The organism is Hymenobacter gummosus (assembly GCF_003970915.1).
Taxonomy (GTDB): Bacteria; Bacteroidota; Bacteroidia; order Cytophagales; family Hymenobacteraceae; genus Solirubrum; species Solirubrum gummosum.
The window spans coordinates 1-226,217 of sequence record NZ_RXOF01000001.1; the positions used below are offsets into that span (position 1 = coordinate 1).

207 protein-coding genes, 5 tRNA genes, 2 pseudogenes and 2 riboswitches (1 of these 216 running past the window's edge) are annotated in these 226,217 nt (G+C 63.0%); of the genes and pseudogenes, 73 read left to right on the plus strand and 141 right to left on the minus strand.

Annotation, left to right across the window (positions count from 1 at the left end; genetic code table 11):
* Window positions 1-113 (plus strand): annotated as a pseudogene (locus EJV47_RS29075) (IS982 family transposase); the annotation flags it as partial.
* Between the two features lie 23 nt (window positions 114-136).
* Here EJV47_RS29075 and EJV47_RS00005 read toward each other — a convergent pair.
* Window positions 137-1,102, minus strand: a complete 966-nt coding sequence (locus EJV47_RS00005; RefSeq protein WP_126691101.1) for a hypothetical protein — start codon at window positions 1,100-1,102, stop codon at window positions 137-139.
* Window positions 1,103-1,390: 288 nt separating this feature from the next.
* Between EJV47_RS00005 and EJV47_RS00010 the strand changes: the two genes are divergently transcribed.
* From EJV47_RS00010 to EJV47_RS00020, 3 genes are all read left to right on the plus strand, one after another.
* Window positions 1,391-2,284 (plus strand): class I SAM-dependent methyltransferase, encoded by an 894-nt coding sequence (locus EJV47_RS00010; protein WP_126691102.1) that lies wholly within the window; start codon window positions 1,391-1,393, stop codon window positions 2,282-2,284.
* Between the two features lie 105 nt (window positions 2,285-2,389).
* Window positions 2,390-3,349 (plus strand): Ppx/GppA phosphatase family protein, encoded by a 960-nt coding sequence (locus EJV47_RS00015; RefSeq protein WP_126691103.1) that lies wholly within the window; start codon window positions 2,390-2,392, stop codon window positions 3,347-3,349.
* 95 nt (window positions 3,350-3,444) lie between these two features.
* The gene (locus EJV47_RS00020; protein ID WP_126691104.1) at window positions 3,445-4,506 is read left to right on the plus strand and encodes an Ldh family oxidoreductase; all 1,062 of its coding nucleotides are present in this window, start codon (window positions 3,445-3,447) and stop codon (window positions 4,504-4,506) included.
* A 97-nt stretch (window positions 4,507-4,603) separates the two neighbouring features.
* Here EJV47_RS00020 and EJV47_RS00025 read toward each other — a convergent pair whose 3' ends face one another.
* Window positions 4,604-5,716 (minus strand): FUSC family protein, encoded by a 1,113-nt coding sequence (locus tag EJV47_RS00025; RefSeq protein ID WP_126691105.1) that lies wholly within the window; start codon window positions 5,714-5,716, stop codon window positions 4,604-4,606.
* Window positions 5,717-5,888: 172 nt separating this feature from the next.
* Complete coding sequence (locus EJV47_RS00030) at window positions 5,889-6,728, minus strand: murein L,D-transpeptidase catalytic domain family protein (RefSeq protein WP_126691106.1); 840 nt, start codon at window positions 6,726-6,728, stop codon at window positions 5,889-5,891.
* A gap of 241 nt (window positions 6,729-6,969) precedes the next feature.
* Between EJV47_RS00030 and EJV47_RS00035 the strand changes: the two genes are divergently transcribed.
* A complete protein-coding gene (locus tag EJV47_RS00035) occupies window positions 6,970-9,345 on the plus strand; it encodes an alpha-amylase family glycosyl hydrolase (RefSeq protein ID WP_165903554.1) in 2,376 nt (791 codons plus the stop codon).
* Window positions 9,346-9,683: 338 nt separating this feature from the next.
* On the opposite strand, the gene EJV47_RS00040 is transcribed toward EJV47_RS00035, so the two are convergent.
* The 6 genes from EJV47_RS00040 to EJV47_RS00065 all read right to left on the minus strand — a co-directional run bounded on the left by EJV47_RS00040 (window position 9,684) and on the right by EJV47_RS00065 (window position 18,367).
* On the minus strand, window positions 9,684-11,987 hold the full coding sequence (locus EJV47_RS00040; protein WP_243650961.1) for a TonB-dependent receptor: 2,304 nt from the start codon (window positions 11,985-11,987) through the stop codon (window positions 9,684-9,686).
* 214 nt (window positions 11,988-12,201) lie between these two features.
* Window positions 12,202-12,600, minus strand: a complete 399-nt coding sequence (locus EJV47_RS00045) for a hypothetical protein (RefSeq protein ID WP_126691108.1) — start codon at window positions 12,598-12,600, stop codon at window positions 12,202-12,204.
* A 257-nt stretch (window positions 12,601-12,857) separates the two neighbouring features.
* Window positions 12,858-13,547, minus strand: a complete 690-nt coding sequence (locus EJV47_RS00050; protein WP_126691109.1) for a HupE/UreJ family protein — start codon at window positions 13,545-13,547, stop codon at window positions 12,858-12,860.
* 24 nt (window positions 13,548-13,571) lie between these two features.
* Window positions 13,572-14,909: a tetratricopeptide repeat protein gene (locus EJV47_RS00055; RefSeq protein WP_126691110.1), complete on the minus strand. Its 1,338-nt coding sequence runs from the start codon at window positions 14,907-14,909 to the stop codon at window positions 13,572-13,574.
* Window positions 14,910-15,023: 114 nt separating this feature from the next.
* Complete coding sequence (locus EJV47_RS00060; RefSeq protein WP_126691111.1) at window positions 15,024-17,138, minus strand: DUF4331 family protein; 2,115 nt, start codon at window positions 17,136-17,138, stop codon at window positions 15,024-15,026.
* Between the two features lie 362 nt (window positions 17,139-17,500).
* Window positions 17,501-18,367, minus strand: a complete 867-nt coding sequence (locus EJV47_RS00065) for a murein L,D-transpeptidase catalytic domain family protein (RefSeq protein WP_165903555.1) — start codon at window positions 18,365-18,367, stop codon at window positions 17,501-17,503.
* Window positions 18,368-18,575: 208 nt separating this feature from the next.
* Between EJV47_RS00065 and hscA the strand changes: the two genes are divergently transcribed.
* Entirely contained in the window at window positions 18,576-20,435 is a 1,860-nt protein-coding gene (gene hscA / locus EJV47_RS00070; RefSeq protein ID WP_126691113.1) for a Fe-S protein assembly chaperone HscA, read from the plus strand.
* Between the two features lie 80 nt (window positions 20,436-20,515).
* On the opposite strand, the gene EJV47_RS00075 is transcribed toward hscA, so the two are convergent.
* Window positions 20,516-21,376 (minus strand): aldo/keto reductase, encoded by an 861-nt coding sequence (locus EJV47_RS00075; RefSeq protein WP_126691114.1) that lies wholly within the window; start codon window positions 21,374-21,376, stop codon window positions 20,516-20,518.
* A 299-nt stretch (window positions 21,377-21,675) separates the two neighbouring features.
* Window positions 21,676-22,296, minus strand: coding sequence for a YdeI/OmpD-associated family protein (locus tag EJV47_RS00080; RefSeq protein ID WP_126691115.1), 621 nt, complete (start codon window positions 22,294-22,296; stop codon window positions 21,676-21,678).
* A gap of 61 nt (window positions 22,297-22,357) precedes the next feature.
* Here EJV47_RS00080 and EJV47_RS00085 point away from each other — a divergent pair, with 61 nt between their 5' ends.
* Window positions 22,358-23,563: an anhydro-N-acetylmuramic acid kinase gene (locus tag EJV47_RS00085; protein ID WP_126691116.1), complete on the plus strand. Its 1,206-nt coding sequence runs from the start codon at window positions 22,358-22,360 to the stop codon at window positions 23,561-23,563.
* Window positions 23,564-23,599: 36 nt separating this feature from the next.
* Here EJV47_RS00085 and EJV47_RS00090 read toward each other — a convergent pair whose 3' ends face one another.
* From EJV47_RS00090 to EJV47_RS00390, 61 genes and pseudogenes are all read right to left on the minus strand, one after another.
* Complete coding sequence (locus tag EJV47_RS00090; RefSeq protein WP_126691117.1) at window positions 23,600-24,025, minus strand: hypothetical protein; 426 nt, start codon at window positions 24,023-24,025, stop codon at window positions 23,600-23,602.
* 113 nt (window positions 24,026-24,138) lie between these two features.
* Window positions 24,139-28,146, minus strand: coding sequence for a CARDB domain-containing protein (locus EJV47_RS00095; protein ID WP_126691118.1), 4,008 nt, complete (start codon window positions 28,144-28,146; stop codon window positions 24,139-24,141).
* Between the two features lie 129 nt (window positions 28,147-28,275).
* A complete protein-coding gene (locus EJV47_RS00100) occupies window positions 28,276-28,590 on the minus strand; it encodes an FtsB family cell division protein (protein ID WP_126691119.1) in 315 nt (104 codons plus the stop codon).
* A gap of 42 nt (window positions 28,591-28,632) precedes the next feature.
* Window positions 28,633-29,781 carry a CARDB domain-containing protein gene (locus tag EJV47_RS00105; RefSeq protein WP_126691120.1) on the minus strand — a complete coding sequence of 383 codons (1,149 nt, stop codon included), beginning with the start codon at window positions 29,779-29,781 and terminating at the stop codon, window positions 28,633-28,635.
* Window positions 29,782-29,852: 71 nt separating this feature from the next.
* On the minus strand, window positions 29,853-31,124 hold the full coding sequence (eno, locus tag EJV47_RS00110) for a phosphopyruvate hydratase (protein ID WP_126691121.1): 1,272 nt from the start codon (window positions 31,122-31,124) through the stop codon (window positions 29,853-29,855).
* Between the two features lie 504 nt (window positions 31,125-31,628).
* Window positions 31,629-32,201: a 50S ribosomal protein L17 gene (gene rplQ, locus EJV47_RS00115; RefSeq protein WP_126691122.1), complete on the minus strand. Its 573-nt coding sequence runs from the start codon at window positions 32,199-32,201 to the stop codon at window positions 31,629-31,631.
* A 213-nt stretch (window positions 32,202-32,414) separates the two neighbouring features.
* Entirely contained in the window at window positions 32,415-33,404 is a 990-nt protein-coding gene (locus tag EJV47_RS00120; protein WP_126691123.1) for a DNA-directed RNA polymerase subunit alpha, read from the minus strand.
* Between the two features lie 105 nt (window positions 33,405-33,509).
* Window positions 33,510-34,115, minus strand: coding sequence for a 30S ribosomal protein S4 (gene rpsD / locus EJV47_RS00125; RefSeq protein WP_126691124.1), 606 nt, complete (start codon window positions 34,113-34,115; stop codon window positions 33,510-33,512).
* A 92-nt stretch (window positions 34,116-34,207) separates the two neighbouring features.
* Window positions 34,208-34,600, minus strand: a complete 393-nt coding sequence (rpsK, locus tag EJV47_RS00130) for a 30S ribosomal protein S11 (protein WP_059072191.1) — start codon at window positions 34,598-34,600, stop codon at window positions 34,208-34,210.
* A gap of 81 nt (window positions 34,601-34,681) precedes the next feature.
* Window positions 34,682-35,059, minus strand: coding sequence for a 30S ribosomal protein S13 (rpsM, locus tag EJV47_RS00135; RefSeq protein WP_126691125.1), 378 nt, complete (start codon window positions 35,057-35,059; stop codon window positions 34,682-34,684).
* Between the two features lie 20 nt (window positions 35,060-35,079).
* Window positions 35,080-35,196: a type B 50S ribosomal protein L36 gene (gene ykgO, locus EJV47_RS00140; protein WP_034256541.1), complete on the minus strand. Its 117-nt coding sequence runs from the start codon at window positions 35,194-35,196 to the stop codon at window positions 35,080-35,082.
* 98 nt (window positions 35,197-35,294) lie between these two features.
* Window positions 35,295-35,513 (minus strand): translation initiation factor IF-1, encoded by a 219-nt coding sequence (gene infA, locus EJV47_RS00145; RefSeq protein ID WP_078013177.1) that lies wholly within the window; start codon window positions 35,511-35,513, stop codon window positions 35,295-35,297.
* On the minus strand, window positions 35,491-36,297 hold the full coding sequence (gene map, locus EJV47_RS00150) for a type I methionyl aminopeptidase (RefSeq protein ID WP_126691126.1): 807 nt from the start codon (window positions 36,295-36,297) through the stop codon (window positions 35,491-35,493). Before map ends, infA begins: the two co-directional genes overlap by 23 nt.
* Window positions 36,298-36,300: 3 nt before the next feature.
* Entirely contained in the window at window positions 36,301-37,614 is a 1,314-nt protein-coding gene (secY, locus tag EJV47_RS00155) for a preprotein translocase subunit SecY (protein ID WP_126691127.1), read from the minus strand.
* 19 nt (window positions 37,615-37,633) lie between these two features.
* Window positions 37,634-38,080, minus strand: a complete 447-nt coding sequence (rplO, locus tag EJV47_RS00160) for a 50S ribosomal protein L15 (protein WP_126691128.1) — start codon at window positions 38,078-38,080, stop codon at window positions 37,634-37,636.
* Window positions 38,081-38,093: 13 nt separating this feature from the next.
* Window positions 38,094-38,273 (minus strand): 50S ribosomal protein L30, encoded by a 180-nt coding sequence (gene rpmD / locus EJV47_RS00165; protein WP_126691129.1) that lies wholly within the window; start codon window positions 38,271-38,273, stop codon window positions 38,094-38,096.
* Between the two features lie 6 nt (window positions 38,274-38,279).
* The gene (gene rpsE / locus EJV47_RS00170; RefSeq protein ID WP_078013182.1) at window positions 38,280-38,798 is read right to left on the minus strand and encodes a 30S ribosomal protein S5; all 519 of its coding nucleotides are present in this window, start codon (window positions 38,796-38,798) and stop codon (window positions 38,280-38,282) included.
* Between the two features lie 6 nt (window positions 38,799-38,804).
* Entirely contained in the window at window positions 38,805-39,152 is a 348-nt protein-coding gene (rplR, locus tag EJV47_RS00175) for a 50S ribosomal protein L18 (protein WP_119445995.1), read from the minus strand.
* Window positions 39,153-39,161: 9 nt separating this feature from the next.
* Window positions 39,162-39,716, minus strand: coding sequence for a 50S ribosomal protein L6 (rplF, locus tag EJV47_RS00180; RefSeq protein WP_059072182.1), 555 nt, complete (start codon window positions 39,714-39,716; stop codon window positions 39,162-39,164).
* Window positions 39,717-39,745: 29 nt separating this feature from the next.
* Window positions 39,746-40,144: a 30S ribosomal protein S8 gene (gene rpsH / locus EJV47_RS00185; RefSeq protein ID WP_059072181.1), complete on the minus strand. Its 399-nt coding sequence runs from the start codon at window positions 40,142-40,144 to the stop codon at window positions 39,746-39,748.
* Window positions 40,145-40,914: 770 nt separating this feature from the next.
* A complete protein-coding gene (gene rpsN, locus EJV47_RS00190) occupies window positions 40,915-41,184 on the minus strand; it encodes a 30S ribosomal protein S14 (RefSeq protein WP_078013185.1) in 270 nt (89 codons plus the stop codon).
* A gap of 2 nt (window positions 41,185-41,186) precedes the next feature.
* On the minus strand, window positions 41,187-41,741 hold the full coding sequence (gene rplE, locus EJV47_RS00195) for a 50S ribosomal protein L5 (RefSeq protein WP_126691130.1): 555 nt from the start codon (window positions 41,739-41,741) through the stop codon (window positions 41,187-41,189).
* 32 nt (window positions 41,742-41,773) lie between these two features.
* Window positions 41,774-42,022: pseudogene (gene rplX / locus EJV47_RS00200) on the minus strand (50S ribosomal protein L24); the annotation flags it as partial.
* 5 nt (window positions 42,023-42,027) lie between these two features.
* Window positions 42,028-42,396: a 50S ribosomal protein L14 gene (rplN, locus tag EJV47_RS00205; protein WP_059072177.1), complete on the minus strand. Its 369-nt coding sequence runs from the start codon at window positions 42,394-42,396 to the stop codon at window positions 42,028-42,030.
* 1 nt (window position 42,397) lies between these two features.
* Window positions 42,398-42,688, minus strand: coding sequence for a 30S ribosomal protein S17 (gene rpsQ / locus EJV47_RS00210; RefSeq protein ID WP_126691132.1), 291 nt, complete (start codon window positions 42,686-42,688; stop codon window positions 42,398-42,400).
* A 13-nt stretch (window positions 42,689-42,701) separates the two neighbouring features.
* On the minus strand, window positions 42,702-42,902 hold the full coding sequence (gene rpmC / locus EJV47_RS00215; RefSeq protein ID WP_126691133.1) for a 50S ribosomal protein L29: 201 nt from the start codon (window positions 42,900-42,902) through the stop codon (window positions 42,702-42,704).
* A gap of 5 nt (window positions 42,903-42,907) precedes the next feature.
* The gene (gene rplP / locus EJV47_RS00220) at window positions 42,908-43,330 is read right to left on the minus strand and encodes a 50S ribosomal protein L16 (RefSeq protein WP_126691134.1); all 423 of its coding nucleotides are present in this window, start codon (window positions 43,328-43,330) and stop codon (window positions 42,908-42,910) included.
* A 37-nt stretch (window positions 43,331-43,367) separates the two neighbouring features.
* Window positions 43,368-44,273: a 30S ribosomal protein S3 gene (rpsC, locus tag EJV47_RS00225; protein ID WP_126691135.1), complete on the minus strand. Its 906-nt coding sequence runs from the start codon at window positions 44,271-44,273 to the stop codon at window positions 43,368-43,370.
* 5 nt (window positions 44,274-44,278) lie between these two features.
* Window positions 44,279-44,779, minus strand: a complete 501-nt coding sequence (gene rplV / locus EJV47_RS29020) for a 50S ribosomal protein L22 (RefSeq protein WP_126691136.1) — start codon at window positions 44,777-44,779, stop codon at window positions 44,279-44,281.
* A gap of 3 nt (window positions 44,780-44,782) precedes the next feature.
* Window positions 44,783-45,061, minus strand: a complete 279-nt coding sequence (gene rpsS, locus EJV47_RS00235; RefSeq protein ID WP_078013193.1) for a 30S ribosomal protein S19 — start codon at window positions 45,059-45,061, stop codon at window positions 44,783-44,785.
* Complete coding sequence (rplB, locus tag EJV47_RS00240) at window positions 45,061-45,888, minus strand: 50S ribosomal protein L2 (protein ID WP_126691137.1); 828 nt, start codon at window positions 45,886-45,888, stop codon at window positions 45,061-45,063. Before rplB ends, rpsS begins: the two co-directional genes overlap by 1 nt.
* A 54-nt stretch (window positions 45,889-45,942) precedes the next feature.
* Window positions 45,943-46,230 (minus strand): 50S ribosomal protein L23, encoded by a 288-nt coding sequence (gene rplW, locus EJV47_RS00245; RefSeq protein WP_126691138.1) that lies wholly within the window; start codon window positions 46,228-46,230, stop codon window positions 45,943-45,945.
* On the minus strand, window positions 46,230-46,868 hold the full coding sequence (rplD, locus tag EJV47_RS00250) for a 50S ribosomal protein L4 (RefSeq protein WP_126691139.1): 639 nt from the start codon (window positions 46,866-46,868) through the stop codon (window positions 46,230-46,232). The genes rplW and rplD overlap by 1 nt, the downstream gene beginning before the upstream one ends.
* Window positions 46,869-46,873: 5 nt before the next feature.
* Entirely contained in the window at window positions 46,874-47,494 is a 621-nt protein-coding gene (rplC, locus tag EJV47_RS00255) for a 50S ribosomal protein L3 (protein ID WP_078013197.1), read from the minus strand.
* A 269-nt stretch (window positions 47,495-47,763) separates the two neighbouring features.
* Window positions 47,764-49,068 carry an O-antigen ligase family protein gene (locus tag EJV47_RS00260; RefSeq protein ID WP_165903557.1) on the minus strand — a complete coding sequence of 435 codons (1,305 nt, stop codon included), beginning with the start codon at window positions 49,066-49,068 and terminating at the stop codon, window positions 47,764-47,766.
* A gap of 185 nt (window positions 49,069-49,253) precedes the next feature.
* Window positions 49,254-49,559, minus strand: coding sequence for a 30S ribosomal protein S10 (gene rpsJ, locus EJV47_RS00265; protein ID WP_078013199.1), 306 nt, complete (start codon window positions 49,557-49,559; stop codon window positions 49,254-49,256).
* Window positions 49,560-49,583: 24 nt separating this feature from the next.
* Entirely contained in the window at window positions 49,584-51,719 is a 2,136-nt protein-coding gene (fusA, locus tag EJV47_RS00270) for an elongation factor G (RefSeq protein WP_126691141.1), read from the minus strand.
* 115 nt (window positions 51,720-51,834) lie between these two features.
* Window positions 51,835-52,302, minus strand: a complete 468-nt coding sequence (rpsG, locus tag EJV47_RS00275; RefSeq protein ID WP_126691142.1) for a 30S ribosomal protein S7 — start codon at window positions 52,300-52,302, stop codon at window positions 51,835-51,837.
* Between the two features lie 110 nt (window positions 52,303-52,412).
* Window positions 52,413-52,841: a 30S ribosomal protein S12 gene (gene rpsL / locus EJV47_RS00280; protein ID WP_126691143.1), complete on the minus strand. Its 429-nt coding sequence runs from the start codon at window positions 52,839-52,841 to the stop codon at window positions 52,413-52,415.
* Window positions 52,842-53,066: 225 nt separating this feature from the next.
* Complete coding sequence (locus EJV47_RS00285; protein WP_126691144.1) at window positions 53,067-53,360, minus strand: hypothetical protein; 294 nt, start codon at window positions 53,358-53,360, stop codon at window positions 53,067-53,069.
* A 53-nt stretch (window positions 53,361-53,413) separates the two neighbouring features.
* Window positions 53,414-54,157, minus strand: a complete 744-nt coding sequence (locus tag EJV47_RS00290; protein WP_126691145.1) for a class I SAM-dependent methyltransferase — start codon at window positions 54,155-54,157, stop codon at window positions 53,414-53,416.
* 64 nt (window positions 54,158-54,221) lie between these two features.
* Window positions 54,222-55,106 (minus strand): hypothetical protein, encoded by an 885-nt coding sequence (locus EJV47_RS00295; protein ID WP_126691146.1) that lies wholly within the window; start codon window positions 55,104-55,106, stop codon window positions 54,222-54,224.
* Window positions 55,107-55,215: 109 nt separating this feature from the next.
* A complete protein-coding gene (locus EJV47_RS00300) occupies window positions 55,216-55,545 on the minus strand; it encodes a DUF3467 domain-containing protein (protein WP_126691147.1) in 330 nt (109 codons plus the stop codon).
* Window positions 55,546-55,553: 8 nt separating this feature from the next.
* The gene (locus EJV47_RS00305; protein WP_126691148.1) at window positions 55,554-55,808 is read right to left on the minus strand and encodes a hypothetical protein; all 255 of its coding nucleotides are present in this window, start codon (window positions 55,806-55,808) and stop codon (window positions 55,554-55,556) included.
* Between the two features lie 68 nt (window positions 55,809-55,876).
* On the minus strand, window positions 55,877-60,223 hold the full coding sequence (rpoC, locus tag EJV47_RS00310) for a DNA-directed RNA polymerase subunit beta' (RefSeq protein ID WP_126691149.1): 4,347 nt from the start codon (window positions 60,221-60,223) through the stop codon (window positions 55,877-55,879).
* Between the two features lie 268 nt (window positions 60,224-60,491).
* Window positions 60,492-60,737 carry a DUF2442 domain-containing protein gene (locus EJV47_RS00315; RefSeq protein ID WP_126691150.1) on the minus strand — a complete coding sequence of 82 codons (246 nt, stop codon included), beginning with the start codon at window positions 60,735-60,737 and terminating at the stop codon, window positions 60,492-60,494.
* Window positions 60,721-60,954: a DUF4160 domain-containing protein gene (locus EJV47_RS00320; protein WP_126691151.1), complete on the minus strand. Its 234-nt coding sequence runs from the start codon at window positions 60,952-60,954 to the stop codon at window positions 60,721-60,723. Before EJV47_RS00320 ends, EJV47_RS00315 begins: the two co-directional genes overlap by 17 nt.
* A 45-nt stretch (window positions 60,955-60,999) precedes the next feature.
* Window positions 61,000-61,425, minus strand: coding sequence for a hypothetical protein (locus EJV47_RS00325; protein WP_126691152.1), 426 nt, complete (start codon window positions 61,423-61,425; stop codon window positions 61,000-61,002).
* A gap of 85 nt (window positions 61,426-61,510) precedes the next feature.
* Window positions 61,511-65,395 carry a DNA-directed RNA polymerase subunit beta gene (gene rpoB, locus EJV47_RS00330; RefSeq protein ID WP_126691153.1) on the minus strand — a complete coding sequence of 1,295 codons (3,885 nt, stop codon included), beginning with the start codon at window positions 65,393-65,395 and terminating at the stop codon, window positions 61,511-61,513.
* A 347-nt stretch (window positions 65,396-65,742) separates the two neighbouring features.
* Window positions 65,743-66,123: a 50S ribosomal protein L7/L12 gene (gene rplL / locus EJV47_RS00335; protein WP_126691154.1), complete on the minus strand. Its 381-nt coding sequence runs from the start codon at window positions 66,121-66,123 to the stop codon at window positions 65,743-65,745.
* A gap of 60 nt (window positions 66,124-66,183) precedes the next feature.
* Complete coding sequence (gene rplJ / locus EJV47_RS00340) at window positions 66,184-66,738, minus strand: 50S ribosomal protein L10 (RefSeq protein ID WP_126691155.1); 555 nt, start codon at window positions 66,736-66,738, stop codon at window positions 66,184-66,186.
* A gap of 14 nt (window positions 66,739-66,752) precedes the next feature.
* On the minus strand, window positions 66,753-67,451 hold the full coding sequence (gene rplA / locus EJV47_RS00345) for a 50S ribosomal protein L1 (protein WP_126691156.1): 699 nt from the start codon (window positions 67,449-67,451) through the stop codon (window positions 66,753-66,755).
* A gap of 12 nt (window positions 67,452-67,463) precedes the next feature.
* Window positions 67,464-67,907 (minus strand): 50S ribosomal protein L11, encoded by a 444-nt coding sequence (rplK, locus tag EJV47_RS00350; RefSeq protein ID WP_078013211.1) that lies wholly within the window; start codon window positions 67,905-67,907, stop codon window positions 67,464-67,466.
* A 110-nt stretch (window positions 67,908-68,017) separates the two neighbouring features.
* Window positions 68,018-68,578 (minus strand): transcription termination/antitermination protein NusG, encoded by a 561-nt coding sequence (gene nusG / locus EJV47_RS00355; protein WP_126691157.1) that lies wholly within the window; start codon window positions 68,576-68,578, stop codon window positions 68,018-68,020.
* A gap of 25 nt (window positions 68,579-68,603) precedes the next feature.
* On the minus strand, window positions 68,604-68,798 hold the full coding sequence (gene secE / locus EJV47_RS00360; RefSeq protein ID WP_111478181.1) for a preprotein translocase subunit SecE: 195 nt from the start codon (window positions 68,796-68,798) through the stop codon (window positions 68,604-68,606).
* Between the two features lie 70 nt (window positions 68,799-68,868).
* Window positions 68,869-68,939: transfer RNA gene (locus EJV47_RS00365), tRNA-Trp, on the minus strand.
* A gap of 428 nt (window positions 68,940-69,367) precedes the next feature.
* Window positions 69,368-70,555 (minus strand): elongation factor Tu, encoded by a 1,188-nt coding sequence (gene tuf, locus EJV47_RS00370; RefSeq protein WP_126691158.1) that lies wholly within the window; start codon window positions 70,553-70,555, stop codon window positions 69,368-69,370.
* A gap of 161 nt (window positions 70,556-70,716) precedes the next feature.
* A tRNA-Thr gene (locus EJV47_RS00375) sits at window positions 70,717-70,791 on the minus strand.
* A gap of 39 nt (window positions 70,792-70,830) precedes the next feature.
* Window positions 70,831-70,903: transfer RNA gene (locus EJV47_RS00380), tRNA-Gly, on the minus strand.
* 31 nt (window positions 70,904-70,934) lie between these two features.
* Window positions 70,935-71,017 (minus strand) — tRNA-Tyr (locus tag EJV47_RS00385).
* 179 nt (window positions 71,018-71,196) lie between these two features.
* Entirely contained in the window at window positions 71,197-73,779 is a 2,583-nt protein-coding gene (locus EJV47_RS00390) for a M1 family aminopeptidase (protein WP_126691159.1), read from the minus strand.
* A gap of 109 nt (window positions 73,780-73,888) precedes the next feature.
* Here EJV47_RS00390 and EJV47_RS00395 point away from each other — a divergent pair, with 109 nt between their 5' ends.
* From EJV47_RS00395 to frr, 3 genes are all read left to right on the plus strand, one after another.
* Window positions 73,889-74,389 (plus strand): biotin/lipoyl-containing protein, encoded by a 501-nt coding sequence (locus EJV47_RS00395; protein WP_126691160.1) that lies wholly within the window; start codon window positions 73,889-73,891, stop codon window positions 74,387-74,389.
* 67 nt (window positions 74,390-74,456) lie between these two features.
* Window positions 74,457-75,254: a UMP kinase gene (pyrH, locus tag EJV47_RS00400; protein ID WP_126691161.1), complete on the plus strand. Its 798-nt coding sequence runs from the start codon at window positions 74,457-74,459 to the stop codon at window positions 75,252-75,254.
* Window positions 75,255-75,357: 103 nt separating this feature from the next.
* On the plus strand, window positions 75,358-75,921 hold the full coding sequence (frr, locus tag EJV47_RS00405; protein ID WP_126691162.1) for a ribosome recycling factor: 564 nt from the start codon (window positions 75,358-75,360) through the stop codon (window positions 75,919-75,921).
* A gap of 62 nt (window positions 75,922-75,983) precedes the next feature.
* Here frr and nadD read toward each other — a convergent pair whose 3' ends face one another.
* From nadD to EJV47_RS00440, 7 genes are read right to left on the minus strand one after another with little or no spacing between them, the layout of a single operon-like run.
* A complete protein-coding gene (gene nadD, locus EJV47_RS00410) occupies window positions 75,984-76,565 on the minus strand; it encodes a nicotinate (nicotinamide) nucleotide adenylyltransferase (RefSeq protein ID WP_126691163.1) in 582 nt (193 codons plus the stop codon).
* Window positions 76,565-77,149, minus strand: a complete 585-nt coding sequence (gmk, locus tag EJV47_RS00415) for a guanylate kinase (protein ID WP_126691164.1) — start codon at window positions 77,147-77,149, stop codon at window positions 76,565-76,567. Before gmk ends, nadD begins: the two co-directional genes overlap by 1 nt.
* 9 nt (window positions 77,150-77,158) lie before the next feature.
* Complete coding sequence (locus tag EJV47_RS00420; protein WP_126691165.1) at window positions 77,159-77,452, minus strand: hypothetical protein; 294 nt, start codon at window positions 77,450-77,452, stop codon at window positions 77,159-77,161.
* 40 nt (window positions 77,453-77,492) lie between these two features.
* Window positions 77,493-78,143: a sigma-70 family RNA polymerase sigma factor gene (locus EJV47_RS00425; protein ID WP_126691166.1), complete on the minus strand. Its 651-nt coding sequence runs from the start codon at window positions 78,141-78,143 to the stop codon at window positions 77,493-77,495.
* Between the two features lie 59 nt (window positions 78,144-78,202).
* The gene (locus tag EJV47_RS00430) at window positions 78,203-79,468 is read right to left on the minus strand and encodes an O-antigen ligase family protein (protein WP_126691167.1); all 1,266 of its coding nucleotides are present in this window, start codon (window positions 79,466-79,468) and stop codon (window positions 78,203-78,205) included.
* 41 nt (window positions 79,469-79,509) lie between these two features.
* A complete protein-coding gene (locus EJV47_RS00435) occupies window positions 79,510-80,541 on the minus strand; it encodes a glycosyltransferase family 9 protein (protein ID WP_126691168.1) in 1,032 nt (343 codons plus the stop codon).
* On the minus strand, window positions 80,538-81,305 hold the full coding sequence (locus EJV47_RS00440) for a glycosyltransferase family 2 protein (RefSeq protein WP_126691169.1): 768 nt from the start codon (window positions 81,303-81,305) through the stop codon (window positions 80,538-80,540). Before EJV47_RS00440 ends, EJV47_RS00435 begins: the two co-directional genes overlap by 4 nt.
* 148 nt (window positions 81,306-81,453) lie before the next feature.
* On the opposite strand from EJV47_RS00440, the gene EJV47_RS00445 reads away from it, so the two are divergent.
* The 3 genes from EJV47_RS00445 to EJV47_RS00455 all read left to right on the plus strand — a co-directional run bounded on the left by EJV47_RS00445 (window position 81,454) and on the right by EJV47_RS00455 (window position 84,230).
* Complete coding sequence (locus tag EJV47_RS00445; RefSeq protein WP_126691170.1) at window positions 81,454-82,113, plus strand: hypothetical protein; 660 nt, start codon at window positions 81,454-81,456, stop codon at window positions 82,111-82,113.
* A gap of 110 nt (window positions 82,114-82,223) precedes the next feature.
* Complete coding sequence (locus tag EJV47_RS00450; RefSeq protein WP_126691171.1) at window positions 82,224-83,015, plus strand: tetratricopeptide repeat protein; 792 nt, start codon at window positions 82,224-82,226, stop codon at window positions 83,013-83,015.
* Window positions 83,016-83,024: 9 nt separating this feature from the next.
* Window positions 83,025-84,230: a hypothetical protein gene (locus tag EJV47_RS00455; RefSeq protein WP_126691172.1), complete on the plus strand. Its 1,206-nt coding sequence runs from the start codon at window positions 83,025-83,027 to the stop codon at window positions 84,228-84,230.
* Window positions 84,231-84,292: 62 nt separating this feature from the next.
* Here EJV47_RS00455 and ahcY read toward each other — a convergent pair whose 3' ends face one another.
* Both ahcY and EJV47_RS00465 read right to left on the minus strand, forming a co-directional pair.
* Window positions 84,293-85,606, minus strand: a complete 1,314-nt coding sequence (ahcY, locus tag EJV47_RS00460) for an adenosylhomocysteinase (protein ID WP_126691173.1) — start codon at window positions 85,604-85,606, stop codon at window positions 84,293-84,295.
* A 130-nt stretch (window positions 85,607-85,736) separates the two neighbouring features.
* Window positions 85,737-86,498, minus strand: a complete 762-nt coding sequence (locus EJV47_RS00465; RefSeq protein ID WP_165903558.1) for a DUF4397 domain-containing protein — start codon at window positions 86,496-86,498, stop codon at window positions 85,737-85,739.
* A 120-nt stretch (window positions 86,499-86,618) separates the two neighbouring features.
* Here EJV47_RS00465 and EJV47_RS00470 point away from each other — a divergent pair, with 120 nt between their 5' ends.
* Together EJV47_RS00470 and EJV47_RS00475 are read left to right on the plus strand one after the other, a co-directional pair.
* Window positions 86,619-87,239 carry a hypothetical protein gene (locus EJV47_RS00470; protein ID WP_126691175.1) on the plus strand — a complete coding sequence of 207 codons (621 nt, stop codon included), beginning with the start codon at window positions 86,619-86,621 and terminating at the stop codon, window positions 87,237-87,239.
* 39 nt (window positions 87,240-87,278) lie between these two features.
* The gene (locus EJV47_RS00475; RefSeq protein WP_126691176.1) at window positions 87,279-88,475 is read left to right on the plus strand and encodes a class I SAM-dependent methyltransferase; all 1,197 of its coding nucleotides are present in this window, start codon (window positions 87,279-87,281) and stop codon (window positions 88,473-88,475) included.
* Window positions 88,476-88,634: 159 nt separating this feature from the next.
* Here the strand turns inward: EJV47_RS00475 and EJV47_RS00480 are convergent, their stop codons facing one another.
* Window positions 88,635-89,234, minus strand: a complete 600-nt coding sequence (locus EJV47_RS00480; RefSeq protein WP_126691177.1) for a DNA-3-methyladenine glycosylase — start codon at window positions 89,232-89,234, stop codon at window positions 88,635-88,637.
* Window positions 89,235-89,406: 172 nt separating this feature from the next.
* Window positions 89,407-89,630: riboswitch (cobalamin riboswitch) on the plus strand.
* A gap of 160 nt (window positions 89,631-89,790) precedes the next feature.
* On the opposite strand from EJV47_RS00480, the gene EJV47_RS00485 reads away from it, so the two are divergent.
* A complete protein-coding gene (locus EJV47_RS00485) occupies window positions 89,791-91,755 on the plus strand; it encodes a TonB-dependent receptor (protein ID WP_126691178.1) in 1,965 nt (654 codons plus the stop codon).
* A 39-nt stretch (window positions 91,756-91,794) separates the two neighbouring features.
* Complete coding sequence (locus EJV47_RS00490) at window positions 91,795-92,835, plus strand: DUF5074 domain-containing protein (RefSeq protein WP_126691179.1); 1,041 nt, start codon at window positions 91,795-91,797, stop codon at window positions 92,833-92,835.
* A 75-nt stretch (window positions 92,836-92,910) separates the two neighbouring features.
* On the opposite strand, the gene EJV47_RS00495 is transcribed toward EJV47_RS00490, so the two are convergent.
* On the minus strand, window positions 92,911-93,192 hold the full coding sequence (locus tag EJV47_RS00495; protein WP_126691180.1) for a hypothetical protein: 282 nt from the start codon (window positions 93,190-93,192) through the stop codon (window positions 92,911-92,913).
* 256 nt (window positions 93,193-93,448) lie between these two features.
* On the opposite strand from EJV47_RS00495, the gene EJV47_RS00500 reads away from it, so the two are divergent.
* The gene (locus EJV47_RS00500) at window positions 93,449-93,820 is read left to right on the plus strand and encodes a hypothetical protein (protein ID WP_126691181.1); all 372 of its coding nucleotides are present in this window, start codon (window positions 93,449-93,451) and stop codon (window positions 93,818-93,820) included.
* Between the two features lie 7 nt (window positions 93,821-93,827).
* Complete coding sequence (locus tag EJV47_RS00505) at window positions 93,828-94,391, plus strand: helix-turn-helix domain-containing protein (RefSeq protein WP_126691182.1); 564 nt, start codon at window positions 93,828-93,830, stop codon at window positions 94,389-94,391.
* Window positions 94,392-94,399: 8 nt separating this feature from the next.
* On the opposite strand, the gene EJV47_RS00510 is transcribed toward EJV47_RS00505, so the two are convergent.
* On the minus strand, window positions 94,400-94,726 hold the full coding sequence (locus EJV47_RS00510) for a hypothetical protein (protein WP_126691183.1): 327 nt from the start codon (window positions 94,724-94,726) through the stop codon (window positions 94,400-94,402).
* Between the two features lie 162 nt (window positions 94,727-94,888).
* Between EJV47_RS00510 and EJV47_RS00515 the strand changes: the two genes are divergently transcribed.
* The gene (locus EJV47_RS00515) at window positions 94,889-96,388 is read left to right on the plus strand and encodes a hypothetical protein (protein WP_126691184.1); all 1,500 of its coding nucleotides are present in this window, start codon (window positions 94,889-94,891) and stop codon (window positions 96,386-96,388) included.
* Between the two features lie 43 nt (window positions 96,389-96,431).
* Here the strand turns inward: EJV47_RS00515 and EJV47_RS00520 are convergent, their stop codons facing one another.
* Window positions 96,432-97,103 (minus strand): hypothetical protein, encoded by a 672-nt coding sequence (locus EJV47_RS00520; protein ID WP_126691185.1) that lies wholly within the window; start codon window positions 97,101-97,103, stop codon window positions 96,432-96,434.
* A gap of 115 nt (window positions 97,104-97,218) precedes the next feature.
* Between EJV47_RS00520 and EJV47_RS00525 the strand changes: the two genes are divergently transcribed.
* Window positions 97,219-99,516, plus strand: coding sequence for a B12-binding domain-containing radical SAM protein (locus tag EJV47_RS00525; protein ID WP_243650962.1), 2,298 nt, complete (start codon window positions 97,219-97,221; stop codon window positions 99,514-99,516).
* A 24-nt stretch (window positions 99,517-99,540) separates the two neighbouring features.
* Here the strand turns inward: EJV47_RS00525 and EJV47_RS00530 are convergent, their stop codons facing one another.
* From EJV47_RS00530 to EJV47_RS00545, 5 genes are all read right to left on the minus strand, one after another.
* Complete coding sequence (locus tag EJV47_RS00530) at window positions 99,541-99,849, minus strand: hypothetical protein (protein ID WP_126691186.1); 309 nt, start codon at window positions 99,847-99,849, stop codon at window positions 99,541-99,543.
* 40 nt (window positions 99,850-99,889) lie between these two features.
* Complete coding sequence (locus tag EJV47_RS00535) at window positions 99,890-100,948, minus strand: hypothetical protein (protein WP_126691187.1); 1,059 nt, start codon at window positions 100,946-100,948, stop codon at window positions 99,890-99,892.
* 2 nt (window positions 100,949-100,950) lie between these two features.
* Window positions 100,951-101,487: a GNAT family N-acetyltransferase gene (locus tag EJV47_RS00540; RefSeq protein WP_126691188.1), complete on the minus strand. Its 537-nt coding sequence runs from the start codon at window positions 101,485-101,487 to the stop codon at window positions 100,951-100,953.
* A gap of 25 nt (window positions 101,488-101,512) precedes the next feature.
* A complete protein-coding gene (locus EJV47_RS28830) occupies window positions 101,513-101,635 on the minus strand; it encodes a hypothetical protein (RefSeq protein ID WP_279389048.1) in 123 nt (40 codons plus the stop codon).
* A gap of 91 nt (window positions 101,636-101,726) precedes the next feature.
* Window positions 101,727-101,993, minus strand: coding sequence for a hypothetical protein (locus EJV47_RS00545; protein ID WP_126691189.1), 267 nt, complete (start codon window positions 101,991-101,993; stop codon window positions 101,727-101,729).
* Window positions 101,994-102,107: 114 nt separating this feature from the next.
* Between EJV47_RS00545 and EJV47_RS00550 the strand changes: the two genes are divergently transcribed.
* Window positions 102,108-102,180, plus strand: a tRNA-Gly gene (locus EJV47_RS00550).
* 186 nt (window positions 102,181-102,366) lie between these two features.
* Here the strand turns inward: EJV47_RS00550 and EJV47_RS00555 are convergent.
* Window positions 102,367-102,798 carry a hypothetical protein gene (locus tag EJV47_RS00555; RefSeq protein WP_126691190.1) on the minus strand — a complete coding sequence of 144 codons (432 nt, stop codon included), beginning with the start codon at window positions 102,796-102,798 and terminating at the stop codon, window positions 102,367-102,369.
* Between the two features lie 433 nt (window positions 102,799-103,231).
* On the opposite strand from EJV47_RS00555, the gene EJV47_RS00560 reads away from it, so the two are divergent.
* Window positions 103,232-103,468 carry a helix-turn-helix domain-containing protein gene (locus EJV47_RS00560; protein WP_165903559.1) on the plus strand — a complete coding sequence of 79 codons (237 nt, stop codon included), beginning with the start codon at window positions 103,232-103,234 and terminating at the stop codon, window positions 103,466-103,468.
* 45 nt (window positions 103,469-103,513) lie between these two features.
* Here the strand turns inward: EJV47_RS00560 and EJV47_RS00565 are convergent, their stop codons facing one another.
* Window positions 103,514-104,539, minus strand: coding sequence for a DUF3871 family protein (locus tag EJV47_RS00565; RefSeq protein ID WP_243650963.1), 1,026 nt, complete (start codon window positions 104,537-104,539; stop codon window positions 103,514-103,516).
* On the minus strand, window positions 104,514-105,365 hold the full coding sequence (locus EJV47_RS00570) for an AAA family ATPase (RefSeq protein ID WP_279389052.1): 852 nt from the start codon (window positions 105,363-105,365) through the stop codon (window positions 104,514-104,516). Before EJV47_RS00570 ends, EJV47_RS00565 begins: the two co-directional genes overlap by 26 nt.
* Before the next feature lie 376 nt (window positions 105,366-105,741).
* On the opposite strand from EJV47_RS00570, the gene EJV47_RS00575 reads away from it, so the two are divergent.
* Both EJV47_RS00575 and EJV47_RS00580 read left to right on the plus strand, forming a co-directional pair.
* Complete coding sequence (locus tag EJV47_RS00575) at window positions 105,742-107,418, plus strand: hypothetical protein (RefSeq protein WP_126691192.1); 1,677 nt, start codon at window positions 105,742-105,744, stop codon at window positions 107,416-107,418.
* A gap of 343 nt (window positions 107,419-107,761) precedes the next feature.
* Complete coding sequence (locus tag EJV47_RS00580) at window positions 107,762-108,787, plus strand: AAA family ATPase (protein ID WP_126691193.1); 1,026 nt, start codon at window positions 107,762-107,764, stop codon at window positions 108,785-108,787.
* Here the strand turns inward: EJV47_RS00580 and EJV47_RS00585 are convergent.
* From EJV47_RS00585 to EJV47_RS00620, 7 genes are all read right to left on the minus strand, one after another.
* Window positions 108,774-111,260, minus strand: a complete 2,487-nt coding sequence (locus EJV47_RS00585) for a S8 family peptidase (RefSeq protein WP_126691194.1) — start codon at window positions 111,258-111,260, stop codon at window positions 108,774-108,776. The genes EJV47_RS00580 and EJV47_RS00585 overlap by 14 nt on opposite strands.
* 103 nt (window positions 111,261-111,363) lie before the next feature.
* Entirely contained in the window at window positions 111,364-114,696 is a 3,333-nt protein-coding gene (locus tag EJV47_RS00590; RefSeq protein ID WP_126691195.1) for a DEAD/DEAH box helicase family protein, read from the minus strand.
* A complete protein-coding gene (locus EJV47_RS00595; protein WP_126691196.1) occupies window positions 114,696-115,871 on the minus strand; it encodes a restriction endonuclease subunit S in 1,176 nt (391 codons plus the stop codon). Before EJV47_RS00595 ends, EJV47_RS00590 begins: the two co-directional genes overlap by 1 nt.
* Window positions 115,868-117,349, minus strand: coding sequence for a type I restriction-modification system subunit M (locus tag EJV47_RS00600; protein ID WP_126691197.1), 1,482 nt, complete (start codon window positions 117,347-117,349; stop codon window positions 115,868-115,870). Before EJV47_RS00600 ends, EJV47_RS00595 begins: the two co-directional genes overlap by 4 nt.
* 106 nt (window positions 117,350-117,455) lie before the next feature.
* Window positions 117,456-118,106 carry a hypothetical protein gene (locus tag EJV47_RS00605; protein WP_126691198.1) on the minus strand — a complete coding sequence of 217 codons (651 nt, stop codon included), beginning with the start codon at window positions 118,104-118,106 and terminating at the stop codon, window positions 117,456-117,458.
* Between the two features lie 89 nt (window positions 118,107-118,195).
* Complete coding sequence (locus tag EJV47_RS00610) at window positions 118,196-119,548, minus strand: site-specific integrase (RefSeq protein WP_207895805.1); 1,353 nt, start codon at window positions 119,546-119,548, stop codon at window positions 118,196-118,198.
* Between the two features lie 397 nt (window positions 119,549-119,945).
* Complete coding sequence (locus EJV47_RS00620) at window positions 119,946-120,770, minus strand: outer membrane beta-barrel protein (RefSeq protein ID WP_126691200.1); 825 nt, start codon at window positions 120,768-120,770, stop codon at window positions 119,946-119,948.
* Between the two features lie 536 nt (window positions 120,771-121,306).
* On the opposite strand from EJV47_RS00620, the gene EJV47_RS00625 reads away from it, so the two are divergent.
* Both EJV47_RS00625 and EJV47_RS00630 read left to right on the plus strand, forming a co-directional pair.
* Window positions 121,307-122,257, plus strand: a complete 951-nt coding sequence (locus EJV47_RS00625) for a glycosyltransferase (RefSeq protein ID WP_341539240.1) — start codon at window positions 121,307-121,309, stop codon at window positions 122,255-122,257.
* Window positions 122,258-122,298: 41 nt separating this feature from the next.
* The gene (locus EJV47_RS00630; protein ID WP_126691202.1) at window positions 122,299-123,246 is read left to right on the plus strand and encodes a glycosyltransferase family 2 protein; all 948 of its coding nucleotides are present in this window, start codon (window positions 122,299-122,301) and stop codon (window positions 123,244-123,246) included.
* Here the strand turns inward: EJV47_RS00630 and EJV47_RS00635 are convergent.
* A complete protein-coding gene (locus tag EJV47_RS00635) occupies window positions 123,243-124,307 on the minus strand; it encodes a UbiA family prenyltransferase (protein ID WP_126691203.1) in 1,065 nt (354 codons plus the stop codon). The genes EJV47_RS00630 and EJV47_RS00635 overlap by 4 nt on opposite strands.
* A 46-nt stretch (window positions 124,308-124,353) precedes the next feature.
* Here EJV47_RS00635 and EJV47_RS00640 point away from each other — a divergent pair, with 46 nt between their 5' ends.
* From EJV47_RS00640 to EJV47_RS00670, 7 genes are read left to right on the plus strand one after another with little or no spacing between them, the layout of a single operon-like run.
* Entirely contained in the window at window positions 124,354-125,184 is an 831-nt protein-coding gene (locus EJV47_RS00640) for an ABC transporter permease (RefSeq protein WP_126691204.1), read from the plus strand.
* A complete protein-coding gene (locus tag EJV47_RS00645; protein WP_126691205.1) occupies window positions 125,184-127,448 on the plus strand; it encodes a cytochrome P450 in 2,265 nt (754 codons plus the stop codon). The genes EJV47_RS00640 and EJV47_RS00645 overlap by 1 nt, the downstream gene beginning before the upstream one ends.
* On the plus strand, window positions 127,441-128,679 hold the full coding sequence (locus EJV47_RS00650; RefSeq protein ID WP_165903561.1) for an ABC transporter ATP-binding protein: 1,239 nt from the start codon (window positions 127,441-127,443) through the stop codon (window positions 128,677-128,679). Before EJV47_RS00645 ends, EJV47_RS00650 begins: the two co-directional genes overlap by 8 nt.
* Window positions 128,670-129,737, plus strand: a complete 1,068-nt coding sequence (locus EJV47_RS00655; RefSeq protein ID WP_126691207.1) for a hypothetical protein — start codon at window positions 128,670-128,672, stop codon at window positions 129,735-129,737. The genes EJV47_RS00650 and EJV47_RS00655 overlap by 10 nt, the downstream gene beginning before the upstream one ends.
* Window positions 129,738-129,743: 6 nt before the next feature.
* Entirely contained in the window at window positions 129,744-130,907 is a 1,164-nt protein-coding gene (locus tag EJV47_RS00660) for an acyltransferase family protein (RefSeq protein ID WP_126691208.1), read from the plus strand.
* Window positions 130,908-130,953: 46 nt separating this feature from the next.
* Window positions 130,954-132,408, plus strand: a complete 1,455-nt coding sequence (locus EJV47_RS00665; RefSeq protein ID WP_126691209.1) for an MBOAT family O-acyltransferase — start codon at window positions 130,954-130,956, stop codon at window positions 132,406-132,408.
* Window positions 132,409-132,417: 9 nt separating this feature from the next.
* Window positions 132,418-133,488 carry a hypothetical protein gene (locus tag EJV47_RS00670; RefSeq protein ID WP_126691210.1) on the plus strand — a complete coding sequence of 357 codons (1,071 nt, stop codon included), beginning with the start codon at window positions 132,418-132,420 and terminating at the stop codon, window positions 133,486-133,488.
* Here EJV47_RS00670 and EJV47_RS00675 read toward each other — a convergent pair.
* Window positions 133,424-133,663: a hypothetical protein gene (locus EJV47_RS00675; protein WP_126691211.1), complete on the minus strand. Its 240-nt coding sequence runs from the start codon at window positions 133,661-133,663 to the stop codon at window positions 133,424-133,426. The genes EJV47_RS00670 and EJV47_RS00675 overlap by 65 nt on opposite strands.
* A 339-nt stretch (window positions 133,664-134,002) precedes the next feature.
* On the opposite strand from EJV47_RS00675, the gene EJV47_RS00680 reads away from it, so the two are divergent.
* Complete coding sequence (locus EJV47_RS00680; protein WP_126691212.1) at window positions 134,003-134,983, plus strand: helix-turn-helix transcriptional regulator; 981 nt, start codon at window positions 134,003-134,005, stop codon at window positions 134,981-134,983.
* A 7-nt stretch (window positions 134,984-134,990) separates the two neighbouring features.
* On the opposite strand, the gene EJV47_RS00685 is transcribed toward EJV47_RS00680, so the two are convergent.
* Window positions 134,991-135,491 carry a cupin domain-containing protein gene (locus tag EJV47_RS00685; RefSeq protein ID WP_126691213.1) on the minus strand — a complete coding sequence of 167 codons (501 nt, stop codon included), beginning with the start codon at window positions 135,489-135,491 and terminating at the stop codon, window positions 134,991-134,993.
* 266 nt (window positions 135,492-135,757) lie between these two features.
* Between EJV47_RS00685 and EJV47_RS00690 the strand changes: the two genes are divergently transcribed.
* Complete coding sequence (locus EJV47_RS00690; RefSeq protein ID WP_126691214.1) at window positions 135,758-136,699, plus strand: NAD(P)-dependent alcohol dehydrogenase; 942 nt, start codon at window positions 135,758-135,760, stop codon at window positions 136,697-136,699.
* A gap of 51 nt (window positions 136,700-136,750) precedes the next feature.
* Here the strand turns inward: EJV47_RS00690 and EJV47_RS00695 are convergent, their stop codons facing one another.
* Entirely contained in the window at window positions 136,751-137,491 is a 741-nt protein-coding gene (locus EJV47_RS00695; RefSeq protein ID WP_126691215.1) for an SDR family oxidoreductase, read from the minus strand.
* Window positions 137,492-137,578: 87 nt separating this feature from the next.
* Window positions 137,579-138,487 carry a helix-turn-helix domain-containing protein gene (locus EJV47_RS00700; RefSeq protein WP_126691216.1) on the minus strand — a complete coding sequence of 303 codons (909 nt, stop codon included), beginning with the start codon at window positions 138,485-138,487 and terminating at the stop codon, window positions 137,579-137,581.
* Window positions 138,488-138,888: 401 nt separating this feature from the next.
* Here EJV47_RS00700 and EJV47_RS28835 point away from each other — a divergent pair, with 401 nt between their 5' ends.
* Window positions 138,889-139,335, plus strand: coding sequence for an SDR family NAD(P)-dependent oxidoreductase (locus EJV47_RS28835; protein WP_207895806.1), 447 nt, complete (start codon window positions 138,889-138,891; stop codon window positions 139,333-139,335).
* A 431-nt stretch (window positions 139,336-139,766) separates the two neighbouring features.
* On the opposite strand, the gene EJV47_RS00710 is transcribed toward EJV47_RS28835, so the two are convergent.
* Complete coding sequence (locus EJV47_RS00710; protein WP_126691217.1) at window positions 139,767-140,999, minus strand: NADP-dependent isocitrate dehydrogenase; 1,233 nt, start codon at window positions 140,997-140,999, stop codon at window positions 139,767-139,769.
* Between the two features lie 262 nt (window positions 141,000-141,261).
* Here EJV47_RS00710 and EJV47_RS00715 point away from each other — a divergent pair, with 262 nt between their 5' ends.
* The 12 genes from EJV47_RS00715 to EJV47_RS00770 all read left to right on the plus strand — a co-directional run bounded on the left by EJV47_RS00715 (window position 141,262) and on the right by EJV47_RS00770 (window position 154,470).
* Complete coding sequence (locus tag EJV47_RS00715; protein ID WP_126691218.1) at window positions 141,262-143,754, plus strand: heavy metal translocating P-type ATPase; 2,493 nt, start codon at window positions 141,262-141,264, stop codon at window positions 143,752-143,754.
* Window positions 143,755-143,760: 6 nt separating this feature from the next.
* The gene (gene ccoS, locus EJV47_RS00720) at window positions 143,761-143,931 is read left to right on the plus strand and encodes a cbb3-type cytochrome oxidase assembly protein CcoS (RefSeq protein ID WP_126691219.1); all 171 of its coding nucleotides are present in this window, start codon (window positions 143,761-143,763) and stop codon (window positions 143,929-143,931) included.
* Window positions 143,932-144,305: 374 nt separating this feature from the next.
* The gene (locus EJV47_RS00725) at window positions 144,306-145,202 is read left to right on the plus strand and encodes an SDR family NAD(P)-dependent oxidoreductase (protein ID WP_126691220.1); all 897 of its coding nucleotides are present in this window, start codon (window positions 144,306-144,308) and stop codon (window positions 145,200-145,202) included.
* A gap of 36 nt (window positions 145,203-145,238) precedes the next feature.
* Window positions 145,239-146,165, plus strand: a complete 927-nt coding sequence (locus EJV47_RS00730; protein WP_126691221.1) for a helix-turn-helix domain-containing protein — start codon at window positions 145,239-145,241, stop codon at window positions 146,163-146,165.
* 180 nt (window positions 146,166-146,345) lie between these two features.
* Complete coding sequence (locus tag EJV47_RS00735) at window positions 146,346-146,777, plus strand: DoxX family protein (RefSeq protein WP_126691222.1); 432 nt, start codon at window positions 146,346-146,348, stop codon at window positions 146,775-146,777.
* A gap of 378 nt (window positions 146,778-147,155) precedes the next feature.
* A complete protein-coding gene (gene ccoN, locus EJV47_RS00740; protein WP_126691223.1) occupies window positions 147,156-149,345 on the plus strand; it encodes a cytochrome-c oxidase, cbb3-type subunit I in 2,190 nt (729 codons plus the stop codon).
* 145 nt (window positions 149,346-149,490) lie between these two features.
* Window positions 149,491-149,694, plus strand: a complete 204-nt coding sequence (locus tag EJV47_RS00745) for a hypothetical protein (RefSeq protein WP_126691224.1) — start codon at window positions 149,491-149,493, stop codon at window positions 149,692-149,694.
* The gene (locus EJV47_RS00750) at window positions 149,694-150,587 is read left to right on the plus strand and encodes a cbb3-type cytochrome c oxidase N-terminal domain-containing protein (RefSeq protein ID WP_126691225.1); all 894 of its coding nucleotides are present in this window, start codon (window positions 149,694-149,696) and stop codon (window positions 150,585-150,587) included. The genes EJV47_RS00745 and EJV47_RS00750 overlap by 1 nt, the downstream gene beginning before the upstream one ends.
* A gap of 84 nt (window positions 150,588-150,671) precedes the next feature.
* Window positions 150,672-152,087 (plus strand): cytochrome c oxidase accessory protein CcoG, encoded by a 1,416-nt coding sequence (gene ccoG, locus EJV47_RS00755; protein WP_126691226.1) that lies wholly within the window; start codon window positions 150,672-150,674, stop codon window positions 152,085-152,087.
* 95 nt (window positions 152,088-152,182) lie between these two features.
* Window positions 152,183-152,659, plus strand: a complete 477-nt coding sequence (locus EJV47_RS00760; protein ID WP_126691227.1) for a FixH family protein — start codon at window positions 152,183-152,185, stop codon at window positions 152,657-152,659.
* Window positions 152,660-152,777: 118 nt separating this feature from the next.
* Complete coding sequence (locus tag EJV47_RS00765) at window positions 152,778-153,518, plus strand: sulfite exporter TauE/SafE family protein (RefSeq protein WP_126691228.1); 741 nt, start codon at window positions 152,778-152,780, stop codon at window positions 153,516-153,518.
* A gap of 49 nt (window positions 153,519-153,567) precedes the next feature.
* Window positions 153,568-154,470: a universal stress protein gene (locus tag EJV47_RS00770; protein ID WP_126691229.1), complete on the plus strand. Its 903-nt coding sequence runs from the start codon at window positions 153,568-153,570 to the stop codon at window positions 154,468-154,470.
* 99 nt (window positions 154,471-154,569) lie between these two features.
* Here EJV47_RS00770 and EJV47_RS00775 read toward each other — a convergent pair whose 3' ends face one another.
* Window positions 154,570-155,616 (minus strand): response regulator, encoded by a 1,047-nt coding sequence (locus EJV47_RS00775; protein WP_126691230.1) that lies wholly within the window; start codon window positions 155,614-155,616, stop codon window positions 154,570-154,572.
* Window positions 155,594-157,195, minus strand: coding sequence for a sensor histidine kinase (locus EJV47_RS00780; protein WP_126691231.1), 1,602 nt, complete (start codon window positions 157,193-157,195; stop codon window positions 155,594-155,596). Before EJV47_RS00780 ends, EJV47_RS00775 begins: the two co-directional genes overlap by 23 nt.
* 150 nt (window positions 157,196-157,345) lie before the next feature.
* Between EJV47_RS00780 and EJV47_RS00785 the strand changes: the two genes are divergently transcribed.
* Window positions 157,346-157,690 (plus strand): thioredoxin, encoded by a 345-nt coding sequence (locus EJV47_RS00785; protein ID WP_126691232.1) that lies wholly within the window; start codon window positions 157,346-157,348, stop codon window positions 157,688-157,690.
* 123 nt (window positions 157,691-157,813) lie between these two features.
* Here EJV47_RS00785 and EJV47_RS00790 read toward each other — a convergent pair whose 3' ends face one another.
* On the minus strand, window positions 157,814-158,341 hold the full coding sequence (locus EJV47_RS00790; protein WP_126691233.1) for a ferritin: 528 nt from the start codon (window positions 158,339-158,341) through the stop codon (window positions 157,814-157,816).
* A 179-nt stretch (window positions 158,342-158,520) separates the two neighbouring features.
* Here EJV47_RS00790 and EJV47_RS00795 point away from each other — a divergent pair, with 179 nt between their 5' ends.
* Window positions 158,521-159,546, plus strand: a complete 1,026-nt coding sequence (locus EJV47_RS00795) for a LacI family DNA-binding transcriptional regulator (protein WP_126691234.1) — start codon at window positions 158,521-158,523, stop codon at window positions 159,544-159,546.
* A gap of 67 nt (window positions 159,547-159,613) precedes the next feature.
* On the opposite strand, the gene EJV47_RS00800 is transcribed toward EJV47_RS00795, so the two are convergent.
* Window positions 159,614-160,816 (minus strand): hypothetical protein, encoded by a 1,203-nt coding sequence (locus tag EJV47_RS00800; RefSeq protein ID WP_126691235.1) that lies wholly within the window; start codon window positions 160,814-160,816, stop codon window positions 159,614-159,616.
* 263 nt (window positions 160,817-161,079) lie between these two features.
* A complete protein-coding gene (locus EJV47_RS00805; protein WP_126691236.1) occupies window positions 161,080-161,490 on the minus strand; it encodes a hypothetical protein in 411 nt (136 codons plus the stop codon).
* Between the two features lie 156 nt (window positions 161,491-161,646).
* Here EJV47_RS00805 and EJV47_RS00810 point away from each other — a divergent pair, with 156 nt between their 5' ends.
* Entirely contained in the window at window positions 161,647-162,195 is a 549-nt protein-coding gene (locus tag EJV47_RS00810) for a DUF421 domain-containing protein (protein WP_126691237.1), read from the plus strand.
* Here the strand turns inward: EJV47_RS00810 and EJV47_RS00815 are convergent.
* Complete coding sequence (locus EJV47_RS00815; RefSeq protein ID WP_126691238.1) at window positions 162,167-162,535, minus strand: hypothetical protein; 369 nt, start codon at window positions 162,533-162,535, stop codon at window positions 162,167-162,169. The two genes, EJV47_RS00810 and EJV47_RS00815, sit on opposite strands and share 29 nt — an antisense overlap.
* A 156-nt stretch (window positions 162,536-162,691) precedes the next feature.
* Between EJV47_RS00815 and EJV47_RS00820 the strand changes: the two genes are divergently transcribed.
* From EJV47_RS00820 to EJV47_RS00845, 6 genes are all read left to right on the plus strand, one after another.
* Window positions 162,692-163,369, plus strand: coding sequence for a response regulator (locus tag EJV47_RS00820; RefSeq protein ID WP_126691239.1), 678 nt, complete (start codon window positions 162,692-162,694; stop codon window positions 163,367-163,369).
* 147 nt (window positions 163,370-163,516) lie between these two features.
* Entirely contained in the window at window positions 163,517-164,890 is a 1,374-nt protein-coding gene (locus EJV47_RS00825) for a sensor histidine kinase (RefSeq protein WP_126691240.1), read from the plus strand.
* A gap of 157 nt (window positions 164,891-165,047) precedes the next feature.
* Window positions 165,048-165,368 (plus strand): hypothetical protein, encoded by a 321-nt coding sequence (locus EJV47_RS00830; RefSeq protein WP_126691241.1) that lies wholly within the window; start codon window positions 165,048-165,050, stop codon window positions 165,366-165,368.
* A gap of 36 nt (window positions 165,369-165,404) precedes the next feature.
* Window positions 165,405-166,250, plus strand: a complete 846-nt coding sequence (locus EJV47_RS00835; protein ID WP_126691242.1) for an SdiA-regulated domain-containing protein — start codon at window positions 165,405-165,407, stop codon at window positions 166,248-166,250.
* Window positions 166,251-166,337: 87 nt separating this feature from the next.
* Window positions 166,338-166,799 carry a PepSY-like domain-containing protein gene (locus EJV47_RS00840; RefSeq protein ID WP_126691243.1) on the plus strand — a complete coding sequence of 154 codons (462 nt, stop codon included), beginning with the start codon at window positions 166,338-166,340 and terminating at the stop codon, window positions 166,797-166,799.
* An 82-nt stretch (window positions 166,800-166,881) separates the two neighbouring features.
* Complete coding sequence (locus EJV47_RS00845; protein ID WP_126691244.1) at window positions 166,882-167,793, plus strand: phosphatase PAP2 family protein; 912 nt, start codon at window positions 166,882-166,884, stop codon at window positions 167,791-167,793.
* A gap of 92 nt (window positions 167,794-167,885) precedes the next feature.
* Here EJV47_RS00845 and EJV47_RS00850 read toward each other — a convergent pair whose 3' ends face one another.
* The 4 genes from EJV47_RS00850 to EJV47_RS00865 form a co-directional block, all read right to left on the minus strand.
* Entirely contained in the window at window positions 167,886-168,110 is a 225-nt protein-coding gene (locus EJV47_RS00850; protein ID WP_126691245.1) for a DUF433 domain-containing protein, read from the minus strand.
* A 17-nt stretch (window positions 168,111-168,127) separates the two neighbouring features.
* Window positions 168,128-170,167: an excinuclease ABC subunit UvrB gene (gene uvrB / locus EJV47_RS00855; protein ID WP_126691246.1), complete on the minus strand. Its 2,040-nt coding sequence runs from the start codon at window positions 170,165-170,167 to the stop codon at window positions 168,128-168,130.
* A gap of 165 nt (window positions 170,168-170,332) precedes the next feature.
* Window positions 170,333-171,934, minus strand: a complete 1,602-nt coding sequence (locus EJV47_RS00860) for an outer membrane beta-barrel protein (protein ID WP_126691247.1) — start codon at window positions 171,932-171,934, stop codon at window positions 170,333-170,335.
* Window positions 171,915-172,595: an RNA polymerase sigma factor gene (locus EJV47_RS00865; protein ID WP_126691248.1), complete on the minus strand. Its 681-nt coding sequence runs from the start codon at window positions 172,593-172,595 to the stop codon at window positions 171,915-171,917. Before EJV47_RS00865 ends, EJV47_RS00860 begins: the two co-directional genes overlap by 20 nt.
* A gap of 359 nt (window positions 172,596-172,954) precedes the next feature.
* On the opposite strand from EJV47_RS00865, the gene wrbA reads away from it, so the two are divergent.
* The gene (gene wrbA, locus EJV47_RS00870) at window positions 172,955-173,566 is read left to right on the plus strand and encodes an NAD(P)H:quinone oxidoreductase (RefSeq protein ID WP_126691249.1); all 612 of its coding nucleotides are present in this window, start codon (window positions 172,955-172,957) and stop codon (window positions 173,564-173,566) included.
* A 171-nt stretch (window positions 173,567-173,737) separates the two neighbouring features.
* Here wrbA and EJV47_RS00875 read toward each other — a convergent pair whose 3' ends face one another.
* Together EJV47_RS00875 and EJV47_RS00880 are read right to left on the minus strand one after the other, a co-directional pair.
* Window positions 173,738-174,496, minus strand: coding sequence for a LytR/AlgR family response regulator transcription factor (locus EJV47_RS00875; RefSeq protein ID WP_126691250.1), 759 nt, complete (start codon window positions 174,494-174,496; stop codon window positions 173,738-173,740).
* Between the two features lie 27 nt (window positions 174,497-174,523).
* Window positions 174,524-175,669 (minus strand): sensor histidine kinase, encoded by a 1,146-nt coding sequence (locus EJV47_RS00880; RefSeq protein ID WP_126691251.1) that lies wholly within the window; start codon window positions 175,667-175,669, stop codon window positions 174,524-174,526.
* Window positions 175,670-175,931: 262 nt separating this feature from the next.
* On the opposite strand from EJV47_RS00880, the gene EJV47_RS00885 reads away from it, so the two are divergent.
* The 4 genes from EJV47_RS00885 (at window position 175,932) to EJV47_RS00900 (ending at window position 181,115) form a co-directional block, all read left to right on the plus strand.
* Window positions 175,932-176,861 carry an ABC transporter ATP-binding protein gene (locus EJV47_RS00885; protein ID WP_126691252.1) on the plus strand — a complete coding sequence of 310 codons (930 nt, stop codon included), beginning with the start codon at window positions 175,932-175,934 and terminating at the stop codon, window positions 176,859-176,861.
* Window positions 176,858-177,679 (plus strand): ABC transporter permease, encoded by an 822-nt coding sequence (locus EJV47_RS00890; protein WP_126691253.1) that lies wholly within the window; start codon window positions 176,858-176,860, stop codon window positions 177,677-177,679. The genes EJV47_RS00885 and EJV47_RS00890 overlap by 4 nt, the downstream gene beginning before the upstream one ends.
* A gap of 328 nt (window positions 177,680-178,007) precedes the next feature.
* The gene (locus EJV47_RS00895) at window positions 178,008-180,620 is read left to right on the plus strand and encodes a TonB-dependent receptor domain-containing protein (RefSeq protein ID WP_126691254.1); all 2,613 of its coding nucleotides are present in this window, start codon (window positions 178,008-178,010) and stop codon (window positions 180,618-180,620) included.
* Between the two features lie 312 nt (window positions 180,621-180,932).
* Window positions 180,933-181,115: a hypothetical protein gene (locus tag EJV47_RS00900; protein WP_126691255.1), complete on the plus strand. Its 183-nt coding sequence runs from the start codon at window positions 180,933-180,935 to the stop codon at window positions 181,113-181,115.
* A gap of 253 nt (window positions 181,116-181,368) precedes the next feature.
* Here EJV47_RS00900 and EJV47_RS00905 read toward each other — a convergent pair whose 3' ends face one another.
* The 16 genes from EJV47_RS00905 to EJV47_RS00980 all read right to left on the minus strand — a co-directional run bounded on the left by EJV47_RS00905 (window position 181,369) and on the right by EJV47_RS00980 (window position 198,337).
* Window positions 181,369-182,112: a shikimate dehydrogenase family protein gene (locus tag EJV47_RS00905; protein ID WP_126691256.1), complete on the minus strand. Its 744-nt coding sequence runs from the start codon at window positions 182,110-182,112 to the stop codon at window positions 181,369-181,371.
* A gap of 99 nt (window positions 182,113-182,211) precedes the next feature.
* A complete protein-coding gene (locus EJV47_RS00910) occupies window positions 182,212-182,862 on the minus strand; it encodes a DedA family protein (RefSeq protein WP_126691257.1) in 651 nt (216 codons plus the stop codon).
* Window positions 182,863-182,928: 66 nt separating this feature from the next.
* The gene (locus EJV47_RS00915) at window positions 182,929-184,530 is read right to left on the minus strand and encodes a S8 family serine peptidase (protein WP_126691258.1); all 1,602 of its coding nucleotides are present in this window, start codon (window positions 184,528-184,530) and stop codon (window positions 182,929-182,931) included.
* Between the two features lie 51 nt (window positions 184,531-184,581).
* Window positions 184,582-185,262: a spermidine synthase gene (locus EJV47_RS00920; protein ID WP_126691259.1), complete on the minus strand. Its 681-nt coding sequence runs from the start codon at window positions 185,260-185,262 to the stop codon at window positions 184,582-184,584.
* A 110-nt stretch (window positions 185,263-185,372) separates the two neighbouring features.
* Window positions 185,373-185,759, minus strand: a complete 387-nt coding sequence (locus EJV47_RS00925) for an acyl-CoA thioesterase (protein ID WP_126691260.1) — start codon at window positions 185,757-185,759, stop codon at window positions 185,373-185,375.
* 154 nt (window positions 185,760-185,913) lie between these two features.
* Window positions 185,914-186,061: riboswitch (cobalamin riboswitch) on the minus strand.
* A gap of 175 nt (window positions 186,062-186,236) precedes the next feature.
* Entirely contained in the window at window positions 186,237-187,622 is a 1,386-nt protein-coding gene (locus EJV47_RS00930; protein WP_126691261.1) for a PQQ-dependent sugar dehydrogenase, read from the minus strand.
* 240 nt (window positions 187,623-187,862) lie between these two features.
* Window positions 187,863-188,783 (minus strand): alpha/beta hydrolase, encoded by a 921-nt coding sequence (locus EJV47_RS00935; protein ID WP_126691262.1) that lies wholly within the window; start codon window positions 188,781-188,783, stop codon window positions 187,863-187,865.
* A 3-nt stretch (window positions 188,784-188,786) separates the two neighbouring features.
* Window positions 188,787-189,362 (minus strand): GNAT family N-acetyltransferase, encoded by a 576-nt coding sequence (locus tag EJV47_RS00940; RefSeq protein WP_126691263.1) that lies wholly within the window; start codon window positions 189,360-189,362, stop codon window positions 188,787-188,789.
* Between the two features lie 52 nt (window positions 189,363-189,414).
* Window positions 189,415-189,633, minus strand: a complete 219-nt coding sequence (locus EJV47_RS00945) for a hypothetical protein (RefSeq protein ID WP_165903563.1) — start codon at window positions 189,631-189,633, stop codon at window positions 189,415-189,417.
* Window positions 189,634-189,748: 115 nt separating this feature from the next.
* Window positions 189,749-190,540 (minus strand): T9SS type A sorting domain-containing protein, encoded by a 792-nt coding sequence (locus EJV47_RS00950; RefSeq protein WP_126691265.1) that lies wholly within the window; start codon window positions 190,538-190,540, stop codon window positions 189,749-189,751.
* Between the two features lie 105 nt (window positions 190,541-190,645).
* Window positions 190,646-191,479, minus strand: coding sequence for a phosphosulfolactate synthase (locus tag EJV47_RS00955; protein WP_126691266.1), 834 nt, complete (start codon window positions 191,477-191,479; stop codon window positions 190,646-190,648).
* Window positions 191,480-191,620: 141 nt separating this feature from the next.
* Complete coding sequence (locus EJV47_RS00960) at window positions 191,621-193,018, minus strand: tetratricopeptide repeat protein (protein WP_126691267.1); 1,398 nt, start codon at window positions 193,016-193,018, stop codon at window positions 191,621-191,623.
* 91 nt (window positions 193,019-193,109) lie between these two features.
* The gene (locus EJV47_RS00965; RefSeq protein ID WP_126691268.1) at window positions 193,110-194,120 is read right to left on the minus strand and encodes an NAD-dependent epimerase/dehydratase family protein; all 1,011 of its coding nucleotides are present in this window, start codon (window positions 194,118-194,120) and stop codon (window positions 193,110-193,112) included.
* A gap of 99 nt (window positions 194,121-194,219) precedes the next feature.
* Window positions 194,220-194,978 carry a tyrosine-protein phosphatase gene (locus EJV47_RS00970; RefSeq protein WP_126691269.1) on the minus strand — a complete coding sequence of 253 codons (759 nt, stop codon included), beginning with the start codon at window positions 194,976-194,978 and terminating at the stop codon, window positions 194,220-194,222.
* Between the two features lie 12 nt (window positions 194,979-194,990).
* Window positions 194,991-197,489: a GumC family protein gene (locus tag EJV47_RS00975; protein ID WP_126691270.1), complete on the minus strand. Its 2,499-nt coding sequence runs from the start codon at window positions 197,487-197,489 to the stop codon at window positions 194,991-194,993.
* Between the two features lie 44 nt (window positions 197,490-197,533).
* Window positions 197,534-198,337, minus strand: a complete 804-nt coding sequence (locus EJV47_RS00980; RefSeq protein WP_165903564.1) for a polysaccharide biosynthesis/export family protein — start codon at window positions 198,335-198,337, stop codon at window positions 197,534-197,536.
* Window positions 198,338-198,673: 336 nt separating this feature from the next.
* On the opposite strand from EJV47_RS00980, the gene EJV47_RS00985 reads away from it, so the two are divergent.
* From EJV47_RS00985 to hpf, 4 genes are all read left to right on the plus strand, one after another.
* Entirely contained in the window at window positions 198,674-199,813 is a 1,140-nt protein-coding gene (locus EJV47_RS00985) for an acyl-CoA dehydrogenase (protein WP_126691272.1), read from the plus strand.
* Between the two features lie 209 nt (window positions 199,814-200,022).
* On the plus strand, window positions 200,023-200,214 hold the full coding sequence (gene rpsU, locus EJV47_RS00990; protein WP_126691273.1) for a 30S ribosomal protein S21: 192 nt from the start codon (window positions 200,023-200,025) through the stop codon (window positions 200,212-200,214).
* Window positions 200,215-200,378: 164 nt separating this feature from the next.
* Window positions 200,379-201,266, plus strand: a complete 888-nt coding sequence (locus EJV47_RS00995) for a tyrosine-type recombinase/integrase (protein ID WP_126691274.1) — start codon at window positions 200,379-200,381, stop codon at window positions 201,264-201,266.
* A gap of 36 nt (window positions 201,267-201,302) precedes the next feature.
* On the plus strand, window positions 201,303-201,602 hold the full coding sequence (gene hpf / locus EJV47_RS01000; protein WP_126691275.1) for a ribosome hibernation-promoting factor, HPF/YfiA family: 300 nt from the start codon (window positions 201,303-201,305) through the stop codon (window positions 201,600-201,602).
* A 106-nt stretch (window positions 201,603-201,708) separates the two neighbouring features.
* On the opposite strand, the gene metK is transcribed toward hpf, so the two are convergent.
* Window positions 201,709-202,974, minus strand: a complete 1,266-nt coding sequence (gene metK / locus EJV47_RS01005) for a methionine adenosyltransferase (protein WP_126691276.1) — start codon at window positions 202,972-202,974, stop codon at window positions 201,709-201,711.
* A 239-nt stretch (window positions 202,975-203,213) separates the two neighbouring features.
* Window positions 203,214-203,945 carry an SDR family NAD(P)-dependent oxidoreductase gene (locus EJV47_RS01010; protein ID WP_126691277.1) on the minus strand — a complete coding sequence of 244 codons (732 nt, stop codon included), beginning with the start codon at window positions 203,943-203,945 and terminating at the stop codon, window positions 203,214-203,216.
* Window positions 203,946-204,065: 120 nt separating this feature from the next.
* On the opposite strand from EJV47_RS01010, the gene EJV47_RS01015 reads away from it, so the two are divergent.
* On the plus strand, window positions 204,066-204,899 hold the full coding sequence (locus EJV47_RS01015) for a phosphatase PAP2 family protein (protein WP_126691278.1): 834 nt from the start codon (window positions 204,066-204,068) through the stop codon (window positions 204,897-204,899).
* A 90-nt stretch (window positions 204,900-204,989) separates the two neighbouring features.
* Here the strand turns inward: EJV47_RS01015 and EJV47_RS01020 are convergent, their stop codons facing one another.
* The 3 genes from EJV47_RS01020 to EJV47_RS01030 form a co-directional block, all read right to left on the minus strand.
* Window positions 204,990-207,452 carry a S9 family peptidase gene (locus tag EJV47_RS01020; RefSeq protein WP_126691279.1) on the minus strand — a complete coding sequence of 821 codons (2,463 nt, stop codon included), beginning with the start codon at window positions 207,450-207,452 and terminating at the stop codon, window positions 204,990-204,992.
* A 133-nt stretch (window positions 207,453-207,585) separates the two neighbouring features.
* Entirely contained in the window at window positions 207,586-208,224 is a 639-nt protein-coding gene (locus tag EJV47_RS01025) for an HD domain-containing protein (RefSeq protein WP_126691280.1), read from the minus strand.
* 48 nt (window positions 208,225-208,272) lie between these two features.
* Complete coding sequence (locus EJV47_RS01030) at window positions 208,273-209,940, minus strand: amidase (RefSeq protein WP_126691281.1); 1,668 nt, start codon at window positions 209,938-209,940, stop codon at window positions 208,273-208,275.
* Between the two features lie 127 nt (window positions 209,941-210,067).
* Between EJV47_RS01030 and EJV47_RS01035 the strand changes: the two genes are divergently transcribed.
* Window positions 210,068-211,477, plus strand: a complete 1,410-nt coding sequence (locus EJV47_RS01035) for a PQQ-dependent sugar dehydrogenase (RefSeq protein WP_165903565.1) — start codon at window positions 210,068-210,070, stop codon at window positions 211,475-211,477.
* Window positions 211,478-211,561: 84 nt separating this feature from the next.
* Here EJV47_RS01035 and EJV47_RS01040 read toward each other — a convergent pair whose 3' ends face one another.
* Window positions 211,562-214,435 (minus strand): fibronectin type III domain-containing protein, encoded by a 2,874-nt coding sequence (locus EJV47_RS01040; protein ID WP_126691283.1) that lies wholly within the window; start codon window positions 214,433-214,435, stop codon window positions 211,562-211,564.
* 120 nt (window positions 214,436-214,555) lie between these two features.
* Window positions 214,556-219,358, minus strand: a complete 4,803-nt coding sequence (locus EJV47_RS01045) for a fibronectin type III domain-containing protein (protein ID WP_126691284.1) — start codon at window positions 219,356-219,358, stop codon at window positions 214,556-214,558.
* 281 nt (window positions 219,359-219,639) lie between these two features.
* Here EJV47_RS01045 and EJV47_RS01050 point away from each other — a divergent pair, with 281 nt between their 5' ends.
* The 4 genes from EJV47_RS01050 to EJV47_RS01065 all read left to right on the plus strand — a co-directional run.
* Window positions 219,640-221,685: a T9SS type B sorting domain-containing protein gene (locus tag EJV47_RS01050; RefSeq protein ID WP_126691285.1), complete on the plus strand. Its 2,046-nt coding sequence runs from the start codon at window positions 219,640-219,642 to the stop codon at window positions 221,683-221,685.
* A 207-nt stretch (window positions 221,686-221,892) separates the two neighbouring features.
* Window positions 221,893-223,272 (plus strand): Nramp family divalent metal transporter, encoded by a 1,380-nt coding sequence (locus EJV47_RS01055; RefSeq protein ID WP_126691286.1) that lies wholly within the window; start codon window positions 221,893-221,895, stop codon window positions 223,270-223,272.
* 90 nt (window positions 223,273-223,362) lie between these two features.
* Window positions 223,363-225,618 (plus strand): TonB-dependent receptor, encoded by a 2,256-nt coding sequence (locus tag EJV47_RS01060; protein ID WP_126691287.1) that lies wholly within the window; start codon window positions 223,363-223,365, stop codon window positions 225,616-225,618.
* A 90-nt stretch (window positions 225,619-225,708) separates the two neighbouring features.
* On the plus strand, window positions 225,709-226,217 hold the 5' portion of the coding sequence (locus EJV47_RS01065) for a transporter (RefSeq protein WP_126691288.1). The gene runs 352 nt beyond the window's last position; 509 of the gene's 861 nt are visible here — the first part of the coding sequence; the start codon lies at window positions 225,709-225,711; its stop codon lies off the right edge, out of view.

Sequence of the window (226,217 nt, forward strand, 5' to 3'; positions counted from 1 at the left end):
GCGGCTTGACTGAGCGCTTCCCCAAGAAGATCCACGCCACCACGGCCGCCGGCTTCGCCCTTAAAATCGGCCTCTTCGTCTTTGTACACGCAATCGACCGCTTCGGACTGTAACCCGCAACTTGGGTTTGCTATTGCTAAATCAAGTGTGTCCAACAGACCTCTAATTCTCCTGGACCGGCCCGTCCGGTAAGTACAAGCACGTTTTGATGAGCAACCCGCACGGTTTCTACTATAGCCGGTTGTTCAGGTGCGGGTGAGAGCCAAACAGCCGCTGAGGTAGGGCCGACAGTGTGCAGGTCGAGTTCGGGTTCAAATTCGTAAGGCCGGTTACGCTTCCAGGCGCCCGGCTGGTCCCGCCCGTTGGGCCAATACTCGTAAGTCCCATAGCTGGCGCGGCGCCGGGGCCAGGGAACCAGCGGCAATTCGGCGTAGCCCAGTCCACCCAGTCCGGCCGCGAAAACCACTTTGGAGCCGCATACCACCGCGTCAAAAAGATACGGGCTGGGCTTCGTCATTTCATCCCAGTCAAAGCGGTGCCAGCGGTACATGCCGGCAAACCACACGGGCTTTAAATCAGAGCGCCGCAACACGGAAATGTAACGCCCGCTGCCGCCCATGCCTACGCTGCCAGAAAGCAGCACGATAAACTGCTCGTTCCAACTGGCCCGCTTGTAGGTTTCGTTGACGCGGGCAAATGGCAGCTTATGAGTGTTTGCCCAGGTCGGAGGCTCGCCTCCTTGCAGTCTGTAGAAAAACAGGTATTTGGGCATTAAAATGTTGTCCAAGACCAGCAACTGGCCGTAGGCGTCCCGCTGCAAATCATCAATGGCTTTGCCTGGGCCAAAGGCTACGGGCAGGGGTATTGGTATAAGCGTGGGTGCAGTATCCGACAGCCGAAGCCGACTGAAATACTCGCCGGCTGGTAATTCTTTGTTGCTCAGGTTTTGATAAGCCCATTGGTTGACTCCACCACCCAGATACAGCCAGTCACCATCGAGTAGCAAAGAATGAACTGCCAACGCCGGATGGAGTTCGATGTCGGGCAGTCGTTCCAGCCGCTGGCCATTGGCTCTCAGGCGCGCACGAAAAAGCCGTATCACCGGCTCTCGCGGGTCGAAGGGTAGTAGCCCTATTACCCAAGTGGCGCTAACCGCGTGCGGCTTGCGCGCCCCAAAGCGTGTAAACGGGAATGGGAGCCGCGGCCGCATCCTATGAATCTGCCCATCAGGCGCAATACGGGCTAGCCGGCAGGTATTTTTCTGGTGTTCATGAGGCACTACAAAGAGCGGCCATTCCGGATTAACAAGAGGCATAGGGCCGAAACCATTGGATTTCGCAAGGTAACCAGCCCCGACCTGCCAAACCCGAAAGCCGTACTTTTGCCCCCGATGTACTCCTTCCTCACCACCAGTCCCTGGCCCGACTACGAGCTGCTCGACAGCGGCAACTTTCAAAAGCTGGAGCGCTTCGGGCGCTACGTGCTCAGCCGCCCCGAGCCCCAGGCCGTGTGGGACCCGCACCTGCCCCAGAGCGAGTGGGACCGGGCCCACGCCACCTTCACCCGCGAAAAGGGCGCCAACGCGGCCACCGAAAAGGGCCAGTGGAAGCTCAAGCCGGGCATGGCCGAGCAGTGGGTTATCAGCTACGAGCGGCCCGACGGCCTGAAGCTGCGCTTCCGCCTGGGCCTCTCGTCGTTTAAGCACGTGGGGCTGTTCCCGGAGCAGGACCCCAACTGGCAGTTCATCTACGAGCAAACCATGAAGCGCCGCGCCGAGAAGCCGCGGGTGCTCAACCTGTTTGCCTACACCGGCGCGGCCACCCTGGCCGCCCGCGCCGCCGGCGCCGATGTCACGCACCTCGACTCGGTGAAGCAGGTGAACTTCTGGGCCCGCGACAACATGGAAGCCTCCGGCCTCGACGGGGTGCGCTGGCTGGTGGAAGACGCCTTCAAGTACGTGCAGCGCGAGGTGAAGCGCGGCAACAAGTACCAGGGCCTCATCCTCGACCCGCCCTCCTACGGCCGCGGGCCCAACGGCGAGAAGTGGCAGCTCGAAGACCAGCTCAACGAGATGCTCAAGCTCTGCCGCGAACTGCTCGACCCGCAGGACCACTTCTACGTCATCAACCTCTACTCCATCGGCTTCTCCGCCCTGATTCTGGACAACCTGATGGACACGATTTATACGCCCTACGGCCGCCAGCGCGAAATCGGGGAAATCTACTTGCAGGACCGGGGCCAGCGCAAACTGCCGCTGGGCACCTTCTGCCGGTTTGCGAATTAATTTGGTGCTTGGTGCATAGTGCCTCGTGCTTGGGTTGGGCTGCCTATTAGCCGGCCTTGCTACCCCTGTGCCAGCCATTCCACACCAAGCCCCACACCTAGCACTATGCACCAAGCACTAAGCACTAAAAAACGCCTGGCCCTTATCGACATGGGCACCAACACTTTCCACCTGCTCATCGTGGAGCTGCCGCAGCACACCGGCGAGCCGCCGCGCACCCTGCTGCAAACCAAGGTGGGCGTGAAGCTGGGCGAGGGCGGCATCAGCCGGGGCGAAATTGCCCCGGCGGCCTTCGACCGGGCCCTGCACACGCTGCAGGCATTTCAGGAGGAAATCGAGCTGCACCAGGTAAACGAGGTGCGGGCCACGGCCACCAGCGCCGTGCGGGTGGCGCGCAACGGCGGGGAGCTGGTGAAGGCCATCTTCGAGCAGACGGGCATCCGCGTCGAGGTCATTGCTGGCGCGCGCGAGGCCGAGCTGATCTGCAAGGGCATTCGGCAGGCCGTGCCGCTGGGCCCGGAGCCGCAGCTGCTGATGGACATCGGCGGCGGCTCGGTGGAGTTTATCATTGCCAACGACCAGCAGATATTCTGGAAGCAGAGCTTTGAAATCGGCGCCCAGCGCCTGCTCGACCAGTTTTTCCGCCACGACCCCATGACGCCGGACGACGTGCGCGCCGAGCAGGAGTTTCTGCGCCACGCGCTGGTGCCCATGCTGACGGCCGTGGAGCATTTCCGCCCCGACACGCTGGTGGGCGCCTCCGGCTCCTTCGACACCCTGGGCGACCTGCAGGCCGCCCGCCAGGGCGAAGACCTGCGCCGCCAGCCCCCCGCCCGCGACATCAGCCTCGACAGCTTCTACCGCAGCTACGACGAGCTGCTGCGCACCACCCACGCCGAGCGGCTGGCCCTGCCGGGCATGACGCCCATGCGCGCCAACATGATTGTGGTGGCCTGCGTGCTCATCGACTTCGTGCTGCACGCCTGCCGCCTCAGCCGCATCAAAGCCTCGGCCTACGCCCTCAAGGAAGGCTTGCTGGCCGAAATGCTTCTTGCCAATAATTGAATGAGCGAATGACTGAATGATTGTCGTTCTGCAATCAATCATTCAGTCATTCGCTCATTCAATCATTGCCCATCCCTCACTCAATCATTCAGTCCTTGACTTTCGACTACAACCGCCTGTTTGACTTCGCCCAGCGCGTATTCCGCGGCATGGGCTGCTCCGAGGAAGATGCCCATCAGGCCACCGAAACCCTGCTGTCGGCCGATCTGCGCGGCGTCGACTCGCACGGGGTGGCGCGGCTCAGCGGCTACGTGCGCCTCTGGGAGGCCCGGCGCATCAACGCTACGCCGCGCATTGGCGTGGTGCACGAAACGCCCAGCACGGCCGTGGTCGACGGCGACGCGGGCCTGGGGCTGGTGGTGGCGCCCTACGCCATGCGCCTGGCCATCGAAAAGGCCCGGGTGGCCGGCTCGGGCTGGGTGGCCGTGCGCAATTCCAACCACTTCGGCATTGCCGGCTACCACGCCATGCTGGCCCTGCCCCACGACATGATTGGCATTGCGCTGACCAATGCCTCGCCGCTGGTGGCCCCCACTTACTCGCTCGAACGCCTGCTGGGCACCAACCCCATTTCGGTAGCCATTCCGGCCGGGGAGCAGCCGCCCTTCGTGCTCGATATGGCTACGACCACCGCCGCCCAGGGCAAGATGGAAATCCTGGAGCGCAAGGGCCTGCCCGCCCCCGCCGGCTGGATTCAGGACCGGGACGGGCAGCCCAGCAGCAACCCCACCGAAACCCGCAACGGCGGCGCGCTGGTGCCCCTCGGCGGCGAAACCGGCTCCCACAAGGGCTACGGCCTCGGCGCCACCGTCGACATCCTGTCGGCCGTGCTGTCGGGCGCCAACTACGGTCCCTGGGTGCCACCGTTCGTGGCCTTCCTGCAGCCCCCCGCCGACCCGGTAGGCCAGGGCATCGGGCACTTCTTCGGGGTGATGCGCGTGGACGCCTTCCGCCCGGCCCAGGAGTTCAAGGCCCACATGGACAAGTGGATTGAGACGTTCCGCAACGCCAAAGCATTGCCCGGCCAGCAGGTGCTCATCCCCGGTGACCCGGAAAGGCTGATGACCGAGGAGCGGCTGACAAACGGTATTCCGCTGCTGCAGAAAGTGGTGGACGACCTGCAGAGCGTGGGGCAGAAATTCGGGGTGGAGCTGTAACCTCAATCCGCCGCTGCGACCAAAACGCAAGCGCCGCCTGGCTACTGCCCGGGCGGCGCTTCTGACTTATAAAGCGGTTTAGGCAACAGAAGTCTTGCTAGTCCTGGTCAGTAGCTGGCGGTGCCCCCGCTTCCGGCGCAGGGTGGCGCAAGTACAGCAGCGCCTCGCCCAGCCAGAACACCACCGCCGCAATGCCCGCACCCAGTAAAGTATCAACTATGCGGCCCTGCACCGTGGGCAGGGTGGTGCCGGGGTGGCCGAGGGTGGCGTTGAGCAGCGCCATGGGCGTGATGAACAGCAGGGCCAGGGCATAATTGCGCGCCACCACCACTTCGGTAAGGCCCTGCAGCAGCATCAGCAAAGCCACCGCCAGCAGGCCCGCCGGGTGCAGCAGCATCAGGGCCTCGAATACCAGCACGCCGAGCACCGTACCCACCACGCGGTGCACGCCCCGAATGCTGCTCAGCCGCCGCGAACCGCTGGACTGCAGCACTGCCACCGCGCTCAGCACCACCCAGTAAGTGCGGTAAGCCCCCAGCGGCCGACTGAGCAGGACAGCGGCCAGCACGGCTACTACCAAGCGCAGCACCAAAACCACCGTATCGGGCGGCAGGCTGAATTCCGGCAGTATCGTTTGCAGACCGCGGCCAGAGTTGCGGCGCCGCACCGCGGGCCCCAGCAGCGGCGTCACTATCACCAAGTAGGCTAGCGCGGCGCCCACGGCCACCAAGCCCAATAGGCGCAGGCCAGGCAGCCCTACCCCGCCCAAAGCCACCGGCGCGGTGAGGCGCCCCGCCACGGCGGCCACCAGCACAAACATCATCGGGCCGGGCGGGCCCAGGCGGTAACCCATCGTCAGCACCCCGGCTAGGCTGCTAACGCAAATGAGGCAGGCGCCGGTTAGCCATAGATTGCCGGCGCACAGCACGCCCAGCGCGGCGGCCAGCAGCAGACCGACGGCTACCAGCGGCAGCAGCCGGGCGCGGTCGGGGCGGGCGAGGCTGGCGCCGTACAGGGCCGTGAAGCTGCCCAGCGCCGCCTGCAGGCCCAGGGGCTGCTGCCCAAGTAGGGTAAACAGTCCCACGGGCAGCCCCACGGCCAGGGCGGCTTCCAGGCCTGCCTGCCAGCGCCAGGGCGCCTGCTGCAGCTCCACGAGGCTGCGCACGGCCTGCCGCGTGCGGGGCGCATAACGGAGTAAAGAGGTTTGCATAGACTTGAGACGCAAAGAAAAGCGTCACTTTCTTTCGGGCGGTAGCCGGCAGCAACTTGCCACCGCGCCGTGCGGGGCATAAAAAAGCCCGGTGCGCCGAGGACGAGCCTCGCGCACCGGGCCAACGGGTCGGCAGGCAGTTGCCTTCGCCCCGTTCAAGGGTAAGTCGTCATTACACCGCCTGCCCGCTGCTGCCGAGGCTGGCGTAGGTGCGGGCAGCCTCGTCAGTGTCCAGGTACTGCGACTGGTACTCCGGGTCGTTGCCGTTGAGGAACAGGCAGGTGCGCCCGCCCACGGCTTCGATGATTTCGGCGTACTGGTCGAGTGGCAGGGCGGGGCAGCCGAGGCTGCGGCCCAGGCGGCCGTTCTGCTTGATGAAGTCTTCGCTCACGTAGTCGGCGCCGTGCATCACCACCGACCGGTCGCGGGCGTTGTCGTTGAAGCCCGTGTCGACGCCGTCGAGGTACAGGGAGCGGCCGTGCTTGCCCACGTACTCGGTATCGGTCACGTAGAAGCCCAGGCTGCTCATGTTCGACTCGTTCTGGTTGGAGAAGTTGGTGGCCATGTTCTCGCCGGAGTTGTGGCCGTGGGCCACCAGCGTGTGAAACAGCACCTGCTTCTGGCCCAGATCAAGCACCCAGAGGCGCTTTTCGGTGGAGGGCAGGGAGAAATCGGCCACGGTGAGCAGCTGACGCGTGGGGTCGAGCTTGCCCTCAGCGCGCAGGTTCAGGTAGCCGGTGTAGGCTTTTTCAAACACCTGGAAGCTGAGGCCCTGGGCTTGCAGGTTCAGCTCGTCGTAGAGCTGGCGGGTGCCCTGGCTGAGCAGCGCCACCGGGCTGGGCGCCGGAATGCGCACGCTGCTGGCTTGGCCGTGAGCTTGCGAAGAACGCACCGGCCCGGCCAGCGGCGTAGCCAGGAACAGCGAAGCCACGAACGGCAAGGCCCGGCGGGCAATGCGGCGCGCCTGAACCTTCAGGCGCAGGCGGTGAACGACGTTATTGTGCTTTTCCATCGGAGAGGTTCGTTTCGGCAACTGGGCCCTTAGGGCCTGCTGATGTCTATACGATGCGGCTTCGATATAGGCTGCAATGAATATACAACGCCCCGGGGCGGCGGATGATTCCGCGGGGGGCGGCGAAAACTTCGCAAACGATTGGGGAAGCTAAAAATATTCCGCAACTTACCAGCCCGGAATGAGTGCACGCATCCCGGTTTCGTCCTTTTTTCCCGAACGCATTCCCAAACATCTACGCATGCTGAAATTCTGGCGCACCGCGTCCCGCCTGGGGACGCTGGCCACCCTCGGCGTGGCCCTGCTGCTGGGCTCCCCCGCACAAGCACAATCCAAAGTGGTCGTCCAGGGCTTCTGGTGGGACTACTGGAACTCCAACTACCCCAACGGCTGGGCCAATTACCTGGCCGAGCTGGCGCCCCGCCTCAAGGCCATGGGCGTCGACGCCGTCTGGATTCCGCCGAGCATCAAAAACGGCAACCAGGGCAACGGCTACTCCCCCTTCGACCACTACGACCTGGGCGACAAGTATCAGAAAGGCTTCGTGGGCACCCGCCTAGGCACCAAGGATGAGCTGCTGCGCATGGTGGCCGTGCTCCACGCCAACGGCATCGAGGTGGTGCAGGACGTGGTGCTGAACCACGTCGACGGGGCCGGCTCGCAGTCGGGCGCGGGCGGGCAGGACCCGGCGGCCTGGGAAGACTACACCACGAGTAAGTACAAAAACTTCCGCTACGTTTCCTACAACTCGCCGGCTTCGGCGGAGGACGCCGCCAACTACCTGGCGCGCTCGGGCCGCTGGCCGAAAAACTGGCAGAATTTCAACCCCAACCCCGGCAATAATTCTACCTCCGGCGACCTGAACGCGGTATACTTTGGGCCCGACGTGAGCTTCTACAACGGCTCGTACGGCCAAAGCTCCAACGCCACCTTCAACCCCAGCCAGAGCGCCGACTACATGCGCACCCAGGCCCGCAACTGGATGATCTGGTACAAGAAGCAGGTGGGCTTTGACGGAGTGCGCCTCGACGCGGTGAAGCACTTCCCGGCCTTTGCCACCGAGGACTTCCTGTATAACCTGCAGAGCAACGCTGGCTGGGCCAACGGCGGGGCCACCATGTACGCCGTGGGCGAATGGGTGGGCGGCGGCAGCCAGCTCGACCAGTGGTGCACCGACGTGCAGAACCGCTCCGGCACCTTCGACTTCGGGCTGCGCAACGGCATCTACAACATCGTCAGCGGCGGGGGCAACTTCGACATCGGCTCCTTGCCGGGCTACCAGCAGGGTACGCGGGTGGTGAACATCGGCGGGCAGTACGTGCACCGCACGGTGCCCTTCGTGAACAACCACGACACCTTCCGGCCGCAGACGGGCAGCACCGGCAACTACACCGGCTGGAACACCGGCTCGGAGCTGGCCCCGCACATCGACCCGTTCGACGTGCGCCTCTCCCCGGCCTACGCCGCGGCGCTGGCCATGGACGGCAGCCCGCAGATTTTCTTCGAGGACCTGTTCAACGTGGGCAACACCGGCAAGCGGTTCTCGCACCGGCCCACCAATACCACCGACCTGCCCACCCGCTCGGACCTGGAAAACCTGATCTGGTGCCACCAGAACCTGCGCTTCAAGGACGGGGCCTACAAGGTGCGCTACCAGGCCGCCGACCACCTCGTCATTGAGCGGAGCACCAAGGCCATCATCGGCATCAACGACAACTTCTCCGCCTGGCAGAACAACACCGTGTCGTGCGACTTCGCCCCGGGCACGGTGCTGAAGGACTACTCCGGCGCCAATGGCACGGCCACGGTGACGGTGAGCGGCTCCAAGACGGTGAGCATCAACACGCCGCCTTGCAACGGTACGGCCGCCTCGGGCCGCCGGGGCTACTCGGTGTGGGCCCCGGTGAACATCGGCACCAACTACGTGCGCGCCGCCATGAGCACGACGCAGGAGTGGGAGCTGGCCGACGACCTGGGCGACCGGGACAGCCGCTCCCTGGGCCAGGGCGGGCAGCTGCCGGCCGGCTCCACGGCCTGGCGCACGGCCGGCCGCATCTACGTGGGCGCGGGCAAGACCGTCAGCTACAACCTGTTCCCCTCAAACGGCGCCTACTCGCTGGTAGTGGGCCTGTACAACGCGGCCGGCACCCTGGTAAGCAGCAAAACCGGCACCGGCACGCTCACGGGCACCTACACGCCCTCCGCCGACGGCTGGATTACCTTGCGCGCCCGGCAGAACGCCACCACCAACCCGGCCCAGAAAGCCTTCGTGAAGGTGACGTACACGGCCCCCACGGTGATTAACACCGCTACCGCCGGCCGTAGCGCCACCCCGGCCAGCACCGCCGATACCCGCCTCGACGTAGCCGCCGACCTGCAGCTCTACCCCAACCCGACCATGTCGGACCGCATCGAGCTGACCTTGGTGGCGCCGGAGGAACAGACGGTAACGCTGCAGCTGCACGACCTCACCGGCCGCCGCGTGCACCAGGAAAACCTGAAGCTCTACCCCGGCTCCACGACCACGCGCCTGCGGCCCCAGGGCCAGCTGCCGGCCGGCGTGTACACGGTGAGCGTACCCGAACTGCACCTCACGCGCAAGCTGGTGGTGAAGTAAACCCAACCTGAGTGAGTGTTAAAAAGCCGCCTCCGAGTTCGGGGGCGGCTTTTTGCTGTCTGATGGAAATTATTCAGAACGTCATCCTGAGCGCAGCGAAAGACCTTCCTCACACCCAGCACCGCCGCTACAGACGAAGTGCAGACGCTTTGTAATAGCGGTAGCTACAAAGAAGCGCAGCCACCAACGCCCTATTACCCGAGCCGCGGCGGCTACGCTCTTACAATCCCAGCAGAATAGCGTCTGCACATTGGCATCAGCGGCGGTGCGAGGTTCGAGGAAGGTCCTTCGCTGCGCTCAGGATGACGTTGTTTTTCCTCGTTCTGCCGCCCTCACCCTCAGAAAAACAAGCTGGCGTTGAGCTTAGCGAAGAAGGGCGTGCCGGGGGTGAAGTGCAGCTCCGATACCGGCTCGGCTTCGTTGGGTAGGCGGCTTTCGGTGTCGAACTGGGCCTCGTTCCAGTCCACGTCGAGCAGGTTTTCCACCGTCAGGCCCAGCTGGTAGCGGCGGTGGGTGTAGCTGGCTACGGCATCGAGCAGGAAGTAGCCGCGGGCGCGCACGGAGTTGTCCTCGTTGGCCGGGCGGCTGTCGATGTGGCGGTAGCGCAGGCTGGCGCTCAGGCCATTCGGGCGCTTCAGGGTGAGGCCGCCGATGCTGGTGAAGCTGGGCGCCAGCGGAATGTAGTTTTCCCCTTTCGGGGCGCCCACGGCCCGGCCGCGGTTGTAGTTCAGGTCCACGTCGGCGAAGAGGGAGGGGCTGAGCTGGTAGCGCAGGGCCACATCTACGCCCAGGCGGCGGGTGGGGCCGGCGCTTTCCACCACGGCCTCGTCGCCCACGTACACCAGCTCGTCCTGCAGGTGCAGGGCCCACACGGCGGCGTTGATGACCAGCTCGGGCAGGGGCTTGAAGTTGGAGCCGATTTCGTAGCCGATGGCCCGCGGCAGGGTGCCGGCCGCGCCCACGGCCACCGAGCGGGCATCGTTCGAGTGGAAGCCCAGGCCGGAGCGGGCAAACAGCTGCACGGCCGGGCTGAGCTGGTAGTACAGGTTCAGCTTGGGGCTCACGCGGGCTTTGGCGGCCCGGCCCGAGAGGGAGTCAAAACGGTCTTCGCGGAAGCGAAACCGGAAGTAGTCTAGGCGGGCGGCGGCGTTCAGGGTCAGGCGGTCCGAGAGGGGCAGCGTGGCGTCGAGCCAGCTGAAATAGCTCTGCTCCCGCACCCGGCCGCTGACGAGCGTATCGGTCACGCGGCGGCGCACGGCGCGGCGCAGGGCCAGGGCCACGTCGTCGAGGCGGGTGCCCAGGCCCAGGGTGGTGCGCAGGGTGCGGCCGCCCACGGCGAAGCCCCGCTCGTAGGTGCCGCGGTAGCCGGCCAGGTGCCGGGCCTCGTTCTGCCGGATCTGGTCCCCGTCCGTGGGGTTCTGCAGGAAGAAGGTGAAGTTGGAGTAGAGGTTGAAATCGTAGCGCGAGTAGTACAGCTGCTGGGTCAGCACCGCGTCGTGCGGGAGGTCCACGGTCAGCTGCAGGTTGGCGTTGCTGCGGGCCGTGTTGCCGCCCTCGGTGGGGTCGATGGCGCCGAAGCGGGTAATCAGGCCTTCCTGAATAGCCCGCTCGGGAATCTGCCCGGAGGCGTCCCAGCGGGAGTTGAAATGCCAGCCGCTCACCGCCAGCGTGGCCCGCTCCGAGAGCTGGCCGGTGTACTTGAGCAGGCCGTTGAAGCGGTTCAGGTGCTGCTTCTGCTCGAAGTAGGCGTTGGTGAAGTAGTACTCGGTGGCCAGGTAGGCGCTTTCCTGGCCTTTTTTGCTGAACAGGTGCCCGCGCTGGCCCAGCAAATCCAGCATCAGCAGCCCGCGCTTGGTGCCGTAGCGGCCCACCTCCAGCTTCACCTGGCTTTGCTCCAGGCTGGTTTTGGTGGTGAATTCGCCGGCGCCGGCGGTGGCAAAATCCCCGAACCGGGCCGAGTACGGGCCTTTGTAGACGCGCAGCTGTTCCACCGTCTCGGGAATGACGAAGTGAAAATCGGCGTAGCCTTGCCCGTGGGCGTGCGACACCATGTTCACCGGCATACCATCGATGCTCACGGCGAAGTCGGTGCCGTGGTCCACGTCGAAGCCGCGCAGGAAAATCTGCTCGGCCTTGCCCCCGCCCGCGTGCTGGGCGATGAACAGGCCCGGCACCAGCCGCAGCAAGTCCTGGGCGGAGTTGACGGGCCGCAGTTGCTGGTCGACGCTGGTAATGGCGGCCACGCTCTGGTTCAGGTCGCGGGGCTGGGCCACGGTGACTTCGGCCAGCTGCAGGGCGGTGGGCACCAGGGCCACCGTCAGCGGCTCGGGCGTGGCGGCCACGCTGAGCGCGGTGGTCTGGCTGCGGTAGCCCAGGGCCGAAATACGCAGCTGGTAGGCGCCGGCGGGAAGGCCGCCCAGGCGGAAGCGGCCAAGGGCATCGGTGGTGGCCCCGTCATTGGGCCGGCCGTCGAGGCGCACCGTCACGCCGGGCAGCGGGCGGTGGCTGGCCGAGTCGAGCACCACTCCGCGCAGGGCCAGGGTCTGGGCCCGGGCACTCAGCGCCAGCAGGAAAAGCAGGAAGAACGGCAACGCCCGGCCCATCCCCCGAAACGGGCGGCGCGTGGGTAGCAGTGAGGGCATAAAATAGCGGCAGGGCGGCCGCAGGGACTCCGCGCGGGAACCAGCGGCCAGCAGGATGAGAAGATAAAACACGCGGTACTCACGCCTCTGCGACCCGAAGGAAGGCGTAGCCAACCTCCGCGTCAACCTCCGCGCACCTCTGCGAGAAAATGACGCCCAGAATCGGCCAGGCCTGAGCACCAGAAAACCAGCCGAAAACGTCGGCTTGGGCGGTTTATCCTCGTCTCGGCGGCGCCTCCGGCTCAGCCGAAATGCCCAGGGCCAGCGCGGCCGTCCACCGGGGGTAGACGGGCCGGGGCTGGCGTAGGGCCGGGCGCGGCGGCAGCAAAGCTGTTTCCGCCAGCAAGTGCACGTCCGGTCCGTTCACTTGAGCCGCTATATGGTGCCAGATATCCTCCCCCGGCAGCCGGGGCGTCCAGTACTGCTGGTCGCCGTTGCAGCGGTCGAAGCAGTCGAGGCGCAGCGCATGGTCGCGCTGGCAGGTGAGGCTGTGGACGTAGGCCCGCTTGGGCCGGTATTGCTCCCAATTATCCGCCCGCCGGCCCACGCAGCCGCACCCCACTACCAGCAGGTAGTTGAGCAGGAGCAGCAGCACGGTGAGGCGGCGGAGCATCTGGAAGTGAATGGTTAAATGGTTGAATTGCTAAATGGCTGGTTGTTAAATGGCTGTGCAGGCATTCAGCACTGACCCGCCAGCACTCTGCGAAACCCTGCGTAACCCTCTGCGAACCTCTGCGAGAAATTAAACCCAGGCGCCTCCTGGCGGCAATCCTACGCTTGTTTGCAAAGCGCCAGAACAATCAGCCATCTGACAATGGTAGCAGTTCAAAACGACCCGCCATCTAATCATTCGACCAGTTGGCAATTTGTCTAGAGAAACACCCGCTCCACCGTCCACCAGCCGGCCACCAGGGCAATGACGACGGAGGCCGGCACCATCACCCGCGGGCGGTACCAGGGCTGCCGGGCCGACCACCAGCCGACCGCCAGCCAGCAGAGCAGGATGATGGCTACCTGGCCCAGCTCCACGCCCAGGTTGAAGCTCAGCAGGGCCTCGAAGAACAGGTGCCGGGGCAGGCCGATGTCGCGCAGGATGCCGGCGAAGCCCAGCCCGTGCAGCAACCCGAAACCGAACACCACCGCCAGCCGCCAGGGCCGCAGCCGGTCGGTAATCAGGTTTTCGAGGGCCACGAACAAAATGGACAGCGCAATCAGCGGTTCCACCACCGCGGCCGGGGCCGAAATCAGCCCGGCCGCCGCCAGGCCCAGCGTGATGCTGTGGGCCAGCGTGAAGGCCGTGGCCTGCAGCAAGACCGGTTTCAGCCGCGGCTCCAGCACGAACAGGCTCACGATGAACAGAATGTGGTCGAGGCCCCAGGCCATGTCGGCCGAGAGCGGGATGATGTGCTGAAAGCCCAGCTGCAGGTAGCCCCACACGGCCTGCGGGGCCGACAGCCGGCTGATGTCGACGTTGCTGAACGGGTGCGCCCCGGCCAGCAGCGGCAAGAGCAGCAGCGGCAGCAGGCCGGCAGCGCGGCGGAACAGACGAAACGAGGGCATAGAAGCGCGTAAGGTCACAGGGGCTTAGCGGCGGGCCAGCAGCAGCGGCGAATCGTGGTCGGTGGGGTCGGGGCGCAGGTAGGGGTTGGCGGCGCGGGCCTGCTGGAGCAGGGCCTGGCCGCCAGCCGCGTCGCCGTTGCGCAGGGCAATGCAGCCGGCGCGGTACAGCAGCTGCGGGTTCCTGGAGCGGGTGCGCAGGGCCTGCTGCACGTACTGCTGGGCCTTAGCGTAGTCGCCGCGCTTGTAGTGCACCCAGGCCATGGTTTCGCACACGTCGATGTTGGCCGGGCGCCGCTCGTACTCGGTCTGGGCGTGCTGCAGGGCGCGGTCCAGGTCGCCGGCTTTCAGGTAGGCGTAGGCCAGCTCCCGGTCGGTGTAGTGGCCCTGGGCGTCGTTTTCGTCGCCCGTATTGGCGTGGGCCTGCAGCTGCTTGATAACGGCCAGCGCCGAAGCCTTGGCCTTGGCCGGTTCGCGGCGCAGGCGGTACAAATCGGTCAGCTCGTCGTCGAAGGCGAAGTCCTGCACCTGCGCGCGGGCCTGCTTCAGTAGGTCGACGGCGGTGGCGTAGTCGCCGCGGGCGCGGGCCACGCGGGCCAGGCCGGCCTGGGCGTAGGCGTAGGCGGGGCGGGCGGCCAGGGCCTGGCGGTAGACGGTTTCGGCCTCGGTGAGCTGCCCGGCGTTTTCGTGCAGGCGGCCCAGCATCACGCGGCACCACTCCGTCTGCTCCAGCCCCGGCACGCCGGCGCGCACGGCCATATCCATGGCTTCCCGGGCGCCGGGCACGTCACCGTGGATTTCGCGCAGATACGACACGCGGGAGTAGGCCCGCAGATCGGGGCGCAGCTCGTTCATGCGGTCAGCCGCCTTCACGGCCTCGGGGTAATGGCCCAGCTCCAGGTGCGCGTCGCAGAGCAGGCCCTGCACGAAGCCGTTGTAGGGATTCAGCTGGGCGGCGCGCTCGGCCAGCATCAGGCCCTGCCCGAAGTGGTGCTGCGAGAGGCTGATGACGGCCTTGGTGCACAGCGCCTCGAAGTCGTCGGGGCGGGCGTCGAGCACCTGGTCGACCAGCTGCAGGGCGGCCGCGTCGTAGTAGGTGTGGTTGCCGGTAATGCGGCTTTCCTGCACGTAGGCCTGGGCCAGCTGCAGGCGGGCTTCGTGGTCGTCGGGGTTGCGGCGCAGGCGGTCCTGCAGACCGCCCACGGCCTGGCGGGTGTTCAGCCACTCGCCGCCGAGGGCCAACGAGCCGTGCCGATCCTTCAGCGCCGGCACCGGGGCGTCGGGGCGGCTGAGCACAATGGCCACCACCGACACGCCAAAACCGCACAGCAGCAAAGCGTAGAGTATGCGTCGGGCTATAGACATCAGGGGGAAAGGAGGAAAATCGAAAAAGTGACCTTGCTGGTCCGGTAGCACCGGCAGCCGTCAGCAACGATAGTGGTACTACGACCCGGGAGTCGTAGTACCACTTCGATAAGCTTACTCGTTGCGGTGCAGCACGTGTACCGACTGCAGCGTGGTATTGCCGGTTTTGACCACGGCAATGTACTCGCCCGCGGCCAGGCGGGTGGGCTCCCACTTGTACTCGTGCACCCCGGCGCTAACCGTTTTGTTGCGCACCGGCGTAGCTATTTCGCGGCCCATCATGTCCACGATGGTGATGGTAATGGGCATGCGCACCGCCGTTTCGTAGCGGATGGTAGCCCCGGCCACGAAGGGGTTGGGGTACACTTGGGCTACCATCACCTGGGGCTGCAGGCCGAGGCCGCCGCTGCGCTGAGCCAGGGCTACGCGCTGGGCGTTGGTACCGCTCCAGGGCGTCTGGGCGAAGGGGAAGGTGGTTCTGAGCGTGGTATCGTTGGCCGTTACGCCGGCGTTGAAGCCTACCACGCCCAGCAGCTGCGGCGTCAGCGGCGAGGCAGTGCTGGCGGTGTAGTCGTCGTAGAAGAGGCCAATGGCGGCCAGTACGGCGCCACCCACGGCCTGCAGCTCGATGCGCGTCACGTCGTCCTCGAGGCGGCGGCCGTTCGGGAAGCCATCCATGTTCGGAATGGCCTGCAGGGCGTTGCTGGCGTTGAAGCGCGAGTCCGTCAGGCCCAGCACGGCGGCCTGCAGCAGGCCTTCGGAGCTGAAGTCAGCGGAGTTGCGCGGCGTCACGGGCACGGCCATGTTCAGGCGCAGCATGTCGCCGCCGGGGTTGGCGGCGGTGGGGTTGGCCAGCAGGAAGTTGTTGATAAAGGGCTTGCCGGCCGTGAGCGGGTTACGCGCCGTCTTGCCGGTAGCCAGCTGGTAGGGAATAGCGTTGGGCACCCCGGTGTGGAAAATGGGCAGAATGTCCACCGAGCGGGGCTTGCCGGCACGCAGCAGGTAGGGGCCGTAGGCGTTGGCGGCCAGGGCCGTGCCGTTCAGGGCCGAGTTGCCAATCAGGCCCGAGAGGCCGGCGGCGCCGTTGCGGAAGTCGAAGCCCGGGGCGGGCAGGCCGGGGCTGCCGGCCAGCGAAGCCGACTGAATGCGCAGGGCCGACAGGCCGGGCACGGCGGCGCCGTAGTAGGTCTGCCCGTTGGCCTGGCCGGTGGCCATGTACAGGCCCAGTTCGGGGTTGCTCAGGTAGTCGTCGGTAGCGGCGGCTTCGGCGTAAGGCGTGGTGGCGTTCCAGGCATCCTTGGCGCCGATGGGGTTGATAACCTCGTTGGTCAGCGGCATGCCGATGCGCGACACCTGCACCCAGCTACCCGAGTGCGTCTGGGTGCCGTTGGTGTTCAGGGTACGCAGGGCCGGGCGGCTGGCCGAGGCCCACACCCCGATGACGAAGTCCGAGTCGAGGATGTTGACGGCCTGCGCGGCGGTTTTGCCATCCTTCTGCAGCATGTTGATGGGAATCTGCAGGGCAATGGCGTGGGTGTTCTTGCGCGCCACCCCGTCGCGGGCCTGGCCTGGGGCGCGTACGCCGCCCAGGTCGAAGATGCCGCCCAGATCCACGAAGAACGGGTCGTCGGTGGGGCCGCAGAAGACCTTCATGCCGTTACCCAGCGTTTGAATGGCGCCGGTCATGAGGGCGTTGTAGGAAGCAGCGCCCAGGCCGGCGGCGCTGGTGATGGAGCGCGGACCTACGTTGGGCGGCGGCACTACACCGTTGGTTACGAGCGTGGTGAAGGCCGCGCCGGCCAGGCTCTGCTCCAGCGTGTAGGTGGTTTTCAGGTTTTGCTGCCCGAGCCGGATGTTGAAGAAGGTGGTCGGGTCCTGGTTGACGCGCGTAAAGGTGAAGCGGTAGGTTATATCGTCGCTGGTGCTGGTGGGGCGGTTCTTGATGTGGATTTCGTAGCGGACGTTTTCCCCGAACGTGTTGTAGTTCGGCCCGCCCTGGGGCAGCTCCAGCGGAATGTAGTTGGCAATGATGGTAATCTTGGAGTCGTCGTCCGGCGAGCGGAAGGCGTAGAGGTCGGTGTTGTCGGCCAGCGGGTCGTCGGCAATCAACGGGGCTTCGCGGTGGCTTGAGGCTTCCAGCGGGGCGTGCTGCCCGCTGTAGACCACGACGCTCAGCGCCGCGGCGGCCGACAAGCCCAGGAAGAATAACGGGCGGAAACCGTTCTTCATAGGATTGGGGGGTTTGGTTGGGAAATATGAAGCTGCCGGCGGGCGGAGTTGCCCGTCGCGGTGTTCCGGATAAGTGCAGGGCCCTTGCCCGAAGCGGGCAAAAGGCAGGTGTGCTAGGGTGCCCCGCACGTTGCGAAGCGGTAGGAATAAACTCGGTGCGGCAGCCGGTCAGTGAATAGCGCTGATACCGGCGAAGTTATAGCTGGAGGCGGACCTGCGAAGGCGCCGGGCTCCTGCGGCTCGGTGTCAGATACGGCGCGCCGAAAGCAAAGGATTGCGGGAAAGAAAATATAATTCTGCACCGGCCCGGCGGTACTATTCACCGAGGCCAGCCAAACGCGTAATCCGTAAAAACCAAGCCTTTACCGGCGGGCCAGCGGCGCCGAATCCGCCGGCAGCCAGACCGAAGTATACGCCGCCTCGGGAGCGTAGATGAACAGGCAGCTGCCCGCGGCCAGGCTGCCGATAACGGCGCGGTACTTATCGGGTGGCAGGGCGGGGCAGCCGCGGCTGTTGCCCAGCTGCCCGTGCTGCTGCAGGTAGGCGGCGCTGGCGTAGTCGGCGGCGTGCAGCACCACGTAGCGGCGCAGCGCGTGGCCGTTCTGGCCCTTGTCCAGCCCGTGCAGGCGGCGCGAGAGGCCGTGCTTGCCCTGGTACGTCTCGCCGGTGCGGTAAAAGCCCAGCGCCGTGCACGCCGATTTCAGCCGGTCGGAAAAGCGGCGGGCGCGCAAACCGCCGGAGCCGCGGCCGTGGGTGACGTGACTGTGGAGCAGCAGCTGTTGCCGCTTCAGGTCGATAACCCAGAGACGGGGCTCGGAGGAAGGCAGCTCCATGTCGGCCACCGCCAACACCTGCGGACCGCGCAGCTCCCCTTGCCGGCGCAGCTCCCGGTAGCCCAGCACCGCTCGTTCCAGCACGGCCGGGCGCAGGGTGGCAGCTGCGGGGCCCAGCTGCTGCTGCAAGGCCTGCATGGCGCTGTGTACCGAGTCGGGCACGCCCGGCAGCGCGGCTACCGGGCCAGGCTGCAGCGAATCGGGCAGGTGAGGCAGCCACTTGGCGACGAGCGGCCGGGGCGGCGCGGCGGGCACCGGGTCGGGGCCGGCAGCCGGCGCTACGGCGCTGGCTACGGTCGGTGCCTGGCCCGGCGCCGGCGACTGGCAGCCCGTCAGCGGGCCGAAAGCGGCCAGTGCCGATAACTCCAGGCCGGCCAGCGTTGTTAAGCTGCGCATACGCGGTAAAGATTCTGCCCCAGGCGGCGGTGGTTTCCGTTGTACTTTTGCGCCCCGACCCGGCCGCTGCGGCAGCCCGTCGGTACGCATGTTTTCAGCGCGGCGCGGCTTGGGGTTTCAGCCCCGGCCGCACCCGCAATTTAGTCCATTTCCGGGCGGCCCCGCATCGTCGGCCGCTTGCCCGCCCTCATAGCCCACCCGCGGTCCTATGGCCAAAGTCTCCATCAACCTGTCTACCGGCGCCCTTCAGCAGGAGGAAATCATCGTCGGCATCGACCTGGGTACCACCAACAGCCTCGTCGCCTACATCCACCCGGAGTCGCGCCAGCCCATTGCCATCAACGACCAGGGCCGCGGCACCATCGTGCCCTCGGTGGTGCACTTCCCGGCCGACGGCTCCGCCCCCATCGTGGGCACCGACGCAAAGAATTACCTCGAAACCGCCCCGGAGCGCACCATCTACTCGGTCAAGCGCCTGCTCGGCAAATCCTACCGCGACCTGGGCACGCACGCCGCCGACCTGGGCTACAAGGTTATCGACGACGACTCCGAGGGCCTGGTGAAGATTCGGGTGGCGGACCGCTTCTACTCCCCCATTGAGCTGTCGAGCGAAATCCTCAAGGAGCTGCGCCACCGGGCCGAGCACGCGCTCAAGACGCCGGTGAACAAGGCCGTCATTACCGTGCCGGCCTACTTCAACGACTCCCAGCGCCAGGCCACCCGCGACGCCGGCCGCCTAGCCGGGCTGGAGGTGCTGCGCATCGTCAACGAGCCCACGGCCGCCGCGCTGGCCTACGGCATCGGCCTCTCGCCCGAAGAGGAAAAGACGGTGGCCGTGTACGACCTCGGCGGCGGCACCTTCGACATCAGCATCCTGCACCTGCACCAGGGCATCTTCGAGGTGCTCAGCACCAACGGCGACACCTACCTCGGCGGCGACGACCTCGACCGCGCCATCTACGAGTACTGGGCCGGCGAGTACCAGCTCTCGACGATGCTGTTTCAGAACCCCAACGCCCAGCAGCAGCTGCGTCTGCTGGCCGAGGAAGCCAAAAAGCAGCTCAGCCAGCACGAAGAATTCACCGCCGATTTCAACGGCACCCGCCTCCCGCTCACCAAAGCCAAGTTCAACGAGCTGGTGCAGCCGCTGGTCGACCGCACCCTGGCCGCCTGCCGCCAAGCCCTGACCGATGCCAAGCTCACCGCCGATAAGCTCGACGCGGTGCTGCTGGTGGGCGGCTCCACCCGCGTGCCGCTGGTCTACGATTCGGTGTCGCAGTTCTTCGGGCAGCCGGCCAACAACTCGCTCAACCCCGATGAAGTGGTAGCCCTGGGCGCCGCTATCCAGGCCGACATCCTGGCCGGCAACCGCCGCGACATCCTGCTGCTCGACGTGACACCCTTGACGCTGGGCATCGAGACGATGGGCGGGCTCATGGACCCGATTATCCCGCGCAACTCCAAGATTCCGACCAAGGCCGGCCGCCAGTATACCACCTCCGTCGACGGGCAGGTGAACATGAAGATTTCGGTGTTTCAGGGCGAGCGGGACCTGGTGAAGGAAAACCGCAAGCTGGCCGAGTTTGACCTGCGCGGCATCCCGGCCATGCCCGCCGGTCTGCCCAAAATCGACGTCAACTTCATCCTGAACGCCGACGGCATTCTGAAAGTCGAAGCCATCGAATTGCGCTCCGGCACCAAGCAGAGCGTGGAAATCAAGCCCCAGTACGGCCTCACCGACGAGCAGGTGGAGCAGATGCTGATGGACTCCTTGGTGCACGCCAAGGACGACGTGGCCGCCCGCATGGTCATCGAGGCCCGCACCGCTGCCGAGCAGATGCTCTACCAGGTGGACCGCTTCATCCAGACCAACGGCCAGCACCTGACCGAGGACGAAATCGGCCAGACGCGCCAGAAAGCCGAGGCCCTGCGCCAGGTACTTGGCTCCGGCGACAAGGACGCCATCTACCGCGCCGTGGATGAGCTGGAGGAGCTGACCCGCCCCTTCGCCGAGCGGGTGATGCAAATCAGCATCAAGCAGGCCATGTCGGGCAAGAAGATTATCTAGCAGCCATTCGAGCCCCAGCAAAACGGCCCCGCAACGCAGCGTTGCGGGGCCGTTTTCGTTTGGTGCGGGCAGTACTCGGCCTACCCCAGCTTATCCAGCGCGGCCAGATCCTCGGCCGTGAGCTGAATATCGGCGGCTTTCACGTTTTCCTCCAGGTGCTTCACCTTGGAGGTGCCGGGAATGAGCAGGATGTTGGGGGCGCGGTGCAGCAGCCAGGCCAGGGCCACCTGCTGCGGGCTGGCGCCCAGGCGCTGCCCGATGCCGGTGAGCTTATTGAGCGCGTCCTGGTTGCCGCCGGCCAGCGGGTACCAGGGAATGAAAGCAATGTTGTGCTCCTGGCAGAAGTTCAGCTCGTCTTCCCACTTGCGGTTGTCCACGCTGTACATGTTCTGCACCGACACCACCGGGAAAAACTCCTGGGCCTTCTTGATGTCGTCCACGCTGACTTCGGACAGGCCGATGTGGCGCACCAGGCCCTTTTGCTGCTGCTCCTGCAGCCACCGGAAGGTTTCTTCGGCCGGCACCTTGGGGTCGATGCGGTGCAGCTGGTAGAGGTCGATGCGCTCCTGCTTCAGGCGCCGGAGGCTGCCGTGCAGGGCTTCTTCCAGGCGCTTGGGGCTGGCGTCGATGGGCCACTGGTTAGGGCCGGTGCGCAGCAAGCCGCCCTTGGTGCCAATGATGAGGCCGTCGGCGTAGGGGTGCAGGGCTTCGGCAATCAGCTCTTCTGACACGTGCGGGCCGTAGCTGTCGGCCGTGTCGATGAAGTTGACGCCCAGCTCCACGGCCCGGCGCAGCACCCGGATAGACTCGTCGTGGTCCTGGGGCGGGCCCCAGATACCGTCGCCGGTGATGCGCATGGCGCCGTAGCCCATGCGGTTGATGGTCAGGTCGCCGCCGAGGGCGAAAGTTTTCGAAACGGTGTTGCTGGTCGGGTCGGCCATTGGAATAAGGTTGCGTGAGCGGCCACCGGAAGCGGGGCCGTGGTGTATAACCGGCCAGCGGGCAAAATGCTTACGGTCGGGCTTGTTGGAGCGTCCTGTAGAACCAACTCAGGGCGTCATGTCGAGCGAAGTCGAGACATCTCGCGTGCTGACGTTGAAGGAAAAAAGAACGTCAGGCTGAGCGGAGTCGAAGCATCTCTTCCGCTTCATTGTTCGGTAGAGATGCTTCGACTCCGCTCAGCCTGACAATACTATCCAGCGAGATGTCTCGACAAGCTCGACATGACGTTCTGGGGTCCCTACTCCACCCCGTCTACGGAATCTTTACCTGCCTTCCGCCCCTTCGGCGGCGTCTGCCGGGCCAGCTGCACGATGTCGGCAATGCGCCGGGCGCGGGTTTCGGGGCGTTTGGCGGCCAGCAGGTTCTGCAGGCACATCTTGCGGCGCGAGGGGCTCAGGGCGGCGAAGTTGCGGGCAGCTTCCGCGTCGGCAGCCAGCGCGTCGGCCAAATCGGCGGGCACTTCCAGGTTTTCTGAGGAGTCGATAGCCGCCCAGGAGCCGTTTTGCCGGGCCAGCTCCACGGCGCGCAGCCCGGCGGGCCGCATCAGGCCCGCGGCCAGCAGCCGCTCCACGTAGCCCTTGTTGATTTTCGACCACACGCTACGGGGCTTGCGGGGCGAAAACACCTGTTTGTAGCGGTGCGCGTCGATGGTCACCGCCTTGGAGTCAATCCAGCCGAAGCACAGCGCCTCTTCCACCGCCTCGGCCCAGCTGATGCTGGGCTGCCCGCTGGCTTTCTTGTGGTACACCAGCCAGACGCCGGCCGCGGTGGCGTGGTGTTCTTCCAGCCAGCGGCGCCACTCGGCGCGGGTAGCGCAGGGCAGCTGGGGTAGGTCGGCGAGGGCGGTTTTGGCGGGCATGGCGGCAGCGCGTTGGTAGCGCCGGAAGATACAGCATCCTCCGCGGCGTACCTTCACCGGCATGAACCCGCACCTTGCCCGCCTGCTCCGCATTGCCCAGCAGCCCAGCCGCCGCCTCATCGGCCTGATGTCCGGCACCTCGCTCGACGGCCTCGACGTGGCCCTGTGCCGCCTGGAAGGCAGCGGCGCGGGCACCCGGCTCACGCTGGAGCAGTTTGCCACCGTGCCCTACGCCGACGAGGTGCGCCAGCGTATCCGGCGGGTGTTTGCCCGGGCCGAAGTGTCCTTGGAAGAGCTGACGCTGCTCAACGCCTGGATTGGCGCCCTGCACGGCCAGCTGGTGCTCGACTGCCTGCGCGCCTGGGGCCTCCGCCCGGCGGAAATTGATGCGGTGGCCAGCCACGGGCAGACGGTGTACCACGCCCCCGCCCACCAGCACCAACGCCCCGAGTACCCGCTGAATGCCACCCTGCAAATCGGCGACGGGGACCACCTGGCCGTGCGCACCGGCATCATTACCCTGAGCGACTTTCGGCAGAAGCACATTGCCGCCGGCGGCGAAGGCGCCCCGCTGGCCGTCTACGGCGACTACCTGCTGTTCAGCAGCCCCCAGGAAGACCGGCTGCTGCTCAACCTGGGCGGCATTGCCAACTTCACCTACCTGCCCGCCTCGCTCGACGCCGCGGCCGTATTCAGCACCGACGTGGGCCCCGGCAACACCCTGCTCGACGCCTTCGTGCGCCAGCACTACCCCGCGCACAGCTACGACCCCGACGGGCAGCTGGCCGCCGCCGGCACGCCCAATGCCCCCCTGCTGGCCGCCCTGCTCGACCACCCTTTCTTCGCCGCCTCCCTGCCCAAAACCACCGGCCCGGAGCTGTTTTCGCCCGACTACGTGCGCGCCGCCCAGCAACGCAGCGGCACCGCCAGCCTCTCCCCCACCGATTTGCTGGCCACGCTGACGGAATTGAGCGCCGAGGGCATTGCGCGGGCCGCGCACTTGGCATTCGGCCCCGCGCCGCAGGCGGCGGTGTACAGCAGCGGCGGCGGCATGCACAATCCCACGCTCATGCAAGCCATTGCCCGGCGCCTGCCCGGCTGCTCCTTCGCCGATACCCAGGCCCTGGGCGTGCTGCCCGACGCCAAAGAAGCCGTGCTCTTCGCGGTGCTGGCCAACGAGGCCCTGGCCGGCTCGGCCGTGGCCATCGGGGCCGGGCGGCAGCGCGTGCCGGCGGTGCACATGGGCAAGATTTCCCTGCCGGGCTAGGTGTAAGAAAATGCGTTTGACTGCTAGCCGCTGGCCTTACTTCACCTTGCCCGGTACCAGCCGAAACTCCAGCACCTGCGTGGCGGCGGAGTCGCGGAAGGTCACATCGAGCTGCGCGGGGGCAGCCGCGGCGGAGTCGCTGCGGAAGGTGAAGGCGTAAAACCAGCGCGCGTCGTCGTTTTCGCCCAGGCGCAGGCCCAGCCGGTACAGCTCGATGCTCGGGCCGGCCTGCTGCCCGCGCTGGTACAGCGGCGCGGCCGCCTGCCGAAACTGCTGCCGGCTCAGCTGCTGCCTGGTTTCGGGGGCCAGCAGCTCGTAGGCCACCCCGAAGCGCCCCTGCAGCACGGCCAGCAGAAACTGCCGCGCCAGGAAGGCCTGCGCGGGCGGTCCGGCCGAGGCCGGCAGCCACAGCAAGCCCAGCAACAACAGCGGCAGCAGCCGACGGAGCCAGTGGTAGTTCATCAGCAGGCTAAACGCAGCTACCGCGCCAAAGTGCCGACTCAGGCCCAAAAACAAGCGGCCCCGCCATTCGGAGCAGTGCTGCCGATGGCGGGGCCGCTGTAGGGGCCGCGCGCTTACTCCACCACCACGCGGCGCACCACGTGCAGGTTTTGGCCGGTGATGCGCAGCGTATACACGCCGTGGCTCAGCGCCTGGGTGCTGACAACGGCCCGGGCGGCGGTGCCGCGCAGTGTCAGCGGCTGCTGACTTACGCGCTGGCCCAGGCTGTTGTAGAGGGTCAGCTCGGCCACCTGCGTTGCGCCCGCGCCCTCAAACCGGACCTCAAAGCTGCCGGTAGCCGTGGGGTTGGGCAGCAGCTGAATGGCGTAGCCGGCGGCCTGCTCGCGCACGGCCAGCCCCGGGTCGACGCGCAGCGCGAGGCTGGCCACGTTGTTCTGCTCGTTGGTTTCGCTCACGGCGTTCTGCGAGTCGGCCACGAACAGCACGAAGTAGGGCCCGGGCGCCGTGCCGGACGGAATGCTGATGCCCGACAGCACGCGGGTAATGCCGAAGCCGGCCGCCATGCTGCCCACGCTGCTGCTGGTCAGCAGCACGTCGCCGGCATCCAGCGTGGTATTGGTGGAGAGGTACACGCCGATGGTGTGCGCGGCGGCGGCGGCCGTACCCAGGTTTTCGTGGAAGGCCGTGACGGCAATGGTGCCCCCGGCCCGCACCGGTGAGGGCAGCACCGTCAGCTGCGACACCGCCAAATCGACACCTGCGGCCGTGACGGTGATGGAGCTGGCAAACACGGTTACGTTGTTCTGCTCATCCGATTCCGTCACCGTGTTCTGCGGGTCGGCTACCACCAGCAGGCGGTACGTGCCGGCCGCCGTGGCCGCGGGCACCGTGAACGAGCCCGAACGGTTGGCCGTGGCCCCGGCCGCCAGCAAGCCCCCGGTGCTGGTGCCCAGCAGTACGTCGCCGGCATCCAGGATGGTGTTGGTGGAGAGGTAGTAGCCCACCGAGCTGCTGCTGGCATCGTTGGTGCCCTGGTTGCGGATGATGCTCCCCACGCTCAGGGCCGAGCCAGCGCCCAGCGTCAGCGGCGAGGCGGTGGGCTGCTGCACCAGCAGATCGGGCGCCCCGGTGCCGCCCCCGCCTACGCACGATATTACGGCCTCGAACCCGTCGCGCACCACGCTCACGTCGGTGATGAACTGCATGGTTAGCACCCCGGCGGCGTTGGTAGCCGTGACGGCCGTGCCCGGCGCCACCGAGCCGTTGTACGAGGCCAGCAGCGGGCTGCTGGTCGTGGGCCCGTCGTAGATGTTCAGGAAGTCAAACCCGCTCTCGGTGTCGAAGGTGCGGATGGTGACGCGTACCCGGGCCCCGGCCGTGGCGGGCGAAATCGTCAGGGAGCCGTTGGCGTTATCGGAGTACACGCCGGTGCCGCCGTGGTCGTAGATGGTGGTGCCGCAGGAGGTAAGCGTGGCCGTGCCGCTAAACGGAATAACGGTACCGCTGAAGGGCGGCGTCACCGTCAGGGGCACCGAGGCCACGTTGTTTTGCTCGTTGGTTTCGCTCACGGCGTTCAGCGGATCGGCCACCAACAGCACAAAGTAGTTGCCCGGGGTGGTAGCGGCGGGGATGGTCAGCGTCGCTCCGCGCACACCGCCCGAACCAGCCGTCAGCGCCCCGCCCGGCACCGTGGTCAGCAGCACGTCGGCGCTGTTGAGTACGTTGTCGGTGGAGAGGTAGTAGCCCAAGGCGCTGCTGGCGGCAGTGGTAGTGCCCTGGTTGAAGATGTTGCCGTTGGCCGCCAGGGTGCCACCTGCCGACACCGCGTTGCGCGCCAGGGCCGCCTGACTCACAATCAGGTCTACACCGGGCAGCACGATGCTGAGCGCCGCGGCCGCCACGTTGTTTTGCTCGTTGATTTCGCTGATGGCGTTGGGGGCATCCGCCACGAACAGCACGAAGTAAGCCCCGGCCGCCGTGCCGGCCGGAATGGTCAGCAGCGCCGCCGGGCTGGCGAAGCCGTTGGCGTTGATTGACTGCACGGTCGTCTGCCCGATGGCTATGTCAGCGGCATCCAGGGTGTTGTTGGTCGACAGGTAGTAGCCCAGCGTCGACACCGGCGCGGGAGTGTTGCCCACGTTGGTCACCGTGCTGAACACGTTCACGGTGCCTCCGGCCGTGGTGGCCAGCGGGTTCAGGGCGGCCTGCACCACCTGCAAATCCACGCGCGGCACCACCACCGTCAGGGCGGCCGCGCCCACGTTGTTCTGCTCGTTCGGCTCGTTGATCTGGTTAGTATGGTCGGCGACGCCCAGAATGAAGTAGGTGCCCGGCGCAGTACCCGCCGGGACCGTCACAGTGCCGTTGGTCGAGAACAAGGCCCCCGCCGGCATGGGCGCCAGCGTCGAGGTGGTCAGCGGCTGGTCGGCGGCGTCCAGGGTATTGTTGGTCGAGAAGTAATAGCCCACCGTGGAGGCCGGGGAGGCAACGTTGCCCACGTTTACGACGGAGACAAAGACACTCACGTTGGCGCCCGCCACCGTTAGTGTCGGGCTCAGGCTGACTTGCTGAACCTGCAGGTCCACCGACGGAGCGGCCACGGTCAGCGTACGGCTGATCAGGTTGTTCTGCTCGTTGGTTTCGCTGACGGTGTTCTGCGGGTCGGCCACGAACAGCAGGAAGTAGTTGCCCAGGGCGGTGCCGGCCGGAATGGTGGCCGTGGCGCTGCGGAAGATACTCTGCCCGCCCCCGAGCTGCCCACCAATAGCCGTTACCAGCAGCTGGTCGCCGGCGTCGAGGGTGGCATTGGTCGAGAGGTACACGCCCATATTGCTGGTGCTGGCCGTGGTATTGCCCAGGTTGGTGAGCAGGGCCGAAGCCAGGAACGAGCCGCCCGCCGGCGCCGTGAGGGGGCTGCTGGGCTGCGAAACGGTCAAATCGACGCTGGGCGTCACCACGCTTATCTGCAGCACCGCCACGTTGTTCTGCTCGTTGGTTTCGCCCACCACGTTCTGCGGGTCGGCCACGAACAGCAGAAAATACGTGCCGGGCGTTGTGCCCGCCGGTATGGTAGCCGTGGCTTGGCGTACTTCCGCGCCCAACGCCAGCAGCGGTCCGCCGGTGCTGCTGGTCAGCAGCTGGTCGGCAGCATCCAGGGTATTGTTGGTCGAGAGGTAGTAGCCCACCGTGCTGCTGCTGGCGGTGGTAGTGCCCAGGTTACGAATGACGCTGTTCAGGGTCATCGGGGTGCCGGGCGAGGTAATGGTCGGCGTCGCAAACGGATTCTGGATGACCAAATCCACACCCACCGGCACCACCGTGAAGGAGGCGGCTACCACGTTGTTCTGCTCGTTCGACTCACTGACCGCATTCTGGAAGTCGGCCACAAACAGCAGGAAGTAGTTGCCGTTGGCCGTACCGGCCGGAATGGTCACGTTGGCCAAGCGCGTGCTGGCCTGATTGGCCGGTAATGGCCCGCCCAGCGTGCTGGTCAGCAGCTGGTCGGTGGCGTCGAGGGTCGCGTTGGTGGAGAGGTAATAGCCCACCGAGCTGCTGCTGGCCGCCGATACCGAGCGGTTGAAAATGGTCACGGTAGCCGATATGGTGCCGCCCGCCGCCACGGTCAGCGGCGTCAGGGCGGGGCCCTGCGGCTGCAAATCGGGCAGCGGCGCCAGCGGCACGCAGCTGATGGTGGCGGCAAAGCCGGGCAGGTTGCTCACCCCGTCACTGGTCAGGCGCACCGTCAGCACCCCGCCGGGGTTGGAGGCCACCACCGTGCCCGGGCTGCCGGTGCCGTCGTAGATGCCCAGGATGGGGTCGTTGGTGCTGGCGCCGTCGTAGATGGTCAGCCGGTCGAAGAATGCCTCCGTCTCGAAGGCGGTAAACTGCAGCTGGATGCGGCTGCCGCTGCTGGGGCGCAGAATCGTCACGCCGTCGGCGTTGGGCGAGTAGTTGCCGCCGAGGCCGCCGTCGTCGTACAGAATACCGCTGCACGCCGTCACGTCGGTGGTGCCCGTGGTGGGCATCTGGTAGCCCTGCCCCTGGCCGTAGCTGGGTAGGCCCGCCAGCAACAGCCACAACATGCCGGCGCACAGCCAGCCCAGCTTGTACAAGTGTTTCATGACCAATGAAAAGAAGAAGGATATTGTAGGTGCCGCCGACCTTAGGCCCGGAAAAGCACAAAAAAAGCGTGGGGTTGAATCCACGCTCTAAGTTACTTCCAAAACGATACCGACAAAGGCCAACAACGCTTATTCTTCCTCGGCCGGTACGAGAAGGAAAACATCCTCCCCGGGCCGTTTCATCACGTATTTCTCCCGGGCAAACTTCTCCAGCATTTCGGGGCTGCTGAGCAGCTCGGCCCGGTCCTGCTTTACCTCCTCGATCTTGCCGGTGTAATATTCTTTCTGCTCCTGCAGCTCCCGGTATTTGCTGTACATCTCGTACTGCTTCAGCAAATCATTGGCGTCAAACAGCAGCATCCACCCCAGGAAGGCCACGCCCGTAATGAAGTAGAAGCTGCGCAAAAAGCGCGGTACACGGTTGAACACGTCGGTGAACTGCATGGGCATCAGAACTGATTCCTACAAAGTACGGGCATTGCCGGCTTATTTTACCAGCAGCTGCTGGTGCAGCCGTTGCCCGTTCACCAGCGTTTGCAGCAGGTAGCGCCCGGGCACCAGGCCGGCCACGCTGAGGCGCGCGGTTCCGTCGGCGCCGAACCGTAGCACCGGCCGCGCCACTTCCTGCCCTAGCGCGTTGTGCAGCGTCGCCACCACCGAAGCGGCGCGCAGCCCCGAGGCACCAATAAGCAGCTCCTGGCCACCCTCCACCGGGTTGGGGTAGAGCTGCAGCGCCTGAAGCGGCGTAGCGGCCCGCGCAGCCGTGATGCCGCCGGTAATGGTAATGGCCAGCGCCCGGCTGTTGTTGTTCTCGTTCGACTCCGCAATGCGGTTCAGGTGGTCGGCCACCACCAGCACGTAGTACCGGCCCGGCTGGGTGCTGCCCGGCACCGTCAGCACAGGAGCCGAGGTGATTGTGCCGCTGCCGCCGCCCGACAACGAACCGACCCCGGAGGTGCCCAACACGACGTCGCCGGGCGTTAGCAGTGTATCCACCGATAAATAGTAGCCCATTTCTGCGTTCGGACTGCCCCCGGCACCTTGATTGTTGACGAACGTAAACGCGCCCAGGCTTCCGCCCGCTGGCAGGGAGTTAAACGAAGTAGATGGCCGCCACAAGGTCAGATCCGGTAGTTGGGCCGGGCCGCCCACTACCACGCTCACCGGGGTTGTCAGCACGTTGTTTTGCTCGTTGCTTTCCCGCTCCATGTCCAGTGGATCAGCCACAAACACCATGTAGTAGCTGCCCGCCCGCGTCGTGGCCGGAATGGTCACGTTAATGTTGAGCGTTGCCGACGTGGTCGAGCCAAACAAGTTTGTACCGACCGAGTTCAGGTACACGTCCGTGCCGTCCCAGGTGTTGTCTGCCGACAAATACGCGCCGATAAAGGCAAACTGCGCGGCAGTACCCAGGGTACGGATGGTTGCGGAGAGTTGGTAGTTAGCGCCGGCGTAAACGGTGCTCGGGCACGTAATGGGGGTCGTCACAACCAGATCCGGCTGCGCCTGCACCTGTGCGGCCAAACCAAGCCAAGCCAGTAGGCAGACCACCAGCGTGCGGGCCAATAAACGAGTAGATGGGACGGACATGCGTCTTGGGGCTTTGAATAGCAATAACCCGTTAAAATTGGGCATAATCCCTCGTTGGCACAACAAAGCCGGTCCACCTCGCGGCAGACCGGCTTTGCGTAGCCCTGAGGCGTCAGTTACATGTTCTTGCCGGGGAAGTAAGCCACCTCGCCCAGCTCCTCCTCGATGCGGAGCAGCTGGTTGTATTTGGCCATCCGGTCCGAGCGCGACATCGAGCCAGTCTTGATCTGGCCGGTGTTCAGAGCCACGGCCAGGTCGGCGATGGTGCTGTCCTCCGTCTCACCCGAGCGGTGCGACATGATGCTCTTGTACTTGAAGCGCTTGCCCAGGTTCACTGCATCGATGGTTTCCGTCAGGGAGCCGATCTGGTTCACCTTGATCAGAATGGCGTTGGCTACGCCCTTGTCGATGCCTTGCTGCAGACGCGTCACGTTGGTCACGAACAGGTCGTCGCCTACCAGCTGCACCTTGTCGCCCACGGCGTCGGTCAGCTGCTTCCAGCCGCTCCAGTCGTCCTCGTCCAGGCCGTCCTCAATGCTGATGATGGGGTACTTGCGGGTCCAGTCGGCCCAGTAGTTGGCCATTTCCGAGGAAGTCAGCTTGTCGCCGGTGCTCTTCTTGAAGTGGTAGTGCCCGTCGGAGTAGAACTCCGAAGCCGCCGCGTCCAGCGCAATCATCACGTCGTCGCCCGGCTTGTAGCCCGCGGCCTCGATGGCCTGCAGCACCACTTCGATGGCCGCCTCGTTCGACTCGATGTTCGGCGCGAAACCGCCCTCGTCGCCCACGTTCGTGCTCAGGCCCTCCTTCTTCAGCACCGATTTCAGGTGGTGGAAGATTTCCGAGCCCCAGCGCATGGCCTCGGTGAACGACTTGGCGCCCACCGGCATAATCATGAACTCCTGGAAGTCAATGGAGTTATCGGCGTGCGAGCCGCCGTTCAGGATGTTCATCATCGGCACCGGCAGCGTGGTAGCCCCCACGCCGCCTACGTAGCGGTAGAGCGGCATGCCGGCTTCCTGCGCGGCCGCGCGGGCCGCGGCCAGCGAAACGCCCAGAATGGCGTTGGCACCCAGGTTGGCCTTGTTCGGCGTACCGTCCAGCTCGTTCATGATTTTGTCGAGCAGGGCCTGTTCGAACACCGAGAAGCCCACCAGCTCTTCGGCAATCTTGCTGTTGACGTTGTCGACGGCCGTCAGCACGCCCTTGCCCATATACTTGGCCTTGTCGTCGTCGCGCAGCTCCACGGCTTCGTGCTTGCCGGTCGAGGCACCCGAGGGTACCGCAGCACGGCCTACCACGCCGCTGTCGGTGGTCACGTCTACTTCCACGGTGGGGTTACCGCGCGAGTCAAAAATTTGCCGGGCGTTGATGGCGGCGATGATGCTCATAATCGGAGAATGAAAAGTGTGTTTGGGCCTGACCAGCCCACGGGGAATCAGTCAGCGGTGCCCGTCCCACGCGGGCCCAACGGCAAAGAAACACAAGTGCCGGGGATTCGCCTAGGTGATAGGGCAAATCAACCGTTTGCGCAAGGCCGGAATGTTCCACCTGTTTTCCTCCTCTGAAGCCACCGGGCCTTTCCAGCGCCCCGCCCACCGCTTTTTGTCACCGCTTCGGAAGTCCGGCAATTGCTCTATTCCTGTTCTCCTCCTACCGGGAGTCCGGTAGCCTTCCACCAACGGCTGCCGCGCAACCGGAAGTCCGGTTGGCCCACAAACAATGTTTTGCGAGCTACCAGCCCCCGGTGAGCCGCCCCGCCCTACGCGCCGTCGTGGCTCCCCCTCTCCTATTCGAAGAGGGGGCCGGGGGGTGAGGTGCCCACGCGGCACAAAAAAAGGGACGGCCCCCGCAGGAACCGTCCCTTTCAATTCAAAGCGCCTCAGCGCGGCGAATTACGAAGCCGACTCTTCGGTCTTGTCTTCGCGGGTTTCGCCTTCTTTCAGCGTTTCGGTAGCCGTATCAGCCGGAGCCGAGGTTTCTACCTGCGTGGTCGAAGCAGCGGGAGCGGCCGTGGTAGCAGCACCTTCAGCTTTCTTACCACCGCGGCGCGAACGACGGGTCGTAGCCTTAGCCTCGCCAGCCGACTTGGCCGACAGCAGGGTTTCGTTGTAGTCCACCAGCTCGATTACGCACATGTCAGCGTTGTCACCGGCACGGCCGGCGCTCAGCTTGATGATGCGGGTGTAGCCGCCGGGACGGCCAGCAATTTTGCCAGCTACTTCGCCGTACAGCTCCTTGATGGCCTCTTTGTTCTGCAGCTCGGCGAATACGATGCGGCGCGAGTGCGTCGTGTCGTCCTTCGAGCGGGTCAGAATCGGCTCTACGTACTTGCGCAGTTCCTTGGCCTTGGCCGTCGTCGTCGTGATGCGCTTGTGCAGGATCAGCGAGATGGCGAGGTTCGACAGCATGGCGCTGCGGTGGGCGGTAGTCCGGCCCAGGTGGTTGTCTTTTTTACCGTGACGCATTGGTCAAGAAAAGTTAGTGGGATGCTTGCGGACGACGACCACGGCGGGCCGAAGCCTCATTAGAACCGCCGCCCCTTAGGGCACCCCTAGTTGAATGTGAGAAATGTGGTTAATGTGCGGAATGTGGAAGAATGAAATGGATTGTGCGAAGCAGTCAGTTAAAACGACATTTTCACATTACCCACATTCACCCGCATTCCGCACATTACAAAATTAGTCTTCTTCCAGACGGAACTTCGCCACGTCCATGCCGAAGTGCAGGCCTTTTTCCTCGACGAGGTTTTCCAGCTCGGTCAAGGACTTCTTGCCGAAGTTGCGGAACTTCATCATGTCGGCCAGGTCCAGCTGCACCAGGTCGCCGAGGGTCTTGATGTCGGCGGCCTTGAGGCAGTTGTAAGCACGTACCGAGAGGTCCATGTCCTGCAGCGGGGTCTTGAGGACCTTGCGCATGTGCAGCGTCTCTTCGTCCACGCTGGTTTCCTCCTCGGCCTTGGCCGTTTCGAAGGTCATCGTGTTGTCCGAGAACAGCATGAAATGCTGAATCAGGATGTTGGCGGCGCCTTTCAGCGCATCCTCGGGGTGAATCGAGCCGTCCGTGTGGATTTCCAACAGCAGCCGCTCGTAGTCGGTCTTCTGCTCCACGCGGGTGTTCTCGATGCTGTACTTCACGTTCTTGATGGGCGTGAAGATGGCGTCGATGGCAATCTGACCGAAAACTTGGTCAGCCGGCTTGTTTTCCTCGGCGGGTACGTAGCCACGGCCCTTCTGAACCGTAAACTCGAATTCCAGCGAGGTATTGGTGTCGATGTTGCAAATCACCAGGTCCGGGTTCAGCACCTGGAAGCCGTTGGTGAATTTGTTGATGTCACCGGCCGTGAAGGTCTCCTGGCCGCTGATGCGCACCGTGATTTTGTCCTCGATAACGTCGTTGATCTTCTTGAACCGAACTTGCTTCAGGTTCAGGATGATTTCCGACATGTCCTCGATGACGCCCTCGATGGTCTGGAACTCGTGCAGCACGTTGCTCGTGCGGACCGAGGTAATTGCGTACCCCTCGAGCGACGACAGCAGGATGCGCCGCAGCGCGTTGCCGATCGTCACGCCGTAACCCTTCTCCAGCGGTTTGAACTCAAACGTACCGTAGAAGTCGTCGGATTTCTCCATCACGACCTTCTCCGGCATTTGAAAAGCGAGAATTGACATAGATGCGGATGTAAGGGAAATTTGAAGGAAGGAGGTAAACCAATGCAGGAGCCGGCCGCTGCCATTGGAAGGTTTCCAGGCAGCGGCCGGCTCTGCGCAGCAGGCTTACTTCGAATACAGTTCGACGATGAGCTGCTCCTCGATTTTCTCGGGAATCATGTCGCGCTGCGGCACCGAAATCACTTTGCCGGCCAGCTCCTTGCCGTCCCACTCCAGCCAGCCGAACTGACGGGCGTTGCGAGCAGCGAGGCTGTTGGTAATGGCTTCCAGCGACTTCGACTTTTCGCGCACGGCAACGATAGCGCCGGGCTTCACGTGGAACGACGGGATGTTTACCACTTCACCGTCCACCGTGATGTGCTTGTGCGACACCAGCTGACGGGCAGCGCGGCGGGTCGGGGCGATGCCCAGACGGTACACCACGTTGTCCAGACGCTGCTCCAGGTAGGCCAGCAGGTTTTCACCGGTGATGCCCGGCTTACCAGCTGCCTTGTCGAACAGGTTGGCGAACTGCTTTTCCAGTACCCCGTAGAGGTACTTCACTTTTTGCTTCTCCATCAGCTGCACGGCGTATTCCGACTGCTTCTTGCGGCGGCCGCGGCCGTGCTGGCCCGGAGGATATGCTTTCTTGGTAAGTGCCTTGCTCGGGCCGAAGATGGCTTCGCCGAAACGACGGGCAACTTTGGTTTTAGGGCCGGTATAACGTGCCATTCTAAAGAGGTGATTTTTCTGGGAAGAAAAGAAAACTGCCTGGCCGCATTAGCTCCCTCACGGGGCGGTAGCGGCCACGCGTCTGCCGTTACTCAGACGCGGCGACGTTTGGGCGGACGGCAGCCGTTGTGCGGCAGCGGCGTCACGTCGCGGATGGTCGTCACCTCAATGCCCATGTTCTGGAACGCACGGATTGCCGACTCGCGGCCAGCGCCCGGACCTTTCACGAACACTTCGCACTTGCGCATGCCCAGGTCGTAAGCCACTTTGCCGCAATCTTGGGCTGCGGTTTGGGCGGCGTAGGGCGTGTTCTTCTTCGAACCACGGAAGCCCATTTTGCCGGCCGAAGCCCACGAAATCACCTGGCCGTTGTTGTTCGTAACCGAGATGATGATGTTGTTGAACGAAGCCTTGATGTGCACCTGGCCGGTAGCTTCTACCTGCACGATGCGCTTCTTGGCTTTGTCTTTTCTCTTTTGTGCCATTTGGTTTTCGCAGAAAACGAGCGAGAGGTGTTGGCGGCAGTTGGAAAGTCATGAAGGCCCGCCGCCGATTCCCGCTATGATTTATTTCGTAGCCTTCTTCTTACCGGCAACGGTTTTCCGTTTGCCTTTGCGGGTGCGCGAGTTGTTCTTGGTGCGCTGACCACGGACCGGCAGCCCTTTGCGGTGACGGAGGCCACGGTAGCAACCGATGTCCATCAGACGCTTGATGTTAAGCTGAACTTCCGAGCGCAGCACACCTTCAGTCTTATATTCCGAAGCAATGATGCTACGGATTTCGCCCGACTCAGCTTCCGTCCACTCGCTAACCTTCTTGTTCAGGTCTACACCTGCTTTGGTAAGGATAGCCTGGGCCGACGAACGACCGATGCCAAAGATGTAGGTGAGGGCGATTTCGCCGCGCTTTTTGTCCGGGATGTCTACCCCTGCAATACGTGCCATGTTCTTCCTATTGCTTGATGTTAGCCCTGACGCTGCTTGTAGCGGGGGTTCTTCTTGTTGATCACGTAAAGCTTCCCTTTACGGCGGATCACCTTGCAGTCGGCGCTGCGCTTTTTCACCGAGGCTTTGACTTTCATGTCCGGGGGGTTTGGGTCTTAGGGTCTCAGGGACTTAGGGTCTTGGTCTTGAAGCCAAGGTCAACTAAGACCCCAAGCTCCCAAGTCCCTAAGACCCTTTACTTGTAACGGTAAACGATTCGCCCCTTCGACAAATCGTAGGGCGACATTTCGAGCTTCACCTTATCGCCGGGCAGAATCTTGATGTAGTGCATGCGCATCTTTCCGGAGATGTGCGCAATCAGCTGGTGCCCGTTTTCCAACTCCACGCGGAACATGGCGTTTGACAAGGCTTCCAGGATGGTACCGTCCTGCTCAATCGACGACTGTTTGGCCATAAGGCTGCTGTTGCTTCTGTAAAGCTTGTTCTATGTAAGCAAACGAAGTAAGAATCTCCGCTTTGTTTTGGCGCACCACCACGGTGTGCTCGAAGTGCGCCGAGGGTTGCCGGTCCTTGGTTCGGATGGTCCAGCCATCATCTTCCTGCACCACTGCTTTGCCGCCCAGGTTCACCATCGGTTCGATGGCCATAACCAGACCGCTCTGCAGCTTCAGGCCCGAGCCACGTTTGCCGTAGTTCGGTACGTCCGGCTTCTCGTGCAGGCTCTTACCGATGCCGTGCCCGACAAGTTCCCGCACCACCGAATAACCACGCTTTTCCACGTAATCTTGGATGGCGTAGCCGACGTCGCCCATGCGGTTGCCAGCTACAGCTTGCTTGATGCCTTCGTACAAAGACTGCTTGGTTGCATCAAGCAAAGCCAGAACTTCTGGTTTCACCTCTCCCACGGGGTGGGTGTAAGCGCTGTCGCTGTGGTAGCCGTTGAGCTTCACGCCCGCGTCTATCGTTACGATGTCGCCGCTCTTCAGTACCTGGCTGCCGGGAAACCCGTGCACTACCACCGCATTGGGCGAAATGCACAGGCTGTATTTGAACCCTTTGTAATTCTTGAAAGAAGGGACGCCGCCGTTGTCCCGAATGAACTCCTCGGCACGCTTATCCAGCTCGCCGGTGGTAATTCCTTCGCGAATCATGCCCGCAACTTCCCCATGGGCACGAGCCAGCACATCAGCGCTGGCTCGAATCAGTTCGATTTCTTCTTCGGTCTTGTACAGGATCATGGCTTAAGACGCCAGCGCAATGTTTTGCGACCGGCCTTTCAGCTTGCCCGTTTTCATCATGCCATCGTAGTGACGCATGAGCAGATAGCTTTCGATCTGGTTCATGGTATCGAGGACCACACCCACCATAATGATGAGCGACGTACCACCGTAGAAGGCAGAGAACGGACGAGTGACCTCAAACAACAACGCAATGGCCGGAAAGATTGCAATCAGCGCCAGAGCAATGGCACCGGGCAGGGTGATGTGCGTCAGCACTTGGTCGATGTACTCGGAAGTAGCATCGCCCGGCTTCACCCCCGGTACAAAACCGCCGCTACGCTTCAGGTCGTCGGCAATCTGCTTCGGGTTCACGCTGATGGCGGTGTAGAAGTACGTGAACAAAATGATCAGTACCGCAAACACCAAGTTGTATTGCCACGAGGTGTAATCCGAAAACTTCTGGCCGATGAATGTAGCCGTGTCGCTGTCCTTCCACGCCGAGGCAGCAATAGCTGGCACGAACATCAGCGACTGAGCGAAAATGATCGGCATAACGCCGGCCGCATTCACTTTCAGCGGGATGAACTGACGCTGCGCATTCAGCTGGCTTACGCCACCTACCTGCTTAGCGTACTGCACCGGAATTTGGCGAACGGCCTGCGTGAGGATGATAACACCCATTACCACGAAGAACAGCACTGCCAACTCGATTAGGAAGATCAGCGAACCGCGCATCCCCTTCGCCGCGGCTTCCCCGATGATAGCGCCGGGAAAGCGCGAGACGATACCGATCATGATGATCATCGAGATGCCGTTACCGATGCCCTTATCGGTGATTTTCTCACCCAGCCACATGCAGAACAAGGTGCCGGCCGTCAGGATAATCATCGTCGACACCGTGAAGAATACTCCCGGGTTGATGATGGCATCCTGACCAATGGTAGCAATGAAACCCACCGACTGCGCCATCACGATGGGGATGGTGAGCAGGCGGGTGTACTGGTTGATCTTCTTCCGGCCCGATTCGCCTTCTTTCTGCAGCTTCTGGAAGTACGGCACTGCGATGGTCAGCAGCTGCAGCACGATAGAGGCCGAGATGTAGGGCATAATGCCCAGCGCGAAAATGGAAGCGTTGCTGAACGCGCCACCGAGCAGGGTGTCGAGGATGCCGAAAATGCCTCCCGAGCTACCTTTCAGAAGAGCAGGATCGACGCCCGGCAATACCACGTAAGCACCCAGCCGGTAGATGGCGATGAAAAAAAGCGTATTGAGAATCCGCGTACGCAGATCCTCAATCGCAAAAATGTTCTTAACCGTCTGAATAAACTTGTTCATCGCCGGCGTGTAGGTTGACTTACAGGGTCACGGCTTTGCCACCAGCCTTCTCAATGGCCTCAATAGCCGATTGCGAGAAAGCGTGGGCGTGTACTTCCACAGCGGCGGTCAGTTCGCCACGGCCGAGAACTTTGATCTTGGCGTTTTTCGACACCAGACCGTGCTGGATGAAGTAGGCTACATCCATCGTACCCGTCGCCGATTTCTCGTTCAGAGCCTGCAGTACGTCCAGGTTGATACCCTTGTACTCCACACGATTGATGTTTTTGAAGCCGAACTTCGGCACGCGGCGCTGCAGGGGCATTTGGCCACCTTCAAAGCCGATTTTCTTCGAGTAGCCCGAACGCGACTTGGCGCCCTTGTGGCCACGCGTCGACGTGCCACCGCGGGTCGAGCCTTCACCACGACCCAGACGCTTGTTGTTGCGTACCGAGCCTTCAGCGGGCTTAAGATTGCTGAGATTCATGATGAGCTGAGGTCTACAGTTCGGTTACTTCTACCAGGTGGCCAACTTTGGCGACCATGCCGGCAATAGCCGCGGTGTTTTCCACCTCGCGGACTGCGCCGATTTTGTTCAGGCCCAGGGCCTGCATCGTGCGCTTCTGACGCTCGGGGCGGTCAATAACGCTACGCACTTGCTTGATTTGGATCCGTGCCATCGTCGCTTAGCCGTTAAATACTTTGGCGAGGGAGATGCCGCGCTGCTGTGCAATCTGCATCGGGTCGCGCATCTTGTTCAGGGCGTCGAAGGTAGCCTTCACCACGTTGTGGGGGTTCGAGGAGCCTTTCGACTTGGCCAGTACGTCCTTGATGCCGGCGCTTTCGAACACGGCACGCATAGCACCACCAGCAATTACGCCGGTACCGGCAGCGGCCGGCTGCACCAGCACGAAGCCACCCGAGTACTTGCCTTCCATCACGTGGGGAACGGTGTGCTTGTACAGCGGCACCTTCACCAGGTTCTTCTTGGCATCGTCAATGGCTTTGGCAATGGCATCGGTTACTTCGTTGGCTTTGCCCAGGCCGTAGCCTACGGTGCCAGCACCGTCACCTACTACTACGATGGCCGAGAAGCTGAAGCGACGACCACCTTTTACCACCTTCGCTACGCGGTTGATGGCAACTACTTTTTCCTTCAGGTCCGACTCCGTGGTCTTCGCCGTGGGTTTATTTTGCTCGCGCATAGCTGCTTAGAAATTCAGGCCGCCTTCGCGGGCACCTTCTGCCAATGATTTAACGCGACCGTGGTACAGGTAGCCCGAGCGGTCGAACACTACCGACGTGATGCCGGCAGCCGTGGCCCGCGTGGCCAGCTCTTTGCCTACGGCGGCGGCCGTAGCTACCGGCGAGTCGCCAGCCGTTACGTTCTTCGACGAAGCGGCTACCAGCGTACGGCCGGCGGTGTCGTCGATGATCTGGGCGTAGATGCCCTTGTTGCTGCGGAACACCGACAGGCGGGGGCGCTCAGCGGTACCCGACACTTTCGTGCGGATGTGGCGCTTGATCCGGAGTCTTCTCTCAGTTTTATTAAAAGCCATGATGCTCGGTTATTTCGAGGCAGTCTTACCAGCCTTACGACGAATCTGCTCACCAACGAAGCGCACACCTTTGCCTTTGTAAGGCTCCACCTTGCGCAGCGAACGGATCTTGGCGGCCACCTGGCCGATGAGTTCCTTGTCGATGCTGGTCAGGGTGATGATCGGGTTCTTGCCTTTTTCGGTAACGGCCGTAGCGGTTACTTCTTTCGGCAGCGCCAGGAAGATGTTGTGCGAGTAGCCCAGGGCCAGCTCCAGCGTCGAGCCGGTAGCGGTAGCCTTGAAACCTACGCCCACCAGTTCCAGCTGGTGCGTGTAGCCGGTGCTTACGCCGGTTACCATGTTGTTGAGCAGGGCGCGGTAGAGGCCGTGCATGGCCTTGTGACGCTTTTGCTCGGTAGGACGTTCTACGACTACGGTGTTGTCTTCGGAGCGTACCGTGATGTCGCGGTCGACAGCGGTTTTCAGTTCCCCTTTGGGGCCCTTAACCGTGATGGTGTTGTCGTTATCAACCGATACCTGCACGCCCGAGGGCAGGCTGATCGGGAGTTTACCAATGCGGGACATATTGTCGGGAGTTTACTGCTGCGTTGAGCTTAGTACACGTAGCACAGCACCTCGCCGCCTACATTCTGGGTGCGAGCTTCCTTCTCCGTCATTACCCCTTTCGAAGTCGACAGGATGGCAATGCCCAGACCGCTCAGCACGCGCGGCAGGTTTTCAACGTGGGCGTACGTACGCAGGCCCGGGGTGCTGATGCGCTGCAGCTTCTGGATGGCGGGCTTCTTGGTCACGGGGTGGTACTTCAGCGCGATTTTGATCGTGCCTTGTACTGCCGAGTCATCAAAACGGTAGCTCTGAATGTACCCTTTCTCGTAGAGTACTTTCGTGATTTCCTTTTTGATTTTGTTAGCCGGAATTTCTACTACCCGGTGGTTGGCCTTGATGGCGTTGCGCACCCGGGTCAGGTAGTCGGCAATCGGATCTGTGTTCATTTGGATGATTTGAAGGGCACCCCGTGGTTAAGGGAACCGCAAAGGTAGGAAAATTTCGCAGCCATAGTTTTCCTATGACGGCGAAATCCTCGGTTAAGACTACTTGACATCCACAGCGTTTCCGCCGCAGCCAATGGTTTCTTGTGGCAACCTGCCAAATGGTGTGTGGGGCGTCCCCCACTGCCCTAGAGCATTCTGGGGTGCAAAGATACGTAAACGCTTAACACAAAAGCAATAGGCTACTTTGCTTAGTTGGCAGATAGTTCTGCAACGCGCATACTTGCTTTAGTATCTACACAAAAAAATGCTCGACTAGAGTGCTAGTCGAGCATTTTCAATATGGAGGCAAACCACCGAAGATGCGTCTACATCTTCTTTACAGCATTGACCATGTAGCCCGGATACATTTCTCTAGCTACAGTATTCGCGTTAGCTTCATTCCAAGCTACCACAACTACGGTCATCACATTTGTTCCTTTCTGAATCCTGACTTGATACTGTTGCTGCGGCATGATTTAAAATTTGAGTGAACCCAAATATAGAAATGTCACAACATGTATTGTCAATTCAGCAATTAACTTTCTGCAGGCTGCGGTGAGCTGGAGGGAAAAAGGGCTGCACAATTTGACCACCTACTTCAACAATGAATCCTCGACCAAACGGGTCGACATTGAGGAGCTTGAATGTGAAAGGCTCACCAACAATTGGCACAACCAAATAGCAACATCCAATGTCCCAAGATACAGATGGCATTAGTTTAGCACTTCAGATTACCAGCTAGCCTTGGTCACGCCGGGAATTTTGCCGGCCGAAGCCATTTCCCGGAACGTTACGCGGCTGATGCCAAACTTGCGCATGTAGCCACGCGGACGGCCGGTCAGTTTGCAGCGGTTGTGCAGACGTACGGGCGAAGCGTTGCGGGGCAGCTTGTCCAGACCTTCGAAGTCGCCAGCCTCTTTCAGAGCCTTACGCTTCTCAGCGTAACGGGCAACCATCGCCACACGCTTCCGCTCTCTTGCTTTGATTGATTCCTTAGCCATGATTAGCTGTTTTTCTTAGCGTTGGCAAACGGCATCCCGAAGGCGCGCAGCAGCTCGTAGCTCTGCTCGTCATTTTCAGCCGTCGTCACGAAGGTGATATCCATGCCGCCAATCTCCTTGATCTTGTCAATGGAGATTTCCGGGAAGATGATTTGCTCCTTGATGCCGAGCGTGTAGTTACCACGGCCGTCGAAGCCCTTGTCGCTGATGCCTTTGAAGTCGCGTACGCGGGGCAGCGCCACGGTCAGCAGGCGGTCAAGGAATTCGTACATCTGGTTGCCACGCAGCGTCACGCGGGCGCCGATCGGCATGCCCTCGCGCAGCTTGAAGTTCGAAACCGAACGCTTGGCGATGGTCGGAACGGCTTTCTGACCGGTAATCTGGGTCAGTTCGTCCACGCCATTGTCCACGAGCTTCTTGTCGGCTACGGCCTTACCAATACCGCGGTTGATGCAGATCTTGGTAATGCGCGGCACCTGCATGGTGCTCTTGAACTGGAATTTCTCCTGCAGCTGCTGGCGAATCTCCTTGTCGTAAATGTCTTTCAGTCGAGCCATTGTCGGATACTTGGTTAGGCGTTAGCCGAGCTAACAAGCTTGACATTGCTGGCGTGGATCGGTGCCTCGATCTTCGAGATGCCGCCCTGGGGGTTCTTGGCGCTCGGCTTCGAGTGCTTCGTGACCAGGTTCAGGCCTTCGATGATGACGCGCTGGGTCTGGCGGTTCACCGACTTGATGACGCCAGTCTTGCCGCGCTCGTCACCGGCGATTACCTGGACGGTATCACCGGTTTTCACGTGCAGCTTCGCGGGCTTTGCTTCTTTGGTTTTCAGTGCCATTGCGGTTAGAGAACTTCAGGGGCCAGCGAAACGATCTTCATGAACTGCTTCTCGCGCAGTTCGCGGGCCACCGGGCCGAAGATACGCGTGCCGCGAGGCTCGTCGTTGTTGTTGAGCAGCACGGCGGCGTTGTCGTCGAAGCGGATGTACGAGCCGTCTTTGCGGCGTACTTCCTTCTTCGTGCGAACCACCACGGCTTTCGACACGGCACCCTTCTTGGCGTTGCCCGAGGGGATGGCCGATTTGATTGCCACGACGATCTTGTCGCCTACCGTAGCGTACTTCTTGCCCGTGCCGCCGAGGACGCGGATGCAGAGTACTTCTTTGGCGCCGCTGTTGTCGGCTACCGTCAGACGGGATTCTTGCTGGATCATCTTACTTGGCGCGTTCTACGATTTCTACCAAACGCCACCGCTTGCGCTTGCTCAGCGGGCGGGTTTCCATGATGCGCACCGTGTCGCCTTCGCCACACTCGTTGTTCTCGTCGTGGGCGACGAACTTGGTCGACTTCGACACGAACTTGCCGTAAATCGGGTGCTTCATTTTGCTCTCGACCACAACGGTGATGGTTTTGTCCATCTTGTTGCTCGTCACGCGGCCGATACGCTCTTTGCGCAGGTTACGCTCTACCGTAGCGGTGCCCTGCTGTTCTGCGTTGTTTTCCATTACTAGCGGGGGACTACGATTGCTGCTCCTGCTCGCGGCGCTTCAGCTCGGTGAGCAGGCGGGCGATGTTGCGGCGGCCGTGCTTGATACGGGCCGGGTTTTCGAGCGGGGAAATAGCGTGAGCGAAACGCAAGGTTTGCGCGCCCGACTGTTCCTTGTTGATTTGCTCTTTCAGATCCTCGATCGAAAGGGCACGGATTTCAGCGTTTTTCATGTTGCTTATGCCTCAACGAAGTCACGACGAACTACAAACTTGGTGCGAACCGGCAACTTCTGAGCGGCCAAACGCAGCGACTCCTGAGCGAGTTCCAGCGAAACCCCGTCCGATTCGAACAGGATGGTGCCGGGCTTCACGATGGCTACCCAGTACTCGGGCGAGCCTTTGCCCTTACCCATACGTACTTCAGCCGGCTTCTTGGTGATGGGCTTGTCCGGGAAGATGCGGATCCAAACCTGACCTTCACGCTTCATAGCGCGGGTCATGGCGATACGGGCTGCTTCGATTTGACGCGCGGTGATCCAAGCGGCCTCCAGCGACTTAATGCCAAACGAACCGAAGTCCAGCGAGCTGCCGCGATAGGCCAGGCCGTGTACGCGGCCCTTCTGCATCTTCCGATACTTGGTTCTTTTCGGTTGTAACATGATCTAGTTCTCGAAAAAGAAGTGGAAGGAAGAAGGACTAGCGACGGGGGCCACGGCCTGCGCCGCCGCCTTGACCGCCACGATTACCGCCACCGCCTTGGCCGCCGCGGTTACCGCCGCCTTGGCCACCGCCAAAGCCGCCACGGTCACCACCGCCACGCGGGCCACGGTCGTTGCCACCACGGCCACCACGGTCGCCGCCACGGCCACCACGGTCGCCCCGCTCGCCACGCTCACCGCGCGGACCACGGTCGTTGCGGTCGTTGCCGGCGGCGCCCTGCTGCTGGCTCAGCAGCTGGTTGGGCGACAGGTCGGGCTTGCCGAATACTTCACCGCGCATGATCCACACCTTGATGCCGATTTTGCCATACACCGTCTGGGCTTCCGAGAGGGCGTAGTCAATGTCGGCGCGGAGGGTGTGCAGCGGGGTGCGGCCTTCCTTGTATTGTTCCGAACGGGCAATTTCAGCACCGCCGAGGCGGCCGCCGCACTGCACCTTGATGCCTTCAGCGCCCACGCGGAGTGCGCCCTGAATGGCTTGCTTCATCGCGCGGCGGAACGAGATACGAGCCTGCAGCTGCTGAGCGATGCTTTCGCCTACTAGCTTGGCGTCGAGTTCCGGACGCTTGATTTCGAAGATGTTGATCTGGACGTCTTTGCTCGTGAGCTTTTTCAGTTCGTCCTTGATCTTATCAACTTCCTGGCCGCCTTTACCGATTACCACACCCGGACGAGCCGTGTTGATGGTGATGGTGATACGCTTCAGGGTGCGCTCGATGATGATTTTCGAGATGCCGCCCTTCGGGATGCGTGCCAGAATGTATTTGCGGATCTTTTCGTCCTCTACCAGCTTGTCGGCGAAGTCTTTGCCGCCGTACCAGTTAGAGTCCCAGCCTTTAACGATACCCAGGCGGAGGCCAACCGGATTAACTTTCTGTCCCATGGTTATTATTCGGTGGCGTCAGCCGCGGTTTGGGTGTCAGCTTTCTTGGTCGAACGACGGGCCGGCTTCTTAGCGGGAGCCTCTTCAGCAGCCGGAGCGGCGGCGGGAGCGGTTTCCAGTTTGGCGGCGGCATCCTTCAGACCCTGGCGGCTGCCGATGGCTTCCACCTTCGAGTCAATGATGATCGTGACGTGGTTGCTGCGCTTGCGGATGCGGTGGCCGCGGCCCTGGGGGGCGGGGCGCAGGCGCTTCAGCTGGCGGCCTTCGTCAACGAAAATCTCTTTGATGTAGAGGTTAGCGTCCTCGATGCGCTCGTCCTCGTTCTTCTGCTGCCAGTTGGCCAGGGCCGACAGGAGCAGTTTCTCGATTTTCTCGGCGCCCGAGTTAGCCTCGAACTTCAACAAGCCCAAGGCACGGGTAACGCTTTTGCCGCGTACTAGGCCGGCCACGAGGCGCATCTTGCGCGGCGAGGTCGGTACGTTACGGAGTTTGGCTACTGCTTCCATGTCTTAGCGCTTGCCTTTATCTTTCTTGGCTACGTGGCCGCGGAAGTTGCGCGTGGGCGCAAATTCCCCAAGCTTGTGACCAACCATGTTTTCGGTCACGTACACCGGGATGAACTTATTGCCGTTGTGCACGGCGAAGGTGTGCCCTACGAAGTCCGGCGAAATCATCGAGCGGCGCGACCAGGTCTTCACCACCGATTTCTTGTTGGACTCCTCCATCACCTGCACCTTCCGCTCCAGGCGGAAGTCGATGTACGGGCCTTTTTTAAGCGAACGTGCCATTACTTCTTGCCTTTACGCGAAACGATGAGTTGCTCAGAGTACTTGTTCTTGTTGCGGGTCTTGTAACCCTTCGCGAGCAGGCCTTTGCGGCTGCGCGGGTGACCACCGCTCGAGCGGCCTTCACCACCACCCATCGGGTGGTCAACGGGGTTCATAGCCACACCACGAACGCGCGGACGGTAGCCCAACCAACGGTGACGACCGGCTTTGCCGAGACGCACGTTCATGTGCTCGCCGTTCGAAACGGTGCCAACCGTAGCCATGCAGGTAACGAGTACCATGCGCATCTCGCCGGAGGGCAGTTTCAGCGTCGCGTATTTGTCTTCGCGAGCCACCAGCTGGGCGTAGGTACCGGCCGAGCGGGCCAGCACTGCGCCGGCACCCGGCATCAGCTCGATGTTGTGAACAATCGTACCGAGCGGCATTTCGCGCAGCGGCAGGGCGTTGCCCAGTTCCGGTGCGGCGCCCGGGCCTGCTACCACGGTAGCGCCTACCTGCAGGCCAGCCGGTGCGATGATGTAGGCCTTCTCGCCGTCAGCGTAGCTGATCAGGGCGATGCGCGCCGTACGGTTCGGATCGTACTCGATCGACTTCACGGTAGCCGGCACCGAGTGCTTGCTGCGCTTGAAGTCGATGATACGATACTGTTGCTTGTGACCACCACCGATGTAACGGTTGGTCATTTTCCCGGAATCATTCCGGCCACCGGATTTTTTCTTGGGTGCCAACAGCGACTTCTCCGGCGTCGACGTGGTAATCTCGTCGAAACCCGGGGCGATACGGAAGCGCTGACCCGGTGATGTTGGTCTTAGTTTTTTGAGTGCCATTTTATAGCGAAAATGCTCTAGCGAGGGGCCTCGGTCAGAAATTCAGCCGGCAGCTTAGATGCCGCTGTAGAAGTCGATAACGTCACCTTCCTTCACCGTCACGATGGCCTTCTTGCTGGAAGCACGACGGCCGGTAACGGCACCGGTCTTGGTGAAGCGCGACTTGAGTTTGCCCTGGCTGCGGATGGTGCTGATGCCCGTCACCGTTACGCCGTAGAGCTTCTCAATTTCTTTTTTGATTTCAACCTTGTTGGCGGTGCGCTCCACTTCAAAGGCGTACTGGCCTTTCTCGTTCAGCGACGTTGCCTTCTCGGTCACGATGGGCTTCTTGATGATGCTCATTACTCAGCGGCCGTGTAAAGTTGGGTGAGCGTCTCCAGGCCAGCCTCCGACAGCAACAGCGTGTCGGTGTTCAGCAGGTCGTGGGTGTTCAGAGCCGTGGGAACAGCCACCTTCACCTTTTGGATGTTGCGGGCCGACAGTACCACGTTCTTGTCAACCGAACCGGTTACCAGCAGGGTCTTCTTGCCGGTGTTCAGGTTCAGGCCGCTCAGGATGTTCAGGAAATCCTTCGTCTTGGGGCCTTCCAGGGAGAAGTTCTCCACCAGGGCCAGACGGTTTTCGCGAGCAAGTACCGACAGGGCCGACAGGCGGGCCAGCTGCTTGGTTTTCTTGTTCACTTTGAAGCCGTAGTCACGGGGCTTGGGACCGAATACGCGGCCACCACCGATGAACACCGGCGACTTCATCGAACCAGCGCGGGCACCGCCGGTGCCTTTCTGCTTCTTCAGTTTCTTGGTCGTGCGGGCGATTTCAGCGCGCTCCTTCGACTTGTGTGTGCCCTGGCGCTGGTTGGCCAGGTACAGCTTCACGTCGAGGTACATGGCGTGCTCGTTCGGCTCCAGCCCGAAGATTGCGTCGGACAGCGTCACCTTGCGGCCGGTGTCCTCGCCTTTGATCGTCAATACAGAGAGTTCCATCGCGCCTATTTCTCCAGAATCACGTAACCGTTTTTAGCACCGGGTACCGAGCCGCTCACCAGGATGAGGTTCTGCTCGTTCATCACGCGCAGCACTTTCAGGTTCTGGATCTTCACTCGGTCACCGCCCATGCGGCCAGCCATGCGCATGCCCTTGAACACGCGGGAGGGCCAGGAGCAGGCACCGATCGAACCGGGGTGACGGCCGCGGTTGTGCTGACCGTGGGTTTGGCCACCTACACCAGCAAAGTTGTGACGCTTTACAACGCCCTGGAAACCTTTGCCTTTCGAGGTACCAACCACGTCTACGAAGTCACCTTCGGCGAAGTAGTCAGCGCTGATTTCAGCACCCAGCGAGTAGGATGCCACGTCGTCGGTGCGGAACTCGACGAGTTTCTTGCGGGGGGTAACTCCCGCCTTAGCGAAGTGGCCAGCCAACGGTTTGTTGGTGTTCTTGGCCTTCTTGTCGCCGTAACCGAGCTGAACGGCCGTGTAGCCGTCAACTTCGAGCGTCTTCACCTGCGTCACTACGCACGGGCCGGCTTGGATGAGCGTGCAGGGCACGTTCCGACCATCGGCAGTGAAGAGGCTTGTCATACCGATTTTTTTACCGATAATGCCAGGCATTCGAATGGGGTTTTAGAAAAGACACAGTGAAAACGCCCGAATGACGTTTTCGGAAAGGGAGTGCAAAGCTAGGGAATTGTTAAGACAAAAGCATAACCCCATCTGAAAATATTTCAGATGATGCGTTGTCCCTTACGGCTATCAGTCAGCCAGTTTGCTTCCCGCGTCGGACCGGTTATCGGCCCCTCCCCTACTCCTGCTGCGAAACTGGTCGGCAATTTGCTAAGCGCGGCGGAATCCTATTTTACGAGCAGGCCAATACTATTTTATTAGGCAGGACGCCACTGCAAGCCTTTCCGCACGCCTCTCTCCTTCCGGCATTCTGCAAGACTACTGAGAGGCAATAGAAGGAAAAACAATGAGAAGGTGAGTCCGCTCTGCCCCTCCATCGTGGGCTCAACCATAAAGGACAGCGTGACGATGATATACTGCACAAGCAGCATTGGGGCGTGTCGGCGGCGGGCCCACCACAATGGGTAGTAGAAGGATAAGATGAATATGGCTACGCCCAGTGTGCCAAAGGCCACCAGATAGAACAAGAACTGGTTGTGCGGCTGCAGGTAGTGTTCCTCCTCAATCTGGGGAAAGAATTCCTGATACCGGGCCGACATTTCCATGCGTAAATCAGCTTTACCTACCCCAAATACCGGGTGGTCTTTCCAAACTTCCAGCGCCGTTTGGTACGAATACATCCGGCCTACCAAGGAGTAGTTGTTGGCCGAGTGAGTTTGCTCAACCCGGCTAGCGTCGTCCTTGGTGTTATGGTATTTGTTGTAGAAAGTGGGCAGCGTAAAGTAGCTCACGATTGGCAACAGCACCATCAGGGCCGTGACGGCGGCAGCCTTTCGCCAAGCCTGCTTCTTCAGTAGGTAGCCGATGGCTACAACAGCCAGCACGTAAAGAGCTACCAATCCGCTGCGCACGGCCAATAGGTGCATGAAGCCCGCCAGGAAAATGGTAGCTCCCAGCACTGCCGCGCGACGCCAGCCCGTCAGCACCTTTCGATTAAGCATGACAGCCCCTACCGCAATAGAAAGGGCAATAAGCAGGCTAAACCGGATATGGTCCGGCACCGTGGGCATTATCTTAGAATGGATGTACAGCTCGTTGATGTAATCCGCGTTCAACAGATAATAAATGGTGCTGCCGATGGCTGAAAGCGTAGTAGCCGCCAGCAGCAGCTTGTATAAGCGCTTCAGGTCTGAGGACGGTAGCGGCGGCAGAATCCAGAACGCGAGCGGCAGCATCAGGAAAGGCAACTGCAGCACAATGTCGCGCCAGAACTCTTTGGCGTTAGCGGCGCTGGTATTCAGGCCAGCTGCCAAGTGCATCAGGAAGATCAGTACGAAACCAAAATACACCGGCCACTTGCGTAGCTGTGCTACTTCCCGAAACCGCCACAGGTAAGTCAGCGCACACAGCAGCAGGCAGGCTTGCCCGATGCTGGCCAGTACCCGGAAAAAAGTCAGCGTGTAGAGCCCGGTAATAACCAGGCCACAACTGATGGCTGCGGCCGTTTGAATACGGCCAACGGTCAGCCAAGGAGTGGTGCTTGAAGTGGCAGAAATACTCACAGACGTTGAACGCATACCCACAGCTGCACGCTCGGGCGAAACGCAAGTTACCGATTTCGTGCCAGCCTTGCCCGGCACGGCGTTGCGTCTATTCTACGCAGAGGCAGGAGCGGCCGCAATGGTTGCAAACAAAAAGCCCCGCCGGCCGAGGCCAGCGGGGCTTTTTTGCTGCTGAGGGGTTAGGCTCAGACTTTGATTTCTACGTCAACGCCGCTCGGCAGTTCGAGCTTCATCAGGGCGTCTACCGTCTTCGACGAGGTCGAGAAGATGTCCACCAGGCGCTTGTAGGTGCAGAGCTGGAATTGCTCACGCGACTTCTTGTTCACGTGGGGCGAACGGAGTACGGTGAACTTTTCTTTTTCCGTCGGCAAAGGAATCGGGCCGCTTACGATGGCACCCGTTGCTTTCACCGCCTTTACGATCTTCTCCGACGACTTGTCGACGAGGTTATGATCGTAAGACTTCAGTTTAATGCGAATTTTCTGGTTCATGAGGTCAGCTTGTGAAAGCAAAGATTACTTACCGCCTTTTACTTTGGCGATGATGCCTTCGGCGAGGTTCTGCGGCACCTGCTCGTAGTGCGAGAAGGTCAGCGAAGCCGAAGCGCGGCCCGAGGAGATGGTGCGCAGGTCGGTTACGTAGCCGAACAGCTCCGACAGCGGAACGTCAGCCTTGATAACCTGGGCACCAGCCTTCGTGTCCATGCCTTTCATGATGCCACGACGACGGTTCAGGTCACCCGTTACCGGGCCCGTGTACTCGTCCGGCGACACTACTTCCACGGCCATGATGGGCTCGAGCAGCTTCGGAGCGCAGCGCGGGGCAGCTTCCTTGTAGCCGAGGCGAGCCGCCATTTCGAACGACAGGGCGTCCGAGTCCACATCGTGGTAGGAACCGTGGAAGATCCGCACGCGCATCGAGTCCATCGGGAAGCCGGCGAGTACGCCGTTCTTCATAGCTTCTTCGAAGCCCTTCTGGATCGGAGCGATGAATTCTTTCGGGATAACGCCGCCGGTGATGCCGTTGACGAACTCCAGACCGGGTTTCTCCGGATCGGTTTCTTTCGGACCGATTTCGAATTCAACGTGAGCGAATTTACCACGACCACCCGTCTGCTTCTTGTATACTTCGCGGTGCTCGATTTTCTTGGTAATCATCTCCTTGTAGGCTACCTGCGGAGCACCCTGGTTGATTTCAACCTTGAACTCGCGACGCATACGGTCGATGATGATTTCCAGGTGAAGCTCACCCATGCCGCGCAGTACCGTCTGGCCAGTTTCCTGGTCGGTGAATACCGTGAGGGTGGGGTCTTCTTCCACGAGCTTGGCAATGGCCATACCCATCTTGTCGACGTCAGCCTGAGTCTTGGGCTCGATGGCGTAGCCGATTACGGGCTCGGGGAACGACATGGACTCGAGCACGAGACGGTCTTTCTCTTCCGTCAGGGTGTCACCGGTCTTGATGTCTTTGAAACCCACGCCGGCGGCAATGTCACCAGCCTGGATTTTGTCGATGGGGTTCTGCTTGTTGGAGTGCATCTGCATCAGACGCGAGATGCGCTCCTTCTTGCCCGTACGGTTGTTGAACACGTACGAACCCGACTCCAGCTGACCCGAGTAGCAGCGGAAGAAGCACAGACGGCCCACGAAGGGGTCGGTAGCAATCTTGAACGCCAGAGCGGTGAAGGGCTCGTCGTTGTCGGGGTGACGCTCTACTTCCTCGCCGGTGTCGGGGTTGGTACCGATGATGGCGGGCATGTCGAGCGGCGAGGGCAGGTAGGCCATCACGGCGTCCAGCATAGCCTGCACACCTTTGTTTTTGAAGGCCGAGCCGCACATTACCGGCGAGAACTTCATGTCGATAACCGCTTTGCGGATTACGTCCATCATCTCCTCGCGGGTGATGCTGTCCGGATCCTCAAAGAATTTCTCCATGAGCGTGTCGTCGTATTCGGCAACGCTTTCCACGAGCTTCTCACGCCACTCGGCTACGGTGTCCACGAGGTCCTCGGGAACCGGTACTTCCTTGTAGGTTTTGCCCTGGGTGGCGTCGTCCCATACGATGGCCTTGCCGGTCAGCAGGTCCACTACGCCTTTGAAGGTGTCTTCAGCGCCAATCGGAATCTGCAGAGGCACGGGGTTAGCACCGAGCTTGTCTTTGATTTCGGCTACGGCCTTGAAGAAGTCAGCACCGGCGCGGTCCATCTTGTTGACGAAGCAGATGCGCGGCACTTTGTATTTGTCAGCCTGACGCCATACGGTTTCCGACTGCGGCTCTACGCCCGATACGGCGCAGAACAGGGCAACGGCACCGTCGAGCACGCGCAGCGAACGTTCTACTTCAACGGTGAAGTCAACGTGGCCGGGGGTGTCAATCAGGTTGATTTTGTACTGCTTGGTCTCAGGCGTCGATTCGCCCTGCACCGTGGGGTAGTTCCAGAACGTGGTGGTAGCGGCCGAGGTGATGGTGATACCACGCTCCTGCTCCTGCTCCATCCAGTCCATCGTGGCCGCACCTTCGTGCACTTCCCCGATTTTGTGGGTTTTACCCGTGTAGTAAAGAATGCGCTCCGACGTCGTGGTCTTACCGGCGTCGATGTGCGCCATAATCCCAATGTTGCGGAGGTACTTCAGGTTTTCGTTGACGGCCATGTCTTTGTTGGGGTCTTAGGGTCTTAGGGTCTTAGGGTCTTGGTTTTGTTCGGCCAGCTCTGCGCTTATCGGAACATCAACCAAGACCCCAAGACCCCAAGACCCCAACAACTAATTAGAATCGGAAGTGCGAGAAGGCCTTGTTGGCTTCGGCCATCCGGTGGGTGTCGTCCTTCTTCTTGACGGCGGCACCTTCACCTTTGGCGGCGGCGATAATCTCACCAGCCAGCTTGTCTTTCATCGTCTTCTCACCGCGGCGACGCGAGTACTGAATCAGCCACTTCGAGCCAACGGCGATACGACGGTCGGGGCGCACTTCGGTGGGCACCTGGAAGGTAGCACCGCCTACGCGGCGGCTTTTTACTTCCACGGTCGGCATCACGTTGTTCAGGGCTTTGCGCCACTGCTCGAGGCCGTTTTCCTTGGTGCGAGCTTCTACCTGCTCCAGGGCATCGTAGAAGATGCCGTACGCCAGGCTCTTCTTGCCGTCGTACATCAGGTAGTTAACGAAACGGGTTACCAGCGTCTCGCCGAACTTGGGGTCCGGCAGGAGGATACGCTTCTTCGGTTTTGCTTTTCTCATGGTATATGAGGAGTCGTGGGGACTGGGGTAGTTCGTCGACCTAGCTTCACGCGCCGGAGGGCGCATTACTCAGACCCGTGGTCAACGTTCAGGCCCCAACTACCTGATGATTACTTTTTCTTGCCGGGTGCCGGTTTGCCACCTTTGCCCGTAGCAGCCACTTGGCCGGGCTTCGGACGCTTGGCACCGTACTTCGAGCGACGCTGCAGACGGCCGTTTACGCCGGCGGTGTCCAGCGCGCCACGGATGATATGGTAGCGCACACCGGGAAGGTCTTTCACGCGGCCACCGCGGATCAGCACGATGCTGTGCTCCTGGAGGTTGTGGCCTTCGCCCGGGATGTAGGCGTTAACTTCTTTGCCGTTGGTCAGACGCACGCGAGCTACTTTACGCATGGCCGAGTTCGGCTTCTTGGGCGTGGTGGTGTACACGCGGGTGCACACACCACGGCGCTGCGGGCACGAATCGAGGGCGGGCGACTTGGATTTCGTCGTCAGCTTCTCGCGGCCTTTGCGCACTAATTGGTTGATGGTTGGCATCTATTGAGCGTTTTGTCCGGGAGGGTCTTCTCCCAAAAAATTAGGCTGGCAAAGGTAGACAGTCTGATTTACAATAGCAAACGGGTAATGTAACTTAACAAGAGAAGGGCCGGGGGCTCAGTATCAAGCGGTTTACTCAGGGCAGAGTTGAACATCCCTAAGAATGACGCAAGCCCGCACGGGGTCGTGCGGGCTTTTTCGTGGCTGTTTGGGCTGAAATGCGGGCTAATCCGCTGCCTGCAGCGTCACCGGGCCGAAGTCGGCGCAGCGGCTGAGCACGTAGCCCAGCACTTCCAAACTCGTGCGGCTGCGGCTGTAGTCGCAGAAGTAGAGGCCGTACTCGGCGCGCTGCAGCACGGCGTCGGGCAGGCTGGCGAGGCTGCCGGAGCTGCGGTATTCGTGCAGGCCTAGCTCGTCGACATGGTCGAGGCTGGGCGCTTTGCTGAGGATGCTGTGGGCCTGCTCGATGGTCAACGCGCAGATGATGCGGTACTCGTAACCCGTTTCTATCAAACACATTTAACCAGACAGTAAGCAGGTTTACCGGATTCAATAATCAGTAACAAAGTTTACTACTTGCTGACTTTGCCGACGCGCAAGAATATCGGGAAGCATACTTCGCGCTTCTCTCCACCCCACGGTTCCCGCAACGACTGCTCTATCTGCTTGAGCGGCTCCTCCCCCACTGCCTGCCGGTAGCGCTGCACGCTGCTCCAAGTCTGCAGGTACTGCAGAAACCGCTCGGCGTCCCAGTGCTGCCGTTCCTCAAAGCGGCGGTGCTCTACTTCGGCAAAGGCGAATGGAATCCGGGCAAATTCGTCGTCGATGTGGCGGCGGTTCTCGTCCCAGTACGGCCCGACGATATCGGTATAGAAATGTTGAATCAGCGGATCAATCTGCTCGTTCACGCTTACCAGCCCGTAGCCCCACTCGGCAATGGTGGCGCCGGGCTTGGCTACTCTCCTGACTTCCTCGTGGAAAGCCTTGGCGTCGAACCAGTGCAGGGCCTGGGCCACGGTCACCAGATCGAAGCTATCGGCGGCAAAAGGCGTCTGCTCGGCCCCGCTGACATGGTAATGGACGTTCGGTCGCGCCGCCGCCTGGGCCAGCTGCTTCTCGCTGATATCAGTGGCTTCCACGCGGCTGAAGTGCGGCGCCAAGTCCGCGGCTACCTGGCCGTTACCGGTGCCGCAGTCCCAGGCCATTGTGCGGCCGGGTGTGACGGACAGCAGAAACTCGTACAGTGCCGGTGGATACGTAATGCGGAACTGCGCGTACTGGGCGGCGTGGTTGGAGAAACGGTCGAGCGGCGTCATGAGGAGCTGGAATGAGAACCGAGTGCTGTCTTGCTGTAATTCTGGTCCGGCAAAGCGGGTTGGCCTAGACTTCCATGGGCGGCATCCGCCACTGCTTCCCGACGAGCTTGCTCAAAGTGCGCTGCCAACCGGGCTGGCTGTAGTAAGCCAGCTTGCTTTGCGCTGCCGCGGCGAAGTCGAGCCGGCTGGTTAGCTGGGCTAGCTCTTCCGCAGGCAAGGCCCGGTATTTCTCGAAGAAGGTATCCAGCAGGGGCCGTACCTCGGCTTTGATATTCCAGTAATGCACCACGTAGGCGGCGCCCTCGACCACCGTGCCCAGTTTGGGTAGCTCCAGGCTAAAGGCCAGCTGCTCCATCACGTGCTTGGGGTAAAATCGGTACAGCGCTTCGGTTACCGCCAATATTTCGGAAATCCCCCCCGCGTCGCGGCTGCGGAAGCCGGCCATACCGGCGTTGTACATCATGGTTTCGGCCGGCACGGTGAAGGAACGGGCGCCAACGCGGAACGTCTGCCCGCGCAGACGGCGGTAGATTTTCCGGTTCAGCACATTCCCCTGGCTCAGCGTGCCCTCGCTGATGTGAAACACCGGATGCCCGGCCTCAATCTGCGCGAAGAGCGGGGTCGGGTCCTGGGTAAAAACCGTATCCGTGTCCATGTACAGCAGATTACCCGAGTAATGCGCGGCGGCATGCTCCAGCACCTTCAGCTTGGCGCGGTGTACAAAGTCAATGTCGCCGCGCCACTCCCGCCACTGCGCGGCGTCAATCTGCTCGTAAAGCACCGGTGCATCTTTACTGAGCACCTGCTCAAGCGCCGCCCGGTTATCTGTGTATATCAGCACCTTCATTCCGTCGCCGCGGGGCGTTACCCGGAGCAAGGACAGCACGCTGAACAATAATTCGGTGAATACGGCCGGGCTGCCGTACGCTTGGTAAATAAGGTAATTCATGCGCCGAAGATAGCAGACGGGCCAGGCTTCAGGCCCGCCCAGCCCCAAACGTCAAGAGCCGCGGACGATGCCACGGCTCTTAACTTGGGTTTATCAGCAGCGGAGCAATCTACGCCTCGCCCATCGTCCCGCTGAAGTTCATCGGGAAGCTGGTCATTTCGGTCTGCGTTTTCACGGGCCCGAAGCTCCGCTCGTAGCGGTCCAGGTTGTCCTGTAGCGCCGACAGCAGCCGCTTGGCGTGCTCGGGCGTGATGACTACGCGGGCCTTCACCTTGGCCTTGGGCAGACCGGGCATGAGCCGGATGAAGTCAATGACGAACTCGCTGCTGGAATGCGCAATCATCGCCAGGTTGGCGTATTCGCCCTCGGCTACTTCTTCCGACAGCTCGATGTTGATTTGTTGTTCCTCAGGGGCGGGAGTGGGTGGTTGTTGGGCCATTTGCTTGATTAATATGGAGGATGACCATTGCTTTTGTTACGCCGGATGGTCGACCAAACTCCGAGTGTGGTGACAAAGGCAGCCATCAGCCCGACAGCTACAACCATAGCGGTTGTCGAAGGCCTGGCGGGCATGAAGGCCTTCCAGAGGAAACCGGCTACTGTCTGCACCAACCACAAGCTGAACGCGGTTTGCAACAGGACGAACAGGATGGCTAGCATCGTCCTCAACCAGGCGGGCAGACGGGCATACAGCTGTTTCATAAAGGCAAGCTACAAAAGAAAAGCCCGCCGGAATTGCTTCCGGCGGGCTTCCCTATTCAATCAACCGATTACTCGGCCGATACTTCGCGCTTGCTGCGGCTGGCGCGGGCCGGACGGGCGTCCGTGGGGGCCGGAGCGGCGGGAGCCGGTTCCGGATCCTCCGTCGAGCCGACTTGAATGCGCGTGTACTCGCGCAGACCGGTACCGGCCGGAATGAGGTGACCCACGATAACGTTTTCCTTCAGACCGAGCAGTTCGTCGGCTTTGCCACGGATGGCAGCCTCCGACAGCACCTTCGTCGTCTCCTGGAACGAAGCCGCCGAGATGAACGACTGCGTGCCCAGCGAGGCCTGCGTGATACCCTGCAGCGTCGGACGGGACACGGCCGGCGAAGCGTCGCGCACTTCCACCAGCTTCAGGTCGCGGCGGCGCAGCGAGGAATTCTCGTCGCGCAGCTTGCGAGCCGTCACGATCTGACCGCGCTTGAGCACCGTCGAGTCGCCTTCGTCCGTCACCACCTTCATGTCGATGATGGCGTCGTTTTCTTCCATGAACGTCACCTTGTCGACCGACTGGTGCTCCAGGAACGAGGTGTCGCCCGGGTCCATGATAATCACCTTCTGCATCATCTGGCGGACGACCACCTCGATGTGCTTGTCGTTGATTTTCACACCCTGCAAGCGGTACACTTCCTGAATCTCGTTCACGAGGTACTCCTGCACGGCGCCGGGGCCCTGAATGTTCAGGATGTCGGTCGGCGTGATGGCGCCATCCGACAGCGGCGCACCGGCACGGATGAAGTCGTTGTCCTGCACCAGGATGTGCTTGGACAGCGGCACCATGTACTTCTTCTTCACGCCGTCTTTCGACTCGACGAAGATTTCACGGTTACCACGCTTCACGGTGCCGTACGATACCACGCCGTCGATTTCCGACACCACCGCCGGGTTCGACGGGTTGCGGGCTTCGAACAGTTCGGTAACGCGGGGCAGACCACCGGTAATGTCGCGGGTTTTGCCCACGGCACGCGGAATCTTGGCCAGGATGTGACCGGCCTTGATCTTCTCGCCGTTCTCCACGTTGATGTGCGAACCTACGGGGATGTTGTAGGCCTTCTGGCTTTCGTCGCCGCCCGAACGGCCGGCTTTGATAACCAGGGCCGGAGCCAAGGTCTTGTCCTTGGATTCGATAACCACTTTCTCGCGGTAGCCGGTCTGTTCGTCCGACTCCTCGCGGTAGGTAATACCCTCCTTGATGCCCTCGTAGTTGACGGTACCGTCGAATTCGGCCAGAATAACGGCGTTGTAGGGGTCCCAGTTGTTGAGCTCCTGGCCCTTCTCGACCTCCTGACCTTCTTCCACGAGCAGGAACGAGCCGTACGGTACGTGGTTCGAGATAAACACCTTACCGGTGCCTTTCTCCACGATACGTACTTCGCCCGAACGACCCATTACTACTTTCACCGGTTCGCCTTCGGCATTCACCGAATCCACGGTGCGCACGTCTTCGAACTCGATAACGCCGGCAAACTTGGCGCGGATGCTGGCTTCAACGGCGATGTTCGAGGCCGTACCACCCACGTGGAAGGTACGCAGCGTGAGCTGGGTGCCCGGTTCACCGATGGACTGGGCGGCAATTACGCCGACAGCCTCGCCTTTCTGCACCATGCGGCCCGACGACAGGTTGCGGCCGTAGCAACGAGCGCAGATACCACGCTTGGCTTCGCAGGTCAGTACCGAACGGATTTCCACCGATTCGATACTGGTCTGGTCGATGCGACGCGTGATTTCCTCCGTGATTTCCTCGCCAGCCGGCAGGATCATCTCGTCGGTCAGCGGGTCCACGATGTCGTGCACCGCCACGCGGCCCAGGATACGCTCGGCCAGCGGCTCCACGATGTCCTCGTTGTCCTTCAGGGCGAAGGTTTCAATGCCACGGAGGGTACCGCAGTCCACGTCGTTTACGATTACGTCCTGCGACACGTCTACCAGACGGCGGGTCAGGTAGCCGGCGTCGGCCGTCTTCAGAGCAGTGTCGGCCAGACCCTTACGGGCACCGTGGGTCGAAATGAAGTACTCAATTACGTCCAGACCTTCTTTGAAGTTGGACAGAATCGGGTTTTCGATGATTTCGCCTACCGAACCCTGCAGCGACTTCTGCGGCTTGGCCATCAGACCACGCATACCGCCGAGCTGACGAATCTGTTCGCGCGAACCACGGGCACCGGAGTGCATCATCATGTAGATGGAGTTGAAGCCTTGCTTCTCCTTCTCCAAACGGGACATGAGGGTTTCCGTGATTTGGTTGTTGATGCGCGTCCAGATGTCGATAACCTGGTTGTAACGCTCGTTGTCGGTAATCAGACCCATCTGGTAGTTCTGGGTTACCGCCTGCACGTCGGCTTGCGCCTGCGCAATCAGCTGGTCTTTCTCGGCCGGGATGTTGATGTCGCCCAGACCCATCGACAGACCACCTTTGTAAGCCGACTGGAAGCCCAGCGTCTTGATGTCGTCGAGGAACTGCGCCGTGCGGGCCATGCCCGTACGCTTAAACACCAGCGAGATGATCTGCTGCAGCTTCTTCTTGGTCAGCAGCTCGTCCACGAAGCCGACTTCCTCCGGCACGTGCAGATTGAAGAGCACGCGGCCAGCCACGGTCTCAATCACCTTCGTTACTAGGTTGTCTTCTTCGTCGCGGACTTTCGTGCGCACCTTGATGTAGGCGTGCTTCGACAGCTGACCTTCGTTGATGGCAATAACAACTTCCTCAGCCGAGTAGAACGAACGGCCTTCGCCCTTAACTTCTTCCTCCGGCGTGGTGCGCTTGCCCTTGGTCACGTAGTACAGACCCAAAACCATGTCCTGCGACGGTACCGCAATCGGAGCGCCGTTGGCCGGGTTCAGGATGTTGTGCGAAGCCAGCATGAGCATCGAGGCTTCCAGTACGGCGGCCGGCCCGAGGGGCACATGCACAGCCATCTGGTCACCGTCAAAGTCAGCGTTGAAGGCGGTACACACCAGCGGGTGCAGCTGGATAGCCTTGCCCTCGATCAGGCGGGGCTGGAAGGCCTGGATACCCAGACGGTGCAGCGTAGGAGCACGGTTCAGCAGTACGGGGTGGCCCTTGAGCACGTTTTCGAGGATGTCCCATACCACGGCGTCCTTGCGGTCCACGATTTTCTTGGCCGACTTCACCGTCTTCACGATGCCGCGCTCGATGAGCTTGCGGATGATGAACGGCTTGAACAGCTCGGCCGCCATGTTCTTGGGCAGACCGCACTCGTGCAGCTTCAGCTCGGGACCTACCACGATAACCGAACGGCCCGAGTAGTCGACGCGCTTACCGAGCAGGTTCTGACGGAAGCGGCCCTGCTTGCCTTTCAGCATATCCGACAGCGACTTCAGGGCGCGGTTGCCTTCGGCGCGCACGGCATTCACCTTGCGCGAGTTGTCGAACAGCGAGTCGACGGCTTCCTGCAGCATGCGCTTCTCGTTGCGCAGAATCACCTCCGGAGCCTTGATTTCGATCAGGCGCTTGAGGCGGTTGTTGCGGATGATAACGCGACGGTACAGGTCGTTCAAGTCAGACGTGGCGAAGCGGCCACCGTCCAGGGGCACGAGGGGGCGCAGCTCCGGCGGAATCACCGGCACCATGCGAATCACCATCCACTCGGGGCGGTTCTCGATGCGGCCGTTGGCTTCGCGGAAGGCTTCCACCACACGCAGACGCTTCAACGCCTCAGCTTTACGCTGCTGCGAGGTTTCGTGGGCGGCGGAGTCACGCAGGGAGTAGCTCAGCTCGTCCAGGTTCAGGCGCTCGAGCAGCATTTGCAGCGCTTCGGCACCCATCTTGGCGATGAACTTCTGCGGGTCCTCGTTGGGCAGCATCTGGTTCTCGCGGGGGAGCTTGTCGATGATGTCCAGGTATTCGTCTTCCGTCAGGAAGTCGTACTGCTGCACGCCATCAGCCTCCAGGAGGCCCGGCTGCACTACCACGTAACGCTCGTAGTAGATGATCTGGTCGAGCTTCTTGGTGGGCAGGCCCAGCAGGTAACCAATCTTGTTGGGCAGCGACTTGAAGTACCAGATGTGCGCGACGGGTACCACCAGTTCGATGTGACCCATCCGCTCGCGGCGCACCTTCTTCTCGGTCACCTCCACGCCGCAACGGTCGCAGATGATGCCCTTGTAGCGAATGCGCTTGTATTTGCCGCAGTGGCACTCCCAGTCTTTTACCGGTCCGAAGATCCGCTCGCAGAACAAGCCGCCCATCTCGGGCTTGTACGTGCGGTAGTTGATCGTCTCGGGCTTCACCACTTCCCCGTTCGAGCGCTCCAGAATGGCTTCCGGAGAGGCGAGCGAGATGGTGACTTTCGAGAAGTCTTGAACCAGCTTTTTCGTTTTTGCAAACGCCATGTTGCTTGGGTTTAAGCTTTAGCTTGTTGCTATTTCACCGTTCGGTTTCTTCGGGCAGTGCCCAAACACTCAGAACAGCTCGACTCCGGGAAAAGTGCTCTGCGGGTCGGATAGGTACGCCGCGCAGTAGATTTTTCGGGTCTGGGCGAAGCCTCGTCGGCTCCAATCGACCAGCTCATTGATGACTTCTGGGTCCTGTGGTGTTGTCCTGACCATATCTCGGAACAACAGCCCAAAAAGCATGTCGCAAAGCCGCTCATACTAGGTGTCAGCTCATCCGGAACAAGCCCGCCACCGACAAGTCCTCATCCAGCATTTCCCAATGAATGCCTTGCCCCCGCCCGATGAGCCGCCATTTATTGCGGGCTTCGGCCGAAGCGTCGCGCAGCCGCGGGTACCAGTCGATGGGCACCCCGATTTCGCGTCCGTCAGTCAGGCGTACGTACAGCTTGCTGTCGTCAAACCAGACGTCGGCTGCAAAGGCGGTGGTGGGTTGCTTAGTTAAAGTAGTCATGCCAGGCTTGCAGAAGAGTTGCTTGATGCTCGATAACCAACCGCCGGAGCAGATTGATTTCCTTAGCCGAAAATCCTATCGAATCGGCCAGCTCCACGGGTTCCAACCAGAACTTGGCTGCTTCATCACCGCGCTCCACGTGGATGTGCGGCGGCTCGCTGCCTTCGTTGCTGTAGAAGAAGAACCGGAAGCCGGCAATTCGTAAGACTGTAGGCATAGGCGGTCTTTTTGCGTTAGTTTCCGGAGCGAGTTAGGTGTAAGTCTAGACTTCACCTGTTTCTCCTCGCTCGAAATACTCAACTAACCTATAAGCAGCACTGTCCCAAATTTCCTTCTCAGCTCCATAAGGACCCTTATAGATGTCAAGCAAGTAGTCCAAAGGTGCTGCATAAGCAATACTAGAAGCAGATACCAAATGTCCTCCAGCCCATTGACCAGCGCCATGAAGGGAAAGTCTGTCCCTTATAGCTTTCAAGTCTGCTTCATCTGCCCCATGCTTGTCAAGTACAAGACGAATACCTTCGTCCTTCAAGCAAAGCGCTACGAGTTCGTTTTCTAATTTGTCCTTCTGCCCCATTTGCGCAAGCATAGCAGACATATTAGATCTATCGATAGGCTTTGCCATCAGTTTAGATATTCTTTTAAGCTCGTTTGACTTTCTGAATGACCTGATGAGCGCAGCAATCATATAGCAATTAGGTTGAAGTTTTAAACTCTGAAAAGTGGCTACCGATGCTTGCGCACCAGTAGCCACTCTTTTCAGAACACTTTACTTAGTCCAGCGTGATTTCCAGGGCCAGACCACGCAGCTCGTGAATGAGTACGTTGAACGACTCCGGGATATTCGGCTTGGGCAGCACGTCGCCCTTCACGATGGCTTCGTAGGCTTTGGCGCGGCCAATCACGTCGTCGGACTTCACCGTCAGGATTTCCTGCAGGATGTTCGACGCGCCGAAGGCCTCCAGCGCCCACACTTCCATCTCGCCGAAACGCTGACCACCGAACTGCGCCTTACCGCCCAGCGGCTGCTGCGTGATGAGGGAGTACGGCCCGATCGAACGGGCGTGCATCTTGTCGTCGACAAGGTGACCCAGCTTCAGCATGTAAATCACACCTACCGTCACGGGCTGGTCGAAACGGTCACCCGTCAGACCATCGTGCAGGTACGCGCGGCCCCAGTCCGGCAGGCCGGCGTCGGTCAGCTCCTTGGCAACTTCTTCTTCGGTACCACCGTCGAAGATGGGGGTCGAGTACTTGCGGCCCAGCTTGAGGCCGGCCCAGCCCAGTACCGTTTCGTAGATCTGACCGATGTTCATGCGGCTCGGTACACCCAGCGGGTTGAGCACGATGTCCATCGGGGTGCCGTCAGGCAGGAAGGGCATGTCCTCATCGCGCACGATGCGGGCCACCACCCCCTTGTTACCGTGACGACCGGCCATCTTGTCACCCACCTTCAGCTTGCGCTTCTTGGCGATGTACACTTTGGCCAGCTGCACGATACCAGCGGGCAGTTCGTCGCCTACCTCCAGGGTAAACCGGTCGCGCTTGAAGCGGGCCGTCACGATGTTGCGACGCTTGGTGTAGTTCTTCACCAGCTCCGCCACCATCGAGTTGGTCTTCTCGTCGGCAGTCCAGTTCTCCAGGATGAGGTCCTTGAACAGGTTCACCTCTTCCGGCACGGCGTAGTTGCTCTCGTCCTTATATGGGTTCTTTTCGGGGAAGAGCGCATCGGTGATATTCTTCTTGCCGAATTTGGCCCCTTTGGTCAGCAGCTCGTCGCCAAACTTGTGCTTGATGCCTTGCGAGGTTTTGCCCTCCAGCAGCTGCACCAGCTTGTCGATCATCACCGCCTTCACCCCGCGCAGCTCAGCAGCGTAGCGGTCCTTGAGCTCTTCTACTTCGCGCTTGGATTTGGCGCGCAGGTTCTTGTCCTTCTTCGGGCGCGAGAACAGCTTGGTCTCGATAACCACACCGTTCAGGGAGGGCGGCGCCTTGAGGGAGGCATCCTTCACGTCGCCGGCCTTGTCGCCGAAGATGGCGCGCAGCAGCTTCTCTTCCGGGGTCGGGTCCGTCTCGCCCTTCGGCGTGATCTTACCGATCAGAATGTCGCCTTCGCGCACTTCCGCACCGATACGAATGATGCCGTTTTCGTCGAGGTTGCGGACGGCTTCTTCGCTCACGTTCGGAATTTCCGAGGTCAGCTCTTCTTCGCCGCGCTTGGTCTCGCGTACTTCCAGCTCAAACTCTTCGATGTGAATCGAGGTGAAGATGTCGTCGCGGACTACCTTCTCCGAAATGACGATGGCGTCCTCGAAGTTGTAACCCTGCCACGGCATGAACGCCACCTGCATGTTGCGGCCCAGGGCCAGCTCACCAGCTTCGGTAGCGTAGCCTTCGCACAGCGGCTGGCCTTTCACTACTCGCTCGCCCTTCTTCACGATGGGCGTCAGGTTCAAGCAGGTGTCCTGGTTCGTGCGGCGGAACTTGATCAGCTCGTAGGTTACGCGCTCGGCGTCGAAGCTCACCAGAATGTCTTCCGGCGTCAGATCATACTTCACGATGATCTTGTTGGCGTCCACGTAGTCGATGACACCGTCGCCTTCGGCTACCACCAGGGCGCGCGAGTCAATGGCCACGCGGCCTTCGAGGCCGGTGCCCACGATGGGCGCCTGCGGCTTCAGCAGCGGCACGGCCTGGCGTTGCATGTTCGAGCCCATCAGCGCGCGGTTGGCGTCGTCGTGCTCCAGGAACGGAATCATCGAAGCCGCCACCGATACAATCTGGTTCGGGGCTACGTCCATATAGGAGTACTCCGTCGGACCAACTACCGGGAAGTCGCCTTCAAAACGGCCTTTTACCAACTCGTTCAGGAAGTTGCCCTTCGCATCGATGCGCGAGTTGGCCTGCGCGATGTGGTGGGTGTCTTCCTCCTCGGCCGTGAGGTACTTCACGTTGTCGGTCACGTCCACCTTGCCGTTTTCCACGGTGCGGTAGGGCGTCTCAATGAAGCCCATCGAGTTGACGCGGGCGTGCACGCACAAGGACGAAATCAGACCGATGTTCGGGCCTTCCGGCGTTTCGATGGTGCAGAGGCGGCCGTAGTGCGTGTAGTGTACGTCACGTACTTCGAAACCAGCTCGCTCGCGCGACAGACCGCCCGGCCCGAGTGCCGATACGCGACGCTTATGCGTCACCTCGGCCAGCGGGTTGGTTTGGTCCATGAACTGCGACAACTGGTTCGTACCGAAGAACGAGTTGATTACCGACGACAGCGTACGGGCGTTGATCAGGTCAACGGGCTTGAAGTCCTCGTTGTCGCGCACGTTCATGCGCTCCTTGATCGTGCGGGCCATACGGGCTAGGCCGACACCGAACTGGGCGTACAACTGCTCACCCACGGTGCGCACGCGACGGTTCGACAAGTGGTCGATGTCGTCGACGATGGCCTTCGAGTTGATCAGGCCGATCAGGTACTTCACGATGAGCACGATGTCCTCGTTCGTGAGTACGCGGGCGTCCCAACCCGTGTCGATGCCCAGCTTCTTGTTGATACGGTAGCGGCCTACGTCGCCCAGGTCGTAACGCTTATCCGAGAAGAACAGCTTCTGGATGATGTCACGGGCGGTTTCCTCGTCCGGTGCCTCCGTGTTGCGGAGCTGGCGGTAAATCTGCTCTACAGCTTCCTTCTCCGAGTTGGAGTTGTCCTTCTGGAGGGTGTTGTAGATAATGGCGAAGTCGGCGATGTTGACGTTTTCGCGGTGCAGGATGATGGACTTCACGCCCGAATCCACGATGGTGTCGATGTCCTCGTCCTCAACGGTCGAGTCACGCTCCAGCAGCACCTCGTTGCGGTCAATCGATACTACCTCGCCGGTGTCCTCGTCCACGAAGTCTTCCGTCCAGGTGCGCAGCACCCGGGCGGCCAGCTTGCGGCCGACAACCTTCTTGAGGGTTTTCTTATCAGCCTTCACCTCTTCCGACAGCCCGAACAGGTCCAGGATGTCTTTGTCGGTGCCGTAGCCGATAGCGCGAAGCAGCGTCGTCACCGGGAATTTCTTCTTCCGGTCGATGTACGCGTACATCACGTTGTTCACGTCCGTGGCAAATTCAATCCACGAGCCTTTGAACGGAATGATACGGGCCGAGTACAGCTTCGTGCCGTTGGTGTGCTTGCTCTGGGCAAAGAACACGCCGGGCGAACGGTGCAGCTGCGACACGATAACGCGCTCGGCACCGTTGATAACGAACGAACCCTTCTCCGTCATGTACGGGATGTTCCCCAGGAACACCTCTTGCTCGATGGTTTCGAAGTCCTCGTTGTCCTCGTCGTTGCAGAGCAGACGCAGCTTGGCTTTCAGCGGCACCGAGTAGGTCAGGCCGCGGTCGATGCACTCGTCCACGGAGTACTTCGGCGGATCGACGTGGTAGTCGATAAACTCCAGCACGAAGTTCTCCCGCGAGTCGGAGATGGGGAAGTTCTCGGCAAATACCTTGAACAGACCCTCGTTCGAGCGGTTTTCGGCCGCCGTCTCCAACTGGAAGAAGTCCCGGAACGACTGCAGCTGCACGTCTAGGAAGTCCGGGTACTCGATTACCTTCTTAATCTTGGCGAAGTTGATCCGCTCGTCGGCCGTAGCCGTTGCTTTGGGTGTAGCCAATGTGTTAAGAATTAAAATGACTCTGGGAGGTTGGAATCCTCAAACCATGCCAGTAGCGCGAGCCAACCAGCCGCGCATCGAAGAACAACCCCAGGGGCAACAAAAACGTTCTTCAATGACATTCGGCGTGGTAGGTTCGCGCTACTTGTGTGCCGCAAAAACGCTCCCAGAGCGTTAGAACAGCGTTTTGCAAAGTTTGCAGGCTACAAACAGGAAAAGACCTGACTTAGTTGCCAGGTCTAATCCATGCTTTGTCGGACTGGAAAAACAGGTTCGGCAAATGGATGTAAACCGTCGTCTGTTTCGCGTTGGTCAGTCCAGTTAAAGCAGGTAATGGAGAGAGGTAATTACTTAACCTCTACTTCAGCACCAGCTTCTTCCAGCTGCTTCTTCAGGCCTTCAGCCTCGTCCTTGGCAACACCTTCTTTCAGGGGCTTCGGAGCGCCGTCAACCAGTTCTTTGGCTTCCTTCAGGCCCAGGCCCGTCAGGTCTTTCACCAGCTTCACTACAGCCAGTTTCTGAGCGCCAGCCGACTTCAGGATTACGTCGAACGAAGTCTTCTCTTCGGGAGCGTCAGCAGCAGCGCCAGCGCCACCACCAGCTACCATCACCGGAGCGGCAGCAGCCGGCTCGATGCCGTACTCGTCCTTCAGGATACCGGCCAGTTCGTTAACTTCTTTAACGGTCAGGCTAACAAGCTGCTCTGCAAATGCTTTCAGATCTGCCATTTTGCAAAAAATTTGGGGTGTTGTTGAAAACGATGAATTGAGAGAGAAAGAGAGCAGCGGTTAGCCTGCGGCCTCTTCTTTTTCCGAAAGGGTTTTGAGGATGCCAGCCAGCTTGTTGCCACCGCTCGATAGAGCGCTGATAACGTTTTTGGCGGGCGACTGGAGCAGACCGATGATGTCACCGATGAGTTCCTGCTTGCCTTTGATGGTGCTCAGCGTTTCGAGCTGGTCGGCACCAACGTAGACGTCGCTGTCGAGGTAAGCGCCTTTCAGGACCGGCTTGGGCTCAACGCCGCGGCCGTAGTTCTGCGACTTGTAGAAGTCTTTCAGCAGCTTAGCCGGAGCCGAACCGGACTCCTGCGAGAACAGGATGCCCGACTGGCCTTTCAGGGCCGCGTCCATTGCCGAGGTATCACCCGACAAACGGTCCAGCGCCTTACGGATCAGCGAGTTTTTGTAGACCTTGTATTCCATGCCCCGGTTGAAGCAGAGGCGACGGAATTCGTTGATCTTAGCCACGGTCATGCCCGAAGCATCCGTGAGGTAGAAGAAGCTGTATTCGCCGAATTTGCCGGCCAGCTCATCTACGAGGGCGTATTTTTCTTCCTTCGTCATGATCAGGCGTGTAATTACTTGGCGGAATTCACAGCGGTGTCAACCGGTACGCCGGGCGACATCGTGCTCGAGAGCGTGATGCTCTTGATGTACGTGCCCTTAGCCGACGAAGGCTTCAGACGCTGCAGGGTCTGGATCAGCTCCAGTGCGTTTTCGGCCAGCTTCTGCTCGTCGAACGACACTTTGCCTACTGAGGTGTGAATGATACCGGTCTTGTCAACTTTGAAGTCGATTTTACCAGCCTTCACTTCCTGCACAGCCTTGGCCACGTCCGTGGTTACGGTGCCCGACTTGGGGTTCGGCATCAGGCCACGCGGACCCAGTACGCGGCCCAGACGGCCCACCTTAGCCATTACGGCCGGCATCGTGATGATAACGTCCACGTCGGTCCAACCCTTCTCGATTTTCGAGATGTAGTCGTCCAGACCGACGAAGTCAGCACCAGCAGCGGTAGCTTCGGCTTCTTTGTCCGGGGTTACCAGCGCCAGCACACGTACGGTTTTACCCGTGCCGTGGGGCAGCGTGGCCACGCCGCGAACCATCTGGTCAGCTTTGCGCGGGTCAACACCCAGGCGTACGTCGATGTCTACCGAAGCGTCAAACTTGGTGAAGGTGATTTCCTTTACCACTTTGGCGGCATCCTGCAGCGACCGTACTTCCGTCAGATCGAATTTGGCAAGGGCTTCCTTGCGCTTTTTGCTCACTTTAGCCATGGTCCTAGCCGATTACTTGGTGAGGGGGCTTTCGCCCGTAATGGTGAGGCCCATGCTGCGGGCGGTGCCAGCAACGAGTTTCATGGCCGACTCGATCTTGAAGGCGTTCAAGTCGGGCATCTTCGTCTCGGCAATTTGGCGGACTTGGTCCCAGGTCACCGAGCCAACCTTGTTACGGTTCGGCTCTTTCGACCCGCTCTGAATCTTCGCTGCTTCCATGAGCAGGATCGGCGCAGGCGGCGTCTTAATGACAAAGTCAAACGACTTGTCAGTGTACATGGTGATGAGAACAGGTAACACTTGGCCGGCTTTATCCTGGGTGCGAGCATTGAACTGCTTGCAGAACTCCATGATGTTCAAGCCTTTCGAACCAAGCGCAGGTCCAATCGGCGGGGCAGGGTTTGCCGCGCCTCCCTTTACCTGAAGCTTCAGGTAACCTCTGATTTCCTTGGCCATTTGGTTGATTACTTCGGCTGTGGGTGGCTCCCACCGCCGCTGTGAAAAATGCTCCTATGGAAGCGGCTACCAGTCCGGAGCGGACGACCAGTAGCCCAACTGTAACAGTTCTAAACTTCTTTTTCGACCTGGGTGTAGCTGAGTTCCATCGGAGTGCTACGGCCGAAAATCTTGACGATGACGTTGAGCTTTTTGCGCTCCTCGAACACCTCGGATACCGTACCCGACATGCCCGCAAAACCACCGTCGATAATCTTCACCAACTCGCCCGCGACGAACGGCACTTCCAGCGCGGCGGGTTGCTCTTCCGTCTCGTCCACGATGCCGAGGATGCGGTTCACCTCGCTCATGCGCAGCGGAATGGGCTTGGCGTTAGCCGTTTTGCCCTCTTTGTCGCTGAGGAAGCCCAGCACGCCCGGCGTAGTAGTAATGATGTGGTCTACCTCCCCGTGCGACAAGTCGGCGTGGATGAGGATGTACCCCGGGAAGAAGCTACGCTCGCGCACCCGCTTCTTGCCGTTGCGCATCTCGTACACCTTCTCGGCCGGAATCAGCACCTGCGGCACCAGTTCGTCGAGCCCGTGGCGGTGAATCTCCGTTTCGAGGTATTGCTTGGCTTTCTTCTCCTGGCCGCTTACCGAGCGCACCACGTACCACTTCAGTTCTCCCATTTTCCTTGCTGGTTAGTGGTAAAGCTTAGCGGAACGAATTGTAAAACGCCTTCAGCAGCGACTCAAACGTCACGTCCATCAGGCCCACCACGATGGCAAACACCAGCGAACCGATGAGTACCAGGCCGGCACTCTTCTGCAATTCCTCAAAAGACGGCCACGTCACTTTGTAGCGCATCTCTTCGACGGTATCGCGGAAGTACTTCGACAGCTTATCCATGGTTGAAGGACCGATTGGCGGTAAGGCAAAAGCGGCCGCTTCAGCAGCGGCCGTCTTTAGGTTTAATCTGCACGGGCGGAGAGATTCGAACTCCCATCAAAGGTTTTGGAGACCTCTATTCTACCCTTGAACTACGCCCGTGTAAGCGCTTCTTGAAACAAGGATGCTTCAATTCGGAGTGCAAATGTACCGAAGGTTACGGATAAAACAAATCCACACGCAAATATTTTGCGCATGGATGCTGTTGAGTGCCCGATAATTACAGCTGATTCGCGGTATTGGGCGACCTATCTGCATATCTAGTTGGTGCTGGATTGAGAACTGGCAACTCCATGTAAAGCAGCTCTACGACCTTCTATTCGTCGATTGTTAGTCGGTCAGTGAGTGATATAGTGTGGTAATTTGCCCGATGCAGAGAAGCGTATTCGCGTCACCTTTGAACGACAGGTGAGCATTATAAAAGCTCAACAAGATGCCTTAATACAACTCTGTTAACCGCCAGAAAACACTACGGCCTCTACCGGTTTCCCAGTAGAGGCCGTGTGCCTAGTTAGACCTTGAGGTCGTAATTAGTCGAGGATTTCGGTTACCTGACCGGCACCTACCGTGCGGCCACCTTCACGGATAGCGAAGCGCAGGCCTTTCTCCATGGCCACAGCGTTGATCAGCTCAACGTTGATGGTCACGTTGTCACCGGGCATTACCATCTCTACGCCTTCAGCCAGCGTGATGATACCGGTTACGTCGGTGGTGCGGAAGTAGAACTGCGGACGGTAGTTGTTGAAGAACGGCGTGTGACGGCCACCTTCTTCCTTCGACAGAACGTAAACTTCAGCCTTGAACTTTTTGTGGGGGGTTACCGAGCCGGGTTTGCAGATAACCATGCCGCGACGGATGGCTTCTTTTTCAATACCACGGAGCAGCAGACCTACGTTGTCACCAGCTTCGCCACGGTCCAGGATCTTGCGGAACATCTCAACGCCCGTTACGGTCGACTTGAGGTTCTCAGCACCCATACCGAGGATTTCAACCGGCTCACCCGAGTTGATTACGCCGCGCTCGATACGACCGGTAGCTACGGTGCCACGGCCGGTAATCGAGAATACGTCTTCTACCGGCATCAGGAACGGCTGGTCCGTCAGACGGGGGGGAATCGGAATCCAGTTGTCAACAGCGTCCATCAGAGCTTCGATGGTGCCAACCCACTTACCGTCGCCGTTCAGACCGCCCAGGGCCGAACCTTGGATAACCGGGATGTTGTCACCGTCGAAGTCGTAGAACGACAGCAGCTCGCGGATTTCCATCTCAACGAGTTCGAGCAGCTCGGGGTCGTCTACCATGTCCACTTTGTTCATGAACACAACCAGCTGCGGTACACCTACCTGGCGAGCCAGCAGGATGTGCTCACGGGTCTGGGGCATCGGGCCGTCGGTAGCAGCTACCACGAGGATAGCGCCGTCCATCTGAGCAGCACCGGTTACCATGTTCTTCACGTAGTCAGCGTGACCGGGGCAGTCAACGTGAGCGTAGTGACGGTTGGCGGTGGCGTACTCTACGTGAGCGGTGTTGATGGTGATACCGCGCTCTTTTTCCTCCGGAGCGTTGTCGATCGAGGAGAAGTCACGCTTAGCGGCCAGACCTTTGTTAGCCAGCACGGTGGTGATGGCGGCGGTCAGAGTCGTTTTGCCGTGGTCCACGTGACCGATCGTGCCGATGTTTACGTGCGGCTTGGACCGGTCAAAAGTTTCTTTAGCCATTGTAAAGAGATTGGGAAGAAATTTTTGAGGAAAGAGAGGGTGCTTACGCGCTGCGGGTATACTGCAAGAAAGCGATACGCAGACTTCTCCTTAGGAAAAAACTGCACGTCGCTTGCTGCAGGCCAGACGGCGGCAGGCGCGCTGCCCCGTTAGGTTCACTCTGGAGCCGTTGCGGGGATTTGAACCCCGGACCTCTTCCTTACCAAGGAAGTGCTCTACCCCTGAGCTACAACGGCTTGTTTCTTGGTTAATCAGACTCGGTCAGCGGAAAATAGAGCGGGAGACGAGGTTCGAACCCGCGACCTGCAGCTTGGAAGGCTGCCGCTCTACCAACTGAGCTACTCCCGCGTGATGAGCTGATTAGCAAGAAGAAATGAAGTGGGGGGAGAAGGATTCGAACCTTCGAAGTCGTAAGACAACGGATTTACAGTCCGTCCCATTTGGCCGCTCTGGAATCCCCCCGTTTTCAGGTCTTCGGCCGGACGCCGAAGCTCATTTTGTTCGCCTCATTGACCGGCCGCGGTGGCTAGGTCGCTGAATTGGATTGCAAAATTAGGGGCTTTCTGATGCAAGTCAAGCACCCACCCAAAAAACTCAAACTATTTTTTCTGCTGTTTAACCTGAAAAAAGGCTAAAGCGCGCTACTGCAAGAGGTTATAGATGCCAATGAGCCGCTCATCTTTTTCCTTGCTGCGGATATCGGCTAGGGTAGTCTTGAGCGCCGGCATGTTTTCGGACAGGGTACTAAGCCCCTTGTAGGCCCCGAGCCGCACTTCGTAATTGGGGTTGGTGCGGGCCATCAGCTCCATTTTCTTCAGGGCTTTGTCGCGCTCCACCGCCGGGATGCGCAGCATATAGGTGCCGAAGTCCTGTAGCAATTGGTACAGCGTGGCCACGTCGGCGTCGTCGAGCTGGGCCAGATACCACTGGTACTGGTCGATGTTGCCGTTGAGGGTAAAATAAGTCGAGAGGGCCCCCACGATGGCAGGGTTCTTCTCGTTGCGCAGCGCCTCAATGCGACTCATGGCGGCGGTGTTGGGCGCTTTGGTCAGGGCCGTAATGGCGGCCCCTAGCACCAAGTAGGAGCTGTCGTTCAGCGCCTGGGTGTAGACTCTACCGTAGTCCTCATTCAGGAACGCCGACAGCGTGGCAATACCGGTGGCCCGCACGCGGCTGTCCTTATCGGTGGTGGCGACGCGCTCAATGTCTTTGCGGACGGCCCCGCCCTCGGGTCCGCGGTAGCGGCGCAGGCCTTCCAGTGCGGCTACGCGCACGCCCCAGAATGGGTCGTTCAGGGCGTTGCGCATCATGCTGCTCACCGTCAGGTCGGCTACTTTCGGTTTCAGCTCCGCAATGGCCTGGGTTTTCGACTGGAAGTTGCGGGCGTGGTAGAACTGATAGACCAGCTCGTCCTGGCTTTTTTCCTCGGTCAACTCACCCACCAGGGTTTTATCCGAGTCGAACTGCACCAGAGCCGGCTTCTGGCTGGCGGGCAACTGGAAGGTCTGGCTGGCCTTGGTGACGACGATGCGGTGGTCGGTAGGCTTGTCGTTGTTCCAGGTAGTGACGGTGACGGGCAGGCGGTAGACGGGCTGGTAGAGCGTATCCTGCTTCTGCGCCACCCGTAGCGTCACCTTGCCATCGGCGTAGGAATGCGCTACGGCTACCTGCGGGTGTCCGCGCTGCAGAAACCACTGGTCGAAAAACCAGTTCAGGTCTTCCCCGGTAACTTCCTCAAAGGTCAGGCGCAAATCGGCCAGCTCCACGGCCGAGAGCTTGTGCTTGCTCAGATACTGGTTAAGCGCGCTGAAGAATGCGTCGTCGCCGACGTAGCCGCGCAGCATGTGCAGCACCTGCCCGCCTTTCTGGTAGGAGTGCCGGTCGAACATGTCCTCGCGCTCGGCGTAGCGGTAGCGCACCAGCGGCTCCCGCTTGCCCTGGGCTTCTTCCAGGTACAGGTTCAGCTGGCGCTGGCCCCAGAGGTCAGCGGCGTCGCGGCCGTACTTGAACTCGTTCCAGAGGTACTCACCGTAGTTGGCGAAAGCCTCGTTGAGCGGCAGGTTCGACCACGACTCGGCCGTCACGTAGTCGCCGAACCACTGGTGAATCAGCTCGTGGGCAATGACGTCGTCGCTGTTGCCATCGACGAGCTGCCGGCGGGTGCGCATGGTCATTTCGGTGCCATGCACGGTAGCCGTGGTGTTTTCCATGGCCCCCGACACGTAGTCGCGCACCACCACCTGGCTGTACTTCTCCCAGGGGTAATCCATACCCAGCTTCTTGGAGAAGAACTCCAGCATCTGGGGCGTGCGGCCGAAGAGCGGCTTGGCATCGGGGGCATTCTGCGGCTCCACGTAGTAGTCGACAGCCTTGCCCCGCCAGGAGTCGTTGACGACGGCAAAGTCACCGACAGCCATCATTGTCAGGTACGGCGCGTGGGGCAGCGTCTGGCGCCAGGTGTCGGTGCGGGTGCCGTCGTTGTTTTTCCTGGAGGAAACGAGCAGGCCGTTGGACAGCGTCTTAAACTGCTGTTCCACCGTCATGCTGATTTCCTGGGTCATGCGCTGGTTGGGCCGGTCGATGGTCGGGTACCAGCAGGAGCTGCCTTCCGTCTCGCCCTGGGTCCAGAGCTGGCGGGGCTTGTTTTTCTCGGTGCCGAGCGGGTTGATGAAGTACAGGCCCTTGGCCTGGCGGATGGCCGCGCTGCCGCCGCTGGGCAGCTCGTTGGGCTTGGCCACGTACTGAATGCGCACCTGGTACTGCTCGGTGCGGGCGTAGGTGCGGTCCAGCGTAATGGCCAGCCGCCGCTTGTCGTACTGAAAGTTCAGGTTCTTCTCCTTACCTCCCGTTACCAGCTTCACGCTCTTCACGTCGAAGCCCTTGGCGTCGAGCACCAGCTGCGTCTGGGGGTAGAAGTGCGGGCGCACGGTGACGGTAGCCGTGCCGAGCAGCCACTGCTTGGCCCAGTCGAAGCGCACGTCGAGCTTAGTGTCGACGAGGTCGTGCAACGTAGTGGCCGTGGGCTGAATGGGGTTGACCGGCGGCAGCCAGTTGGGCACCGTCATAATCGACTGCGGCGCGGGCTGGGTGCTACTGGGAGCTTCGGCAGGCGCAGGCTTGCGCGGGGTGGTTTTCTTGGCCGTTCCGGGCTTAGTCGGCTGCCCCAACAGGGTGACGGGCAGCGCAACAGCCAGTGCCAAGGCCCCGAATGCCGGATATTTCATTGGGTGGTAATTGGGGTAATCTGGGGGTTCAAGTTCCGAAATAATTTCAGATTCCCTCTATCTTTAAGCCCTTTTCCGCCCCCTCCTCCCCCCCTTTTTGCCCACCCGTATGCTACAGGTCAGCGCTGGCCCCGACCACTCGTGGAGTGTCAACTTTACCCCTCACGGCATTACCGTTGACGACCAGCCGTTCGACTGGGACCTGGTGGATCTGGGCGAAGGCCGCTACCATTTGCTGTACCAGGGCCGCTCCTACGCCGCCGAGCTGCTGGAAGTAGACGCGGCCAGCAAAACCGTCCGGCTCAAGCTCGACGGGCAGCGCTTCGAGCTGCAGGCCAAGGACCGGTTCGACCTGCTGCTCGACAAACTGGGCATGAGCCAGGCGGCCAGCAATAAGATCAACGAGGTGAAAGCACCCATGCCGGGCCTCATCGTCGATATCCGCGTGCAGCCGGGCCAAGCCGTGCAGAAGGGTGAGCCCCTGCTGGTACTCGAAGCCATGAAAATGGAGAACATCCTTAAGTCGCCGGGCGACGGGGTAGTGAGCGGCGTGAAAGTAGGGCTGCGCGACAACGTGCAGAAGGGCCAGGTGCTGATTCAGTTTGCCTGAGCCGAACAGCTCGTCAACGCTTGCGCGGCGGGCTGCGTAGCTAAGTCATCAACCTAACCACAGACCGTTGAAATACAACCGAATCCTGCTGAAGCTGAGCGGCGAGGCCCTGATGGGCAAGCAACAATACGGTATCGACTCCGACCGTCTGATGCAGTACGCCGAAGAAGTACGCGCCGTGGCCGAAGCGGGCGTGCAAGTAGCCGTGGTCATCGGCGGGGGCAACATCTTCCGCGGCGTGCAGGCCGAAGCCTTCGGGCTCGACCGCGTTCAGGGCGACTACATGGGCATGCTGGCCACCGTCATCAACTCGATGGCCCTGCAGAGCGCCCTGGAAAAGCTCGGCACGCCCACCCGTCTGCTGTCGGGCCTGACCATTCAGCGCGTGTGCGAGCCGTACATCCGCCGCCGGGCCATGCGCCACCTGGAGAAGGGTCGCGTGGTCATCTTCGGTGCCGGCATCGGCTCCCCCTACTTCACCACCGACTCGGCCGCCTCGCTGCGCGCCATTGAGGTGGAGGCCGACGTGGTGCTGAAGGGCACCCGCGTCGACGGCATCTACACCGCTGACCCCGAGAAGGACCCCACGGCCACCCGCTTCCCGCAGATTACCTTCGACGAGGTGATGGAGAAAAACCTGAACGTGATGGACATGACGGCCTTCACGCTCTGCAAGGAGAATAATCTGCCCATCATTGTGTTCGACATGAACAAGGAGGGCAACCTGGGCAAGCTCATCAACGGCGAGGAAGTGGGCACGCTGGTGACTATGAACGGCACCGCGCACAACCTCGACCCCAAGCACAGCGGCCTGCAGCCCGACCTGCACCACTCCTCCACGGCCTCGGCCGAGCAACAAGCTTAAATCACTTGTCAAATGGCTGAATGGCTAAATGGCTGGTCGTTCTAGGTTCGTTGCCCGACCAGCCATTTAACCATCCAACAATTTAACCACTCCCTTTCCACACATGGACGAAGAAATTCAGCTGTACCTGAGCGACGCCGAGGAATCGATGGCCAAGGCCCTGCAGCACACCAACACGGAACTGAGCCGCATCCGGGCGGGCAAAGCCACGCCGGCCATGCTTGATTCGCTGCGCGTCGATTACTACGGCACTCCGACGCCGGTAGGGCAGGTAGCCAACGTGTCGGCTCCTGATGCCCGCTCGCTGGTCATCCGCCCCTGGGAAAAGAACATGCTGGGCGAAATTTCCAAAGCCATCAAGAACAGCGACCTGGGCCTGAACCCGATAATGGACGCCGATTCAGTACGACTGAACCTGCCCCCGATGACCGAAGAGCGTCGCCGCGACCTGGTGAAGCAAGTGAAAAACGAGTCGGAAAGCGGCAAAGTGCGCATTCGCGGCATCCGCAAGGACGTGAACGAGTCGCTGCGCAAGCTGCAGAAGGAAGGTGCCTCGGAAGACGCCATCAAGGACGCCGAAGCCAAGGTGCAGAAGTACACCGACAGCTACATCGTCAAGATTGACGACGCGATGAGCAAGAAGGAAGCTGAAATCATGACGATTTAGGCCTGCCTGGCTTGAAAAGCAGAACGCCCCGGCTGATTTCTCGGCCGGGGCGTTTTTTTATGCTACTTCCAGTAGCCTTGCATCCGAATTTCCTGCTCCACCGCATCTGAAACCAGGTAGCGAATTGACTGCCCGGCCCGAATGCTGTTGCGGATAAACGTAGCCGAAATATCCAGCAGTGGGGCTTCTACTACGCGTACGTTAGTGGGTAGGGGGTCGGGCAGCGCGTAGCCGGGGCGCGGGTACACGTACACCTCGAACTCCGAAGTCAAACGGGCAGCGGATTTCCAGCGGGGCAGGCCCGGCAGGTTGTCGCCGCCCATCAGCAGCACGAACTCGGTAGCCGGATATTGCCGCCGCAATTCATCCAACGTATCGATGGTGTAGCTAGGCTTGGGCATGGTAAATTCCACGTCCAGCGCCCGCAGCCGCTCGTTGCCGGCAATGGCCAGCTCTACCAGGTGCAGGCGCACCGGCTCGGGCAGTAGCTCCTCCCCTACCTTGAACGGACTCTGCGGCGACACCACCAGCCACACCGCGTCCAGATCGGTGCGGGTGGCTAGGTGATTGGCCAGGATCAGGTGCCCGACGTGGATGGGGTTGAAGGAGCCGAACAGCAGGCCCACGCGCCGCGGCTGGCTCATCAGACGATGGCCGGCTCGGCGGTGATGAACTCGCGCACTGTTTTCTCGGCCAGGAAGGTAGCTTCGTCGAGGTCGTCGTTGACGATGACCACGTCGAAGCGGTCCTCGAAGGTCAGCTCGAAGTTGGCCTTGTAGAGGCGGGCCGAGATGCTGGAAGCCGAGTCGGTGGCGCGGGAGCGGAGACGCTGCTCCAGCACCTCCAGGGACGGGGGCTTCACGAAGATGCATAGGGCGCGCTCCTTGTAGAAGTCCTTGATGCTGAGCCCACCTTTCACGTCGATATCAAGGATGGCGTGCTTGCCGCCCTCCCAGATCCGCTCGATTTCGGATTTCAGGGTGCCGTAGTAGGAGCCTTCGTAGACTTCCTCCCACTCCACGAACTCGTCGTGGCGGATTTTCTCCTGAAACTCCTGAACCGTAATGAAATAGTAGTCCTTGCCGTTCTGCTCGGCCCGGCCGCGACGGTCGCGGGTGCAGGCCGAGATGGAAAAGCTCAGCTCCGGAATGCGCTCCATGAGCCGGTGGACGATGGTGGTTTTGCCGGCTCCCGAAGGCGCCGAAAAGGCAATGATTTTCCCCTGCATGGGGCAAAATTAGACCTTTTCGGACTGCACGCGCGCTAGGATGTTGGCAGAAAGACCAGCGGGTACGCCTTTGCGCCCTACATACTGGTTTACGAAATCGATGAAAACGCGCTGCTTATCAAGGTTATCGAAGCAGGGCGAGCAGTCTTCCGCATGGCTGACGAAGTACTCTTCGTCTTCAAGCGTAGGGTCTTGGCCTACGATGATTTGGTCGAGAATGGTATTCACACGCTCACAATCGGCGCCGGCGGCAGTGTTGGCAGCGGCCGGACCTTGTTGGTTTGGTGTAGACTTCAGGGCCATAGCTAGGAAGCAAGTTGGTGGAGGGGGAGGTTAAATGTACTTAGTCTTCATCTTCGTCGTACGCTGGGGCAACATCGTCTTCGTCAGAATCGTTGCCGTAGCCCATTTTTTTTGCGTAACGCTCTAGTTTGTCTTTCAGGAAATTGCGGGCCCGGTGCAGGCGCGAGCGGACCGTGCCGATGGGAATGTCGAGCACCTTGGCCATTTCCTCGTAGGTGAAACCCTCCAGGTCGCAGAGGATGATGACGGTGCGAAAATCGACCGGCAGCGAGTTCAGCGCGCTGGCTACTTCGTCGCCGATCAGGTCGCGGGTAGCCTGCTGGCGCAGGTCGGGGGAGCTGGCGCCGGTGTCGGCGTCAGCATCTACGTCCTCGGTATTGTAGTAGCCCTCGATTTCGCTGTAGTCGACCTTGGCGGGCTGCTTGCTTTTTTTCCGAAAATCGTTGATGAACGAATTTTTCAGGATGCGAAACAGCCAGGCTTTGGCGTTGGTTCCGGGCTCGAAGTATTCGAAGAAGCGGTAAGCCTTCAGATACGTCTCCTGGACGAGGTCATTGGCGTCGTCTTCGTCGAGGGTGAGGCGGAAGGCAAAGTTGTAGAGGGAATCCAGCACGGGCAGCAGCTCGGCCTGGAAACGACGGTCTTTTTCCTCCTTGCTCAGTTTGGGAACCCGTTCGGGAGTGTCGCTCATAGGTGGGGTCAGTGGGGCAGGTGAGTATTGCCTCGGCTAAATGTAACGAAAGGAAGGGTTCAGCGGGTTACACCGGTTGAGTTCAACCGGCGTTCGGCCGCCACCACCACGAAGCCGTAGAGGAACACGAACAGATTGAAGCCAATCTGCAGCTCCAGCAGCGAATCGGCCAGGGCCGCCGCCCCGAAGACGAGCAGAAACTGTCTGACGTACGGATTTTGCCGGATGCCGGGTTGCACCAGCGGCGTAATCAGCACCCAGAGCCAGACGAGCAGCCCCACCGCGCCGGCCCCGACGAGGTAGTGTAGGTACTGGTTATGAACCATCACGCGGTTGGCGGCTTCGAGCCCGTAGCTGCGCCGGTTAAACTGCGCTTCCATGGCCGTACGCACGTCGGCCGGGGCCACGCCGAGCCAGGGCTGCTGCTCCACCAGCACGGCGGCGTTCTGCCAAGCCGCCATGCGCCGGGCCAGCGAGGTTTGGTTGATGTCGTGCCGGTAATAAAACTGTTGCACGTCGTAGAGGGTGGCCCCCACGCGCTGCCGCAGGGAGGGCAGGCTGCTGTAAGAGCCCACGGCCAGCAGCAGGATCAGCCCCAGCAGCCCTAGGGCCAGCAGCGGCCGGCGAAACAGCAGCCGAATCAGCAAAACGGCCGCGGCCAGGTAAAACGCCAGCAGGCCGGTGCGGTAGGCCAGCACGTGCAGCGTAATGACTGCCACGGCCGCCGCGCTCAACAGCAGCCAGCGCGTCAGCCGGCCCGCTCTCGGCTCCTGGCTTAGCTCTAGCCCGAAAAACGTGGCCAGCGCCAGCAGAATGCCGAAGTGAATGTGGAAGATGCCCGTTATCGAAGGTACGTTCTGCCCGATGCCAATCAGGAACTGGGCGGCGGCGGGGTCGGCCAGGTAGCGGCCGAGCGTGGCCAGGGCCAGCACCGCCACCGCCCCGACGAAGCCCAGGCTCAGGGCCCAGCGCTGCCGCCCCGATAAGGGTACGGCCAGGGAAAACGCCAGCGGCACGCCAATCAGGGGCAGTTGCCGGTACACCTCGTGGCGCCAGACGGGCCAGTCCTGGGTGTACCACCAAGTGAGCGGAATGAGCAGGTAGAGCACGGCGGCCCGCTGCACGCTGCTGCTGCGCAGCCAGCCCGGCACGGCGGCCCGCAGCTGCGGATTCAGCAGGGCGGCCACCACGGCGGCCACCGGCGCCAGGGCCACCAGGGCGCGGCGCGTACCCAGTAGGCCAACCAGGCCGGCTATGCAGGCTACCAGCAGCAGGTATTGGGACCAGCGGCCCCGGCGGTACCAATCGACCAGCAAATGCGACAAGGAACTCAAGTAGGAAACGCCGAAATGATAGGCGGCTAAAGCTACAACGTCGGCAGCGGCTGCCAAGCATCTACGCGGGCCAAAGCCTCGGCAGCACCAATGGCTTTGATGCAGGTGCAGGCGGCGGGCTGCTGCCGACAGTCCTGGCAGTCGGGCTTATCAAACACCAGATACTCGGCGTGCGGACCCAGCGGGGCCCAGCGGCCAGGGTGGATGGGCCGCATGGGCGGAAACAAGCCCAGCGCGTGCCGGCCCAGCGCGGCGGCCAGGTGCAGCGGGCCGGTGCCGGAAGCCACCAACCCGTCGGCGGCAGCAATGAAGGCCAGAAACTGCGGCAGGCTGAGCTGGCCGGTAAGGTCGATGAGCACGCCTTGGTGCTGCTGCAGCCACTCGCGCATGGTGTCGCCCTCGGCCTGGGTGCCGCTGACGAACACGCGGTGCCCGCGCTGGTGCAGGCCGCGGGCCAGCTGGCCGAAGTGCGCCAGGCCCCACTCGCGGCCGTGCCCGCGGGAGCGGGGGTGCAAGATGACGTTGAGCTGCCCGGGGTGCTGGCGCTGCAGCAGGGCGGCGTGCGGCTCCGCCAAGGGCTCGGCGGCCTGCAGCCGGCCCAGGGGAGCCAGCTCGGCCAGCGGGGGCAGCTGCGTCAGGCCCAGCGGGCGGAGCAGGTCCATGTTCAGCTGGGCCTCGTGCAGCGGTGAGTGGCGGCGGCTCAGGGCCACTAGGCGGTTGCAGCTCAGCCAGTGAAACCAGCGGTTGCGCGTGCCGATGCGCAGCGGAATACCGGCCCGGCGGCACAGGCTGGCCAGGCGGCGGCTGGGAAATACGTGGACTACGGCATCAGCCCCCACGGCCCGCAGGGCGCTGAGTTGCGCAGCTTCGGGCAGCTTCTGAAGGTCGTCGTCGCTGATGAAATCGTCGACGGCGGGGCAGGCGGCGGCCACGGCGCGGGTGTAGTCGCGGCCGAGCAGCACCACGCGGCAGCCGGGATACTGCTGCTTGAGCCAGCCGCACACGGGCAGGGTCAGCACCAGGTCGCCGATGGCGTCGGTGCGGCTGATGAGGAAGGTCTTCATGCAGTGGGCTTCCGGGTGAGGACGCGCAGCTTGGCGTATTTCAGAAACACGCCCCAGGCCGACAGCGTGGCAATGCTCAGGCCGGCGAAGCCGTCGAGCAGGCCGCCGCGCACGAGGTACAGGTGCCAGAATTTCCAGCCGGGCTTGAGGCAGAGTTGCAGCAGGCTGGCGCGCTTGCCCCGGGCCGCCAGCTCCTCGGCCCCGATGCTGGTGAAGCGGTTGAGCTGCTGCACGTGGCTTTCGATGCTGGGGTACGAGTAGTGCAGCAAATCGGCCCGGAGCTGGCCCACCGTCTGCCCGGGCTGCACCTCGTACCGCTCGTGCAGCAGCTGGCCCTGCCAGCTGCCCAGGCGCCGGTCATAGAGGCGCAGCTTCCGGTCGGGGTACCAGCCGCCGTGGCGCACCCAGTGGCCGCAGTAGTTGGTGAGGCGGGGCAGGCTGTAGCCGGCGTGCTGCCAGTCGGCGCACACGCGCTGAATTTCGGCCCGCAGCTCGGCCGTCAGCACTTCATCGGCGTCGAGCTGCAATACGTAATCGTGCCGGGCTTGGGCGGTGGCGAAGTTTTTCTGCGCCACGTAGCCCGCAAACGGGTGCTCCACCACGCGGGCTCCGTGCTCCTGGCAGATGGCCGCGGTGCAGTCGGTCGAGCCGGAATCCACGACCACCACGTCGTCGGCCACGCCGGCCAGGGCCGCGAGGCAGCGGCCGATGTTGGCCTCCTCATTGAAGGTGATGATGACGACGGAAAGGGGAACGGCGGGCATAGCGGCGGCAAATATCCGCCATTTGTTTGGCTGACGAGCACCGGACCGAACTGGTGAAAACAAAGCTGGGTGAGTCGGAAATATCAGTCCGGGCGCATAATAGGCGGTTCGGGGCCGCGTTGGAGGCGCAAACCGTCAATCATTATCCATGAAACATCGTCTGCTCCTGCTCATTGCTACCGCCTCCGCCGCGCTGGCAGCCTGCGACAAAGACCCCGAAACGGCCACGCCTACCACGCCCGACGCCTCCTTCCTACCCCTGCAAACGGGCAATTACTGGGTGTACCGCCAGTACCGGATTGATGGCCGGACGGGCGTGGCCACGGCTACCAACATTCTCGACAGCTGCTTTATCAGCAAAGACACCCTGATCCGGGGGCAGCGGTACTACAAGCTCGTGCGGCCGGTGCTGTACAGCGTCATTCCGGACAACCGCATCGTGCGCGACTCCCTGCATTACCTGGTCGACCACCACGGCCGGCGGCTGTTCAGCTCGCAGGATGCAACCAACATCCTCGACACGGAATACTCCACACTGAACCAAGCCGGGCGGACCGATACGGTGGTCCGTATGGTTTCGCGAATGATGCCCCAGGACACCACCATCAGCACCGCGGCGGGCACGTTCACGGTGAAGAAGCACCGGAAGACGCACATCTTCTACCCCAGCATATTTCCCGGTTATCAGCCCCGGGTGCTCCACACGCGTTACGCCAAGGATGTGGGCATTGTCACCGAAATGCTGCCCTTCTACGCCGCCGACCCCGACTACACCGAGCGGCGGCTGATCCGGTACCGGGTGCAATAAGCGGCTACTCGGTAACGGCGGCGGGGCGCGGGCGTAGGGGCCGGCGCCCCGCCGTTGCTTTTATGGCGGCCCGGCGCCCATCTTTACCCGTCCATCATCCGCCTTATTCCGTGTCGTTTGTCCGCTACCTCCGCCTGGGCCTGCTCTTCTGCCTGTTGCCCCTGCTGGCCCCTGCGCAGTCGAACTACTACCTGCGCAACGCCGACGTGCCCATGCCCCGGCGCCTCAATACCGTCCTGTATACCAACGTCGACTTCGACACCACCTTGGTCAACACCCAGGTAAATAAAGGGCAGATTATCGGCCGCACGCCGGATCAGCCCCTCGTGCGCTCCGTGCGCTACGGCCTGGCCATTATTGATTCCGAGCAGGCCTACGAAGCTGGCCAGTTTCAGCGGGCGGCGGAGCTGCTGGAAGAAGCGGCCCGGCACGAGCCCACCAACCCGTTCATCACCTACCAGCTGGCCCGCGCCCTCTACAAAACCGACGCTACCAAACCCCGCGCCTACACCCTCTACCGCCGGCTCGTCACCCAGCTCGACGCGGCCGCGCCGGCCACCGACTCCACCGTAGTAGTCGATTTGGGCTTCGTGGAAGCTTACTGGAAGCTCGGCACTCTATACATGGACAATGAGCAGTGGCCCGACGCCATTGTGAGCATTTCGCGCTTCCTGATGGGCGCCCAGACGCTCGATTACCTGCACCCGGCCCTGCACGAGCAGGCCCTGGGCTACCTCACCGAGTGCTTCTATCAGGTGCAGGACGCGGAAAAGTGCCGCTACTTCGGTCAGCGCGTGCTCAAGCTCTACCCGCGCAACGAATACGTGCGCCCCTACCTGGCCGGGCTGCCCAAGCCCAAAGCCGCTGCCGCTAAAGCCAAACCCACCGCCCGCAAACGCTGATTATTCCCCATGGCCGTTATCGAACACGAAACCATTACCCAGCAGTACGGCACGGCTCGACTCTGGCGCCTGCTGACGTACGTGCTGGCGCCCGTTGTTATCGTTGGTTTTCTCATCGGCGCGTACTTCATGGTGCGGGAAGATCCGACTGACAAAAACCCGCCGGCCTTGTCTTACGGTCTGGCCGCGGTGCTCCTGGGCTTCGCGGGTCTGTTCGCCTACGGCTTGCTCGACGTTATCCGCTGGCGGCTGATTATTACCCCGACCCGGATTATCAGCGCGGGTGCCTTCCGCACCCGCGAGCTGGCCCTGAACAACATCCGTGGCTTCCGTACCGACGAGAACTATACCCGGGTGCTGCCGCGCTGGGAAGGCCAGCCGGCCATCAAAATCGGCTACACCACCGAGGACTACGCCGGCCTGCAGCAGTGGCTGGCCCAGCATTACCCCGACCTGGACGTAGAACAGGAGCAGGAAAGCGAAGCCGCCATCCTGGCCGATACCAGGCTGGGCGCCGATGCCATGGAGCGGGCCGACCGGCTGGCCGCCGCCCGCCGCACCGCTACCGTGCTCAACTGGCTCAGCGGGGGCGTAGCCGCCTGGCTGCTGTTCCGGCCGCAGCCCTACGCCTGGGCCGTTGGGGCGGCGTTGGCGGTGCCTTTGGTGGCGGTAGCCGCGCTGTGGCGGCACCCGGGCGTGCTGCGCGTCGATGAAAACAAGAACTCGGCTTACCCTTCCATTGCCTGGGCGCTGCTGTTGCCCAGCCTGGCGTTGCTGTGGCGTAGCGCCACGGATGTGCAGCTCGTTGCCTATTCTCCGCTGTGGCCCAGGGTAGGCACGGTCGCGGCCACTATGGTGGTTCTGCTGATAGCTGGCAACCGGTATTTCCTGCGCCAGCGGACGGCCCGGCTGAACACTATCGTAGCCGCGGTTATCTGCGGCTTGTTCTACAGCTACGGGGCCACCGTGGCAGCCAATGCAGCTTTCGATCAAGCTACGGGCACGCTTTACCACCCGCGGGTGCAGGGCAAGCACGTCAGCTCCGGCAAAACCACTACGCATTACCTCACGGTCGAGCCCTGGGGCTCTTTCCACCAGCCCGACGACGTGGTAGTCAGCAGCCGTTACTACCGCCGTACGCCGCCGGGCGCTACCGTCACCATCCGGCTCAGCCCCGGCTGGCTAGGGATACCGTGGTATCAAGTAGTCGAGTAAGCGCACGAAAAAGCCCCGCCTGATAGCTCAGGCGGGGCTTTTTAACGGATTGCCGAAGCGGCTTAGTAGCGGTACAGATCCGACTTGAAGGGGCCTTGTACCGGGACTTTGATGTAGTCGGCTTGCTTCTCGTTCAGCTCGTCCAGCTCCACGCCGATTTTGGCCAGGTGCAGGCGGGCTACCATCTCGTCGAGGTGCTTGGGCAGGGTGTACACCTTGTTCTCGTAGCTGCCGTGGTTCTGCCACAGCTCCAGCTGGGCCAGCGTCTGGTTGGTAAACGAGTTCGACATTACGAACGAGGGGTGGCCGGTGGCGCAGCCCAGGTTCACCAGACGGCCTTCGGCGAGGACGATTACCTCTTTGCCGTCGATGGTGTAGAGGTCAACCTGCGGCTTGATGGTGTCCTTGGTGTGGCCGTAGTTCTTGTTCAGCCAAGCCATGTCGATTTCGTCGTCGAAGTGGCCGATGTTGCAGACGATGGCCTTGTCCTTCAGCGCGCGGAAGTGCTCCTCCGTCACGATGTCGCAGTTGCCGGTGGTGGTGATGACGATGTCGGCGTCCTTGATGGCATTGCTCATCTTCTTCACCGCGTAGCCGTCCATGGCGGCCTGCAGCGCGCAGATGGGGTCAATTTCCGTCACGATAACGCGGGCCCCGGCGCCGCGCAGCGAGGCAGCGGTGCCTTTTCCTACGTCGCCGTAACCGGCCACCACGGCCACTTTACCGGCCATCATGATGTCGGTGGCGCGGCGGATAGCGTCCACGGCCGACTCTTTGCAGCCGTACTTGTTGTCGAACTTCGACTTGGTTACCGAGTCGTTGATGTTGATGGCGGGCAGGGGCAGCTTGCCGGCTTTCATGCGCTCCACCAGGCGCAGCACGCCGGTGGTCGTTTCTTCCGAGATGCCGCGGATGCCGGCTACCAGCTCGGGGAACTGGTCCAGCACCATGTTGGTCAGGTCGCCGCCGTCGTCGAGGATCATGTTCAGGGGCTGGCGCTCCTCACCGAAGAACAGCGTCTGCTCGATGCACCAGTTGAACTCCTCCTCGTTCATGCCTTTCCAGGCGTACACGGCGGTACCCGCGGCGGCAATAGCGGCGGCGGCGTGGTCCTGCGTGGAGAAGATATTGCACGACGACCAGGTCACTTCCGCGCCCAGGGCCTGCAGCGTCTCAATCAGCACGGCCGTCTGAATGGTCATGTGCAGACAGCCGGCGATGCGCGCACCCTGCAGGGGCTTGCTCTCCCCGTACTGCGCCCGCAGAGCCATCAGACCGGGCATTTCGGCCTCAGCCAGGCGGATTTCCTTGCGGCCCCACTCGGCCAGCGAAATGTCTTTTACCTTGTACGGTACGTAGGTCTTGGTCTCAATCATGGTCGTTCGCGGAATTGTCGCAATTTAACTGCAAAGATACCCAATTTGTTCAGGGTAAAATATGATTCGCGCGCACACGAAAAAAGCCCGGGCGCTAACCCAGGCTTTTTGCGGTGAAATCCAGCTTTTGCTAGTTGTTCTGAATGATAGTAGCCTGGGCCTGCTGCGCGGCCGGCACCCCTGCGCCGGCAATGCCCCGGACCACGATGGTGTAGATTTTGCCGGCCTCGTAGTTCTTCACCCCGGTGCCGGTGCCGGTACCATCCCCCACCGATAAGACGGTGGTGCGCGGAGTACCGGCCGTAATGCCCAGATTGAGCTGGCCGGCGTTGATGGCGAAGAAGTTGGAAGCAGCGCCGAAGGCTACATCAGAGGAAATATCGGTGCCGGGTACGCCGGGCACCGCCGACGGCGCCGTGAGCCGGACCGGGGTAGGGGCATTCACGGCCAGATGCACCACCCGGACCTTGGCTTGGCCCGAAGCCGGCGCGCTGAGGTCGTCGGTGATGGTCAGCAGCGAAGGCGTAGCCCCGATGGTAGCCGAGGGCGAATAGGCAAAGGAGGAGTAGTTCTGGTCCTTGGCAATATTCAGCCCCTGGGTGGTCAGCGTCTGGCTGCCGTTGTTGATGCGCAGCGTCGGCGTACCGGTGTTGACGTTCAGGTAAGCGCTGTTCTGGCCGTAGTTCAGCTGACCGACCTGCTGGTCGTTGACGAAAGCGGTGACTTGCACGTTGGAAGCGGCGGCGGCGTGTACCAGCAGCAGCTTGCCCTGGTCGGGCACGGGCGTGGGGGCAGTGTCGTCGTCATTGTTGCCGCAGGCGGCGGTGAGCAACGCGGCGGGCAAAGCGGCCAGCAACAACAGCTGGCGCGTACGATTGAACGGGTGGTTCATGGAACGAAAAATTAAGTTTGACCACATGCGTTGTGCCTGAGAACGTAACGTTCGTCGGTTTTGTTGGGCTGTTCGTCGGAAGTTGAATATTTCCGAGTATCCGTACCGTAACTTTGTTGCATGACGTTTTCCGCCCTGCTCGCTCCTTCGCGCCGTCGTCGCGCCGCTGCCTTTTTGCTGCCCGCGCTGGTAAGCGCTGCTCCGGCCTTGGCCCAGCAGCCCGCCGCCAAGCCGAGCAATACGCCCGACATTCGCCTCGCCCCTGAAGACCAGGACCGCGGCCTGAACGGCGTGCAGAAAAACTTCTGGTTCCGCACCGACGAAAGCGGAGAATACAAAAATGCCGGCTTCTTCGGCCAGCGCCTGCGGCCCTACCTGACCGATCAGGAAGCCATCAGCAACCTCGACGCTTACCGGCGGCAGCGCTGGCTGCACCTGAGCGAACGGCTGGTGTTTGTGGGCGCCGCCGGGGTGTACGCGCAACAGGTCCTGGCTACCGACAAGCCGCAGTATTTCAGTAACGTACAGAAGGCTGCTATCGGCGTGGCCGTGGTGAGCCTGCTGTCGAATACCTTTATTACCCGCCACACCAACCAGCACTTTATGCGGGCTGTGGAGGCGCAGAACGCCACCTTGCCGGCGGCGCGCCGTATGGGACTAGACCGCGTGAAGCCCGACCTGCTCGGCGTGACGGCCCCCACCGGCCGGCCGCAGCTGCTGGTCGGCTGGACACTGCGCTAGTCGTACCTTTGCGCCTTTAGGCGCTATCTTACCGTTGTGATGGACGTTTCCCTGTCGGCAGCGGCCCGGCAATACGTGGCCGAGCACCTGCACGACGACCCCGCCAAGCTGGCCCTGCAGGCCCGCCGTTACCCTAATCTGCCCGTGCCCGAGTTGGTACGCCAGATTCAAGCCCGCCAGAAGGCCAAAACCAAGCTGCCCGCCTGGGCTGCCAATCCCGACCTCGTGTTTCCGCCCGCCTTGTCGGTGGAGCAGGCCTCTTCGGCGCGCACGGCCGCGTTCAAGGCCAGCCTCGTGGGCGGCACCCGCCTGGCCGACCTCACCGGCGGCTTCGGCGTCGACAGCAGCTATTTCGCCCGCGCGGTGCAGGAAGTGCACTACGTGGAGCGCAATGCGCCGCTGGCCGAGGTGGTGCGCCACAACCTGGACGTGCTCGGCGTATCGAATGTGCACTGCCACGTGGGTGACGCCGCCACCTGGCTGCGCGAACAGCCCGACGGGCACTTCGACTGGATTTACCTCGACCCGGCCCGGCGCGACACGGCGGATAAGAAAATCTTCCGCCTGGCCGACTGCGAGCCGGACGTGCTGCGCCTGCTGCCGCTGCTGCTGCGCAAGGCCGAGCGCGTGCTGCTCAAAACCTCGCCCATGCTCGACGTAGACCAAGCCATTCAGGAGCTGGGCTGCGTGCGCCGCCTGTGGGTGGTGGCCGTCGACAACGAGTGCAAGGAAGTGCTGTACGAGCTGGGCCAGGAAGCCGCCGTGGACCCCGAGCGGCTGACGGTAAACCTGCTGCGCGACGGGCGGGAGCAGACGTTCCGCTCGAACCGCACCCGCGAAGCCAAGGCCGTACCGCGCTACGCCGAGCCGCAGGACTACATCTACGAGCCCAACGTGGCCGTGCTGAAGGCGGGCAGCTTTAAGAGCGTGGGCACCAGCTTCGGCCTGCTGAAGCTGCACCAGCACAGCCACCTGTACACTTCCAATCAGCTGCGCGAGGACTTTCCCGGCCGCATCTTCCACTGCCGGGCCGTGGCCCGCTACGACAAGAAGGAACTGCTCAGCCACCTCGGCCCCGAGCAGCGCGCCCACGTCACCACCCGCAACTTCCCCGACTCGGTAGCCGAAATCCGGCACCGCACCGGCATCCGCGAAGGCGGCACCACTTACCTGCTGGCCACCACCGACCTCACCGGCCGCCTCATCGTGCTGGTGTGCGAGCGGCTGGCCCCCTGACGGGCGGTGAAATAGTGAGGTGGTGAAATGGTGAGTTGACGTTCAAACCACACTTGGCAGCCACAAGCCCGATACGGCCCCGACAACGCTTGTTGTCGGGACCGTTTGCGCATTCAGGGTACCTGAACATCAAACTCACCATTTCACCGCCTCACTATCTCACCGTGCCGGGCTCGTCCACTTGCTATCCTTGAGGCGGAAACGCCAAGGCAGGGCGGCGTCGGCGCCGGCGTAGTCGATGCCGACGCGGGGGCTGGCCAGCACGTTGTCGGGTGCGACGGGCTCGTGGTGGTCTTCCAGCCAGATAAGGTCGCCGGTGAGGTCGGTGCCGTAGTGCTGCGTGCCGATGCCCAGGGCCTGGGTGAGCAGGCCGGGGCCGGCAGTGAGGTTGCGGGCCGGCTGGGCGAGGCCGCGGCGCAGCTGCATTTCGGGCAGGCCCTCGGTGGGCTCGATGGCGCGGATAAGCACGGCGTCGGCCTTGCCGGCGACGTTGGTGATGATGTTGAACAGGGCGTAGCGGCCGTAAATCAGGTAGACGTAGGCCACGCCCCCGGCTTCGTACATGACGCGGGTGCGCTTGGTGAAGCGGCCCAGGTGGGAGTGGCAGGCCTGGTCGTCGATGTGGGCGTAGGCCTCGGTTTCGACGATGCGGCCGCCGGTCAGTACCCCGTCGATGCGGGAATAGACGTATTTGCCGAGCAGGTCGCGGGCCAGGGCCACCACATCGGGCTGCTGGTAGTAAGTGAGCGGAAGTTTCATGGCGCTTTGTACGGCCCCGGCTGGCCGCGCGCTTCTTCCGTGCGCCCTGAACTGCTAAGCCCAGCGCCGCAACGGCATTGCGTGGCTCCGGCAGCAGCGTTTCGGCAGGCCCGGGACCGGCCCGCGCCGCCCGAATCAGCGTCATCAGTGTAATCAAGTCAAATCAGCGGTTTATCTTTGCCCCCGCATGGGTGGCCAGACCCCGATTGGGGGGCGCGGCTGAAAAGGGAATGCCGTGAGATTCGGCGACTGTCCCCGCAACTGTAAGCTTCACCGCATGCGTCGGGCACCGCTCGCCACTGTTCCGCTGAAGGAGGCCGCTCGGGCCGCCGGAGGAATGGGAAGGCCGCCCGGCGCGAAGCAAGTCAGGAGACCTGCCCCTGCGCATCTTAGTGTTCGGCGCCTGCGGAGGACGGGCGGAGAATGAATCAATTTCCCGGGCTTGGCCGCCTTGCGGCGCCGGCCTGTCTTGCCTGATTCTGCCTCGGCCCGGCTACCAGCACCGCTGCGGTGCTGCGCGCCTGGTCCTGGACCGAATTTTTCGCCCTCGAAAACTTTGGTTCGGACGTACGCCTTTTTCCCCTCTGCGCTGCGGCGCGGCTGGCTTGTCGCGCTGCTTTTCGGCAGCAGCCAGGCCCCGGTGTGGGCGCAGTCGGCCGCGCTGCCCGCCGACACCAGCCGGCGCGTGCTGCCCACCGTGCAGGTACAGGCCCTGCGGCCCGCCCGCTACGCCGCCGGCAGCCGCTTCACCTCCCTCGACTCGGCCGCGCTGGCGCCCTACCGCAGCAGCACGGTGGCCGAGGCGCTGTCGGCGCGCACGCCGCTGTACCTGCGCACCTACGGGCCGGGGCAACTGGCTTCAATGTCGATTCGGGGCACGGCGGCGCGGCACACGGCGGTGCTCTGGCACGGCTTCTCACTGAACTTTCCTTCCCTTGGGCAGGCTGACCTGAACTTGCTGCCGGTGGCGGCGGCGGCCCGCATCGACGTGCAGCACGGCCCAGCAGCGGCCCAGTACGGCACCGGCGCAGTGGGCGGTGCGGTGGTGCTGGGCACGGCCCCGGTGGCCCGCGGCACCCAGGTGGCCGGACTGCTTGAAGCCGGCAGCTTCGGGGCGCTGACGCTGGGGCTGACCGGTTCGGACCGCACGGACCGGGTGAGCGTGCGCACCAGCTTTCAGCAGCGCACGGCCCAGAACGATTACCCCTACACCGTGCGCGAGTTTGCCGGGGAGGTGCGCCGCCGCCAGCGCAACGCCGCCCTCAGCCAGAGCAGCCTCACCCAGGATATCAGCGTGCAGTTGAATCCGCGGGCCGAGCTGTTTGCCGCCGCCTGGCTCACGGCCTCCGACCGGCAGATTCAGCCCGCACTGGGTATTCGCGACGTGCATGCCCGGCAGCGCGACCAGAGCGGCCGCCTGGTGCTGGGCTACCGGCAGCGCCACGCCCGCGGCGAGACGCTGGTGCAGGCCGCCTGGTTTGGCGACGCCATCTTGTACGCCAGCGACGAGCTGGCCACCAGCCACTCTTACACCCAGGTACGCCAGGCCCAGGCCGAGCACACCTTCCGGCCGCGGCCCAACCTGCAGGTGCGCGCCGGTGCCGAGGGCCAGCAGTTCGTGGCCCGCGTCGACGGCTACGGCGGGCGCATCACGGAGTGGCGCGGGGCCGCCTTTGCCCTGCTGCGCTACGACCCCACGGCCCGGCTGCGGCTCACGCTGAACGCCCGGCAGGCCTTTATTCCGAACCGCCGTCCACCCCTGGCGCCTACGCTGGGGGCCGAGTGGCAGCTCTGGCGCACAGCCGGGCAGCAGCTTTGGCTCAAGGCCAACGCCGCCCGCAGCTACCGCGCCCCCACCCTGAATGACCGGTACTGGCGCCCCGGCGGCAACCCCGACCTCAAACCGGAGCTGGGGCTGGGCTACGAAGCCGGCCTGCACCACGAAACGGCCCTGAACGCGGCCCACACCCTGCTGCTGCAAACCGAGCTGACGGCTTACCGCCTGGTGGTCGACGACTGGATAGAGTGGCCCCAGGACCCACTGACCGGCTACTACAGTCCGCGCAACCTGCGGCAGGTGCGCACCCAGGGCCTCGAAGCCAGCAGCACCCTGCGCTGGCAGCTGGCGGCCTACCAGCTCAGCGCGACGGGCGCCTACACCTTCACCCAGGCCCAGAAAACCCAGGGCACGCCGCTGGATACCGACCCGGTGGGCCGGCAGTTGATGTACGTGCCGCGCCACGCCGCCGCGCTGAATACCGACCACCGCTGGCGCCGCTGGACGCTGTCGACCAACGCCAGCTTTACGGGGGTGCGCTTCACTGATGCGGCCGCCGTGACGGAGCTGCCCGCCTACGCCGTGCTCAACGCCTCGGTGGGCCGGGAGCTGACGGCCGGGCGCTGGCAACTGACGGCCCTGCTGCGCGGCTTCAACCTCACCAACCAGGAATACCAGAACTACGCCTTCCACGTGATGCCGCCGCGCGCCTGGGCCCTGAGCCTGCGTGCCGCCTGGCAGTAGCCAAGTCTTAACCCGACCTTCTTTCACTCCCTTTCCGATATGAAAAACGTTTTCCGCCCGGGCTTCCCGGCCCTCCGCACCTTCGCCGGCCTGCTGGCCGCCGGCCTGCTCTTCAGCAGCTGCGACGACGACAAAGTCACCACCGAACCGGCCGTTGTGGTGGCCGGGCAGTCGGTGCTGGTGGTCAACGAGGGGCAGTTCAACCAGCCCAACAGCGCTGTGAGCCTGTACAACAAGAGCACCAAGGCCGTAGAGCGTAACCTGTTCCAGAAGCAGAATCAGCGCGAGCTGGGCAACGTGGCCCAGTCGATGACGGTTATCGGCGACCGGGGCTACATCGTGGTCAATGCCGACGGGCGCGTGGAGGTGGTCGACATGAAGAACTTCAAGGCGGTGGCGCAGATTACCAACCTCTCGCAGCCGCGCTACCTGACCAGCACCGGCAGCCGGGCCTTCCTGACGGAGTGGCGTGGCAACTACCCCAACTACACTGCTGGCCGCGTGTCGGTTATTGACCTGAGCACCAACACCGTGGCGCAGCAAATTACGGTGGGCGTCAACCCGGAGCAAATCCTGCTGGCCGGCGGCAAGCTGTACGTGGCCAACAGCTACGGCAATACGCTCTCGGTTATCAACCCCGGTAACAACACGGTGGAATCGTCGGTGACGGTACCCGACGGACCGCGCCAGCTGGCGGAAGACGCAGCCGGCAATATCTGGGTGCTGTCCGACGCTTTCCTGACGCGCTTCAACCCCGCCACGCCGACGCAGCAGACGCGCATCGGCATCACCAGCGACTACCGCAACGGCAACCTGCGCCTGAACGCGGCCCGCGACCAGGTGTACGTGTCGATTGCCGGGGCCGTGTACCGCTTTGCCACCACGGCCACGGCCCTGCCCACCACGCCCTTCCTGCGCCGCAACCTCACCGGCCTGGGCATCGACCCGCAGGACAACACCGTGTACGCCGGTGCCGGCTCCTACACGGCCGACGGGCGCGTCATCCGCTACACCACCACGGGTACGGTTATCGACTCGTTTAACGTAGCCATTGCGCCGAACAGCTTCCTGTTCTACTAAGCAGCTCCGTCCGCGTAGCAAAAAAGCCCTGCCGCTCGCGCGGCAGGGCTTTTTTGCTATCCGTTGGGCTAGGCATTACTGGTCGGCTTTGCCGTCGTTGTCGTGGTCTTGCCGCTCGCTGCCGTTCTGGTACATGCGCTCCTGCTCGCTCACGGCGCCTTCGCGCTGCACGCGGCCGCTGTCGATGCCGTCGTTGGCAGTTTGGGCGCCGGGGTTGCGCGGGTATTTGTCGTGGCCGGTTTCAACGTTGGTGTCGCCGGATTCGGTGCCGGTGCTGCAGGCGCTGAGGCCGGCCGTCAGCAGCAGGGCCGCGCCCAGGTAGCGCAGGCTCCGCAGTGGGTGGAATAAGGTGTTCATGGACGTGAGAGGAGAGAGGGTAAATGTGGTTCGGGCAATATACGCAGCCGGCCTTGGCGGCGGAAGCCTGCGTGCTAGCCCAAACGCTAATGCGGCGGCCCGGGTTATCTGGCCGGCCCGGCGGCGGGGTAGCTCCGCCGAAACGCCGCCGCTGACCAACTCTAGCGTTAGGCTACTCCACAACCCAGGTTGCCTGTTCCCAGCCGGGACCTGACGGCTGAACCGCCACCCGCCATTGAATCCTATCTTTGCCCCCATGGCTGCTCCGCGTCGTCGCTCCTCCCCGAAAGCTTCCGCCTTTTCTCACCCGCTGCTGCGCCGCGCCGGCATTTTGCTGGCGGTGAGCTTTGTGCTGTCGTTTGCGCTGATAGCTTATTTGTTTGGACTGACCGAGGGCTTTTTCGGGCGGCTGCTGGGGGCTACGTTCGTGTGGTTTGTGCTGCTGGGTGTCACTTTTCTGGCCGTGGTGCCGTTTGTCAACTGGGCGGCCGAGCACTGGTTTGGGCGCACCTGGGCCGAGGCCCCTACCCCGCAGCCCACGCGCCGCAAGGCCACGAACACGCCCAAAACGCCCGCCGCGCCCAAGCCCGCCCGCTACGCGCCCCGCTCGTCTGCCAACTCCGACTAAGCCCGCCATGACCACCGAGCTGCACATCAAGAACATGGTTTGCCCGCGCTGCATCAGCACGGTGCAGCAGATTCTGGAAGCAGCCGGCCTGCGCCCGGTGGCGGTGACGCTGGGCCACGCCACCCTCGACGAAGCTACGCCCGCCGACCCGGCCCAGGTGCAGCCGCTGCTGCAGGCGGCCGGCTTCGAGCTGCTGCAGAGCCGCGACGAGCAGCTGGTGGACCAGGTAAAAACCGCCCTGGCCGAGTACCTGGAGCACCTGCGCACCGCCCGGGCGCCGCTGACCACGTCGGCCTTCCTCGAAGAGAAGTTTGGGGCTTCCTACGCCCACCTGAGCAAGCTGTTTTCGCGCCTGGTGGGCCTCACGTTGGAGAAATACCTTATCCGCCTGAAAATCGAGCGGGTGAAGGAGCTGCTCAGCTACGGGCAGCTCACCCTGGCCGAAATTGCCGACGAGCTGCGCTACAGCTCCTCCCAGCACCTGAGCACCCAGTTCCGGCAGGTGACGGGCCAGACGGTGACCGAGTATAAGGCCAACCCGCAGCGCACTTCCCTCGACCAGTTGGCCTAGCCTCAGGGCTACTCCGCGTCGTGCATGTAGCAGAAGCTGCCCCGGTCGAGGGCCAGCTCCTGGCAGCCTTCGTGGGCGCAGCGCACGGTGGCCCGGCGCGGGCCGGGCGGCGGGCTGTAGCTGTCGAGGAAGCCGCTTTCCAGGCGCATGCGGTTGATGGTCCGCACGATGTTGCGCAAGGAATCGGCGCCGGCAATCAGGCGCGGGCCGGCGCTGGTGGGGTGAAACTGGTGGCCGTAGATGCGCGCCAGCGCCGCCTCGATTTCCGCTACCGTCGGGCGCAGCTGCGCCCGGTATTCGGCCTGAATCTTCTCGTACAAGGCTTTCCTGGACATAGCACTGGCGTGTACGCAACGCGCCGGACCAGCGACGACGCCGCGGCTCAAATTACCACCGGTCCGCGGCGGCGCCGAAAATCGTACGGCCAAACGGCGAATCTTGCACCAACCACGGGGGTCTGAGCGGGGTATGTAGGCTAGTATTTACCGCCGTTCCCAATGAAACCTCTTCTGCCCTTGCTGGCGCTGTGGCTGCCCCTGGCTGCCGCCGCCCAACACCATCAGCATCAGCCGGCCCAGCCGGCGCCGACGCCCCGCCCGGCCTCACCCGCGGCCGCCCCGGATACCACGCACCGCGGCCACGCCATGCCCGCCCCCAACCACGCCGGGCACCAGGGCCAGCCGCCGGCCGTCGACCATAGCCAGCACGCCGGCCACCCGATGCCGGGCACGGCGGCCGATTCCAGCCACCAGCATATGATGCACGGCGGCATGGAGGGCATGTCGCACGCGTACTCGCGCAATCTGCCCATGTCGCGCAACGGCTCGGGCACGGCCTGGCAGCCCGACGCCACGCCCATGTACATGTGGATGAGCCACCACGGCCAGTGGATGGTGATGAACCACGGCGCCATCTTCGGGCGCTACACCAACCAGAACATCGGCCGCTCGGGCCCCGAGCGCGGCGGCAGCACCTGGGACGCGCCCAACTGGTTTATGACCATGGCCCAGCGCAACGTGGGCCGCAAGGGCCTGCTGAACCTGACGGCCATGATTTCCCTGGACCCGCTCACCGAGGGCGGCAACGGCTACCCGCTGCTGTTTCAGAGTGGCGAGGCGTACCGGGGCCGGCCGCTGGTGGACCGGCAGCACCCGCACGACCTGTTTTCGGCGCTGAGCATCGGCTACACCCACGCTTTCAGTGCAGACGTGGACCTGACGCTGTATCTGGGCTACCCCGGCGAGCCGGCCGTGGGCCCCACGGCGTTTATGCACCGCATTTCGGCCATGCCCAACCCCGACGCGCCCCTCTCCCACCACTGGGTCGACGCGACGCACATCACCTTCGGGGTGGCCAGCGTGGGGCTGCGCTACAAGCAGTTCAAAATCGAGGGCTCGAACTTCACCGGCCGGGAGCCCGACGAGCACCGCTACAACTTCGACCGGCCCCGCGCCGATTCCTGGGCCGGCCGCCTGCAGTGGGCGCCCACCAAGGAGCTGGTGCTCGAAGCCGGGCAGGCTTACATCAAAAGCCCCGAGGAGCTGCACCCCGAGGACAACGTGACGCGCACCACCGCCGCCGTGCTGCACTCCCGCCAGTGGGCCGATTACCGCTTTATGGCTTCCTCACTCATCTGGGGCATGAACAAATCGGACCACGGCCGGGAGCATTCGGCCCTGGCCGAAACCAACCTCACGCTGGGCCGCCCCACCCTGTACGGCCGCTACGAATTCGTGCAGAAAGACGCCGACGAGCTGCAGGTGCCCCACAACGAGGAAACCGAAACCAGCTTCAACGTCCATGCCCTCACGCTCGGCACCAGCTACCGCCTCACCCAACTGGGCCAGAAAGGCCCCGAGCTGCACCTGGGCGCCCAGGGCACCGTGTACCGCCCCGATGCGGAGCTGCGCGGCTACTACGGCCGCACGCCGGTATCGGCCCAGGTATATCTGCGCCTCAACGCCCCGCTCATGCGCATGAGCGGCATGAAGATATAGGCGCGGACATACTTGCACCCTTTTCGACTGCCTTTTTAGGCAGTCAATAGAAACCTACGCTGTAATCAGCTACTCTCCTCAGTTTAATACGGTAAGGCTTGGTCCGGGCGGAGTCAAAAGGCACTTTCGCCCTCAATGTCATGTGTATCCTGGGTGGCTTCCCCCACGCCGTGATATATTGGATGTTGCCTCGGCTGGTATACGGTATATGAGCACTAAAATATCCCTTGGCGTCGGTTGTCTTCCTGATCCACCCCACCTTCACCTGCGCCCCAGCCTGACGTACGCCCCACCAGTTGCGCACCACTCCCTGCACAAGAAATAAGCTGTCAGAGATAGTAAACGGGGTAGGCTGTAGAGCGGCCGGCAGCATCCCTTGTTCATTGGTTTCAGGCGTTGCGCTTTGCGCCCGCGCTTTCAGCCCGAATACCGACCCCAGTAGCAGAACCCCGGCCACGGCCCAGCGCCGAAGCCCGGTTACGGGCTGCGCGGCCGCCAGCATCGGCCGCCCCACCTGGTCTTCCCGAAACCGCCCGCAACGGTTGCCTGGGATAGTATGGCGCAGAAATGCCACTACCTCCGCATCCGTCATTTGAGTAAAGTCGACGACCAGGGTTTGGCAGGCGGCGCAGTGCCGGCCCAGGTCGGTAGGCGTCATGGCCTCCCAGCTTTCGTGGCAGGGCGCGGGCTGCTGAATGGTAACGGGCTGCATCATAGCGCGGTTATAAGCAATGCGACGGGAGCCGTGAAAATAGGAGTTTGTACCATCAGCGGCCCCGTGCGCCGTACCTTTGCGGGCACCTTTGCCGCCCCGTGGCGGTTGTTGCCCCGTGCCGACGACTTCTACCCCGCCCCTGCGCATCCTGCTCATCACCCCGCCGCTCACGCAGCTGAACACCCCGTACCCGGCCACGGCCTACCTCACGGGTTTCCTGCGCGGGCGCGGCTACCACGCTGCCCAGGCCGATATCGGCATTGAGCTGGTGCTGCGGCTGTTTTCGGCCGCGGGGCTGCGCCGGGTGTTCGACGCCGTGGAGCAGGGCGGGTTCGAGCTGTCGGACAACGCCCGGCGGATGCTGCGCCTGCGCCGCCGCTACGAAGCCACCGTGGAGCCGGTCATCCGCTTTCTGCAGAACAAGGACCTGACGCTGGCCTCGCGCATCTGCCACGGCCGCTTCCTGCCCGAAGCCGCCCGCTTCGACAACGTGGCCGACCTGGAAACCGCCTTCGGCACCATGGGCCTCACCGACCAGGCCCGGCACCTGGCCACGCTCTACCTCGAAGACCTGGCCGATCTGCTCAAGGAAACCGTCGGCCCGCAGTTCGGCTTCTCGCGCTACGCCGAGCACCTGGGCCTCACCGCCACGAGCTTCGACGAGCTGCACGCCGCCCTGCAAACCGCCCCGAACCTGGTGGATGAAATCATGCTGGAGTGCTTCGAGGCGCTGCTGGCGCGCGAGCAGCCCGACGTTATCGGCTTCACGGTGCCCTTCCCCGGCAACCTTTACGGCGCCCTGCGCCTGGCCCAGTACGCCAAGCGCCAAAACCCGGCGGTGCGCACCCTGATGGGCGGCGGCTACCCCAACACCGAGCTGCGCGGCATCAAGGAGCCCCGCTTTTTCGACTACATCGACTACCTCACCCTCGACGACGGCGAGGGGCCGTGGCTGCGGATTTTGGAGGTGGTTTCTGGTCGCTCGTTGCTGGTTGCTAGTTCAATAGCTGGCACAGATGTATATCACCAACAACTAGAAACCAGCAACGAGCAACCAGAAACCCAATTCCAGCGCACCTTCCTGCGCAACCCGGCCACCGGCCAGGTAGAGTATCACAACGAAGCCACCACGGCCGACATTCCGCACACCGAAATCGGCACGCCGGACTACGACGGGCTGCCGATTCGCGACTACCTCTCCGTCATTGAGGTGCTGAACCCCATGCACCGGCTCTGGAGCGACGGGCGCTGGAACAAGCTCACCGTGGCCCACGGCTGCTACTGGAAGCGCTGCAGCTTCTGCGACGTGACGCTGGACTACATTGCGCGCTACGAAACCGCCCCGAGCACGTTGCTGGTCGACCGCATCGAGCAAATCGTGCAGCAGACCGGGCAGACTGGCTTTCACTTCGTCGACGAGGCCGCGCCGCCCCTGGCCCTGCGCGACCTGGCCATCGAGCTGCTCAAGCGCCGCGTGAGCATCACCTGGTGGGGCAATATCCGCTTCGAGAAGACCTTCACGCCCGACCTCTGCCGCCTGCTGGCCGCTTCGGGCTGCATTGCCGTGTCGGGTGGGCTGGAAGTGGCTTCGGATAGGCTGCTGGCCCTGATGGAAAAGGGCGTGACCATTGCCCAGGTGGCGCGCGTGACGGAGGGCTTCACCCAGGCCGGCATCATGGTGCACGCCTACCTGATGTACGGCTTCCCCACCGAAACCGCCCAGGAAACGGTGGATTCGCTGGAAGTGGTGCGGCAGCTGTTTCAGGCCGGCATCGTGCAGTCGGGCTACTGGCACCGCTTCGCCATGACGGCCCACTCGCCCGTGGGCAAGAACCCGGCGAAATACAAGGTGCGGCAAATCGGCCCCGAGCCCGGCGCCTTCGCCTGGAACGACCTTTGGCACGACGACCCCACCGGCGCCGACCACGAGCAGTTTGGTCCCGGTCTGGCCAAGGCCCTCTACAATTACATGCACGGCGTAGCCCTGCACGAGCCCCTGCAGTTCTGGTTCGACTTCCGGGTGCCCCGCCCCACCGTGCCGCGGCAGCTCATCGAATCGGCCCTCACCGAGCCCGGCAAGCCCGACTTCGCCCGGCAAAACCAGCGCCTGTTCTGGCTGGGCAACGCCCCCGAGCTGCGCCTGGAAACCCGGCAGAAAAAAGGCCGCGCCACCGAGCAGGCCGTGCTGACCTTCTACGAGCAGGCCGAGGACTTTGAGCTGAAAACCACGCCCGTCATCGGCCGTTGGCTGACCGACCTGCTCACGCGCCTCGCCACCGATTACGACTCCAAGCTGCTGCTGAAAGAGGCCGCCGCTTCATTTCCGGCCGCCGAAGCCGGGCTGAGTTTCGAGTCGCTGCTGGTATCGCCGGCCTGGCTGCTGCTGCGCGAGAAAGGCTTGCTGCTAGTGTAGGTCGGCGGGGCAGTTGCGCCCGCCTTAGCTCCGAGCCAGCAGCTTATTCCCCGCCCAGTGCAGAACCGCAATAGCCGGCAATACTGTGGCCGTAATCAGCAATCCGCCCAGCAGAAACGAGGTCGGCATCATGCCGCAGGTTGCGCGGTACAGGCGGCCGGCATCGTTCTGCTGCCCTACTAGCTGCGCGGCGGCGAAAGGCGTCAGCAGCCCGAGCAGCGTTGCCGCTACGTAGGCGCGCTGCGGCCGCACCGGCAGGCTCCGAAAACGGGGGTACAGCAGCAGGAACAGCTGTGCGAATACAGGCAAGGCAATAAGTAGCAGAGCAAGCATCGGGCGAGTGAGCTAATGCAAAAACACGCCCTTGATGCCCTCAGCGGCCGGAACGTAACCCGCTCAGCCACTCCCACAGGCTGGGCGCCAAATCGGCGGGCGGCAGCGGCCAGCGCCGTACCGAATCGGCCGGGGCGGGCAGCAACAGCGCCCCGTTGGCCAGCGCGTACACCTTCACGCCCGATTGGGGCTGGCCCGCCACGGCCTTGCGCAGCAGCTGACTACTTTCGGGCACGTTGAGGGCGGTATCCCGGCCGCCGTACAGGCCCAGCACCGGTCGGCGCAAGCCGCGCCGACCGCGGGACCGTAGCCAGGCTTGGTCGGGCCCCGCAAGCGCGGCGCCCTGCACAATCAGCCCCGCGGGCCGCGCCCCGGCCGCCACGGCCAGCAGCGCCGCCCGTCCGCCGCTCCCCGCCGCCCACACGCCCACCCGGCCGGAGTCGACACCGGCGGCGCCGTAGTTGCGCAGCAGCTGCAGCGCGGCGCTCAGCTGCCGGGCGGCCACCGAATCGGGCTGGGCGCCGGGCGCCGCTACCGTCACCACCATGCCCTGCCGGGCCAGCCAGTCGGCCCACCCACAAGCCGCTCCGAAGCCGCCGGGCGCGGCCCAGAGCAGCAGCGCGGGCCGCCGCTGCACGGTATCCAGCGGCACAAAGCTGCGCGCGGCCGGCTGGCCCGAGGCGCGGATGACGGCGTAGCTGGGCAAATCGGGGGTGCCGCGGCGCACGGCCACCAGCTCGGCCCGCAGCGTATCGTTCAGCCACACGGTGCCGGTCAGGAAGTTGGGCTCCTCACGCAGAGCCAGGCGCGAGCCGCCGGGCAGCCGGGCCGTCAGCGCCGGGGCCTGGTAGGCCACACTGTCGAACCAGCGGCTGTAGGGCGGGGCGGCGGGGGTCCGCAGCAGTAGCTGCACGCTGCGGCTGACGGTATCCTGGGTCAGATTCAGCACCACAGGCAGCTCGGCGCCGCGGTAAGTGAGCGTGCCTTCGTAGCGGCCGGTGGGCGCGGCGGGCGGCTGCTCGGTGGCCGCCGGCGTGCAGCCCGCCAGCCCAACGGCCAGCCTCAGCAGCGTTCCGGTCCAGTCCACCGCTTTTCGCATACTCAGAGCCCCTTGCGGAGGATAAAATCGTTCTGCACGTCCTGGCCCACGCGGTATTCCGTCTCGCCAATCTGCTTAAAGCCCTTGCGGCGGTAGAATTCCTGGGCCTTTTCGTTTTTCTCCCACACGCTCAGCACCAAGGTCCGACAGCCACGCTGCCGGGCTTCGTCGAGGCAGCGCCGGAGCAGGGCCGCGCCCAGCCCGGTACCCTGCCAGTCCTCCTGCACGTACAGGCGCTGCAGCTCGGCGCGGGTGCGCACGTCGGCCCCCGCCTCCGCTCCCAGCCCCGAGCCCACGTAGAGCTTGGCGTAGCCGACGAGTTGTTGCTGCATCAGGGCCAGGAAGAACACCGTATTGGCGTCCTGCAGCTCGGCCAGCTGCTGCTCCGGCCCAAAGTGCTCGGCCAGGTACTCCGCCATGTCCTCGGGCCGGTTCTGCGCGGCGTAGGTGTCGGAGAAGGTCTGGCGGCCAAACTCGGCCAGCTGGGCGGCTATGGCCGCCGTACGCTTGGCGGCAATGATGCGCAGGGGTGAGGACATACGAAGGGGAAAGCTCAGCCCAAAGTTAGTCAACCCGGTACAGGCGCCAGCCGATAAACAGCGCCGCCCCACCGACCAGCAACGACCAACCGTTGCCCAGGCCCGCCGCGCCCAGTACCACGCAGCCGTACAGGTTCACGGCTAGCATCAGCGCCCATAAGCCAGCAGGGCAATTCCCAGAAGCAGGCGCCACCAAGGACGCGGAGGTTGGTAAGCCACGCTCACGAAGTAAAGACGCCTCAGGAAATCCGGCCCTTGCCCGGCTCATCGGATATACGCCCGTCCTGTCGCATACGCCAGCCGTAGCGAATAATGAGTACGCCCAAACTCAGCATCAGCACCGACAGCACCAGGTAGGTGGTCTGCACGGCGTTCCAGCCGCCCTGCTGCCATTCGGCCGCCGTCACGGCAAAGCGCAGCACCTGCGCAATGACCAGCAGTCCGCCCGCCACTATCAGCATCAGCCCGACCAAACGGCGGGTTGTCGGGGAAAGAGTAGAAGCCATGTCCAAATCAACGCAATATCTGCCAGCGCGTTGCGCCGCCCCAAATCACACTGGGGCATCAAACCAGTTGGATATTCGCTCCGCCTGTGTATTTTTGCTTTACCAAATCCATCAGCGGGAGTAGCTCAGTTGGTAGAGCATCAGCTTCCCAAGCTGAGGGTCGCGAGTTCGAGCCTCGTTTCCCGCTCACTGAAAGACAAGCACTTAGGCTCATACCTGAGTGCTTGTTCTGCTTCTGGGGCAATCTACGGGGCAAACTACCCGTACCCATGATCGACGTGAAGGATGTGAACCAGGTTTCCGACTTCGACGGGAAACCCTTGGAAAGCGTCGTGTGAGCATCCCCCTCTCGGGGAGGAGTTGTGAGGTCTGACTAGATCGGTTCGGCGAACAACCCGACTCCCCACTTCACACGGCTGGGGTTGTCGGTGAATGTCTTCAAGGTCCAGATGCAGGAGTTTTCCTTGTCAAGCCATTGGTTACCTCCCTTGTAGACCATGCTCTGATTACAGAAGTCACCGAAGAACTTGAAGTACTGGTCGTACTGACCGATCCAGCCGTACTTCTGCACTACACCCCGGTCAAGGTAACAGCATATCAGAAGCTTGGGTTGTCTCGAATCCCGGTACGTGACCATGGGAGTACCGTCTTCAGCGAGTTTTTCCTCCCATCCGAAGAAGTCGCTAGAGCGTTGGTACGTGGTTCTGAGGTCGGAAAACGATGCTCGGAGCATGACCTGACCATGAGTCAGGGTTGTAACGAAGAGGAAGCTACAGAGCAGAAAAAGGCGGTTGAGGTGCTTCATACACATCGCAGGTTCTTGTAAGGTTCTGGGGTTTCTGCGCGCACAGGTCAGTAGCATTTGCGGCAAGCGCGTTTACCGAGCTGCTGAGCTTGTGCGGCGGACATGATGTGGATTTCGTGAGTGCAGCGCGTGAGTCCGCTGCACGTTTTTTGTCGGTGGTAGGCTACCGATGCTTTGCTGACACACACGTAGACAGATGCCGAGCGCGGCGCAGGTGCCATTCCACGCGACGGTAGAAGAAAACTGAACAGCACGCCGATTGTGCTGGTCACGATGATAGAGCGCACTCCGATATGTGGTTAGGACGACAGACTTGTCTTCTGAACCAGAACTCTCTCGTTCGCACAGTTCAGACCTAAAAGTAAAAACTTCGGATCATTCTTTAACATATATGCTAAAGACGTGTCCAAAGTACTATCGGAGCTTGCTCCCCGTGAAGAACCCGGGTGGAGTCAAAGCTTTCGGTGAGCATCTGCGTCGGCTGCGTGAGCAGCGTGGGATGAGCCAAGTGGAGCTTGCCGACTACGCTAACGTGTCGAACGTAACCGTGCATAGGATTGAAACAGCGCAGTTTGCAGCCACCATCGACGTTTTGTTGTCGCTGACCAAAGCGCTGCAGATTCCCCTTCACGAGTTGGTGAAGGTTCCCGGCATGGAAGAAGCCGACTGAGAAACCCGCCCGGTGCAGTACCGGAACGGGTTCTCAAATAAACGGTCAGCTCAGGTACCAGCTCGTAGCACGACCTTCCACGGCGTCTTGTACTTGCAGTGTGAAATCCAGCGCGTTGATGGACCGGTCGAGAAATTGATCAACGTAGGTCGATTTGCAGGCGTTGGTGAACAGGTTGTACAACCGCCACAAGTTGATGTTGCCGTTATCATCGCGGCAGAACCGTTCATCGCGGTAGTAGTCCCGACACACGGTTCCGAGTTGCTGATCCCCGTACAGCAACGCAGGGATTTGCTGACGAGCGGCGGCAGGTAGGTGCTGGTACATGCGGCACCGCCCGATGAGCTGCGCGAACTGGTGCTCGGTCAGCGCGTACTCCGTCAGCGCCTGCATCTGTCGTAGATGCCGGTGTTGCTCGTAGCTACTGATCAACTGGTATACGGCGGCACGTAGTTGGTCCAGGCTTCCTACCCGTAGGTCGCCTATGTACCCGTCAGTTCGCACGCAAAGGTTCGTGCAAACGAGGTTCTGGAAACCGATGAACAGCTTGAAATGCTCGGCGGAGCCGCGTCTGCCGCTCACGTTGTCAAGGTTGTACGCCTTGACGCCGCCCACAACGAGGGAGAGTTGGTTTCCACCGACATAATCATAGATGCTCGGCAGCTCGATGCAAAACGCGAGACGTTCGTAGTAGATCGTACGCTCATGGTCCTCAAGCTGGTTAGCAGGTTTGTTGCGCGCCTCTGGGATGCGTCCTTTGATCGGGTGGCTGACTCGTATCTGCGGTTCGAGAATCCGTTCCCCGCGAAAGACGTCGTACACGACTTCTTCGGCAACTTGGATAAAGTCCCCTTGCGAGATGAGAGGTTCGTTATCACGCGCATACACAGGGATGATGTGGTCACGGCGAATTTCCTCCGGCGTAACGACGATGGTATTTGCTTCGATGAACGCACGGGATGTTGAAGAAGCAGAAGAGCCAGGCACTTGCGTACCTGGCTCTCGAACGATGTGAAGATTAGTCGTAGGGGTCGGAGTTGCGGGGCTAAGCCGCATGAGCGTGGTTTCCATGCTGTGATGTGGAAGAAGTTTGAGAAGATGAGGAAGCAATGCGGTGTTTGTGCTGCTGAAAGTCAGGACGCAGCGCGTCTTGATCTGCCGGTGTGAGCTGGTGGTAGAGGTCGGTGAGGTCGGCGATGGTCACGCACGCGCTGATCTGTGCTCGAATAGCCTCGTGCGGGTCGGCGGGACGCATGGGAACTGAACCAGAGCGGCACCAGTCAAGTAGCGCTTCACCGGTCCCCTCTCCAAGTCGGAACGATGGTTGATCCGCGAACAGACGGGTTCGGTCTTTGGTCGCTGCGGCGTTGTGCCGTGTATCCAGTTCAAACACGAGCGTAAACTCGTACTCGATACCGTCGCGCTGGATGGGTTTCATGCCGACTTTCTCCGGCACGTTGGACTTGCCGTTTTTCTCGGACAGAACATACTCGGTTTTTGCACGAACACACGCCACGACGTGTAGCGGCGAACGGGCGATGCGCTCTACGAAGGCATTGTGACGCGGCGTGACCTTGGACCAGTTGCTGAAGCTGTTACCGGGCAGCGAGGAATGGTAGTCGAGCAGGTGTTCCCAGCACGGCGAGATGCTGTCCAGCACTACTACCTCAACGCCGGAAGCCTCACAGACCGACAGCGCTTCCCCATACCGCTCAGGGGTGAACGGCGCTGTTGGCGATAAGACCAGAAAGGGTCCTAAGTCCGCGTACAGGTCGGCGCTACGCTCCGTGTCGATGACAGCGACTTTTGACCAGTCACCACCCGCAAGACCAACGGCGACGAGCAGTGCGCTCATGGTCTTTCCCGCACCGCTGGGACCTTGCAAGAGCAGTCGCATCCGGCACTGTTGCCGATCAGCGCGACTTAAGTTTAGCTGTGTTTTCAACTTCTGAAGAGTTAACGTTTGAAAGTTTGCTACTCTTCGAGGCGGGGGGTACTGTGGATTGATCCTGACCGGGGGGCAAGCCGATCAGGGACCCTATACTCTCGCTCCCACAGACCACCGACATCACCGGTTACGGTCAGGCCACACGCGTGAGCATCCCCCGCACGGGGAAGAACCATGGTCACTACACGGGTTTACATCTCACCGTAGCCATCTATGATCTAGGCACTCCAGAAACCGAGTCCCTGTTTTTACTCGAAGAAAGCGTGATACTGGGATGAGCTGATGTCCGTGCGCGCTCGGTACTTTCGTACCGATCATAACTCCCATGGCTAAACGTTCTAGCGCTTCCACCTCAATTCGTCGCTCTGCTACCGTCCGGATACCAGAAGTGTTTTCGTTCGACCACGATATCGCAGTAACCCCAAGCACTTCTCAAGTCGAACGCAAGAACCTGGAGAATGCTTGCTACTTCATTCTGAGTGCCTTGTCCCGGTATCGTTATGATCATAAAGCACTTGAAATGCTTGAAGCAACAGGCTACCTGCCTTTGTCGGCTGTGCTGCTGAAGAAGACGTGTGGTGATCGGTACAAAATGGCGCTGGACTTACTGATCAGTGCCGGCATAATCGAACACGCTTCTGGTTCATACTCTACCGGTAGTAGCAGACGCTACCGGCTTGCGAAGCACATGGCAGCGTCTGCTTCTGTGTACCGTGAGCTAAGCGGGACGGTGCGAGAACGATTTCTGAGAAATCAGGAAGAAGCTGATCAGGTAAGAGTTAAGAACCCCGCGTCGCTCACGCATCTGACGAAATGGCTCAACCCCTTGCGCTTGACCGTTGATCTTCAACGTGCTCACAGTTTTATCGAACTATCGTTCCGACGCGTCCACGAGTTGATCAACGCATCAGAATTTTCCGAAGCCGAGAAACTCGAAGCCAGGGGTCGTGCTCACGTTCGAATGAACCAGCAAATCAATGATCTGCGGTTGTTAGCTAACGGAGTATACCAAGTGAGCAATGATGGCAAAGACGAACGCCTGCACTCAGTGCTTACGCGCGTCAAGAAGGAACTTCGCTCGTTTCTACTTTACGACGGTCAACCGCTGGTATCGCTGGACATCCGGTCGTCACAACCCTACTTCTTCACGAAACTTCTCTCCAGGAAGTTTTATAGCATGACCGTGAAGAACCCGTTGGGTTTTAAGTCCTTGGTACAAGGACCGCAACACACACCCTCCACCCCTCTCCTCCCCCCGACACCCCCACCGGATATTTACTCCAGTATGTTTCCAACTCTCACGGAACTTACTGACGAACAACTCCTTACAAGATCATCATTTCGACAGTTTTCCTGGGAGAGTGGGTTCTACAAGCAATTCGCTGAGCAGCTGAACACCACGGCGACGAAGCACATCAATGAAGCACAAGCGAAGAAACTCGCAATGTTCTTGTTCTTCGAGTACAGACCTTACAAGTTCAGAACGGAGCAGTTCCGAAGCTTCGAACGTCTTTATCCGCTCGAAGCAGGCGTAATCCGGGGTATGAACAGGCTGGAAGGAAAGCTGTTACCCATCATGCTCCAGCGACTTGAGAGCCGTGTGATGTTGCACCATGTCAGCAAAACCATCGCCGCTGTCCTGCCTGAAGCGCCGTTGTTCTCGGTTCATGACAGCTTGCTTACTCCACCCCAGTATGCCGCTGCCGTGAAAAACATGATGGTTACTGAACTCACCACCATCATGGGTTTGCAACCAGGGATAAAAGAGGAATCGAAAGACAGTGAGGATGAATTGCAAGCGTTAGAATCGTTTGCTCATTCGATCTTGGAGGACACACTTAAGTCGGTGAGACAGTGGTCTAAGGCTGTAGCGCAGGGTCTACCAAATGCGTACTCGTTTGCAGGAGAAAATCGAGATGAACCATTGCTACGCCAGACACCAGAGTACAACGGCGAGAAGATCGTGTTCAATCCTTACTACTACGACTCAGAGGAAGAGTGATCAGACGGGTACGGAAATCCTTGACGTAGTCTAGGTATCAACTCAGATTTGTTAATGTACTGTTGACTGTTCGAGAAACATAAGTTGGGAGCACTACCAATCAGCTAACTTTGCACGAGTACAGCGCCGCTATCACGATCTCTTCTTTGCATGTTTGCTTCTATCAAACACTTTTAGCAAATAGTGCTAAAATTTTTAGTCTTCGTGAAACCTCGCACCGTAAAGGGGATGTTCACAAGGACTAGACAAGGTCGCTTCTCGTACATAAGTTCGTATCCTATAGATGGTAGTGACTGGTAGACAGTCTGCTGAACCATCCTATATTGCATCAGGTACCACCACGATGTCTCAGACTGACTTCATCAAGGACATAGCCAAGTATGGCTTGGAGAACGACCAAGCACGTCTCCTTGCGTCCTTGAATGAACTCATTGACCACGCGAAGAAGAGCAAACGCATCAACTTCGCGTTGCAGCTACAGTCTATACTCAAGGACTCGATCCGACAGCAACAGACGAGTGGTTTGCTGAAAGTCGGGTCACCGCAACATCATCAACGCGAAGAAGACCGCGAGGTCAGTGAGTTCATTCTTGAGCAACTGACCTCCGACTACCACTTCGAGTCGCTGGTTTGTACGGACAGTGTTAAGGAAGAGCTGTCTTACTTTATCAAGGAACACCAAGCACTTGAGGTGCTACACAAGTTCGACCTACCCGTGTCGAACAAGGTCTTATTTTATGGTCCTCCAGGTTGCGGCAAAACCTTAGCGTCGTATGTTCTCGCCGGGGAACTAGAGAAGATGATGTTAGTGGTCAACCTTGGCGCAATCGTGTCTTCCAAACTCGGTGAGACGAGTAAGAACCTAGCTAAGATCTTCCGTAGAGCTGCACAAGAGGACTGCATAGTGTTCATTGACGAGTTCGATACTTTGGGTAAAGTGCGGGACTATAGTCAAGATCACGGTGAGATGAAACGCGTGGTAAACACGCTGCTTCAGTTGTTCGACTACCTACCCAGCTCAAGTGTTGTTATCGCCGCTACAAACCAGATAGACATGATCGATGAAGCTCTCTTGCGTCGTTTCGATCTGAAAGTCAATTTAGAACTTCCCGATGCAGACCATATCCTTGAACTGATCAAGAAGACGCTGAAGTCTGGTCTTGTTGAGCTCGATAAGAAGAATAGCCTCAAGTCTATCGTTGAGGGATGTCAAGGTCTGTCTTACTATGCTATACAGCGCACGTTGATCACAGCGGTGAAGCGTAGCGTTATTGCTCATTCACGTACCAGTCTAACCAAACCTCGTGTAGACACGAAACTTTGGTTAGATCTGGTGACGAAGGAAAAGCAACAACTTACTGCTCGATAGTTGCTTCCAGGTCGTCTTCCGCTTGTAGTTCGGATGTAGCTAGTACTTGTAAGTTGTTGCAGCCCTGCAGTTCATCGTAAAGCACGTGGGTTTGCATCGCTATGGGTACTTTCTCTTGAAAGCGCAGCACTAGAGAGTAATCGTACTCTTCGGGAAGTGTTGCTGTTACGAAGTCTGGCAAGCACTTGTGGAAGGCGCACTGCACCGCTAGTTTGAACTTGTTTTCTTCTCTTTCAATCCAGTCGCGGCTTACATAGAAGGTCACCTTCTGCGTATTCGAGTACTGCTGCTTCTTGAAATAGGCGTCCTGAGACCAGTTTCCGCTGAAAACGAAGTTCTTAGATGGTCCTCCGTTGATACCTGTAGCGTAGTACCTTGTTCTTCCGTTTTTCATCGCACGCACAACACCCTGCTCCAACTCGACGTTGCGGAACATACCAAAAGCAACATGGACAGGGCAATACGCTGTCGGATAACCCTTGACTGGTCGGAATGCAAAGCACAGTGTAGCTGTGACTTTTATCAAAGATTTGTTCTTGTGAGCATCTCGTAAGTAACGGGGCAGCTCTACCGGGATCTCTTTGGTGTACCCTACCTTGATCTTGTCTTCAATGATGATGGTCGCGTTGTCTTCGTTCGAAGACAAGCAATACACCTCGTTCGGTAGACCGTTACCACCGATACTACGTTGCAGGTGATTGGACAGAATGTCTTTGTGTACATCAAGCCTCACTGGGTCAGCACTGTTTACGATCAGTGCTTTGATGGTCTGAAGGCGAAGCTGCGGGTACTTTCTCATCATTTTCGCAGCTAGGTTCGCAACCAGCGGTGCTGAGAAGCTCGTTCCGACGTCGCGTCCGAAGAAAGCACCGGGGACGATAGAAAGATACTGCAACCCGGCAGCTCCCGTATTATCAAGACAGGGACCTAGGTCCCGGTGCAAAACCCGCATGTAGTTTCCACCAGGGTACACAACATCAGGCTTGAACAAGTGTCGGTTTTTCTGCTTCCACTTTTTCTCATCAAGGTGAAACTTGCGAGAGTAAGCTGCTGGTAAAGAGCTACTCGTAAAAGGGTACTCATGTTGAGTAATCGGTACCTCATCCTCGAAGTTTGCTCCTGTAGCACCTACCGTAATGTTGTTCATACTTTCGGCAGGACTGCACATGTTGGTCTCTTCAGCAAGGAAGTGCCGGGGGTACACGCACGTATCAAGCAACACGTCGTAGTTACCCGTGGAGATGAAGATCAGCAGATCGTGCTCTCTTGATATCTGATCAAGGTAGTTAGCATAGTCACTGTGCGCTTCATCAGTTCTTAGGTGCTGCACATAACATATCGTCAGCACAAAGATCCGTACGCCGTGTTCATACCTTGCACGCACAATCAGATTCCCTACATCCAGAGTAGAAAGATGCCCTTGCCTGCCATCAAGTACTTTTATGGGAAGTATACGAGCATCAGCATCTAGTCTCCCTCTCACTGCTCCGATTATCTTTTTGCCTAAAGCTGCAAACGCAGCTACCGAGGTACCATGTCCATGGGTATCAACCGCAGCATCACCGCCTGGAACAGTATAGTCTGTAGCGACAATAAGTGGCGCTAGTGGAGTATGACTGCTGACACCAGTGTCAATAACTCCGATAATGGGTAGATCTTCTGTGGGTGCGTTCACGGAGAACGGAAAGTCTCGGACTGCTACCCCAAACGCAGATTCGCGGATGACCCCGTATGAAAACGAGCTGATCGTATGTACGATGTCAAAGTTCCGAGCTATGGCATCTACATGAGTATCCGTCACGCTCTTTAGCTCATACACATCCGTGTAGTCGTTGTGCTGGAACTCGATATTTTCCTGCCTCAGAAACCGTTCTAATCCCGTGCGAATGGCATCGTAGCTCTGTCTTGCATCACCCGAAGGCTCAATCCCGAAGTTGACGAGTGATAAGTATACAGGATCTCCTTGAGAGACTCTTGGTCGAGGATTGATAAGGGTCTTGGAGTGGAAACGAAAGGCTTTGATAAACCTTATTAGTCCGGTGTACTCTGGAAGAGCATGATCTGTACAGTTTACGAAGGCGCGAAACTGCTCCAGCATGTACTCAAACTTCTCTTTATCTACGACAGTAAATAGTGCACATCGGTTGTATTCGGAGTACCGGTTCACTACAAGTCCAAAGTCGCGGTAGTATACCCTCTCAAACTCTGAAGGGTCAAACCAATTTTGGAACTCGATGTCTACAGAAGTAAGTGTTTCTGGTACGCCGAGTGTAGTATCACGCTCATCATCGCGTTGACGAAGTTCCTCAGCAAACGTCACTAGGTTCCTGCTGAACCTAGCAGCTTGCTGCAGAAGTCCTTCCGCGGAAACCTCATTCTCTTCTTGCTCAGGTGGCTTACGCGGATGAGTTCTATTCTCTGCTGAACTCTCTCGCGGGTTCACTAACAATAGATGGGGTAGTTCTCTCGACATAAACGCTGCCGTAGTCACCAGGGATGTTGGAGAACTAAGATACTATGATTTACTCGTGAAGTACCATACCAAGAGAAGTAGGATGAGTAGTGACCTTTGACACTTATACCGCTTCCGCGTACAGGTTCACGCGTTCGAGCAACGAAACGACCTCGCTTGCATCGTCCTGGCTGAAAACGCCGAGCAAACCGTGTGCTGACACCTCGGTGAACGGCGCTTCAAACAGCTTCTCGGTTTCCAGGTAACCGTTCGTGCCGAGGTACTGGATGATCAGGTCGAGGAAGCGGATTTGCTGCGCATTCATCGACGGGTTGTTGACAAACTTGCTGAAGACCTCGCGGGTGGCCGTGGGATCGAGTCCGACGATGGAGCGTACGAACTTGCCGAGCGGTTGCTTGCCGTATGCCTTCTCGAAGTGCTCCCGCGTGCCGATTTCTCCCTGTGCGAACAGCATGTTCTCCAAGTCCTGCAGTTCGGGTAAGCCGATGGGCTGGTTCGTGCGCAGTTTGTGGATCGTCAGGTGGGTTTTATGCTCCTGAACGTACTGAGCAACACGTTTACGGTACGCTTCAAGGTTGACGCCGGTCACCACCACCGGACGCGGTTCATGTACTCCGGTGATGTCGTCGTCAAGGTTAGTGTAGACGGGAACCCGTACACTGGCTTCACGGAAACGCATCAGGTGACGGAGTTCTTTCCGTAAGTGCTCCAGCTTCGACAAGGAGGTGCTTACCCAGTAGGCTTTGCCCTGCACCTCACGAATCAGATCGAGCTTCGCCGCGACCATCGGGATGGATGCTCGTTTCGTGAGCGAGTCTGCCAGCGCCTGAACTTCGTTGACGTGGTGCGCGGCTATGGTGCCGTTTTTGAGTACCTCCAGCTGCATTGAGTAGCAGATCAGGTCGAACCGCTTTGCCAGCTCGTCGGATTCTTCCTCAAAGACCAGCGGGGCAAGCTCGTCCACCAGTTCTTTGATGTTGAGTTCGTTGAGCGCGTTGAACTGGTGAACATCGCGGTACTTCTCTACCACCCGCCAGTGCTGCCGGACCAAGAAGCTCTCATCGTTGAGCTGCATCACCTGCCGGTGTAGGTACTGCCGAAGCTCGTCGGCGTACTGGAAGTGCTCGGGTTCGCGGTGCTTCTGCAGATTGAAGATCAGCCGTAGCCGCTGCTCGAACAGTCGTTGCGTGAGCGACTTGCCACCGCTCGGGTTTTTTCCCTTGGGGTTTTGACCGAAGAACTCGAAGTTCTCGCAGAAGTCGAAGATCAGAAAGTTCTCTTTGTCCTGATCGTCGCCGAGCAAACCGGTACACAGGCGGGTGCCGCGTCCAATCATCTGCCAGAACTTCGCGCTGGACCGTACCGGCTTGTAGAACACGAGGTTGACCACCTCCGGAACGTCAATGCCGGTGTCGAGCATATCCACTGACACGGCGATGTGCGGCGCTCCGTCTTTCTCAGAAAACCGCTTAAGCAGGTCGTAGGCGTAGGTTTCCTTATGATCTATGACCTTGCAAAACTCGCCCTTGTACTGCGGGTATTGCGCGTTGAACCGTTCTTCGATGTACTTTGCGTGGTTATGACTACGGGCGAAGACGATGGTCTTACCTAATCGGTCACCACCAGCGACCTTGATGCCGTGCGTCATCAAGTATGCTAGGACGTGATTCACGGTGTCCTCGTTGAACAACCATTCGTTGAGCGCGCCGCCGTCAATCTCGTCGGGGTATTCGCCCGTGAGGGGGTCAGCAAACTTCTCTTCGTACTGGAGTTTCTCAGCCGGGGTAAGGTCGTTGTAGCGAATTCCTTCCCGATGAAACTTCAGCGGCACGGAAACGCTCAACGGTGGCACCAGGTACCCATCGCTCACTGCTTCGTCCAGCTGATAGGCAAACGTCGGCACGTTGGGTTCCAGACCAAACAGCAGGTAAGTATCCCGGTCGCCTTCGTCTTTGGGGGTAGCGGTCAAGCCGATGCGGTACGCGTCGAAGTACTCGAAGATGGCTTTGTACTTGTTGTAGACCGAGCGGTGAATCTCGTCGAAGATGACTACGTCGAAGTGCCCGACGCCGAAGGTGCGCTGCGTGTCGTCGTAGCTCTCATCGATGAGGTTGATCATCGTCTGGTACGTGCAGAACACGATGCGTGCCTGGGAATAGTCTTTATCGCGAGTAAGGTCTACGGCAGGCTGGTTCGGCAGAGACTTCGTCAGCGCGTTTTTCGCTTGGTAGATGAGCGCGTTGCGGTCGGCGAGGAAGAGTACTCGCTTTGCCCACCCGCACTTGCTCAGCACGTCGATCAGCGCGGCAGCAGTCCGTGTTTTGCCGGTACCGGTTGCCATGACGAGCAGCGCGTCACGTCCCCGGCTTTCCAGCACCTTGCCGACGCTGCGGATGGCTTCAATCTGGTAATACCGGTCGGCAATGGCAGGGTCGATGGGTGCCGTGGTCAAGGATGAACGCGTCGTACGGCGTTGTATCAGGCGCTCCAGCTCGTCCTTTTTGTAGAAGCCGTGTACGCGCCGGGGTGGGTACTCCGCGTCGTCCCAGAGCCACGTTTCGAAACCGTTGGTGAAGAACAGCACCGGACGCTGACCGTGCGCTTGCTCCAAACAGTCGGCGTACAGCTTTGCTTGGTGCTGACCGATACGAGCATCTTTGCTGGTGCGCTTGGCTTCCACCAGCGCGAGGGGTTTGCCGTCGTCCCCCCAGAGCACATAATCCACCCGCCCCGGTCCGTTGTTGCGTCCGTCACTGGTGGGCATCCCCGTAACGGGGTACTCCGCTACGTTCGCGCCATGGGGGTCCCACCCGGCTTCGGCAAGCAGCAGGTTGATGTACAGCTCGCGGGTGACGGCTTCGTTCGGATCGTGCGGGGGTGGCAGCGTCGCATGCGCGTCCTTGTTCGCTTTGATCCGGTCGAGTTCTGCTTGCAGCTGACGGTTCAGCTCCTGACTCTGCAGAAACGCGGCTTCAACCTCCTTAATCTGCTCTTTGTACTTGCCGACCGGCGCGTCCTGCGGAACCAGGTTGACATCGAACGCCGGCACGCTCACCCGCTTGGGGCTGTACACATTGACTACCCAAGCCGCGAAGCCGTGCATGAGTTGCAGGACGTGTAGTACCTGCTCGGGTTTGATGGTGAGCGTACCATGCGCCGCGTCGTTGCCGAGCTTACGGACGAGGTTAACCTGCTTAAACAGCGACGGCGCTAACAGCACGCGCATGTCCGGCTGGTGCAGCAGCGAGTTCAGCGAGGTGTCGTACGGTTGTTCAAGGTCGGCGTCGTTCTCGTATATCCACCGTACCCACTCTTCCAGCGCCTTCCGGCACAACACCGCCGCATAAGGTGGTGCCGTGTAGATGTGCTGTTCAGCGAGTTGTAAGGTCGGTGCTAACGTGCTCCAGTCGGCGGATAGAAACGAGAAGTTAGACATCAGGCTAAGTACTGCTGTAGCAAACTGGTAAATAACGCGTTTGTCCTGTTCTTTGTAACAAGGTCTTTACTGGCTTTCACCCGATCAAGAACGTGCAAAAATGCGGTTTGCAGTTCTAGAGGAGGAACAGGAATCGTCAAGCTACAAAGCACTGATGTGTTCATGTGAGTGAAAGCGCCATCTGCTCCTTTGCGTAAGCGACCAATCTTGTTACCGAAGTACTTGAACAACAACACAAAGTACTCCGGCTCAATCATTGACTTGTTGAGAGAGAGACGAATCAGGTTCGTGCTGATGATGGAATGTGGAAATGCTGTATCAACCACACACATCTTCCCAACAGTACCTGCGCGTGATATGATGATATCACCTGGATCGATACAATAGCTACGTAATTGTGCAAACTTCTCTTCGCTGATAAACAAGCAGCCGGTCTCATCGAACGTGCTGTTCTTGATGTTATCCATCACCCAAACAGGCACGCCTGAAGACTGATAATCTTCTTTTTTGAGCGCACTACCGAAAGGACCGCATTTCGTACCATCCTTTTCCTGACTCAACAGCAACTCTACATCCTTGAAAACCCATCCCTTTTCGTTGGTACTTGGATCACCAAACATATCGTAGAAGATGCTCTGCGCGAGTTGGTCGTATTTCTGGAGTATCTCCTGATCCTTACGACGGAGCGCGTCGGCTTTGTCGAGGGTGTCGGCAATCTGCTGCTGTACATGGACCGGAGGTACCGGAACTCGCAACTTGCGCACATACCCTTGACTAATATTCGGTTGTGCTCCCCCAAAGCTGTCCTTGATAATCTGTTCCCGTTTCGAGAGCAGAAAGTAGTACAAGAACTTGGTGTGCATCACATCAGCTTTTGGAGTAATGCCACAAACCGCTTGGTTGGTCGAAGCTGGAAAACCTAGTATCCCGAGCTTACCAGCAGTTGCACCGTAAAGAGCAAGCAGCAAAGTACCCGGAGCGAAAAGCTTTGCACTTGAGTTTTTCAGACCTGACGCGGTGATGAACTCTTCGTTGCTATCGATGTAGCAGTCACGAAGTTCCCCCGACTTCAACCATGGAATATCACCACCCCAATACTCAGACTTGGTACGGGTCGGTGTTCCACCACTAGTCGTATCGGCAACCTGTCCTAGCTCACGGATTTCCCACTTCATACTGCCAGTACTTCGGACAGAACCATAGACTTCAGGTCTTCGAGTAGTTCACGCCTTTCTGCGTCTAATGCTTCGATTTGCGCGATGATGGTTTCGGGGCTGTCGTACTGCTTTTGCTCATGCACAACTTCCTTGTAGCGGTTGATGCTCAAGTCGTAATTGTTGCGGCGGATTTCCTCCACCATCACGAGGAAGCTCTTGTCGGTGCGGGTCCGATCCGCTTCAGCGGCGCGGTTGTGCCAACGGGTAACCACATCAGGGATGTCGTTCTCAGAAATCGGAGTACGCTTGTCGTCCAAGCTAAAGCCATCGGCTTGCATGTCGTAGAACCACACCTTATCAGTACCACCTACCCCGGTCTTGGTGAAGAACAAAATGGCAGTGCTTACCCCAGCATAGGGTTTGAATACCCCAGCCGGCATAGACACAACGCCGGTCAGTAAGTGCTGGTCGATGATTGTCTTGCGGATGACTTGGTGCGCTTTACTGTTACCGAACACCACACCGTCGGGTACAATCACTGCTGCCTGACCGCCGAGTTGTAGACCTTTCAGGATCAGACCGAGGAATAACAGTTCGGTTTTCTTGCTGTCCACGATGTTAAGAAGTTTCGGGTCCACGGCATCACGGTCGAGAGAACCTGTGAACGGCGGGTTTGCCAGCACCACGGTGGCTTTCTCTGTGAACCCGGCATTGTCCTCGCTGAGCGCATCTACCTGTACCAAGTGAGGGTTGTCCATGCCGTGCAGCATCAGGTTCATCGCCCCGATGCGAATCATAGTCGGGTCGAACTCGGTGCCAATCAACGTTTTCTCCTGGAAGTGCTTTTGCACCTCCGGCTTCAACAGTTCGTCGGCGTGATGGTCGCGCAGGTACTCCCCTGCCGCAACAAGGAAGCCGCAGGTCCCCGCCGAGGGGTCACATATGATGTCCTCTGGCGTCGGTTTCACCATCTCCACGATCATCTTGATGATGTGGCGTGGGGTACGAAACTGCCCGTTCTGACCTGACTTGTCAATCTTGCTCAACATGTACTCGTACACGTCACCCTTGGTGTCACGGTCATCCATGTTGATCTGGCTCAACATGTCCACGACCTGAGCCAGCAAACGCGGCGTCGGAATCATGAAGGTCGCACCCTTCATGTACGTGGCAAACGTTCCCTCACGGGAACCCATGTTCTTCAAGAAGTCGAAAACACCACCTTCGCGTGTGAACAGCCGGTACATTACGTCCGGGTCGGCGTTTTTGAAGTAGCTCCACCGCAGCTCGTACTCCAGCGGCAGGTAGATCGGGTTTTCAATGTCTTTTTTTAGAAACGCGGCTTTCTGCTCGCGCTGGGTTTGCAAATCGTCCAACCGTCTGATGAACAGCAGGTAGGTCATCTGCTCGATGACAGTGATGGGGTTCGACAGACCACCGGTCCAGAACGCTTCCCACACGCGGTCAATCTTGCTCCGTAGTTCTTTGGTAAGCATGTATCAGCAAAGGGGTATATCCCTTACCAAACTTAGTCACCAGAACCCACAGCCTATCACTGGTACCATAAGAAAAAGCGCCTCCACCTGAAGGCGCTTTCTTGAACTATGCCGGGTAGACGGTGATGAAGTGCCTTATACCGTCGATCATCAAGCGCACCCGTGGTTCATCATAGACATTGTAGTTCGCGTGAGCAGCATCGTTCCTCAGACCTAACCATGCGGTTACACTCTTCTGGTCGAGCTTCGTAATGGTTCCTGCTGAAGCAAGGTCAGAGTTCATAGCATCTGCTTTTTTCGGACGTCCGTTGATGTCAGGTGGAATAGAAGACTTAACACACAGTTGTCGCAGGTGCGCCTCAAGAGTACTACCAGCTATGACTGCGGCTGCATCTTTGTAACCCGCATCCAAAAGGTGACTTGCCATTTCGAGAAAGTCACTGAACATCGAGCTGTGCACTAACTCAGCAAATGCCTTCATGAAACCACTCTTTATATCATGAAGGAGTGCCATTACAACACCGACTTGTAGTTCCAGTTGTCCCCAATCGGTGTAACGGTCCGGTCGAGGTGCTGATACTCTAGCGAAGTGCAAAGATTGACGTCCGGCGGCACGCTCAACAGCAGCAATACAACGCACCTGCAGAGCTATGATGTCGTACGTCTCAACTACTTCGCGAGAATCATCAGACATCAGAGCAGACATTTTCTTGAATTCCTTAACGATCTTAGAAAGCTCGACTTCGAACGGTGACATGAACACGAATTGATGAGTTGGCAGAGGTCAAAACTACCAGCAAACGCACAATAAACCGAGTTCAAGGTGCATCTACTGGTAGTGATTACTCAAAGCAAGTTCTCGAACGCCTGCTCAAGTGTCTCAGACTCGAACGAACCCAGGTACACCGCCGTCACCGCCTCGGACTTGTGTCCCATCGCCTCGCTGATGATGCCGGTTGCTACTCCACTCTGCTTCAAGCTGGTCGCGAACGAATGGCGGGCAACGTAGGTAGTCAGCGGCGTGTCGATTCCAACCGTCGCGGCCAGGGTTTTCAGGTCCTTGTTCACCTGCCCAAGCACTTTGTGAAGCCGGTTCTTGATCTGCGTGGTCGTGATGTGCTGATCGCGTCGCAGAATCGGAAACACGTAGCTCATCGGTCCGTCGTGGGTGAGCAGGCGGTAGAACTCCACAATGGCTGCGGCTGGGGGTAGCAACTTCATGACGAACTTGCCACCTGTCTTCTGCCGTTCGTAGCGTAGCCGCAGGGTTTTCCCTTCCGCGTCGGCGGCTGTCAGGTTCGACCACCGGAGCTGTGCGAGGTCCACGAAGTTGATACCGCCGCAGTAGAACGAGAACAGGAACACGTCTTTCGCGAGGCGAAGCCGTTCGGTAGAGGGATGATGCTGTTCCAGCTTCCGCACGGCATCGCGGCTGACGGCTCGTTTTTGCGTGGTCACGTCGAACTTCCCGATGCTGAACTTGTGCTTGTCGGCTGCATTTCGCGCAAAGGGGTAGTGTTCGAGCTTCGCATCACCGTTCGCAATGGCTTTGTTCAGCACGGCGCGCAACGTGCGAAAGCGCAACGACAGGGTAATCTCGCGGATGCCGGATGCGCGTAGTACCGTTTCCCACCGGTTACAGAACGCCACGGTCACCCTCTCGAAGGCGATGTCGTCGGCGTGGTACTCGTCGCGGATGAACTTCAGGAGCTGGTTACGCAGGTCACGATAGACGCTGGCGTTGCCGACCTGGTTGGTCTTCATCAGCTCGTCAACGACCTCCTGGGTAAATTCCAGCACCTTCACCCGTCGCAGCTGTTTGCGTTCCTCAGCGGCGCGGGAAAGTACGTCGTCGGCTTCGTGCCGTTCGTCGGCGTCCGCCAGTGCGCCCGCGGCATCGGAGAACTTCTGTACCCACTTGTCGAGCTTCTGGATCAACTCACTTCGGTACGGCTCGGGGTAGTTGCGCCGAATCTCCTGCTTGTCGTGGTTCCAGTACTTCGGGTGCAACGACAAGCCGGTGGCGCGGGTAACCTGCTTGCGGTTCTTGATGATCCGGACGTAAAAGGGGTGTGAACCGTCGGCGAGCGTTTTTCCGGTCTTGTAGAACACCTTGACGCTAGCGCGTCCTTCCTTGTGGTCAGTGGTTTTACTCATGGTCGTAACCGCTGCCGACGGGGCAAACAGCGGGGCAAACAAGTGTTGCCGACCAGGGGTAAAGCAGTCTGTCGTAGATGTGCAAAAGTGCGTTTCCAGTGCGTAGACGCAGATCCAGGAGTAGCTCAGTTGGTAGAGCATCAGCTTCCCAAGCTGAGGGTCGCGAGTTCGAGCCTCGTTTCCCGCTCACTTAGAATCAGCCACTTAGACACAGGTCTGAGTGGCTGATTTGCTTTTGGGTGAAACAACTGGGCTACTGGAGTCCCGTGGTTTTTCACTGTCTACTCTGATGACTGCTGCCACCCTCCAGAACCTGCTGGCTTGGTTTGCTACCTCGTCAATTCTACAACCCGACGTCGTCAGACCGAAGAAGCATCTACGTAACCTGATGATGCGCCCCCGCCCACAACTGAGCTTCGGCCCGGGCTGCATGACCTGGCTAATGGTGAACTGGCGGCACCAGCTCTTCGCCGACAACTGTTTGCCCTGCACTGGTTCTTAGCGCATCAGGTCGAAGCCGGAACAGGAAGTGGCACAGCTCGGCGTGCTGAAAGTGTGCGGCCACGGAGCCGGGCCCGGCGGCGTTGGTGAAGAGTTTTCCCAGGCTCAGGGTTTGCCGAACGCCCACCCGTACCGGCCCGCGTTGCGCCTCCACGCCCAGCACGGCCCCGTAGTCCATACCGGTGAAGCCGGCCGTTCTGCGGGCCAGGCTCTCACCATCGCGCCCGGCCCGCAAGAGTACGCCGGCTTGGGCACCAGTCTGCACCCGGCAGGTGTTGCTCACGCGCCCGACGTAAAGCAGCGGCACCGTCAGATAATCCAGGCGGTAGCTCTCGGGGCTGGCGCTGGGGCTGGGGGTGCCCGTAAAGCCCAGGCGCGAATACAAGACCTCCGCCTGAATGGCGGAAAAGTGCGTCAGCTGCACCTGGCCACATAGCCCGGCGTGAACATCATGGCGGTCCTGGCGGTTGATGCGGGTTGTTTCGCCCCGCAGGCCGTCCAGATTATAGCCGCCTTTCAGCCCGGCCCGGAAAACGGACGCCGTAGCGGGCAGCTCACCAGCGTTGGCGGCAGCCGGAAGCTGGGCGAAGGCAGCAGGCGCACCAAACCCGACGAGCCCGAGGGCCAGTAGTAGCTTTAGCAGCTTGGCTTGGACCAGCACCTGTTGCTGAATGTGCTGCCGGGCGCTTAACTTGGTGCGGGTACGCCGCAGGTCACTGAGGTAATTGGCCGAAAGGTGCAGCTTTTCCGCCAGCTCCTGCACGCTGGGCAGGCCATGCTCCGCTAAGTCGTCCGTGCGGGGCGACTACCTGCGCCACGGCGCGTTGGGCCTCGGCCGCGCGGGTCACGTCCTGCCGTACCGTCGTCGGGTGGCATTGGCTACTACTTCTTAACTACTTCGCGCAACAACTCATGACCACGATTTAGCAGTCATGGCCTAACCCTACCACCTCATCTTCGCGCTGCTCTTCACTAAACCAATACAAAATACTATGGCAAAATTTATAATTTTATAGTAATAATTTCAGTACCTTTATGCATCAATGATGAGTTTGCCCTTCCCTTGCCCTCAAGAAAAAACTTATAGTTTGAGCATTTTGCATGCGTTTTAGCATTATCAGTTCCTGTATTATTCCGTGGGGGGGAAGTGAGGAATTATGGGCAGAAGCCGCCCTTGCCCTGCGAGCGGGAGGGCACCAGGTCACTATTCTGAAGACGGCCTTTGATGCCCAGCATCCGCGGATCCAACAGCTACGGGCAGCTGGCTGCCAAGTGGTCGGACTAGGGGCCGCGCCCACCTTGGCAGACCGGCTACTCAACCGGGTGCTGCCCACGCACCGGCAATGGACTGCTGGCGCAAGTCAGCTGGCGCAGCTTCGGCAGCATCTGCAGCAGCAACAGCCGCACTTGGTGGTGGTGGCGCAAGGCTCGAATTTCGACGGCATCGGGTTTGCCGATGCTTGCCGCAGCGCCAATCAACCCTTCGTGCTGGTATCGCAGAAAGCGGCCGAAATCTTCTTTCCGCCGGTGCACCAGCGGGCGGCGGCCCGCCTGGCCTACGACGCTGCCCGGCACTGCTACTTCGTCGCCCGCCACAATCTGGCTGTAACCCAGCACCAACTGGGCTTGACGCTGCCCCGCGCCAGCGTCGTTCCGAACCCGTTCAATGTACCGCACGCGGGGGAATTGCCCTGGCCGGCCTCTGCGCCCGTGGTACGGCTGGCCTGCGTGGCCCGGCTGGAGGTGCTGGACAAGGGGCAGGATATCCTGCTGCAGGTGCTGGCGCTGCCCAAGTGGCGGCAGCGCCCCCTGCACGTTTCCTTTTTTGGGAGTGGTGGCGACGAGCCGGCCTTGCGCGACATGGCCGAACTGCTCGGCCTGCATGGGCGCGTGACCTGGGCGGGCCAGGTGCCGGATATCACCACCGTTTGGGCTACGCATCACGCCCTGGTGCTGTCGTCGCGCTACGAGGGGCTGCCGCTGGCCCTGGTCGAAGCCATGCTCTGTGGGCGGCCAGCCATTGCCACGGCGGCCGGCGGCACCGCCGAGCTGCTCCACGACAATGAAACGGGCTTTGTGGCCGGGGCCGCCACCGTGGCGGCCCTCGACGAAGCCCTAGAGCGCGCCTGGCTTCGCTGCGCCGACTGGCCTAGCATTGGCCGGCGCGCCGCCGCCGAGGCCCGGGCCTATGTTCCGCCCAACCCGGGCGAGTTGCTTAGTCAGCACCTGCTGCAGCTCATTGAGAACTAGCGCGTAACTGTGCTTTCCCACTTTACAAAGTTTGTTTTTACATGCAACGCGGCCTGGTTTCTGTTATCATTCCGACGTACAACCGGGCTCATCTGCTGGCCGACGCTATCCGCAGCGTCCTGGCCCAGGACTACCCACACAAGCAGATTATCGTCGTCGACGATGGCTCCCAGGACAATACCCGGCAGCTGGTAAGCGGCTTTGCGGAAGTAGAATACATTTACCAACCCAATCAGGGCCAGGCAGCGGCCCGCAACGCCGGCCTGCGCCATTGCCAGGGCGAGTACGTGGCTTCGCTTGATTCGGACGATATCTGGGACCCTGGCTTTTTGAGCAGCGGCCTCGAGCAACTGCGGCCCGAACTGAGCTTGGTGTTTATGAACTGGCGGGCCGACAGCGGACACAACGGCTTGGAGAGCTTTTTTCGCCAAGCAGCAGCGCAGCAGCTCTACCTCACGCGGGCCGTTGGCGACTGGTGGCACCTCAATTCGGCCCAAACGCGGCGCATGATGCTGGAAACCTGCCCGGCCCCTTCCTCGGCACTCATTATCCGACGCAGCGTGATGCCGGGCGGCTGGAATGAGCAGATGCTTATTGCCGACGATTGGTGTCTGCTGCTCGATATAGTGATGCAGCAGCCCGCCGCCGCGGCCTTCACGCTGACTCCCCACTGGCTGAAGCGAATTCACGGGGAGAATATCTACGACGGGCGCAACTACGTGGCGGTGGCGCAGGAGTTGAACTTTCACGACGAGCCTTTGCTCCTGGAGCGTCATCGGGCCCGGTTGCAACGCTCCGAAGTACTTATTTTACGTCAGCGGCAAGCTCAGCATTACGTTGAGTACGCGTACAAAAGCTACAAGCACGCCGAGAAAAAGGCCATGCTGCGCCACATGGTCAAGGCCTTTAGCATAGCGCCGGTGGCGACTGGCCGCCGCATCGTGCTGGCGCTGGCCGACTACCTCCGAAACCAGTATACCAAAGGCTAGGCGCCGACCTTATGCAGCAGCTGCCGCGCTTTACTCCACAGCACCGCCGAGGCCGCACCCCACAGGTGCAGCCGCTGCCAGCTGTGCAGGCCGAACAACGCGCCGTGCAGCCCCAGCACCCAGGCATCGGAGGGAAAGCGCCAGACCTGCCCCAGCAGCAGGACCAGCGGGTAGTACACCTCGTAGTACTCGTTGAGCAGGATGTGCTGGCCGGCCTGGGGCTGCGCCACCACTACCGGCTGCTGCCACACACGGGCGCGCAGGTACGTCAGGCCGCCGTACAGGGCCAGCGCCAGGTAGGCCAGCGGCTGCCGGCCCAGGTACAGCAGCAAGCCCAGGCCTACTGCTTCCAGCAGCAGAGCGCCCAGGGCCAGGCGGTGGCCTGCCCGTGCGCCCCACTGCACCACAAAGGTGCGCACGCCCGCCTGCGCGTCGTTGGCCGCGTCGCCCAGCTGATGCCACAGGATATTGCGCAGTCCGCAGCCCAGCGCCCACGCGCCCACGGCCACCAGCCAGGGCCCCGAGGGTGCCACGCCCGCCCACTGACTAACCACCGTGGCCGTCAGCAGCTGCGGAAACAGGTGGGCGCCGGCGGCATCGGCCAGCAGCCCCCAGCTTCCGCGCACCTTGAGGCGCACCGGCGGCAGCGAGTACAGCGAGTACGTCACCCAGGCGCCCAGGTACAGGCCGGCCGTCCAGGGGCTGAGCTGCCAGAAATACCCCCCGATGATGAGGCCTACGGCGGCGCAGCCGGCCAGCACCAGCGCCACCACCCCGCCCGACTGCCGGGCCAGGCGGTTGGACTTGCCCGCAGCGGCATCATCGGCCCGGTCGGTCCAGTCATTCAGCACGCTGACGTAGATGGCCCCCACCGTGAAGGCGAGCAGCAGCAGCAGCAGCCGGGGCAGCAGCGGCGCTAACGGGACCCGCGCCAGAGCCGCCGTGGCGTAGGCCGTGGCCAGAATGGGGGCGAACTTGTAGGCCCACCACTCGCTGGCGCGCGTCATCGACAGCAAAGCCCCGGAATTCTGCGGCCAGGCCAGCCCCGGTTCTTGTGGCATGTAGGATCGGGAAAACAGAAGCCCGGCGTTGGCAACTTCAACTCAAATGAAAGAAACAATCTACACTTCCCAGTCGCCCCTAAGCACGCCGCGGGTATTCCTGCAGGCGGTGCGGGCCGATTTGGGAGTGGTATACCGCATCGGCTGGCAGCTGTTCGTGCGCAACCTCAAGGTGCAGGTGCGCCAAAGTCTGCTGGGCTACGCCTGGCTGGTGCTGCCGCCGCTGGTCACCGGGCTGGTGTGGGTGCTGCTGGGCCACAGCCGGGTGCTGAACGTGGCCTCGAGCGACGTGCCTTACCCGGCCTTCGTGCTGGCCGGCGTATTTCTGTGGCAGGGCTTCGTGGAGGCCCTCAACTGCCCCTTGCAGCAGCTATCCGGCGCCAAAGCCACCCTGGCGAAAGTGCGCGTGCCGCACGAGGCCTACGTGGCGGCCGGCGCGGCCGTGGTGGTGTTCAACAGCCTGCTGCGGCTGGGCGTGCTGCTGGGCCTGATGCTCTGGTTCGGAGTGCCGCTGACGGGTACGCTGGCCCTGGTGCCGCTGGGCCTGGCGGCACTGCTGGGGCTGGGCCTGGCCTTGGGCTGGCTGCTGGCGCTGCTGGGGCTGCTGTACGCCGACGTGGCCCAGGGCCTGCCCGTGGCCCTGAACCTGTGGTTTCTGATTACGCCCGTGGTGTATTCGCCGCCCGCCGCCTTTGCCAAGTGGCTCAACCTCAACCCCGTGACGCCGCTGCTCACCACCACCCGCCACTGGCTGCTGGCCGGGCCGGCGGCTCCGGCGCCCGGCTTCGGGCTGGTGGCCGGGCTCAGCGGTATTCTCTTCCTGCTCACCTGGCTGACCTACCGACTGGCCCAGCCTCACCTCATTGCCCGCCTCTGATGCGCCACTATATCCGTCCGCTGCTGGCCCGGTACGCCCCCGCTTCGCTGAAGCGGCTGGCGCGGCGCGGGCAGCAGCAGCTCCGGCAGCTGCGCCACGGCCGGCCCGTGCCGCCCTGCTTGTTCGTATTCGGTGGCCGCCCCGCCCCCTGGCCTGAGCTGGGCCGCGAGCTATACGCCCGCGAACCGGCTTTCCGCGCCACCGTCGACGCCTGTGAGCAGTTCACCACCCAGGAGCTTGCCGGGCCTTCCCTGCGGGCGCACTTTACCGGCGCGGCGGGGCCGGATTTCTTCGCTGACGAGCCGCGCCTGCTGCACGCCAGCGTGGTGCTGCAGCTGGCCCTGGTGGATATGTGGCGGGCCCGGGGCGTGCAGCCCGATGCCGCGCTGGGCATTAGCCTCGGGGAAATTGCCGCCGTGTACGCCTGCGGCGGCCTGAGCCTTCCCGACGCCCTGCGGGTAAGCGCCAGCTGCTACGCCCTCGGCCAGCGCACGACACCCACCCACGGGGTGCTGCTGGTGCAAGGCAGTGAGGCGGCGCTGGCCGAGCTAACGCCCGCCAGCCCGGTGGAGCTGACGCTGCTGCTGGTGCGGGATGCGGCCAGCCTCCTGGTGCTTTGCCGTTTCGACGAGCTGGCCCAGGGCCAGGCCTACTTGTCGGCCCACGGCCTACCCAGCCAGGTGGTGAGCGACCAGCCCATCCGGCCCTACCACACGCTGCTGCCGGCGCACCTGGCCGCCATGCGCCGGCCCCTGGCCGAGCTGCAGCCGCTGCCCCTGGCCCGGCCCTGCTACCTGACCACGCGGGGCAGTCGAGTGGCGGCCGGCACCGTACTGAGTGCGGAGTACTGGCTGGCGGTGTTTCAGCACGCGGTGCAGCTGCCCGGCACCCTGGCCAGCGCCCTGACCGATGGCCACCAGCTGCTGCTGCCGATGGGCAGCCACCCGTTTCCGTTCTATAGTAGCGAGGAGCTTACGGCCCGGCTGGGGGCGGCCCAGCTGCTGCCCGCCCTGCAAGCCGGCCAGTCTGAATGGGCCGTGGTGGAAGCCAACCTCGCCCAGCTGCAGCGGCAGCGCGTGGTGGGGGCGGCCGGGGCACCCCGCCGGGAGCTGACCTACGCCGAGTTTACGGCGCAGTTCCGGCTGCTGGACCCCGGTTTTACCAACGACCTTACGCCCGGGTTTGCCTATCTGCGGCGGCAGGGCCCGCTGCATTTCCTGGCCGCCGAAAACAGCTGGCTGGTGGTCGACGCGGACCTCATTAACGAGGTGCTGCGCGAGCCGCTGGTGTATTCCAGCAGCCCCAACGGCCCCATCGACGCGCTGCTCTCGGGGGCCGACCCGCCCCTGCACACCGACATCCGGGGCCTGATACAACCCTACTTTTCGCCCAAGAAGCTGGGGGCGCTGGCCGAGTTTGCCAACGACGGCATCACAGGGCTGGGCGCCACGCTGCTGGCCAGGGGTGCGTTCGACTTCGTGAATGACTTCGCTCTGCCGCTGACCCAGGAAATGAGCGGCGAGCTGCTGGGCCTCAGCGCGGCCGAGCGCCAGGAGCTGAGCAGCCGCCTGCCCAGCCACCTCTACCAGTTCGAGTACTTCAACGTGCTGACTACGTTCTTTCAGGAGTGCTTCGAGCAGCGGCAGCCCGCGGCCGAGCCGCTGCTGCTCGACCAGCTGGTGACGCACTGGCGGGCCGGCCGGTTTTCGCTCACCGACGCGGTGGACCTGGCCAAAACCGTCTGGCTGGCCGGCCTCACCACCACCAGCATGCTTATGAGCAGCGCCGCCTACCACCTGCTCGCCCGCCCCGAGGTGGCCGAGCAGCTGCGGGCCGACCCCGCCCTGGTGCCCGCCTTCGTGGAAGAAATCCTGCGCCTGGAGTCGCCCCTGCATACCTTTCCCCGACGCACTACCCAGCCCGTTACGCTAGGCGGCCAGGCCCTGCCCGCCGAGGCCTTGGTGCTCTGCTGCGTGGCGGCGGCCAACCGCGACCCGGCGCGCTTCCCCGAGCCCGAAGTGCTAAACCTGCAGCGCAAGCCCACGCGCCACCTCGCATTCGGGGGCGGCGTGCACGCCTGCATCGGGGCGCACCTGGCCCGGCTACAGGCCCGGCTGATGGTGCAGTGGCTGCTGGCCCAGGGCCCGCACCTGCGCCTGGCCGATGCCCGCGCCCTGCCCGAATACCTGCCTTCGCAAATCCTGCGGGTGCTGCACCGCCTGCCGCTGCTGGCCTCGCCCGTTCCCGCCGCGCCCCATGACTGACGCTGCTGCCGTGGTTACGGTGCGTAACCTGTCCAAGAAATTCTGCACCCAACTCCGTACCTCGCTCTGGTATGGGCTGCGCGACATTGCCGCCGAAGCCTGGCCGGGCGCCGGGCCCGCGCCGGGCCTGCGCCGGGCCGAGTTCTGGAGCCTGCAGGATCTGTCGTTTGAGCTGCGCCGGGGCGAGGCCTTGGCCATCATCGGGGCCAACGGGGCGGGCAAAAGCACCCTGCTCAAGCTGCTCAACGGCCTGATCAAGCCCGATGCCGGCTCGATCCATCTACGGGGCCGGGTGGGCGCCCTCATCGAGCTGGGCGCGGGCCTCGACCCGGTGCTGACCGGCCGCGAAAATATCTTTATGCGGGCCGCGCTGCTGGGCGTGGGCCGAACCCAGGTGCTGCCACTGCTGCCGGCCATCATCGAGTTTACGGGCTTGGGTGCGGCCATCGAAATGCCCGTGCAGTTTTACAGCTCGGGCATGGTGGCGCGCCTGGCCTACGCCGTGGCCGCCCACCTGCACCCCGACGTGCTGCTGGTGGACGAAGTGCTGGCCGTGGGCGACATCGATTTTCAACGCAAGTGCATCCACCACATGATGGGCTACCTGGCGGCGGGCGGCTCGCTCATCCTGGTGTCGCACCAGCCGCACCACATGCAGGCGGTGTGCCAGCGCGGGCTAGTGCTGGAGAAGGGCCGGCTGGCCTTCGAGGGCACCACCACCGAGGCCCTGGACTATTACTTCTCCCACCAGGCGGGGCCGGGCTCCCCGGACGGCCTGCCGGAACGGACCACGCCCACCCTGAGCGAGGCGCACCCGGTCGTTTTCGAAAACCTTACGCTGAGCGGGCCCGGAGCGGTTATTCAGTCCGGCGACGATGTGCTCGTTACCATCACCTACCAGGCTCTGCGGCCGGTGCCCAGCGTTGTGTGGGGCTTCTTCATCTATACCTGCGATGGGAGTACCTGCATCACAGCTGCTTATCCGCCGGAGCCCACGATGCTGGCCCCCGGGCGGCACCAGCTCAGCTGCCGCCTGCGCGGCCTGCCCCTCACGGCCGGCGACTACCTAGTGAAATCGGCCATTTCCGATTTTGAGAGCCGGCAGTCTATTGCGCTCTGGGGCTGGGAGGACGCGCCCAGCCGCCTGCACGTGGAGGACGAGCCCAGCGTCACGAAAAACATCCATAAAATGCTCCAGCAGCTCGTTACGGTCGACGTGGAATGGAACTAGCTACTCCCCAAGTCCAGCCGGTAGAAGCGCCCCGGCTGGCCGAAGCCATTGCCCAGGGCCTCGATTACCTGCACCAGCACCAATATCCCAACGGGGAGTTTTGCAGCTACTTCGCGCCCGATGCCCCCATGCAGGAGTGGTGCGTGCCCGACAGCTGCATCTTCCCCACGGCCCTCATTGCCAGCAGCCTGCTCTTCCTGACTGACCACGCCCCGGCCGAGGAAATGCTCACGCGCACGACCGGCTTTCTGGAGTACCACATGAACCGCGGCGGCCTGTGGCACCACTTCACCGGGCTGCACCCGTTGCGCGGCCCGCTGCCCCTGGATATGGACGACACCGCCTGCGTGTCGGCGCTGCTGCGGGCCCGGGGGGTGAACTGCCCCGTGCCCACCAACGTGCCGCTGCTGCTGGCCAACCGCAACCGGCAGGGCCTGTTCTACACCTGGTTTGTGGCCCGGGGCTGGAACGCCAACCGCACGCACTGGCGCATCACGCTGCCCCGGCTGGCCCGCCCGCTGCGCAACCTCATGCTCTGGCGCAGCGTGGAGGCCGAGCCCGGCGACGTGGACCCGATGGTCAACGCCAACGCGCTCTACTACCTCGGCGACCGGCCCGAAACGCAGCCCGTCATTGCCTGGCTACTGCGCCTCATTGCCGAACACCGGGAAGCCGGCTGCGACAAGTGGTACCCCGACCCGCACATGGTGTACTACTTCCTGTCCCGCAACTACTTCCGCGGCATCACGAAGCTGGAGCCGGCCCGGCAGCCCGTCATCGACCGGATTGTGGCCGCCGCCCGGCCCGACGGCCGCCTGGGCGAGACCGTGCTGGATACCGCCCTGGCCATCTGCACCCTGCTCAACTGGGGCGCGCAGCCGCCGGAGCTACGGCCCGCCGTGCAGTACCTGCTCGGCGCCCAGCGGCCGCACGGCGACTGGCCGCGCTGGCTGGTGTACTACGGCGGCCCCAAAAAGCTGGTCGGCTGGGGCTCCGAGGAAATGACCACTGCCTTTTGCCTCGAAGCCCTGGCCCGCTATCAGAACACAATCAGCTAAGCTGCTATGACTTTACTACGTACTCAGCCAACCATTGCCCCTCCCTCAACCGACCTGCGGCAGCACAGCGAGAAAATCGACGTGCTGCGCGGAGTGGCCATACTCCTGGTATTCACCACTCATTGCCTGGTGGCCATCTTTGGGATGTACGACTTGCTCGATTTCAGCCCGTACGGACTTTGGATAAATATCAGCCGGTTTTCGCCAAGCAGAGTGGTGCTGAATTTGACGCCCTGGGCCATGGGCGCGCATGGGGTGACGCTGTTCCTGGTTATTTCAGGCTTCCTCATTCACTGGGGCTTTCTGAAAAGCGGCGCTTCCTTTCGGCTTAGCGAGTTCTTCAACAAACGGTTCTGGCGCATTTATCCGCCTTACTTAGTGTCGCTGGTGGTGTTCAGCCTCAGCTTGGGCACGGGCGGCCTGTTCAGTCTGCTTACCCATCTGACGCTCACCCATAACCTTTTCAACCCCACCCTTCATAGCATCAACGGCTCTTACTGGTCGTTGGGGCTGGAAGTACAGTTTTACCTGCTCTATCCGGTCTTTTTGCTGTTGCGCCGCTGGCTGGGCGTGGAGCGGACCACACTGGCGGTGGCGGGGTGCGCGGTCCTTGCGGTGGTACTGTTGATAAGTTTTCAGGTCCGCTCACCCATTCTGTGGCTTTCCCCGCCCGCCCTCTGGCTCAACTGGGTAATTGGGGCTTGGTTTGCCGAGCGGTTTTTCCGGGGCCAGCGCGTTTTCACGCGCCACCCCGCCTACCTGGTGGGCTTCTACGTGCTGCTCACTCTCTCGAAGCTGACGTTGATTTACTGGGTACTGGGCCGCTTGCTGTTCAGTCTGTTTTTCGTGTACGTGATGGACTGGTACTTGCACCAGAAAGCACCGGTCACGGCAACAGGCAGGGCACTGACCAGGCTCACGGCGCGGATAGGCCTGTATAGCTATAGCATCTACCTGTTTCACCATCCCTTTCTGCAGCAGATTATTAACTTCTTCAGTTTCGGGCAGAAGAACAAGCTGGTGCTGTGTCTGGCCGTGGTGCTGACCTTTGGCCTCATGTTCGTCGTCGCCCACTTCAGCTACCACTGGCTGGAGCTGCCGGCCATCCGATTGGGCAAGAAGCTGTACGCCCGATGGTCAGGCTCCCATCAAGTAAGCAAGACCAGCTAGGCGGGGCCACCGACTTCCTGCCGTAATACCCCCCTGCGCTGCCTGCATGCTGTTTAACTCCTTCCAATTCCTGGTTTTTTTCCCGGTCGTCACCGCGTTGTTCTTCGTGCTGCCGCACCGGTTTCGGTGGGTGCTGCTGCTCGGGGCCAGCTGCGTGTTTTACATGGCCTTCGTGCCGGCCTACATTCTCATCCTGCTCCTGACCATCGTCATCGACTACGGGGCCGGGCTGCTGATTGAAGGCGCGCAGGGGCCCCGGCGCAGGCTTTACCTGGCCTTGAGCCTGGGGGCCAACCTGGGCGTGCTGGGCGTGTTCAAGTACTACAATTTCTTCGCCGGCACCGCCAACGCGCTGCTGCACTGGGGTGGCAGCCCGGCGGCGCTGCCGCTGCTGAGCCTGCTGCTGCCCATTGGCCTCTCGTTTCACACCTTTCAGGCCATGAGCTACACCATCGAGGTGTACCGCGGGCGGCAGCGGGCCGAGCGGCACTTCGGCCTGTATGCGCTGTACGTGCTGTTTTACCCCCAGCTGGTGGCCGGACCCATCGAGCGGCCGCAGAACATGCTGCCCCAGTTTCGCCAGCGCCAGTATTTCGACTACGACCGGGTGGTGAGCGGGCTGCGCCTGATGGCCTGGGGCCTGTTCAAGAAAATGGTCATTGCCGACCGCCTGGCCCGGCTGGTCAACGAGGTGTACGACGCGCCCACCCACTACCGGGGCCTGCCGCTGCTGGTGGCCACCGTATTCTTTTCCGTCCAGATCTACTGCGACTTTTCGGGCTACTCGGATATTGCCCGCGGCAGTGCCCGCGTGATGGGCTTCGAGCTGATGCAGAACTTCGACCGGCCGTATTTCGCCCGCAGCCTGCCGGAGTTCTGGCGCCGCTGGCACATTTCCCTCTCGACCTGGTTTCGGGACTACCTCTACATTCCGCTGGGCGGCAACCGGGTGGCGCTGCCGCGCGCCTGCCTCAACCTGTTTATCGTGTTTCTCGTCAGCGGCCTGTGGCACGGGGCCAACTGGACGTTCCTCATCTGGGGGGCCCTGCACGGGGCCTACCTGGTAGTGGGTATGCTCACCCGCAACGCCCGCCAGCAGCTGACGGAGCGCCTGCCGCTGCTGGGCAGCCCGGTGCTCAACGTGGCGCTGACATACGCGCTGGTGACCTTCGCCTGGATTTTCTTCCGCGCCAACTCCCTGCCCGACGCCCTCTACGTCATCCGGCACCTCTTCGACCCGAGCGAAGCGCTGCGCGAGGGCGCCCTCTCCCACGGGCTGGGCGCCGTGAAGGTGTTCTACCAGCGCTACGAGTGGCTGGCCCTGGCCGGGGCCCTGCTGGCGCTGGCGCTGGTGGAAACTGCGCAGGCGCGGGTGGCCGTGGGCGGCTGGGTGGCCCGGCAGCCCACACCGGTACGCTGGGCGCTGTACTACGGCGTCGTACTGTGCATCGCCCTGCTCAGCCCCATGGAGCGCGTGCAGTTCATCTACTTCCAGTTTTAACGCGCCCCGATGCCGACCGCTCCGCCCGCCCCCACGCTCCGGCTGCCCACGCGCGGCGTGGGCAAGCTGCTGCTCAAAGCCTTTCTGCTGACGTTGCCCTTCAGCACGGTGGTGGCAAGTTATCTGGTGCTGGACCCGTTTCAGGTGCTCTATCACTACGACGCCTTTGCCACGCAGGTCATTCCGAACCGGGACTACTTCAGCACCCAGACGTTTGTGAACAACTACCCGCGGCATCCTTACCGGTCCTTTATTCTGGGCAACTCCCGCACGCTGGGCTTCGCGGTGAGCGACTGGGTGAACTACACCCACGACCCGCTCAGCTTCCACTACGACGCGCTGGCCGAGTCGCTGTTTGGCGTGTGGAAGAAGCTGCAATTCCTGGAAAACCAGGGCGTCCGGCCCAGGCACGTGCTCATCGTCTGCGACGCGCAGCTGCTCGCCCAAACCCGGGACGTCGACTCGCACCTGTTTCGCAAGGACCCGCGCCTGACGGGGGAACTGCCTTTTCGCTTTCAGCTGTCGTTTTTCCGGGCCTACCTCGCCCGCTTCTTCTTCTGGCACTACTGGAAGCTGAAGCTGACGGGGCAGGTGACGCCGGGCATGGAGGATTTGTTCAACACCCGGGGCGGGGGCGTTGCGCCCGTGACCAACGACATGCTCCTGACCGAGGTGGAGCAGCAGATTGCCGCCGACTCCGTGGGTTTTTACGCGCACAACCCGGGCCTGCCGCCGCGCCCGGCCCGGCCCCCGGTCAGCCCGGCGGTTATCGGCCCCGAAGCCCGGCAGCAGCTCGAAGCCATCCGGGCCATTCTGGTGCGCCACCGTACCGACTACCATTTCGTCATCAGCCCGTTGTATTCGCAGGAAGCCCTTAACCCCGCCGACCTGGCCTACCTGGTGCAGACCTTTGGGCGGGAGCGTATTCACAATTTCAGCGGCGTAAACGAACTGACCAGGTACCCCGGCCACTATTACGAAGCCTCGCACTACCGCCCGCTGGTGGGCCGCAAAATCATGCGGCTGATTTACGCCCAGGATTCGACGGCCCTCGGGTCGGGGCAAAGGGCCGGCAACTGAAGGCCAAACTGCCCGGGCCGCCGGTGTGGGTGTGGTGGGCCTGCACTACGCGCAGCTCGCCCGCCAGCACGCCCACCAGCAGGCAGTCCTCAGCAGCTACCTCGCCCCGGTAGCGCCGGTCGCCGCGGCAGGTAGCCAGCACGTCGACGAAGGGATTCAGCTGTTTGCCAGTCATGGGGAAGATGCTTGCGCCGCTCGGCCGCCGCTACCAGCAGCGCTTTGTCGACGGCAAAGGTAGGGGGCCAGCCCGCCCGGCTACTTTGCTCAGAAGGCCAAAATTGCTTTGCTCAGCGGCCCACCCGCCCCGAAGCCGCCCGGCGTTGTAATGGTCGTAAGCCCCGGAGTTGGCCGCTCCGCCGCGCGGCGCTGGGCTTCAGCAGGCTCCCGCCCGCCCCGGATAGGACGGCGCCGAAGCGGTGCTGTTGGCTAAACGGGAAAAGTTAGGTTGATTTGCTCCTGAGCAAGCCAATCGAACGGGCGTCCAGCAGCGCCGGGTTTAGCTTCACTCCCCGGCATGACGTTCCGTTTTGTTGCGACGCCCGATTTCGACTTTCTGACCCAGTTTGCCCAGCACCTGCAGGTGCCCGTGCACGACGGCCAGGTATCCTTGCCTGAGCACCTGGGCCGGGGCTACGTGCGCAAGCTGCAGTTCGGGGTTGATTTCAAGCTCACCGTGCACCGCTACGAGCTGCGCGAAGACCTCGTCATCCAGCGCCAGGCGGCCGGCGGCGGCAGTGAGCAGATTACCATCTTCTTCTACAACAACGAGCAGCCGCTGGACATTGCCTTCGCCAACCACCCGCAGGTGCGGTTTTCGCAGCGCGACGAGTCGGCCGTGCAGCTCACCTCCAACGACCTGAGCTCCACCATCCGCTTTCCGGCCCGGCAGGCGGTGCACTACCTGGTGGTGGCCCTCAAGACGCCGCGCCTGAAGGCGCTGCTGGCCGGCAACGAGCCCCACCCGGTGCTCAGCGCCCTGACGGCCGATGGGGGCTCTTTCCTGTTCTTCGAAAGCCTGTCGGCCGAAGCCAAGCTGCTGCTCAAGAACATCACGGAGGTCAACCAGCACGACGGGCTGAGCCATTTCTACGTCCAGGTGAAAGTGCAGGAGCTGCTTTACCTGGTGTTTCGCAAGCTGCTGCTGCGCGAGTCGGCCCCGCACCAGCCCATCAACAGCGCCGACGCGGAGCGGCTGCTGCAGGTGCACGAGCAGCTGCTCACCGACCTGAGCACGCCGCCGGTGCTGCGCGAGCTGGCCCAACAGGCAGCCATGAGCGAAACCAAGCTCAAGCAGCTCTTCAAGCAGACCTTCGGCAGCTCGGTGTACACCTACTTCCAGCAGGCCCGCATGAAGGAAGCGGCGTTTCTGCTGAAGCAGGGGCAGCGTTCCGTGGCCGAGGTGGGCTACGCGCTGGGCTTTTCGAACCTGAGCCATTTCAGCCGGCTGTTCGAGAAGCACTACGGCCTCAACCCCAAGCGCTACGCGCAGTCGTGAGGGCGCGCTAGCCGAGGTAGTTCGGCGGAAACACTTGCTGCCCGTGCTCCCGGGCCAGGGCCTGGATGCGCTGAATGGCTTCCGCATCCAGCGGGGGCGGCGGCAGAAACTGGCCTACCGCCACCGGCTGGCCGATGTGCTGAAAAAACTCTTCCAGCCCCGCCGGCACCACCGTGCACAGCAGCCGGGCCGGCCGGTCGCTCTTGTTCTTGAAGCCGTGCACCACCCCGCCCTTCGGAATGCGGACGAAGGCGCCGGCGGTGGCCACGGACGTGCCGAACTCCGACCTGAACTCCACTTCGCCCTCGACCACGAAGAAGGTTTCCTCGATGTCGGCGTGGGCGTGGGGGCCGGGGCCGCCGCCGGGCGGCACCAGCATATCGATGGTGGCGTAGGCGCCGGCCGTATCCTTGCCCGCAGCCAGAATGCGGTAGTTGCTGCCCATGACGGCCAGAGCCTGGCCCTGGGCGGGCGCCAGAATGGTGGGGGCTGGTTGATGCGTGTCCATTGTCGTGTGGCTAAAAGTGTGCAGCAAAGGTGGGCCGCCGCGCCCCCCGGCGCCACTCCGAAGCGGCGCAAAAACAGTCCGATCGGGCAGCGCATTTCGCCGCCCGATCGGACTGTTTTTGCGCCGTTTTGCGCTACCGCCCGCAGCGGTTGCCCCTCCACCTTTGCCAGGCAACAACCACCCCGCGGCAGCCCCAAACGGGTTGTCCCCCCACAGGCGAAGCGCGGGCCTGGCTTGCTGCGGTATTCACCAAAACCAACAACGCCATGCGTAAAGTATTGTACGACCGGTTCGGCAATGAGCAGGTCCTGATGGTGCGCGAGCAGCCCACCCCCACCATTGCCCAAAACCAGCTGCTGATTCAGGTTAAAGCCGCTTCCATCAACCCCCTGGACTGGAAAATTTACCGCGGCGAGATGAAGCTCCTGTCGGGCTCGACGTTTCCCAAAGGCGTCGGCATCGACTTTGCCGGCATTGTGGCGCAGGTGGGCGCCGGCGTCACGGACTACCGGGCCGGCGACGCCGTATTTGGCTTCCTGGAGGTATTCAAGGGCGGCGCGCTGGCCGATTACGTGGTAGTCACCGAAACGGCCATTGCGCCCAAACCGGCCAGCATTTCGTTTGACCAGGCCGCCGTTCTGCCGGTCACCGGCCTGGCGGCCCTGCAGATTGTCGACGAGCTGGCCGCCGTGGGCCCGGGCCAGGAGGTGCTCATCAACGGGGCCAGCGGCGGCGTGGGCCTGTTTGCCATCCAGCGGGCCAAGCAGCGCGGGGCCCGCGTCACGGCCGTAGCCGGCCCGGCGGGCGTAGAGCGCGCCACCCAAATGGGGGCCGATGCGGTGGTTGATTACACGAAGCAAGCCATCAGCCAGCTGGCGCAGCGGTTCGACGCCATCATCGACCTGTCGGACAAGCTGACCTTTGCCGAGGCCCGACAACTGCTGAAGTCGCGGGGCACCTTTGTCAGCATGCTGCCCTCGCCGCTGGGGCTGGTGCAGGCGTTTCTCCACAACCTGTTCTCGGGCCAGAAACACCGGATTCTTATCCTGAAGCCCACCGCGGCGGGGCTCCGCACCCTGGCAGATCTGGCCGAGCACCAGTTGCAAATCCCGGTGGAAAAGGCGTATGAACTGGCCAACGTGCGGCAGGCCTACCAGGAAACCAGCCAGGGCAAGGTGAAAGGCAAGGCGGTGGTCGTGCTGGCCTAAGCCGGGCGCGTGGGGCCCCGGCCAGGTGGGCGGGCCGGCGCCACAGCCGCCTCAGCTTTGCGCCGTGGGGCGCACCACTAGTTCATTCACGTCCACGTCGGCCGGCTGCGCCATGGCAAAAGCAATGGCGCGGGCAATGGCCTCGGGCGCAAGGCCGATTTCGCCCATGCGCGCGGTAATCTGGGCCCGGACGGCCGGGTCGGGCATCGAGCCGGCCAGGTTGGTTTGCACGAAGCCCGGCGAGATGCCCGTTACCCGCAGGTGCGGGCCCGCCTCCTGCCGCAGCCCCTCGGTGAGGGTGCGGGCGGCGTTTTTGGTGGCCGCGTACACCGCCATGGTGGGTACCACGCTCAGGCCGGCCGTCGAGAGTACGTTCACGAAATGCCCGCTTTGCTGCTGCCGGAACACGGGTAGCGCCGCGGCAATGGCGTAGAGCAAGCCTTTCAGGTTCACGTCAATCATGGCCTCCCAGTCGTCCACCTGCCCTTCGTCCAGCAGCGAGATGGGCGCAATGCCCGCGTTGCTGACGACCACGTCGAGCCGGCCGTAGTGCGACCGGGCCAGCTGCACCAGCGCCGCCACCTCGGCCCGCCGCCCCACGTCGGTAGCCGCGTACACGGCCTGCCCGCCCGCCGCTACGATGCGGTGCTGCAGGGCCTGCAGGGGCGCGGTGCGGCGGGCGCCCAGCACCAGTTTGGCCCCGCGCTCAGCCAGCAGCAGGGCCGTAGCCTCGCCGATGCCGCTGCTGGCCCCGGTGAGCAGAATGACTTTACCAGCAATGCCGTTTTCCATAATGCCTGACGTTTGCGTTGAGAATGATATCCAACGCAAAGGTCGGCGCCCGGTGGGGCGGCCAAGGTATGCCAATCAAGCCACGGCTTATGAAAGTGACGTCACCGGCTGGGCGGCCTGACGGCGGTAGTGCGCGGGCGTATGGCCCGTGTGCTTTTTGAAAAAGGCGTGGAAGTTGGCCGTGTGCCCAAAGCCCAGGCCGTAGGCAATATCGGCCACGCTCCAGTTGCTGTGTTGCAGCAGGGCCTGGGCTTCCTGCACCAGCCGCCCGGCCAGGTGCGCGGTGGTGCTGTGGCCGGTGGCAGCCTTCAGGGCCTTGTTCAGATGGTTGGGATGCACCCCCAGCTGCCGGGCAAACTCCGCGGCGGTTTTGAGCACCAGCGGCTGCGCGGGCGAAAGCAGCGGAAACTGCTGCCCCAGCAAATCCAGAAACTGCGCCTGCAGCCGCTGCGCCGCCGGCACCGGGGCCGAAGCCGTCGGCAGCAGCCGCACCGATTCGTGCAGCAGCAACTGCACGTAGTTGCGCAGCACCTCGTACTTGTGCGCGTAGGACGAAGGCAGCTCGGCCAGTATCTGCTCGAACAGATAGCGGAGTCGCTGCACCGTGGCGGCGAGTGGAAATAGTACCGGCACAGCGCCCACCCGAAACAGCGGGGAGTGTGCCAGGGTGGCCGTGCGCAGCTGCGGCGTGCTAAACTCCTCCGTAAACAGGCACGCGAAGCCCGTTTCGTCGCCCCCCGTCCGCTCCCAGGCGTAGGGAATCTGCGGGTTCACGAAAATCAGGGCGCAGCCTTGCACGCGCACGCGCTGGTCGGCGTAGGACAGGATGCCCTCGGCCCCGCACAGCAGCTTTAACTTGTAGAAGTCGCGCCGCACGTGCGGGTAAAAGTCCGGGGCGGCCGGGGCCTCGATGCGGTACGCCGTAACCAGCCCCGTCGCGGGTTCTCCCCGGCCGTACGCGCGGTAATAGTCTGCAATGGCTTCAAAGGTCGGCATCAGGTGAATGTATGGATTTCACGCCATAAGGCCTGATAAGGTGGGCTTGGCAGTAGTTACGATTAACCCCAGGTACCGGCGGAGTTATTCGTCGGGGCTTGGGGTTTCTGCTGCGCTGCTCCCCGGAATCGGAGGCCGCCGGGTTGGCAGAGGTAGGCAAGGGAGAATTTGGTGACAAATGTCCTCGTTTCGCCTCCTGGCAAGCCGCCAGTTTTGCCTCACCAACTGACTGGGTATCAGCAGTCGGCTTCACGCCTGCCAGGGCAGCTGCCCGTAGCGGGTGCCGCTGGCGGCTACGGCTAACGCCACGGCCCGGGCGCCCGGCCCGCCTGCCCTTCTTCAAGTCTTAACCACCTCCCGCCCGCACAAACCGGGCGGGCAGGCCAACTCCCTTACCCCAAATGCACAAGCTACAGAACAAGGTCGCCGTCGTTACCGGGGCCTCCAAAGGCATAGGTGCCGCCATTGCCGCCGCTTTTGCGGCCCAGGGCGCCAGGGTGGTGGTCAACTACGCCTCCAGCAAGGCCGGGGCCGACCGCGTGGTGCAGGCCATTACCGCCAAGGGCGGCGCCGCCATTGCCGTGCAGGGCGACGTGTTCGAAGAGGCAGCAGTAGCCTTCGGGCGCGTCGGTGAGGGGCAGCCACCGGTACGGCACCCGCGGCGTGACCAGAAATACGGTGTTGCGGCCGCGGTGCGGCGCCCGGTCGGCATACTCCACCTGGCTGTGCCCGCGGCAGAGCGTGATTTTGTGGTAGGCCCGTCGGCTGAACGTCATCGGGAGTGCTCCGCGCAGGTTTGCGAGCGGAAAGACGTTGACATGGCCCAGCCCGGCGTCCATGTTGGGTAGCGGCAGCACGCCCGCCGCCGACGCCGGGGTAGGCGCGCACGCGGCATAAAAGGTAGTCAGCGACATTGGTTCTATAAGCGCACGAAATGAGCAGTCGAGCAGGTGGCGCGCAGCGAGGCGCCGCTGTGCTACTAAATAACAGGAGCTCCTGGCATTCGTTTAAGCCCGCCAGGAAACCGGCTAGCCCGCTCAGGCCGAGGCCCGCCACGCGGAGCAGCTGCTTCGGGTGGATAAGAAAGATAGAAGTCGAATGAGCCAGGCGTTATCGAAAACGGAGCACTAGGCGTCGTAATAGAGCCCCGTCCGGCGTCGCAGCCGCGGAAACAGCCCGGCCACTCCCCCCGGGCCAGGCCGAAGCGGCGCCTCCCGTTAAAACGCAACAAGCCCCTCCGCGGCGCGAAGGGGCTTGTTCGTTGGCTCGTGCGGCGGGCTTAGCGGCCGAGCTTGGCTTTCAGGTTGGTGTCCAGGGCTTCCAGGAACTCCTCGGTGTAGAGGTAGTCGCGGCCGTGCTCCACTTTGTTGCCGTGGATGCAGACGGCCAGGTCCTTGGTCATCTTGCCGCTTTCCACGGTTTCGATGCACACCTGCTCCAGGGCGTGGCAGAAGTCAATCAGCTCCTGGTTGCCGTCGAGCTTGCCGCGGAACTCCAGGCCGCGCGTCCAGGCGAAGATGGAGGCAATCGGGTTCGTGGAGGTCGGCTTGCCCTTTTGATGGTCGCGGTAGTGGCGCGTCACGGTGCCGTGGGCAGCTTCAGCTTCCATGGTCTGCCCGTCGGGCGTTACCAGCGTGGAGGTCATCAGGCCCAAGGAGCCGAAGCCCTGCGCCACGGTGTCGCTCTGCACGTCGCCGTCGTAGTTTTTGCAGGCCCACACGAAGTTGCCGTTCCACTTCAGCGCCGAGGCCACCATGTCGTCGATGAGGCGGTGCTCGTAAGTGATGCCGGCGGCCGTAAACTTCTCCTGGTAGTCCTGCTCGTAGATTTCCTGGAACAGGTCCTTGAAGCGGCCGTCGTACTTCTTCAGGATGGTGTTCTTGGTGCTCAGGTACAGCGGCCAGCCCTTCATCAGGGCCTGGTTGAAGCAGGCGTGGGCGAAGCCGCGGATGCTTTCGTCGGTGTTGTACATGGCCAGGGCCACGCCGTCGCCCTTGAAGTTGTACACCTCAAACGACTGCGCCTCGCCGCCGTCCTCGGGCTGGAAGGTGATGGTGAGCTTGCCCTTGCCCTTGGTCACGAAGTCGGTGGCGCGGTACTGGTCGCCGAAGGCGTGGCGGCCGATGCAGATGGGGGCCGTCCAGTTGGGCACCAGGCGCGGCACGTTCTGCATCACGATAGGCTCGCGGAACACGGTGCCGTCGAGGATGTTGCGGATGGTGCCGTTCGGCGACTTCCACATCTGCTTGAGACCGAACTCCTTCACGCGCTCCTCGTCGGGGGTGATGGTGGCGCATTTGATGCCCACGCCGTACTGCTTGATGGCGTTGGCCGCGTCGATGGTCACCTGGTCGTTGGTTTCATCGCGGTACTCGATGCCGAGGTCGAAGTACTTGATGTCCAGCTCCAGGTAGGGGGTGATGAGCTTGTCCTTGATAAATTTCCAGATGATGCGCGTCATTTCGTCGCCATCCAGTTCGACTACGGGGTTTGCTACCTTGATTTTGGCCATGGGCGTTAAGCTGTCGTGGCATCGGGCCACGGACCTTGTTGGTGTTGGAAAGGTGGGCGCCGGGCGGGCCCGGGGGCCGGCGGCGGCGTTTGCCGCGTTAAACTTAACGCGGATTTCCCACCCATGCGCCGCCGGCCCCTCCTGAATATGGCGGCGGGCCCGGCAGCGCCTGACGACTATCACGCGGGCAGGCTGATGAACGTCAGGTTTTTCGGGCTGGCGTCGCCGGAATTTTGCCCCGTCAGCCAATTCCGACCTGCCCGTGCCCGCTCTTGCTCCCCCTCCTACCGTTCGTGCGGCCTGCGCCCACTGCGGCGACGCCTGCCCCGACGAGCCCGTGCGGCTGGCGGGCCGGCCCGAGCTGCCCTTCTGCTGCCCGGGCTGCCGGGCCGTGTACGAGCTGCTCGACGCCCACCACCTCTGCCGCTACTACGCCCTCGGCGACGAGCACCCCGGCCAGAAAATAGCAGCCGTGGAGCTGCCCGGCCGCTTCGACTACCTCGACGCCGACTCGGTGCAGACCCAGCTGCTGAGCTTCCGCTCCGCGACGCTGGCCCGCCTCACGCTGCAGCTGCCGCAGATGCACTGCGCCTCCTGCATCTACCTGCTCGAAAACCTGCACCGGCTGGATGCGGGCGTGCGGGAGGCGCGGGTAAATTTTCTGCGCCGCGAAATCAGCCTCAGCTACCACCCCGGCGAAACCTCGCTCAAGGCCGTGGTGCAGCTGCTGGCCAGTTTGGGCTACGAGCCGCAGATTTCGCTGGCCGAGCTGGGCGCCCAGCCCCCGCGCGGCAGCCGCCGGCTGTACTATCAGCTCGGGCTGGCCGGCTTCTGCTTCGGCAACGTGATGCTGCTGGCCTTCCCCGACTACCTGGCCGTGACGGGCGAGCTGGCCGCGGCCTTCGGGCACTTTTTCGGCTACCTGAGCCTGGCGCTGGCCCTGCCGGTGCTGCTGTTCAGCGCCCAGGGCTTTTACCGCGCGGCCTGGGCCGGGCTGCGGCAGGGCAGCATCAACCTCGATTTCCCCATCAGCCTGGGCCTCACGGCGCTGTTTACGGTGAGCGTTTTCGATATTCTCACCCACCGCGGCCCGGGCTACCTCGACTCGTTTACCGGCCTGGTATTCTTCATGCTCATCGGCCGCTGGGTGCAGCAGCGTACCCACGACGCGCTGCGCTTCGACCGGGACTTCACCTCCTACTTCCCGGTGGCCGTGACCTTGCTTACGCCCGCGGGCGAGCAGTCGGTATCGGTGAAGGAGCTGCGGGTGGGGCAGCGCATCCGGGTGCGCAACCAGGAAGTCATTCCGGCCGACGCCATGCTCATGCGCGGCCGCGGGCAAATCGACTACTCCTTTGTGACCGGCGAATCGGCGCCGGTGAGCCGAGGGGCGGGCGAGCTGGTGTACGCCGGCGGCCGGCAGCTGGGCGAAGCCGTGGAGCTGGAGGTGGTGCGCGAGGTGGCGCAGGGCTACCTGACGCAGCTTTGGAACAACCCCGCCTTTCAGAAAGCCGAAAAGCAGACCCTGGAAACCTACGCCAACAAGGTGGGCCGCTACTTCGTGGCCGCCACCCTGCTGATTGCGGCCGGCGCCATTCTGTACTGGTACCCGCGCGACCAGGCCCTGATGTGGCGGGCGTTTACCTCGGTGCTGGTCATTGCCTGCCCCTGCGCCCTGTCGCTGGCCACGCCCTTCGCCCTGGGCAGCGCCCTTACGGTGTTCGGGCGGCGGCATTTCTTCCTTAAGAACGCCGCCGTGGCCGAAACCCTGGGCCGCGCCACCACCATCGTGTTCGACAAAACCGGCACGCTCACCGACGTGCAGCGCTCGGCCGTGGACTACCGCGGCCCGGTGCTGACCCGGCAGGAGCAGCAAGCGGTGGCGGCGCTGGTGGCCCAGAGCACGCACCCGCTCAGCCAGCGCCTGGCCCGGGAGCTGCCCGCCGGCGCGCTGCCCGTCACGCAGTTCGAGGAAGTGCCCGGCCAGGGCCTGCGCGGGGTGGTCGGGGGCGTGGTGGTGAAGGCTGGCTCGGCGGCCTTTGTGGGGGCAGACACCGCAGCAGCAGCGGCCGACACTTCCGCTGCCTCCCTGGCCCAGGGTTTGCCCCCTGGACAATTGATAGGGCAGCCTGCAACCACCGACCACCTGCAGTCCCGCGTGTACGTGAGCCTGGGCGACGATTTGCACGGCTGCTTCGTGCTGCGCAACGTGTACCGCGACGAGCTGCCCGCGGTGCTGGCCGATCTGGGCCGGCGCTACCGGCTGGCCGTGCTGTCGGGCGACAACGACGCCGAGCAGGACCGCCTGCGCCAGCTGTTCGGGCCGCAGGCGGAGCTGCGCTTCCGGCAGCAGCCCCAGGACAAGCTCGACTACGTGGCCGGGCTGAAGCGCCGCGGCGAAACCGTCATCATGGTGGGCGACGGGCTCAACGACGCCGGCGCCCTGCAGCAGGCCGACGCCGGCATTGCCCTCACCGACACGCTCACCAACTTCTCCCCCGCCTGCGACGCCATTCTGGACGCACGCAGCTTCGGCCGCCTCGGCACCTTTCTGCGCTTCAGCCAGGACTGCCTGCAGGTGGTGCTGGCCACCTTCGTCGTCTCGTTCGTGTACAACGGCATCGGGCTGGGGCTGGCGGTGCAGGGCCGGTTCACGCCCATCGTCTCGGCCATTCTGATGCCCGTCAGCTCGCTGAGCGTCATTTTGTTTGCCACGCTGCTGGTGCGGCTGGCGGCCTTCAAACGCAACCTCTGATTCACCATGGAAATCATCTTCGGCCTTATCACCATCTCGCTCTGCGTGGCCGTGCTCTTCCTGCTGGCCTTCGTGTGGGCCGTGCGCAGCCACCAGTACGACGACACCTACACGCCCGCGGTGCGGGTGCTCTTCGAGGAGCAGGAGGAAAATGCGCAGCCGCGGGGGCAACGCTAGCGGCTCGGCAGCCCAAGGCCTTGCGGTGTGCCCGCGCGAGCATAACGCCGCGGCGTTTGCGGTCCGCCCCGACCAGTAAACACTACTTCGGCGGGGCTGCCTGCCGCCGCTTACCCGGGCCGCTAGTCTACTGCCCGGTGCTACTCCCGCCGCCGGCCAACGGCCTTGGCTCAGGAAGCTGGAGCGGCGGGCTTCGGCATAGGCGGGCAGGACCCACTGCAAGGCAAGCAGATTGATAGGCGCAGCAAGGCAAATAGCAACGGGCGCCGCCGCTTGGCAGGATCCTCGATTACGCTACAACGTTCCGCAATCAGGCTACAGCGGGCCGCGGGCCGGTTGGGACCTTTGTGCTGTTCACTAACCCCTTCTGCGGCATGACTGCTCAACCGAATTTCGCCGGCCCGGCACCCGTTGCTGGTGCTGCTCCTAAAACCTGGTTTATTACCGGCGCTTCCCGCGGCTTTGGCCGCGTCTGGACGGAAGCCGCCCTACAACGCGGCGACCGGGTGGCCGCCACGGCCCGGCAGCTGGCCAGCCTGAGCGAGCTGACGGAGAAATACGGCGCCAACGTGCTGCCGCTGGAGCTGGACGTCACCCGGCCCGAGCAGGTGCGGGCGGCCGTGGCGCAGGCGCACGCCCACTTTGGCCGGCTCGACGTCGTGGTCAACAACGCCGGCTACTCGCTGGTCGGCACCATCGAGGAAGCCAGCCTGGACGACATTCGGGCCCTGTACGAAACCAACGTATTGGGAGCCGTGGCCGTCATTCAGGCCGCGCTGCCCCTGCTCCGGGCCCAGGGCGGGGGGCACATCCTGGGCGTTTCCAGCGGGCTGGGCCACGTCACGTCCCCGGTCATTGGCTATTACTGCTCCTCGAAGTGGGCCTTTGAGGCCATTCACGAAAGCCTGGCCGCCGAGGTAGCGCCGTTCGGCGTGAAAGTCAGCATTATTGAGCCGGGGGCCTACGCCACGGAGTTCGGCAGCCCGGAGTCGCTGCGCTTCGCGGCCGGACTGGATATTTACTCGGAGTTCAAGCAGCACTTCGTTGCGGGCTTGCGGCAGCTGGAGCGCGGCGACCCCGCCGCCACTCCCGCCGCCCTCTTCGCCGTGGTGGATGCCGAGCAGCCGCCCCTGCGGCTATTCCTGGGCAGCCACAACCTGCCCTGGGTGCGCGCCGCCTACGCCGAGCGGCTGGCTACCTGGGAAGCCTGGGCCGCGGTGGCGGATGCGGCGCAGGGCGGCGCCAGCGCAACCACTGTGGCCAGCCGGTAGTTGTTAGGGACGTAACCCGGGCCCGGCCCGCGAGAAATGAAAAAACCAGAAAACGCTCCCTTGCGGTTTGCTTCGCTGTCGGAGGCGCACCGGGCGCTGGGCTTGCCGAGCCCCCAGCATCCGCTGATCAGCCTCGTGCACGGCGCCGGCCCGGCCCCGACGGGCGCCGGGCCCCAGCCCCACGTGCTGAGCTTTTACAAAATATCGTACCGGCCCCGGCTGAGCAGCCGGCTCACCTACGGGCAGGGCTATTACGACTTCGCGGAAGGCGGCTTGCTGTTTGCTGCGCCGGGCCAGCTTATCGGCGCCGCGGAGGAAGATGCCGGGGGCGGCTGCTCGCAGTATACCCTGCTGATTCACCCGGATTTTCTGGCCGGGTATCCCCTGGCCAAAAAGATTCAGCAGTACGGCTTCTTCACTTACTCCGTCAACGAGGCGCTGCACGTCTCGCCCGAGGAAAAGGCCGTGCTGCTGGCGCTGCTGGATACCATCGGGGCGGAACTGGCCAGCCGCCTGGACGAATTCAGTCAGGATGTGGTCGTGGCGCAGCTCGAATTGCTGCTGACCTACGCGAACCGCTTCTACAAGCGCCAGTTTCTGACGCGCAAGGCCGTGCACAGCGGCCTGCTGCAGCAGCTGGAGGAAATCCTGGCGGAGTGCTTCCGCAGCGAGGACCTGCCCAGCCGGGGCATCCCCACGGTGCAGTACCTGGCAGAGCGCCTGCACGTGTCGCCCAGCTACCTGAGCGACATGCTGCGGGCCCTGACCGGCCAGAGCGCCCAGCAGCACATCCACGACAAGCTCATCGCGCAGGCCAAGGAGAAGCTGAGCACCACGGGCTTGTCGGTGAGCGAAGTAGCCTACGCGCTCGGCTTTGAGCATTCACAATCCTTCAGCCGGTTTTTCAAAACCAAAACCGCCCTCACGCCGCTGGCCTTCCGCCAATCTTTCCGGCCCAACTGAAATGGCGCCACCGGTCAATTTGCTTGGGTAGAAGCACCCTTGGTAGCCATTATTCGGCTGGGGCCCTGCAAGCCACCGCGGAGCACCGGTGGCAATGGCCGCCCGCCGGCCGGGCGTCACCCTACGGCCGGGCTGCCCGTACGCGCTCAGAAGCGGGGCCACTCCTCGCCCCCTTGAGCTATGCAACACCACACCAAAACCACCACCCTCCAGGACCTGGCCCGCGTGACGCTGGGTACGTTTATGCTAACGGCCGGCACCGGTCACCTCACTTTTGCCCGGCGCGAGTTTCAGGCCCAGGTGCCCGACTTCGTGCCCCTCGACAAAGACACGACGGTGCTGGCCTCGGGCGTGGTCGAAATCGGGCTGGGGCTGGCGCTGCTGCTGTGGAAGCGGGAACGGGCGGCGCTGGGCCTGGGGCTGGGCGCCTTTTACGCGGCCGTCTTCCCCGGCAACGTGCACCAGTACACCCACCAAATCGACGCCTTCGGCCTCGACACGGACGAGAAGCGCCTGGGCCGGCTGTTCTTGCAGCCCGTGCTGATAGCCTGGGCGCTGTGGAGCACCGGGGCGCTGAAGGCGTTGCGGCAAAGCCGGCAAAAGCTAGCCTAAGAAGCGTGGGCAGAACGTGCAAAATAGAACGTCATCCTGAGCCTTAGCGAAGGACCTTCCTCGGACCTAGCACCGCCGCTACAGACCGAGCTCTAACGCTTTCAGCTTTAGTAAAGAAGCGCAGTCACCTCGACCCTAACGAAAGGGCGTAGGTGGCTGCGCTTTTTAGTTGGTGCAGGGTGCGAGGAAGGTCCTTCGCTGCGCTCAGGATGACGTTCTGTTTCTACACTATCGGGCGTTCTTCTTCTTCTGCGCGACCGAACCGTCCGGTTTCTGTCCAGCCTGACATCAATCAGCCGGGCGGGCTGACGTTCATCATCTTTTCGCGGGCGGCCTTGGGGGAGTTTTGTGCTACTCAAAACCAACCCGTTTCGCGCTATGGCTGTGCTAGTCCAAGCGAAGCCGCCCCAGGAGCTGGATTCCTCCCCCAAGGCCGTTCTCGCCTCGTTTTACGACAACAAAATCGTCCGGGACTTCGGCGTTGCCACCGTGTTCTGGGGCATTGCCGGCATGCTCATCGGCGTCATTGCGGCCTTTCAGCTGGCCCGGCCCGAGCTGAATATGGGCACGCCCTACACCACCTTCGGCCGCATCCGCCCGCTGCACACCAACGCGGTGATTTTCGCCTTCGTCGGCAACGGCATTTTCACCGGCGTCTACTACTCGCTGCAGCGCCTGTGCAAGACGCGCATGTTCTCGGACCTGCTGAGCAAAATCCACTTCTGGGGCTGGCAGCTCATCATCGTGTCGGCCGTGGCCACCTTGCCGCTGGGGTTCACGACGAGTAAGGAGTACGCCGAGCTGGAGTGGCCCATCGACATTGCCATTACGCTCGTCTGGGTGGTGTTCGGCTGGAACATGTTCGGCACCATTGCGCGGCGCAAGGAAAAGCACCTGTACGTGGGCATCTGGTTCTACATTGCCACCTTCCTGACGGTGGCGGTGCTGCACATCGTCAACTCGATGGAAATTCCGGTGTCGCTGCTCAAGAGCTACTCGCTCTACGCCGGGGTGCAGGACGCGCTGGTGCAGTGGTGGTACGGCCACAACGCGGTGGCCTTTTTCCTCACCACGCCCTACCTGGGGCTGATGTACTACTTCCTGCCCAAGGCGGCGGAGCGCCCGGTGTATTCGTACCGCCTCTCTATCATACACTTCTGGTCCCTGATTTTCATCTACATCTGGGCCGGCCCGCACCACCTGCTCTACACCGCCCTGCCCGACTGGGCGCAGAGCCTGGGCGTGGTCTTTAGCGTCATGCTGATTGCGCCGAGCTGGGGTGGCATGATCAACGGCCTGCTCACGCTGCGCGGCGCCTGGGACAAGGTGCGCCAGGAGCCCATTCTGAAGTTCATGGTAGTGGCCATTACGGCTTACGGCATGGCCACCTTCGAGGGCCCGATGCTGAGCCTCAAGAACGTCAACGCCATTGCCCACTTCACCGACTGGATTGTGGCCCACGTGCACGTGGGGGCCCTGGGCTGGAACGGCTTTTTGACCTTCGCCGTGCTCTACTGGCTGTGGCCGCGCCTCTACCAGACGCCCATCCACTCGCGCCGGCTGATGAATACGCACTTCTGGCTGGGTACGCTGGGCATTCTGTTCTACGCCATTCCGATGTACTGGGCCGGCTTTACGCAGGGCCTGATGTGGAAGCAGTTCAACGAGGAAGGCATGCTGCAGTACGCCAACTTCCTCGAGACGGTGATGCAGATTGTGCCGATGTACTACCTGCGCGGCATCGGCGGGGTGCTCTACCTGAGTGGCGTGCTGCTGATGGTGTACAACCTCTGGCAGACCGCCAAAGCCGGCTCCCTGCTCGCCAACGAGAAATTCCACGCCCCGGCCGTCATCGACCACGCGCACAGCCACGAGGACGGGCACTGGCACCGCTGGATTGAGCGCCGCCCCGTGCAGCTGAGCATCGGCGCCACGGTGGCCATCCTCATCGGCGGCCTGGTCGAGATGATTCCGACCTTCCTGGTGAAGTCCAACGTGCCCACCATTGCCACGGTGCAGCCCTATACCTCGCTGGAGCTGGAAGGCCGCGACGTGTACATCAAGGAAGGTTGCGTGAACTGCCACACCCAGATGGTGCGCCCCTTCCGCTCCGAGACGGAGCGCTACGGCGAGTATTCCAAGGCCGGCGAGTTTGTGTACGACCGGCCCTTCCTCTGGGGCTCCAAGCGCACCGGGCCCGATTTGCACCGCGTGGGCCAGAAGTACCCCCACTCCTGGCACTACAACCACATGCTGGACCCCACCAGCATGTCGCCCGGCTCCATCATGCCGCCCTATCCCTGGCTGTTCGAGAACAGCATCGACTACTCCCACACCCCGGCTAAAATCAGCGCCCTGCGCCAGCTCGGCACGCCTTACCCCGAGGGCTTCGAGCAGCAGGCCGTGGCCGAAGCCCAAAAGCAAGCTGCGGGCATCGTGGCCGAGCTGGCCAAGGAGGACATTCAGGTGAAGTCGGACAAGGAAATCGTGGCCCTGATTGCCTACCTGCAGCGCCTCGGCACCGACATCAAAGTGAAGGACGAGCAGGCTGCCGTAGCCGCCGAATAAGCATGTAGCGCGGGCTTGGCTACGCCTTCCTTCGGTTCAGCCCGCGTCCGTCCGATAGTAATTCCAATCGTCCGGGTGGTCGTGCCACGATAACCGTCCGGCCGGACGCGGGCTGAAGCCCGCGCTACACCCAACGTCACCGACCATGTACAAAAACGTTCTGGAGCGCATTGCGGGCATCGAAATCTACCCGCTCATCTCCTTCGCCATTTTCTTTCTCTTCTTTCTGGCCCTGCTGGTGTACGTGTGCATCGTGAGCCGCCAGCACATCCAGGCCATGAAGCAGATGCCGCTGCTGGACGACGACCACGCCACCCCGGCCCACACGGAAGGAGGTGCGCTGTGCTAATGCGTAAGCTACCCCTCGGCGCCCTGCTGACGTTGGGCGCCCTGCTCACCACGGCCGCCGCCCACGCCCAGGAAGCCCCGGCTACCAGCGCGGCTACGCCCACGGCCGAAACCGGCTCGGCGCTGACGGCCATGCTCTGGCTGATGGGCGGGCTCACGGCCCTAATCATCTTCGTGCTGCTGCTGATGTTCGGGCTGCTCTGGCAGATGCGGCCCCTGTTGCGCAAGATCTACGAAATCGAACCCATCCGGGAGCAGTGGTACGGCCGCGCCCTGGGCCTGCTGCTGGGCGACGCGGTGGGCCTGACCGGCCGTTACCGGGAGGACGTCATGGCCGGCCACGACTACGACGGCATCACCGAGTACGACAACGATTTGCCGCCCTGGTGGAAGTACGGCTTCTACCTCACCATCGTGTTCGGCGTTATCTACTTCGTTCACTTCCACGTGACCAGCGGCGGCCAGCTCAGCCAAGCCGAGTACCAGCAGGAAATGGAGCAGGCCGCGCTGATGGCCGCCCAGCTGGGCGCCAACGACGACCCCAACAAGCTCACCACCTACCAGCCCCTCTCGGCCCCGGCCGATTTGACCGCCGGCAAGACCATCTTCACCCAAAACTGCGCCGCCTGCCACGGCCAGAACGGCGAGGGCAAAGTGGGCCCCAACCTCACCGACGAGTACTGGCTGCACGGCGGCGAGGTCAACAAGGTGTACCACACGGTAAAGTTTGGGGTGCAGGGCAAGGGCATGGTGGCCTGGAAGGGCAAGCTCTCCTCCAAGCAGATGCTGCAGGTGTCGTCCTACATCCTGAGCATTCAGGGCTCGAAGCCGGCCAACCCCAAAGCCCCGCAGGGCGAGAAGGAAACGCCCGCCAAGTCGGTAGCCCGGCTCTAACGCGGCCGGCCTGTTCGCACGTGTAGTTGAATTAAACGCGGCCCCGGGCGGCTGTAACAGCCACCCGGCCGCCGCGCCCCGCCGATGAACTCCGCCCCTACCAAAGTCGCCCCGGACGAAAGCTTCCGCGACTCCATTGCCACCATCGACGCCGCGGGCAAGCGGGTGTGGCTCTTTCCCAAGCAGCCCCAGGGCCGGCTGTACCGGGCCCGCCAGTGGGTCAGCTACGCGCTGCTGGCCCTGCTCTTTGCCGGCCCCTGGCTGCGCATTCAGGGCCTGCCGGTGCTGCTGCTCAACGTGGTGGAGCGGAAGTTCATCATCTTCGGGCAGATCTTCTGGCCCCAGGACTTCTTCATCCTGCTGCTGGGCTTTCTGGCCTTCGTGCTCTTCGTCATCCTGTTCACGGTGGTGTACGGGCGCGTGTTCTGCGGCTGGGTGTGCCCCCAGACCATCTTCCTCGAAATGGTTTTTCGCCGCATCGAGTACTGGCTGGAGGGCGACGCACCCCGGCAGAAAGCCCTGGCCAAAGCCGCCTGGACCTGGAACAAAATCTGGCGCAAAACCAGCAAGCACGCCTTGTTCGGGCTCATCTCCTTGCTGATTGCCAACACCTTTTTGGCCTACCTCATCGGCACGGAGGCGCTGCTGGGCATCGTCATGGCCCCGCCGCTGGCGCACCTGGGCGGGCTGGGCGCCATGGTGGTATTCACGGGCCTGTTCTACGCCGTGTTTGCCCACTTCCGCGAGCAGGTGTGCACCATTGCCTGCCCCTACGGCCGCCTGCAGGGCGTGATGCTCGACCAGCACAGCATCAGCGTGGCCTACGACCACGGCCGGGGTGAGCCCCGCGAAAAGCTGCGCAAAAACCAGGCGCGCACCGCTGGCGACTGTATCGACTGCCGCCAGTGCGTGCAGGTGTGCCCCACCGGCATCGACATCCGCAACGGGGCCCAGCAGATGGAGTGCATCAACTGCACCGCCTGCATCGACGCCTGCAACGCCATCATGGACCTGGTGGGCAAGCCGCCCGGCCTGATTCGCTACGACGCCGAGGTGCACATCGAGCAGGGCAGCAAGTTTCGGGTGACGGGCCGCCTCAAGGCCTATACGGCCGTGCTGCTGCTGTTGGCCGCGGCCATGGTGGGGCTGCTGGTCACGCGCTCCAACGTGGCCGCCACGGTGCTGCGCACGCCCGGGCAGCTGTTTCAAAAGACTGACCGCGGTACCGTCACCAACCTCTACAACATATCCGTCATCAACAAAACCAACGCGGCCATGCCCCTGGAGCTGCGCGTGCTGCAGCCGGCCGGCGGCGCGGTGCAGCTGGTGGGCCAGCCGGTCCTGCAGCTGCCCGCCCAGGGCCTGGTGGAAGGCGTGTTCTTCGCCGAGCTGCCGGCCGATGCGCTGCCCCGCACCAGCAACCGCCTCCGCATCGGCGTGTACAGCGCCGGCCGGCTGATAACCGAGGCCGAAACCAAGTTTCTGGCGCCGCCCCGGTAGCGCGGGCCAGTCGGCAGGCGGCCGGCGACTACTGCCCTGCGGCCCAGCTACGCCCGCCGGCTACGGCCCCACGTCTACGCAAAGTCTTCCCTCCCATGACTACTCTTCCCGTGAATAAGCCTGCCCCGCCGCGCAGCCTTTGGCCCTACACCATTGTGGCCGCGTTTGTGCTCTTCGCCGCGTTTATCGGCTACATGGTGCAGCAGGCCATGCGCACCAGCGTCGACCTGGTCAGCGCCGACTACTACGCCCAGGAGCTGCGCCACCAGCAGCGCATGGAAGCTGCGGCCCGCACCCGGGCCCTGCCCGGCGCCGTCGGCATCAGCCAGCACGCGCGCACGCTCACCCTGCAGCTGCCGGCCGCCCTGGCCGCCGATGCCCGAGGCCAGGTGCAGTTTTTCCGGCCTTCCGACCAGGCGCTGGACTTCATCGTGCCCCTGCGGCCCGATGCCAGCGGCACCCAGCAGCTGAGCACGGCCCGCCTACGGCCCGGCTACTGGCGCCTGCGCCTGGATTTCACCGCCGCCGGGCAGGCCTATTTCGTGGAGCAAAATATCACGGTGCCCAACTGATTTTCGTCATGGGAGCCCGCGGCGGCGCCAACGAACTTGCCCTTCGTTGGCGCCGCCTGCGTGTTGTTGACCGCGCCAGAACGACCACTCACCATTTCACCACCTCACCATTTCACCGATGCTCTGGGCCGGTTTTGTGTTCGGACTGCTGGGCAGCTTCCACTGCGTGGGCATGTGCGGGGCCATTGCGCTGGCTTTGCCGGGCGCGGGGCAGCCCCGGGGCCGCTACGTGCTGGGCCGGGTGCTCTACCACCTGGGTCGCCTCAGCACCTACACCGCGCTGGGCGCCGGCGCGGGGCTGCTGGGCCAGTCGTTGCAGCTGGCCGGGTGGCAGCAGGGCCTGTCCATCGTCTCGGGCCTGCTGATTCTGCTGCTGGTGGCCCTGCCCGAAGCCTACACCGGCCGCGCCGCCGCTGCTGTGGGCCTCGACAAGCTGCTGGCCCGGCTGAAAAACGCGCTGGCCTATTTCTTTCAGCGCCCGGCCCTGGGCGCGCTGTACATGAGCGGGGTGCTCAACGGCCTGCTGCCCTGCGGTTTGGTGTACTTGGCCCTGGCCGGGGCGCTGAGCGTGCCGGGTCCGGGCGGGGCCGCGGCCTACATGGCCCTGTTTGGCCTGGGCACCCTGCCGCTGATGCTGGCTTTGTCGCTCACCGGGCAGCTGGTGCCGCTGCGCTGGCGCACCCGCCTGCGCCGGGCCGTGCCGGTGGTGGCCGTAGTCATGGCCGGGCTGTTCATTCTGCGGGGGCTGGGCCTGGGGCTGCCCTACCTGAGCCCGCAGCTCACGCGGGCGCGCCCCGGCACCGCCGATTCCTCTGGCCCGTCCCCCATCACCATGTGCCACGGCGGGCCGGGCCGGTAAGCTTCGTCCGATTTCCGCTTTTTCTGCTTCTCAGCCGCTTCGCTCCCCCATGAAAACCCTTCTCGTTCCCGTCGACCTGACGGCCGCCGCCGAGCACACGGTGGTCTACGCCAACAAGCTGGCCGTGCGCCTCGACGCCGAAGTCGTGCTGCTGTACTGCCACCACAGTGGCCTGTCGGCGGCGGCCGCGGCGGGCTACGAGCAGCGCCTCGCCGCCCTGGCCGAGCGCCTGCGCTACGTGCAGCTGGTGCGCCAGCACGGCCGCCGCATCCGCTACCGCTACGCCGTGCGCGCCGGCTGCCTGCACGACCACGTATCGAGCGTCGTTGACGCCTACGGGGCCGAGCTGCTGCTGATGAACCTGGAGCACACCGACTGCGGCGAGCCGGCCACCCACGGCAACCACGCCGTGCGCATAGCCGAGCTGGCCAGCTGCCCGGTGCTGGTGGTGCCGCCGGGCGTGCGGCCCCTGCCCACGCGCCTGGCCTTCCTGGCCGATTTCAGCCGCGCCGAGCTGCCGGCGGCCGGCAGCCTGGGGCCGCTGACCCAGGCCCTGGGCGCCGAGCTGCAGCTGGTGCATTTCTACCCGCAGCTGGCCGCGCTCGGCCGGGCCAAGCAAGCCATGCAGCGGATCCGGCAAAGCCTGCCCGCGGGCCGCGTAACCGCCCGGCTGGTGCACGACGACGACCCGCTGGAAGGCATCGGCGAGTTCTGCGCGCAGCGGCACACCCAGCTGCTGATATTTGCCCCCGCCGACGCGACCGAGCTGCGCCGCTTCTTCGACGTGAGCTACGCCAAAACCCAGGCCTACCACACGCGCATTCCCATCCTGGTGCTGCGCCAGGCCCGGCGTCCCGCGGCCGCGTTCTGCTGCGAGCAGTGCGCCCGGCGGCAGGCCCCGCCCCGCTTCGAGCCCACGCGCCCCGACTACCACTCCATCCGCTGGGCCTGAGCGGCTCGATCAAAGCACCGTAGTCAGGGTGCTGCTCCCGAAAGCCAAGCCGGCTGGTCTGGCGGCCTGCGTTATTGGCAGGCCGCCAGACCAGCCGGTTTACCAGTTGGCCCGGCGCAGCTTGTCGGGCTGCAGCACCCGGATATCCTTGCCCGCCAGCTCAATCAGGCCGTCCTGCTTGAACTCGCTCAAGGTGCGAATCAGCGACTCGGGCGCGGTGCCCACGAGGGCGGCCATGTCGTCGCGGGAAAGCTGGAAGGCGGCCTGCGGGCCGTGCTGCGCGTGCAGCTGCAGCAAGGTATCGGCCACGCGGCGGCGGATGGAGTTGTAGGCCATGCCCACCAGCTGCTGCTCCCGCTCGCTCACGCGGCCGGCCAGCAGGCGGATAAACTGCTGGCTCACGGCCGGGTTGCGCAGCAGCAACTGCAGAAAGTCGTCCTTGGGAATGTACACCAGCTCGGCGTCGTCCACGGCCACGGCCGAGTCGGTGTGCTTGGTGTGCTGCAGCAGGGCCATGTAGCCGAAAAACTCGCCGGCGGCGTAGATGCCGGTAATCAGCTCCTTGCCCGCGGCGGTGGTCTTGATGGTTTTCACCCGCCCGGCTTTCACGAAGTACAGCCGCGTGGGCTCGTCGCCTTCGCGGTAGATTTCCTGCTTGCGGCGCACGGCGTGCACTTTGCGGTCGGTGGAGAGGCTTTCGAGCTGGCCCACGGCGCGGGCGTCTTCCAGAAACTCGTGCAGGCCCTCGCGCTGCAGGTCGTAGTCGGGCTTGAGGTGGCGGAAGCGGTTGAGGCGGCCGTTGATGGCGCTCAGCAGCTCGCTTTCGTCGAAGGGCTTGGTGAGGTAGTCGTCGGCGCCCAGCTCCATGCCCTTGCGCATGTCGGTACGCTCGGTTTTGGCGGTCAGGAAGATAAACGGCACCCCGGCCAGCTGGGCATCCTGGTTGAAAATCTGCAGCACGCCGTAGCCGTCGAGCACGGGCATCATAATGTCGCAGATGACGAGGTCGGGCCGGGCGGCGCGGGCCAGCTCCACGCCCACCTTGCCGTTTTCGGCCGTGCGCACCGCGTAGCCCGCCAGCTCCAGGATTTCGGCGGTGCTTTCGCGAATCATCTCGTTGTCCTCAATCAGCAGGATGGTGGTCATAGGGAATGGTGACGGTGACGGTGGTGCCGTGATTTAGCTCGCTCTGCAGGGCAATGCGGCCGTTCATCAGCTCCAGGTACTTGGCAATGATGTAGAGCCCGAGGCCGGTGCCGGGCACGTTGCTCACGTTGCGGGCCCGGAAAAACCGCTCGAACAGGTGTTCCTGGTCTTCGCGCGAGATGCCCACGCCCTCGTCCTGCACCGTAAGGACCAGCTGCCCCCCCTGGCAGGCGGCGCGCACCCGCACCACCGAGTTTTCGCCCGAGTACTTGATGGCGTTGCTGAGCAAATTCACCAGGATCTTGCGCAGCAGCGAGGCATCAAGGCGCAGCGGCCCGGGGCAGCTCACCTCGGGCGCGATGGTCTGGCCGGCTTTGAGCAGGCTTTGCACGTCGGTGAGGGTATCGGCGAGCAAGTCGGCCACGTCCAGCTCGCTGGGCCGGGCCTCGATGCGGCCTTCCTCGATGCGGCCGACGGAGAGAAACTCCTCCAGGATGTCGTTCAGGTGCTTGACGGAGGCGCGGATGCGCTGCAAGTGCTTCACGCGCTTGTCCTGCTGCTCGCCGCCGGGGTACTTCTCGATGAGCGTGGCCGCGTTCATCACGGCCGTGAGCGGGGTGCGGAACTCGTGCGAGGCCATGCTCACGAAGCGCGACTTCAGCTCCCCCAGCTCCTGCTCGGCGGCCAGGGCCTTGGCCAGCTCCTCGGTGCGCTGCTCCAGCTGCGCCAGGGTGGCCGTGAGGGCGTGGGTGCGGTCGGCCACTTTCTGCTCCAGCTCGGTGTTGAGCCGCTCCACGCGCTGGCGCTGGGCAATCAGCTCCCGCTCGGCTTCCTTCTTGTAGGTGATGTCGAGCACGTAGGACACCACGTAGAGCTGCTCGTCGAGGTAGAAGTAGCTCAGGCTGACTTCCACCGGAAACACCGAGCCGTCCTTGCGCAGGGCTTCCAGGTCGCCGCTGTGGGCGCCCATGGCCCGCACCGAGGGCGCGGCGTTGAACGACTCGCGCAGCTGCTCGTGGCGGCGGCCGCGGGCGTTGGGCACCAGCACCTCAATCTGCTGCCCGCACAGCGCCCCGGCCGCGTAGCCAAACAGCTGCTCCGACATGCGGTTGGCCGATACGATGCGGCCCTGCCGGTCGCAGACGATGATGCCGATGGTGGCGTTGGTCACCACCGCCTCGAAGCGGCGCACGCTCTGGGCCAGCTCCCGTTCGGCCTGCTGCAGGCGGCCCTGCTCCCCGAAGCGCACCAGCAGCAGCTCCTGCCCTTCCTGGCGGAAGGGCGTCAGCTCCAGGCGGCCGGCCACGGGCGCCTGGTTCGCCGGCCGCAGCTCCGCCAGCCCGGCGTAGTGCCCGGCCTGGTGGGCCGTTTGCACCAGGTCGGCCCAGGCCTCGCCCGTGGCGGCGCGGAAGGGCACCGGCAGCCCGGGCTTGGCGGCTGCGTTTGGGCCCAGCAGGGCCAAAGCGGCGGGGTTAAGCTGGACGAACCGCGCCTGCGCCGCATCGTAGAGGCCCAGAAACTCGGGCGCCTGCGCAAACAGCAGCTGGCTCAGGGCGTCGGCGGGAAAGGGCGAGGACATGGCGGGCGGTGAGGCGTAAGGTGCTTCACGGCCCAAAATTCGGCAGAAAAGGCAGCTTATGACAGATGCCAGCGGCGTAGCTGACGAAAATCATAGAATGCGGCCCGGGCAAGCGGCAATTTTGTAACGGTCATCCTATCCCCGCTTGCTATGCCCGTCTCCGCCCGCAACTCTTCCCCGTCGGCCCCCGAGGCAGCCGTGCTGCTGGTGCTGCTGCCACTGGCCGGCCGGGCCGAGCCAGCGCGGGCGCTAACCCTGGCCGGCCTGGCGCAGCTGCAGCACCGCCTGGGCGGCGGCATCCGCGTGCTCAAAATCGAGGAAAGCCTGCACCCCGACGTGGTGCGCAGCTTCCACGCCGAGCAGCTGCCGGCCTGCGTGCTGGTGCGCCAGGGCAAGGAGCTGTGGCGGCAAACCGGTCTGCCCGACAGCGAAGCCACCATTGCCCTGCTCACCCGGCTCATTGCCGAACCAGGCGCGGCGCGGGAGGTGGCGTAGCGGCGCGGCCGGCGGCAACAGCCGGTTGGTAGGTTCGGTCGTCACGGCCCTAACGACAGTGGTCCTGCGACTTGGCGTCGCAGGACCACTTCGGCCATTGCGGCCACCGGACCGCGGCAGCTGTTAAGATTTACCCCCTTTGGCTTCGGAGGTCGTCTGGCTGCGGAAGAGCATGATGTCCTTGTCGAAGAGGTAGATGCCGCCCTTATCGTCGCCCACCAGCTCCAGCTTGTCGTTGAGCATGCGGGCCAGGGCTTCCTCTTCCAGCTGCTCCGACACGTACCACTGCAGGAAGTTGTGGGTGGCAAAATCGCGCTCCTGCAGGGTGAGGCCCACCAGCTCGTTGATGCTTTCCGACACGGCAATTTCGTGCTTCAGAAAGTCCTCGAACACGCGCTGCAGCGACTGAAACGTGACAACCGGCTGGGGCAGCGCGGGCACCAAGGCGAAGCCGCCCCGCTCGTTCACGTAGCGAATCAGCTTGAGCATGTGCACGCGCTCCTCGTCGCTCTGCTGGTAAAAAAAGTTGGTCACCCCGTCCAGGCCCGGCTGCACTTCGGCCCAGGAGGCCATGGCCAGGTACGCCTGGGAAGAGCGGGCTTCCATGGCAATTTGCTTGTTCAGCGCTTCTTGAACGGCTTGCGTTAGCATCGGCAACGGGGAAGGAGGTTGGTAATTTGCGGCCTAAGGTACGGCTTCGGCCGCAGCCCCGGGCCGGGGTTGCGCCGTTCGTGCTTATGTTTACTTTCTGAGGCGGCGGGCCGGCCCGCGCGCCGCCGCCAGCCTGTTTTTTGGCCGGCTCCGGCGCCACCGGGGCCGTATTTCCCCGCATGAAGCCTCCCCACCGCACTTCCATCACCGATTTGGCCCGGGCCCTGAACCTGTCGCCCTCCACCGTTTCGCGGGCGCTGACGGGCCACCCGCAGGTCAGCGAAACCACCAAGGCCCGGGTGCGCGAGCTGGCCGAGCAGCTGCATTTTCAGCCCAACCAGCTGGCGGCGGCCCTGCGCCGGGGCCGCAGCACCACCATCGGCGTGCTGGTGCCCTACATCACCGGCCATTTCTTCCCCGAAGTGGTCAACGGCATTGCCATCGAGGCCAGCCAGCAGGGCTACAACGTGATGATCTGCCAGTCGAACGAGGACGTGGCCCAGGAAAAGAAGAACATCGAGCTGCTGATGAATGCCCAGGTGGAGGGCATCCTGGTGTCGCTGTCGAGCACCACCCAGGACTTCGCCCACTTCGACGCGGTGCGCCAGGCCGAGGTGGGACTGGTGTTCTTCGACCGTATCGTGGAGGATATGGCCGGGCCGCGCACCTCGGCCGTGGTGCTCGACGACTACGCCGGCGCCTACCAGGCCGTCACGCACCTCATCGGGCAGGGCTGCCGGCGCATTGCCCATATTGCCGGCCCCTTGCACCTGAATATCCACCGCAACCGCCACCAGGGCTACCTCGACGCCCTGCGCGCCCACGGCCTCGAGCCCGACGAAGCCCTTATCAACCGGCAGCCGCTGGGCCTGGGCACCGGCGCCGAGTGCATGCGCCAGCTGCTGCAGCTGCCCGCGCCGCCCGACGCGGTGTTTTCGTCCAACGACATGGCCGCCGTGGGCGCCATGCAGGTGCTTAAGGCCGCCGGTCGGCGCGTACCCGACGACGTGGCGGTGGTGGGCTTCAGCAACGAGGCTTTCACCGCCCTCACCGAGCCGGCCATCAGCTCCGTGGACCAGCGCTGCCACCAGATGGGCCGCACGGCGGTGCAGCAGCTGCTCCGGCTGCTGCGCGACGAAACCCCGCCCCCCGTCGTGCTGACGCCCGAGCTGCTGGTGCGGGCCTCCTCGCAGCGGCAAGCATGAACTCCAAGCAAAAACGGCCCCGCTGAGTATTCAGCGGGGCCGTTTCAATAGCTACGTAGCGTAACGCTTAGCTTTTCTTGTTGGCGTTGTAGCGGGTGCGCTGGTCCTGCACTACCTCGCTCAGCTCCTTGGCCAGCGTGTTGTAGCGCGAAATGTCCATCAGCTTCAGCTTGGCCAGCAGACGCTCAGCCTCGTCGAAGTTGTTCATCCACAGGTTGGCTTCGGCGGCGTTGAACAGCGTGGCGGCGGTTACTTTCTCGTCGATGCGGGCCTTCTTGTCTTTCGGGTTCGACTCGGCCAGGGCCTTGTTCCACAGGGCCACGGCCTCGCCGATCTGCTTCTGGGCGTCGGCGGCGCGGGTCGGGTCGGCCAGCAGCTTGTAGCCCATCAGCGCCTTCTCGTAGGCTTGCGGGAACTCGTCGTAGTTGATTTTCTTGTCCGTTACCACCACGATGGAGGTGTTGCGGGTGATGGGACGCTGGCCGAACTTGCTGTCGAGGTACTCAGTCACCAGCTTCATGTTGGCCTTCATCTGGTTTTCGTCGAGCTGGCGCATGAAGGTGGTCTGGTTGGTCTTCCAGAACTTGTTCAGGCCGTCTTCGGTGGCAAAGGCTTCGGTTTTGGCCTTCACGTACTCGTTGGTGGCTTCCACCGTCTCGTCCAGCAGCACGGTGCCGTCCTTGGCCGTCACCTTCACGGCGATGGGCGACTTGTACGACACCTCGTAGGCGTGCTTCACGCCGTCGCCGAGGCTGGCGCCGCCGATTTTCGTCTGCGTGCCCTGCACGGCCAGCGGGGTGATGGGGCCCTGGGTGAAGCCGTCGAGGCTGACGGTTACGCGCAGGTCGCCATCGGCTTGGGCGCGCTGCAGGCCGCTCAGGCTCACGTACGTGGTGGCCAGGGACTTGGGGTCGTAGATTTGGGCGGTGTAGTCGGCGGCGGGAATCACGGCGTCGCCGGGCTTCCGCTCGTCGAGCACCAGGCGGTTCAGCGCCTTGGTGCCCAGCGACTGGGCCTTGTACTCTTCCTTGGCCTTGGCGGCTTTGGCCTGGGCATCGGCAACGGCCTGCTGGTGGTCGGCTTTCTGCTGCTTCACCGCGTCGGCGTAGCGGATTACCACTTCGGGCTGGAAGGTGCGGGTGCCGGCGGGCACGGGCACCAGCGGCAGACGCACGTAATCAAAGGTAACTTTCTGCGGATCGATGCTCTGGGCCTGGGCGGCGGCTGACAGTAGCAGAGCGAAACCAAGGATGGTAGAGGTAGCGCGCATAAGCGGGCAAATAAGGGTGAATGAGTTGGGAAATGGAACCGGACCCTACTTTGGGTAATGCAATTTACCCGGTAAAATTTTGACGGACAAAATATTACTCTCAATATTTTACAAATCGACTTTCCAGCCACCATCCGGGCCGATTTGCCCGGCCGACTCGACCATCCTCACCGGTTTGCAAAATTGGCCACTGCTGATTATCAACGACCAAGCGCCCCGCAACCAGGGTTGCGGGGCGCTTGGCGGCTGGTCGGACTGGCGGCTTAGCGGGCCTTGCGAAACAGGTAGCGCGTCATGAATATGCCCTGCCCGGTGGAGCCTCCGCTCTGCAGGGTTTGCGTGAGGGGCGTCACCTGCACCAGGTCCCAGCCCTCGGCCTGCACTTCCTGCAGGTAGCGCAGGATGGTTTCCTCGTTGGCGCGCACGTTCTGCATGTTGATGCCGGTGAGGCTGAACAGGTTTTCCATCGGCGTTTCCTTGGTGCCCTTGAACTCGGGCGTGAACAGCACCCGGGAGCGGCCCAGCCCGCCCGCCACGATGCTCTCGATGGTGGTCATCTGCATGAACTGGTAGCTGCCGCTTTTGGACACCTGCGCCTCACTGCGCTGAGGCAGCAGCGGCAGCAGCAGGAGCAGCAGAGCGGGCAGGAAGCGGAGGAGGCGCGGGGTCGGCATGAGGAGTTGATAGTAAGCGGTTTGACGCGGCCAAAAGTAGGCCCCGCCGCCCTGCCTGGCAATGCATAATGATGTGAGGCCTCCCCCTGAGCAACACGGTGCCGCCGGAGCCGGTATATGCCGGCAGAGTCCCCAATCGGCCAATTCCCTTCCCTCATGCCCGCCTTTTTCGACGAGCTGCTCGGCCTGGAGGCCACCTCCGACACCATCGGCACCGGGCAGATGGGGGCCCGGGCTGTGCTGGTGTTCTTCGTGGCGCTGGCCCTGCTGCGGCTTTCGGACAAGCGCACCTTCGGCAGCAGCAGCCCCTTCGACGTGGTTATCCAGATTATCCTGGGGGCGGTGCTCAGCCGGGCCGTGGTGGCGGCCTCGCCGCTGGGCGGCACCATGGCGGCCGGCGCGGTGCTGGTGCTGCTGCACCGTTTGCTGGCCTGGGCCGCTTACCACAACCGCCTGGTGGGCCGCCTCATCAAGGGCAGCTCCTACCTGCTGGTGCAGGCCGGGCGCATTCTGTACGGCAACCTGCGCCGCAACAACCTCAGCCGCCGCGACCTGCTGCAGGGCATCCGCGAAGCGGGCAAAACCGACGACCTCACCCAGGTGCAGACCGCCCGCCTGGAACGCGACGGGCGCATCAGCGTGGTGCTGTCGACTCTGCAAACCGATTCGCCCGCGCCTACTTCGGCCGGCGCAGCAGGTAAATAGCGCCTTCGTTGCCGTCCTTGCTGTTTTCGGGCAGCACGCTCACCAGCTCCCAGCCCTGCTCCGAAAATTCCGTCAGCAGCCGGCTCATGGCCTCCCAGCCCAGCTGTTTCTCATCAAAGAGCTTGAACCCCTCCTTTTGGTAATCGGTCACTTTGATAAATTCCTTGCCTTGGTAGGCGGGCGAGAAGTAGATACGGCCGCCGACGTAGCGCACGTGCATAAACTGGTAAGGTGGGGCCGGAGCGGCGGCCGGCGTAGTGGCGGGCCGGCTAGCCGCTGGGGCCGGGGCCGGAAACGTGAGCAGAGCAAGGCTCAGCAGGGCGACGCAGGGGAAGCGCATAGCGGTAGTGGTAAAAATCGGGCAGCCGTGGGCGGAACAACGGTGGCCGCTGCGGCTTGCAAAAGGCCGCTGCAACAATCCGGCCGGGCTGGCGGCCGGCGGCCGTGTAACCTCTGCCGGGGTTTGCGGTATGGAGAAAAGTAAACTGTCGACCTCATGCGCTTACTCCTGGTCGAGGATGAGCCCAAGCTGGCTTCCTTCATTCAGAAAGGCTTTCAGCACGAAGGCTACGAAATGGACGTGGCCTTCGACGGCCGCACGGGCCACTCCCTGTTCCGGCAGACGGCCTACGACCTCATCATCCTCGACGTAAACCTGCCCTTCATCAACGGCTTCGAGCTGTGCCGCCGCATCCGCGAGGACAACCCGCGCGTGCCCGTGCTGCTGCTCACCGCCCTCGACTCGCTCGACGACAAGGTGGCCGGCTTCGAGGCCGGCACCGACGATTACCTGGTGAAGCCCTTTAAGTTTCAGGAGCTGCTGCTACGCACCCGGGCCCTCATTAAGCGCGCCTCCGACAGCACTTCCGTCAAGCGCCTGCTGCGCCTGGCCGACCTGGAGCTGAACCTAGAAGCCAAGACCGTCACGCGCGGCGGCCGGCGCATCGACCTCACGGCCAAAGAATACGCTCTGCTCGAATACCTGCTGCTGAACCGCGGCAAAGTCATTTCCCGCGTCGACATCTCCGAGCGCGTCTGGGAGCTGGGCTTCGACACCAGCACCAACGTCATCGACGTGTACATCAGCCACCTGCGCAAAAAGCTCGACAAGGGCTTCGAGCCCAAGCTGATTCACACCGTGGTGGGCATGGGCTACGTGATGCGGGAGGAGTGATTCAATTAAAAATTATCAATTAAGAATTAAAAATTGACACCATCCGCCATTCAATTACACTACAGACACTACCCAAAACGGCGGTTTCAGCGCCACACGGGTGGTTTCACTGGATGAACGTGCGGTCAATTTTTAATTGCCCCCACCGTGCTCGTTCGCCACAAGCTGATTCTGCGCTTCATGCTGCTGGTGGTGGCTATTCAGCTCTGCCTGACGGCTTTCGTGTACTACTACAGCGCCCGGGCGCGCAACGAGCGGTTTTACCACCGCCTCGATACCCGCGCCCGGCAGACGGCCAGCCTGCTGATTCACCGCCTCAACCTCGACCCGCAGGTGCTGCGCCAGTTCCGCAAGCAGGACCTGCTGACCATGCACAACGGGCGCATCAGCATCTACGACGCGCGCGGCCGGCAGCTGTTTCACATTCAGCAGGATAGCCTGCCGGTGCCCATCCGCGACCGGGAGCATCTCGGGGAAATTACGCGGGAGCGGCAGGCGCGCTTCCGGGTGGGGCTGATCGAGACGCTGGGGATGATGACGCGCCACCGCGGACAGACGTACTACGTGTTCATGGCCGGCCGCGACTACTACGGCGGGCGCGAGTTCGAGACGCTGCGGCTCATTCTCATCGTGGGCAACCTGGGGGCGCTGGTGCTTATTGCGCTGGCCGGCTGGCTGTTTGCGGTGCAGTCGCTCAGGCCACTGGCGCGCATGGTCACGGAGGTGGAGGGCATCGAGGCCACGCGGCTGAGCCGGCGGGTGGCCGAGGGCAACGGCCGCGACGAAATTGCCCAGCTGGCCATTACGTTCAACCGCGTGCTGGGCCGGCTGGAGCAGTCGTTTGAGAGCCAGAAGAACTTTCTGGCCCACGCCTCGCACGAGCTGCGCACCCCGCTTGCCAACCTGCTGGTCACCCTCGAAACCTGCGCCGCCTACGACGCCACTCTGCCCGAGGCCCGGCGCAGCGTGCACTCGGCCATCGAGGAAACGCAGAGCATCATCGAGCTGACCAACGGCCTGCTGGCCCTGGCCAAGGCCGAAGATTCGTCGTTCAGCCGCACGCAGGTGGCCCTGGATGAGTGCGTGGTGCAGGCCATTGCGGCGTGCTCGGCCAAGTACCCCGGCCGTAATATTCGCCTGGAAGTGGGCAGCTGGCCCGAGGCCGCCGAAGACTTGTTTGCGGTGCGCGGCAACGCCCAGCTGCTCACCACCGCCGTGCTCAACCTGCTCGACAACGCCTGCAAGTACTCCGTCGCCGACGTGCAGGTGACGCTGGGCTACGCCTCGCCCGAGCAACTGCACCTGACCGTGGCCGACCGAGGCATCGGCATGGCGGCGCCCGACGTGCTGCGGGTGCGCGAGCCGCTCTACCGCGCCGACAACGGCCGCGCCACGCCCGGCTACGGCCTCGGCCTGGCCATTACCGACGCCATCGTGCGCCTGCACGGCGGCCAGCTCCGCATCGAGTCGGCGCTGGACCAGGGCACCAGCATCACGCTGGAGCTGCCGGCGGCGGTGTGAGTGAATGAGTGAATGAGTGATTTTCGTTCTGATCATCACTCATTCACTCTATCACTCATTCACTCCGCCACGCGCCCGTTCAGACTCTTTTAATGTCGGCTTCAGACGGTTTTAATGTCAGCGGGGGACTTTTGGGTATAACCAAGAGCTTGAGGCTGTGCGCTTTTCCTTTCCGCGTTTTTCCGGGGTGAGCTGGCTGCTGGCCGGGGTGCTGCTGCTGTCCCTGGCCCTGAACGCCTACTACCTCCTGCCCGGGCGGCCCCAGGGCCGGGCCTTGACGTGGCAGCTCGACGACAACGATTTCTTCGCCGAGGAAGACGAGGACGACGATGACGACCAGCCCCTGGGGCCCTCCCGGGCCGCCCTGGCCGACGAGCTGCGCCGGGCCCGTCTGCAGCTCGACCGCTGCCGGGCCACTCACACGGCCAGCCGGCCACCGGCCCCGGCGCGGCGCACGCCAGCCCACCCGCACGGCTAGCCTCGGCGGCTTCCCTCACCCAAACTGCTTCTGACCATGTCGATAAACCTGCTGTATCCCTTGATGTTGGTGGCTACCCCGCTGGCCTTCACCCTGCTGGAAGAGCCGGCGCCGCCGGTAGCGCGCAAGATTGCGGCCTACGACTTCGCCCAGCCGGCGGCCTCCTACCCCATGCCCGCCGAGCTGCGGGAAATTTCGGGCATTGCGCTGGCTGGTCCGGGCCAGGTGGCCTGCGTGGAGGACGAGGACGGCGAGCTGTATTTCTACAACACCAGCACCAAGCGCGTGGAGCGCAAAGAGTCCTTTGCCGGCGCCGGCGACTACGAGGACGTGGCCCGCGTGGGCGACGCCTGGCTGGTACTGCGCAGCGACGGGACCATCTTCCGCTACCGCGGCAAGGAAACCACCGAGCACAAAACCGGCCTGAGCTTCGCCAACGAGCCCGAGGGCCTGACCTACGACGCGGCCAGCAATACCCTGCTGGTGGCCTGCAAGGGCGAAGCCGGCGCGGGCCTCGGCAGTGGACAGCGCGCCATCTACCGCCTGAACCCAACCACCTTGCGCATCGAGCCGCAGCCAGCCTACGTGCTGGACGTGAACCAGATATGGCCGGCCGCGGAGGGCAAGAAGGAGGGCAAATTCTCGCCCTCCGCCGTGGCCGTGCACCCGCGCACCCGGCACGTGTTCGTGTTGTCGGCGCGGCAGAACGGGCTGGTGGAGCTGGATGCAGCCGGCCGGCTGGTAGCGGCGCAGGCCCTGCCCACCGCGCTGTTTCCGCAGCCCGAAGGCCTGGCCTTCGCCGCCAACGGCGACCTGTACGTGTCGACGGAGGCGGGCAAGAAATCGGGCGAGGCGCGGGTGTACCTCTTTCGCGCCCGCTAAGGCCGCTGCCGCGCTACGGCCCCGCTGAACACTGCTTTTTTGCCGGCTCCGGCCGGCGTTTTCTCACTTACCACACCTTCATTGACCATGAACAGCCCGAAGTATCTGCTGCTGTTGCCCGCCGCCCTGCTGCTGGCCTGCAACAAGGACAACGACGTGAAGCCCAACCAGGTACCGGAAGCCGTGCGCAGCAGCCTGGCCGCCCGCTTCCCCAGCACCACCGATTTGGAGTGGAAGAAAGTCGGGAGCGACTACGAGGCCGACTTTGAGGTCAACACCGTCGACCACGATGCGCTGTTTACGGCCGCCGGCGAGCTGGTGAAATACAAGCTCGACATCCCCACCACCGAGCTGCCCGAAGCCGTGCGCACGGCCATCAGCCAGCAGTACAGCGGCCTGACCATCGACGACGCCGAGCGGCTGCACATCAGCGGCAGCGAAGCCGTGCTCTACCAAGTGGAGCTGGACCGCCCCGGCAACGACCCGGACCACCACCTGGTTTTCGCGGCCGACGGCCAGCAGCCCGCCCAGCCTGCCTACTGGGACTAACTCTCTCAACAGCCCGCCGGCTCCGGTACCCTTGGTGGCGCCGGAGCCGGCTTTTTTGTAGCCGCTTCCACCACACCAAGCCATGCCTGCTTTGACCCGCTGGCCCCGCCTACTCACCAAAACAGCTATTACCGCCTGCCTGCTCACGGGCGGCCTCCACGTTCCGGCGCTGGCCCAAGCCGACTCCACCCAGCACCGCCCCCTTTTCGCCCGCCTGCCGCTCGACACCCTGCTGCGCCGCGGCCACGGCCTGTACCGCACCGTGCGCGTGCAGGCCGATTCGCTGCGGCGGCAGCCGGCGGTGCGCCACCTTGCCCTGCCCGCTTTGCTGCTGGGCACCGGCGTGGTGCTGCGCGGCGAAGTGGAGCTATTCGACATGGAAGCCGAGCCGGACTACCTGGTGCGCAGCGGCGCCCGGCGCCACCTTTCCTGGGTGCGCACCCACCTCGACGACCACCTGCGCTACGTGCCCGGCTATACCGCGCTGGGACTGGGCCTGGTGGGCGTGCGGGGCCGGCATTCCTTGCCCAATCAGGCCATTATGTACGGGCTGATTTACTACCTCAACGACGGGCTGACCAGCAACCTCAAGCGCCTGACCCGGGTGCAGCGGCCCAACGGCCAGAGCTTCAATTCCTTTCCCAGCAGCCATACCAGCACGGCCTTTGCGGCGGCGCACTTCATGCACAAGGAGTACGGGCACCGCAGCATCTGGTACAGCGTGGGCGCCTACTCGGTGGCCGTGGCTACCGGCGGTCTGCGCATCGCCAAGGACAACCACTGGTCGTCCGACGTGGTGGCCGGCGCGGGTGTGGGCATCCTCTCCACCGAGCTGGTGTACTGGGCCTACCCCACCCTGCAGCGCACCGCCACCCGCCTGTGGCAGCACTGGCGCCCGGGCACGGCTAGTCCCACCAGCCGCACTCAGATTATGGTCATGCCGTTCTACGCCCACGGTGCCGTGGGTGCCGCGCTGAGTTTGACGGTGCGGTAGATGCCTGAAAGCACAAAGCCAGTTAAGTCGTAGTGACTTAACCGGCTTCGGCATGTATGCGCTGGCTAATACAACTCAACCGGCCACTTCATCTAGGCGGCCAGCTGACGGGTCCGGCGCTCCACGTCAGCCGCAAATGCCAGCGCCGCCCGGATATGCTCATTCGTCAGCTCCGGAAAATCTTCTACGATTTCCTCGAAGCTCATACCCGAGGCCAACCAGCTCAGTACATCCTGCACCGCAATGCGGGTACCCGTAAAACCAGCCTTGCCGAAGCGGACACCTGCATTTAGGCTGATGAAATTGACGTAGTCCATACCCACAATTTACCGTTTTAGTCGCGCTTGGTCTTGAGCAGCTGCCGCAAGCTTGCCAGCTCGTCGCGGAACTTGGCGGCCTGCAGGAAGTCCAGCTCCTTGGCGGCAGCCTCCATCTGCTTCTCGGTCTGCTTGATGAGCTTTTCCAGGTCGGTTTTGCTCATCATAGCCACCACCGGCTCGGCCGCAATGGCCAGCCCGGCGTCCTCGTCGGGGCCGGCGTAGGCCTGGGGCTGCTCCGGCACGCGGTAGTCCGACAGCGACGTTTGCTCCATGATGGCTTCGCGCGACTTGCGCACGGTGCGCGGCGTAATGCCGTGCTCCTCGTTGTAGGCCATCTGGGTGGCGCGGCGGCGGTTCGTCTCGTCCATGGCGCGCTGCATCGAGCCCGTTATGCGGTCGGCGTACATGATGACCTTGCCCCGGTCGTTACGGGCGGCGCGGCCCATGGTCTGAATCAGGCTGCGCTGGTCGCGCAGGAAGCCTTCCTTGTCGGCGTCGAGAATGGCTACCAGGGATACTTCCGGCAAGTCCAGGCCTTCGCGCAGCAGGTTCACGCCCACCAGCACGTCGATTTCGCCCAGGCGCAGCTGCCGCAGGATTTCCACCCGGTCCAGGGTTTTCACGTCCGAGTGCACGTAGCTGACCTTGATGTTGAGGCGCTCCATGTACTTGGTCAGTTCCTCGGCCATGCGCTTGGTCAGCGTCGTCACCAGCACCCGGTCGCCCTGCTTCACGCGCTCGTCCACCTCGTCGAGCAAATCGTCAATCTGGTTGACGCTCGGGCGAATTTCGATTTCGGGGTCGAGCAGGCCCGTCGGGCGGATAATCTGCTCCACCACCACGCCGCCGGCGCGCTCCAGCTCGTAGTCGGCCGGCGTGGCCGACACGTACACGGCCTGCCGGAACATACTCTCGAACTCGTTGAAGGTCAGCGGGCGGTTGTCCATGGCCGAGGGCAGGCGGAAGCCGTACTCCACCAGCGCGGTTTTGCGGCTCCGGTCGCCGCCCCACATGGCGCGGATCTGCGGCATGGTGGCGTGGCTCTCGTCCACCACCAGCAGGTAGTCGTCGGGGAAGTAGTCGAGCAGGCAGAACGGCCGGGCGCCGGGGGCGCGGCGGTCGAAATAGCGCGAGTAGTTCTCGATGCCCGAGCAGTAGCCCAGCTCCCGAATCATTTCCAGGTCGAACTCGGTGCGCTCCACGATGCGCTTGGCTTCGGCGTCGCGCCCCTCCTTCTCGAAGTAGGCGTGCTGCTGCACCATGTCGTACTGAATTTCCTTGATGGCCTGCTGCAGCGTGTCCTTGCCGGTCACGAACAGGTTGGCCGGGAACAAGGCCACGTCGCGCTCCTCGCCCAGCTTCTTGCCGCTTTCCGGGTCGATGCGGTGAATGGCCTCGATTTCGTCGCCGAAGAAGTAGAGCCGGTAAGCGTAGTCGAGGTAGGCCGGGTAGATGTCCACCGTGTCGCCCTTGACGCGGAAGGTGCCGCGGGTAAACTCCTGCTCGGTGCGCGAGTACAGAATCTGCACGAACTGGTAGAGCAGGGCGTTGCGCGAGAATTTCAGCCCGGGCTTGAGCAGAATCATGTTCTTGCCAAACTCCTCGGGGTTGCCGATGCCGTAGATGCACGACACCGAGGCCACCACAATCACGTCGCGCCGCCCGCTGAGCAGGGACGAGGTGGCGTGCAGCCGCAGCTTCTCGATTTCCTGGTTGATGGCCAGGTCCTTCTCGATGAACACGTCCGTCGAGGCAATGTAGGCCTCGGGCTGGTAGTAGTCGTAGTAGCTGATGTAGTACTCGACGGCGTTGTTGGGGAAGAACTGCTTGAACTCGCCGTAGAGCTGGGCCGCCAGCGTCTTGTTGTGGGCCAGAATCAGCGCCGGCTTGCCCGATTGGGCAATGACGTTGGCCATGGTAAACGTCTTGCCGGTGCCGGTGGCCCCGAGCAGCACCTGGGCCGGCTCGCCGTTCTCAATGCCCGCCAGCAGCTGGGCAATGGCTTTGGGCTGGTCGCCGGTGGGCTTGAATTCAGAGGTCAGTTGATACTCCATGCAGGGTGATTCGGAGAGCGGGAAAGATAACCCTTCTTAACTACCGCCGGGCAGCCGAGGTTTCCGCCCAACAAAGAAAAACCCCACGACTGGAAACCAGCCGCGGGGTCGGACCCAAGGTGAGTGAATGGGTGTATTTTCTGGTCGGTAATCCGACGCTTAGGCTCAGGGGGCCAGTTCGGCCTTGCCGCCGCCAAACTCCACGCTGGCCGACAGGCCGACGGCGTAGGGGCGGGTGCGCTGGCTCCAGGTTTCGCCGGGGTTGGCGTTGAGCGTGGTCAGGCCGGCTTCGGCCTCGGGGCCCACGTTCAGCTGCCACTGCCCGCCGGCGGGCGAGAAGCGTACCCCCGCGCTGCCCCGGGCCGAGGCCAGCACGCTGCGGTACGAAGCGTCGCCGGTGGTGGTCATGGTGCCCACGGCGGTGCGGTTGCGCAGCAGCACGTTCACGGCGGCACCCACGGCGGCGTACACGCCCCAGCCCTGCTTGCGGCCTTCGTAGCGCACCTGCACGGGCACGCCCACGGTGGTCAGGTGGTAGCGGCCGGTCTGCGGGCGGGCGTCGGCCAGGCTGTTGCTGAACTCCTTGGTCGCTTCGCGGTCGGTATCACCCGAGATGGAAGTCAGCTCGGCGCCGGTCAGCAGGGTCCAGTGCTTGCGGCCCAGCGGCACGGCGGCCCCGAACTGCACGCGCTGGGCCAGGCCCGGCTGCAGCTTGGTTTGCTCGGGCGCCGTCACGCCGCGGGCGGAGAGAAACGAGTTGGTAGCAGGAATGCCGCGCAGGGCCACGCCGCTGCCGGTGCTGCTGCTCATGTTCGGCACGAAACGCTCGGCCGAGTAGCCCCCGCGCCAGCGCCAGCGGCTGATGGAGGCTTTTTTCTGCTCTTCTTTCTCTTCGTCGGAAGACGCCGGGGCCAGCAGCGCGGACACGTTCAGCAGGGCAACCTTGGGCAGGTCGGTCCGGGCGTCGCGGCGCAGGCGGCTGGTGAGGGGCTGCAGGGCCTCGGCCGCGAAGGGCGCGGCGGTGCCCGACTCCACGGCGGCCCGCTCGGCGGCGGTGCCGGCGAGGCTGGCCAAACCAGCAGCGCCGTCGGGAGCCCCGGCGCGCAGGCGGCTGCCCGGCGCGAGGTTGCCGGAAGCGGCCGTGGTGGCGGTGGTGCTCGACTGGCTGCCGAAGGTTTGCTTGATGGCGGCCAGGGCACGGCTGGTCAGGCTGGCGCTGGGCTGGTCGGTACCAGCCGCGGAGGAAGCGCCAAACGAGTCGCGCAGCTGGTGGAGCACGGCATCCACGCCGGAAGTCGACGGCCGTGGGCTGGTGGCCGAAGCAGCGGCGACGGTTTCAGTACCAGCGCGCCGGGCGGCGGCTGCGGAGCCGGCGGCACCGTTGCCGGTAGCGTTACGGCTGGCCGTGCGGTCGGCTTCGGTCAGCGGGGTTTGGGCCGCGGCGGCGCCCAGGCGGGCAGCGGCCGAGCGGGCTGCCGCGCTGCTGTCGACGGCGGCAATTTCAGCCCCGGCGGAAGGGCCGCTCACGTGCTGCGCCAGCCAGCCGCCCGCGCCCAGCGTGGCCACGGCGCAGGCCGCGGCGGCCAGGCGGCGGTAGCCCACCAGGCGGCGGCGGTAGCCCTGGTTTTCGCGCAGCAGCAACTCGTGGTCGAGCCGGTCCCACACGTCGGCGCGGGGCGTCAGCTCGGCCTCGGCAAACTTCTGGCGGAACAGCTCCTCCAGATTCGCCTTTGGCTGTTGGTCGTTATTATTGGAAACGGGTGTCATTGCAACGTTGGTCGAGTCTTTCCAGCTTGGCTTTCAGAATTGCGCGGGCCCGGGAGTACTGCGACTTGCTGGTACCCTCCGAAATGCCCAGCATCTCGCCAATTTCTTTGTGGCCGTAGCCTTCGATGGCAAACAGGTTGAACACCATGCGGTAGCGCGGGGCCAAATCCTGCACCATCTTGAGTAATTCTTCGAAGTTGTAGTTCGACAGGATCAGCTCCTCGTCGGCCACGGCTTCGGGGTATTCGTTTTCCGTCACGGCCAGCATGGGGGCGTTGCGGCGGTGCTGGCGCAGGGCGGCGTTGATCATGATGCGCCGGATCCAGAACTCCAGCGGGCATTCGCGGCGGAAGTGGCGCAGGTTGCTAAACACCGTCACGAAGCCCTCCTGCATCACGTCTTCGGCCTCGAAGGTGGTCTGGGAGTAGCGCGAGCAGACGGCCAGCATGCGGCCGGCGTAGCGGACGTACAGCTCTTTCTGGGCCACGCGGCTGCCGTCGAGGCAGGCGTCAATCAGCTCTGCTTCGCTCCAGCGCCCGGCGGGCGTGAGCGGGCGGGTAGCGGCGGGCCGGGCCACTTCGGTGGTTTCGGCGGACGAGGTAGACAGCCCTCCTACCAGTCGGCCGAGGCTGCTGCTGCCGAAGGCGGCGAGGGCACTCATACCTGGGCCCGGCGGGTGCGGCCGGGGGCGCCATTACCCACCGACGAGCGGCGGAAGCTGGGAGATGGTAGCGAATTTCTCATGGGCTAACGGACCACGACGTAACAAAACAAAACGGGCCAACAGGCGGCGGTATGGGTAGGAGCACGGGCCCTGCAGATTGGTTGCAACCGGGAATATTTTTTTGCGCTGTCCGGCTGGTTTCGGGCCCGGGCAGCCCGATTTCGGGGCCGGGCTACCTGGGCTAAGCTACGGCGTATTCCGGCTTCGGCCAACCCGGCGGCCCAATTTCATGTACCTACCGCTATCCAGCCTGGCCGCCGCCCGGCCGGCCTCCACACCAACCCAAACTCCTACCCATGAAAACCCTGGTTCTGTTCTACTCCACGTATGGCCACGTCTGGAAAATGGCCGAGGCCGTAGCCGAGGGCGCCCGCGAAGTCAGCGGCAACGAAGTCAGCGTGAAGCGCGTGCCCGAAACCCTGTCCAAGGAGCTGCTCGACCAGATTGGGGCCACCGAGGCCCAGAAGGCCTTTGCCCACGTGCCCGTAGCCACCGTCGAGGAGCTGGCCGATTACGACGCCATCATCCTGGGCGTGCCCACGCGCTACGGCAGCCTGTGCGGGCAGATTCAGGCTTTTCTCGACGCTACCGGCCCGCTGTGGGCCAAAGGGGCGCTGGTGGGCAAAGTTGGCGGGGCTTTCGTGAGCACGGCCACCCAGCACGGCGGGCAAGAAACCACCATTCAAACCGCCCACACGGCCCTGCTGCACCACGGCCTGGTCATCGTGGGGCTGCCCTACGCCTGGCAGGGCCAGATGCGCATCGACGAAATAACCGGCGGCTCGCCCTACGGGGCCAGCACCATTGCCGGCGGCAAAGGCGAGCGGCAGCCCAGCGCAAATGAGCTGGAAGGCGCCCGGTTCCAGGGCAAGCACACGGCCGAAATTGCCAGCAAGCTGGCGAAGTAGGCGGTGAAATAGTGAGATGGTGAACTGGTGAGTTGTCATTTCTGAGGCACCCGGCGCACCATCTGAGTTAAACGCAAACGGCCCCGGCAACACCAGTTGCCGGGGCCGTTTGCGCGTTCAGGAGCCGCCAAAACATCAACTCACCATTTCACCATCTCACCATGTCACCACTCACAGCAAGTTATAAGCCTTGAGCAGCTGGTTGAACGCGTCCCGGTACGTGTCGCCGATGGGGAGCAGGCGGCCGGCCAGCTGCACCTTGCCGCGCTCCACGTGCTCGATGCGGTTCAGGGCCACGATGTAGGACTTGTGGATACGGGCGAAGCGGCCGGGCGGCAGCACCTCCTCCACCCTGCGGAACGACTGTAGCGTGAGGATGCGGCCGTTTTCGGCGGTGTAAATCATCAGGTACTCCTTCATGCCCTCGATGTAGAGGATGTCGTCGAAGGCCACGCGCTGCAGGCGGTGCTCGTTCTTGACGAACATAGCCTCCGGGGCCGCCGCGGCTGCGGGCGCCGGCGGGGCGGAAGCGGCCACCGCCGCAGCCCCGGGCGCGGCGGCACGCAGCTTGCCGACGGCCTGCAGAAACCGCTCGAAGGCAATGGGCTTGAGCAGGTAATCGGCGGCGCTCAGCTCGTAGCTCTGCACGGCGTACTGGGCGTAGGCGGTGGTGAAAACCACCCGCGGCGCCGGCTGCGGCAGCAGCTGCACAAACTGCAGGCCGGTGATGCGCGGCATGTGAATGTCGAGAAACACCACGTCGACGGGGTGGTCCTGCACGAAGGCCAGGCCCTGCAGAGCGTCGTGAAACTGCCCGCACAGCTCCAGCTGCGGCACCTGGGCGCAGTAGCTGGCCAGCACGTCGAGGGCCAGGGGTTCGTCGTCGATGAGCACGCAGCGGAGCTTGCGGCCGGGCGGGGTCGGTTCCATCACAGGGCAAGATACCAGCCGAGGCGGCTACTGCGCCGGGGTGGCGGGCAGCAGCGTAAGGGCGGCCCGGTAGCGCACGGGCGTCGCGTCGATGTCGAGGCGGTGGCGGCCGGGGTAGAGCAGCTGCAGGCGACGGCGCAGGTTGGTGAGGCCCACGCCACCGGGCTGCTCCAGCGCGGGGCCGGCCGCCGGGTCGGCCACGGCGTTGTCGATGACGAAGTGCAGGCTGCCGTCGGCGGGCTGGCTGAGCCGGATGCTGACGACGGGGCGGGCCGTCAGGTCGCCGTGCTTGAAGGCGTTTTCGACCAGGGGCAGCAGCAGCATGGGCGCAATGGCCGGGGCCGCTTCCGCCTCCAGCGCACTGGTATCGAACACGATGGGCGCCGGGCCGGTGGCGGGCAGGCGCAGGCGCTGCAGCTCCAGGAAGCTGTGCAGGTGCTGCAGCTCCTGGGGCAAGGGCACGGTGTCGGCGGCCGAGTCGTGGAGCATGTAGCGCATCAGCTCGGCCAGGCGCAGGATGGCTTCGGGGGCGCGGTCGGATTTCTGGCTGGCCAGGGAGTAGATGTTGTTCAGGGTGTTGAAGAGGAAGTGCGGGTTGACCTGCATCTTGAGCAGGGCCAGCTCGGTGAGCAGCTGCTGGCGCTCCAGCTCCCGGCGCCGCCGCTGCCCGCGCAGGTAGTCGCCGGTGACTTTCAGGGCCGAGCTGAGAAACACCATCATCAGCCCGGTAATGGAGTAGGGCACAATGCGCTGCACCATGGTGCGCGGCCGGATGCCCGGAGCATCGGGGAAAAAGCTCATGGATATGCCCACGCGCAGGCTCACAAACAACGTCAGCAGCAATACCACCCCAAGCGCATACAGGGCTACCCGTCCGCGGGCCAGCAGCCGCGGAATCAGCTCCCGCCAGTTCAGATAGAACACACCCGCGTAGAGCAGATCGTACAGCAACCCGCGCCCGAGCGTGCGCAGGACGGCCTGGTACTGTCCGGCCGCGCCGGGCTTGTCGTGCGTGAGCTGCTGCCAGATTTCCAGCCCGTCGGAAAGCAGCAGCAGTGCCCACAGCACCAGGTGCGCCCACAGCGGCACGCGGCGGGAAGTGCTCGGCTCGGCCGGCGCGAAGCGGAACCAGGGGGCCGGGGTGGTCAGGGGTGGCGAAGCAGAAGCGGACATGAGCGCGGACAAGCAATACGACGGCGCAAGGTACCCGGCCGCAGCACGAGGCCGGCGGGTATTTCAACCAACGGCCCCGGCGCGCTACCCAACGGGCAGTTTCGGCTCCTCAATCGGCGTAGCGGGCCGCGTTGGCCGCGCGCCAGGCCGGTTGGCGGCCGTGCCGGGGCCGTTGGGGCCGAAATCCGCGGCATTGGTGGAATAGTCCGACGGGGCTTGGGCAGCGGCTCTAGGTTTGCCAGCACCGAACGCCTTCTGACCTATGAAAACACCCTCCCTACTCGTCGAAACCCACGACCTGACCTTCGGCTTCGGGCCGCGGCGAGTGCTGCAGCAGCTCGGGCTGCAGGTGCCCGCCGGCAGCATCTACGGCTTCCTGGGGCCGAACGGGGCCGGCAAAAGCACCACCCTGCGCCTGCTGCTGGGCCTGCTGCCCGCCCCCGCCGGCTCGGTGCGCCTGTTCGGCCACGACCTCAGCCGCCACCGCCTCGGCCTGCTGGCGCGCGTCGGGGCGCTGATTGAAATGCCCTCCCTGTATGAGCACCTCAGCGGCCGCGACAACCTGGAAGCCACCCGCCGCCTGCGCGGGCTGCCCGCCGCCCGCACCGCCGCCGTGCTGGCCACCGTGGGCCTCGCGGCCGATGCCCACCGGCCCGTGCGCGAGTATTCCCTGGGCATGCGGCAGCGCCTGGGCCTGGCTCTGGCCCTGCTGCCCGACCCCGAGCTGCTCATCCTCGACGAGCCCACCAACGGCCTCGACCCGCAGGGCATGGCCGACATGCGGGAGCTGCTGCTGGCCCTGCAGCAGGAGCACGGCAAGACCATCCTGCTGTCGAGCCACCTGATTGGGGAAATCGAGCGGGTGGCCACCCACGTGGGCGTGGTGCAGCAGGGCCGGCTGGCCTTTCAGGGCGGCGTGGCGGAGCTGCAGCGCCAGCAGCGCGGCCGGGCCCGAATAGTCATCGATACCGAGGATGCGGCCCGCTGCCAGCTGCTGCTGCCGGCCGAGTTTGGGGCGGCCGCGCTGCTGGGGCCGGGCCGGCTGGGGCTGCCTTACCAGTCGGACGAGCAGCTGGCTTACCTGGCCCAGCAGCTGGTGCTGGCCGGGCAGCCGCTCTACGGCCTGCACTGCCAGCAGCCCAGCCTCGAACAAAGCTTTCTGCAACTCACCGAAACCGCCCCAGCCCGATGAACGCCACCATTTCCGCCCCCGCCTTTCCCACCCAGCTGCGCCGCAGTCTGGCCGCCGACGCGCTCAAGCTCAAGCACACGCCCGCCCTCTGGCTCACGCTCAGCAGCGGCGCGCTGCCGGTGCTGCTGATGGGCCTGACCTTCTTCTTCAAGGGCCAGTACCTGCTCAAGCCCGGCCAGAACCCCTGGCCGGCCTACCTGATCCAAAGCTGGCAGACGGCCACCGGGCTGCTGTTTCCGCTGTTCGTAGTGCTGCTCAGCAGCCTGGTGCTGCACACCGAAAACCGCGCCCTGGGCTGGAAGCATCTGTACGCCCAGCCGCTGAGCCGCGGGGCCGTGTTCGGCAGCAAGCTGCTGGTGCTGCTGGCGCTGAACCTGCTGGCCCTGCTGGTGTATGCCGCGCTGCTGCTGGGCTCGGGTTGGCTGCTGGGCCTGCTGCGGCCCGAGTTGCGCTTTGCCGATTTTGCGGCGCCGCTGGCCGTGCTGCCGCCCCTGCTGCTGCACACCTACGTGGCCACGCTCGGCATCGTGGCCCTGCAGTACGTGGCGTCGCTGTGGTGGCGCAACTTCGTGGCGCCGGTGGCCGCGGGCATGGGCTGCACCATTGCGGCCCTCACCCTGATGCGCTGGGAGTACATCGACTGGGTGCCCTACGCGGCCCCGCTGCGCACCCTGCGGGCCATCGAGCCCAAGGCCGGCGCCCTGCACGTAGCCTGGACGCTGCCCCCGGCCACCCTGCTGGCCCTGGGCTGGTGCGGAGTGGTGCTGCTCATCGGCTACGTGCTGCTGGGCTGGCGCCACGAGGGGGCCCGGCGCTAGGGCTTCTTGCCAGGGCACCACAATTTTGTCTGGGCCAAATGCAACCCCGCCGCCCCCCGGACCGACCCTTGTCGCACATACAAAACCTGGACTACTCCGTGCTACGCGTTGCTACCACATAAATAGGTGATTGGCAGAGGCCGATTTCCGCCGGTCCTTTGCCCTATCATTCGCGGCTCCACCCACCCGCTCTTGTTTGCTTACCCGCGCTCCGGCGCTTTCTCCCTGCTTACAGCCAACGGCGCTGCCTCGCCGGAACCCCAGCGGCCCTGATGCGGCCGACTGCCCGCGTGCCGTTGGTTTTCCGCCGTCCTCCCCTCCTCCCGATATGAAACAATCGTTACTTCTGCTGCTGGCTTCTTCCGGCGTACTGGCCACCAGTGGCGCCCTGGCCCAATCGGCGCCGGGCGCCAAGCCGGTAGCCCCGACGGGCGCCCCCACCGGGGCCCCGGGCGCTCCGGCCACCAAAACCGCCGTGCTGCCCGCCGCCCCGCGCGGCAGCGGCCGCATCAGCGGCACCGTGCTCGACGCGGCCAGCAAGCAGCCCGTCGAATTTGCCACCGTGGCCCTGCTGCCGGCCGAAGGCGAACAGCCCCTCGACGGCACCGTGGCCGACGACAAAGGCCGCTTCACCCTGAAAGGCCTCGCGCCCGGCTCCTACCGCCTCTCCATCAGCTTTATCGGGTACGGCGCCTCGGTGCAGCCCGTCACGCTGGCCGAGGGCAAGATGAGCCTCGACCTGGGCACCGTGAGCCTGACTTCGCAGACCAAGCAGCTGGAAGGCGTGACGGTGACCGGGGAGCGGCCCGTGGTGGAAAGCAAGCCCGACCGCCTCGTGTACAACGCCGCCCAGGACGCCACCAACCGGGGCGGCACCGCCGCCGACGTGCTGCGCAAGGCCCCGATGGTGTCGGTGGACCCGGACGGCAACCTGCAGCTGCGCGGCTCGGGCAACGTGCGCGTGCTCATCAACGGCAAGCCCTCGGCCGTGGTGGCCGGCGACATTGCCGAGGCCCTTAAGCAGCTGCCGGCCGACCAGATCAAGAACGTGGAGGTCATTACCTCGCCCTCGGCCAAGTACGACGCCGAAGGCTCGGCGGGCATCATCAACATCGTGCTGAAGGAGAATAACCTGCAGGGCGTCAACGGCAACGTGGGCCTGGCCGCGGGTACGCGCAACTCCAACGGCAACCTGGCCCTGAACGCCCGCAAGGGCAAGTTCGGGCTGTCGTCGGCCGTCAACAGCTGGGTGTTCTACTCGCCTGGGGAGCAGCGCGTCGACCGCACCGACCGCGGCGTGGTCAGCGTGGACGGCATTACCACCACGGGCCGGCTGATGCAGCGCAACGAGGGCCGCACCCTTGGGGGCGGCGGCAACGGCCGCATCGGGCTGGAGTTTGAGCCTTCGCCGCTGCACACCTTCAGCCTCTCGCTGAATGCCAACGCCTTCCGCAACCGCAACCGGGCCGACATCTACAACACCTACACCCTCGACCAAGGCCAGGTGGACACGCGCAACCCGCTGTTCGGCAACTACACCCGCGACTTTGAGCAGCAGTTCCGCACCCAGAGCTACGACCTGACGGGCACCTACACCCGCAACTTCGGCCCGAACAGCCGCAAGGAGTGGACGGTACTGGCCCAACACAACCGCAACCGCAACAACCGCGAGTACGAGGTAGACCAATTCAGCCTCAACGACCCCGCGCAGCAGAACGTGGTGTTCCGCGAGTTCAGCCCCAACCTCTCGCGCAACCTGGAAACCACCCTGCAGACCGACTACGTGCAGCCCTTGTCGGAAAAGCAGACCGTGGAGGTGGGCGTGAAGATGATTGACCGGCAGGTGGAAAGCGAGTACAGCGTGCAGCGCGACTCCACCGGGCAGCGCGGCCTGCAGCTCATTCCGCAGCTGACCAACAACTACGACTACACCCAGCGCGTGCTGGCCGGCTACGGCACTTACGCCACCAGCCTGGGCAAGAAGTACAACGTGCGCCTCGGCGCCCGCGTGGAGCGCACCGACATCGAAGGCAACTTTGAAGGCCAGGACCAGCCCTTCAAGCTGGACTTCACCAACGTGCTGCCCAACGTGGCTTTGACGCGCAACCTCAAGCAACCGGGCTCCTCGCTGCGCCTCAGCTACTCCCGACGCATTCAGCGCCCGAGCGTTTTCTACCTGAACCCCTACCGCAACGAAACGGACCCGCGCAACATCTCGCAGGGCAACCCGGAGCTGGACGCCGAGTTCACCGACAACTACGAGCTGAACTGGAACACCTTCGTGAAGACCTCGGTGATTAACGTCTCGCTGTATTCGCGGCAGACCAACAACGCCATCGAGCGGGTGTACCTCACCGACGCGCAGGGCCGGGTGGTGTCGACCTTCGGCAACGTGGCCCGCAACCAGAGCTACGGCCTGAACTTATTCGGTTCGGTGAAGCCCCTGCCCAAGTGGGACGTGAGCGGCAACCTGAGCGTGTTCTACGTGGACCTCTATAGCAAGGCGCTGGAGCAGCAGGGGCAGAAGGCGCGCAACTCGGGCTTGGTGTACTCGGCCAACCTGAACTCGGGCTACAAGTTCGACAAGGGCTGGAGCCTGCAGTTCTTCGGCATGCTGAACTCGCCGCGCATCCAGCTGCAGGGCCGCAACTCGCCCTGGCAGATGTACTCCCTGGGTTTGCGCAAGGAGCTGCTGAAGGGCAAGGCCGACCTGACCATCAACGCCGACAACCCCTTCTCGCGCAACATCCGCCTCTACAACGACTTCGACAACGGCCGCTCCGACTCGCGCAATACCACGCTGGTGTTCAACCGCGGCGTGCGCGCAGCCTTCAGCTACCGCTTCGGCAAGCTGGAGAATAAGCCCAAGCGCCCCAGCCGCTCGATCCGCAACGACGACCAGAAGGGCGGCGAAGGCGGCAACGGCCAGGGCGGCAACTAAGCCCGGCGGACTACCCCAATCGAGCTGGCCGAAGATGGCACAGCTTCCCGGCGCGCCGTAACGCACTGGCTTCTGGAATTTTACAACGGCGGCTGCTCTGATAGGGCAGCCGCCGTTGCGTTGTAGGCCGGGCATTGGCGCGGGCTAGGCAACGCGCGCAAACCGTTCGGCGAGGACGGGCGGCCGTTCGCACAGCGAATCCGGAAAGCGGGCGAAACTCCCGGCGCGCAGGCGGCGCGGCGGCGCACCTTTGTCATGTCGAACGGGCACAGCGCCCCGACTTCTCTCGCAAACAGCCTCATCAGCCATACCATGAAAGCCACCGTCTTCGCCCGCCTCGCCTCCTTCTTCCTGGTCGTTGCCCTGCTGCTGCCCGCGCTCGAAGCCGCGGCCACCGTGCGCCCGGCCAACTTCGGCCGCCGCGGCAAGACCGGCATGCACCGCCCCGTGTACAAGAAGTACCAGCCGGGCTGCCGCTGGATTTTCCAGAAGTAAGCCGTGGCCGCCCCGGAGGCGGCCATTGGTTTTTGGTTCCCGCTCCGAGTCGGTGGCCCGCCAGTTTTTCCGCGCCGCTACAGCCTTCGGGCCGTATTTCCACCACACCTGTTGAAAAGCCCACCGGCCTCGTCGTCGGTGGGCTTTTTTGGTGATTCAGTGATTTAGCGACTTAGTGATTTAGTGAGTTGATGTTGGCTACCGTGCAGATAGAACATCGTTCACTAAGTCGCTAAATCACCACCTCACCACTTCACTGATTCCAGATAGTCCAGGCGGCTTCGGCTTGCAGGCAGAGCATTTCGAAGCCGTTCTGGGTGTGGGCGCCCTGGGCCCGGCCGCGGCGCAGAAACTCGGTTTCGCGGGGGTTGTACACCAGGTCGAACAGGTAGTGCGCGGGCGTGAGCAGCTCGTACGGAATGGGCGCGCAGGCCTCCACCTGCGGGTAGGTGCCCAGGGGCGTGGTGTTAATGATGAGCGTGTGCTCGGCCAGCAGCTCGGGGCTGAGGTCGGCGTAGGTGAGGCCGCGGCTCAGCGGGTCGCGCGAGACGAGCCAGTAGCGGATGTCCAGCTCGCGCAGGGCTACCTCCACGGCCTTGGCCGAGCCGCCGGTGCCCAGAATCAGGGCGCCGGCTGCCGCCCCGCGCAGGGGATAAAAGCGCCGCAGCGAGTCGCGGAAGCCCACGTAGTCGGTGTTGTGGCCGATCAGCCGGCCGTCGGGCCCGAACTGCACGGTGTTGACGGCCCCGACGCGGCCGGCCGAGGGCGCCAGATCGTCGAGGTAGGGAATAATCTGCTCCTTGTAGGGAATGGTCACGTTCAGCCCGCGCAGTTCGGGGCGGGCTGCCAGCAGCCCTTCCAGCTCCCGGATGTCGGCCAGTTCGAAGGCCTCGTAGGTGCAGTCGTCGAGGCCCAGGTGCTCGAACTTGCGCTGAAAGTAGGTGGGCGAAAACGAGTGCGTGAGCGTGCGCCCGATCAGTCCAAATTCCCGGCTCATAGGAGCGTGCTGGTTGGTTTCAGCCTTGAACAAACAAAAAAAACCGCCCCGACCAAAGCTGGTCGGGGCGGGTTCCTACTTTCTGTTGGCGAAGTGCAGTTAGCGGGCCGCCGGGGCGAAGCGCGCCTTGATAAACTCGAACACCACCGGCAGCACCGACACCCCGATGATGATGAGCGTGAACAGCCCAAAGTTTTTCTGAATCCACGGATGCTGGCCCAGCAGGTAGCCGGCCCCGGTCAGCAGCGTCACCCACAGCACGGCCCCGGCCAGGTTGTACGACAGGAAGCGGCCGTAGCTCATGGTGCCCACGCCGGCAATAAACGGGGCGAAGGTGCGGATGATGGGAATGAAGCGGGCAATGATGATGGTTTTGGCCCCGTGCTTCTCGTAGAACTCCTGGGTGCGCAGCAGATGCTCCCGCTTCAGAAATCGGTAGTCGCGCCGGAACACTCTGGGCCCGATATAGTCCCCGATGTGGTAATTCAGCGCGTCGCCGAGCACGGCCGCCACGATGAGCAGCACGATAATCAGGCCCACGTTCAGGGGGCTGTTGGGCAGCGCGGCCAGGGAGCCGGCCGCAAACAGCAGGGAGTCGCCGGGCAGGAAGGGCAGCACCACCACCCCGGTTTCCACGAAGATGATCAGGAAGAGAATAGCGTAGGTCCAGACGCCGTATTCGCCCACCAGATCCACCAGGTGCTTATCGAGGTGAAGAACGAAGTCAATGAGGTGCTTGATGATTTCCATGCGGGCAAAAAGTTAGCCTACAAAGCTAAGGCGTCGGCGGCAAAGACGCGGCGCCCGGGGCCGGGCTTATTCCACCCGCAGGGCCTGCCCGCCCGCCGCCCCGGCCACCGTGAGCCAGTACACGCCCGGGGCCAGGCGCAGCGGCAGTAGCTGGGTGGCCGTTTGCAGCCGCTGCCGCGCCACCACCTGGCCCAGCCCGTTGGTCACCGTCAGCTCCCGCTGCAGCAGGCGCGCATCGGTCACGCGCAGAGTCACGGCGCCCGGGGCCGGGTTGGGGTAGGCCTGCAGGCCCTCGGCCACCGATACCTCGGCGGGGCGGGCCTTGGTCACCACGGCGGCCAGGGCGCGGTTGGCGTTGAGGCGGCCGTAGCCGAAGTACGGGTCCCAGCCGGCCACGTCCTCGGTGGCCGGGCCCACGCGGTCGTCGGCGGTGTTCTGCAGGATGGTTTTCACCTGAGCCGGCGTCAGCTGCGGGTTGCGCCCGAGCATGAGCGAGGCCACGCCCGCCACGTGCGGGGTAGCCTGCGAGGTGCCGCCCCAGTAGGTGGTGAAGATGGTGTTGGAGTTGTGATTCAGCCCGTAGATGTAGTTGCCGGGGGCCGTGAGGGAAATATGGGTGCCGAAGTTGCTGCCGCTGCTGGCGTCCCAGAAGAAGGGCCGGGCGCGGGAGTCGTCGGGGTTGGTGGCGCCCACGGCAATCAGGCCGGTAAGGGCGGCCGGGTAGTAGGGCGTGCTGGTATTGGTGTTCATCATGCAGGCCACCACCACCACGTTGCGGGCCACGGCGTAGTTTACCGCGTCCTGCATGGCCTGGGAGGTGCTGGTGCCGCCCAACGACATGTTGATAACGCGCGCCCCGTTGTTGACGGCGTAGTAGATGCCCGCAATCCACCAGGAATAAAAGCCGTTGTTCTGGCTGTTGAGGCCCTTGCAGGTCATCAGCTTGCAGCGCCAGTTCACCCCGGCGAAGCCCAGGTTGTTGTTGCCCGTGGCGCCGATGATGCCGATGACGTTGGTGCCGTGGCCCTGGTCGTCGGTGGGGTTGGGCGTGTCGTAGGCGAAGTTGTAGCCGTTCACGTCGTCCACGTAGCCGTTGCGGTCATCGTCGAGCTGGTTGCCCGGAATTTCGGCCCGGTTGCGCCAGAGGCGGCCGGCAAACTCGGGGTGGTCCAGCTTGGTGCCGCTGTCGATGACGGCCACCGTGATGGTGGTGTCGCCCTGGGTCTGGGCCCAGGCGTCCTCCATCTTGATATCGGCCCCGGCAGTGGCGCGGCCCAGGTTGAAGGTGCCGTTGTTGTTGAGGCTCCACTGCCGGAAGCCGTACCAGGTGTCGTTGGGCGTCAGGCCCTGCACGCCCCCACCCTGCCCGGCCGCGTCGGCCTCCACGTAGCGGAACAGTGCCGACCGGCGGTAAGCCTCGGCGGTGCGGGCGGCGTCGAGGCCGGCGGGCAGGGTGAGGCAGTACACGGCCGGGCCCTCGGGGCTGCCGGGGTTCAGCGGCTGCACCCGGCGCACGGCATACTGCCGGTTCAGCGCCTCGAAAGCTTGCTGGTCGGCCGCGGTGGGCGTTTCCAGGCGCACGATGAGGCGGCCGGCGTCGGCGGATTGGGCTTGTGCCGCCAGGCTTGGCCCGGCCAGCAGCAACAGAAGGGGTAGCAGTGTCTTCATAGGATTTCCAAGATAAACTATTGACTTATTAAACGAGCAGATAGTCACAAATCAATAACTAACTGCTCCATCGGCCCGACCAATGATGAGGCGGTTTAGCTCTTCCACCGGGTGCTCGGCCGCCCCGATGCCTAGCCGCGCCAGGTAGTCGAGCAGGGGCGCGCCCGCCACGGCCAGCGGCTCGGCGGCAATGGCGTTGAAGAGCAGGTAGCCGCCGGGCCGCAGCCGCTGGCGCAATTGCTGCCAGAAGTCGGGGCGGAACACTTCGGCCGGCAAGGTCAGGTCGATAAACAAATCGACGATGATGAGGTCGAAGCCGGCGGCCGGCAGCGTGGGCAGTAGCGCAAAGGCATCGGCCTCGATGATGCGCAGCTGCGCGTCGGGCCGGATACCGAACTCCTCGGCGGCCAGCCGGATGACGACCGGGTCCAGCTCCACGGCCGTGATACGGCCCGCGTAGCCAAACTCCGCGCGCAGCGTGTGCACCACCGAGCCGCCGCCCAGGCCCAGCAGCAGCACGTGCTGCAGGGGCGCCACCGCGGGCAGCTGCCGCAGCCCGTAGCGCAGCACCCGCTGCAGGGAGCCGTAGGAGTAGTTGGCCGTGCGCCCGTCGAGCACCTTGCGGCCGTTGCTGAGCGTGACTTCCAGCGGCCCGTTGATGGCCGAGGGCACCCGCCGGGTAAGCGGAAACAGGTAGCTGAGCAGGCGCTGCCAGGCCGAAGGGCGGTTCATAAAAGTAAAGGAAGCCGTTTTGACGGCGCACGGTCGTGCCGGGCCAAGCGCAGCAGCTGGAGTAGTTGTTCGTCAGCATTCTGCCCCAGCCGCGCCCCGCACGACCGTTCTTACAGCACGCTGATGGGCACCTTGTGCTCGTCGATGGCCACGAAGGTAAAGGTGCCCGACACGGCGTCGAGGCGCACGTCGGAATACATTTCCTCGATGTGAATGTCCACCGTCACGTCCAGGCTCTTGGTGCCGATGCGCGAAATCCGGCCAATCAGCTCCACGATGGTGCCGGCCGGGATGGGAATGCGGAAATTGATGCGGTCCGACGACACGGTAACCATGCGCTTGCGGCTGAAGCGGGTGGCGGCAATAAAGGCCACCTCGTCCATGAGCTGCATGGCCGTGCCCCCGAACAGGGTGTCGTAGTGGTTGGTGGTGTTGGGAAACACGGCCTTGAACAGGCGCGTCTCGGCGTGGGCAATGCGCTGGGCTAAATCCGACATGGCAGCAAAGGGAAGAAAGGTGAGGCCCCGCCCGCGGCTTCGCTCCCCTCCCGGCCTCCGGCCCCAACGGGCAGCGCCCACCCCGGCCCGGCTAGCGGGCGGGCACGGCAGTTCCCTGAGGGGGTCCGACGGCGGCTTCAGGGCGCGAAAGCGTGCGTCACGTCGTAGTCAGGCAAGTATCTGGCTTGTAGCCCCAGCCGGCGGGGTTACTTACAGTTGCGCGTCAGCCCGTGAATTGCACACGGTTCCTTTTCAATCCGGGTCCGCCGGGGCGGCCCGAAACCTCACTACGGTAATGGTGGATGGCAAAGAACGGCCCGCAAGTTAGCACCAAAAAAGGCCGTCGTGCAGAGGCGCAGCCGAAGCAGCCCGCGTATTTAGCCAGATAGTAACTTTCTCGTTAGACGAAAAGAAAACTAGCTGACGTCAGCACGCGAGATGCTTCGGCTGCGCCTCTGCACGACGTTCTGATGGTTCCTACTTGCTGCCCGCGGCCGTGCCGCCGCCCCCGGCGGCCACGCGCCAGATTGTGTTGGCCGCGTCGTCGGTGACGAGCAGGGCGCCGTCGGGGGCCACGAAGGTGCCCACGGGGCGGCCGTGGGCCTTGTCGCCGCCGGCCAGGAAGCCGCTCAGGAAGTCCTCGGGCGGGCCGCTGGGCTTGCCGCCTTTGAAGGGCACAAATACCACCCGGTAGCCCGAAAACTGGGAGCGGTTCCAGGAGCCGTGCTGGCCGATGAAGGCGCCGCCCTGGTACTTGGCCGGAAAGGCCTTGGCGTCGTAGAAAGCCAGCCCGAGCGAGGCGGTGTGGGAGCCCAGCGGCACCTCGGGCACCAGAGTTTTCTGCACCAGGTCGGGTCGTTCACCCTTGCGGCGCGGGTCCTCGTTCTGGCCGAAGTAGGCGTAGGGCCAGCCGTAGAAGCCGCCCGGCTGCACGCTGGTCAGGTAGTCGGGCACCAGCTCGTCGCCCAGCTCGTCGCGCTCGTTCACGGCCGTCCAGAGCTGCTTGGTCTGGGGGTTCCAGTCCATGCCCACGGGGTTGCGCAGGCCGGCGGCGTAAATTTTCTCGCCCGAACCGTCGGGGTTGATTTCCAGAATATTGGCCCGGCGGATTTCATTCTCGGCCCCGTGCTCCTGCACGTTGGAGCCCGAACCCACCGACACGTAAATCTTGGAGCCGTCGGCGGCGGCCAGCAGGTTGCGGGTCCAGTGGTTGTTGTAGCCGCCCTTGGGCAGGGTCAGGATTTTCTGGCCCTGGCCGCTGAGCTTGGTCTGCCCCGGCTGGTACGGAAAGCGCAGCACGCCGTCGGTGTTGGCCACGTAGAAGTTGTTGCCAATGAGCAGCATGCCGAAGGGCTGGCTCAGCCCGTTGGCGGCGGTCAGAAACGTTTCCCGCACTTCGGGGCGCCCATCCTTGTCGGCGTCGCGCAGCAGGGTAATGCGGTTGGCACTTTCGTCGCGCAGGGAGCGGGACTTATCCAGGTTCAGCGCGCCGGCAATTTTCTTCTTGGTGGTGGTGCCGATGGTGCTGGCCTCAGCCACCAGCACGTCGCCGTTGGGCAGGATGTAGAGCCAGCGCGGCCCTTCAAAGCCGTCGGCGTACTTGGTCACGGTGAAGCCGGCCGGGGCCGTGGGCGTCTTGTCGGCGGGCCAGTCGATGATGTCCACGCGCTTGGTCACCGATTTGGTGGCGTTGGGCGGGGGCAAATCCACGGGCAGTGTACCGCCGGTGGCAGCCGCGGCGGTGGCGGTGGTATCGGCCGAAGCGGCGGCGTCGGGGGTCTGGGTTCCGGTTTTAGCGTCTTGGTTGCAGGCAGTCAGCAGCAGCCAGGCCGCGGCCGATGCGTAGAGCGGCAGTTGTTTCATGGAGCAGAGGCAGAGGTGTCCAGCCTCTTACTGCCGAGCGGCGGCCGCGGTTGCCTGAGTGGCCTTTGCGCCAGGGTAGCGGCGGCCTCGTCCCGGTCGCTACCCAGCCGCCAGGAGGCCGCGGCTTGTAGCGCGGGCTTGACTTCGTCTTCCTGTCGGTTCAGCCCGCGTCCGCGTGGTAGCACCAGCGCATCTCGACCAGGCAGGCGCGGGCTGCAGCCCGCGCTACAGCTCGTGGCCTCAGCCGCCCAGCAGGAAGCGCGCCGGCACGTCGAAGCGCTTTTTCCAGGCGGCTTCGGTGTGGGCCGCGCCCTCGTACTTGCGCGTCAGCCAGTTGCGTTCGGTGTAGCCCTTGGCCCGCAGCAGGCTGTCGACGCGGCGCTGGTGCACTTCGTAGCGCGCGTCGAGCGTGGCGGTGCCGTAGTCGAAGTACAGGCGCGGGCGCGGCACCTGGGGAGTCAGGTGGGCGTCGAGGTAGCGCAGGTAGGCCGTGGTGAAGTCCGGCGTGTTGTCCTGCAGGCTCAGCGGCCAGTGCGTGGAAAGGCAGGCGGCCCCGCCAAATACCTGCGGGTATTCCACCGCGGCGTACAGCGAAATCAGCCCGCCCATGCTGCTGCCGCCCACGAAGGTGGCCTCGCGCCGCTGGTCGGTCTGGTAGTGCTGGTCGACGTAGGGCTTCAGCTCGGTCGTGAGGAAGCGCAGGTACTCCGCGCCCAGCGGCGGCCCGGGCAGCAGGTTTTGCTGGGTTAGCTGCGCCTTCCGGACGGGGCTTAGTATCCGGTAAGGCTTGGTTGGGCAGTACTCGGCAAAGCGCCGCTCGGTGTTCCACACGCCCACCACAATAACGTCGCGAATCAGACCCTGGTGGCCCAGCCGGGCCAGGGTGCTGTCGACTTCCCAGGCCACGCCGCCGTAGCTCGTGGCCGGGTGAAACAGGTTCTGCCCGTCGTGCAGGTACAGCACGGCGTACTTGCGCCGGGGCTGCGGGTAGCCCGGCGGCAGCCACACGTCCACGTGCCGGGGCTTCACGTTCTGCGACGGAAAATCGGCCAGGTGCTCCACCCGGCCCGGGTCGCGCGGGTTGTCGTCGGCCCGGAAGGCGACCAGGCCAAGCAGCAAGCCCAGCGGCCAGCCGCGGCGGAAAAGGCGGGGAGTGGTCATCGGCTAGCGCGGGCCGCTGGCGGGCAAACCGGAAGCCAGCAGCGAATAGATGGCCGAATCCAGAAACTGCCCGCGGCAGTAGTAATTCTCCCGGAAATACGCCTCCCGCACGAAGCCCAGGCGCTCCAGCAGCCGGATAGAGGCCGCGTTGTGCGGGTTCACGTTGGCCTCGATGCTGTGCAGATGGAGCTGCTCGAAGCCGTAGCGGCACACGGCTTCCACGGCCTCGGCCATCAGCCCCGCGCCCCAGGCCGAGGGGAGCAGCATGTAGCCGATTTCGGCGCGGTGGTGCTCGGGTATCAGGCGCCACAGGCCGCAGGTGCCCACCAGCTGCGCCTCCTCCCCCACCCGAGTCACCGCCCAGTTGATACCGGAGTTGGTGGTCAGCGCCTCGTCGAGCCGGCCAATGAAGGCCTCGATTTCGGACAGCGCGGTTTCGGGGTCCCGGTCGAGGTAGGTCAGCACCTGCGCATCGGTGCGCAGGGCAAACAGGGCCGGCGCATCGGCGGCCACGATGCGGCGCAGCAGCAGGCGCGGGGTGCGCAGCTCGGGGAAGGGCAGCAGCTGAAAATTGAGCATGACGGGCGGGGGCTAAAGCAGCGGCAAGGTAAGCGGCGGGCGTGGCCGGAAGCTAGCCAGCCGTTTCCAGCAGCTCCACGCCGCCGCGCAAATCCATCAGAAAGCAGCGCACCTGCAGCGCGTGGCCGCTCTGCCAGCTCCAGGCCCGAATTTTATCGGCCAGCTGCCGGGCGTGCTTAAACTGGTCGTAGCGGTTGGTGAGGTTGTCGTGCTCCATGAAGTGCACGATGTCGTCGAGCAGGCGCCGATCCATGCAGCTCAGCAGCAGCACGTTGCCATAGGCGGGTAAGTGGGGTAATGGCGGTGGGGCATGGCAGTAGTCGAGTGGGGCCGCGGCTACAAATCCGCCGCATGCCCAGTGGCTGGGCGCGAGTGCCGGGCTGATGTTACTCTTTCCGCAGGGCTAATCCACCGCTCTGGCCCAGTTGCAGGCGGTAGAGCCCCGATTTTAAGCTATTGGCGGGCAGCACCGTTTCCGGCCCGCTTATGTGGCCGACGGCCACCACGCGCCCGGTGGCGTCGAAGAGCTGGTAGGGCCCGCGGTAGGTGGTCTGCACGCGCCAGCCCGAGGCCGTTGGGTTCGGGTACGCCTGCAGCCCGGGCAGGTGGGCCGATGCCATCGTGCGCAGGGGAAGCCCCGCCGACACGCCGTAGTAGCCCACGCGGCGGTTGCCGTTGCTGCGCGACTCGACGAAAATCCACCAGTACTGCCAGGTACCGCCTACCGCCATGCGGGCCACCACGAAGCCCGGCACACCGTCGCGGAAGAAGCCCCGGCCGCCGGTACCACCGTTGCCGGTCACTTCGTAATCGAGGTAGCTGCTACCTCCCCAGCGAATACCGTGGCGAATGAGTTGCCCGGCCTGAAACCGTTTGGCGCTGTCGAATTCCGCCGAATCGGCCGCCACTTCCACATTCAGGTGCAGTGTGGCAAGGCTAAACGAGCGTAGGGTGGCCGAGCCGCCCCCCGTCGGGGCGTTGTAGACGTTGGCAAACGCCACGTCAAGCGTCCCGTCGCCGTTCAAATCCAACGGGTGGGCGGTCGAGAACGAGTTGCTGGCCGAAATAGGGGATGTCCAGCCCACTGGCGTAGTAGGCGCACCGGCGGGCTGCACCGTCTGAGCAGCGGCTAGGCCGGGCGCGCTCAACAATGCAACGTACAGTAAATAGTGGCGCATACGGCAGCTCAGCGAAGGTTGGTCCTGAAGGTAGGCCGGGGCAGGAAATCAAACAAGCCCTGACCGTGGTGGTCAGAGCTTGTCTGAGTCAGCGCTAAGCGGGCATTACCCCCGCGGCATCGAGGTGCCGGGCTTGTTGCCGGGCTTCTCCACGGGCTTGAACATCGGGTCCACCGCGTCCATGTCGAGGAAGTGGGAGAACGTGTCGCCGCGCAGGCCCAGGCGGATGGTTTCCAGCGAGATGATTTCGTTCGGGGCGATGTTGCCCAGGTTCACGTTGGCGCCGAGCAGCTTGATAAACCACACCTGCTGGGCCTTTTGCGGGGCTTCCCAGATGATGCGCTCCGAGGGCACCTGGGTCAGAATTTCCTCGACCAGACCCGAGCGCACTTCGCCGGTGCTGCGGAACAAACCCACGTTGCCGCCTTCCCGGGCCTCGCCGATAACCTTAATGGCCCCGGCTTCCAGCTCCGATTTCATCTGGGCAATCCACTTGTAGGGCGGGATGATCTTCTCCGCGTCCTTGGAGCCCACTTCCGACAGCACCTTCACCTGCCCCGACAGCTGGCGGATAAACTCCAGCTTCCGCTCATGGTCCAGCTCGATGGAGCCGTCCGATACCTCGGCGTATTCCATGCCGTACTTGTCGAGCAGGCGGCGGTAGTCGTCGAACTGCCCGCGGATGATAAAGGCCTCGAACAACGTGCCGCCGAAGTACACCGGGATGCCCGCCTCCTTGTAGATATCGAGCTTACGCTGCAACGACGTGGTGACGAAGGAGGTAGCCCAGCCCAGCTTCACGATGTCGGTGTAAACGGCGCCGTTTTCGAGGAAATCCTCCACTTCGCGCACGCTCAGGCCTTTGTCCATGACCATGGTAAAGCCTTGCTCGCGGGGTTTCTGGGTACGCTCGGGGAGTTGCGTGAGGTTGTAGTGCATCTTGTTTGGGATGGTCAAATGGTCAAATGGTCGAATGGCTGATTGCAGTGGCTACGACATAAAAAAGAGTGGCCGTCGGGCGCTTCGTGCCGACAGCCACTCTTTTGTATCAACCGTTTAACAGTTCAGCCAGTTAGCCATTTACTTCCGGTATTGCTCGATCAGGCGGGTGAGGGCGCGCTGCTGCTCCAGTTCCGGAAAGAACTCGAAGAGCAGGCGGTGCTTGTCGAAGTCCAAAAGTAAGGCATTTTCGAGTACGTCGTAGGCCTGGCGGTAGCGGCCGGCGGCCAGCTGGTAGGCGCACAGGCGGTAGAGCAGGTCAGCATCCTCGGGCAGCAGCTCACTGGCCGTCTTCATCAGGTCGATGGCCCCGTCGTAGTTGCCCTGCTCGTAGAGGATGGCGCTCCAGTTGATCCAGCCTTCGGGCATTTCGGGCTGCACTTCGGTGGCCTTCTCGTAGGCTTCCAGGGCGCTGACTACGTTGCCGACCTGGTACTCGGCCCCGGCCAGCGCAATCCAGTACTCCCCGCTTTCGGCGTACAGGCCCACGGCCTTGCGGTAGTAGTGCAGGGCCTGAAACCAGTGCTCCTGCGCGTCCAGAATCACGCCGATGCCAAACCAGGCCTCGTCCATTTCCGGGTCCAAGTCCAGGGCCTTCTGGTAGTGCCGCCGCGACTGGTCCCACTGGCGCAGCTTCTCGTAGCACTCCCCGATGTTGCACAGGGCCTCGGCCGTCGGCTCACCTTCGGGGTAGCTCAGCTGAAACTCGTCGATGGCCCGCTGGTACTCCTCCATGCTCACGAAGCAGCTGGCCAGGTAGGCATGCGCCTCGTAGAACTTCCCGTCGATGAGGATGGCGTAGTCGAAGGCCTGGGCGGCGTTGCCGTACTGCGCGGCCTTGTAGTAGGCCTGCCCGAGGTTGTACCAGGCAATGGCCGAGTACGGGTCCTCGTCGGTGAAGCGGCGGAAAAACTCCAGGTTCGTCTCCAGCCGGCCCGACACTTCTAGGCAGTACAGCAGCTCCTGCACGGCCGCGTCGTTGTCGGGGTTGAGCTTCAGGCTCTGCTTGTAGCTCCGGGCCGCGCTCTTAAACTTCTGCCACTGCTGGTAGGCCAGGCCGAGGTTGAAGTAAATGTCGTCGCGGTCGGGGGCGCGCTCGGCCCCTTGCTGGAAGTAGCCCACGGCGGCCGGGAAGTCGCCCTGCTGGGTGGCAATGATGCCGCGCGTGACGGCCACGTCGGCGTTGTCCGGGTCGCGGCCGGCTACCTCGTCAATCTGCACCAGGGCCTCCTGGTACTGCCCGCGCATGGCCAGCACCTGCGCCCGGTCGATGAGCAGCTCGGTGCTGAAGGGATACTGGGCTACCGCGGCCTCGCAGGCTTGTAGGGCTTTATCGAATTGGGTGGATTGGGTATAGTGGTCGATGATGCTTTCAAAATCGCCCAGATCAAAAAACATCGGTTCACCGTCGGCCAGCATGCGCTCAAAGCGCTGCACGGTGGCCAACACCTCATCCCGTTCCTCAGACTCTTCGTTCATTCTCATGTAATCAGCAATCGGACGCGCCGGCGGCTAGCCCGGCCCGTCTACTTGGTTCGTGTACGCACCGCGGCGGCCGGCAGCTGTACCCTTACGGTAGTACAACTCCGCCCGCGGGCTGCGAGTTCGGCGCCGTCAGCCCGGCGCAGGCCCAGCGGATGGTTTCCTCCACCGGGCGGAACTGCAGGCCGGTTGCCCGCTGCACCTTCGCCGCCTGGTACACCACCGGCCGCCGCCCGGCGCGGGCGGTATCCTTGGTGATGAGCGGCCGGGAGCCGGTAGCCAGGCTGCGCAGGTGTTCGGCCCGCCAGATGACTTCGGCCGCCCAGTCCGGTACTTGCACGGTGGGCGGCTTTTTGCCGAAGCAGGCCGCCGCCTGGCGGAAAAACTCAACGAGCGGCAGGGCGCCGGCACTTAAGATAAACCTTTCGCCCGTTACTTCAAGCTCCAAAGTCAGCCGCAGCATGGCCTCGACCACGTCCCGCACATCTACAAAATTAACGCTTCCCGGCGTGTAAAACGAATGCTCGTCGAAGGCGTAGCGGAATAGCCGGGTGCTGCTGCGCGTCCAGTCGGTGGCGCCCAGCACCACCGAGGGGTTGACGATGACGGCCGACAGCCCTTCGGCCACGCCGCGCCACACTTCGGTCTCGCTCAGGTACTTGCTGGTGGCGTAGTGCCCGTGGGCCGCGCCCAGGTCCCATTTGGCCTTCTCGTCCAGCTCGGGCCCGGTCGCCGTTTCGGGCAGCCCACCCAGCGCCGCCACCGACGACACGTGGCAGAGCCGCACGCCTGGCCGCTCCAGGCAGGCATCCACCACGGCGGCGGTGCCCTCCACGTTGGTCCGGCGCAGCAGTTCGGCGTCCTGCGGGGCGTACGATACCAGCCCGGCGCAGTGAAATACGTGCGTCACGCCCGCCAAAGCCTCGCGCAGCACGCCCGAGTCGCGCAGCTCGCCCTCGACCCACTCCACGCGGTCGGCCCCGGGCACGTGGCGCGGCACCGCGCCGCGGTACAGCCCGCGCACGGCCAAGCCCCGGCCCAGCAGCGCCGGAATCAGGTAAGAGCCAATCAGGCCGCTGCCGCCGGTGACGAAGATCATGGGTGAGATGGTTAGAGGGTTAAATGGCCGGATGGTTAAATGGCTAATTGTTCTGACGACAGAACGACCAACCATTTAACCATCCAGCCATTCAACAATTTACAGTTCCCCGTTCCGCAGCGGCAGGCGCAGCAGCTTGGGCAGGTACTCGCTCTGCAGCACGCGCTGCAGGGAGTTGGTGTGCTTTAGGTTGTGGGCGTCGGTGCCGGCAAAGTCCACCAGGCCGCCGTCGATGAGCTTTTCGGCCACGCGCTTGGCCCCGCCGGAGTAGTAGCCCACCAGGGAATTCAGGTTGACCTGCAGCAGGGCGCCGTTTTCCCGGACCTTTTCCAGCTCGGCGAAGCGGCCGTAGAGGTAGGTGTACCGCTCCGGGTGGGCCAGCACCGGCGTGTAGCCGGCCGAGCGCAGCCCGAATACCACTTCCTGCAGGTTGAACGGCTCGTTGATGTAGGACGTCTCGAACAGCACGTATTTCTTCTCGCCGCCGAAGCTGAGCAGCTCCTCCCCCGTTTCCAGCCGCCGCACGAAGAATTCGTCGAGGTAGTACTCGGCGGCGCAGTCCAGCTCCAATTCGTGCAGGCCCGCTTCGGCCGCGGCCTGCTGCACCTGCGCCAGCGCCCCGCGCACGCCTTCGGGCGTGTTGCGGTAAAAGTCGCCCATGATGTGGGGCGTCATGATGAGCTTGCGGTAGCCCAGCTCGTGCATGGTGCGCAGCAGGGCCACGGAGTGCTCCAGCGTCTCGGCCCCGTCGTCGAGACCGGGCAGCAGGTGGGAGTGCATATCGGTGCGCAGTGGGGCCAGCGAAGCCGCGGCCACGGGCTCACTGCGCCCGAACAGTCGTTGGAGGAAGGATGCCATCAGGAGGCCAACTTACGAAAAGCGGCGGCGCAAGCGGGCCAGCAGGCCTTTGGGCGCCGGAGCTTCCTCGTAGTAGCCGTAGCCCGTGCCATACCCGTAGCCGTAGCCGTAGCCATACCCGTAGCCGTAGCTGTAGCCGTACATGCCGCTGGCCTGGGCGTCGTTGAGGATGGTGGTCAGCTTGTTGAAGCCGCCGCCCTTCACCAGCTTGCTGATGTTCTTGAGGAAGGCCTTCTTGGAGTAGCCGGCGCGCACGATGTAAATCGGCACGTCCACCTTGCGCATAATCAGCACCCCGTCGGTTACCAGGCCCACGGGCGGCGTGTCGATGATGATAACGTCGTACTGCTGCTTGAGCTCCTCCAGCATCTTATCGAACTGCGGGTGCAGAATCAGCTCCGAAGGGTTGGGCGGGGTCGGGCCGGCCGAAATAAAGTCCAGCGTCGGAATGTTGGTGCGCTGAATGCACTCCTGCACCGTGTGCCGGTCGATGAGGATGGTGCTGACGCCCTTGGTATTCTCCGCGTCGAAGGCCAGGTTCACCTTCGGCTTGCGCATGTCCAGGTCGATGATGATAACGCGCTGGTCCGACAAGGCAATGATGCCGCCGAGGTTTACCGCCACGAAGGTTTTGCCTTCCCCCGAAATGGTCGAGGTAATGGAAATCAGGCGCTTCTGCTTGGAATTGGCCACAAACTCCAGGTTGGTGCGGATGGAGCGGATAGCCTCCGAAATAGCCGATTTGGGGTTCTTGTCCACAATCAGCTTCGACACGGCCAGCTTTTCCTTGTCGTACGACGGTACCACGCCCAGCACCGGGGCGGTGGAGTTGCGCTCCAGCTCCCGGATGTTGGTGACGGTGTTGTGCAGCAGGTAGCGGCCGGCCACCAGGCCCAGGCCCAGCACCGCGCCCACGGCCAGCCCGATGGCGTACACCATCAGCTTTACCGGAAAAATCGGGGCGGCCGGCAGGCTGGCCGGCGACAGAATCTGGAAGTCCGGCGTGGTACCGGCCTTTTTGATGTTGAACTCGACCATCTTGTCCATCAACATCAGGTAGGTCTTCTCGTACAGCTCCACCGGCCGGCGCAGGCGGGCCAGCTCGGTTTCCTTGCCGGGCAGAGCCAGCAATTCGCTGTTAAACTCGGCGCTGCGGCGGTCCAGGGCGGCAATTTCCTGGCGCACCAGCTCCGCGTTCTGCTGCAGCAGCTTCTGCACCCCGTCGCGGGTGCGGCGCAGCTGGTCTTCGCGGATGCGCACCGCCGCCGTCGCGTTGGGCTGGTACGACTCCAGAATCTTGCGCATGTCGCGCTGCTGCTCGTTGAGCACGCTCATCAGCTGCGTGAGCTGCGGGTCTTCCAGCAGGGCCAGCCCCGGAATGCTCTGCTCCACGGTTTCGTCGTCGCGGCTGGTGATGCGCTCCTGCTGCACCAGACGGCTCACCTGCGTGAGCAGCGAGGCTTTGCGCTGCAGGGTTTCGCGCTCCTTGCGCAAATCTGAAAGCTGGGTGGTCAGGGTGCCCACGTCGGCTTTGGCGTCGTAGGTCTTGCTTTGCCGCACAAACTCTTCCAGGGCCTTTTCCGCGTCCTGCAGCTTGGCCCGGTTGTCCAGCAGCTGGCCCTGCAAGAAGGCCAGGGTCTGCTGCGTGGCCTGCGAGCTGCGGTCCAGCTTCACGTTCAGGTACACCGAGTCAATCTTGTTGACGATGGCCTGGGCCTTCTGCGGCGTGTTGTCGCTAAAGGAAATGCCGATGGTGCTGGCCTCCGGGTTGATGACGCTGACGGTCAGGTTGGCGCTCAGGTAGCCGTTGATGGCGGCGGCGTCGTTGATGGTGAAATAGTAGGTTGCATCGGCCAGTTGCCCGCTGAAGTACTTGGTGGGCACTAGGCGCAGGTTGAATCCGGGCGTGGTTACGGGCTGCTCCAGCTGGTACTCCCCGTCGATTTCCTGCTGGCCCATCAGGTAGGAAAGGCGGAACCGCTTCCCTTCCAGCAGGCGCACGCTGAACTTTTTGTTGAACTGAATGGGCTCCCGCACGGTGTATTCCACCCTGAAGGGGGAGTTGCCGTACAGCTCCGTTTCCAGCACGGTACCCTCGGCGTAGTAGTTCACGTCGAGCGGCAGCGAGTCGCGCAGGCGGGAGTAAATCAGGTCGGACTTGATGAGTTCTACTTCCCCAGCCAGCTTATTCACGTTCTGCTGCGGGTTGGCCACCAGGCCGGGCAGGTTCAGCTCGGCGTCCTGCCGCTTTTCGTCAATCTTGATGGTGGAGCTCGACTGGTATACCGGCTTGGTGTAGCGCAGGTACGTCCAGCTGGCGGCCAGTCCCAGCAGCAGCAGCAGCAGCATCCAGGGCAGGCTCCGGCGCGTTACCGATAACAGCAGGGGTAAATCCAGCCCGCTGCCGGCTTCTTCCGCTTCAGGGGCTGATGCCGTCGGCGCCGCTGCGCCGCTGCCGCCGGTGGCATTTCGGATTAGTTCTTCCAGCTCGGCGTTTTCGTTAACGGCCATTTATATCAAGGATTCGATGCAAGGAAAGAAGCGACGGGGCGGTCTTAGCGCAGGATGGTCACCAGCAGCGACGCGGCGCCAATAAGGATGCCCGTGAGCGAGAGCAGCGGGGCGGCGTCGTTCAGTGCATCGTAGAACGGCCGGCGCACCGGTTCAATGTAGACGATGTCGTTGGGCTCCATCTGCAGGTTGCCCCGCCGCATCCCGGCAATGGTGGTCAGGTCCACCTGCTCCACCTGCGGGTTTTTCAAATCGCCCCGGATGATGCGCACGTTCGACACCTTGCCGCCCGAGCGGTACAGCGTGCCCGCTCCCCCGGCGGCGCCATCCACGCCCCCGGCCGCAGCCAGCACCTCCAGCAGGTTCATGTTGTCATTGACCAGCGGCACGATTTTGCCACCCGGCGAGCCAAGCACCACCACGCGGTTGTTGGTAACGCGGGTGGTGACAAACACGCCCTTGTAAAAAGTGCTGTAGCGCCCCTGCAGCAGGCTGTCGGTCTGCTGCAGCGTCAGCCCGCGCACGTACACCCGGTCCACCATCGGCAGGCGCACGTAACCGTCGGTCTGCACCAGGAACTCCGACTCGTTGCCGCCCGAGCTGGCCGCCGGCGCAGTGCCACCGACGTTGCTCAGCGTGCGGCTGCCGCTCGGCGCCGTCGGCAACTGCCCGGCCGGACTACCAAAGCGCAACTCGCCGTTGGGGTCAATAATTCGTTCGCCGCTGTTGGTGTATACCCGCACCGACAGTAAATCATTGGCTTGGATGGTATAGTTCCGGGTGGCGCGGTTTACGGCGCGGCGCACCTTGGTGGTGTCCAGCTGCCCGTCGTCGCCGGTCCTGAACATAACCCGCTGCTGGTAAACCTTTTCAGAGCACGAAGCCAGTAACAACAGCAGCGGTAAGCACAACAGCCAGAGCTGACGAAAACAACGGTAAGCAGATGGGAGCATGCAGGCCGAATGAGCCGAAAAAGTGAACGAACGGGGCTTGGCAATACCCGGTTCAGTGATGGTGGAACCTCTAAAAACCTCCAAAGTAACTCAATCTGTGGCCTCTTTCAAAATTGACTGCTTCCGGCCGCTGGTTGGCAGTCAGTAAAATCCGTACCTTAGCCGGACCCAAACGAGCGTTTGTTTTCCCGCCTTTCCCGACCCCATCATTCCCACCAACCCCTTTTTGCCATGGAACTGGTAGCCACCGAAAACCAGACAATGATTGCCCAAATGGTGCGCGACTTCGGCGCCGCCCACATCAAGCCCAATATGCGCGAGTGGGACGATACCCAGCACTTCCCGGCCGAGGTGTTTCATCAGCTGGGCGAGCTGGGCCTGATGGGCGTGCTGGTACCCACCGAGTACGGCGGCTCGGGCTTCGGCTACGTCGAGTACGTCACGGCCATTGCCGAGCTGTCGAAGATTGACCCCAGCATCGGCCTCTCGATGGCGGCGCACAACTCGCTGTGCACCGGCCACATCCTGCAGCACGCCTCCGAGGAACAGAAAGCCAAGTACCTGCCCCGGCTGGCCTCGGGCGAGTGGATCGGCGCCTGGGGCCTGACCGAGCCCAACACCGGCTCCGACGCGGGCAACATGCGCACCACCGCCGTCCTCGACGGCGACCATTACGTGCTGAACGGGGCCAAGAACTTTATCACCCACGGCAAATCGGGCCACGTGGCCGTGGTTATTGCCCGCACCGGCGAAGTCGGCGACTCGCACGGCATGACGGCCTTTATCGTGGAGCGCGGCACGCCGGGCTTCGAGGGCGGCCGCAAGGAGGACAAGCTGGGCATGCGCGCCTCCGAAACCACCGAAATGATTTTCACCGACTGCCGCGTGCCCGTCGAAAACGTCATCGGCAAGGTGGGCGACGGGTTTGTGCAGGCCCTGAAGGTGCTCGACGGCGGCCGCATCAGCATTGCGGCCCTGAGCCTGGGCATTGCCCAGGGCGCTTTTGAAGCGGCGCTGCAGTACTCCAAGGAGCGGCACCAGTTCAACCAGCCCATCAGCAACTTCCAGGGTATCAGCTTCAAGCTGGCCGACATGGCCACCGAAATCGAGGCTGCCTCGCTGCTGACCTACCGCGCCGCCGATATGAAGGACCAGGGCCAGAACGTGAACCGCGAGTCGGCCATGGCCAAGCTCTACGCCTCGGAAGTGTGCGTACGCGTCTCGAACGAGGCCGTGCAGATTTTTGGCGGCTACGGCTACACCAAGGACTACCCGGCCGAGAAGTTCTACCGCGACTCCAAGCTGTGCACCATCGGCGAGGGCACCTCGGAAATTCAGAAGCTGGTTATTGCCCGAACCATCCTGAAGTAATGCTGATTGGCACTGATTTTCGTGATTCCGCTGATTTTGGGTATTGGCTCGGAACGTTGGCCGCTAGCCGGTCCGGCGCCTGAAATCAGTGTAATCAGCTCAATCAGTGCCAATCAGCGGTTAAAAATTTGGGGCCGACCCGTGCATTCGTCAAAAACTCTGGTTATCTTTGCGGCCCTCAAACTCAGAAACTCCACGCTTTCTTTTTTATGCTCATCGTCCAAATCAAGGAAAACGAGTCGGTTGACCGCGCGCTGAAACGTTTCAAAAAGAAATTCGAGCGCACGGGCGTGCTGAAAGAGCTGCGCCGCCGCACGTTCTTCCAGAAGCCTTCGGTTACGAAGCGCAAGCAGAAGATCAAGGCTGCCTACAAGCAGGCGATGTACGGCCAGCAGGACTAATTCTGCCCGGCTACTAGGCGAGCGGGCTTAGGCTCAGCTTGCTACCCAATTTCACGACCAGCCAGCCCATTTTGCGTGGGCTGGCTGGTCGTTTTTTATGTTTTGATTATCGGTTGGGTTTCCTACATTGTCCGTCCACCCGCCGCGGCCGCGGCTTTCCCGGCATGGACGCTTTCATCGACTACCTGCGCTTCGAGCGCCGCTATTCCCCGCACACCATCCTCTCCTACGAGACGGATCTGCGGCAATTTGCGGACTACCTGCTGGCTACCTACGAGCTGCCAGACCCCGCCGAGGCCGACCATACGCTTATCCGCTCCTGGATAGTGACCTTGATGGAGCAGCAGCGCGACCCGCGCACTGTAAACCGCAAGATTGCCTGCCTGCGCTCCTACTATAAGTTTCTGCTGCACACGGGCGTCGTCGCGCGCAACCCCATGCTGCGCATCACCGCGCCCAAGACCAGCAAGAAGCTGCCCGACTTCGTGCCCGAGGAGCCGCTGAACCACCTGCTCGACTCCTTTGAGTTTACCGACGACTTTGCCGGGGTGCGCGACCAGCTGGTGCTGGAAATGCTGTACGGCACGGGCATCCGCCTTTCGGAGCTGATTGGCATCGGGCAGCAGGACGTGAGCCTGGCCGGCCGCACCGTGCGCGTGACGGGCAAGGGCAACAAGCAGCGCATCGTGCCGCTGAACCCCTCGCTCATCGGCGTGCTCGACAACTATATGCAGCGGAAAGCCAAGGAGTTCGGCGCGGCCGGCAACGCCGCGGCGCCCCTGCTCGTTACGGACAAAGGAAAGCCGCTTTATCCGCAGCTGGTGTACCGCACCGTCAAGCATTACCTGGGGCAGATTACCTCGGCGCCCGGGCAGCAGCACCCCCACGTGCTGCGCCACTCCTTCGCCACGCACCTGCTGGGCAAGGGCGCCGATTTGAACGCCATCAAGGAATTGCTGGGCCACGCGAATCTGGCGGCTACTCAGGTGTACACGCACCTGAGCATCGACAAGCTGAAAGCAGTATTTGAAAAGGCCCACCCGAAGGCCTGAGGTTCCTTTTTTTCTTTACTCCAAACCCCACACCCGATGAAAGTACAGATGCAATCGGTGCACTTCACCGCCGATCAAAAGTTGCTCGACTTCATCCAGAAGCGTCTTGATAAGCTGGAAACCTTTTATGACCGCATTGTGGAAGGCGAAGTAATCATGCGCCTGAACAACAACGACGGCATTCACAATAAAACCGTAGAAGTCAAGATCTTCGTGCCGGGCGCCACGCTCTTCAGCCAGGAAGACTCGAACAGCTTCGAAGCCGCGGCCGACGCGGCGGCCGAGCAGCTTAAAAAACAGCTCATCCGCCACAAGGAAAAGCAGGTAGCCCACTGAGGCTTGCCGGCTGACTTGTAAAACCAAGGGCGCCCGTTCCAGCTGGAACGGGCGCCCTTGGTTTTGCAGCGGGGCCCCGGCTCTGGGGCCGGATACCACCGTTGGCTTAGTTCAGGCCGAAAGCCTGCTTGATCTGGTCGACGTAGTCGAGCTTTTCCCAGGTAAAGGTTTCCACCGTGCGGGTCGAGCCGTCGGCGCCTTTCACTTCCTTCTGGCCGGGCTGCCGGCCCATGTGCCCGTAGGCGGCCGACTCGGCGAAGATGGGGTTTTGCAGGCCTAGGCGCCGCACAATGGCGTAGGGGCGCAGATCGAACAGGCTCTGCACCTTCTCGGCAATCTGCCCGTCGGTGAGCTTCTGCCCGTTGCCGTTGCTCACATTGGTGGTACCGTAGGTGGTCACGAACACGCCTACCGGCTCGGCCACGCCGATGGCGTAGGCTACCTGCACCAGGGCCTGATCGGCCACGCCGGCGGCCACCAGGTTCTTGGCAATGTGGCGGGCGGCGTAGGCCGCCGAGCGGTCCACTTTCGAGGAGTCTTTGCCCGAGAAAGCACCACCGCCGTGGGCGCCTTTGCCGCCGTAGGTGTCCACGATGATTTTGCGGCCGGTGAGGCCGGAGTCGCCGTGGGGGCCACCGATAACGAACTTGCCGGTGGGGTTGATGTGGTACTTGATGTCCGAGGTGAACAGCTGCTGCACGTCGGCGCCGAGCTGGGCCTTCACGCGCGGAATCAGGATGTTGATGATGTCCTCCTTGATGCGGGCCAGCATTACCCGCTCGTCCTGGTCGAAGTCGTCGTGCTGGGTGCTGACGACAATGGTTTCGATGGCCTCGGGCGTGTTGTCGTCGGAGTAGCGGATGGTTACCTGGCTTTTGGCGTCGGGGCGCAGGTAAGTCATTTCCTTGCCTTCGCGCCGGATGTTGGCCAGCTCCTGCAGCAGGCGGTGCGACAGGTCGAGGGCCAGGGGCATGTAGTTCTCGGTTTCGCGGGTGGCGTAGCCGAACATCATGCCCTGGTCGCCGGCGCCCTGCTCCTCGGGCTTGGCGCGCTCCACGCCCTGATTGATGTCGGCCGACTGCTCGTGCAGGCGGTTCATCACCTCGCAGGTGTCGGCGTTGAACAGGTACTCGGGCTTGTTGTAACCGATGCGCCGAATCACCTCACGAATAATGGGTTCGGGCTCAACGTGGGCCGTGGATTTGATTTCACCGGCGACCATGGCAAAATCGGTCGTCACCAGGGTTTCGCAGGCCACTTTGGCCGCGGGGTCCTGCCGCAGATACTCGTCGAGAATGGCGTCGGAAATCTGGTCGGCGACTTTGTCGGGGTGGCCTTCCGATACGGACTCGGAAGTAAACAAATAGGGCATTGTGCTGAATTAGTGCCGGTTTTCACGGAAACCCAACATCCCCGGACACCCCGGCAGAGCGACAGAGGATGAAGCACAAAGCTACAATTTTGGAATTGCTAAACGACCGAATTCTTAAGCGCCGCTACCCAGCCCGCCGCCCAAACTGCGCCGGACGCTTTAACCTGTCTTTTGTAATAAATTAATATTCACAAATATAACTCCTCGATAATCTACCCAGCTACCCGGAAAGGGCTGCGCTAGAGCTGCTCCAGCCGCCCGCCGTCGACCACCAGCGTGGTGCCGTGGATAAAGCGGGCTTCGGGCGCGGCCAGAAAGCAAATGGCGGCGGCAATGTCCTCGGGCTCCCCGACCGGCCCTTCGATTTTTTCGGCCCCGCTTTTCACGTTGGGGTTGTCCCAGAGCATGGGCGTGTTCACGGCCCCGGGCGCCACGGCGTTGATGCGGCACTGGCGCGGGTCCAGCTCCCGGCTCAGGCCGCGCACAAAGGCCTCGGTGGCGCCCTTGCTGGTAGCGTAGGGCACCACGCGGGCGGTGGTTTCGTGGGCGTGCACCGAGCTGACGCAGACGATGGCGCTGCCGGCGGGCATGAGCGGCAGCAGGCCGTGGCAGAGCTGAAACAGGGAGCGGAGGTTCACCTGCATCAGCGCGTCCCACTGGGCCATGCGCAGCTCCACAATGGGCTCGAAGGTCATCAGGGCGGCGTTGCTGACGAGCACGTCGAGGCGGCCCTCGCGCCGGTGCAGCTGCCCGATGGCGGCCCTGATGGAGCCGGGCCGGGCCAGGTCGCAGCGCAGGAAGCGGGCCCGGCCACCAGCTTTTTTGATGTGCTGCACCACTTCCCGGCCTTCCGCCGCGTCGCGCCCCAGCACCACCACCGTGGCGCCCTCGGCGGCCAGCTGCAGGCAGGTAGCCCGCCCGATACCCGAAGTACCGCCCGTCACCAGGCAGATTTTGTCTTGAAAACGCATAAGCAGAGGGAGCATGGCCCGGTCGGCTTCTACGCAAACCGGGCGGTGGCAGCCAACCTCGACGGTAACACCAACCCAAAGCCCGGCCGCCGCGTTTGAATCAGCCCGACCCTTACCCCGATGAAATACCTCTCCACCCTGGCCCTGGCCGGCACCCTGCTCACCACGGCTCCCCAGGCAGCTACGGCCCAGCAGGCGCCCTCGCCCTACCGCACCCGCTTCGTCGTTGATTTTCCGATTACCGTGGCCTTCGGCGCCGGGGCGGCCACGGGGCTGTACCTGATTCAGCAGAAGAACGGCCTGAGCCCGGCCGAGCAGGCGGCCCTGGACAAAAACGACATTCCGAAGTTCGACCGATGGGTGGCGGGCAAGTACAGCGACAACGCGCAGCTGGCCAGCGACATTCTGTGCTACCCGACGCTGGTCATTGCGCCCGGCCTGCTGGCCCTGAACGACAACGTGCGCGGCCGCTACGGACAGGTGCTGGGCATGTACGTGCAGGCGCTGGCGTTTTCGGATGCGGCTTTCACTTTGTCGGCCGGCAATGTGTACCGCTACCGGCCTTACCTGTACGGCACCGAAGGCCCGGCTAACAAGCGCGGCAGCCGCATTGCCACCAACTCCTTCTTTGCCGGCCACACCGCCCACACGGCCACGGCCACTTTCTTCGCCGCCAAAGTATTCCACGACTTCAACCCCGATTCGCGCGCGCAGCCTTACGTGTGGACGGCGGCGGCCATCATTCCGGCTGCCGTGGCTTACAACCGCATGGAGGCCGGCAAGCACTTTCTCTCGGACAACCTGCTGGGCTACGCCGTAGGCGCGGCCTCGGGCATTCTGGTGCCGCAGCTGCACAAGACGGCCGGGCGCAACGGGATGTCGGTGACGCCGCTGCAGGGCCTGAACGTGAATGGCTTCAGCTACAGCGGTGTACGGCTGACCAAGCAGCTGTAGCCGCTGCCCGCACCGCCGCCCGCCCGACGTGGCTTGGTGCTTCAGAAGCGCCAGGCCGCGCCAGGCGGTATTGCTAGGGCTGGAGGAGTATCAGCGGCCTGTGCTACTGCTGCCGCCCGGAGCCGCGCTTTGCCCGCGCAGGTTTGTCTCGAACAGCTTCAGGATGCGCTTGTACTCGTCGGTCCAGGATGAAGGCTCCACGAAGCCGTGGTCTTCCACCGGGTACACGGCCAGCTCCCAGTTCTCCTTTTTCAGCTCGATCAGGCGCTGGGTGAGGCGCACAATGTCCTGGAAGTGCACGTTGGTATCGACCATGCCGTGGCACATGAGCAGGGCGCCCTTCAGGCCCGCGGCGTAATTGATGGGCGAGGAGCGGGCGTAGGCAATGGAGTCGTTGTAGGGCTCGTTGAGGATGTTGTCGGTGTATCCGTGGTTGTAGTGGGCCCAGTCCGTCACGCTGCGCAGGGCGCCGCCGGCCCGGAACACCTCGGGCTGGGTGAACATGGCCATCAGCGTGATAAAGCCGCCGTAGGAGCCGCCGTAGATGCCGATGCGCTGCGGGTCGACGCCATACTTCTCCACCAGCATTTTAGCCCCGTCGACCTGGTCCTGCAGGTCCTTGCCGCCCATGTAGCGGTAGATGCCGGTGCGCCAGTCGCGGCCGTAGCCGGCCGAGCCACGGTAGTCCACGTCGAGCACCGTATAGCCGCGGTCGACGAGCAGGTTGTGGAACATGTACTCGCGGAAGTACTGGCTCCACCACTTGTGCGCGTTCTGCAAATAGCCCGCGCCGTGCACGAAGATGACGGCCGGCCGCGTGGGGTCGGGCTGCTGCGGGCGGTAGAGGCGGGCGTACACCGAGGCACCGTCCTGGGCCTTGAAGGTCACCACCTCCGGGTCGCGCCAGGGGTAGCTTTCAAATTCCTTAGTGGTCGAGTGCGTGAGCTGCCGGTACTTGGCGCCGGGCTTGTTGTCCAGCACGAACAGCTCCCAGGGCTTGTTGGCGTAGCTGTAGCGCACCAGCAGCGTCTTCTCGTCGGGCGACACCGTCACCTCGTGGGCGCCGGGGCGGGAGGTCAGCTGGGTCAGGGCGCCGCCCTCCACCGGCATGCGGTAGAAGTGCTGCTCGCCGGGGTGAGTTTTATTGGCCGTCAGAAACCAGGTTTTCTTGTCCTTCGACAGCCGGGCCTGCTGCACCTCGAAGTTGCCGCTGGTCAGAGCCTTTTTCTGCCCGCTCGTCACGTCCACGGTGTAGAGGTGGGAGTAGCCGGTTTCCTCGCTCTGAAACCAGATGCGTCGGCCGTCGGGCAGCCAGCCCACGTTGCCGGCCTCGTAGCCGATGCCCGGGCCGTTGATCCAGGCCTCGTCGCGCTGCCGGTCGAGCAGGCTGATTTTCTGCGTGGTCGGGTCCAGGCTCACAATCCACCGGTCCTTGTTGTCGGTCGAGCGGATGACGAGGAAGGCCCGCTCGCCCGAGCGGTTCCAGAACGGGCCGTAAGGAATGACGCGGCGCAGCTCAGTGGCGGGCTTGTCCTTGGCTGGCTTGGCGTCGGCGGCCGGCACGGGGGCTTTGGCTTTGAGCGGGTAGTCCTTGCGGTAGGCCGGCTGCTCGTCGAGGCCTTTCAGCTCCTGGTAGCCCAGCTTGAAGGTAGTGTCGCGGGCTATGTCGTAGATGCCCAGCTCGTAGGCCGTCTGCGGGGCACCCACCTTGTTGCGGGTGTTCAGATCCTCCGTGAAGCCCGAGGCCGTGACGAAGGCGGGCACGATGGCCACCTTGTCGGCCGCCGGGCTCTGCACCAGCGAGTAGGTCACGTAGCGGCCATCGGGGCTGAGCTGCAGGTTCTCGACGGTCTGGGTGCCCAGGTAAATGGCCTTGGGGCGCAGCCGGGCCAGTGCTTTCTGCTGCCGCTCCCGGGCCAGCCTATCCTGCTGCCGCTCCCGGATTACCTGGAACAGGGCCAGCTGCTGCTCGCGCAGGTACTTCTCCGACTTGTCGCTGGAGGGGCCGGCCGGGGCCTGGCCGCGCCGGAAGTCGGTGCGCTGGGTGGTTTCGCCGGTGGCCGGGTCCCAGGTGAAGAGGTTGCCCGCGCGGCTGTAGCTGATGAGCTTTTCCTGCAAGGCAAAAGCTGGCTCGGTTTCGCGCTCGGCCGTGTTGGTCACCCGCCGCGTGCGGCCCGATTTGAGGTCGAGCAGGTAAATGTCGCCGTCCTTTTCGTACACCTTGCGGGTGCGGGCCTCGTCGTACTCGCCGCGGGGGCTGGGCAGCTGGCGCTGCTCGGCCAGGCTGATTTTGCGCGGGGCCGCGCCGGCGGGCGTGGTTTCGTAGAGCGAGTCGCGGCGGGCCCGGTCGGGGTTCCACTGGAAGTAAATGCGCTTGCCGTCCTCGCTCCAGTACGGAGCCGAGGGCAGCCCCCCGAGCCACTGGGCCGGGTCGCGCATGATTTTATCGACGGTGAGCGGGGCCAGGGCGCTGGGACTGGCGGGCGTCTGCGCGCCGGCAAGGACCGGTAGCAGCCCGGTGGCAAGCAGGGAAAGAGCGGAGGAAAAACGCATGCAGCAAGTTATCAGCCGGGCGCCAAATCGGCGGCCAGCCGGCAACGACGCGGTGGCGCGGACTACCGTTGCAGGCCCGGCGCGGCGGAAGCTGCCGGGACACCACGTAACCACTCCCCTGCCTGCGGCTTGGTCAGAACTTGTTCTGCTCCCAGGCTTTCAGCTCGGCCTGCAGGTTGCGGCGGGCCGCTGTTTCCAGTCGTTGCCGAAAGGGCTCGGTCTGATAGATGTGGCCCAACTCTAGGAACTTCTGGAGCACTTTCTGGCGGCCGGGGCGGTAGAGCAGATCGGGCACCAGGGTGTACTCCTGTCGCACCTGCCGGGCGTAGCGCCAGTAATCGGCCTCCGGGGCGCCCAGAATCTGCAAATCCGCGTCGAGCAGCAGGTGCAGGTCGGGGTCGGCGGGCTGGGGCTGGGTGTGGTCCTTGGTTCGCTCGATGAGAAAGGCCACCCGCTCGCGCCGCGCGGCCGAGAGGCTGGTTTGCGTCAGGAACTGCCGGGCCAGGTCGGCGCTGCGGGTTTCGTTGTCGGAGCGCATGGGGCTGTACACCGCGTCGTGAAACCACACGGCCAGCTGCACCACCGTGGCATCCTGCAGCGGGTGCTGGTCGAGGGTTTCAAGCATCTGCCGGATGTGGGGCAGGGCGTGGTAGTGGCGGCCGGGCTGGCTGTAGGCGTCGTGTAGCTGCCGGTAGCCGCGGCGGCGCACATCAGCATCGGGGGTGAGCGGGGTGAGCAGCTGTTGCCAGCGGGCTTCGAGGGTAAGGGCCATGTAAGCGGATAAACCCGGCCGCGGACGGCGGATTGGACAAGTAGGGCGTTAAAAATTCAGCGGCGGGTGCTTTTCGTCGAAGTCGGTAGCGTCCTGGTAAGCTTTGACCAGGGCCAGCAGCTTGCCTTCCTCAAACAACGCACCCATGAACGTAATGGTTTGCGGCAGGCCCTCCGGCGTGAAGCCATTGGGCACGGCCACGGCCGGATGCCCGGTCAGGTTGGTCAGCACCAGGTTGCGACCAAACGACGGGGCCATGTACCCGTCGAGCCCCTGCAGGCGGCGGGCCATTTCCTCGATGAGCAGGGTGCGGTAGCGCTGGGCCTGGATGTACTCCACCGCCGGAATGAAGCGGGAGCTGCGGAAGGTATTGGGCCAGGCGTTGCGGTCCTGATTTACCATCAGCTGGTCGCGGCCCGAGCGGGTCAGCTCATCGAAGGCGGCGGCGCCCTCGGCCACCAGCAGGTAGGTAATGTCGCTGGCCGGCAGCGGGGGCAGCTCCAGCGGCACCAGCTCCACGCCCAGCTTGCGCAGCGCGGCCAGCGTGGCTTCGTCGTTGGCTTTATTCGGGTACTGCCGCTCAAAATCGGCCTTGAGGTAGCCGATGCGCAGCTTCCGCACGTCCACGTCGAAGGCGTAGCGGAAGTCGGCGGGCACCAGCAGGGTGGCCGGGTCGCGGCGGTCCGGGCCCACCAGCGCGTCGAACACCAGGGCGCAGTCCTCGGCCGAGCGCGCCAGCGGCCCTACTTTGTCCATGGTCCAGCTCAGGGCCATGGCCCCGGCCCGGCTCACGCGCCCAAACGAAGGCCGCAGCCCCGTCACGCCGCAGGCCGTGCTGGGGCTCACGATGGAGCCCAGCGTTTCGGTGCCGATGGCGAAGGGCAGCAGCCCCGCCGCCACGGCCGCGGCCGAGCCGGCCGAGGAGCCGCTGGAGCCTTTCGTGAGGTTCCAGGGCGTGCGCGTGCGGCCGCCGTACCATACGTCGCCCATGGCCAGCTCGCCCAGGGTGAGCTTGGCGCAGAGCACCGCTCCGGCTTCGCGCAGGCGCACGGCCACGGCGGCGTCCTCGTCCAGCACCTGGTCTTTGTAGGGCACCGAGCCCCAGGTGGTTTTGTAGCCCTTCACGCTGAACAAGTCCTTGAGCCCGTACGGGATGCCGTGCAGGGGCCCGCGGTAGCGGCCACGGCGAATTTCGGCGTCGGCGGCGCGGGCCTGCTGCAGGGCCAGCTCCTCGGTGAGCGAGGTGACGCAGAGCAGCTTAGCATCGTAGCGGCGCAGGCGGGCCAGGAAGAAGCGGGTAAGGTCTTCGGACGAAATCTGCCGGGTGCGCAGCAGTTCCCCGAGCTGGCGCACCGAGTAAAAGGCCAGCTCCTCGCGGTTGGCCGGCAGCGTCACCTTGGCGAGTTCGGGCAGCTTGTCGTTGCCCGCGGCCGCGGCGGGCTGCCAGGTGCTGGGCACGGGGTTGAACACGGTGGCCGGGGCCACGCTGTTGGGCAGCGGCACCCGGCGGTTGGCCTCGAAGTCCTTGCGGTTGCCCTCCACGTCGCGGCGGGCCGAGTCGAGCTGGGCGTCGGTGAACTGCAAACCCAGCAGCTGCTGGGCGGCGCGCAGCATGGGCCCGGTTACGGGGGCGGGGGCATCGGCGGCGCGCATGCTGAGGGCGCCCAGGGCAAAGCAGGCGGCCCCACCCAGCAGCAGGGAAAATGGTGGTTTCATAAGGAAGCGGGTATATCGGGCTGCGGCGCCGGCCCGGCGGGAAATATCTGCATTCCCCGGCGCCCGCCCAACCCCATTGCTACGTAGTAAAGCGGTGGCGCTATTGCCGCGACCTAAGCAGCTGTCTATGAAACGTTTCGCCGCTCTTTCATTTTCCGTACTGACCGCCTTCGGCTGCGCCCAGGCCCAGCCCACCACCTACACCGTCGGCAGCACCACGCTCACGCTCAGCCCGCTCGCCACCGGCCTCGATACGCCCTGGGAGCTGCTCTGGGGCCCGGATAACTACCTGTGGATGACGGAGCGCTACGGCCGCATCAGCCGCGTCGACCCCGGCACCGGGCAGGTGCAGCCCCTGCTCACCATTGCCGACGTGACCGAAACCGGGGAAAGCGGGTTGCTGGGCATGGCCGTCGTGCCGTCTGTCACCACCCAGTCGCCGCCATTGTACTACGTATTTGTGGTCTACAACTACACCGATGCCGGCACGCTCAAGGAAAAGCTGGTGCGCTACCAGTACACCGCCGCCACCGGCCTCACCAGCCCGCAGATTATCCTGGGCAACCTGCCGGCCGCGGCCATCCACAGCGGCTCCCGCCTGCTGGTGCTGCCCGACAATACTCTGCTGATGACCTCCGGCGACGCGGCCAACACCAGCCTGGCCCAGAACCCGCAGGCGCTCAACGGCAAAGTGCTGCGCCTGAACGTCGACGGCACGGTGCCCGCCGACAACCCCACGCCCGGCTCCCTGGTGTATACCCTGGGCCACCGCAATCCGCAGGGCTTGGTGCGCGTGCCCGCCACCGGCCGCGTCTACAGCTCGGAGCACGGGGCCAACAGCGACGACGAAATCAACCTCATTCAGCCCGGCCGCAACTACGGCTGGCCCACAGTGGAAGGCTTCTGCAACCTGCCCGCCGAGCAGACTTTTTGCCAGGCCAACAACGTGCGCGAGCCGCTGGTAGCCTGGACGCCCCCCCGCGCCGTGGCCGGCCTGACTTACTACAACCACCCCGCCGTGCCCGAGTGGAACAACTCCCTGCTGCTCGTCAGCCTTAAAGACGGGGCCCTCACCTACCTGCCGCTGTCGGCCAGCGGGGAACAGGTGAGCCGGCAGGCCGACGTGTGGGCCGGCACCTACGGCCGCCTGCGCGCCATCTGCGTCTCGCCCCAGGGCCGGGTGTACCTGGGCACCTCCAACCGGGACGGCCGCGGCAACCCCGCCTCCACCGACGACCGGATTTTGGTGCTCGAGAACCGGGCCTACCAGCCCACCGCCACCACCGCGGCCACCCGCCTCACCTGGTCCGTGTACCCGAACCCGCTGCCGGCCGAGTCCGCTGCTTTGCAGCTGCCCCCGCTGCCCGCCGGCGGCGTCCTCAGCCTGCTCGATGGCCGCGGCCGCCGCGTGTGGACGGCCCCGCTGGCGGCTCAGCAGAAGCAGCTGACCCTGCCGGCCACCACGCCGGGGCTGTACCTGGTGCAGCTGCGCCTGCCGGACGGCGAGGAATTGCGCGCCCGGCTGCTGCGGCAATAGCTCGGCCTCGGATAACAAAAAAAGCGGCGTCCCTTTGCCAGGGACGCCGCTTTTTACTTGGCGCAGCTTGGTAAGCCGAATCAGTTATTCGATTACCACCGTGCGGCTGATGCTGGCACCGCCAACCTCTACGCGCAGGGTGTACAGGCCACGGCTCAGGCCTTCGAGGCCGATCTGCTGCTCGGCGGCACCGTTGCGGATGCTAACGCCTTGCTTGCGCACCACCTGGCCCAGCGCGTTGATCAGGTTGGCCTGACCAGCCTGGGCGGCACCGGCGCCGTTGAGGCGCAGCGTGAGCGTACCGCCGTGGGCCGGGTTCGGGAATACCGTCAGTTCGCCGCCCACCAGCGGGTTGCGGGTAGCCAGCACGTTGCCAATTACGAAGGCGCCTTGCGTATCGGCCGTGTTGTAGCCCGATACGGCAATGTAGTAGGTACCACCGGCCGTCAGGCCCGTGAAGCTCTGGTTGCCTACGGGCAGGTTGGTCCCGCTGGCAGCCCGGCAGGCCACCAGGTTGAAGGCCGTTGAGCAGTTAGTGGCCGTGAACAGGCGAATCATACCGGCCGCGTTACCCGACATTGCCACGTTGAGGGTGGTCTGGCCGGCCGGCAGCGTGAAGCGGTACCATACGTCCTTCGGAGCCAGGGCCGGCGAGCAGGCCGGCAGCGAGGAGTTGGCCCCGCCAGCGGTGGTCGTCGTGGCACCCAGCGTCGTGCCGTTGGCCTGGGTGAGGCCGGCGGCGCTGGCCGTCAGCACTACCGCGCCGCAGGGGTCGTCGTTGGTCGGTACGGTAATCAGCGTGCGGAAGCAGGTGGGGCCCACCCAGGCGCTCTGGCCGTTCACCGTGCCGCAGTTCTGGCGCACGTAGTAGCAGTACTGCGTGTCCGAGGTCAAGCCACTGATGGTCGTGGTGGTCGTGGTCAGACCCGTTACGTTGGTGCCGGTGCCCAGCGTGAAGCCTTGCGGGCCGTACTGCACCTCGTACGTGGCGCCGGTGGCGGTGGTGCCGCTCCAGCTCAGCGTGGCGCTGCTGCTAGTGGGGGTAACGAGCGGCGCCGCGGGGGCAGCGCAGTTCGAGGGCGTGACGGCGCACAGCGAGAAGCCACCTTCCGTATCGTTGCCGAACTCCCATACGCGTACGTAGATGGTGCTGCCCGGCGTGAGGCCCGTCAGGTCAAGCTTCGAGTACAGGCCGTTGGCCGAGTCGTCGTCGTCGCACTCAATCAGGGCGAGGTTGCCGCAGGTGCCGGAGTAAGCCGCCATGCCCGTGTCGGTGATGGACGTGCCCGAAGAAGCTGCGCCGGTTTCTAGGGTCAGCGTGCCCGTAGCGGGCACCACTACCGAGTACCACACGTCGCCGCCCGAGTAGCTGGCGCAGCCCGGAGCCGGGATGTTGGCCGAAGCCGTAGCGGCTGCGTTGGTGCCGTTGATGGGGCTCACGCAAGCGGTGCCGAACTGCACGGTCAGCGGCGTGGCCGTGGCGCATTCGTCGTTGGTCGGGGGCGTCGGACCCGGCGTTACGCAGATGCTGAAGGAACTGCTGCCGCCCGCCGGAGCGGTGTTGCTGTTCGGGTAGATGCGCACGTAGTACACTTGGTTGGCCGTGAGGCCGCCCACGCGCAGTGCGGTGCCGGTGGCACTCGTGGAGAACGTGCCGCACGCTACGCTGTTGGTAGCGGTGCAGGCACCCGAGCGCACGTCGATAACCCCGGCAAACTGGCCGATTACGTTAACCACGTGCGAGGTGCTGGTAGCCGTGAAACGGTACCATACGTCGGCCGCCGTCGTCAGCGTCGTCGAGCCGCAGCTGGCCGTGGGCGCCAGCGACTGGGTGGCACCCAGTACGGTGCCCGTCACGGGAGTGGTGCAGGCAGTTGTCACGGGCACTACCACCGAAGTAGCGCATTCATCGTTGGTGGCCGGCAGCGGGAACGTGGTGAAGCTCACCGGGCCCGCAATAGTGCTGCTGCCAGCGGTGCCACCGCAGTTCTGCGTGATGTAGGCCTGGTAGGCAGTGTTGGGCTGCAAACCCGTAATAGCGACGCTGGTCGTACCAGCCGCGCTGGTGGTCGTCTGGCTACCCGTGCCGCCCGGCGTAAAGCCCGTGGGGCCGTACGTAATGGTGTAGTTGCCACCACCACCCAGGATGGTCCAGTTCAGCGTGGCACCATTGCTGGAAATGTTCGTTATGGTGAGGTTGCGCGGGGCCGGGCAAGCGGGCAGCGGAGCGGGCGTGAAGGTGTAAGTCTGCCCCGTAGCCGGTTTGGTGCTGATGTTGTCGGTTTCGGTGGCGCTGCTGGTAGTAGGCGCTGCTGAAGCATCGCTCAGCGACAGGAAGCTGCCCGTGCCGGTGCCGACACCCGATAGCCCAATGGAAGCCGTCGGCGTGCCAGAAATGGCGGCAGGCTCCTGCTGATAGATAAACTGTACCCGGTTAGTGCCTTCGTACAGCTTTACCTGGAAGGAGATTACCGGTGAAGTAGCCTGGTAGTTCCAGAACCAGTCGCGCCATTCGAAGGTGAATACCCGGTTCGGAGCCGTACCAGTGGTGGTGTAGGAAGCCGTACCGCCCCCACCGTCGATGTCGTCCCACAGCGGAGCTACCAGCGGCCGATAATCCGCCCCTACGCCGTCCAAGTTGTTGGTCAGCTCGTTGCCGGTAGCAGCCGTGTTGAAGGTTATCCACCCGTTCGATGAGGCCTTGATCTGCGTGTAGACGGTGCCATCGTAGGTGAAGTTGAAACCCAGCGGAATTACGCCGGAAATTGCATCGTCGGTTTGAATAGCCGAAACAGTCGTCCCGCCGGTGAGCGGAGTAAACGTTCCCGCCGATGGGGCAAAGGTGTAGGTGTCCACCTGTGCATTGGCAGCTGAAGTGCCCAGCAACGTGGCTACGGCTACTGCCGCGGCCCGGTACCAGACTTTGCTCTTACGCCAGTTGCGTAAAACGTTGACCATAGAGTGAGAAGGGTTAAGGTGTGAGAAATGGCAAATGGGAGGCGGGTGCGGCACCAATAAACATAAAAAAAAGACAGCAACGGAGGCCGTTGCTGTCTTTTCATTAAACAGTTAATTTTTTTAATCAACTACCACCTTCTGCACGACTACGTCGCTGCCAGCGGTGAGGCGCACTTGGTACATGCCTTTGGCCAGCCCTTGGGTGTTGAGCACCTGCTCCATGCTGCCGTTGCGCACCTCGGCGCTACGCGTCAGCACTACCTGGCCCAGGGCGTTGAGCACTTCGCAGCGCACCGTGCCGGGCTTGATGCCGCTGACGCGCACGTTCAGGGCCGAGCCACCGGCTACCGGGTTCGGGAAGATGCTTACTTCACCCCCAGCCAGGGCGTTGCGCTTGGCCGTCACGGTGAAGGCGCCCGGGGTGTCGCCCGCGCCAAAGCCCGATACCGCCACGTAGTAAGTACCGCCAGCCGTCAGACCGGTAAAGGTCACGCGGCCCACCGAGGTGTTGGGACCGGCAGAGGCCTGGCAGCCCACCAGCGTAAACGCCGTCGAGCAGTTGGTAGCCGTGTAGAGGCGCACCATGCCAGCGGCGTTGCCGCTAAATACGGCGTTCATCGACGTCATGCCGGCGGGCAGCGTCACGCGGTACCACACGTCGCGGGGAGCCAGCGTGGGCGAGCAGGCCGGCAGCGAGTTGGGCAGGCCGCCCCCGGTGCTGGTCGTAGCCCCGATGGTGGTGCCGGTCAGGCCGCTCAGGTTGCCGAACTGGTTGACGGTGGCCGTCACGGCGTTGCAAGGCTCGTCGTTGGCGGCAGCCAGTACGTTGGTCCGGAAGCAGGTGGGGCCCACCCAGGCGCTCTGGCCGTTCACCGTGCCGCAGTTCTGGCGCACGTAGTAGCAGTACTCCGTATCGGGGTTCAGGCCACTGAGCGTGGTCGTAGTCGTGGTGATGCCGGTTACGTTGGTGCCGGTGCCCAGCGTGAAGTTGGGTGCACCGTACTGCACTTCGTAGGTAGCGCCGGTGGCGGTGGTGCCGCTCCAGCTCAGCGTGGCGCTGTTGCTGGTCACCGTGGACAGCGGAGCCGTGGGGGCGGCGCAGTTCGAGGGCGTGATGGCGCACAGCGAGAATTCGCCCTGCAGGTCGTTGCCGAACTCCCATACGCGTACGTAGATGGTGCTGCCCGGCGTGAGGCCCGTCAGGTCAAGCTTCGAGTACAGGCCGTTGGGCGAGTCGTCGTCGTCGCACTCAATCAGCGCGAGGTTGCCGCAGGTGCCGGAGTAAGCCGCCATGCCCGTGTCGGTGATGGACGTGCCCGAGCCCGAACCAGCACCCGTTTCCAGGGTCAGCGTGCCCGTAGCGGGCACCACTACCGAGTACCACACGTCGCCGCCCGAGTAGCTGGCGCAGCCCGGAGCCGGGATGTTGGCCGAAGCCGAGGCGTTGATGTTGTTACCGATGATGGGGCTCACGCAAGCGGTGCCGAACTGCACGGTCAGCGGCGTGGCCGTGGCGCATTCGTCGTTGGCTGCCGGCGTCGGAGCCGTGGTTACGCAGATGGTAAAGTTGCTATCCGACGAGCTCGGCGCCGTGGCGCTGAAGGAGTAGATGCGGACGTAGTAGGTCTGGTTGGGCGTCAGGCCGTACACGCGCAGCTGCTCAGCCCCGCCCGAGCTGGAGTTGTCGATGCATTGCAGAGCGGTGAGGGTGCCGCAGCTGCCCGAGAATACCTGCACGACGGCGTCGAAGCCGGTCAGCTCGTCCACATCAATCTGGTGGCCGGTGCTGGTGGCCACGAAGCTGTACCATACGTCGTCGTCGGCCGTGCCGGGCGAGGTCAGGCCGCAGGTCGGAATCGTACCCGTCGACTGCGTAGCCAGCCAGGTGGAGCCCGACGTCGGGTTGCAGGTAGCACCCGGGGTCAGCACCTGAGCCGTGGCGCAGTTGTCGTTGGCCGGCGGCGGCGTCGGAGCCGACACGCAGATGGTGAAGCCGCCGTTAGCCGCCGTCGGCGCGGTGCCGCTGAAGGAGTAGATGCGGACGTAGTAGGTCTGGTTGGGCGTCAGGCCGGTAGCCTGCATCACTTCCACCCCGTTGGCGGTAGCGTTGCCGATGCACTGCACAGCCGTGAGGCTGCCGCAGCTGCCCGAGAACAGCTGCATCACGCCGGCAAAGCCCGCGCCTTCCACCAGGCGGATATCGTGCGCCGCGCCGGTGGCCACAAAGCGGTACCACACGTCGTCGTCGGCCGTGCCGGGCGAGGTGAGGTTACAGGCCGGAATCGTACCCGTCGACTGCGAAGCCTGGAATACGGTGCCGTTGGTGGGCGAGCAGGTAGCCGCCGAGGTCAGCAGCTGGGCCGTAGCGCATTCGTCGTTGCCAATCTGCGTCACGAAGGTGAGGTAGTTGGTCACGGACGTCTGGCTGCCCGCGCAGTTCGTGGTAATGGCTACCGTGTAGTTGGTAGCAGGCGCTAGGCCGCTCAGGGTGATGGGCGAAGCCGTGGGGTTCGGCGACACGGTTACCGGAGTGCCGTTGGCGGCCGTGTAGGTTACCGTGTAGCTGGTGCCGGCCGAGGGCGTGGTGAAGCTGATGGTGGCCGAGGTCGAGGTGCGCGTAGTCACCGCCAAGTTGGTTACGGCGGGGCAGGCCGGAACCGGTGCAATGGTCACCAGGTAGTCCTCGGTTTCCCCCGAGAAGAACTCGGTGCAGGCATCAGTAGCACCGTTGGGGCTGCCCTGGCTGCGCGAACGAATGCGCAGGCCGGTAACGCCCTGCACCGCGTTGCTCGGCACGTTGAGCGTAATGGTGGTGGGAGCGTTGGCCGTCGAAGCCGTGGTAATCTGCTGCCACTCCGACGCCTCGTAGGCGCCGTTCTGGTTGTAATCGACCCACACCGACAGAATAGCCGAGGCGCTGGCGGTAACGCTCAGTTGGTAGGGCGTACCGGCCGAGAGCGTGGCCGTGGTGCTGCCCGTGGCCGGGTAAGCCGTGTAGCCGCTGCCGTTGGTTACCGAGCAAGTGGTGCCGGCGTTGTTCAGGGTGGTGCCCGTAATGGCTACCGCGGTAATGTCGGCCGTGCCGCAGTACGAGCCCAGGCCCGAGCTGCAGTAGTTGAAGGTGCTGCCCGTGGTGAACTGCGACACCGCGCAGCCCGTGGCCGCCCCGTTGGCGTTGCGCGCTACCACCTGATAATAATAGGTGGTGTTAGCGGCCAGGCTGGCGGGGGTGTAGCTGGTGCCGCTCTGGTTGCTGCTCACCAGCGGCGGCGTGGCCGTGGTACCGAAGTACACGTCGTAGCCCGTGGTGATGCCCGTGGTGCCAGGGCTCCAGGTGATGGTGAGCGGACGGCCTACGTTGGTGGCGTTGTTAGCGGGCGTCACGTTGGTGACGCAGCCCGGTACGCCGGTCAGCACGCTCAGGTTCACGTTGTCGAGGCCCACGTCGGTGGTGCTGAAGTCGGAACGCACCCGGAAGCGGATGATGGCCGTAGCCGAAGTGGTAGCGGGCAGGCCCACGTTCACCGTCGTCCAGGTGCTGGCCGTGGTGCGGCGCACCAAGGCCGGCCCAAAGGTGGCGCCCCCATCGGTCGACAGGTGCACGGTCAGCGAGTCGGTGCCGCTGGTGTTGATGAAGTCAAAGCTCAGCAGCTTGTTGCCGGCCGTGCTCAGGTTGGCGTACAGGTCAAGCGTACCGACCGTGCCCGAGCTGGAGTTGTAGCTGTGGAAGCGGGCCGAACTGCTGCCCTGGCTGGCGGCCGGAGTGTAAGCACCCAAAGTCGAGGTCCAGGCGGCCGAAGCGCCATCGTCGTTGCGACGCCAGGAGTTGTTGCCAGTAGCGGGCGTGTTGCGCCAGCTGTTGCTGGGTACGTCGCGGGTGTTGCAGGCGTCCACCCAGGTGGCTTCGAAGCTTTCCGTGAACGGTACCGTGGCGTAGGTCGGGGCGGCCACCGTCACCTGCACCGCCGGCGTCGTGGCCGTCTGGCCCGAGCAGGTCAGCACGGCGCGGAAGTACGTGGTGGCCGACAGGGACGCCACCGAGTAGCCCGGGCTGGTAGCCCCGCTGATGTTGGTGAAGGTCGTGCCGTTGGTCGAGCTCTGCCACTGGTAGGTCATGCCCGTGCCGAAGGAAGCGCCCTGCAGCGAGAAGCTCACCGGCGAGCCGGCGCAGGCGCTGGTAGCCGAGGCTACCACGGTGCCCGCCGTGGGCGGGGCCGTGCAGGGGCCGCCGGGCGTGTAAGTCACGCGCAGCGTGGGGCGCCGGTCGCCGTAGGAAACCGCGGTCAGCGCCGTCGTGCCCGTCAGGGCCGCGCTGTTGGCATAGCCCAGGCCGAAACCGGTCGCCGGGTTCGTCACGAAATTGACGGCGGCCGAAGCGCTGCCCTGCTTTTCCCAGTCGGTCAGGATGAGCAGGTTGCCGCCGGTGTAGGTAAACGGCTGGGTCAGCGTTACGGAAAAATACGCCCCGGCCGCGCCCGTGACCTGCTGCGTGGTGGAAGTGTAGGCCGGGGTAGCCGTGGCGCTCAGCGCCGACCACGTCTGCGTGGTACCCAGGGTGGTGCGAGAGGAGTTTTCCAGCCACACATTAAAGGTGTTGTTGCCGGTGACCTGGCCGGCGTCCGCTTTCAGCCACTCCAGCTGCGTGATAACCGCGCCCGTCGGGATGCCCAACTCAGCCGGGGTGTACAGGTGCGCGTAGCGGGAGTAGTTGAAGGTCGAGCCGGCATCGTTGGACGAGCGGTAGAGCGGCCCATAAAAGTAGGAGCTGGTGGCCGGCGTTACCGGGGGCACCGTGGTGGAGCCCACGGTGACCGTCTGGGCCCAAGCGCTGGCAGAGGCCAGCCACAGGAGCATGGGCAGCCACCACGAACGCAGACCCAGCCCGGGTGTGGGGCTGATCCACATGCGTAAAGTTTTTCGCATGAAAAGAAAGTTAAGGGTGGTTGAAAGGATGCTTCGGCACACAAATTGCCGATAACGACCCTTAAAGCTAACCCGGCCGAACTGATATTTAAAAAGATTATTCTTTTCGGAACTTTTTTTTTGATCCAACCCGAAATTGACAAAAGCTGGTAAAATATTTGCTCTGTGCTATACAGCTTTTTACGACTGATTTTGCGACGTAAGGCATAATTGTCTTTATCTTACGCAGCAAATTCGGACACCCACCCAGGTTTCATCGTTTCTCTTCAACCCCTTTTCACATGAAGCACCTCCTACGCGCTTCCCTCTTGCTCTTCTCAGCCTGGTGCCTGGCACTAGCCGGAGTTCAGCAGGCGTACGCCTCGCACGCCCAAGGCGGGCAGCTGACTTACGAGTTCCTGCGTGTTGTGCCGGCAACTGCTACCGCGCCGGAGAAACAGCGCTACCGCGTGACGGCACGCTACTTCCGCGACTGCTCCGGTATCACGGCCGAAACCTCCCTCACGCTGAACTGCCGCGTTGGTACGCCCGCTACTTCCTGCACCGTCAATGACCCGCGCAACCCGGCGCCGGTAACGCTTGTCCGCGGCACTCCCTCCATCGGTACGCCTTACTGCAATAGCCAAGCCAGCCTGAACGTCTGCGTTTCGGGCAGCCAGAACCCCAACTACGAAGTAGCCAGCTACGTGGGCGAAGTAGAGCTGGAGTATGCTCCCGAGTGGACGATGAGCGTTGAAATCAGCGCCCGTCCCAGCATCGAGAACATCGGCGGCAACACCACCCTGCGCTTCGAGGCTACCCTGAACAACCAGATTGCCTTGGCCAGCGGCACCCAGTCGCGCCAGCAGAACAACTCGCCCCAGTACAGCAACCTGGATACGCCGGTGCCCTTCGTGTGCGTAAACCAGCGTACCTCTTTGACTTTCTCCACCTTCGAGCCGGACGGCGACTCGCTGGTGTACAACCTGGACCGCCCCCTGGAAGGCTGCAACAACTTCTCGACCTACATCAACTCGCCGAGCGGCACCCCGATCGTCCTTTCGACGAACCCGCCCTGCATTTTCCAGCCGCCTACGGCCACCATCCCCTACTCGGCGACTTATCCCATTTCGTCTTACAACACGAATGGCGTCTGCAGCCCCACCAACGCGTTGGTTACCGGCACGCCTTACTTTAACTTCGACCCGTCGTCGGGTGGCTTCACGTTCACGCCGTCTATCTTCTATCCGGGCACTCCGTCGTCGGCTGGTCGTAACAAGTACGCCGTAGTTGGTAAAGTAACGGAGTTCCGTCTCATCAACGGCCGCTACTACAAAGTTGGCTCGGTACGCCGCGACATGCTCGTTATCGTTATCGACTGCGGTGGCAACACGGTGCCCAGCGCGCCGATAGCTCAGCCCGTTACGGCTGGTAACAACACCCAGATTGTCAACACCGACTCCACCATCGTAACGGCCCAGGCCTGCGAATACACCGAGGTAAACGTCAACTTCCGTGACCCGAACCCCGGCGACCAGCTGACGGTAACCTACGCCCTACCGACCGACCCTTACTACGCTGACCTGTTCGACGGCACCGCTGCCAACGTATTCACCCTGACCAACAACGGTCAGACGGCTCCCGTTGGCCGCCTGCGTCTGCGCCCCGACCCGCTGCTGACGAACAAGACCTTCCGCATCCAGGTGCGCGTAGAAGACAACGCCTGCCCCATCAAGGCTGTGCAGAACCGTATCATCGTGATTCGCGTGACCCGCCGCAGCGTGGCCGACGTAACCATCGGCGGCACCAACCCGGCTCCGGGCACCGCCATCAAGCGTGACTCGCTTATCACCATCGGCGACGCCATCGACCTGGTGGCCCGCGCCAACCGCCCAGCGGTAATCGGTACTTCGCCCGTTACCTACACCTACACTTGGCGCGCCAGCACTCCGGATGACATCAGCGACCTGGACGCTACCAAGAAAACCCAGCAGAGCATCACCGTAACGCCCAAGCAGAACACCCGCTACTTCGTGAGCATCGCGCCGAGCGGCTTCCGCGCCGGTGCCTGCGTCGACACGGCTTCCTTCGTTATCCGCCTCGCGCCGAAAGTGCCGAACGTGTTTACCCCGAACGGCGACGGCAAGAACGACTTCTTCGTTATCAAAGAATCGTCGCAGCCCTCGCGCCGCTTGGAAGTATTCAACCGCTGGGGCCGCAAAATCGGCGACTGGGCTGACTACAAGAACGACTGGGACGGCAAAGGCCAAGCCGACGGCGTATACTACTACCAGATTACCCTCGCTGACGGCACCCGTCAGAAGGGCTGGGTAGAAATCATGCGCTAAGCTTCTTGCTTTATTACCGCCAAAAAAGGCGCTGCACCCCGCAGCGCCTTTTTTGTTTTCGGTGGCTTCGGCAGCTGGTCGACCTATCCTCGCAGCTGAATTGGCCGGCGGCCGCAACCTTTTGCCAGGAAATCGGTATTTAAGGCGGTTTAATTTATTTTTTAGACCAGGCTAAAATTCCTTCCTTTGCCGAAACTACCTGACTCAATGCCTCCTACTGATACTCCCTCGGCGTCGCCGCCGGCTCTGGTTTCCGAAACGAGCAACGAAGCCGGGTGGCGGCAGCGGCGCCACGCGCCTTCGCTGGGCGACGTGTACGCTTCCGTGCGCGTGCCGGCCCAATCGGCATCGTTCTGGCGGAAGCTGATGGCTTTCTGGGGACCGGGCCTGATGGTGGCCGTGGGCTACATGGACCCGGGCAACTGGGCTACTGATATTGCCGGCGGGGCCCGCTACGGCTACACCCTGCTGTCGGTCATCCTGCTCTCCAACCTGTTTGCTATGCTGCTGCAGCACTTGGCGGCTAAGCTCGGCATTGTGACGGGCCGCGACCTGGCCCAGGCCTGCCGCGACCATTACTCCAAGCCGGTGGCCATGGTATTGTGGGTGCTCTGCGAGGTAGCCATTGCCGCCTGCGACCTGGCCGAGGTTATCGGCTCGGCCATTGCCCTGAACCTGCTGTTCGGCATTCCGCTCACGGTGGGCGTGGTGCTGACCATCCTCGACGTGCTGGTGGTGCTGTACTTCCAGAACCGCGGCTTCCGCCTGATCGAGGCGCTGGTGGCCGGGCTGATTGCGGTGATTTTCGGCTGTTTCCTCTACGAAATCGTGGTGTCGCAGCCGGACTGGCGGGCGGTGGGCGGCGGGCTGCTGCCGCGGCCGGAGGTGCTGACCAACCCGGGCATGCTGTACGTGGCCATCGGCATTCTGGGCGCCACGGTGATGCCCCACAACCTGTACCTGCACTCCAGCATCGTGCAGACGCGGGCCTTTGAGCGCACCGACGAAGGCAAGCGCATGGCCGTGAAGTTTGCCACCATCGACTCGACGGTGGCTTTGTTTCTGGCATTTTTCGTCAACGCGGCCATTCTAGTGCTGGCGGCGGCGGCGTTTCACCGCAACGGCTACCACGGCGTAGCCGACATCAACGAGGCCCACAACCTGCTCACGCCGGTGCTCGGGGCCACGGCGGCCAGCGCCGTGTTTGCCATTGCCCTGCTGGCCTCGGGCCAGAACTCCACGCTGACGGGCACGCTGGCCGGGCAAATCGTGATGGAGGGATTTCTGCACCTGAAGCTTAAGCCCTGGCTGCGGCGCCTGATTACCCGCCTGATTGCGGTAGTGCCGGCCTTTGTCGTCACGCTTATGTACGGCGAGAAGGGGACGGGCGAACTGCTGGTGCTGAGCCAGGTAATTCTGTCGCTGCAGCTGAGCTTCGCGGTGGTGCCGCTGGTACTCTTCACTTCCGACCGGCAGAAAATGGGCTCCTTCGTTAACCGCCCCTGGGTAAAAGTCACGGCTTGGACGGTTTCGCTCATCATTATTGCTCTGAACGGCTACCTGCTGGTCCAGACCTTCTGGGGCTAAGCACAAGGCGGCATGGATAATCCATGCCGCTTTTTTGCGCCCGAATTCAGATTTAGGCTCATCTAAATAAAAACAAAAGCCTACGCTAAAATGGTCGTAAAACCTTTACTCTGGCTTCTGACACTGCTTCTGCTTAGCACCACCGCGCTGGCGCAGACGGGTACTTTGCGCGGGCAGGTGCGGGCCGAGGGCGCGGCAGTGCCCTTTGCCAGCGTCGGGCTGAAGGGCACTACCCACGGCACCACGGCCGACGAGCACGGCGGCTTCGTGCTGAAGAGCGTGCCGGCGGGCGACTACCAGTTGGCGGTGACGGCCTTAGGCTACAAGCCAGCGGAGCGCCGGGTAACGGTGAAGGCGGGCGAAACGGCGGCGTATACCGTGCTGCTCGCCCCGGCCAGCACCGAAACGGCGGAGGTGGTTATTAGCGGGACGCTGGGCGAGGTGGTGAAGAGCGAGTCGCCGGTGCCGGTGGAGCTGTACACGCCCAAGTTTTTTCAGAAGAACCCGGCGCCCTGCCTGTTCGAGAACCTGACCATGGTGAACGGGGTGCGGCCGCAGCTGAACTGCAGCGTGTGCAACACCGGCGACATCCACATCAACGGGCTGGAAGGGCCCTACACCATGGTGCTCATCGATGGCATGCCCATCGTGTCGGCGTTGAGCACGGTGTACGGGCTGAGCGGCATTCCGAACAGCATGGTGGAGCGGGTGGAAGTGGTGAAGGGGCCGGCCTCCACGCTGTACGGCTCCGAGGCCGTGGGCGGGCTGATCAACGTCATTACCAAGAACCCCGAAAAGGCCGCGCCGCTGTCGGTGGACGTGTTTGGCACCAGCTTCGGGGAGCTGAACGTGGACGCCGGGGCCGCCGCCCGCGTGGGCAAGGCCACTACCCTGCTCACCACCAACCTGTTTGGCTACAACCAGCGCCGCGACGTGAACCACGACGGCTTTACGGACGTGCCGCTGCAGCAGCGGGCCACGGTGTTCAATAAGTGGAGCCTGCGCCGGCCCGAAGACCGGGTGGCCAACCTGGCGGCCCGCTACTACTACGAGGACCGGTTTGGCGGGCAGCTGGGCTGGCGGCCAGAGCACCGCGGCGGCGACAGTATCTACGGGGAAAGCATTTACACCAGCCGCTACGAGCTGCTGGGCCAGTACCAGCTGCCGGTGAAGCGCGAGAAGCTGCTGCTCAGCGGCTCCTACAACCGCCACCACCAGAACTCCATCTACGGCACCACCAGCTACATTGCCACCCAGCACGTGGGCTTCGGGCAGCTGACCTGGCTGAAGCCCGTGAGCGTGCAGCACCAGCTGCTGCTGGGCGCCGCCTACCGCTACACCTGGTACGACGACAACACGCCCGCCACGGCTGCCAGGCTCGGTGACCGGGCCGCTAATAGCCCCGACGTAGTGCGCCTGCCCGGCCTGTTCGTGCAGGACGAGTGGCACCTGAACATCCATTCCACCCTGCTCACCGGCCTGCGCCTCGACCACGACCCGCGCCACGGCCTGGTGCCCTCGGGCCGCATCAACTACAAGTGGGGCACCGACGACGGCCGCCGGGTGCTGCGCCTGGGCGCGGGCAACGGCTTTCGGGTGGTGAACCTGTTCACCGAGGACCACGCCGCCCTCACCGGCGCCCGGCAGGTGGTGGTGGCCGAGCGTCTCAGCCCCGAGCGCAGCTGGAACGCCACCGTGAACTACACCCACCAGTTTGGCCCCGACGCCCGGCCGCTGATTCTCGACGGCAGCTTGTTCTGGACCTACTTCACCAACAAGATTCTGCCCGACTACGACACCGACCCCAACCAGATCATCTACCGCAACCTGCGCGGCTACGCCGTCTCGCGCGGGCTGACGCTGAACGCCGACTGGACGGCCGCGGCGGGCCTGAAGCTGATTGCGGGCGTGACCTTGCTCGACGTGTACCGGCGGGAACCGGACAACGCGGCGCGGCTGCGGCAGGTGCAGACGCCGGGCTTCTCGGGCACCTACGCCGCCTCCTACTCTCTGGACCGCTGGGGCCTGAGCGTTGACTACACCGGGCAGGTGACCGGGCCCATGCACCTGCCGGTGCAGCCCAACGACTACCGGCCCAGCCGCTCGCCCTGGTACTCCCTGCAGAACGTGCAGGCGACCAAGCAGCTCGGCAAGCACCTGCAGGCCTACGGCGGGGTGAAGAACCTGCTGGGTTTCCTGCCGCGCTACACCCTGCTGCGGGCCTTCGACCCGTTCGACAAGTACGTGGCGCAGGACAACCCCAACGGCTACACTTTCGACACCGAGTATAACTACGCACCGCTGCAGGGCCGGCGCGGTTTTCTGGGCCTACGCTACTCGTGGTAAGTACGGATTCTGTACGGCCGAGCCGCCCCGAATAATCCAATTCGGGGCGGCTGCGTATGCGGGGCAAATACACCTTTCCCCTCCCCCGCCATGTTTCGTTTTCTTGCCGGCTTGTGGCTGCTGTGCGCCGCCCCGGCCGTCCTGGCCCAGTCGCCGGACAAGCCCCGCTCCTGCCCGTACGACTCCGCTCATTTCAATTTGTTTAAGCCCGTGCCGCGCAACCAGTTGCGCGAGCTGCGCCCCGACCGGCCCGGCGTGACGGAAAGCCCGTTTACCGTCGACGCGGGCCATTTTCAGCTGGAAGTCGACGGCTTTCGGCTGGTCAACCGCCGGGAGGATGACCAGCGGGAGCGGGAATGGCACGCGGCCTACCTCATGCCCAAGCTCGGCCTGAGCCGGCGCACCGATGTGCAGCTGGAAATACCGGTGTACGCCGCCCAGAAGCAGCGCCGTGCGGACGACCCCAACTGGGAGCGGCACCGCGGCTTCGGCGACGTGGCTCTGCGCCTGAAGCACAACTTCCTCGGCGACGACGAAGAAGCCCCGCTGGCCCTGGCCGCCGTGGGCTGGGTGCGCCTGCCCACCGGCGGGCAGGCCGG

Bases quoted from the DNA above. Each gene is read 5' to 3' on its own strand.
- rpsD (WP_126691124.1), bottom strand. From the start codon at position 34,115: ATGGCACGTTATACCGGCCCTAAAACCAAAGTTGCCCGTCGTTTCGGC.
- EJV47_RS00915 (WP_126691258.1), bottom strand. From the start codon at position 184,530: ATGAAGACACTGCTACCCCTTCTGTTGCTGCTGGCCGGGCCAAGCCTG.
- EJV47_RS00440 (WP_126691169.1), bottom strand. From the start codon at position 81,305: ATGCCCGCCGTTCCCCTTTCCGTCGTCATCATCACCTTCAATGAGGAG.
- hscA (WP_126691113.1), top strand. From the start codon at position 18,576: ATGGCCAAAGTCTCCATCAACCTGTCTACCGGCGCCCTTCAGCAGGAG.
- EJV47_RS00950 (WP_126691265.1), bottom strand. From the start codon at position 190,540: ATGCGCCACTATTTACTGTACGTTGCATTGTTGAGCGCGCCCGGCCTA.
- EJV47_RS01040 (WP_126691283.1), bottom strand. From the start codon at position 214,435: ATGGTCAACGTTTTACGCAACTGGCGTAAGAGCAAAGTCTGGTACCGG.
- gmk (WP_126691164.1), bottom strand. From the start codon at position 77,149: ATGCAGGGGAAAATCATTGCCTTTTCGGCGCCTTCGGGAGCCGGCAAA.
- EJV47_RS28835 (WP_207895806.1), top strand. From the start codon at position 138,889: ATGCACAAGCTACAGAACAAGGTCGCCGTCGTTACCGGGGCCTCCAAA.
- EJV47_RS00040 (WP_243650961.1), bottom strand. From the start codon at position 11,987: ATGCCCTCACTGCTACCCACGCGCCGCCCGTTTCGGGGGATGGGCCGG.
- rpsN (WP_078013185.1), bottom strand. From the start codon at position 41,184: ATGGCTAAGGAATCAATCAAAGCAAGAGAGCGGAAGCGTGTGGCGATG.
- EJV47_RS00680 (WP_126691212.1), top strand. From the start codon at position 134,003: ATGACGTTCCGTTTTGTTGCGACGCCCGATTTCGACTTTCTGACCCAG.
- EJV47_RS00810 (WP_126691237.1), top strand. From the start codon at position 161,647: ATGCCCGCCTTTTTCGACGAGCTGCTCGGCCTGGAGGCCACCTCCGAC.
- EJV47_RS00635 (WP_126691203.1), bottom strand. From the start codon at position 124,307: ATGCCACAAGAACCGGGGCTGGCCTGGCCGCAGAATTCCGGGGCTTTG.
- map (WP_126691126.1), bottom strand. From the start codon at position 36,297: ATGATCCTGTACAAGACCGAAGAAGAAATCGAACTGATTCGAGCCAGC.
- EJV47_RS00905 (WP_126691256.1), bottom strand. From the start codon at position 182,112: ATGAGCCGGGAATTTGGACTGATCGGGCGCACGCTCACGCACTCGTTT.
- EJV47_RS01035 (WP_165903565.1), top strand. From the start codon at position 210,068: ATGAAACGTTTCGCCGCTCTTTCATTTTCCGTACTGACCGCCTTCGGC.
- EJV47_RS00815 (WP_126691238.1), bottom strand. From the start codon at position 162,535: ATGCGCTTCCCCTGCGTCGCCCTGCTGAGCCTTGCTCTGCTCACGTTT.
- EJV47_RS00885 (WP_126691252.1), top strand. From the start codon at position 175,932: ATGAAAACACCCTCCCTACTCGTCGAAACCCACGACCTGACCTTCGGC.
- EJV47_RS00290 (WP_126691145.1), bottom strand. From the start codon at position 54,157: ATGACGCCGCTCGACCGTTTCTCCAACCACGCCGCCCAGTACGCGCAG.
- rpsL (WP_126691143.1), bottom strand. From the start codon at position 52,841: ATGCCAACCATCAACCAATTAGTGCGCAAAGGCCGCGAGAAGCTGACG.
- EJV47_RS01030 (WP_126691281.1), bottom strand. From the start codon at position 209,940: ATGAAACCACCATTTTCCCTGCTGCTGGGTGGGGCCGCCTGCTTTGCC.
- ccoG (WP_126691226.1), top strand. From the start codon at position 150,672: ATGAACTCCGCCCCTACCAAAGTCGCCCCGGACGAAAGCTTCCGCGAC.
- EJV47_RS00435 (WP_126691168.1), bottom strand. From the start codon at position 80,541: ATGAAGACCTTCCTCATCAGCCGCACCGACGCCATCGGCGACCTGGTG.
- EJV47_RS00750 (WP_126691225.1), top strand. From the start codon at position 149,694: ATGCGTAAGCTACCCCTCGGCGCCCTGCTGACGTTGGGCGCCCTGCTC.
- hpf (WP_126691275.1), top strand. From the start codon at position 201,303: ATGAAAGTACAGATGCAATCGGTGCACTTCACCGCCGATCAAAAGTTG.
- EJV47_RS00295 (WP_126691146.1), bottom strand. From the start codon at position 55,106: ATGAATTACCTTATTTACCAAGCGTACGGCAGCCCGGCCGTATTCACC.
- EJV47_RS00940 (WP_126691263.1), bottom strand. From the start codon at position 189,362: ATGCTCAATTTTCAGCTGCTGCCCTTCCCCGAGCTGCGCACCCCGCGC.
- EJV47_RS00980 (WP_165903564.1), bottom strand. From the start codon at position 198,337: ATGTTCAGGACCGGCGACGACGGGCAGCTGGACACCACCAAGGTGCGC.
- EJV47_RS00700 (WP_126691216.1), bottom strand. From the start codon at position 138,487: ATGCCGACCTTTGAAGCCATTGCAGACTATTACCGCGCGTACGGCCGG.
- EJV47_RS00035 (WP_165903554.1), top strand. From the start codon at position 6,970: ATGCTGAAATTCTGGCGCACCGCGTCCCGCCTGGGGACGCTGGCCACC.
- EJV47_RS00105 (WP_126691120.1), bottom strand. From the start codon at position 29,781: ATGCCCAATTTTAACGGGTTATTGCTATTCAAAGCCCCAAGACGCATG.
- EJV47_RS00890 (WP_126691253.1), top strand. From the start codon at position 176,858: ATGAACGCCACCATTTCCGCCCCCGCCTTTCCCACCCAGCTGCGCCGC.
- EJV47_RS00665 (WP_126691209.1), top strand. From the start codon at position 130,954: ATGCTGTTTAACTCCTTCCAATTCCTGGTTTTTTTCCCGGTCGTCACC.
- EJV47_RS00860 (WP_126691247.1), bottom strand. From the start codon at position 171,934: ATGACACCCGTTTCCAATAATAACGACCAACAGCCAAAGGCGAATCTG.
- rplW (WP_126691138.1), bottom strand. From the start codon at position 46,230: ATGAGCATCATCAAGAAGCCCATCGTGACCGAGAAGGCAACGTCGCTG.
- EJV47_RS00075 (WP_126691114.1), bottom strand. From the start codon at position 21,376: ATGGCCGACCCGACCAGCAACACCGTTTCGAAAACTTTCGCCCTCGGC.
- EJV47_RS01055 (WP_126691286.1), top strand. From the start codon at position 221,893: ATGCCTCCTACTGATACTCCCTCGGCGTCGCCGCCGGCTCTGGTTTCC.
- EJV47_RS00500 (WP_126691181.1), top strand. From the start codon at position 93,449: ATGGCTGCTCCGCGTCGTCGCTCCTCCCCGAAAGCTTCCGCCTTTTCT.
- EJV47_RS00910 (WP_126691257.1), bottom strand. From the start codon at position 182,862: ATGGAAATCATCAAGCACCTCATTGACTTCGTTCTTCACCTCGATAAG.
- EJV47_RS00730 (WP_126691221.1), top strand. From the start codon at position 145,239: ATGAAAAAACCAGAAAACGCTCCCTTGCGGTTTGCTTCGCTGTCGGAG.
- rpmD (WP_126691129.1), bottom strand. From the start codon at position 38,273: ATGGCACGGATCCAAATCAAGCAAGTGCGTAGCGTTATTGACCGCCCC.
- EJV47_RS00425 (WP_126691166.1), bottom strand. From the start codon at position 78,143: ATGAGCGACACTCCCGAACGGGTTCCCAAACTGAGCAAGGAGGAAAAA.
- rplE (WP_126691130.1), bottom strand. From the start codon at position 41,741: ATGGCTCGACTGAAAGACATTTACGACAAGGAGATTCGCCAGCAGCTG.
- EJV47_RS00080 (WP_126691115.1), bottom strand. From the start codon at position 22,296: ATGCCCGCCAAAACCGCCCTCGCCGACCTACCCCAGCTGCCCTGCGCT.
- EJV47_RS00100 (WP_126691119.1), bottom strand. From the start codon at position 28,590: ATGCAGTTCACCGACGTGTTCAACCGTGTACCGCGCTTTTTGCGCAGC.
- rpsU (WP_126691273.1), top strand. From the start codon at position 200,023: ATGCTCATCGTCCAAATCAAGGAAAACGAGTCGGTTGACCGCGCGCTG.
- secE (WP_111478181.1), bottom strand. From the start codon at position 68,798: ATGGATAAGCTGTCGAAGTACTTCCGCGATACCGTCGAAGAGATGCGC.
- EJV47_RS00445 (WP_126691170.1), top strand. From the start codon at position 81,454: ATGAAACATCGTCTGCTCCTGCTCATTGCTACCGCCTCCGCCGCGCTG.
- EJV47_RS00710 (WP_126691217.1), bottom strand. From the start codon at position 140,999: ATGGCCAAAATCAAGGTAGCAAACCCCGTAGTCGAACTGGATGGCGAC.
- EJV47_RS00995 (WP_126691274.1), top strand. From the start codon at position 200,379: ATGGACGCTTTCATCGACTACCTGCGCTTCGAGCGCCGCTATTCCCCG.
- nadD (WP_126691163.1), bottom strand. From the start codon at position 76,565: ATGAGCCAGCCGCGGCGCGTGGGCCTGCTGTTCGGCTCCTTCAACCCC.
- rpsC (WP_126691135.1), bottom strand. From the start codon at position 44,273: ATGGGACAGAAAGTTAATCCGGTTGGCCTCCGCCTGGGTATCGTTAAA.
- rplL (WP_126691154.1), bottom strand. From the start codon at position 66,123: ATGGCAGATCTGAAAGCATTTGCAGAGCAGCTTGTTAGCCTGACCGTT.
- EJV47_RS01050 (WP_126691285.1), top strand. From the start codon at position 219,640: ATGAAGCACCTCCTACGCGCTTCCCTCTTGCTCTTCTCAGCCTGGTGC.
- EJV47_RS00760 (WP_126691227.1), top strand. From the start codon at position 152,183: ATGACTACTCTTCCCGTGAATAAGCCTGCCCCGCCGCGCAGCCTTTGG.
- EJV47_RS00420 (WP_126691165.1), bottom strand. From the start codon at position 77,452: ATGGCCCTGAAGTCTACACCAAACCAACAAGGTCCGGCCGCTGCCAAC.
- EJV47_RS00970 (WP_126691269.1), bottom strand. From the start codon at position 194,978: ATGGCATCCTTCCTCCAACGACTGTTCGGGCGCAGTGAGCCCGTGGCC.
- uvrB (WP_126691246.1), bottom strand. From the start codon at position 170,167: ATGGAGTATCAACTGACCTCTGAATTCAAGCCCACCGGCGACCAGCCC.
- EJV47_RS00505 (WP_126691182.1), top strand. From the start codon at position 93,828: ATGACCACCGAGCTGCACATCAAGAACATGGTTTGCCCGCGCTGCATC.
- EJV47_RS00880 (WP_126691251.1), bottom strand. From the start codon at position 175,669: ATGTCCGCTTCTGCTTCGCCACCCCTGACCACCCCGGCCCCCTGGTTC.
- fusA (WP_126691141.1), bottom strand. From the start codon at position 51,719: ATGGCCGTCAACGAAAACCTGAAGTACCTCCGCAACATTGGGATTATG.
- EJV47_RS00300 (WP_126691147.1), bottom strand. From the start codon at position 55,545: ATGGCCCAACAACCACCCACTCCCGCCCCTGAGGAACAACAAATCAAC.
- rpsH (WP_059072181.1), bottom strand. From the start codon at position 40,144: ATGAACACAGATCCGATTGCCGACTACCTGACCCGGGTGCGCAACGCC.
- EJV47_RS00515 (WP_126691184.1), top strand. From the start codon at position 94,889: ATGAAACCTCTTCTGCCCTTGCTGGCGCTGTGGCTGCCCCTGGCTGCC.
- EJV47_RS00490 (WP_126691179.1), top strand. From the start codon at position 91,795: ATGAAAAACGTTTTCCGCCCGGGCTTCCCGGCCCTCCGCACCTTCGCC.
- EJV47_RS00925 (WP_126691260.1), bottom strand. From the start codon at position 185,759: ATGTCGGATTTAGCCCAGCGCATTGCCCACGCCGAGACGCGCCTGTTC.
- EJV47_RS00685 (WP_126691213.1), bottom strand. From the start codon at position 135,491: ATGGACACGCATCAACCAGCCCCCACCATTCTGGCGCCCGCCCAGGGC.
- secY (WP_126691127.1), bottom strand. From the start codon at position 37,614: ATGAACAAGTTTATTCAGACGGTTAAGAACATTTTTGCGATTGAGGAT.
- metK (WP_126691276.1), bottom strand. From the start codon at position 202,974: ATGCCCTATTTGTTTACTTCCGAGTCCGTATCGGAAGGCCACCCCGAC.
- EJV47_RS01045 (WP_126691284.1), bottom strand. From the start codon at position 219,358: ATGCGAAAAACTTTACGCATGTGGATCAGCCCCACACCCGGGCTGGGT.
- rpsK (WP_059072191.1), bottom strand. From the start codon at position 34,600: ATGGCACAAAAGAGAAAAGACAAAGCCAAGAAGCGCATCGTGCAGGTA.
- ccoN (WP_126691223.1), top strand. From the start codon at position 147,156: ATGGCTGTGCTAGTCCAAGCGAAGCCGCCCCAGGAGCTGGATTCCTCC.
- rplC (WP_078013197.1), bottom strand. From the start codon at position 47,494: ATGCCTGGCATTATCGGTAAAAAAATCGGTATGACAAGCCTCTTCACT.
- EJV47_RS00895 (WP_126691254.1), top strand. From the start codon at position 178,008: ATGAAACAATCGTTACTTCTGCTGCTGGCTTCTTCCGGCGTACTGGCC.
- EJV47_RS00965 (WP_126691268.1), bottom strand. From the start codon at position 194,120: ATGATCTTCGTCACCGGCGGCAGCGGCCTGATTGGCTCTTACCTGATT.
- EJV47_RS00540 (WP_126691188.1), bottom strand. From the start codon at position 101,487: ATGTCCTCACCCCTGCGCATCATTGCCGCCAAGCGTACGGCGGCCATA.
- EJV47_RS00655 (WP_126691207.1), top strand. From the start codon at position 128,670: ATGGAACTAGCTACTCCCCAAGTCCAGCCGGTAGAAGCGCCCCGGCTG.
- EJV47_RS00695 (WP_126691215.1), bottom strand. From the start codon at position 137,491: ATGGAAAACGGCATTGCTGGTAAAGTCATTCTGCTCACCGGGGCCAGC.
- EJV47_RS00555 (WP_126691190.1), bottom strand. From the start codon at position 102,798: ATGAAGCACCTCAACCGCCTTTTTCTGCTCTGTAGCTTCCTCTTCGTT.
- EJV47_RS00090 (WP_126691117.1), bottom strand. From the start codon at position 24,025: ATGAACTACCACTGGCTCCGTCGGCTGCTGCCGCTGTTGTTGCTGGGC.
- EJV47_RS00590 (WP_126691195.1), bottom strand. From the start codon at position 114,696: ATGTCTAACTTCTCGTTTCTATCCGCCGACTGGAGCACGTTAGCACCG.
- EJV47_RS00055 (WP_126691110.1), bottom strand. From the start codon at position 14,909: ATGTCTATAGCCCGACGCATACTCTACGCTTTGCTGCTGTGCGGTTTT.
- EJV47_RS00565 (WP_243650963.1), bottom strand. From the start codon at position 104,539: ATGGAAACCACGCTCATGCGGCTTAGCCCCGCAACTCCGACCCCTACG.
- rpsG (WP_126691142.1), bottom strand. From the start codon at position 52,302: ATGAGAAAAGCAAAACCGAAGAAGCGTATCCTCCTGCCGGACCCCAAG.
- tuf (WP_126691158.1), bottom strand. From the start codon at position 70,555: ATGGCTAAAGAAACTTTTGACCGGTCCAAGCCGCACGTAAACATCGGC.
- EJV47_RS00285 (WP_126691144.1), bottom strand. From the start codon at position 53,360: ATGTGTTTGATAGAAACGGGTTACGAGTACCGCATCATCTGCGCGTTG.
- EJV47_RS00660 (WP_126691208.1), top strand. From the start codon at position 129,744: ATGACTTTACTACGTACTCAGCCAACCATTGCCCCTCCCTCAACCGAC.
- rpoC (WP_126691149.1), bottom strand. From the start codon at position 60,223: ATGGCGTTTGCAAAAACGAAAAAGCTGGTTCAAGACTTCTCGAAAGTC.
- EJV47_RS00735 (WP_126691222.1), top strand. From the start codon at position 146,346: ATGCAACACCACACCAAAACCACCACCCTCCAGGACCTGGCCCGCGTG.
- rplO (WP_126691128.1), bottom strand. From the start codon at position 38,080: ATGAATCTCAGCAATCTTAAGCCCGCTGAAGGCTCGGTACGCAACAAC.
- rplV (WP_126691136.1), bottom strand. From the start codon at position 44,779: ATGGAAGCAGTAGCCAAACTCCGTAACGTACCGACCTCGCCGCGCAAG.
- EJV47_RS00015 (WP_126691103.1), top strand. From the start codon at position 2,390: ATGCACCAAGCACTAAGCACTAAAAAACGCCTGGCCCTTATCGACATG.
- EJV47_RS00585 (WP_126691194.1), bottom strand. From the start codon at position 111,260: ATGTCGAGAGAACTACCCCATCTATTGTTAGTGAACCCGCGAGAGAGT.
- EJV47_RS00320 (WP_126691151.1), bottom strand. From the start codon at position 60,954: ATGCCTACAGTCTTACGAATTGCCGGCTTCCGGTTCTTCTTCTACAGC.
- EJV47_RS00325 (WP_126691152.1), bottom strand. From the start codon at position 61,425: ATGATTGCTGCGCTCATCAGGTCATTCAGAAAGTCAAACGAGCTTAAA.
- EJV47_RS01015 (WP_126691278.1), top strand. From the start codon at position 204,066: ATGAAATACCTCTCCACCCTGGCCCTGGCCGGCACCCTGCTCACCACG.
- rplF (WP_059072182.1), bottom strand. From the start codon at position 39,716: ATGTCCCGCATTGGTAAACTCCCGATCAGCCTGCCCTCGGGCGTGCAG.
- rplJ (WP_126691155.1), bottom strand. From the start codon at position 66,738: ATGACGAAGGAAGAAAAATACGCCCTCGTAGATGAGCTGGCCGGCAAA.
- rplD (WP_126691139.1), bottom strand. From the start codon at position 46,868: ATGGAACTCTCTGTATTGACGATCAAAGGCGAGGACACCGGCCGCAAG.
- EJV47_RS00770 (WP_126691229.1), top strand. From the start codon at position 153,568: ATGAAAACCCTTCTCGTTCCCGTCGACCTGACGGCCGCCGCCGAGCAC.
- EJV47_RS00085 (WP_126691116.1), top strand. From the start codon at position 22,358: ATGAACCCGCACCTTGCCCGCCTGCTCCGCATTGCCCAGCAGCCCAGC.
- EJV47_RS00470 (WP_126691175.1), top strand. From the start codon at position 86,619: ATGACGTTTTCCGCCCTGCTCGCTCCTTCGCGCCGTCGTCGCGCCGCT.
- EJV47_RS00975 (WP_126691270.1), bottom strand. From the start codon at position 197,489: ATGGCCGTTAACGAAAACGCCGAGCTGGAAGAACTAATCCGAAATGCC.
- EJV47_RS00065 (WP_165903555.1), bottom strand. From the start codon at position 18,367: ATGCGCAGCTTAACAACGCTGGCCGGCCTGGAGTTATCGGCACTGGCC.
- EJV47_RS00605 (WP_126691198.1), bottom strand. From the start codon at position 118,106: ATGTCACCGTTCGAAGTCGAGCTTTCTAAGATCGTTAAGGAATTCAAG.
- EJV47_RS00120 (WP_126691123.1), bottom strand. From the start codon at position 33,404: ATGTCAATTCTCGCTTTTCAAATGCCGGAGAAGGTCGTGATGGAGAAA.
- EJV47_RS00785 (WP_126691232.1), top strand. From the start codon at position 157,346: ATGCCCGTCTCCGCCCGCAACTCTTCCCCGTCGGCCCCCGAGGCAGCC.
- EJV47_RS00985 (WP_126691272.1), top strand. From the start codon at position 198,674: ATGGAACTGGTAGCCACCGAAAACCAGACAATGATTGCCCAAATGGTG.
- EJV47_RS00520 (WP_126691185.1), bottom strand. From the start codon at position 97,103: ATGATGCAGCCCGTTACCATTCAGCAGCCCGCGCCCTGCCACGAAAGC.
- EJV47_RS01025 (WP_126691280.1), bottom strand. From the start codon at position 208,224: ATGGCCCTTACCCTCGAAGCCCGCTGGCAACAGCTGCTCACCCCGCTC.
- EJV47_RS00845 (WP_126691244.1), top strand. From the start codon at position 166,882: ATGCCTGCTTTGACCCGCTGGCCCCGCCTACTCACCAAAACAGCTATT.
- EJV47_RS00535 (WP_126691187.1), bottom strand. From the start codon at position 100,948: ATGCGAAAAGCGGTGGACTGGACCGGAACGCTGCTGAGGCTGGCCGTT.
- rpsS (WP_078013193.1), bottom strand. From the start codon at position 45,061: ATGGCACGTTCGCTTAAAAAAGGCCCGTACATCGACTTCCGCCTGGAG.
- EJV47_RS00790 (WP_126691233.1), bottom strand. From the start codon at position 158,341: ATGCTAACGCAAGCCGTTCAAGAAGCGCTGAACAAGCAAATTGCCATG.
- EJV47_RS00650 (WP_165903561.1), top strand. From the start codon at position 127,441: ATGACTGACGCTGCTGCCGTGGTTACGGTGCGTAACCTGTCCAAGAAA.
- EJV47_RS00920 (WP_126691259.1), bottom strand. From the start codon at position 185,262: ATGAACCGCCCTTCGGCCTGGCAGCGCCTGCTCAGCTACCTGTTTCCG.
- EJV47_RS00315 (WP_126691150.1), bottom strand. From the start codon at position 60,737: ATGACTACTTTAACTAAGCAACCCACCACCGCCTTTGCAGCCGACGTC.
- rplP (WP_126691134.1), bottom strand. From the start codon at position 43,330: ATGTTACAACCGAAAAGAACCAAGTATCGGAAGATGCAGAAGGGCCGC.
- EJV47_RS00745 (WP_126691224.1), top strand. From the start codon at position 149,491: ATGTACAAAAACGTTCTGGAGCGCATTGCGGGCATCGAAATCTACCCG.
- frr (WP_126691162.1), top strand. From the start codon at position 75,358: ATGGACGAAGAAATTCAGCTGTACCTGAGCGACGCCGAGGAATCGATG.
- EJV47_RS00795 (WP_126691234.1), top strand. From the start codon at position 158,521: ATGAAGCCTCCCCACCGCACTTCCATCACCGATTTGGCCCGGGCCCTG.
- EJV47_RS00025 (WP_126691105.1), bottom strand. From the start codon at position 5,716: ATGCAAACCTCTTTACTCCGTTATGCGCCCCGCACGCGGCAGGCCGTG.
- EJV47_RS00545 (WP_126691189.1), bottom strand. From the start codon at position 101,993: ATGGCTTCTACTCTTTCCCCGACAACCCGCCGTTTGGTCGGGCTGATG.
- EJV47_RS00395 (WP_126691160.1), top strand. From the start codon at position 73,889: ATGCTACAGGTCAGCGCTGGCCCCGACCACTCGTGGAGTGTCAACTTT.
- EJV47_RS00530 (WP_126691186.1), bottom strand. From the start codon at position 99,849: ATGCTTGCTCTGCTACTTATTGCCTTGCCTGTATTCGCACAGCTGTTC.
- EJV47_RS00510 (WP_126691183.1), bottom strand. From the start codon at position 94,726: ATGTCCAGGAAAGCCTTGTACGAGAAGATTCAGGCCGAATACCGGGCG.
- EJV47_RS00045 (WP_126691108.1), bottom strand. From the start codon at position 12,600: ATGCTCCGCCGCCTCACCGTGCTGCTGCTCCTGCTCAACTACCTGCTG.
- EJV47_RS00875 (WP_126691250.1), bottom strand. From the start codon at position 174,496: ATGGAACCGACCCCGCCCGGCCGCAAGCTCCGCTGCGTGCTCATCGAC.
- rplR (WP_119445995.1), bottom strand. From the start codon at position 39,152: ATGGCTTTTAATAAAACTGAGAGAAGACTCCGGATCAAGCGCCACATC.
- ccoS (WP_126691219.1), top strand. From the start codon at position 143,761: ATGGAAATCATCTTCGGCCTTATCACCATCTCGCTCTGCGTGGCCGTG.
- EJV47_RS00640 (WP_126691204.1), top strand. From the start codon at position 124,354: ATGAAAGAAACAATCTACACTTCCCAGTCGCCCCTAAGCACGCCGCGG.
- EJV47_RS00060 (WP_126691111.1), bottom strand. From the start codon at position 17,138: ATGAAGAACGGTTTCCGCCCGTTATTCTTCCTGGGCTTGTCGGCCGCC.
- EJV47_RS00465 (WP_165903558.1), bottom strand. From the start codon at position 86,498: ATGAACCACCCGTTCAATCGTACGCGCCAGCTGTTGTTGCTGGCCGCT.
- EJV47_RS00800 (WP_126691235.1), bottom strand. From the start codon at position 160,816: ATGCGCGCTACCTCTACCATCCTTGGTTTCGCTCTGCTACTGTCAGCC.
- EJV47_RS00930 (WP_126691261.1), bottom strand. From the start codon at position 187,622: ATGAAACAACTGCCGCTCTACGCATCGGCCGCGGCCTGGCTGCTGCTG.
- EJV47_RS00820 (WP_126691239.1), top strand. From the start codon at position 162,692: ATGCGCTTACTCCTGGTCGAGGATGAGCCCAAGCTGGCTTCCTTCATT.
- EJV47_RS00030 (WP_126691106.1), bottom strand. From the start codon at position 6,728: ATGGAAAAGCACAATAACGTCGTTCACCGCCTGCGCCTGAAGGTTCAG.
- infA (WP_078013177.1), bottom strand. From the start codon at position 35,513: ATGGCCAAACAGTCGTCGATTGAGCAGGACGGTACCATCCTGGAAGCC.
- EJV47_RS00630 (WP_126691202.1), top strand. From the start codon at position 122,299: ATGCAACGCGGCCTGGTTTCTGTTATCATTCCGACGTACAACCGGGCT.
- EJV47_RS00580 (WP_126691193.1), top strand. From the start codon at position 107,762: ATGTCTCAGACTGACTTCATCAAGGACATAGCCAAGTATGGCTTGGAG.
- EJV47_RS00725 (WP_126691220.1), top strand. From the start codon at position 144,306: ATGACTGCTCAACCGAATTTCGCCGGCCCGGCACCCGTTGCTGGTGCT.
- EJV47_RS00595 (WP_126691196.1), bottom strand. From the start codon at position 115,871: ATGAAGTGGGAAATCCGTGAGCTAGGACAGGTTGCCGATACGACTAGT.
- nusG (WP_126691157.1), bottom strand. From the start codon at position 68,578: ATGGGAGAACTGAAGTGGTACGTGGTGCGCTCGGTAAGCGGCCAGGAG.
- ykgO (WP_034256541.1), bottom strand. From the start codon at position 35,196: ATGAAAGTCAAAGCCTCGGTGAAAAAGCGCAGCGCCGACTGCAAGGTG.
- EJV47_RS28830 (WP_279389048.1), bottom strand. From the start codon at position 101,635: ATGCTAGCCGTGAACCTGTACGGCTGCGTGGTACTGGGCGCGGCGGGC.
- rpsQ (WP_126691132.1), bottom strand. From the start codon at position 42,688: ATGGAAAACAACGCAGAACAGCAGGGCACCGCTACGGTAGAGCGTAAC.
- rplN (WP_059072177.1), bottom strand. From the start codon at position 42,396: ATGATCCAGCAAGAATCCCGTCTGACGGTAGCCGACAACAGCGGCGCC.
- rplK (WP_078013211.1), bottom strand. From the start codon at position 67,907: ATGGCCAAGGAAATCAGAGGTTACCTGAAGCTTCAGGTAAAGGGAGGC.
- EJV47_RS00570 (WP_279389052.1), bottom strand. From the start codon at position 105,365: ATGCGACTGCTCTTGCAAGGTCCCAGCGGTGCGGGAAAGACCATGAGC.
- EJV47_RS00495 (WP_126691180.1), bottom strand. From the start codon at position 93,192: ATGAACACCTTATTCCACCCACTGCGGAGCCTGCGCTACCTGGGCGCG.
- rplQ (WP_126691122.1), bottom strand. From the start codon at position 32,201: ATGCGTCACGGTAAAAAAGACAACCACCTGGGCCGGACTACCGCCCAC.
- EJV47_RS00850 (WP_126691245.1), bottom strand. From the start codon at position 168,110: ATGGACTACGTCAATTTCATCAGCCTAAATGCAGGTGTCCGCTTCGGC.
- EJV47_RS00645 (WP_126691205.1), top strand. From the start codon at position 125,184: ATGCGCCACTATATCCGTCCGCTGCTGGCCCGGTACGCCCCCGCTTCG.
- EJV47_RS00900 (WP_126691255.1), top strand. From the start codon at position 180,933: ATGAAAGCCACCGTCTTCGCCCGCCTCGCCTCCTTCTTCCTGGTCGTT.
- EJV47_RS00670 (WP_126691210.1), top strand. From the start codon at position 132,418: ATGCCGACCGCTCCGCCCGCCCCCACGCTCCGGCTGCCCACGCGCGGC.
- EJV47_RS00775 (WP_126691230.1), bottom strand. From the start codon at position 155,616: ATGACCACCATCCTGCTGATTGAGGACAACGAGATGATTCGCGAAAGC.
- EJV47_RS00690 (WP_126691214.1), top strand. From the start codon at position 135,758: ATGCGTAAAGTATTGTACGACCGGTTCGGCAATGAGCAGGTCCTGATG.
- rplA (WP_126691156.1), bottom strand. From the start codon at position 67,451: ATGGCTAAAGTGAGCAAAAAGCGCAAGGAAGCCCTTGCCAAATTCGAT.
- EJV47_RS00455 (WP_126691172.1), top strand. From the start codon at position 83,025: ATGGCCGTTATCGAACACGAAACCATTACCCAGCAGTACGGCACGGCT.
- EJV47_RS00955 (WP_126691266.1), bottom strand. From the start codon at position 191,479: ATGCACTACAACCTCACGCAACTCCCCGAGCGTACCCAGAAACCCCGC.
- EJV47_RS00480 (WP_126691177.1), bottom strand. From the start codon at position 89,234: ATGAAACTTCCGCTCACTTACTACCAGCAGCCCGATGTGGTGGCCCTG.
- EJV47_RS00840 (WP_126691243.1), top strand. From the start codon at position 166,338: ATGAACAGCCCGAAGTATCTGCTGCTGTTGCCCGCCGCCCTGCTGCTG.
- EJV47_RS00095 (WP_126691118.1), bottom strand. From the start codon at position 28,146: ATGAAACACTTGTACAAGCTGGGCTGGCTGTGCGCCGGCATGTTGTGG.
- EJV47_RS01020 (WP_126691279.1), bottom strand. From the start codon at position 207,452: ATGCGTTTTTCCTCCGCTCTTTCCCTGCTTGCCACCGGGCTGCTACCG.
- EJV47_RS00675 (WP_126691211.1), bottom strand. From the start codon at position 133,663: ATGACTGGCAAACAGCTGAATCCCTTCGTCGACGTGCTGGCTACCTGC.
- eno (WP_126691121.1), bottom strand. From the start codon at position 31,124: ATGAGCATCATCGCCGCCATCAACGCCCGGCAAATTTTTGACTCGCGC.
- EJV47_RS00835 (WP_126691242.1), top strand. From the start codon at position 165,405: ATGTCGATAAACCTGCTGTATCCCTTGATGTTGGTGGCTACCCCGCTG.
- EJV47_RS00960 (WP_126691267.1), bottom strand. From the start codon at position 193,018: ATGAACGAAGAGTCTGAGGAACGGGATGAGGTGTTGGCCACCGTGCAG.
- EJV47_RS00805 (WP_126691236.1), bottom strand. From the start codon at position 161,490: ATGCCGACCCCGCGCCTCCTCCGCTTCCTGCCCGCTCTGCTGCTCCTG.
- EJV47_RS00780 (WP_126691231.1), bottom strand. From the start codon at position 157,195: ATGTCCTCGCCCTTTCCCGCCGACGCCCTGAGCCAGCTGCTGTTTGCG.
- EJV47_RS01010 (WP_126691277.1), bottom strand. From the start codon at position 203,945: ATGCGTTTTCAAGACAAAATCTGCCTGGTGACGGGCGGTACTTCGGGT.
- rplB (WP_126691137.1), bottom strand. From the start codon at position 45,888: ATGGCACTCAAAAAACTAAGACCAACATCACCGGGTCAGCGCTTCCGT.
- wrbA (WP_126691249.1), top strand. From the start codon at position 172,955: ATGAAAACCCTGGTTCTGTTCTACTCCACGTATGGCCACGTCTGGAAA.
- rpmC (WP_126691133.1), bottom strand. From the start codon at position 42,902: ATGAAAAACGCTGAAATCCGTGCCCTTTCGATCGAGGATCTGAAAGAG.
- EJV47_RS00390 (WP_126691159.1), bottom strand. From the start codon at position 73,779: ATGAAATATCCGGCATTCGGGGCCTTGGCACTGGCTGTTGCGCTGCCC.
- EJV47_RS00600 (WP_126691197.1), bottom strand. From the start codon at position 117,349: ATGCTTACCAAAGAACTACGGAGCAAGATTGACCGCGTGTGGGAAGCG.
- EJV47_RS00305 (WP_126691148.1), bottom strand. From the start codon at position 55,808: ATGAAACAGCTGTATGCCCGTCTGCCCGCCTGGTTGAGGACGATGCTA.
- EJV47_RS00475 (WP_126691176.1), top strand. From the start codon at position 87,279: ATGGACGTTTCCCTGTCGGCAGCGGCCCGGCAATACGTGGCCGAGCAC.
- EJV47_RS00010 (WP_126691102.1), top strand. From the start codon at position 1,391: ATGTACTCCTTCCTCACCACCAGTCCCTGGCCCGACTACGAGCTGCTC.
- rpsE (WP_078013182.1), bottom strand. From the start codon at position 38,798: ATGCGCGAGCAAAATAAACCCACGGCGAAGACCACGGAGTCGGACCTG.
- rpsJ (WP_078013199.1), bottom strand. From the start codon at position 49,559: ATGAACCAGAAAATTCGCATTAAACTGAAGTCTTACGATCATAACCTC.
- EJV47_RS00050 (WP_126691109.1), bottom strand. From the start codon at position 13,547: ATGCCCTCGTTTCGTCTGTTCCGCCGCGCTGCCGGCCTGCTGCCGCTG.
- EJV47_RS00865 (WP_126691248.1), bottom strand. From the start codon at position 172,595: ATGAGTGCCCTCGCCGCCTTCGGCAGCAGCAGCCTCGGCCGACTGGTA.
- EJV47_RS00765 (WP_126691228.1), top strand. From the start codon at position 152,778: ATGCTCTGGGCCGGTTTTGTGTTCGGACTGCTGGGCAGCTTCCACTGC.
- EJV47_RS00575 (WP_126691192.1), top strand. From the start codon at position 105,742: ATGGCTAAACGTTCTAGCGCTTCCACCTCAATTCGTCGCTCTGCTACC.
- EJV47_RS00935 (WP_126691262.1), bottom strand. From the start codon at position 188,783: ATGACCACTCCCCGCCTTTTCCGCCGCGGCTGGCCGCTGGGCTTGCTG.
- rpsM (WP_126691125.1), bottom strand. From the start codon at position 35,059: ATGGCACGTATTGCAGGGGTAGACATCCCGGACAAAAAGCGCGGCGAA.
- EJV47_RS01060 (WP_126691287.1), top strand. From the start codon at position 223,363: ATGGTCGTAAAACCTTTACTCTGGCTTCTGACACTGCTTCTGCTTAGC.
- ahcY (WP_126691173.1), bottom strand. From the start codon at position 85,606: ATGATTGAGACCAAGACCTACGTACCGTACAAGGTAAAAGACATTTCG.